Origin of the sequence: Microbacterium sp. LRZ72, from assembly GCF_033792225.1 — a bacterium.
GTDB lineage: Bacteria > Actinomycetota > Actinomycetes > Actinomycetales > Microbacteriaceae > Microbacterium.
In genome coordinates this window covers 227,912-450,491 of record NZ_JANGEX010000002.1, presented here as the reverse complement: position 1 = coordinate 450,491, position 222,580 = coordinate 227,912, and the positions used below count along the sequence as shown (strand labels likewise).

Genomic DNA, 222,580 nt, shown 5'->3' with positions numbered 1-222,580 from the left:
TGACGCCCTCCATCACCCAGCGCTGGGTGAAGAGGTAGACGATGATCGCGGGGGCCATCGCCATCAGATACGAGGCGAACGAGACGTTGTAGTTGTTGCTGAACTGCGTCTGGAAGATGCTCTGCACGACCGGCAGGGTCTGCAGCGCCGGGTCGGAGATGATCAGAGAGGGCATCATGAAGTCGTTCCACGAGGCCAGGAACGCGAAGATGCCCACCGTCGCGCTCATCGGCGCCAGCAGGGGAAAGATCAGCCGCCAGAAGGTCTGCCACGTCGACGCGCCGTCGATGCGGGCGCTCTCTTCGAGCTCGGCCGGGATCGATCGCAGGAAGGCCGTGAACAGCAGGATGCTGAAGCTCAGCTGGAACATGATGTGCAGGATCGTGACCCCGACCGGGTTGGCCAGTCCGGCGAGACCCGTGAGCTGGATCTGCGGCAGCGCGACCACCGGGAACGGCAGGAACATGGCCGCCAGCAGGTAGTAGAACGAGTAGCGGAACAGCTTGCGGTCCCAGTTGCGCGAGATCGCGAACGACGCCCACGCGGCGAGCACGATCGTGCCGGTCACGGTGCCGGCCGTGATGAGCACCGAGATCGTGAAGGCGACGGGAAAGTCGGTCAGGTTCCACGCCGTCACGAAGCCCTCGACGCTGAACGGAGCCGGCAGCGAGAAGGCGTTGCCGTCCACCGCCTGCGACTGCGTCTTGAACGCCATCGAGATCGTCACGTACAGCGGGATGAGCACGGTGATGGCGCAGAGGGCCAGCACGATCGTGCCCGACCAGTTCACGCGCTCCATCGCGAAGCGGGAGCGCCCGGACTTGCGCGGGGCGTCGCCGGCGAGGGTCTTCTGCGCCGCGATGTTCTCGACGGCGAGGGCGGGCTGGACGGTCATCAGAACACGTTCCTTCCACGGGTCAAGCGAAGCTGGGTGAACGAGATGGCGATGACGATCACGAAGAAGATCGTGGCGTTCGCCATCTGGTAGGCGTAGTCGCCGCCCGTGAAGCCCGTGACGATCGTCATGGCGATGCTGCGGGTCGCGGTGCCGGGCCCGCCGTTGGTCAGACCGACGATGATGTCGTAGGCGTTGAGGAAGTTCTTGAAACCCAGGATGACGTTGATCACGACGTAGCCGGCCACGAGCGGCAGGGTGATGCGCAGCAGCTGCGCGCCCTTGCCCGCCCCGTCGATGTCGGCGGCCTCGTAGACCTCGCCGGGGATCGAGAGCAGCCCCGCGATGTAGATCAGCAGCGTGCCGGGAATCGCCTGCCAGGCGGTGACGATCACGATCGCGACCCAGGCGAGGTCGGGGTTGGCCAGGATGCTCTCGCTCAGCCATCCGAGCCCGAGCGCCTGGCCGAGCGCGGGGACCGAGTTGGAGAACAGGAAGTTGAACACGAACGCAATCACGATGCCCGAGATCACCATCGGGATGACGAAGATCGTGCGCAGGCCCGTCTTGATCCGGATGCGGGAGGTCAGCCCGACGGCGAGCAGGAAAGCGATCAGGTTGACGGCGATGACCGTGACCGCGGCGAACCCGAACGTGAACAGATAGCTCTGCAGGATCGCCGGGTCGGAGAAGAGGGCCACGTAGTTGATGAGCCCCACGAACTGCCATTCGCCGAAGCCGATCGAGTTGGTGAAGCTGAAGAAGATGCCGATGATCGCGGGGACGGTGATCGCCAGCGTGAACAGGATGAGGCTCGGCAGCAGGAAGAGGTAATAGACGCCCTCGACCCTCCTCCGGGCTCGGGGGACCGCGGGCGCGGCGGTGCGCTCCCGGGTCTTCGGCGTCGTCAACGCCGCGGTCGTCGTGGCCATGATGTGTGTCCGTTCCCTTCGCTGGGGTGTTCGCGCACGAATGAGGGTTGCGGGCGGCCGGTCACTGACGAAGCGCGAGACGCGCCCAGTCGGCATCCATGGTGCGCAGGATGCTCTCGGCGCTCGCGCCGGTGACGATGCCCTGCATGTAGTTCTCGGTCGGGATCGTGAGGGGGATCGCCTTCGACGCCCCCTGGTAGAAGCGCGCGGCGTCGAAGTACTCCTTCATGCCGACGATGCGCGGATCCGAGACGGGAGCGGCATCCGTCGTCGTGCCGTACCCGAGCTGCGCCGCGTTGTAAGCGTCCATGACGTCCTTCTGAAAGAGGTAGCTCAAGAAGTCGCGGGCTTCTGCCTGGTGGTCGGATGCTTCGGGGATCCATGCCGCCAGGTCGATGTTCACCCGCACCTCGAGGTCGTCGGGGTCGTCGGTCATCGGCAGTGGAAAGGTGCCGAGCTCCATGTCGGGATCGGTCTTGGCGATCTCGCCGAAGGCCCATGGGCCCTGCAGATACATCGCCGCCTCGCCCTGGGCAAAGGCGAGGTTGCCGTCGCCGTAGCCGCGGCTCGCGGCATCCGCGTTCGTGTACTGCTCGGTGAGCAGGGTCATGCGGTCGACCGGCTCGATGAGCGTCGATTCGAACGACACGGGTGATTCGGGCCCGACCTCGGTGCCGAGCTCGTTCATCTCGTCGAAGAAGTCGGCGACTTCGACCGTGCCGCCGACGGTGTAGTCGAACCATCCCTGCGCCACCGTCCACGGGTCCTTGAAGGTGCCGTAGAACGGCGTGACTCCCGCGGCCTGCAGCTGGTCGCAGACCTCGATGAGCTCGTCCCAGGTCTCGGGGACCTCGAGGTCGTGCTCTTCGAAGATCTCGACGTTGTAGATGACGGATGCCGCCATCACCGAGTACGGCAGCACGCTCGTGCGCCCGGGGTAGGTGGCGTACTGGTCGACGAGGTCCTGCACCTCGGGCAGGATGCGATCCGCCTCGGGCATGTCGCTCAGGTCGCTGAGGGCGCCGCGCTCCATGAAGCGCGACATCTCCATGTTGTAGTTGAGCAGCCCGAGGTCGGGCGGGTTGCCGCGCAGGAAGCCGGCCTGCAGGTTCGACGACGTGTCGAAGACGACGCGAACGTCTTCCTGCGAGGAGTTGTACTCGGCGATCAGGTCGCGGAAGTACGGGATCGCCTCGGGCTTGCTGAGGTGGAAGCGGATCTCGGTCGGGCCCCCGGCCGAGCACGCGGCCAGGCCGGATCCGGCGACGATGAGGGTGAGCGCGACGCCCGCGGAGCGCAGGCCGCGGTGCGGATGATTCGGCACGACAGTGTCCCTTCCACCGCCTTGCGGCGGTCGCACTTCTTTGTACGCTGATTAGATTTAGCAATCGAATCAAATGGATGTAGACCATAATGCAGGGGAGATCCTGAAAGGTCAATACCCGTGACCAGACCCTCTGCGACGCCCGCGGCGCCCCGCCGGGCGAGCCTCGACGCCGTACTCCACTACGCGTGGCACGCCGGCGTGTTCACCGCCGGTGACGCGATGCCCGCGGTGGGGCTGACGCGGTCGACGACGATCGAGGCTCTGGACGGGCTGGTCGAGCGCGGGCTGCTGCGCGAGCTGTCGAACACCCGCACGGTGGGGGACTACAGCAAGGGCCGCCCGGCGCGCCGGTTCGAGCTGCGAGCCGACGCTGCCGTGGTCGTCGGCCTCGACGCCGGTCGTGCGCACGCCACGACCACGGTCGCGGATCTGCGGGGGCAGGTGCTGGCGCGGCAGCAGGTCGCGCTCGACGAGACCCACGATTCTGCCGACGAGCGCCGCGCGGCGTTGGCCGGGGCCGTCGATGAGGCGCTGGATGCCGCGGGGCGCGGGCGCGACGACGTGCTCGCGCTGTGCGCGGGGGTCCCGGCGCCCGTGGACGCGCACGGAGCCTCACCCGTGCACCGGGACGGATTCTGGCGTCGGATGAACCCTGACCTGGCGGAGCTGTTCGGCAGATGGGTGCCCATCGTGCGAATCGAGAACGACGCGTCGCTCGCCGCCCTCGCCGAAGGTTCGCGCGGCGCGGCGCAGGGCCGGCGCGACTATGTGACGCTGCTCGCGGGGGAGCGGCTGGGTGCGGGGGTCGTGGTCGACGGAAACCTGCTGCGCGGTGCTCACGGCGGTGTCGCCGAGATGGTGGCCTTCGACCACGTCGCTGGGGTCGACGGCGCCTTGGGGCTCGGCTACCGGGCGGCCCACTGGGCGCGGGAGCAGATCGCCGCGGGAGCGCTGCCCGCGGGGCACGTCCTCGAGACCGTGCCGCCGGAGCGCGTCGACGGGCGCCGGGTGTTCGAGCTCGCCGCGGCCGGCGATCCGTTCGCGCTCGGCATCGTCGAGCGGGTGGGTGAGATGCTTGCGCGGATCGCCGCCCTGTTCGGCAGTCTCTTCGACCCCCGCGCGATCATCGTCTCGGGCGCGGTCTCGGGCCGTGCCGGTGCGGTGCTCGATGCGGCGCGCGAGCGACTGCCGGCGATGCTGCACCTGCCGCCCCCCGAACTGGTCGCGTCGGACCTCGGCGCCGACGTCGTCTCGCTCGGCGCGGTCTCGGCGGCGGTGGATGCCGCGCGCGCGGGCGTGCTGGATCTGACCGGCCGGCACGCGGCGGCGGTGTGACCTCTCACGTCGTCGCGTCAAGCCCTCCGCGATGCGGTGCGCAGCCGGGCAGGATGACAGCATGACGAACGCCGAGGCACGCACGACCGACGACGACCGCATTCCCGCCTCGACGGCGCTCACGGATTGGCTCGACGAGCTCGCGCAGCCCAAGGGGTCGCCCGGCGGCGGGTCGGCGAGCGGTGCGATGCTCGCGATCTCGGCGGCGCTGCTGCACATGGTCGCCGCGTACACACCGGACGACGAGCGTGCGGCCGCGACGGGGGAGCGCCTGGTCGGGCTGCGCGGGGACGCGCTCGCGGCCGCGGAGGAGGACGGCGTGCGCTCCGCCGCCCTCGGCGCGGCGCTCGCCGAGCCGAAGGGCGCGCACCGCGAGGCCGATGTGCGGGATGCCGCGCGTGGGGCGGCGGAGTCCTCCGCCGCGCTCGGCGAACTCGGGCTGGCGCTGCGGGCCGAGCTCGACACCGTCGTCGATGTCGGCAACCGCCACCTGATGTCCGATGTGCGCGTGGCCGCGGGGGCGCTCGCCGCGGGTCTGGGTGGCGCGGTGACCAACCTCGAGGGCGGCCTCGATCTGCTCCGGGCCCATCGCGCCGACGGCGACGGCCTGGGTGAGACGATCGATCGCCTGATCGTGCGCCTCGCCGTCTATGCGGCGGCGCGCGACGCGGTCGCCGCCGTGGGCGCCCCGGCATCCTGAGCCGCCCCGCCCCCCACTGAGAAACCAGCGTTCGCGCGAAACCATCCGCGATGCGGCGTCTCGCGCGAACGCTGGTGTGCGGGGGTTGCCCGCCGCGCGTCAAGCCTCTGCGCCGCAGTGCCGACCCGGGGCAGGATGGGGGACATGATCACGATCCCCGACATCACCCTGAACGACGGTCACCGGTTCGCCGGGCTCGGACTCGGCACCTACAACCTGCGCGGCGAGGAGGGCATCGACGCCATCGTCGCGGCGATCGAGAGCGGCTACCGCGTGATCGACACGGCGGTCAACTACGAGAACGAGGCCGAGGTCGGCGAGGCCGTGCGGCGCAGCTCGGTGGATCGCGACGACCTGATCGTCACCACGAAGGTGCCCGGGCGCCACCATGGCCGCGACGAGGTGATCGCAAGCGCGCAGGAGTCGCTGGAGCGCCTCGGCCTCGAGCGCATCGACCTCTACCTGATCCACTGGCCGAACTCGCGCGTCGACAAGTACGTCGACACCTTCCGCGGCATGCTCGATCTGCGCGAGCGCGGGCTCGTGCGCTCGCTCGGGGTGTCGAACTTCACCGCCCCGATGCTCGAGCGGGTCATCGCCGAGACCGGCGCGACGCCCGCCGTCAACCAGGTCGAGCTGCACCCGTACTTTCCGCAGGCCGAGCTGCGGGCGTTCCACGCCGAGCACGGCATCCGCACCGAGAGCTGGAGCCCGCTCGCACGCCGCAGCGAGCTTCTCACCGAGCCGGTGCTGGGCGAGCTCGCCGAAGCCCACGGTGTGACGCCGACGCAGATCGTGCTGCGCTGGCACGTGCAGCTGGGCAGCACGCCGATCCCGAAGTCCGCCGACCCCGAGCGGCAGCGTGAGAACGCCGACGTGTTCGGGTTCTCCCTCCGCGACGACGAGGTCGCCGCGATCTCGGCGCTCGAGCGGGGCCGGCTGTGGGACGGCAACCCGGACACCCACGAGGAGTTCTGACGCCGCAATCGTGCGCCCGGCGGCCCTCGGTCGGGTAGGTCTTGCGCCCTGCTGAACAAACGTTTAATGTTCTGAACATGCGTTCAGAAGGCGACGACCTCACCACGCGAGCCCGCATCCGCGACGCGGCGATCGTCGCGTTCGGACGCCGCGGGTTCGCGGGGGCGAGCCTGCGCGAGATCGCGAAGGACGCCGGCGTCAGCCCCGCGCTCGTCGTGCATCACTTCGGCGGCAAGGACGGCCTTCGCTCTGCGTGCGACGACTTCGTCGTCGGGTCGTTCATGGCCGACAAGGAGCGCCTCACGGGCGCCTCCGCGTCGGCCATGATGCGCGCCGCGCTCGAGGACGTCGAGGGGCGGATGCCGCACCTGGACTACCTGGCCCGCATGCTCGTCGACGACGGCCCCGCCGCCGACGAGCTCTTCGACGCCCTCTATCGCGGCACGCGCGAGATGCTCGACCAGCAGGCGGATGCCGGTCTGCTGCGACAGCTCGACGACCCCGAGATGACGGCCGCGTACGTCACGCTGTACGGCATCGCGCCGATTCTGATGCGCCGGCAGCTGGCGCGCGCGTTCGGCGAGGACACCCTCACGCCCGAGCTCATGGCGCGCTCGACCCTGCCCGTGCTCGAGCTGTTCACACAGGGGATCTACGCCGACGACCACCTGCTGTCCGCCGCCCGCGACGCTCTCCACCGGCCAGAAAGGAGCGGGCCATGAGTCCCGCCATCGTCACCGAGGATCTCACCAAGCGCTTCGGCGATCACCCCGCCGTGCTCTCGCTCGATCTGAGTGTCGAGCGCGGCAGCGTCTTCGGCCTGATCGGCCCGAACGGCGCGGGCAAGACGACGACGTTGCGCATGCTGCTCGACGTCATCCGTCCGACATCCGGGCGGGCGCTCGTGCTCGATCACGAGCCGCGCTCCGGCGGGCCGGCGCTGCGCCGGCGGATCGGCTTCGTGCCCGGCGAACTGCGGCTCGAGGGGCGAACCACGGGCCGGCGCACGCTCGAGTTCTACGCCCGCGTCTCGGGTCCCGTCGCCCCCGGCCGCATCGATGCGCTGGCCGAGCGCCTCGGGCTCGACCTCGAGCGGCCGGTGCGAATGCTGTCGAAGGGCAACAAGCAGAAGCTCGGCCTGGTGCAGGCGTTCATGCACGATCCCGAACTGCTCGTGCTCGACGAGCCCACGAGCGGCCTCGACCCCCTCGTGCAGAGGGAGTTCCTGCAGCTCGTCCGCGAGGCTCGAGAGGCCGGGCAGACCGTGCTGCTCAGCTCGCACGTGCTGAGCGAGATCCAGCAGGCGGCCGACGAGGTCGCGGTGCTCGCGGCGGGATCGATCGTCGCACGCGGCGACGTGGCCTCGCTGCGCCTCGGTGCGATCCGCCGCGTGCGTGCCGTTGTCGCAGACGTCGGCGTCGACGACCTGCGCCCCGACCTCGCCGCGCTCCCGCAGCTGCGCGACCTCGTCGTCGAGGCGGATGCCGGCGGCGCGGCCCGCGTCGCAACCACGGTCGAGGGTGAGATCGACCCCCTGATCAAGGTGCTGGCGCGCCACCGCATCGCCGAGCTGACGGTCGAGGAGCCCGACCTCGAGGAGTCCGTGCTGCGGCTCTACGGCGATCGCACCCGGCATTCCGGCCCGTCGGGCGAGGGGGTGTCCCGTGCGTAGCGCGGTTCCGGTGCTTCGCCGCTCGCTGCGCGAGTCGTGGCGGGCGCTGCTGGCCTGGACGGTCGGTGTCGCCGCGGTGCTGCTGATGTACCTGCCGCTGTTCCCGAGCATCGGCGGCGACGGTCAGATGCAGCAGATCATCGAGAGCCTGCCGGCCGAGCTGGTCTCGGCGCTCGGCTACGACCAGATCGGCACGGGCGCCGGGTACGCGCAGGGCACCTTCTACGGACTGATCGGCTTTCTGCTCATGACGATAGCCGCGATCTCGTGGGGCTCTGCCGCGGTCGCCGGGGCCGAGGAGTCCGGGCGTCTCGAGCTCGACCTCGCGCACGGGCTCGGTCGCGGATCCTACGCGCTGCAGGGCGCGGGCGCGGTGCTGCTGCGCCTGGCGTGGCTGGGGATCTTCGCGGGCGTCGTCGTCGCGCTGCTCAACGACCCCGCCGAACTGGGCATCGAACCGGCCCGCATCGTCGGGGCGACCGCGGCGCTCGTCGGCCTGACCGCGCTCTCCGGCATCCTGGCGCTGCTCGTCGGCGCGCTGACCGGCCGGCGAGTGTGGGCGATGGCCGCGGGTGCGGGGGTCGCCGTTTTCGGATATGTGCTCAACGCGCTCGCCAACCAGGCGCCGGACGCCGAGTGGCTGCGGGCGGCCTCGCCGTATGCCTGGGCGTACCACCGTCCACCGTTGGCCGACGGCGCCGACCCGGCCGGACTCGCCGCGCTCTGGGTGCTGACGCTCGCGCTGGCGGCGGGGGCGGCCTGGGCGCTGCGCCGCCGCGACATCACGGGCTGAGCCGGCGGCACCGCGCGGCCTCCTGCGGTGCGCGGGGGCGGGTACCGTGGGCGCATGAGAGGCCGGATGCTGCGCACGGCGGGAGCGGCGACGGCCGCGCTCGTGCTTGTGGGCTGCGGCGCGGATGTCGCGCCCGCCCCGACGCCGACGGTGGTCGCCGAGCCCCCGGCATCCGCCTCGCCCTCGCCCGCGCTGCCGGCCGAGCCGACCGACGTCGTCACGGGAATCGCCGCGCCGTGGTCGGTGGCCGTCATCGGCGACAGTGCGCTGGTGTCCGAGCGCGATTCCGCCCGCATCCTCGAGGTTGTCCCCGGTGACGCAGTGCGCGAGGTCGCGGTGGTCGACGGCGTCGTCGCGGATGGCGAGGGCGGTCTGCTCGGCATCGCCACCGGCCCGGACGCCGCCTCGCTCTACGTCTACTCCACCGCCGAGGACGGCAATCGGGTGCAGCGCTATCCGCTCGAGGGAGAGCCCGGCACCCGCACCCTCGGCGCGCCCGAGACCATCATCGACGGCCTGCCCCGCGCCGGCATCCACAACGGCGGCCGCATCGCCTTCAGCCCCGACGGCATGCTGTACGTCACCACCGGGGATGCCGGTGAGGCGGGCGCCGCGCAGAACCCCGACAGTCTCGCCGGCAAGATCCTGCGGCTGACACCCGAGGGTGGCATCCCCGACGACAACCCCGAGCCCGGCTCTCCGGTCTACAGCCTCGGGCACCGCAACGTGCAAGGTCTGGACTGGACCGACGACGGGCGCCTGTTCGCCACCGAGTTCGGTCAGGACGCGTGGGACGAGCTCAACCTCATCGAACCCGGCGGCAACTACGGGTGGCCGCAGGTCGAGGGCGAGGGCGGCGCGGACGCCGGGTACATCGATCCCGTGCAGCAGTGGCGCCCGGATGCCGCGAGTCCCTCGGGCATGGCGATCATCGGCGACACGATCTACATCGCCAACCTGCGGGGTGGCGTGCTGCGCACGGTTCCGGTCGACGAGCCGACGACGGCCGCCGAGCATCTGGCGGGGGAGTACGGGCGCTTGCGCACCGCGGTCGAAGGCCCGGCGGGGGCGCTCTGGATCGTCACGAACAACACCGACGGCCGGGGTGAGCCCCGGCCGGGGGATGACCGCATCCTCGCCGTCGACCCGTCCGCGCTGACCGGCTGACGCTCCGCGGCTCAGTGCGGGGCGTGGTACTCGGCGGTCTCGCGCTTCCAATAGCCCTTCACGACGATGCCGTCGGAATCGAGCCCCCAGCGCTCCAGGAGCAGGGCGCGTCCGGCCTTCACGACGGCCTGCTCGGCGGCGATGAACCCGAACACGGAGCCCTCCGGCCGGTCCTCCGCGCCGATCCCATCCAGGCGTGCGATGAGCGCCGCAGTCGGCGCGGCATCACCGCGGTGCACGAACTCGACGGGCACGCCCGCCGGGGCATCGATGGTGATCTCGTGCTCGGGATCGGCCACCTCGACGACGATGCGGCCGACGGCATCCTCGCCCATCTGCTCCGCGAAGCGACGGATCGCGGGCACGGCGGTCTCGTCGCCGGCCAGGAACCAGGCGTCGGGCGTGCCCTCGATCACCATCGAGCCGCGCGGACCGCCGATGCCGATCGGGTCGCCGAGGGGAGCCGTCGCCGCCCAACGCCCCGCGACACCCTGGTCGCCGTGCACCACGAACTCGAGGTCGAGCCAGCCCTCGCCCCACTGCAGCGGCGTGTACTCGCGGCTGGGCGACGCCCGCAGCTCTTCGACGGTCTCGGCCGGCCCCTCGGGCAGGAAGATGCGCAGGTGGTCGTCGCTGCCGAGTGACGTGAAACCCGTGATGTCGTCGCCGCGCAGCTGCACGCGCACGTAGTGCGGCGTGATCCACTCGCGCGAGAACAGCGCCGCCCGGCGGAAGCGCAGGTCGATCGGCGTGCGGACGAGGCGGAAGGATGCCGGGTTCGGCGCGGAGGACGTCATGCGGGTTAGGCTAACCTACCTTCGCGCCGCGTTGCTCTCTCGCGGCGCGGGCCCGTCAGAGCTGGATGCCGTTGTCGTCGTCGTTCACGCCGACGTTGCGGCCGCGCCACGACTCGTACGCCAGCAGCCATCCGAGCGAGACGATCACGCCGATCGTCAGCCCGAGCAGCCAGTTCTGCAGGGCCACGCCGATGATGACCCCGGCCACCAGCAGCCCGACGGTGCCGAGCAGCCAGGTCCAGCGTCCACGGGGCCAGGAGGTGCGCTGCGTCATGCCGCCAGCCTACGGCCCCGGCCCCGGCTCTGCGTCCCCGGCCCGTCCTCCCGCTGGGGCTGCACTTTCCGGTGGCGGCGGCAGCTATCGCCGCCGCCCGCGCCGAAAAGTGCAGCCGCAACCGGGGTGGAGGTGCGTTTCGGCATTGCCCCTCGCCGCCATGTGATGTTGAGTGGGTGGGGGAGAGTGATGCCAATGTCTCGCCACCTGCTGCTTCTGTCGCGGGGGTTCGGAGCCGTCCCCGATTTCGTGCATACCCGGGTGCAGCGGCACCCGGGCGCGGTGCGGATGGGGTTCGTGTCCGCCGCCGTCGACACCGATGACGAGCGTGCCGTCGCCGACGCTCAGCGCGCGACGCTCGCCTGGATCGGCTACGAGATGGTCGATGTCGATCTGGACGCGCTGTCGGGCGATGAGCTTGCCCGGGCGCTCCGCGACCTGGACGCCGTCTTCGTCGCCGAGGGCAATCCGTTCGTGCTGCTCGGGCGACTGCGCCGTTCCGGCTTCGCCGAGATGCTGCCCGGTCTGCTCGACGCGGGCCTGGTCTACCTCGGCGCCGGCGCGGGCGCGGTCGTGGTCGGTCCCGACATCGCGCCCATGACCGCGATGCACGACCACGAGCGCGTGCAGGAACGCGCGTCCGATGAGGGGCTGCACCTGCTCGGCGTCGTGCCGATCCCGCACGCGGATGCCGGGGCCGACGCCATGGAGCGACTCGACCGCATCCGCGCGCAGTACGGCGGCAGCCTGCATCTCGAGCCGATCGCCGACGATCAGGCGATCATCGTCGAGGACGATGCGGCGGCCGTCGTGGAATCCGTGCCCCTCGGCGGCACGCAGTCCGTGCGCTGACGTCGCGGCGGCTGCTCAGCGCCCGCGGTGATCCTCGGGGGCCAGCCTCGGCCCGCGGCGGGGCTCGCGGATGCCGCTGGCGCCCAGCAGCCGGATGACGCGCTGGCGGTGGCCCGGCCATGCGCTCAGCAGGCGCAGCATCCCGTCGTCGTCGACCCGGCGGCCGGTGAGTGCGTACCCCACCTGGTGCGCCAGGTGGTAGTCGCCGACGCTGACGGCATCCGGGTCGCCGAGGGCGCGGATGCGGGTCTCGGCCGCGGTCCACACGCCGATGCCCGGCACGTGCGTCATCGCCCGATCGCGGTCCGGTCCCGTCGCCGCGGCGGCCGCTGCCGCCTCGATCCGCGCGCCGATGCGTGCTGCAGTGACGATCGTGCGCGACTGCGGGGGTTCGACGCCCGCCCGATGCCAGGCCCAGGAGGGGATCCGCCGCCACCCCTCGATGGTCGGCGGCGCGAACATCGGCACCGGCGTGGGCCCCGGAGCTCGCTCGCCGTACCACGTCAGCAGCCGCCGCCACGCGGCGAACGCCTGCAGGCCCGTGACTTTCTGCTCGAGCACCGCACACGCGAGGGTGTCGAAGACCAGCCCGGTGCGCCCGAGCCGAAGACCGGGATTGCGGCGGTGCGCCTCACGCACGAGCGGGTGGATGCCGGGATCGAACGAGCCGGGATCGTCCGCCGCGCCGCAGAGCTCGGGCAGCTGATCGATCGCCCACTCCGCGCCCGGGCCCCACGCCGCACCCCGGATGACGCTCGGGGCGACCTCGCGCAGGGCCAGGGTTGCGAGGCCGGCCGGGGTACGGCTGGCGCGCCAGAGCACGGCCCCGTCGACGATGAACGCGGGATCGTTCCGCCCTCGACGCTGGATCCCGACGACGCGACGAAGCTCGAGCGGATGCCGCGGCCGGTACTCCGTCTCGATCGGAGCGGCGTGTGCCGGCCGTGGATCGCGGGTTCGCGCGGGGGCCGGTGCGGCATCCGCGGTCGACGTCATGCCGACACCCTACGCGGCCGTTCCGACAGCGTGCCGACAGCTCGATGCCGGGTCAGAAGCGGTCGGGCGAGGGGGTGCCGTGTCCGTACCGGATGGTGACGTCGGCGTGCCGGTCGAAGCGGTAGCCGACGCCGCGCACCGTTCGCACGATGTCCTCGTAGCGCGCGAGCTTGGCCCGCAGGCGCCGCACGTGCACGTCGATGGTGCGTTCTCCGGGCGCTTCGTCGTCGTCCGAGGCCGACCACAGCGACGAGACCAGCTCGGTGCGCTCGATGGTGCGGCCCTCGCGCAGCACGAGGTACTGCAGCAGCTCGAACTCCTTGTAGGTGAACCCGGCGCTCTCGCCGTCGAGCAGCACCTTCTTGCGCGAGATGTCGACGACGACGCCGACCGTCTGGGTCTCGTCGTCCTCGGCGGTGGGTCGCGCGCGGGCGACGGCGCTCGGCTCATGCAGCGCCAGTCGCACGACATCGACGTCGCGTCCGCCCGAGCCGGACGGAGCCAGGGCCACGGTCGCGTAGGTCTCGGCCTCGGGGGCGAGCTCACCGAGCGTGCGGCGCAGGGCCTCCACGAGGGTGCCGAGGCTCACGCCGGCGGCGGCGGCCTTGTCTTCGTCGATGCCGACGTAGAGGGCGAAGCCGCGTGGTGCCGAGCCCGTGGGCACGGCTCGACCGGTGCGCGCGGCGGCATCGGAGTTCTCGGTTGCGGCTTCGCGGGCGGGTCCGCCGGTCGCATCGGCGCGCGTCGCGGGGGCCGGCGTCGGCAGCGACGGCGTCACGGCGGGGGTGTGGGGACTCGGCTGGTGGGTCACGGGGCGAAGGCGGGGAGCGGAGGTCGGGCGCTCGAGCAAGGTGGGAGTCGACATGATGATGGTGTCCTCGAAAGGGAAGTGAACCGAGACCGGTTCTGAGATCGTGCGTGCTGTCGGCGGGATGCCGGGTGCGAGACGTCCGCGGTCGCTCCGGAGTCGGAGGCCGACGGGGCTCGGGTGCTCATGTTCGGGGCGTCCTCGACGCGGTGACAGAGCAGGGCGGGGCTATCGGTCAGCGACACATTCGACAACACACAACAACGCGGCCGGCAACCATCATGCCGGCAGTCCCGTTCGCCTCCCAGGCGGATACAGGGCGTGCGTCATCGATCATGCGGCCGATTATGACGGAATGCGTCGGGGCGTGTCAAACGGTGACGCCCAGTGTGCGCACGCGTTCGGCGCTACGGTGAGTCGATCGAGCGAAAGTGACGCAATGACGACGACACAGCGACAGGGCAACCCGGACTACCGCGATTCGGGCCTCGTCTTTCCCGAGGACTTCACCTTCGGGTCGGCGACGGCGTCGTACCAGGTCGAGGGCGCCGCACACGAGGACGGGCGGGGGGCTTCGATCTGGGACACCTTCAGCCGGATACCCGGCAAGGTGTGGAACGGAGACACCGGCGACGTCGCGTGCGATCACTACCACCGGCTCGACGAGGATCTCGACCTGATGCAGCAGCTGGGCCTCGGTGCCTACCGCTTCTCGATCGCGTGGCCGCGCATCCAGCCGACGGGCACCGGCGCGATCAACCAGGCCGGCATCGACTTCTACTCGCGGCTGGTCGACGGACTGCTCGAGCGCGGCATCCGCCCCGTCGCGACGCTCTACCACTGGGACCTGCCCCAGCCGCTCGAGGATGCCGGGGGCTGGCCCGCGCGCGCGACGACGGACGCCTTCGAACGGTACGCCGAGATCATGGGCGCCGCCCTCGGCGACCGCGTGCACACCTGGACCACCCTCAACGAGCCGTGGTGCTCGGCGTACCTCGGGTACGGCCAGGGCGGACACGCGCCCGGGCGGAGCGAGCCGGCCGCGGCGCTCGCGGCCGTGCACCACCTCAACCTGGCGCACGGGCGTGCCGTGCAGGCGCTGCGGGCGACGTCGACCGGCGACCCGCAGTACTCGATCACCCTGAACTTCCATGTGCTGCGCGGCCTGCCCAACAGCCGCGGCGAGGGCGCGTCCGAGGCCGTCCGCCGCATCGACGCACTCGCGAACCGCGCCTTCACGGGACCGCTGCTGCGCGGGGCGTATCCCGACGACCTGCTCGAGGACACGGCATCCGTCACCGATTGGTCGTTCGTGCACGAGGGCGACCTCGAGACGATCAATCAGCCGATCGATGTGCTCGGCGTCAACTACTACTCCACGGCGACGGTGCGCCTGTGGGACGGGGTCTCGCCCCGGCAGCAGAACGACGGCCACAAGGCGGCGGCGGGTGGCACAGCGTGGCCCGGCAGCAGCGAGGTCGTCGAGTTCGTGGAGCAGCCCGGCCCGCACACCGCGATGGGCTGGAACATCGCCCCCGAGGGGCTCGAGGAGCTGCTGCTGTCGCTGCGCGAGCAGTTCCCCGACCAGCCGCTGATGGTGACCGAGAACGGGGCGGCGTTCGATGACACCGTCGCCGCCGACGGCACCGTGCCCGACCCCGAGCGGCTCGACTACCTGCGGCGCCACTTCACCGCCGCGCACCGCGCGCTGCAGGCGGGCGTCGATCTGCGGGGCTACTTCGTGTGGTCGCTGCTCGACAACTTCGAGTGGGGCTACGGCTACGCCAAGCGCTTCGGCATCGTGCGGGTCGACTTCGACACCCTCGAGCGCACCGTGAAGGACTCCGGGCGCTGGTACGGCGAACTGGCCCGCACGCGGGTGATGCCGGCATGAGGTCGTCGACGCTCGCGTGGATGCGGCCGACTCCCGGCGGGCGGGTTTAGTCTGCCGTGGTGACTTCGCTGACATTCGAGAACGAGCGGGATGCCTCCCGCTGGACCCTGCGCCGCGGCGACGACCTCGTCAGCGCGCTGGACTACCGCGACGACGGCCGAACCGTGGCCATGACGCGCGCGTACACGAACCCCGCCTTCCGGGGCAACGGCTACGCGGGCGAGGTCGTCGACCGCGCCGTCGCCGAGCTCGAGGCCGCGGGCGGGCGCGAGGTGATCCCGGTATGCTGGTACGTCGCCGAGTGGTTCGACGCGCACCCCGAGCGCCGCGGCATCCTCCAGAAGAGATCCGCGTAGCGCTCGCGAGCGGTCGCCCCCTCTAGGCTGACCGCGTGGACATGGAGCACGTATTCACCGCCGTCGCCGTCGGACTCGAGGCCGCGGGCGCCATCGCGATGATCGTCGGCTTTCTCATCGCGCTCGTCCTCGGGCTGCGTGCGCTCGGGCGGCGCAAGGGGGCCCACGACGCCTATCAGGTGCTGCGCACCACGCTCGGTGCGGCGATCCTGCTCGGGCTCGAGATCCTCGTGGCCGCGGATCTGATCCGCACGATCACGTCGAAGCCCTCGATGGAGGATGCCCTCATCCTCGGTCTGATCGTGCTGATCCGCACCGTGCTGTCGATGTCGATCCAGATCGAGATCGAGGGGGTGCTGCCCTGGCGGCGGGCGCTGCTGCGAAGCGGCGGGCAGGTGCTCGCCGAGCAGGTGCGCAGGGACCGCGACGAGGGCCGCGAGCAGGGCGACCGGCAGCTGTAGAGGCGGCCGCGCCTCGTCAAGCCCCTCGCCTGACGCCCGCCGAGGCGGCAGAGTGGGAGCAGACAGAAGGAGGGTGCCATGACGAATCGCCACGACCACGGCGGCGCCGATCTGCCCGAGGGCGTGATCGACGCGGACCCGCCCGGCGGCTGGGAGAGCGGCGCGATCGCCGACGACGAGACGGCCGAGCAGAGCCGCGAGGCGGAGGGGTCTCCGGAACTCACCGACGCGTACGGTGTCGAGCCCGGGTCTGAGTACGGCGACGAGCGCGACGCCGAGTCGGGCGCGGCCCCCTCGCAGGATGTCGAGACCACCTCGCCGGGTGGTGACACCGACCCGGACCTCATCCACGAGGACGACCGCTCCGAACAAGGATCATGATGTCGAACACGCCGAACGAACCCGCCGACCCGAACACTCCCGCTCCGCGGCCCGGTGAGCAGACCGAGCCCGCGATGGACACGCATCCCACCGACGACACCGCGCGTCTGGCCGGCATCGTCGAGCAGACCCGCGCGGACGTCGGGCACAAAGACGCTGAGGCGATCGAACAGGTGCTGCGCGAGCGCATGGGACAGGTGGGCGTGACCGCGCCGGATGCCGAGGTCCGCAGCATCGCCGAGAAGCTCGCCACGGGCGGCTGACCGGCGCGGCGAGCCTCATCCGCCGGGCATCGTGCCGCCTGTGACAGCGGACCACAGCAGCCCGGCGCCGATGCCGGCCGCCAGCGTTCCGGCTGCCGCGACGATGGCCACTGCCGTGGACCAGCGCGTTGTCTCGGCTGTCGCCGGGTCGTGCTCGCTCCCGGCGCCGGCGTCCTCCGCGCCGGGGTCGGCCGCGAGGAACGCGGGCGCGAGCCAGCGCAGGTAGTAGAACAGGCTGAGCACCGTGGTCGCGAGCAGCGCCACGGCCAGCCAGGCGGCTCCGCCCGCCCACGCCGCAGCCGAGACGGCGAGCTTGCCGACGAACACGGCGGTGGGGGGCGTGCCGACGAGCCCGAGCAGCGCGACGAGCAGGGCGGCGGCCAGCCACGGGCGCCGGCGCGCCATGCCCCGGTAATCGCCGAGCTGCCGGGCGCGCGGTTGCGCCACGGTCACGGCGAACGCCCCCACGTTGGCCAGCGCGTATGCGGCGAGGTAGATCAGCAGCGCCGGCACGGCCATCGGCGTAACGACCGCGGCCGGCACGAGCAGAAAGCCCGCCTGCCCCACCGTCGACCACCCGAGCAGGCGGCGTGGATCGCGCTGCGCGTAGGCGGCCAGGTTGCCGAGCAGCATCGTCACGACGGCGAGCACGCCGACGAGCGCACCCCAGACCGCAGCGCCGGGCAGCGCATCGACGAAGCGGAGCACCGCGACGAGCGCGCCGATCTTCGGCACGGTGGTCACGAAGGCCGCGACCGTGCCGGTGGCGCCGGATGCGGCATCCGGCACCCAGAAGTGGGCGGGCACCGCCCCCGCCTCGAACAGCAGACCCGCGAGCACCCCCAGTGCGCCGACGGCGACGACGGCGACGGGTGCACCGGCGAGCGCGGCGGGCAGCTCGCCGTACACCGTCGTGGCGCCGAGGCCGTAGAGCAGGGTGACGCCGCCCATCAGCACGATGCCGAACATCGCACCCAGCAGGTAGGTCTTCATCGCCGCCTCGGCCGGCAGCGCGCCCCCGCGCAGTCCGAGCAGGCCGTACACCGGGATGCTGGTCAGCAGAAATCCGCAGATCAGCACGAGCAGGTCCGCCGCGCCGCCGATCACGAGTGCGCCGGTCGTGGCGAACAGCAGCAGGGCGTACAGCTCGCTCTCACGGGCATCCGCGGCCCACTCGTCGCCGGCCAGGCCGAGCACGAGCAGCGCGGCCGCCGGGGCGACGATCCGCACGCCGTGCGTCAGAGCATCGAGGGCGAAGGTGCCCGAGAAGGCCGAGGGCGGGGAGTCCGTCGCCGCCACCGCCGCTGTCACGATCGCCGCGACGAGGGCGGCCGCCGCGAGGGCGCGGCCGATCCACTGGCGGCGGCGGGGCAGGAACGAGCCGAGCACGAGCACGCCGAGCCCGCCGAGAAAGACGAGCAGCTCGGGGAGCAGCAGCAGGGGGTCCACCGGCTACCCGCCCACGAGGTCCACGAGCGTGGCGGCCGCGGGGTCGATCACCGCGAGCAGCACGACCGGCACCACGCCGATCAGCACCGAGAGTCCGAGCAGCGGGGCGACCGACCAGAACTCCGACCGCGTCGTGTCGGTCACCGCCGCCGACCGCTCGCCCGGTTCTCCCGTGAAGACGCGCTGGTAGGCGCGCAGCAGCAGGGCGGCGGTGAGCAGGATGCCGAGCAGCGCGATCGCGGTGACGGGCAGGGCCGCGATGCTGCCGACGAAGATCTGGAACTCGGCGATGAATCCCGAGAAGCCGGGCAGTCCGAGCGAGGCGAACGCGCCCACCGCGAAGAGCGCGGCGAACCGGGGCGCTGCGCGGGCGACACCGCCGAAGTCGTCCATCCGGTAGGTGTTCGCCCGCCGCAGCAGCACGCCGGTGAGCAGGAACAGCGCGCCGGTGATCAGCCCGTGGCTGACCATCTGGGTGACGGCGCCGGCCGCGGCCAGGCGACGTGCGTCAGCATCGGCCGACACGATGCCGACAGCGCCGAGGGCGAGCACGACGTAGCCCATGTGGTTGACCGACGTGTAGGCGATCGTGCGCTTCAGGTCGGTCTGACCCAGTGCCGCGAGGGCGCCGTAGAGCACCGAGAGCACGCCGATTGCCACGATCACCGGCGCCCAGGCCCGCCACGCCTCGGGCAGGATCGGCATCGCGATGCGCACGAAGCCGTAGGTGCCCATCTTCAGCAGCACCGCGGCCAGTATGGCGGACCCGACCGTGGGCGCGTCGGTGTGGGCGGGCGGCAGCCACGTGTGAAAGGGCACGGTCGGCGTCTTGATGGCGAGCCCCAGAAAGATCGCCGCGAGCACGGCGGTCCCCACGGCGCCGCCGTCGAGGGGCTGCGCCGCGACCAGTTGCGGGATGTCGAAGGTGTGGGGGTCGGCCGCGACGTACAGCCCGATGAAGCCGAGCAGCAGCGCCAGCGACCCGAGGAAGGTGTAGATGAAGAACTTCAGCGCGGACCTGCCGGGCCGGCCATGCCCCCAGCCGGCGATCGCGAAGTACATGCCCACGATCGACAGGTCGAAGAAGACGAAGAACAGCAGCAGATCCTGCGCCACGAAGACGCCGATGCTCACCGTCTCGAGAAAGAGGAACAGCGCGGCCTGCTGGCGCGGACGACGCCGCTCGCGCAGCGCGAAGAGCGCGCACGCGACGAAGATCACGGCCGTCATCGCGATCAGCGGCAGCGAGAGCCCGTCGACGCCGAGGTGGTAAGAGCTGTCCACGCCGGGGATCCAGGGGGTCCGCTCCTCGAACGCCAGCCCGGTCTCGGAGGGGTCGAACAACGCCCACGCGACCGCGACCAGCACGACCTCGATCGCGCTGATGGCGACCCACGTCCAGCGGGCCGCGCGGTCGCTCACCCGGGGGATGGCCGCGAGCACGACGGCGGCGGCGAGGGGCAGGAAGACGAGAATGCTGAGCATGTTCATCCCAAGGTCAGGAGAAGCAGGACGATGACGACGGCGGCGGCGAGGGCGACCACTGCCTGAAGGTAGTACTGATGCAGCAGACCGGTCTGCGCCCGGCGGGAGCGGTGGCCCACGGCCCGGACGCCGCGCGCGAAGCCGTCGACCGTGCCGTCGACCCCGCGATCGTCGACCGTGCGCGTCAGTCGGGCGAGCCCCCCGACGCCCCGGCTCGTCTGCCGCACCGCGCCGTCCGCCACGACGTCGTCGGTGCGCGCGGTGGCGGTGCCGAGGCGCCGCCCGCCCGCCGCGACGAGGTCGGGCACGCGATCGATCACCCGGTCGTCGAAGCGGGCGAGCAGGGTCGCGGAGGCGAGCACGGGGCGGATGAGCCCGGCGTGGGCGGCGCGCTCGAGGCCCAGCCATGATCGCGACCATGATGCCGCCCATGCCGGGGTCGGCAGCCGGTCCCGGCGCACCGCGACGGCCACGGCCGCGCCGACCGCTATGGCCAGCACGGCGGTGGCGAGCATGCCGGCCGGGCCGGGCTCGGCGAGCACGCCGCCGACCGCCTCGGCGAGCGGGCGCATCAGCGCAGGCGTCGCGGGTGCGATCAGCGCGACGGCCGCGACGGCGAGCGTCAGCACTGCCACGCGTTGGGCGGGTCGCACCCGGCCGCTGCCCGGCTCCTCCTCGTCGCGCAGGCGCTCGGCCGCCTCGCCGCGGGGGCGTCGGATCAGCGCGAGCGCTCGTACGGCGTAGGCCGTCGTGAGCGCGACGGCGACGAGCCCGGCGGTGTACAGCGCCGGCGAGCTCTGCAGCGCGGTGGCGAGCACCGCGTCCTTCGTCCACCACAGCGCCAGCGGGGGAACGCCCGCGAGCGTCAGCGCGGCCGCCGTGAACGACCATCCGATCACCGGCCAGCGCGCGGCAGCGCCGGCCAGCCCGGCGAAGCGCTTGGTGCCGAGGGCGCCCAGCCACGCGCCCGCGGCGAGGAACAGCGCCGCCTTGGTCGCGGCGTGCGCGAGCAGGTGGGTCGTTCCCGCCGCCGTGGCGGCGAGGCCCGCGGCGCAGACCGCGAAGCCCAGCTGCGACGCCGTCGAGGCGGCGAGCAGCTGCTTCAGGTCGTCCTGCGCCAGCGCCACGACGCCGAGCGCGACCGCCGTCGCCATCCCGATGCACGCCACGGTCCACGCCACCGCGGGGGTGACCTCGAGCAGCGGCACGATCCGCAGCAGCAGGAAGGCCCCGAGAGCGACCATCGCGGCCGAGTGCAGCAGGGCGCTCACGGGGCTCGGCCCATCCATCGCCCGCGACAGCCAGAACGAGAAGGGCAGCTGCGCCGCCTTGCCGAGCGCGGCCAGCGCGATCCCCGCGGCGATCGCGTCGCGCCATCCGGGCGGCGCCTCGGCGAGATCGGCGAATGCCATGCCGGTGCCGGCGGCGACGGCGAGACCGGCGGCGGCGTAGAGCCCGAGGTCGGCGGTGCGGGTGGCGAGAAAGGCCGTCAGTCCGGACGACACCCGCCGCCGCTCCCACCAGCGGAAGCCGATCAGGGCGTACGAGGCGGCGCCCATGACCTCCCAGGCGAACAGCAACGTCACGAGGTTCGCTGCGACCGCGGTGACGAGGGCGGCGGCGGCGAACAGCAGCATCAGTCCGTGAAAGCGTGCGGGCGCCGGCATCCGCGACCCGATCGTGAAGACCAGCACGAGCAGCGTCACTGCGGCGATCGCGGGGAGGAACGCGGCGGCGAGCGCATCCACGCGCAGCGCGAGGTCGATGCGCGCGAGAAAGGGGGCGGATGCCGCGGGCCGGGTCAGCGCCGCCGCGACCGCGAGGATCACGACGACGCCCGCCGCGCCGATCGAGGCCGCGGTGGCGACGCGCTGCGGCGGCCGCAGCACCAGCAGCAGCACCCCCGCGACGGCGGGGACAGCGACGAGCGCCCAGAGCAGAAGTCCAGCGGGGGGCAGCGCGCCGGCCGAGGTCATCCGCTCAGCTCCGTGGCCGAGTCGGTCATGTCGGTGCCGCGGTGGCGATGCACCAGCGTCGCGATCGCGAAGCCCATCGCCATCTCGAGCGTCATCGCGGCGACGATGACGAGGAGCAGCACCTGGCCGGTCGGCTCGGGCGCCAGGAACCACCACACCCCGGCCGCCGCCAGGATGAGGCCGTTGATCATCAGCTCGAGGCCCATCATCACCATCACGATCACCTGCTGCGAGAGCGCGCCGAACAGGCCCACGCAGAACAGCGCGGCGGCGACGAGCAGCACGGTCTGCAGGGTCATCGTCTTGTCCGGCCCCGTCCCACTCCGCCCGGCTCCGGGTCGCGCGCGGGCCGCTGCGTCAGGTCGTCGCCGAAGCGGTCGTACCGCCCGCGCGAGTGCGCGATCACCACACCCGACACGATCGTCGCGACCATGATCGGGCTCATCACGAGCATGACGAGCATCTTCGACTCCATCACGGCGTCGCCGGCAGCCGCGGTGACGTCGGTGGCGGGCACCCCCGCGCGCTCGGGCCAGCTCATGAGCAGGATGCCGGCGGCGAGGGCGACGAACAGGGCCGCCGAGACGATCAGCGCCGTGCGGGTGCTGTGCCGCATGCTCATGGGCATGAGGGCCGGATTCATGCCCATGAGCATCACCATGTACAGGGCCATGATCGCCATCTCCATCACCATCATGAGGATGACGAGCAGGCCCATATAGCTCTGGTCCAGCAGCAGCACCTGCGCGCCCACCGCGACGAACGACGCCGCGAGGGCGTATGTGGCGCGGGCCATGGAATTCACGACGAACACCGCGACGCCGGCCGCCACGGCGATGGCGGCGAGCAGCCAGAAGATCACGGCGGGCATGTCACCCCTCTCCCGCGGCGACGGCTCCGACCGCCACGACGAAGTCCTGCACGATGATCAGCGGCAGCAGCACGACCCACCCCACCTCGAGGAACCGCTCGGGTCGCACGAGCGGGATCGCGCGGCGGATCGCGACGAGGGTGACCAGCACCACCGTCGTCTTGATGACGACCCACGCCCAGCCGGGCAGCACCGGTCCTGCGCCGCCGCCCAGGAACAGCGGCACGGCGAAGGCCGCGCCCGAGACGAGCACCGCGTATCGTCCGGCGACGAGCATCAGCCGGTCGGTGCCCGACAGTTCGGCGCCGACGCCGCCGGCGATGTCGGCGCCGAAGGGGGCGGCGAAGGGGCCGCTCACGGTCAGCGCGAGCACCGCGAGGCAGTACACGAGCAGGGCGACCGGCATGAGCACCGCGTACCAGAGGCCCTCCTCCTGCGCGGCGGCGATGACGGCGACGTCGAGGCTCCCCGCGGCGATCGCCGGTGCGGTGAGGGCGAACATCAGCGGCAGCTCGTACGCGATCGCGAGCGCCAGAAAGCGGTATCCGCCGATGAGCGGGTATGTGGAGTTGGGTCCCCATCCCGCGAGCCAGACGGCCGCCCAGATCGCCACGTCGAGTGCGTTGAACGCGACGATGCCGACCGGGCTCGAGATGAGGGGCTCGCCGAAGACCGGCACGAGCGCGAGCTTGAGCGCCGCGATGACGATCAGACCGTAGCGCCCGACGGCCCACAGCAGGGTGTCGGCCTGCGGCAGACGGCGGGTCGGCTGGCGCAGAAGACGCAGCAGCTCGCACCAGGGCGCGGCGAGCGCGGTGCGCACCGGCGTGCGCCCGGCACCGGACAGGAGCGCATCGGCCGTGACGGCGACGACGGTGAGCGCGGCGAGGAGGCCGCCGAGGGTGACGGCGGTGCCCAGAACGATCCACGGCGATGGTTCAGGCATGCGCGCGCCTCTCGGCCGCCGCGTGCGCGAGATCCAGCCCCGCCACGAGCAGCCGGGCGGTGGCGAGGTCGCGCCCCGTCACCGCTTCGCAGAGGGCTGGAAGCGGGTCGTCGGATGCCGGAGCCGCGGGCGGCACCGGCTCGGCTGCGTCGGCGAGCAGGGCGTGCAGGCGGTCCCAGGCGTCGCCGGCGTGATGCGCGGGCAGCCCCAGACGCCGCGCCTGCGCGGCATCGAGCGGGGCGGCGCCGCGCAGCGACCACCGCAGCAGCGGGGCGCGCCGCAGGCGGACGCGCTCGCGTAGCAGCGCGTCGCGCGCGGCATCGGCATCGCGACCTGTGTCGCCGTTCGCATCGGCCTCGGCGCCCCGCAGCATCCGGTCGCGGATGCGGCGCAGGCGCGCGGCCGCGGCATCCGCTCCGGCGAGCGAGAGCAGGCCGGCGGCGAGGTCGCACGATCGTGCGCCGGCGTGCGCCGGGTCGGGGGCCGCCAGCCGGTCGATCACCTCGGCCTCCGCGCGGGCCACGGTGTCGCCGTGCAGGGTCGCGACGAGGGTCAGGCCGGCGGGCCAGCAGGGCAGCACCGGGCCGAGCCGCAGGCGCAGGGCGTCCATCTCGAGGCCGTCGCGGATGTCGGGCTCTCCTTCGGCGAGCGGGATGCCGGAGGGCGCCATCTCGTGGCTGCCATGGCCCTCGTGGCCGCCCTCGCCCTCGTGGTCGCTGTGCCCATCGTCGCCGTCCCCGTCGGCATCGTGCTCGGCCGCGTGCTCGTGCTCGTATTCACCCGAGTCGTCGTCGTGCGCGTTACCGTCGCCGGGGTCCTGGCGTTCCCGGGCGCCGCGCCGCTGCCGGTCGTCGTCGGCGAGCCCGGCCTGCGCGGCATCCAACACGCCGATGATCTGCGCAGCCGTCGTAACGGTGCACCGCTCGCGCGGCCCCGGCAGCTGGTCCCGGATCCGGTCCGCGAGGGCGATGAGTTGCGGGCCGGCCGTGCCGCACGTCAGCAGCACGTCCGCGTCGGCGGGGGAGTGGGCCAGGCGCCAGCCGCGGGCGGCGATGGCGCTCTCGGTGCGCGCGCGCAGGACCCACGCGCCCGGCGCCTCGGCGATCAGCACCGCGGCCCTTGCGCTCGCCGCCCGGGCGAGCAGCGTTCTCACACCCACCGGAACACCCCTTCCCGCCAGGCCCAGACCACGGCGAGCAGCAGCGCGCCCAGAAAGAGGAACATCTCGGCGACGGCGCCCCCGCCCAGGCGTCCGACGACCACCGCCCACGGGTACATGAAGATCATCTCGACGTCGAAGGCGAGAAAGACCAGGGTCGCCGGATACCAGCGCACGTGGAACCGCGACAGCGCATGCTGCTCGGGCCGCCATCCCGACTCGAACGGCAGCGACTCGAGCGGCCGCCGCGAGACCGCGAGCGCGCGGTGCGCCAGCTGAAGCACGCCGACGCCGACCACCGTGACGACGAGCATCGACAGCAGTCCCTGCAACACGACATCCACCTCCCGACCACGTACGACGCTAGGCCAGCGTCCGCCCGGGCAGCCAGGCCTTGATCGTGCGCCGCGGAGTACGGTAGCGAGCAGTGCACCCGATGCGGCACCTGGCAGCGCGGCGCCCCTGACACTCGCGCTCGCCGCGCTCTTCCCCTGCCTCTCTCGCCCCCGCCCTCCGTTCGTCCGACGCAGAATGCGGGTGTGGATGCCGTCGACCCGCGAAGTGCGTCGGATGAACGACGCGAACGACGAGGGGCGCTCGCGAGCGGCACCCGGGCCCTGCCCTTGCTCAGGGGCGGTCGAGCCAGTCCAGGATGCGGTCGGCCGCCGGCCGCGCGTTCTTGATCACCGTCTCGTGGCCGTGGCCCGGGATCTCGGCGTATTCGGCCGTCGGGAGCAGGTCGACGACGCGATGACACCAGGCACGCGGCGAGACGAGGTCTTCCGCGCCGCGCAGCACCAGCGCCGGGCAGGTCACCCGTGGGTAGGCGTTCTCGGGCCGGTGCACCATCATCGCGCGGATCTTGCGGCGCAGGTGCGGGCCGGCGTGCAGGTACGCGCGGGCGCCGAGCAGCAGCACGGTCGGGCTCTCGTCGAGCAGGTCGCGGGCCAGGCGGCGCGCCTGCTCCCCGGTCCGCCGTGCGCTTGCGTCGACGCTCGGGGCGATCAGCACGAGTCGCGAGGCCAGCCCGTGGCGCACCGCCACCTCGGTCGCGACCTGCGAGCCCATCGAATGTCCGACCAGCACCACGTCGCCGAGTCCCTCGCCGCGCAGATAGGCCGCGACCAGGTCCGCCATGCGCTCGATGGTCGGCGTGCGGGGCGGCTCCGGCGCCTCCCCGTACCCGGGCAGATCGACCGCGATCACGCGGCCGCGCTCGGCGAGGATCTGGGCCAGATCGTCGAAGACGAGCCGGCCCATGCCGAGGCCGTGCACGAGCACGAAGACGGTCTCGCCCTCGCCCCGCTCGCTCGCGACGAGGGTCGACCCGTCGTGCGAGAACGTCCGCGAGGGCTGCTCGGATACCGGAGCGCCGCCGCTGCGGGAATCTGTCACCCGGCGAGGGTACCGCGCCACCCAGCCCCACGCTGCGGCCCTGCCCGATACGGCGCTCCCGCCCGGCACTGCCGTCCTGCCCGATACTGTGGGTGACGATGTCCGATGCCACGCCGCCCGCGACCCCGGAGGACCCGGATCGCACAGCCGCTCCCGCCACCCCGCACGATGGCGACAGCAGATCCGACCCCGGCACGCGCAGCATCCCGATCTCGTCGAAGCAGCAGTGGCGGGCGTTCTGGGTGTGCGTCGCCGTGGCGGGGCTCACGATCCTCGACCTGTCGAAGGTCAACGTCGCCCTGCCCTCGATCGAGGAGGGGCTCGGGTCCGGCCCGACCGCACTCCAGCTCGTCGTCGCCGGCTACGTGCTCACCTTCGGTCTGGTGCTCGTGCCGTCGGGCCGCATCGGCGACCAGCGCTCCCGCCGCGCGCTGTTCATCACCGGGCTGACGCTGTTCACGCTCACCAGCATCATGTGCGCCCTCGCGCCCAACACCCTCGTGCTCATGATCGGGCGTTTGCTGCAGGGCGTGGCCGCCGGCATCCAGATGCCCCAGGTGCTCGGCCTGATCCAAGAGCTTTTCCGCGGTCGCGACCGCGGCCGCGCCTTCGGCCTCTTCGGCGCGACGATCGGCGTGGCGACGGCGCTCGGCCCCACCCTCGGCGGGCTGCTTATTGCCCTCGGCGGTCCCGAAGACGGCTGGCGGCTGATCTTCTGGATGAACGTCCCCCTGTGCGTCATCGCGATCGGGCTGGCGGCGTGGGTGCTGCCGACGACCCGCAAGCGGGCCCCGAAGCGCCTCGAGCTCGACCCCGTCGGCGTCGTGCTGTTCGGCATCGTGATCCTGTCGTTGATGTGGCCGTTCCTGTTCACGACCGGCTCGCCCGACGACGATCCGCGCCGTTGGTGGGTGCTTGTGGTGTTCGTCCTGTTCGGCGCGGCGTTCATCGCGTGGGAGCGGCGGTACTCCGCCTCGGGCAAGAACCCGCTCATCCCCTTCTCGATCTTCCGCAGATCGTCCTATCGCAACGGCACGCTGCTCGCGACCTCGTACTTCACGGGCCTGCCCGCGCTCTTCTTGCTGACGACGCTCTTTCTGCAGGGCGGCCTCGACCTCGCGCCCGTCTATGCGGGCTTGGTGACGATGGGGTTCGCGCTGCCGAGTGCGCTGACGTCGTGGATCGGCGGAAATCTCGTCAACAAGTACGGGCGCCCGATCGTGCTGTGGGGTCTTACCGCGGTGCTCACCTGCATCGCGGGACTGGTGCTGATCGCGCTGTACGTGCCCGCCGAGTGGGCGCCGATCTCGATGGCCGCCGTCATGGTGCTGGGCGGCGCGGGCGGCGGGTTCGTCATCTCGCCCAACCAGACGCTCGCGCTGTCGGACGTGCCGGTCAAGCAGGGCGGGCTCGCCGGCTCGGTCGGCCAGCTCGGGCAGCGCATCGGCACCGCCGTCGGCACCGCCGTCGCGCTGTCGCTGTTCTACGCCACGATCTACCGCGAGCAGGACGAGGCATCGACCCTGGTCGTCTACCACGATGCCTACATGTACGGGATGCTGGCGGTCGCGCTCTTCGTCTCGATCGCCTTCGTGCTCGGCGTGATCGATCTGTCGTCGCGCCGCCGCAAGAAGCGGCGGCGGGCCCGACGCGGCTGATCACGCGAGGGCGGTGCGCCGTTCCGCCACGACGGTGGCCAGGTCGTCGCCGAACGTGTAGCTCGCCTGGATCGTCCCCCCGCGCAGGATGCCGGGCAGCCACCGCGACGCGTCGTCCCACATCCGCTCGTACGGCACCTCGCCGAGACCGAACCAGCGCGGCACGATCTCGTCGGTCTCGGCGGGCTCGCCGCGCCAGCGCGTGCACGTGAACACGTGCGAGCGCTGCGAGACGGTCGGCCGGGAGGGGAAGTGGTAGTCGAGCACGCCCGCCGGCTCGAGGTCGCGCTCGCGCACCTCGAGCGTGGTCTCCTCGCGCATCTCGCGTACGGCCGCGGCGAGCACGCTCTCGCCCGGTTCGACCTTGCCGCCGATGCCCACGACCTTGCCCAGCCCCAGCCCGGTGCGCTTGTATCCGAGCAGCACGTCGCCCTCGCCCACGGCTGCGGGACGCAGCAGGTAGACGACGCACACCTCGGGAAGGACCATGGCGTCAGGCTATGCCGTGCGTGTTTCGCGCCCGTGTCGCCCGGCCCCTGTCGCGTGATGCGCCGTTCGCCGCGGGCCTGCACGGTGATGTCGGCGGCCCCGCTTACCGTGGGAGCATGCGCATCCTCCACACCTCCGACTGGCACATCGGGCGCACCTTTCACGGCTCCCCGACGCTCGATGCGCTGCGTCAGGTGCTCGCCGCCCTGGTTGCGCAGGTGCGCGAGCACGGCGTCGACGTCGTGATCGTCGCAGGCGACGTGTTCGACCAGGCGACGCCGGCCGCGGAGTGCTACACGCTGCTCACGGGGGCGCTCCACGACATCCGCGAGGCCGGCGCCCGGGTCGTCGTCACCAGCGGAAACCATGACTCGGCGGCCCGGCTGGGGTTCCAGTCCACGTTCCTCGCCCAGGCCGGGGTGCACGTCGCGACCGATCCGACGGCGCTCGATGTGCCCATCACGATCGATGACGAGCACGGTCCGGTGCACTTCTACGGCATCCCGTACCTCGAGCCGACGATCGTGCGCCGGCTGTGGCCCGACACTCCGCTGCGGTCGCAGGCCGACACGATGGCGCACGCGATGCGGCTCGTGGGCGCCGACCGCGCGGTGCGGGGCGGGCGCTCGGTGGCGATCGCGCACTGCTTCGCCGCCGACGTCGAGCCGACTCCCGGGGTGGAGCGCGAGATCCGGCAGGGCACGCTCGACGTCGTGCCGCTCGCGGCCTTCGACGGGCCGGATTACGTCGCCCTCGGCCACATCCACGGCCGCAACACGCTGTCCGACCGCGTGCGCTACGCCGGCGCCCCGCTGCACTACTCCTTCGGCGAGCAGAGCAAGCCGCGCGGGTCGTGGCTCGTCGACCTGGACGCCGAGGGCCTGGCGTTCGTGCGCTGGCTCGACCTGCCCGTTCCCCGCCGCCTCGTCACCATCAGCGGGTCGCTCGACGAGCTGCTCGAGGGCGACCAGTTCGCGGATGCCGTCGACGCCTGGGTGTGCGCGCAGTACACCGACGCGACCCCGCAGCCCGACCCCATGCGGCGCCTGCGTGCCCGGTTCCCGCACTGCGCCACCGTGGAGCACCGTCCGCCGCACCGCGATGCCGACGAGCGCTCCGGCTACGCCGCCCGCGTCGGCGGCGAGGAGCGCAGCGACACCGACCTGGTCGACGCGTTCCTCACGCACGTGCGGGCGGGCGAGGGGCCCACGCCCGCCGAAGCCGAGCTGGTCGCGAGCATCGTGCGCGAGCGCGAGGGTGCGGAGACGCTGGCGTGAGAATCCACCGGCTCCAGGTCGAGGGGTTCGGGCCGTTCCGCGAATCGCAGAGCGTCGACTTCGACGCGTTCGAGGCCGACGGCATCTTTCTCATCGGCGGGCGCACCGGCACGGGCAAGTCGAGCGTGCTCGATGCGGTCTGCTTCGCGCTCTACGGCGGCGTTCCGCGCTACGAGGGGGGCGAGAAGCGGCTGCGCAGCGACCACTGCGCGCCGGAGGATCGAACGCTCGTCACGCTCGAGTTCACCGCCGGCGACGAGCGGTGGCGCATCGAACGCTCGCCGGAGTATCAGCGCCCCAAGCGCAACGGCACGGGACTGACCACGCAGGTCGCCGAGGCGCGGTTGGCCCGATGGGACGGTGCCGACTGGGAGGGTGTCGCCGCCCGCCCGCGCGACGTCGCCGAGCGCCTGCACGAGGTGCTGCCGCTGACCCAGGCGCAGTTCCTGCAGGTCATCTTGCTGGCGCAGAACCGGTTCGCCCAGTTTCTGCTGGCCGGCAACGCCGAGCGCCAGGCGCTGCTTCGCACCCTGTTCGACACCCGCCGGTTCGAGGACTACGAGAAGCAGATCGATGAGCGCCGCAAGCAGTCGGCTGCGCGCATCGAGGCCGAGGCCGGCGCGATCGAGCGGGTGCTCGACGAGGCCGAGCGGCTGATCGCCGAGCACGGGCTGTCGGATGCCGATGCTGGCACGCAGGCGGACGTGGATGGTTCGGGCGTGGATGCGGGGGAGCCCGCGCCGGAGGCCGAGGCCTCGCTCACGGAAACGATCGCCACTCGACTCGCGCACCTCGAGCGGGCCGTCGATCGCGCCGGCTACCGCGTCGAGACCGCCCAGCTCGCCGCGGAAGAGGCCACGCGGGTGCGCGACGCCGCGGATGCCGCGTATGAGACCGCCGCCGGCCAGCGGGCCCGCCAGCAGAAGCGCGCGGACTCGCGCCGCCGACTCGAGGGGCTCGAGCAGCGCGAGCCGATGATCGCCGGCGCCCGCGTCGAGCTCGCCGCTGCGGTGCGCGCCGACTCGGTGCGGGCGGCCACCGAGGCGCGGGAGCGGGCCGCCGACGCGTTCGAGACGGCGCGCGAGCGGGCGTCTGCGACCGAGGTGGCGTGGCGCGAGGCGACGGGGGCTGGCGAGGCCGAGACGGCGATCGACGATGCGGGGCCAGACGGGGCGGACCCGGGAATCGACGAGCTGCGCCGGCGAGCGGCGGAGGCGGCCGAGAGCGTGGGGTCGGTGCGACGTGCCGCCGAGCTCGAGTCGGGGTTGGCCGGCCGCCGTGCCGAGCTCGACGAGAACTCGGCTCGGGCCGACGAACTGCGCCGGCGACGAGCCGACGCCGAGCAGCGGTGCACCGGACGTCGCGCGCGGGTCGCCGAGATCGACGCCGAGCTGCCCGACCTGGCTGCAGGGGCGGCTGACCACGGTCCCGCGGCGACCGCGGGTGACGAGGCCGCGGGGCGGATGAGTGCGCTGGCCGAGGTGGAGCGCGCGGCGAGCGAGCGCGCGGCGGCCGAGGCGGCGCAGCTGGCCGCGCAGCGCGGGCTCGATGAGGCCAACCGCGCGCACCGCACGCTGCTGGAGCGCCGGCTGGCCGCGCACGCCGGCGAACTCGCCGCCGACCTGGTCGAGGGCGAGCCCTGCGCGGTGTGCGGCTCCACGGAGCACCCCGATCCGGCTCCCGTCGATGCCGACGCCGTCTCGGAGGGCGAGATCGACCAGGCGCAGGCCGCCCTCGACCGCGCGATGGCCGAGGTCAGAACCGCGTCCGACTCCGCCTCCGCGGCGCGCGATCGCCACGCCGCCGCGATCGCCCGCACCGGCGGGGCGACCCGCGACGAGTTGCAGGCGGCCCTCGACGCCGCACGCTCGCGCGTCGAAGCGGCCGAGACCGCGACCGCACAGCTCGAAGCCCGCCGTGCGGAGCGCGAGCGCGTGCACGCCGACCTCGCCGACGCGGAGGCCGAGCGCACGGCCCTCGCCGGCGACCTCGCGCAGCTCGAGGAGCAGCTCGCGATCGCCCGGGCGGCGCTCGACGCCGACACCGCCGCCGTCGCCGAGGCCCGCGCCGACTTCGCGACGGTCGCCGAGCGCATCGCGCACCTCGAGCGCACCGAGCGCACCGCCTGCGAGTTCGCCGACGCCCTCGCCGACCTGCGGGCGCGGGAGGGGAACCACCGCGACGCCGTCGCCGCCGAGCAGCGCGCTCTCGCGGCCGCCGAATTCGCGGATGCCGAGGCTGCGGCATCCGCGTGGCGCGACGCCGACGCCCGCGCCGAGTTGGACGCGTCGATCCGCGCGCACGAGTCGGCCCTGGCCGCGGAGAAGGCGACGCTGCTCGAGCTGGAGCTCGAGGCCCTGCCCGACGAGCCCGTGGATGTCGAGGGAGCGGAGCAGCGCCGCGCCGACGCGCGGGCGGCGTGCGACGCGGCGGTCAAGGCGACGCTCACGGCCGAGCAATGCCGCGGCACCCTCACGCGCCTGGCGCGGTCAGCGCAATCCGCACACGAGACACACGGGGCGCTGCTCGCCGACCACGAGGTGCTCGCCGGCCTCGCCGACGCGCTCGCAGGTCGCGCGCACAACACGCTGCGGATGAAGCTCGAGACGTTCGTGCTCGCCGCCGAGCTCGAGCAGATCGTGACGGCGGCCAACCTGCGGCTGTCCGAGATGTCCGACGGGCGCTACCGCCTACGCCACACCGACGCGCTCGCGGCGCGGGGCGCGGCGAGCGGCCTCGGCATCGAGGTGGTCGACGCCTTCACGGGGCGCGCCCGCCCCACCCAATCGCTGTCGGGCGGCGAGACGTTCCTGGCCTCCCTGGCCCTGGCGCTCGGCCTGGCCGAGGTCGTCACGGCGCGGGCCGGCGGCATCCGCCTCGACACGCTCTTCATCGACGAGGGATTCGGGTCGCTCGACGCGCAGACGCTCGAGACGGCGATGCGCACGCTCGACGAGCTGCGGCAGGGTGGCCGCACCGTCGGGGTGATCAGCCACGTCGAGTCGATGCGCGACCAGATCCCCGCCCAGGTGCGCATCGAGGCCACGGCCTCGGGCGCCAGCGTGATCCGCCAGGAGGTCGTCGCGCCGGTGTGAGACCGGCGAGCCGGGGCGTCGCGCCGGATAGGCTGGGGGCATGAAGAGCTCAACCGTCTGGACCGTCATCGGCGTGATCGTGGCGATCGTGATCGCCTGGCTGCTGGTGAACGTGCTCTTCTCGGTGATCGCGTTCGTCGCCAAGTTCCTGATCGTCGCCGTCGTCGCGGTGATCGTCTTCTTCGTGCTCCGCGCGGTCTTCGCCCGCTCCCGCGACTGAGTGTCGTCGAGCGCGGTTCTCCACAGACCAACTTTCTTTACAGGTCACGAAAACGTGTAAATATTCTGTCCTATTTTTTACATGTTTGAGGGATATGTCCGTATCCTTGCACCATGATCTGGCAAGCCGATGTGCCGTTCAATGACCTGCCGCTGTTGCCGCCTGCTCACGACTTCGAGACGAAGAACGTGCTCCGCGCGACGATCACCGCCCGCGCGGCGATCGCGTCGCTGGATCAAGCGGCTCGACGCATGCCCAACCCCACAGCGCTGATCAACTCCATCCCCCTCCTCGAGGCGCAGGCGAGCTCGGAGATAGAAAACATCGTCACGACGACTGACGAACTCTTCCGCTACGCCCAGGATCCCTCCGAATTTGCAACGCCGGAGACGAAAGAGACGCTGCGCTACCGGGCGGCATTGTTTGCGGGGCTCGACGCCGTCGGGCGCAGACCGCTCTCGGCAAACACGGCCATAGACATCTGCTCCATCATCCATCGACGAGAGACGGGCGTCCGTCGACTGCCGGGCACGTACATCGGCAACCCCGTCACGAAAAGCGCGATCTACACGCCGCCGTCAGGGGAAGGGGTCATCCGGGACAAGCTCGCCAATTGGGAACGCTTCATCCACACGGCCGAGGAGGGTATCGACCCGCTCATCGTCATGGCCATCGCGCACTACCAGTTCGAAGCGATTCATCCGTTCGAGGATGGGAATGGGCGGACGGGACGGATTCTGAACGTGCTCCAGCTGGTCCAAGCGGGCCTCCTTCAGTCGCCCATCCTCTACCTCTCGCGCTACATCATCCAGAACAAGGACGATTATTACCGCCTTCTCCTCGCCGTCACGCGCGATGAGGCGTGGGAGGAATGGATCCTCTTCATGCTCAACGGGCTCCGACGCACCGCCGAGAACACGCTCCAGAAAGTCGATCAGACTCAAGTGCTCCAAAGCCGAGTCAGGGAGGAGATTCGTCAACACACCACGGCGGGGTCGAACTCGGATCTGCTCGACATCCTCTTCGAGAACCCGTACTGCAGGATCGCCAATGTCATGGAGCGTTGCGCTGTCTCGCGCCCGACGGCCACCGCGTGGCTCAATGCGCTTGTCGCCGACGGTGTCCTCGTCGACGTCAAGGTCGGTCGAGACCGGCTGTTCATCAACGCCCGATTCTTCGAGATCCTTCGCCAGGACGAGGGCCTCACCGAACAACGGGAGCCGACACTCATATAGTGCCCGGGGTGTGATCCGTCGTGTTTCGTGCTGCTATGCGCTGGTCGCCTAAGTGACGATGTTGGTCCCCGGAAGCACCCCGCCAGAGACATTCCGAACCCACGCGCCAGGCGAGGAGCTTCGACCGTGCCTCCACCCATTCCGGGCGCTGCGGGCGGGTGATCAGCGCGCCCAGCAGGAGCGTGGGAGTGAGGCCCGTCCCCACAAACCGGCGCAGCATCATCTCGATGACGAACACGATTCCGAAGATCCGCATCGGCTGCAGGTCGTCCGTGACCACACCCCAGAGCCACGTCGAGAACCCGCCGAGGAAAAGAATCCCCGCCGAAGCTCGTACCGCCCTCTCATTCACGACCGGAACATCAAGGCCCTCGACCCACTGACCGACGACGGGCCGTTCCTTCTCCGGCTGTGACGGCTGCATACCGATCACAATACCCTGGGGGGTATACTGAGCTCGAACTCGATTCGCGAAAGGTGCAAGAGATGTGTGCTCGGGTGACGTGTGGCCGGTGCGGCGAAGTTACGTGGCACAACGTCGACCTCCAGTCGGCCGGGTTCCACAAGTGACGCCGGCAGAGGCGCACGTGGCCACCGGCGTCCGAGCGTTGCCCTCGACGCAACTTCACTCGAAGAGATCGAAAAGCTCTACATGATGCTCGCCGGACGGCGAGCCCGACAAGGAACCACATGTGCTACCAAACGACCTGCAAGAAGTGCGGCAAGACGACCTGGAAGGGCTGCGGACAGCACGTCGACCAGGTGATGCGTGGAGTCCCGAAGTCCGACCGATGCCAAGGGCACGTCCACGAACCCGCTACCGGCTTCTTCGCCCGCCTCTTCGGCCGCTGATCCGCGCCCTCAGCCGCCGTACTCGACCCGGAACCGCTGCCAGAGCAGCGCGCTGCACGCCGTGACGGTCTCGCGCCAGTCGGTGATCGCGTCATCCTGCGCCCGGTCCGACACCGCCTTGAACACGCGCACCGGCACCCCGTAGCGCCGCGCCACCCACGCGTACGCGTAGGTCTCCATGTCGACCATGCCGGCGCCCAGCCCCCGGATCGCGGCGACCGCGACCGCGTCGTCGACGAAGTTGTCACCCGTCGCGATCGTCACGCCCTCCCCGTCGTTCAGGCTCAGCACGGGCGGCAGCGACACGTGCTGGCCGACGATGCCGTCGATGTCGGTCACGTCGTGCTGCAGCGCGGCGACCACCTCGTACACGTCCGCCTCGAGGGCCGCGTCGATCGCGCCGCCGGTGCCGAGCACCACGATCTCGTCGTAGTCGCCGTTCTCGAGCGTGCGGGTCAGCTCGACCGCCGCCTGCAGCTTGCCCGGGCCGGTGACCAGGCGCTCGAACCCGGGGATGTCGGCGGGAAAGGCGACGAGTTCGGCGTCGAGCGCCGCGACGAGGAGTTTCACTCCGCAATTCTGGCAGGGCCGGCGTTACCGCGCCGAAACACGGCCACGGCAGTCTTACGTCGTGCTCAGCTACGCCGACTACCTGCAGCTGCTGCCCAAGACCGAGCTGCACTGCCACTTCACCTCGATCATGAGCGCAGAGCTGTTCGTCGAGCTCGCCGACAAGCACGGGGTGTCCCTGCCGACGACCGATCCCGAGCGGCTGTTCGACTACCGCGACCTGCGCGACTTTCTCACCGCCTTCTCGCTCGCGCACGACGTGCTCCGCGAACCCGAGGACTTCGTCGCGGTCGCCCTCGACGGCGTGCGGATCGGCGTCGAGACCGGCAACCTGCGCTACCGCGAGTACTTCATCAACCCGCAGTACTTCGCCGCCCGCGGCATGACCTACCGCGACGTGCTCGACCCGGTCATCGCCGGGCTCGAGCAGGCCGAGGCCGAGTACGGCGTCGGTTTCCGCATCGTGGTGGGCATCAATCGCGGCGACAGCGCGGCATCCGCCCTCGAGCTGGTCGCCGACATGGCCGCGCACCGGCATCCGCGGGTCGTCGGCCTGGGCATGGACGACCTCACGCCCGACGGCCGCGAGGCCCCCGCTCTCTTCGCCGATGCCTACGCCCTCGCCCGGCGCGAAGGGTTCCTGCTGAGCGCCCACGTCGGCGAGACCGACCGCTCCGAGGCCGATTCGGTGCGGGTGGCGATGCACGATCTGCGGGTCGACCGCATCGACCACGGCTACCGCGTGCTCGACGATCCCGACCTGGTCGCCGAGGCGCGCGAGAGCGGCATCGCCTTCACCGCCACGCCGATCTCGACCACCATCTGCTCCGGGTGGCACCTCGACCCCGCCCACCGCATCCGCGGCATGATCGATGCCGGCCTGAACGTCACGGTGTCGACGGACGACGCGATGTTCTTCCGCACCGACATCGGACGGGAGTATCGCGAGGGGCTTGTCGCGCTGGGGGTGGATGCCGCCGGCGCCAAGCGCATCGCGCTCGCCGGGGTCGACGCCGCCTTCTGCGACGACGACGAGAAGGCGCGACTTCGCGCACACTTCCGCGCGCAGTTCGCCGCGCTGGATGCCCTGCTGGAGGAGAACTGACATGGACATGGCCTACCTGACCACCGGATACGACGTGCAGCTGCCGGCGTGGATCGCCGACGAGCTCGCGCAGGTGCCCGAGACGATCCCCGACCGCGACGAGCGGATGGCGCTGGTGCACCGCCTCGCCGACCGCAACTGGCGCGAGGGCGCCGGCGGGCCCTTCGCGGCCCTGGTCGCCGAGGTCGCGACCGGACGCATCGTGTCGGTCGGCGTCAACGTGGTGCTCGCCAGCGGGATCTCGTCGGCCCACGCCGAGGTCACCGCCCTCGGAACCGCCCAGAGGAACATCGGCTCGTGGGACCTCGGGGGCGCCGACCAGCCCGAGCACGAGCTCGTCGTCAACTGGCGCCCGTGCGTGCAGTGCTACGGCGCCACGATGTGGTCGGGCGTGCGCTCGCTCGTCGTCGCCGGGTCGGGCCCCGAGCTCGAGGAGATCAGCACCTTCGACGAGGGGCCCATGGTGGCAGACTGGGCAGAGCAGTTCGAGGCCCGCGGCATCCGCGTGACGCAGGACGTGCTGCGCGACGAGGCGATCGCGGTGTTCCGCGCGTACCGCGAGGCCGTCGACTCGGGCGGCCTCACGGTCTACAACGCACGGGCCGCGGAGTAGAGCCGGGGCGGCGCACGCACCGTGGCGTCACACCAGGCGGTAACCGGCGCCGCGCACCGTCTCGATGCGGTCGGCGCCGAGCTTCTGCCGCAGGTAGCCGACGTACACGTCGGCCACGTTCGATCCGGGATCGAAGTCGTACCCCCACACGCGGCTGAGCAGCTGCTCGCGGCTGAGCACCTGTCCGGCGTTTCGCACCAGCTCTTCGGCCAGGGCGAACTCCCGCGCCGACAGCTCGACCGCCTCGCCCGCCAGGTGGGCGCGTCGGGTGCGGACGTCGAGGGTCAGATCGCGGTGACGCAGCTCGGATGCCGGGGCGGCCTCGTCCGCGCGCATGCGCAGGCGGATGCGCGCGAGCAGCTCGTCGAAGCGGAACGGCTTGCCGAGGTAGTCGTCGGCGCCGCCCTCCAGCCCCGCGACGGTGTCGTGCAGCTCCACGCGCGCGGTGAGCATGATGACGGGCAGACGTGAGCCGGAGCCGCGCACCTGCTCGAGCACCTCGAAGCCGTCCATACCCGGCAGGTTGACGTCGAGCACGAGCAGGTCGAACTCGCCCGTCTGAGCGAGTGCGAGAGCGTCCGGCCCGGTCGCCGCCACGGTCGTGGCGAAGCCCGCAGACCGCAGGCCCTTCTCGATGAACCCCGAGATGCGCTTCTCGTCGTCGGCGATCAGGATCGAGGCCATCAGCGCTGCTCCTCGATCACGTCGGTGGGTGCGGTGGCTGAGCCGTGCGCGACGGCGTGGGGGAGCGGCACGGTGGTCGCCGGTGTCGCCGACTCGGTGGGCAGCGGCGGCCGCTGCGGCAGCGGCGCGGCGATCGGCAGGGTCAGCACGAACACGGCGCCGCCGCCGTCGGCGTCCCGCACCTCGGCGGTCCCGCCGTGGGCGCGGGCGATCACCTGCACGATGTTCAGGCCGAGTCCGCTGCCCGCCCGAGTGTCGTCGGCGCCGCGCTGAAAGCGCTCGAAGACCCGCTCCTTCTCGGCATCCGCGACGCCCGGCCCGTAGTCGCGCACCCACAGCTCCAGGTCGTCGCCGACGCGGCGGCTGCCGATCACGATGCCACCGCCGCCGTGCGTCACCCCGTTCTGCGCCAGCTGCAGCATCGCCTGCGTGATGCGCTCGGGGTCGAGCACGGCGACGACGTCGACGGCGGGGCCGGCCGCGACGTCCGCCCCCTCGATCCGCTCCGCCTTGCTCACGATCTGCCGCACCAGGTCGGCCGTGTCGACCGGGCGGGGCGAGATCGGGCGCGGCCCGTGCAGCGACGCCGAGCGGGCCAGATCCTGCACCAGGTTGCCCATCCGGTCCAGCTCGTCGACGGTGAGGGCCTGCGTCTCGCGCACGTCGGCGGGGTCGTCGGGGTCCATGACCTCGACGTATCCGCGCACGATGGTGATCGGGGTCTTCAGCTCGTGCCCGACATCGTGCAGCAGGCGTCGCTGCGACTCCAGCGACTCGTCGAGCCGGTCGAGCATGGCGTTCATCGTCTCGGCCAGCTCCGAGACGTCGTCGCGCCCTTCGATCGGCAGCCGCTCCGACAGGGAATGCGCCGATACGCGCTCCGCCGTCTCGCGCATCGTGCGCACGGGACGCAGCAGTCGGCCGGCGACGAACCAGGCCACGCCGGCGATGACGACCACGGCGATGGCGGCGGCGATCAGATACACCTGCGCCGCGACGTTGATCTCGGCCAGCTCGCCCTCGATGTCGTACGCCATGGTGAACAGCGTCTCGGCGGGCTCCGGGGAGCCCTCGATCGCGATCGGCGCTGCGAGATACTGCCACGTCACGCCGTCCTCGGCATAGACGCCCGTCACGGGCTGGCCGTTCGCCGTGGCCTCGACCACGTGCGGCACGAACCCGGCGGCCTCCTGCAGATCGACATCCAGCGAGATGCCCGGGGCCAGCGCCGCTTCGCCGTCGATGATGCCCAGCGCCCCGGTGTTGTCGTCCGGGCTCATCCGCTGCACGACGGCGGCCAGCGCCTCGGTCGATGTCGACCAGTCGTCGTCGGTGACGCCCTGTGCCACGAGAAAGCGCGCCGACTCCAGCCCCGCATCGAGCCGATCGTCGATCTGCGCCAGGATGCGGGTGCGCTCGACGGCATACACCGCCGCACCGACCGAGGCCATGCCGAGTGCCGCGACGATCGTGATCACGGCGATGATCCGCGTGCGCACCGATGGCGCGGGAAGGCGGCGCGGGGTCGGGTGGCTGGCGGACGAGGTCACGCCCTCAGTATCGCGGGCGTTGACGCTGCTCCAGCCGAATATAAGAAACGTCTCACGACCCTCTCGAGGCGTCCTTAGGCACGGCCGATGGCATAGAGAACATGACGCGTACGGGGGAGTCCACCACCGCGGGCGGGATCGAGGCGGCCCTGCTCGGCGAGGCCCTCGACGTCGATGCGCGCGTGCTGCGCCTGATCAGTCGCGAGCCGCTCGGCCGGGGCTCGGTCACAGGTTTCGAGGTGGCCGCGACCGGCGAGACGGGTGCGGATGCCGCGACCACGACCTGGTTCGTCGACACCTCCGGGTCTTCGGTGCGCACCGAGACGGGGATGGTCTCCCCCGACGGGGAGCGGGTGTGGCAGCATCCGGCCGACCCGTACCTGCCCGCGCTGGCACCCGCCGCATTCGGGGGAGCCGCCGAGGTGCTGCTCGCCCGCCTGGGATTGCACGCGCAGGAGCCGCCGCGGATGGTGGGCTATCGGCCCGGGCGCCGCGCGGTGCTGCGGGCGCCGACGGCGACCGGCGCCGTGTGGGTCAAGGTGGTGCGCCCGTCCCGCATCGACTCCGTCATCCGCGCGCACGAGGCCTTCGCCGCCGCCGGCATCCCGGTGCCGCCCGTGCTCGGCTGGTCGCCCGAGGGACTGCTCGTGCTCGGCGAGGCGGCGGGGATACCCGCGACCGATGTCGTGTGGGACCCGGACGCGCTGCTGGCCGAGGTCGAGCGGCTGCGCCGGAGCATCGCGATGGTGACGCAGCCGGCACCGGCCCGCACGGGCCTGGTCGATCGTCTCGAGTGGTATCGGGGCAGGGTCGCCGCCGGCGGGGCGGATGCCGCGGCCACCGACCTGATCGACCGGATCACGCCGGCCGCGCTCACGCCGTCGCGGGCCGGCCACACGATCCACGGCGATCTGCACCTCGGGCAGCTCTTCCTCGACGGGCAGGGCACCGACGTGCGCGTCGTCGGGCTGATCGACGTCGACACGGCGGGCCGCGGCGACCGGCGCGACGACGATGCGGCGTTTGCGAGCCACGCCATCGCCAGCGCCCTGCTCACCGAGGGGTGGGGCGACGCCCCGCGCGCCTGGGCGCTGGCGGGCTCGGCCGTCGCCGCATATGCCGGCCCCGGCGTGCCCGAGCGCATCGCGGTGCACCTGCTCGGGCATGCGATCGCGGCATCCGAACTCGGCCACGCCGACCGCTCCGTGCGGTTGACCCGCGCCGGCCACGCGGTGATGGACGGGTCCTTCCCCGCGGCGGGGATGCCGGCGCCCGCGCGTGAGGACGAATGTAAGAACGGCCTCATGACGCACTTGGCGGCACCTTAGCCGGGCTGGTCAGGCTCGAAGCATCCGAAATCCACGGCGTGGTCCCCGGGCGGCGCCGACACCGAAGGGAACGATGATGAACAAGAGAAAGTGGATGGCGTACGGCGTCACCGGGGCCGTCGGCCTGGGCCTGCTCGCCGGAGGTGCGGCGGCCGCGGCCAGTACGATGGAGCTTCGCACCACCGACGGCGACGTCGTATCGGGCGGGGCGATCACGGGTCGCGAGAGCGGCGTGCTCGACCGCGGAGGCGTGGAGCTGCGGGCGACTGACACGTCGGTCACCGTCGTGTCGGCGCCGACACCCACGCCCGTGGCGTCCTCGTCGCCGAGCGTGCCCAGCGTGGCCTCCGTGGCCTCGGCCGCGTCCCCCGCTCCCGCGCCTGCGCAGCCCGCGCCGGCGCCGGACTCTCCGGCCAGCGCGCCCTCACCCGCCAGCGCACCGTCGCCGGCGAGCGCTCCCTCGCCCGCTTCCGCGCCCTCGCCGGCGAGCGCGCCGTCGGCGGCGTCCGCCGGGTCGGTGGGGTCGGTCGGCTCCGCGGGCTCGAACTGATCCCGTCGTCCACCGCGCCGGGCCCGTGCCCAGGGCGTACCGTGTGAGCGTGAGCGAGAACACACGGGACTACGACCTGATCGTCATCGGCGCCGGCGCGGTCGGTGAGAACGTCGCCGGCCGCGCCGTCGAGGGCGGCCTCAACGTCGTCATCGTCGAGAGCGAGCTGGTCGGCGGCGAATGTTCCTACTGGGCGTGCATGCCCTCGAAGGCGCTGCTGCGCAGCCAGGCCGCGCTGCGGGCCGCGCGCGCCGTCGACGGGGCGAAGCAGGCCGTCACCGGCGACGTCGACGTGGCCGGCGCGCTGCGCCGGCGCGACCAGATGACCCACGACTGGGACGACTCCTCGCAGGTCGACTGGCTCGAGGGCGCGGGCATCGACCTGGTGCGCGGCCATGGCCGGCTGGCGGGGGAGCGCGTCGTCGAGGTGACGGATGCCGCGGGAGTTGTCGTCACGCTGCAGGCCCGGCACGCGGTGGCCGTGGTCACCGGGTCGGCGGCGCTGCTGCCCGACATCCCCGGCCTGCGCGACATCCGACCGTGGACGAGCCGCAACGCCACGAGCGTCAAGTCCCCGCCCGCCTCGCTCGCCATCGTCGGCGCGGGCGTCGTCGGCGCCGAGATGGCCACCGCCTACGCCGGCTTCGGCACCCGGGTCACGCTGATCGCCCGCTCCGGCCTGCTCGGCGGCATGGAGCCGGTCGCCGGCGAGCTCGTCGCCGAGGCGCTCGAGGCGATGGGCGTGACGATCCGCACCGGCGTCGAGGTGACGAGCGCACGCCGTGAAGACGGGGATGCCGTGCTCTCGCTGTCGGACGGCTCCGAGGTCTCGGCCGCCGAGGTTCTCGTCGCCACCGGCCGCGTGCCGCGCACCGACGACCTGGGACTCGAGACCGTGGGCCTGACCTCGGGCGACTGGCTGAGCACCGACGACACGCTGCGCGTGCCGGGCTACGAGTGGCTCTACGCCGTCGGCGACGTCACCCACCGCGCCCTGCTGACCCACCAGGGCAAGTACCAGGCCCGGGCCGCGGGCGACGTGATCGCCGCCCGCGCCCGCGATCTCGCGGTCGATGACGCCCCCTGGGGGACGCACGTCGCGACGGCCGACCACCGGCACGTGCCGCAGGTCGTCTTCACCGACCCCGAGGTCGCCTCCGTCGGCCTGACCGAGAAGCAGGCGCGCGAGGCGGGGCTGCGGGTACGCGTGCTCGACCAGGACCTCGCCGCGATCGCCGGATCGAGCACGCACAGCGACGACTATCGCGGGCGGGCGCTCGCGATCGTCGACGAAGACCGCGGCGTGCTCGTCGGGGCGACGTTCGTGGGGCCGGATGTCGCCGAGCTGCTGCAGTCGGCCACGATCGCCGTCGTCGGCGAGGTGCCGATCGCGCGCCTCTGGCACGCCGTGCCCGCCTACCCGACGATCAGCGAGGTGTGGCTGCGCTGGCTGGAGCAGTACGGGCGGCCGACGCCCGCCTGACTCATCCGACGAGGTCGGGGAACGTCGCCCGCAGCTCGGCCAGCCACGCGTTCGCGTTGCCGTCCGACGGCGCGCGCCAGTCGCCGCGGGGCGAGAGGGAGCCCGCGGGTGACACCTTGGGGCCGTTCGGGATGGCCGACCGCTTGAACTGCGCGAACGCGAAGTAGCGGCGCAGGAACACCTCGAGCCACCGCACGATCTGGGCACGGTCGTAGGCGTAGCGGTCTTCGTCGGGGAACCCGGGCGGCCAGCCCGCGGCATCCGCCTCGCCCCACGCCTGCTCGGCGAGGAAGGCGATCTTCGAGGGCCGCATGCCGTAGCGCAGGACGTGGAAGAGCGTGAAGTCGTGCAGCGCGTAGGGGCCGATCTTGCCCTCGGTCGACTGCACCTCGCCGTCCTCGCCCGCGGGCACCAGCTCGGGCGAGATCTCGGTGTCGAGCACCGACTGCAGCACGGTGGCCTCGGCGTCGTCCACGCCCTCGCGTGCGTCGATCACCCAGCGGATCAGATGCTGGATGAGCGTCTTGGGCACGCCCGTGTTGACGGCGTAGTGGCTCATCTGGTCGCCGACGCCGTACGTGGCCCAGCCCAGGGCCAGCTCCGACATGTCGGACGTGCCGATCACCAGGCCGCCGTTCTGGCTGGCCAGACGGAAGAGGAAGTCGGTGCGCAGCCCCGCCTGCACGTTCTCGAACGTCACGTCGTAGACCGGCTCGCCGCCCGCGAAGGGGTGCCCGATCTGCTCGAACATCTCGTTCGCGGCGGCGCGGATGTCGATCGTCTCGATGCTCGCGCCCACCGCCTCCGACAGGGCGACCGCGTTCGAGCGGGTGTGGTCGCTCGTGGCGAAGCCGGGCATCGTGTAGGTGAGGATGTCGGAGCGCGGGCGCCCCATCCGGTCCATGGCCCGCGCGACGACGAGCAGCGCGTGGGTCGAGTCGAGACCCCCGCTCACCCCGAGCACCGGCTTCGGGTCGCCGATCGCCCGCATCCGCTGCATCAGGCCCGACACCTGGATGTTGAACGCCTCGTAGCAGTCCTGCGCGAGCCGGGCGGGATCGGCGGGCACGAACGGGAACCGGTCCATCGGGCGACGCAGCCCGCTCGCGCGCACGGCGCCGAGCGTGAACGGCACGGTGTGGAATGCCCCGACCCGCGCGTGGTGGGTGCGGCGGTTGTCGTCGAAGGTGCCCTGGCGGGCACGGTCCTGGCGGATGCGGTCCAGGTCGATGTCGGCGATGCTGTGGCGCGCCGCATCCGGGAACCTCTCGGTCTCGGCCAGCAGATGACCGAGCTCGTGGATCATGGTCTGGCCGTCCCACGAGAGGTCGTTCGTGGACTCGCCCGTGCCCGCCGCGGCATACACGTAGGCCGCGAGGCAGCGCTGCGACTGCGAACGGCACAGCAGGGCGCGGTCCTCGGCCCGGGCGATCGTGATGGGGCTGCCCGACAGGTTCGCCAGCACGCTCGCCCCGGCCAGCGCCGCCTCGGACGACGGCGGCACGGGCACCCAGACGTCTTCGCAGACCTCGGCGTGGATCGTCAGGCCGGGCACGTCGGTCGCCTCGAACAGCAGGTGGGGGCCGAACGGGGCCTCTCGATCCGCCACGCGGATGTGGGCCGCCTCCGGCTCGGGCAGCTCGTCGCCGGCCGCGTACCAGCGGCGCTCGTAGAACTCGCGATAGGTCGGCAGGTACGACTTGGGCGCCACGCCCAGCAGCTCGCCGCCGTGGATGACGAGCGCGCAGTTGTAGAGGCGATTGCGGTGGCGCAGCGGCGCACCGATGATCAGCAACGGCGTGAGGTCGGTCGACGCCGCCAGCAGGGTGGCCACGGCCGCCTCGGTGGCGTCGAGCACGGCATCCTGCATCACCAGGTCGTCGATCGCGTATCCGGTCAGACAGAGCTCGGGGAACACCGCGACCGCGACGCCCTCGGCGTGGCATTCGCGCGCCGACTCGAGCACGGCCTCGGCGTTGCGCCGGGGGTCGGCCACGCTCATCGGGATCGTGCAGGCCGCGACCCGCGCGAAGCCGTGCCGGTAGATGTCGTCGAACGGCGGATTCTCGTCCATCCCCCCAGTCTTGCACCGGCGGCACGTGCGATGTCGGATGCCGCGGCTAGCCTCGAGGCGAAAGGGGTGCCTGTGCGCTACATCCAGAACGAGGACGACCCGAGCGAGAGCCGCGTCATCACGAGCGCGAGCGACCTCAAGGCCGCGACGGAGTGCGAGTTCGCGTGGCTGCGCGCCCTGGACGCGCGCCTCGGCCGGCTCGCGGCGGTCGACGAGCCCGACGACCCGATGCTCGAGCGTGCGGCACGCCTCGGCGACGCGCACGAGCTGCGCACCCTGCAGGCGTATCGCGACGCGCACGGCGACGGCGTCGTCGAGATCGCGCACGCTTCTTCGTCGGATGCCGCGGCGCTCGGTCGGGCGGTCGAGCACACCGCCGAGGCGCTGCGCTCGGACGCCGACGTCATCTTTCAGGCCGCGTTCGCCACCGAGGACTTCGTCGGCTTCGCCGACTTTCTCGTGCGCGACGAGCAGGGGCGCTGGCTCGTGCAAGACACCAAGCTCGCCCGCCGCGCCCGCGTGACCGCGCTGATGCAGCTGGCGGCATATGTCGATCAACTCGACCGGATGCGGGTGCCCCGCGCCGACCACGTCGAGCTGCTGCTCGGCGACGGCACGACCAGCGCCCACGCCGTCGACGACGTGCTGCCCGTCTACCGGCTGCGGCGGGCGAGGCTGCTCGAGCTGATCGCGTCGCGTTCGGTCGCGGCGGGCGCGGCGGGCGAGCCCGTGGCGTGGGGCGACGACCGGTTCCTCGCCTGCGGCCGGTGCGCCACCTGCGCGCTCGAGGTCGAGGCCTCCCGCGACCTGCTCCTCGTCGCCGGTATGCGGCCGACCCAGCGGGAGCGCCTGCGCGCCGCCGGCATCCGGACGATCGACGACCTCGCCACCGCCGACGAGGCACCCGACGGGATGCCCGCCGAGACCTTCGCGCTGATGCGCACGCAGGCCCAGCTGCAGATCGCCTCCGAGGGCAAGCCGGCACCCGGTTATCGCCTCGTGCAGCCCGCGGCCCTCGCCGCACTGCCCCAACCCGACGCCGGCGACCTGTTCTTCGACTTCGAGGGCGACCCCCTGCACGCCGAGGCGGCGGGACGCTGGTGGGGCCTCGACTACCTCTTCGGCTGGGTCGACACCGACGAGGTGTTCTCGGCCCTGTGGGCGCATTCGTTCGCCGAGGAGCGGCTGGCGCTCGAGCGCTTTCTCGACCTGGTCGAGCTGCGCCGGGCGACGCACCCCGGACTGCACATCTATCACTACGCCCCGTACGAGCCGACCCACCTGCTGCAGATGGCCGCCCGCCACGGCGTCGGCGAGGCGCGTGTCGATGGCCTGCTGCGCGACGGTGTCTTCGTCGACCTGTATCCGATCGTGCGGCGCGCGCTCCGGGTCGGATCCCGCTCGTACTCCATCAAGAAGCTCGAGCCGCTGTACATGGGCGCCGAGGTGCGCGAGAGCGACGTGCAGCGCGGCGACGAGTCGATCGAGCGCTACGTCGAGGCCCGCGCACTCGCCGATGCCGGGCATGAGGCGCACGCGCAGCGGGTCCTCGACGACATCGGCGACTACAACCGCGACGACTGCGTCTCGACGCTGCGCCTGCGTGACTGGCTGCTCGCCCGCGCCGCCGAGGCGGGCGTGAGTCCCGCCGCCGACATCCACGATGAGGTGGCGCCGTACGAGCCTTCGCCGCGCGCGACGGCGCTGCTCGCGCACGCCGCCGACCTGACCGACAGCACGGGGGCGGGTGCGGATGCCGCCGAGCCCGATCCCGAGGCGCGCGCCCTGCGGCTGGCCGCCGCGGCCATCGACTACTACCCGCGCGAGGCCAAGTCGTTCTGGGCGGCGCACTTTCTGCGGCTGCGCGAGCCGGTCCCGGTGTGGGAGAACACCCGCGACGTGGTCACGGTCGACTCGGCCCGCAGTCGCGTGCTCGAGGACTGGCACCGTGGCGAGCGTCAGCGCGTGGATCGTCGCGTGCTCGAGCTGCGGGGCGAGCTGGCGCCGGGCTCGCGGCTCAGCGCCGGGTCGCGGCTGTTCGCCGTCTACGAGATCCCCGCGCCGTTCGACACCGACCCCTCGCCGCGTTGGATCCACGTCGCGCGCAGCGTCTCGGTGGTCGACGTGCTCGACGACGGCGCCGTCGTCGCCGAGACCGCCGCGGGCGAGCGAACCTGGCCGGTGCTTCCCGTCGCCCTGACACCGTCACCGCCGCCCGCGGCCGGGTCGCAGCAGGCGGCGATCGAGGCGTGGGCCGACCGGGTCCTCCAGACCGCCCCGACCCTGCCGCCCGACCCCGCGAGCGACCTGCTCCTGCGGCGCCCGCCTCGGTCCCGCACGACGGTGGATGCGGCGCCTGCGGTCTCGAGCGCGTTCTCCGAGACCACGACCGAGACGATCGTGCGGCGCCTGCTCGAGCTCGACCGCAGCTACCTCGCCGTGCAGGGGCCGCCCGGCACGGGCAAGACGTTCGTCGGGTCCCACGTCATCCGCCGCCTCGTCGTCGATCACGGCTGGCGCGTCGGCGTCGTCGCGCAATCGCACGCCGTGGTCGAGCACATGCTCGGCCGCATCGTGGATGCCGGAGTGCCCGGGTCGCGCGTGGGCAAGGCCCTCAAGCAGGAGCCCGCGTCGCCTCCGCCCTTCACCGTGCTGCCCAAGAGCGACGGCATCCCCGGGTTCGCCGCCGAGCAGGCGCCCGGGGGATACGTGGTCGGCGGCACGGCATGGGACTTCAGCCACGCCGTGCGCGTGCCGCCCGGCTCGCTCGACCTGCTGGTGATCGACGAGGCCGGCCAGTTCTCTCTCGCCGCGACCATCGCGGTTGCGCCTGCCGCCAGCCGGCTGCTGCTGCTCGGCGATCCGCAGCAGCTGCCGCAGGTGAGCCAGGGCACCCACCCGGAGCCGGTCGACGACTCGGCCCTGGGCTGGCTCATGGACGGCAACGCCGTGCTGCCCGACGCGTACGGCGTGTTCCTGCCCGACAGTCGCCGCATGCACCCGGCCGTGGCGCTGCCCGTCTCGCGGCTGTCGTACGACGGCAGGCTCTCGTCACACCCCTGCGCCGCACGGCGCAGCGTGGCGGGGGTTGAGCCGGGGCTGCACGTCGTGCCCGTCGCGCACCACGGCAACGCCACGTGCTCGCCCGAGGAGGCGGCGCAGGTGGTGCACATCATCGACGATCTGATGGGGCGCGTCATCCGCGACGAGAACCTCGGTGACGAGAATCTTGGGGACGGTGGCGAGAGCCGCCCGCTCACGGAGTCCGACGTCATCGTCGTCGCGCCCTACAACGCCCAGGTGCAGCAGGTGCAGGCCTCGCTCGCCGAGGCCGGGCTCGAGCGTGTGCGCGTGGGCACCGTCGACCGCTTCCAGGGCCAGGAGGCGGCGGTGTCGATCGTGTCGCTGGCCGCGTCGTCGGCCCGGGAGGCGCCGCGCGGTCTCGATTTCCTGCTCCTGGCCAACCGCCTCAACGTCGCGATCTCGCGCGCCGAGGTCGCGGCGTTCCTTGTGCACTCGCCCGGCCTGCTCGATGACCTCCCGCGCACTCCGGAGGGCGTGGCGCGACTGAGCGCGTTCGCGCGGCTGGTCGGCGCGGGCGGCGCCGACGCTACGGTCTGATGCCGGCTGCCGCGGCGGCGACGACCTCGTCGACGGGCAGCGCGGCATCCACCCGGATGCCGGCCTCGTCCGGGCCGAGCGGCTCGAGTGTGGCCAGCTGGGACGCCAGCAGAGAGGCGGGCATGTAGTGGCCCTCGCGTGTCGTCGCCCGCTCGCGGAGCACGTCGCCGTCGGCATCGAGATGCACGAAGAGCACGTCGGGCGCACGGCGGCGCAGAATGTCGCGGTAGCGGCGCGCGAGCGCCGAGCACGCGACGACGGCGCCATCCGGCGCGGCCGTCAGGGCGTCGCCGACGCGGGCGAGCCAGGGGGAACGGTCATCGTCATCGAGCGGGGTGCCGGAGGCCATCTTCGCGATCGCCGCGGAGTCGTGAAAGTCGTCGGCGTCGAGGAACGGCACCCCCAGCGTCTCGGCGAGGGCGATTCCGACGGTCGTCTTGCCGACCGCGCTGACGCCCATCACCACGATGCGGGGGGTCGCGACATCCACTGCACTCACACGCACAACGCTACCGGGCGCGCCGCGCGCCGTGGTGCCGCAGCGAGCGCGGGACGATCGGGCATCATGGTGCCATGAGACTCCGCTTCCCCGCCCTCGCTTCCGCCGCTCTCGTCGCCACCCTCGCCCTCGCCGGGTGCTCGGCGACCGAAGAACAGGACACCACCGTGATCGCGCCCGTCATCATGTCGGCCGAGGAGCTGCAGGGTGAATCTGTCGAGCTGCAGGTCGGTCAGGCGATCGACATCACCACGGGCGACCTCGACCCCGGCAGCTACAGCGGCGAGGTCACCGACGAGACCGTGGCGAGCTTCGAGGCAGGCGGCGAGCGCGACGGCGCCACCTTCAACCCCGGCGTGCTCGGCGTGGGCGTCGGCGAGACCGACGTGACGCTGAGCAACGACGACGGCGGCATCCAGGACGTGCAGTTCACCGTCACGGTCGTCGAGTAGCTTTCAGACCGTCCCGTACAGGCGGTCGCCCGCGTCGCCGAGTCCCGGCACGATGTAGCCGCGCTCGTCGAGGCGCTCGTCCAGGGCGCCGAGCACGAGCGTCACGTCGCGGCCCGCCACCTGCTTCTCGATGGCGGCGACGCCCTCGGGCGCGGCGAGCAGGCAGATCGCGGTCACGTCCTTCGCTCCGCGCCGGAAGAGGAACTCGATCGCCGCTCCGAGCGACCCGCCCGTCGCGAGCATCGGGTCGAGCACGAAGCACTGGCGCGAGCTCAGGTCGTCGGGCAGGCGCTCCGCGTAGGTCGAGGGCTCGAGGGTCTCCTCGTTGCGCACCATGCCGAGAAAACCCACCTCGGCCGTCGGCAGCAGCGTGACCATGCCCTCGAGCATCCCGAGCCCCGCGCGCAGGATCGGCACGACGATCGGGCGGGGGTCGGCGATCTTCACACCCGTCGTCGTGGTCACGGGCGTCGTGATCTCGATCGGCGCCACCCGCACGCCCCGGGTCGCCTCGTACGCCAGCAGCGTCACGAGCTCGGAGGTGAGCTGGCGGAAGACGGGCGAAGGCGTGCGCGCGTCGCGCAGCACCGACAGCTTGTGGGTGATGAGGGGGTGGTCGGCGACGTGCACACGCATAGGCTCAATCTATCCCGACCGGAAGGACGCCCGTGCTGACGTTCGACGACGCCGACCTCGCCGCGATGCGGCGCGCGCTCGACCTCGCCGCGCAGGCCGGCGCGGCCGACGACGTCCCCGTGGGGGCCGTCGTCGTCGATGCCGGGGGGCGGATGCTGGCGCAGGCGCGCAACGAACGCGAGGCCACGGCCGACCCCACGGCCCACGCCGAGATCCTCGCGCTGCGCCGGGCGGCGGCATCCGTCGGCTCGTGGAACCTGGAGGGGACCACGCTGGTGGTCACGCTCGAGCCGTGCCTGATGTGCGCGGGGGCGGCCCTGCAAGCGCGGGTCTCTCGCGTGGTCTTCGGCGCGTGGGACGACAAGGCCGGCGCGGGCGGGTCGGTGTACGACGTGCTGCGGGACCGGCGCCTGCCGCACCGGGTGGAGGTGGTCGGCGGGGTGAGCGAGCGCGCGGCCGCCGACATGCTCGGTGCGTTCTTCGCGTCGCGCCGCTGAGCCGGGGCCCGGGGATGCGCCGGCGATTCAGTCGGCGGAGCGCAGGATGATCGCCTCGGTGGGCGGAGCGGGGTCGCTCGGCTGCGCCAGGTAGCCGATCACGCGCAGCAGGGCGGCGCGGAACTCCACGGGCCGCTCCAGGTGGGCGCTGTGCCCCACGCCCTCGAGGGCGAGCTCGCGCACGTCGCCGCCGCGCTCGGCATAGAGGCCGAGCACGTCGCGGGTCTGCGACACCATCGGCTGCGCGGGGGCCACGTCCTCGCCGGGCCAGTCGGGCACGACGCCGGCCTGCCCGAGATAGTTGAGGTCGAAGAACGAGGTGTCCGACACGATCGCGTCGGTCACTCCGTGCACCCAGAGGATGGGCGGCTTGGGGTCGAGGTCGACGATGCCCGAGACGTCGAAGTACTTCGGTGCCATCGTGTTGAGCACCCCGGTCGTACCCGGCGCGAAGCCCGGCCAGTTCGCGCTCTGCACAGCATCCCCCGGGTAGTTGCCGGTCGCCGTCGAGGTCGTGAGCATCGACTCGACCCAGACGTCCTCGTGCTCGCTCCGGTACCCGGGCGAGACGTAGGCGCCGCGGAAGACGCTGCGCGGGGAGGTCTGCGCCTCATCGGAGGTGTCGTGCTCGGTGAGGCGCTTGACGAAGTCGGGGTTCGCGCCGCCCGCTCCGGTTCCCGCGTCGTCGTCGGTCAGGCGCGAGCCGTCGCGGCGGGTGCCCCCGAAGCCGTAGGGCGAGACGGGGGACTGCAGGGTGAGGCTGAGCACCGGGTGATCGAGCGCGTACTGCATGACCACGCCGCCGCCCATCGACCAGCCCACGAGGTGAGCGGTCGGGATCTCGAGCGCGGTGAGCGTCGCGTGCAGGTCGTCACTGAAGTCGCGGACGCCGCGGGTGGCGTCGACGGGCACGTTCTCGGTTCCGCCGAAGCCGCGCAGGTCGACCGCGATCACCCGCAGCTCGGCGGGCAGGTGCCGCATCGTCTCCTGCCAGAACAGGCTCGACGAGACGTTGCCGTGCACGAACACGACGGTGCGCTCCGGCGTCGTCGCCGGGTCGTCGCCGGTGCGCTCGAGGATGGTGACCGCGAGCCGGGACGTGTCGATGGCGCGCGACGTGAGGCCGTCGAAAAGTGTCATCGGGTCCTCTCCTTCCGGGGGCGGACGGCGCCCTCGAGCCGATCCTAGACCTCCGTCCCTTGCGGATCCCGAGGTATCCGCCCAGTCCGGGCCGTGAAGGCGCGCTCGTTAGGATTGTGACCATGACCGATGCCCCCGCGACCCTGCCCTCCATCGCGATCCTCGGCGCCGGCTCGATGGGGGGAGCGGTCGTGCGCGGCGTCGCCGCGTCGGGCCTGGCGGCGGACGGCGTCACCGTGACGAACCGCACGCGCGGCAAGGCGGAGGCACTCGCCGACCTGCCCGGGGTGACGAGCGTCGCTCTGGAGGATGAGCCCGACGCGAACCTGCGGGCCGCGGCATCCGCCGAGCTCGTGCTGATCGGCGTCAAGCCGGGCATGGTGACCGACCTGCTGCGCGAGATCGCGCCGGTCCTGCGCGCGGATGCCGTCGTGGTCAGCCTCGCCGCCGGGGTGACGCTCGAGACGTTCTCGAGCGTGCTCGGGCCCGACGTCGCCGTCATGCGCTCGATGCCCAACACGCCCGCGCTGATCGGCAAGGGCGTCACGGGGCTCGCCGCCGGCCCCACCGTCTCGGCCGCGCAGGCCGCCGCCGTCCGCCGGCTGTTCGAGACGTGCGGCATTGTCATCGAGACCCCCGAATCGCAGATCGACGCGCTGTCGACCATCTCCGGCTCGGGGCCCGCCTACGTGTACCTGCTCTCGGAGCAGCTGACCGCCGCCGCCGAGGCCAAGGGCTTCGCGCGCGACCAGGCCCGCGCGATGGCCGAGCAGACGTTCATCGGCGCCGCCGCGCTGATGGAGGCGTCGGGCGAGGACCCTGCCGAGCTGCGGCGCCAGGTGACGAGCCCGAAGGGGACGACCGAGCGCGCGATCGCGGTGCTGCTGGACGAGCACCTCGACGAGACCTTCGGCAGGGCGACGGATGCCGCTCTCGCCCGCGCCCGGGAGCTCGCCGCGGGCGGCTGAGGTCAGCGGTCGAGCGAGGCGAACCGCTCGACGTCCTGGTTGGTGCCCGAGACGATGATCAGGTCGTGGTTGGTCACGACCGTGTTCGCCTCCGCGTACCGGAAAGGCTTGCCCGGGCTCTTCACGCCCACGACGGTCACGTTGTATTTGCTGCGCACGCCCGTCTCGTTCAGCCCGGCCCCGCGGATGAAGCGCGGCGGGTACATCTTGGCCAGGACGAAGTCGTCGTCGAAGCGGATGAAGTCCAGCATCCGGCCGCTGACCAGGTGCGCCACGCGTTCGCCCGCTTCGCGCTCCGGGTAGATGACGTGGTTGGCGCCGACGCGGGCCAGGATCTTGCCGTGCGACTGCGACACCGCCTTCGCCCAGATCTGCGGCACCTTGAGATCGACGAGGTTGGCCGTGATGAGCACGGATGCCTCGATGCTCGAGCCGACGGCGACAACCGCGACCTGAAAGTCCTGGGCGCCGATCTGCTTGAGCGCGTCGATGTTGCGGGCGTCGCCCTGCACCGTGTGCGTCACGCGCTCGGACCACTTCTGCACGAGGTCGAGGTTCTCGTCGATCGCCAGCACCTCGCGATCGAGCCGATCGAGTTCGCCGGAGCAGGCGGCGCCGAAGCGACCCAGCCCGATGACGAGGACAGGCGCATCGCCCCGGATCTGCTCAACCAACGATCGGCCTTTCCACGGGCAGCGAGTACAGCTGCGATCGGGATGTCGCGGCCACCGCCGCGGCGAGAGTCACTGTACCAATGCGACCCATGAAGATCGTCAGCGCCATCACGTACGTGGCGGGATCGGAGAGGTTCTCCGTCAGTCCGGTCGACAGGCCCACCGTGCCGAACGCCGAGATGACGTCGAAGAGCACCTCGGCGATCGGCGCCTTGGTGATCTGGGCGATCGTGATGGTCGACAGTGCGACGATGGTCGCGCCCCATGCCACGACCGAGAGCGCCACGCGCTGCACGTCGCTCGGGATGCGGCGGCCGAACGCCTCGACCGACGGACGCCCCCGGGCCTCGGACCACACCGCGAGGGCGAGCACCGCGAGGGTCGTGACCTTGATGCCGCCGGCCGTGGACGCCGAACCGCCGCCGACGAACATGAGCATCGACCCGACCACCAGCGACGACCCGTTCAGCTCGCCGACATCGACGACGGAGAACCCGCCCGACCTGGTCATCGCCGAGAGGAAGAACGCCTGGAATGTCGTGTCCCACGCATCCATCGACCCGAAGGTGCCGGGGTTGTTGAATTCGAGGCCCAGGAACGCGAGCGCGCCCGCGACGAACAGCAGCGTCGTCGTGATGAGCGTGAGCTTGGTGTGCAGCGACCACCGCCCCACGTGCAGGAAGTGTCGCGAGAGACTGTAGATGACCGGAAACCCGATGCTGCCCAGAAAGACGCTGACCATCAGCACCGACAGGATGAAGTAGTCGTCGGCGAAAGGCTCGAGTCCCCCCGGGTTGGGAGTGAAGCCGGTGTTGGTGAACGACATCGCCGCGTAGTAGGGCGCCTCCCACAGTGCGACGAGCGGGTCGACCCGTGCGAGAACGAAGGCCGGGTAGAGCAGCACCGCGATCGTTCCCTCGATGACGAGGGTCGACAGGGCCACCGTGCGCAGCAGCTGGCCGACCTCGCCCAGGCGCACCGTCTGGCCCTCGTTCACCGGGCCGCCGTGGGCGCGCATCGGATTCGTGTCGCCGGCGGCGATCAGCTTCGCCCGCAGCCCCAGCCGCTTCGAGATGACCAGGCCGAGGATCGACGCCAGCGTGAGCACGCCCATGCCGCCGATATTGACGCCGACGAAGATGATGACGTTGCCGAGCGGAGACCAGTGCGTGGCCATGTCGACGCTCACCAGGCCGGTGACGCAGATCGTCGAGACGGCGGTGAAGAGGGCGTCGGCGAGCTGCGTGACCTGGCCGTCGGCGGCCGCGGCCGGCAGCGACAGCAGCGCCGTGAAGATGAGGATCAGCGAGCCGAAGACGAGGATGGCGAAACGCGCGGGCGACGAGGTCGTGAATTCGCGGAGCACATGTCCGATTGCGTGGATCGTCGACCGCTTGGGTCCCGGAAACATCGCGCGCACGCGCGACGATGGGCGGCTTGTTGACATGCCGCGCCCCTTTCGCCCGCCGGACCGCCCTCATGGTACTCCGCGCACGGCGCGGCTAACCTAAGCACATGGCGGACATCTTCGACGTGATCGCGGACGGCACTCGGCGGGAGATCCTGCAGATCCTGCTGTCGCGATCCGCATCCGATTCCTCGGGCACTTCTGTGTCCCAGCTCGTGCACGAGCTGGGCGTGAGTCAGCCGACGGTCTCGAAACATCTCAAGGTGCTGCGCGAGGCCGGTCTGGTGACGGTGCGTGAGGAGGGACAGCACCGCTACTACAGCCTGAACAGCACGCCGCTCGAGCAGGTGGACGACTGGCTGGTGCCGTTCTTCATCGACGATGCGGACGGCGAGACGATGGTCGAGCTCAGCAACGGCGCGCTGCCGGAGCCCGCCGCCAACGCGGCGGAGTTCGTGGGGCGCGCGGCCGCGTCGGCGAAGCACGCCGTCACTTCCGCGCTGCGCAAGTTCGGCAACTAGGGCGTTCGGGTACCTGATTCCCGCGTGCCCCAGCCGCCACACAGGTTTACACGGAACACGCGCACGCTCTAAGGTGAGCTGAGCGGTCGCGGTGGGGTGCGGCCCTGACCGAATGGGGACCGAAGACCATGGCCGATCTGCCCGAGATGCGCTTCCTCACTGTTGCTGAGGTCGCCGAGATCATGCGCGTGTCAAAGATGACCGTCTACCGGCTCGTGCACGCCGGCGACCTGCCGGCCGTGCGCTTCGGCCGGTCGTATCGGGTGCCCGAGCAGGCGGTGAGTGAGGCCCTGCAGCGGCCCATCGCCGACGTCGGCTAGACTCAGTCGAGGCATTTTTCGCATCTGCCCGTTCCCGGGCGGTCCCGCGCACACGTGTGTGGACGTCCAGACCGCGACATTGTGAGGTTTCCGTGGGTTCAGTCATCAAGAAGCGCCGCAAGCGCATGGCGAAGAAGAAGCACCGCAAGCTGCTTCGCAAGACTCGCCACCAGCGTCGCAACAAGAAGTAGCGGCCCGACCTTCGGGTCGATACACCGAGCGCCTGTCCGCATGGACGGGCGCTTCGTGTTTCTGCCCGCGGCATCCGGCCCATTCTCTCGCCCCACCCGCTTGCGGCTGCACTTCTCGCCCCCACCTCTCCTTGCGGCTGCACTTTTGGCCCCCACCTCTCCTTGCGGCTGCACTTCTCGGCCGCGGCGCCAGAAATCGCTGGCGCCCGCGCCGGATAGTGCAGCCCCAACGGTGGTGGGGGCGAAGGGGATGGTCATCCGCGTTCCTGCGCCTTGCGCGGATACCCCCGGGGGTATAACATCGAGGCATGACCGAGCAACAGGATGAGGGCCTGCACGTCGACATGTCGACGGTGCTGCCCCGACTCAAGCGCGCCCACGGCCAGCTCGCGGGCGTCATGTCGATGATCGAGACGGGCCGCGACTGCAAAGACGTGCTCACCCAGCTCGCGGCCGTGTCGAAGGCGGTGGATGCCGCCGGCTTCGCGGTGATCGCGAGCGGGCTCGAGCAGTGCATCGCCCGCGGAGAGGCCGGCGTCGCCGACCGCGAACGACTGGAGAGGCTGTTCCATGCCTTCGCGTGAGCGGAATACCCCTCGGCGCATCGTGGTGATCGGCGGTGTCGCCGCGGGCATGAGCTTCGCCGCTCGAGCCCGCCGGCTCGACGAGAGCGCCCACATCGTGGTGCTCGAGCGCGGCGACCACGTCTCGTTCGCCAACTGCGGCCTGCCCTACTACGTGGGTGGCGAGATCGCGGAGCAGTCGAGCCTGCTGGTGCAGACGCCCGAGAGCCTGCGCGCCGCGCTCGATCTCGACGTGCGCGTGCGCCACGAGGCGACCGCCATCGATCCCGAGCGGCGGGTCGTCACGGCCCGCACTCCCGAGGGTGACGCCGAGTTCCCCTACGACGAGCTGATGCTCGCTCCCGGGGCGTTCGCGCTCCGCCCCCCGATTCCGGGCCTCGACGACCCGCGCGTGCGCACACTGCGCACGGTCGGGGATGCGGCGTGGATGCGGGATGCCGCGGGTGCGGCACGACGTGCGACGGTGCTCGGGGCCGGTTTCATCGGCGTCGAAGCCGCCGAGGCGCTGCGTCATCGCGGTCTCGAGGTCGACATCGTCGAGTTCGCCCCCCACGTGCTGCCGCCGCTCGAGACGGAGATGGCCGCGCTCGTCGCCGCCGAGTTGCACGCGAACGGCGTGCGCGTGCATGCCGGCGTCGCGGCTTCCGCGATCGAAGACGCCGGCGACCACGCGATCGTGCGACTGTCGGACGACCGTGCCATCGCCGCGGACCTCGTCGTGCTGTCGGTGGGAGTGCGCCCCGACACGGGCTTCGCCGAGGCGGCCGGTGTCGCCACCGACCGTGGCGCGATCATCGTCGACGACCATGGACGCACCAGCGTGCCCGGCATCTGGGCAGCGGGGGATGCCGTGGCCAAGGCCGACCCGGTGACGGGCGTGACCCGGCCGGTCGCCCTCGCCGGCCCGGCCAATCGCGAGGGACGTCTCATCGCCGACGCGATGCTGGGCGCCCGCGCTCCGCGGCCGATGGCCACCCCGCTCGGCACCGCGATCGTGCGGGTCTTCGGGCTGACGGCCGCGCTCACCGGCGCCAACCGCCGCTCGCTCGAGCACGCCGGCGTGCCTTTCGATACGGTGCACCTGCACCCGGGCTCGCACGCCGGCTACTTCCCGGGCGCCGAGACCATCCATCTGGTCGTGCACTTCGCCCCGGCATCCGCCGAGGAGCCCGGCCGCATCTATGGCGCGCAGGCGGTGGGAATGGACGGCGTCGACAAGCGGATCGACGTCATCGCCACGGCGATGCGCGCCGGACTCGGGGTCGCCGACCTCATCGATCTGGACCTGTCGTACTCACCGCCGTACGGATCGGCCAAAGACGCGGTCACCATGGTCGGACTGGTGGGTCAGAACGTCCTCGAGGGGACCACGCGCCTGTGGCAGCCGCAGGACCTGGACGACGCGCTCGCCACCGCACTCGTGCTCGACGTGCGACGCGGCGACGAGTGGCAGGCCGGGCATCTGCCGGGCGCCCTGCACGTGCCCCATACCGAGCTGCGCACCCGGATGCACGAGGTGCGGGATGCCGCTGCCGGCCGGCCCGTGCGCGTCCACTGCGCATCGGGGGTGCGTTCCTACCTGGCGCACCGCCAGTTGACCGCGGCGGGCTTCGATTCCGCCACACTGTCCGGGGGGCTGCAGACGCTCCTCGCTTACCACGGAAAGGACATCCTGACCCATGAAGTCGATCACCGTACAGCAGCTGCGTGAGCGCGAGAGCACGCCCCTCATCGACGTCCGCGAGACGGACGAGTTCGCCGCGGGGCACGTTCCCGGCGCCGTGAACCTTCCCATGTCGCGCATCGGCGACCTGCTCGACGAGCTGCCCGAGGGTTCGTTCGACGTCATCTGCCAGGCAGGCGGGCGCTCGGCCCGGGTCGTCGAGGCGCTCGAGGCGCGCGGCCATGACGCCACGAACGTCGAGGGCGGCACGGGCGAGTGGATCCAGGCGGGCTATCCCGTCGAACGCTGATCGGCGTCGCCGTCCCCGCCGTCTTCGCCGTCCGACGTGACGACGGGGACGGCCTGGGTGAAGGCGTTGCCGCGCTCCTGGGCCTCGATGCTGCCGCTGAAGAGTCCTTCTGACTCGCCGGTGGAGTCCTCGTCCGACGAATCCGGGCTCTCGGGCGTCATCATGACGCGCTGCACCGGCATCGCCGTCGGCAGCGTGCGCTGCGCCCACGTGACCATCGCCTCGCGCACATTGCAGCGCAGGTCCCAGAGGTTCGCCGAGTTCGCGGCCGTCACGAGGATGCGCACCCGCACGAGCCCGCCGGTGGCGTCCGTGATCTGCAGCACCGACGCCCGCCGATCCCACAGCGTGGATTCGGCGAGCACCTCGGCGAGATGCTCGCGCATGCGCGTGGTAGAAACGCGCCAGTCCATGTCGAGCTCCACGGCGCCGAAGAGCTCGCTGCCCTGCCGGGTCCAGTTCTCGAACGGCTGCGTCGTGAAGTATGTGCAGGGCAGCACGAGGCGCCGCTCGTCCCAGAGGTTCAGCACCACGTAGCTGAGGGTGATCTCTTCGACGCGCCCCCACTCGCCCTCGGCGACGATGACGTCGTCGACGCGCAGCGCCTCGCTGAAGACGAGCTGGATGCCGGCGAACATGTTCGCCAGCACCGACTGCGCCGCGAGGCCGGCCACGACCGACGCGATGCCGGCCGAGGCGAGCACGCTGGCGCCCAGAGTCCGCACCGCGGGGAAGGTCAGCAGCGCCGCACCGATCGCGATGACGACGATGATCGCCACGGCGAGCCGTCGCAGGATCAGCATCTGTGTGCGGATGCGGCGCGCCACCCTGTTGTCCGGGGTGTCGAGGCTGTATCGCCCCAGCGCCGTGTCGGTGCCGAAGCGCACCAGGCCGATGGCGAGCCAGGAGCCGGAGCCGATCAGCAGGATCGTCATCGCCTGGTCGATCGCCGGCATCCAGTCCCGTTCAGGGAACGCCAAGGCGAGTGCCACCCAGACGGCGACCACCAGGATCACCATCCGGAAGGGGCGGCGCGCCCGGGCGACGAGGAGCCCCGGCCAGGATCGCTTGCGGGCGACCAGGCGCACGATGAAGGCGACGATCGCGGTCGCGACGACGGCGAGGACGATGCAGACGGCGATGGTGATCGCGAATCCCAGCCAGGGATCGAGCATGGGTCTCCAATCGGAGGTGACGCGGGAGGTTCTCCACCATAGAGCCGGCCGCCCGAGAAGTCGCTGGCCGCCCGCTTAGGATGGACGATGTGTCCACACTCACCGTGATCGGCAAGCCGGATTGTCACCTGTGCGATGTCGCGCAGGGCGTGGTCGAGCGCGTGCTGGCGGAGCTTCCGGCTGAGGTGGCCGACCGCGTCGAGGTCGTGCAGCGGTCGATCCTCGATGATGCCGACCTGTACGAGCTGTGGTGGGAGAAGATCCCGGTCGTGCTGATCGACGGGCAGGAGCACGCGCATTGGCGCGTGCAGGCCGAGCGACTCGCGCAGGCGCTGCGGGATGCCGACGCGCACAGCAGAGAGGTGACCGGATGACCCTGCGGCATGTCGTCGCGTGGAAGCTCGCCGCCGAGGATGCCGACGCGCGCGACGAGCACGCCCGTGGCGTGGTCGCCCGGCTCCAGTCGCTCGTGGGCGTGGTCCCCTCGATCCGTACCCTGAGCGCGGGCGAGAACGCGCTGCTCCCTGGCAAGAACTGGGACGTCGCCCTGGTGGCGGACTTCGACGATGCCGAGGGTCTCGCCGCGTACGCCTCCCACCCCGCGCACCTCGAGGTGGCGGAGTTCATCGGGGCGGTCAGCGCCGACCGCGTCGCGGTCGACTTCGAGATCTGATCAGGGGGCGAGCCGCGTCGGGCCCCGGAACAGGAACGTCACCTCGCGGATCGAGGACTCGCCGAGCAGCAGCATGAGCAGGCGGGCCAGGCCCATACCGAATCCGCCGTGCGGCGGTACTCCATAGCGGAAGAAGTCGAGGTAGTGCTCGAGGCCGGCGGGGTCGAGTCCCTTGTCGCGGGCCTGCTGCTCGAGCACGTCGATGCGGTGCTCGCGCTGGGCACCGGTCGTGATCTCGACGCCGTGGTAGAGCAGGTCGTAGCTCTTGGTCAGCCCGGTCTCGGCATCCTTCATGTGGTAGAAGGGTCGGATCTCGATCGGGTAGTCGGTGACGAACACGAACGGGTGCCCGAACGTCTCGGCGACGTGCGCCGACACCTGCCGCTCGCCCTCGGGGTCGAGGTCGCCGTCCGTGCGGGGGATCTCGTAGCCGCGCGCCGCGACGATCTCGCGCGCTTCCGCGAGCGGGATGCGGGGGAACGGCACGGTGGGCACCTGCACCTCGACGTCGAACAGCTCGCGGATCTCGTCGCCGTGCTTGTCCTTGACCGCGGCGATCGCGAACGCCAGCAGCTCCTCCTGCATCCGCGCGACGTCGTCGTGGGAGTCGATCCAGCTGATCTCGGCGTCGATCGAGGTGAACTCGGTGGCGTGGCGCGAGGTGAACGACGGGTCGGCGCGGAAGACGTCGCCGATCTCGAAGATCTTGCCGAAGCCGGCGGCCTGCGCCATCTGCTTGTAGTGCTGGGGGCTCTGCGCCAGGTACGCGGTCTTGTCTTCGAAGTAGGCCAGCGAGAACAGTTCGGCGTTGGACTCCGACGGACTCGACATGAGCTTGGGGGTGTGCACCTCGATGTAGTCGCGCTCGACCCACCACGTGCGCATCGCGTGCTCGAGGGTGGTCTGCACGCGGAAGATCAGGTTGTTGCGCGCCTGGCGCAGGTCGAGGAAGCGCCAGTCCATGCGCTTGTCCAGGCCGGAGTCGGCGGCGATCGGGGTCTCGGGCAGCGCCTCGGCGGCGACCTCGAGCGTGCCGATCTTGATCTCGACCCCGCCGAGCTTGACCCGCTCGTCGTGCTTGAGGGTGCCGTGCACCGTCAGGAAGGTGCCGGTCGCCAGATCCGAGATCGTCTCGGTCAGGGCGAGGGCGGCGGATGCTGCCGCGTCGGCGTCGGCGTCGGCGTCGTCGCCCAGCTCGCGCGTCGCGGGGTTGACCAGCTGCACCGCCCCCGACTCGTCGCGCAGGATGACGAACTGCACCTTCTTCTGGTCGCGCACCGTCTCGACCCACCCGGACACCCGTACGGGGCCGTCGTCGCGGGACTGCAGGTGCTGGATCAGTACGCGTTCACTCACGAGAGGTCAGTCTACGTGCGCCACCGAGCGCGTACGCTGGTGCGCATGCCGAGGCCCGCCGCGACACCGCCCGCGTCATCCGTCGCTCCGCCGCCACGACCGACCGTGATCACGCTCGCCCTGAACATGCTGCGCGGGGCCCTGATCGGGCTGGCGGAGCTGATCCCCGGGATCTCGGGCGGCACGGTCGCCCTGATCACGGGGGTCTACGAGCGACTGATCGATTCCGCGTCCCGCGTGGTGTCGGCGGTGAAGACGCTGCTGTTCGGGCCCGACCGTCGTCGCGGGTTCGTCGCCGAGATCCGTCGCGTGGAATGGTGGCTCGTCGCCCCCATCCTGATCGGCATGATCGGCATGGTCGTCGCCCTCGCGGGCCTCATCGAGTCCGTGGTCTCGAGCGAGGTGGAGCTCTCGCGGGGTCTGTTCTTCGGGCTGGTCGCGGTCAGCATCCTCGTTCCGATCCAGCTCATCCCGCGCGCGTCGCGGCGCGTGCGGGACCGGATCGGCGGCATCGCCGTCTTCGTCGCGGCCGCCGCCATCGCCTTCGTGCTGATCGACATCGCGGCGGGCGGCTTCGCCGTCGATCCGCCCCTGTGGGTCGTCTTCTTCGCCGCTGCGATCGCGGTGTGCGCGCTCGTGGTCCCCGGGGTGTCGGGATCGTTCTTCCTTCTCGCGATGGGGCTCTATTCGCCGACGCTGATCGCCGTCGATGAGCGCGATCTCGGGTATCTCGGCGTCTTCGCGCTGGGGGCGCTCGTCGGTCTCGTCACCATCGTGCGGGTGATGAAGTGGCTGCTGGATCGTCATCGTCGCCTCACCCTGCTGGCGATGGCGGGTCTCATGCTCGGCTCGCTGCGGGCTCTGTGGCCCTGGCAGAGCATGCCGCCGGGGGAGTCGCACGGCATCGGCACCCCCGTGGCGCCCTACGACCCGATCGCCGGGCCGATCGTGCTGGCCGTCGTGGGGGCCGCGATCGTCGGCCTGCTCATCCTCGTCGAGCGCCGCATCCAGCGCTCCGCCGACCCGATGCACACAGACGCCGCTCAGATCCGCCAGACGTAGACTGGACGGGTGCCCGCCGATCGCCTTCATCTCGTGCGCCACGGGGAGGTCTTCAACCCCACCCGGGTGCTGTACGGACGACTCGCCGGCTTCGGATTGAGCGACGACGGCCGCGACATGGCCCGCCGCGCCGCCGAGCATGTGCAGCGGCTCGACCGGCCGGTGCGGACGCTGATCAGCTCCCCGCTCCAGCGTGCGCGGGAGTCGTCCGAGCCCTTCACCGAGCTGTTCGGGCTCGAGGCGGTCATCGATGAGCGCGTGGTCGAGCCGATGAACGTCTTCGAGGGCAAGCGCATGCGTCGGGCCCTGCTCAATCCGCTCAACTGGCGTCATCTGCGCGACCGCGATCTGCCCAGCTGGGGCGAGCCGTACGCGCACGTCGTCTCGCGCATGCGCCAGGCGATGAACCAGGCTTGGGATGCCGCGGCATCCGGCGACGTCGTCATCGTCTCGCACCAGCTGCCGATCTGGGCGACGCATCTCTCGGTCGCGGGCGAGCGGCTGCGGCACGATCCGCGTCGCCGTCGCTGCGCCCTCTCGAGCGTGACCAGCTTCGTGCGCGAGGAGGGGACCTGGCGGGAGGTCGCGTACGCCGAGCCGGCGAACCTCTCCGGCGCCGTCGACGTGGGAGCGGTGTGATGGCGCGCAGGATGCTCGCGGCCGCAGCCGCCGCCACCCTCGCCCTGGGGCTCTCCGCATGCTCCGTCAACGACTCCCTCGCCCAGGAGTATCGCGAGGGCAGCGAGAAGGGGTTCATCGCCGGCGAGTTCCAGGTGGTCGAGATCCCCGCCGACGAGCGCGGCGAGCCCGTCGACTTCGAGGGCGTGGTCGAGACCGGTGAGACCGTCACGTCTGGGGAGTACGAGGACGAGGTGCTCGTCGTCAACTTCTGGTATGCCGCCTGTGGGCCGTGCCGCGCCGAGGCGCCGCTGCTCGAAGAGGTCTGGCAGGAGTACGAGGGCGAGGGTGTGAGCTTTCTCGGGGTGAACACCTACGACCAGCCCGACACGGCGATCTCGTTCGCCGAGACGTACGGCATCACCTACCCGAGCGTCATCGACGTCGAGAACGGCGACGTGAAGCTCGCGTTCGCCACCGCGACGCCCATCCAGGCGACCCCGACGACCCTGGTGCTGGATGCCGAGGGGCGCGTCGCCGCGCGCATCATCGGGCAGCTCGAGAGCGCCTCGATCCTGTCGTCGATCGTCGCGGACGTGCGCGCGGAGAGCGCGTGAATCCGGGCGCCGCCGTCTTCGACGGAGCGCTCTGGCTCGCGATCCCGATCGCCCTGCTCGCGGGGCTCATCTCGTTCCTCTCGCCGTGCGTGCTCCCCCTCGTACCCGGCTATCTCGGCTACATCGGCGGGGCCGTCGCGCCCCGGCGCACCGCATCCGGCGTGACCGTCGGACGCGGTCGCCTGCTGGGCGGCGTGCTGCTGTTCGTCGCGGGGTTCACGCTCGTCTTCCTCACCGTCGTCGTACTCGGCGGAACCGTCGGGCAGTTCTTCCTGGCCTACGCCGATCCGATCACCCGCATCATGGGCGTCGTCGTGATCCTCATGGGGCTGGTGTTCATCGGCCTGTTCGGACTGGCTCAGCGCACTGCGCGCCCGCAGGTGTCGAACCGCGCCGGGCTGATCGGGGCGCCGCTTCTGGGCGTCGCGCTCGGCGTGGGCTGGACGCCCTGCATCGGCCCCACGCTCACCGCGATCCTCTCGATCTCGTGGAACCTCGGCGACCCGTGGCGCGCCGCCCTGCTGGGCCTTGCCTATTCCGCGGGCCTCGGCATCCCCTTCGTCCTGCTCGCCCTGGGTCTGGGGTGGGCCACCCGTTCGGTCGCGTTCCTGCGCCGCCACATCCGGGCGGTCAACATCGCCGGCGGTGCGGTGCTGATCCTGCTGGGTCTGCTCATGGTCACGGGCGTCTGGGGCGAGATCATGTCACGACTGCAGGCGGTGATGCTCAGTGTCGAACTCCCGCTCTGATCGGTCCGGCTCGGGCGGCGCGGATCGCTCCAGCGGCGACCCGCTGAGACCGGCCGACCACGCCGACAGCGCCGACCCGGGCGCAGCGTCCGGCGGCTCCGACGGCACGGTGGTGCAGCCGCGGCTCGGTGGCGTGGGCTGGCTGCGCTGGATCTGGCGGCAGCTGACCAGCATGCGCACGGCGCTGCTCCTGCTGCTCCTGCTCGCCGTCGCGGCGATTCCCGGCTCGCTCGTGCCGCAGCGCAGCGCCGACCCGAACGGCGTGACCCAGTACTACCGCGACCACCCCGAGCTGGCGCCTGTGCTCGACGCGATCCAGATGTTCGACGTCTACACGTCGGCCTGGTTCTCGGCGATCTATCTGCTGCTGTTCGTCTCGCTCATCGGCTGCGTCATCCCCCGCACCCAGCACCACGCCAAGGCGCTCGCTGCACGGCCCCCGCGCACGCCGGCGCGGCTGTCGCGGCTGGCGGCGTATCAGCGGCGGCAGACGCCGGTCGAGGGCGGCGACGCCGAGGCTGCGGCATCCGGCGCCATCGAGCGGGCGGCGGCGCAGCTGCGGCGGGCCGGGTACCGCGTGCAGCGCTACGACGGGCGCGGTTCATGGTCGGTGTCGGCCGAGCGCGGATACATCCGCGAGACGGGCAACCTGGTCTTCCACGCCGCGCTGGTGGGGGTGCTGATCGCCGTCGGCGTCGGCGGCGGGTTCGCCTACACGGGGCAGCGCGTGGTCGTCGAGGGAACCACCTTCGTCAACGTCTTCACCGACTACTCCTCGTTCACCGGGGGACGCTTCGTCGACGGCACGGAACTGGAGCCGTACGCGATGACGCTCGACGAGTTCCAGGTGGAGTACGAGGCGCCCGATTCGACGGCTCCCGGCCAGGCCGGTGACTTCGCGGCCCAGGTGACGACCCGCATCCCGGGGCAGGGTTCGGGCGAAGGTGCGATCCGGGTCAATCATCCGCTGCGGATCGAGGGCGACAGCATCTACCTGCTGGGCAACGGCTACGCCCCGACCATCACGGTGCGCAACGCCGACGGCGACGTCGTGTACAGCGACTCCCAGCCGTTCCTGCCGCAGGACTCGAACATGACCTCGCTCGGCATCATCAAGGTGCCCGACGGGATGCCGGAGCAGCTCGGCCTCGTGGGCTTCCTCTACCCGACCCAGTCGACGCTCGAATCCGGTGCGTACACCTCGATCTACCCCGACCTGATCAACCCGATCGTCACCTTCAACGTCTTCGCCGGCGACCTCGGGATCGACGACGGCACGCCCCGTTCGGTCTACGCGCTCGACACCGAGGGAATGGAGCAGCTGACCGGCGGCGACACCGCGGGCGACTCGATCGAGCTCGCACCCGGCCAGACGGCCGACCTGCCGGATGGGCTCGGCACCGTGACGTTCGAGAACGAGGCCGCGACGGCCGAGGACGACACCGTCAAGCGCTTCGCGTCGCTGCAGGTGCACCGCGACGATTCGGCCGGGTGGGTGCTCGTGTTCGCCGTGCTCGCCGTACTGGGGCTGCTCACCGCCCTGTTCGTGCCGCGTCGCCGCGTGTGGGTCAAGGCGCAGGTGGATGCCGACGGCGCCGAGCCGACGGTGGTGCTGGAGTACGCGGGGCTCGCCCGCGGTGAAGACCCCACGCTCGACGCCGCGGTGAGCCAGATCGCCGACCGGCACGCGGGGGAGCCTGACCCCGGCCGTTGAGCGCGCAGCCGAACCGCGGTGGGGAGTCGGGCCCTCGGTCGTTGAGCGAGGAGCGCAGCGACGCGTCGAAGCGCCGCGGGGCAGACGGATCCCGGTCGTTGAGCGAGGAGCGCAGCGACGCGTCGAAACGCCTTGGCCGGGGCGTTTCGTCTCGCCTGCGGCTCGCTCGACGACCGGGCCTGCGGCTCGCTGACCGCCCAGCTCGGCGCAGGCACGCGACGTAGACTTGAGGCCATGCCCGCATCCGAACCGCTCTCGCTCGACGCCGTCTCGATCCTGACGATCTGGACGGCGATCGCGATCTACGCCCTCGCCTTCGTCGCGTACGCGTTCGACCTCGCGCAGCGGTCGGCCCTCGCCACCGAGGCGAAGGATGCCGAGGCACAGCGAGCGGCCGAGCTGGTGGCCGCCGGCGGCGCGGGTTCGCGCTCCGGCAACGTGCGCGGCGCGGGGGCGCAGACGGACGAGGTGCAAGGCGCCGAGGCGGCGCGGCGGCCGAAGTACGTGTGGGCGCGCATCGGCACGGCGCTCACGGTGCTGGGCTTCGCGTTCCACCTGGCCGCGACGGTGACCCGCGGCATCGCCGCCGAGCGGGTGCCGTGGGCGAACATGTACGAGTTCGCGATGACCGGCACGCTGCTGATCATCGCCGTCTACCTGGGTGTGCTTCTGCGCCACGACCTGCGGTTCCTCGGAACATTCATCACGGGGCTGATCGTCGTGCTCCTCGCCGGCGTCATGCTCGGCGGGCTCTACGTCGAGGTCGTGCCGCTGATGGACCCGCTCAAGTCGGTGTGGCTCGTCATCCACGTCTTCGTCGCGTCGCTGGCGACGGCGTTCTTCGCGCTCGCCTTTGCGCTGAGCGTGCTGCAGCTGATGCAGGCCCGGCGGGAGGCGCGGACCATCGCCGCGGCATCCGTCGACGATGCGCCGGCCGTGCCGCGCCGTCAGCGTGCCCGTTTTCTATGGACGCTGCCCTCGGCCGAGGCGCTCGAGAGCCTCGCGTACCGATTCGCGATCGTGGGGTTCATCTTCTGGACCTTCACGCTCATCGCCGGCTCGATCTGGGCTCAGGACGCGTGGGGCCGCTACTGGGGCTTCGACACCAAAGAGGTCTGGACCTTCGTGATCTGGGTGCTCTACGCCGGCTACATCCACGCGCGGGCCACGCGCGGCTGGCGCGGGACGCGGTCGGCCTGGCTGTCGATCATCGGGTTCGCCGCGGTGATCTTCAACTTCACGGTCGTGAACGTCTTCTTCCAGGGGCTGCACGCCTACTCCGGCCTCAGCTGACGCCGCCCCGGCGCCTGCGCATAGTCCGTCGCTTGCGCGTCACGCGGGCACGGGTCGCCAAGAATCGCGGCTTCGAGCGTCGGGAGGCGACGTTTGCTGGCGACCGGTGGGCTTGGGTACGTCGGAGCCCCGCACGGGTCGCCAAGAATCGCGGCTCCGAGCGTCGGGAGGCAGCGTTTTGTGGCGACCGGTGAGGTGGATGCCGCGACCCGCGACCCGCGACCCGCGACCCGCGCGCCAGGCGCGACCCTCAGGCGGACGGGGCCAGCACGGCGCGCGAGGTCGTGGTGCGGCGCCTGGCCAGCGCCAGCGTCGTGGCGACGACTGTGATCACGCCCCAGGCCAGCAGCCCGGCCACGGAGGCGCCGACGCCGTCGGCCCCCGAGAGCGCCGCCACCATGGCGTGGTAGGCGGGCGCCGTCGGCATGAGCGACGCGAGCCCCGAGACGGGCCCGGGCACGGTCGAGACCACGCCCGTGGCGACCACGAGCACACCGACGAGCGCGGCGATCCATCGGCCCGCACCGCCGAACACGGCGACGAGCGCCTGGTTCACGGCCGCGAACACGACCCCGGCGAGCACGCAGAGCCCCGCGAAGGCGGTCCAGTCCGCCCAGTCGTAGGATGCCGCGATCTGCACCACTCCGGCCACCAGCAGGCCCTGCGCGGCGCCGATGATCGCCGCGGGGACGAACGAGCCCGCCATGAGGCGGATCGATGGGCGGGACGAAGGGAGTGCCCGGCGGGAGCCCGTGCCGAGCACGATGAACGTCGCAAGGCCGCCCACCCAGAGCACGAGGGTCGTCAGCAGCGGGATCGCGGACGCGCCGAACAGGGCGGATCCCACTCCCGCGGCTTCGACGGGGTCGCTGACCACCTCGGCGAGGTTCTCGGCCTCGCCCTCGGTGTAGGACGGCAGGGACGACGCCGCTTCGTCGAGCCCGGCGGCGAGTGAGGACGTTCCGCCCGCCAGCTCGTCGAGACCGTCGGCGAGCTGCGCCGTGCCCGTCTCGAGCTCGTCGAGTCCGGTGGCGAGCTGGGAGGCGCCGGTCTGCAGCTCGCGGGCGCCCGCAGCAGACTGGTCCGTGCCGGCGGCGAGCTGGTCGATGCCGCCGGCGAGCTGCCCGGCGCCCCCGGCGATCTCGCGGAACTGCGTCGCGATCTCGCCCGGCAGGGCGCCGGCGAGCTGGTCGAGCCCTCCCGCCGTGTAGGCGGACTGCTCGGCGGCCCCCGCCATGGCCTGAGCCGCCGCGCCGGAGTCCTGCGCGGCCGCACCGAGCTGGGTGCAGAATTCGGGGGTCGCACCCGCGGCGATGCAGTCGGCCGCGAGCCCGCCCAGCTCCTGGGCCGTACTGCCGGCCAGTGTCGCGGCATCCGTCGCGGTCGTCTGCGCCCCGGCGGCCAGGTCCAGCAGCTGCGCGGGCACGAGGCCCTGCTGCTCGATCTGCGTCGCCCCGGCGGCGGCGCCGTCGGCGAGCTCCTGCGCGCCGTCTGCCGCACCGCGGGTCTCGTTCGCGAGGGTCGAGAGCCCGTCGGCCAGCTGCCCGGCCCCCGACGACAACGACGATGCGCCGTCGCCGAGCTGGGCGATGCCGCCGGGCAGTTCCGCGGCGCCCTCGGCGGCATCGGCGGTGCCGTCCGCGAGATCGGAGGCGCCGGCGGCGGCCTCACCGAGCTGGTCGCCGAGGGTCGTGAAACCGAGGAAGACGTTCTCGAGCGTGACGGTCGAGAGCTGCTCCCCGAGCACGGTGGCAGCCGTCTGGGTGACCTGGGCGGTGATCGCGTCGTCGACGATCAGGGAGTCGGGCGGCGTGGTGACCTCGATGACGGCGCGCTCGGGCGTCACCTCGCCGGCTGCTTGACCGGTGCTCTGCAGCGATCGCCCCGACGACGTCGCCGATGCGGAGAAGTCCGCGGGGATCGTCACGACGGCCTGGTACTCGCCGTCGGCGAGCCCGGTCGCGGCGTCGTCGGCGTTGGAGAGGACCCAGGTGAGGTTCGTGTCGTCCTCGCCCGTGCCCTCCACGAGTCCCGCCGAGAGCTGACGGCCGAGCGGGGTCGTCTGGCCGTCGATCGTGACGGGCTCGTCCTCGTTCACGATCGCGGCCGTCATCGCCTCGAGCCGGTCCGTCGGGTCGTACAGCGACGCGACGAGGATGCCGCCGAGGATCACCGGCAGCAGCAGCACCCCGAGCACGGTCAGCCAGGTGACGGGACGACGCGAGCGTGCGCGTTCGACGGGGAGGGTCATGCGTTCACCTCGGTGTTGTGTGCGTCGGGTGTGGATGCCGCGTCCGACGCCGCCGCGTCGACCGTGAGCGCCGAGACGTCACGACGACGGGCCTCGGCGAGCAGGGCGATGGCGGCGGGTTCGTGCCTCGCCGTGACGAGCAGGGTCAGCGCGGGGGACCGCTCGGCGGCATCCCGCAGCAGCGCCGCGGCCTGGTCGCGCAGTCCCTGCTCGGTCACGGTGTCGAGGCCGTCGATGACGACGATCCTCGGGCGTCCGCGCAGGGCCGCGCGCAGCTCGCGCAGCGGCGCCTCGGTGTCGCCCAGCAGCGCGAGCGCGACGTGCGAGCGCACCCATGCTCCGCGCCCGGGCAGCAGATGCCCGCCGACCCGGAGCAACCCGGTCGTCGGCGCCACGCGACCGGCGATCATCAGCGCGAACAGGCGGGCGGTGGGCGCATCGCGACCCGAGACCAGCAGCGTGCCGCCGGGTTCGACCCGGAAGCTCGTCTCGGACAGGCCGGCCCCGTCGGTTCCCCGCACGCCGACGCGCTCGCCGATGGCGGCCGCGGTGCAGTCCGGCTCGGGCCAGTCGGCCAGGTCGAGTTCGCGCCGCACCGCATCCCCCTCGATGTCGAGGTGGGGCAGCCGCTCGTCGAGCCAGCGCGGCATCCACCACGCCTTCGCGCCGAGCAGCGCCATGAGCGCGGGGATCAGCGTCATGCGCACGAGGAAGGCGTCGACCGCGATGCCGACCGCGAGCCCCAGCGCGATGGGCTTGATCGACGAGTCGCCCTCGGGCACGAACGCCGCGAAGACGCCGAACATGATCAGCGCGGCGGCCGTGACGACGCGAGCGGATGCCGTGTAGCCGGAGCGGACGGCCTCGATCGCGATGTCGCGCTCACTGCGGCCGGCCCGCCGGGCGTGCACGAAGTCCTCGCGCATGCGCGTGACGAGGAAGACCTGATAGTCCATGGCGAGCCCGAACAGCACGCCCATCAGCACGATCGGCATGAAGCTGATGACGGGGCCCTCCCGTGCCACGTGCAGCGCATCGGCGAACCAGCCCCATTCGAAGACGGCGGCGACGACGCCGAAGGCGGTACCCACCGAGAGCAGGTAGCCGAGCGCGGCGGTGAGCGGAACGGCGATGGAGCGGAAGACGACCATCAGCAGCACGAACGAGAGGCCGACGACGAACAGGCCGAAGGGCAGCAGGGCGGCGCCCAGGCGATCGGAGATGTCGATGCCCACCGCGGTGAAGCCGGTCACGAGCAGGTCGACATCGTATTCGTCGGCCAGCCGGTCTGCCTCGGCCCGCAGGTCGCGCACCAGCTGCGCGGTCTCGGGTGAATCCGGGGCTGTCTCGGGGATGACCTGGATGATGCCGGTGTCCGCGGTCTCGTTGGGGCTGGCCAGCGCGATCTCCTCGACCCCCGGCACCTGCTCGATCTCGTCGGCGAGGTCGGCCATGAGGCCGAGCGGATCGTCCGAGGTCACGATCGTGCCCGTCATGACGAGGGGGCCGTTGAAGCCCGCACCGAACTGCTCGGCGGTGAGGTCGTAGTTCTGTCGCGCCTCGGAGGATTCCGGCAGGGTGCCCGCGTTGGGCAGCGCGAGCGCGAGGCTCGCGGCGGGGATCGTCACGATGCCGAGGCCCACCACGACCGCGATCGTCGTGATGAGGGGATGACGCGTGACGGTCGTGACCCAGCGGTTGTGCTTCGGCGCGTCGTTCGCGTCGCCCTTCACTGTGCGGGGGCGCCGGGTTCGTCCGCGCACTCGGCGGCCCACGAAGCCCAGCAGCGCCGGCGTGAGCGTGATCGACACGGCGACCGCGATGGCCACGGCGACGGCCGCGGCGACGCCCATCGTGGTGAGGAACGGGATGTTCGCGAGCGCCAGCCCGACGAGGGCGATCATCACCGTCACGCCCGCGAAGACGACCGCCGAGCCCGCGGTGCCGGTGGCGCGCGCGATCGACTCCTCGGGGTCGATGCCGTCGCGCACCTGGTCCTGGTGGCGGGCCACGATGAACAGGGCGTAGTCGATGCCGACGGCCAGGCCGAGCATGAGCGCCAGGAGCGGCGTCGTCGACGAGACCGGGGCGAACAGCGTCGCCACGAAGATCAGGGCCATCGACAGTCCGACCCCGAGCAGGGCGGTCACGAGTGGCAGCCCGGCGACGACGAACGAGCGGAAGGTGACGATCAGCACGAGCAGGGCGATGATCAGGCCGACCACCTCGGTGATGGTCACGCCCGGCACCTCGGTCGCGAACAGGTCGCCGCCCAGGGCCACCTCCGCTCCGGGGGGCAGTTCGCTCTGCATGTCGTCGACGACCGCCTGCAGCTCGGCCTTCGACTCGTCGCTGACGTCGGTGGCTTGGCCGTCGAACTGCAGCCGCACGATCGCCGCCGTCTCGTCCTCGTTGATCAGGCCGGTGACCGCCTCGTCGAACGGGTCGGTGACGGCGAGCACGTCGTCCACGTCCTCGGTCGCGGCGATCGCGTCTTCGATGGACGAGGAGTACGGCTCCTCGTCCACCAGGTCGCCGTCGGCGGCGACCACGATGAACTGCGCGGCCGTGCCCGCGGCCTGGGGAAAGGTACGGTCGAGCTGCTGAATGCCCTCCTGCGCCTCGGTGCCCGGGATCGAGAAGGAGTTGTCGGTGCCCTGCCCGAACAGCACCGCCCCGCCGCCGGCGAGGACGAGGATCAGGATCCAGCCGAACAGCACCCGCCAGCTGTGGCGGAAGGACCAGCGCCCGAGTGACGCGAGCAGAGTGGACACGGAGCCTCCTGGGCGATGGATGTATCGGTTTCGATACGGCACTGTATCCAGTACACAGGTGTATCGTATGGTCCGGTCCGTACGCAAGGCTGAACGTTCGGTGTGAGTGGAGATCGCAATGGGTGACGAGAGCACGACGCCGTCCCGGCGGCGCGAGATCACGCGCAATCGGCTGCTGGATGCCGCGGCGCAGGTGTTCGCCGAAGTCGGTCTCGACGCGGCATCCGTCGAGACGGTGTGCGAGCGCGCGGGGTTCACCCGCGGCGCCTTCTACTCGAACTTCGCCTCGAAGGAGGAGATGTTCCTCGAGCTGGCCGGCCGGGTCGCCGCCGAGCGCGTGGGCGTCGTGAAGGCGCGGATCGCCGAGCTCGAGCGCCAGGGCGCGTTCCAGACCGTGCCGACGGACGCGCTCGCGATGGTGGAGCAGATCATCGACATCTCGAACGAGGATCGCCTCGGGGTGCTGCTGATGAACGAGATCCGCATCCATGCGCTGCGCTCGCCGGCGCTGGCCGCCGCGTACGTCGCGCAGGAGGTGCAGATGCGCGCCGGCGTCGCCCAGATCATCGAGGACATCGCCGCGGCGAAGGGAATCACGTTCCGCGTGCCCGCCGACGAGGCCGCCGCGCTCATGCTGATGGCATGGGAATCCGCCTCTGTGCACGCGGTGATGTCGGGTGCCGACAAGGCCCAGATGACCTCGCTGACGAGCGAGCGGCTCGCCGCCGTCGCCCGGTTGATCATCGACTCGCCGCAGTCCTGACCCGCGGGCGCGGCCCGACCGGGATCAGCTCGGCAGCAGGGCGTGGCAGCGTTCGAGCCGCGCCAGCCACCAGTCCCGGCGGTCCGGGGCGGCCGCGTGGGCGCTGAGCAGATCGGGGTCCGCGTCGACGCGGCGCACGTCGATCGCGCCGCCTGCGGGAACGAGCGTCTCGGCTGTCACGTCGGCGGCCAGCAGCGACGCGGTGCCCAGCCCGCAGTCGTAGTCGAGTGCGGGCAGGGCGGCCGCGAGAGCGGCGCCCATGGCCAGCCCCACCGAGGTGTCCAGCGCGCTCGAGACGACGGCGGGCAGTCCGGCGTCGGCCACGATGCGCAGCGCCGCGCGCACCCCGCCGAGCGGCTGCGCCTTCACGACGAGCAGATCGGCCGCGCCGGCCCGGGCGACCTCGAGCGGGTCCGCGGCCTTGCGCACCGACTCGTCGGCGGCGATCGGGATGTCGAGATAGCGGATGCGTCGGCGCAGCTCGGCGAGCTCGTCGAGCTGCATGCACGGCTGTTCGATGTACTCGAGGTCGTACTCGGCGAGCGCGTGCACGGCGTGCTCGGCCTCGTCGAGGTTCCAGGCGCCGTTGGCGTCGATGCGGATGCGGCCCTCGGCGCCCATCGCCTCACGCACCGCGCGCACGCGCGCCACATCGTCGGCGAGCACCTGGCCCGGCTCGGCCACCTTGACCTTTGCGGTGCGGCATCCGTCGAAGCGCGCCAGCACGTCGGTGACGGATGCCGCGGGCACGGCCGGGATCGTCGCGTTCACGGGGATCCGGGTGCGCGCGGGGGCCGGTGGGACGTTCCACCCGAAGTCGAGGGCGGCGGCGAGCCAGGTGGCGGCCTCGCGGTCGTCGTACTCGGGGAACGGCGAGAACTCGGTCCACCCTCGCGGGCCTTCGAGGAGGAGGGCCTCGCGGGTGTCGATGCCGCGGAAGCGGGTGCGCAGGGGCAGGGAGACGACCTTCGCCTCGGTGCGCAGCTCGTCGAGCGTGGGCGTGGTCATGTCTCCATCATGCCCGCCTCGCTCGCCGAAGCCGAGGGGAACCTCGGCGCTCCGACCTCGTGCACAACTGCGGGCGCAGCATCCGGCGCGCCGCGAGAGGGCGCCGGCCGGCGGCGTGTCGGCGCGTTCCCCCGCGGTTGTGCACGGCGAAGGGCGCGGTGGGCGAAGGGCGTGGGTGAAGGGGAGGGCGACCATAGGCTGAGCGCATGCTTCTCGACACTCCGGTCACGCTCGGCGTGCAGCTCCAGCCCCAGCACACCCCGTATGAGCTGATCCGCGAGGCGGTCACGCGAGCCGAGGGGATGGGCGTCGACATCCTGTTCAACTGGGACCACTTCTTTCCCCTCTCGGGCGACCCTGACGGGATGCACTTCGAGTCGTGGACGGAGCTGGCGGCCTGGGCGGAGCAGACCGAGCGTGTGCAGTTCGGCGCGCTGGTCAACTGCAACAGCTACCGCAACCCCGACCTGCAGGCCGACATGGCGCGCACGGTCGACCACATCAGCGCCAAGGGCGGCGAGGGTCGGTTCATCTTCGCGACCGGCTCGGGGTGGTTCGAGCGCGACTACGCGGAGTACGGATACGAGTTCGGCACGGCGGGCAGCCGCCTGGACGACCTCGCCGAGGGACTCGAGCGCATCACGGCGCGCTGGGAGCGACTGAACCCGCCCCCGACGCGGCGGATCCCCGTCATGATCGGCGGTGCGGGCGAGAAGAAGACCCTGCGCCTGGTGGCACGGTACGCCGATTACTGGCACAGCTTCACCGCGCCGGATGGCCTGGCGCACAAGATCTCGGTGATCGAGGACTGGGCGGCGCGTGACGGCCGCGATGTATCGGATCTCGTGGTCTCGAACGAGCTGCGGCGGCGCACGACAGAGGACGCCGACGCCCTGCACGCGGGAGGGGTGCGGCTGTTCACCCTGGCCCTCAGCGGTCCCGACTTCGACTGGGCGCTGGTGGAGCGCTGGCTTCGCTGGCGCGATGCGCACAACAGCGCCGGCGCCTGACCGAGAGCTGAGGACACCCTCGCCCGCCGATCCGGACGGCCTGGGCCGGCGCTTCATCGTGCCGTTGACTATGGTGTGTGCTGCACAGTAAAGTGTCACGCATGAGCGAGCATCTGGACGCGCACCTGCAGGAGCTGCGGCGCGGCACGGTCGTGCTCGCCTGCCTGCGCCTCCTGCGCACGCCGGGGTACGGCTACGGCCTGCTCGAAGACCTCGCCCGTCGCGGATTCGCCGTCGACGGGAACACGCTCTATCCCCTGCTGCGTCGACTCGAGAAGCAGGGGCTGCTGACCAGCGAGTGGAACACCCACGAGGCCCGGCCCCGCAAGTTCTACCGCACCTCTCCCGCGGGCGAGGATCTCGCCCGCTCCCTTGCCCGTGACTTCGAGGCGCTCGCCCGCGCGATCGCCGAACTGCCCGAGGAGAATCGATCATGAGTGATCGTGGCACCGCGTCCCTGACCGATCGCTACGTCGCCGCGGCGGTCCGCGGCGTGCCCGAGAAGGCGCGCGCAGACCTCGCCGCAGAGTTGCGCGCCTCCATCGCCGATCAGGTGGATGCCCGCACCGCCGCCGGCGAACCCGCGGATGCCGCCGAGCGGGCCGTCATCACCGGATTCGGCGATCCGGACGTGCTGGCGGCGGGCTACGCCGATCGGCCGCTGCAGCTCATCGGGCCCCGGTTCTACCTCACCTGGCGGCGCCTGCTGACGCTGCTGCTGTGGATCGTCGTGCCGATCATCGGGTTCATCGTCGCCGCCGTCGAGATCGTCGAGGGCGAGGCGGTCGGCGCCGTCATCACCGCGGTGTGGGTCGCGGTGCTCGGCGTCGGCGTGCAGCTGTGTTTCTGGGTCACGGTCGTCTTCGCCGTGCTCGAGCGCACCGGCGCGGGCAAGGCGATGCCGATCGAGTCGTGGTCACCCGACCGGCTGCCGGAGCCGCGTCAGCAGGGCGCGGGGCTGCCCGAGTTGATCGGGTCGCTGGTGTTCCTGTGCGCGGTGGCCGGCGCCGTCGTGTGGGATCGCCTCTTCGGCCTCGTGTACGTCGGCGACGGATGGCGTGCTGCCCTGTCGCCGCAGCTCTGGCCCTGGTGGGTCGCCGGGCTGTTCGTCATCCTCGTCGCCGAGGCGGTGTTCGCCGTCGTGCTCTACCGCATGCGGCGCTGGACGTATGGGCTGGCCGCCGTGAACGCCGTGCTCGCGCTCGCCTTCGCGATCCCGGCGATCGTGCTCACCGCCGGCGGCATGGTGATCGACCCTGCCCTCTACGCCTACGCGGGCGATGCGGCGGCGCAGGTGCAGGTCGTCATCCCGACAGCCATCGCCATCGGCATCGCCGCCATCGCACTGTGGGACATCGCAGACGGGTTCTTCAAGGCTCGCACCGCTCGCTGAGAGCTCTCGTTCTAGGGTGGAGCCATGGTCTCCGAGCTCTTCGACGCCGACGCATGGATGCCGGCGCCCGGCGCCGACGCCTACACCGACGTCACCGCGCACCTGTCCGCTGACGGAGGCATCGCGCGCATCGCGTTCGATCGTCCTGAGGTGCGCAACGCCTTCCGTCCGCGCACCGTCGACGAGCTCTACGACGCGCTCGACCGGGTGCGCCAGAACCCGCGGGTCGGCGTCGTGCTGCTCACCGGCAACGGACCGAGCCCGAAGGACGGCGGCTGGGCGTTCTGCTCGGGCGGCGACCAGCGCATCCGTGGCCGCGACGGCTACCGGTATGCGGATGACGATGCCCCGGTCGTTGAGCGAGCGCAGCGAGACGAAACGCAAGCCCGCGCCGGTCGTCTGCACATCCTCGAGGTGCAGCGGCTGATCCGCGTCATGCCCAAGGTGGTCATCGCCGTCGTTCCCGGGTGGGCGGCCGGGGGTGGACACAGCCTGCATGTCGTCTGCGACCTGTCCATCGCCAGCGCCGAGCACGGGCGGTTCAAGCAGACCGACGCCGACGTGGGCTCCTTCGACGCCGGCTACGGCAGCGCGTACTTCGCCCGTCAGATCGGTCAGAAGTTCGCCCGCGAGGTCTTCTTCCTCGCCGAGGAGTACTCGGCGCAGCGCGCGTACGAGATGGGGGCGGTCAACCGGGTCGTGCCGCACGCCGAGCTCGAGGTCGCGGCGATCGGCATGGCCCGCACGATCCTCACGAAGTCGCCGACCGCCATCCGCATGCTCAAGTTCGCCTTCAACGCCGTCGACGACGGCCTGATGGGACAGCAGGTCTTCGCGGGTGAGGCGACGCGCCTGGCCTACGGCACCGATGAGGCGGTCGAGGGGCGCGATGCGTTCCTCGAGAAGCGCGAGCCGGACTGGTCCGCCCACCCGTGGCAGTACTGACGGCCGCCCCCGACGACCCGCACCAGCTGCAGGCGGCGCTCCTGCGGGCGATGGATGCCGCGGGCCCGGCGGTGCTGGTGGGCGCCGACCCCGAGGATCCCCGGCTGACCCGCGGCGCGTCCGCGGCGCCGCCCGACGACACGGCGCTTCCCGACGACACGGCGCTGCGGGAGGACACGGCGCTCGTGCTCGCCACGAGCGGATCCACCGGCGTGCCCAAGCTCGTGGCCCTCGGCGCGAGTGCCCTCACCGCGGCTGCGCGCGCGACATCGGAGCGCATCGGTGAGGGAGCGTGGGTGCTGGCGCTGCCGCCGACGCGCATCGCCGGCATCCAGATGCTCGTGCGGGCGGGACTCGCGGGGCAGGCGGTCATCGTGCCCGAAGCTCCCGGCGCGGCGGGCTTCCTCGCGGCGACCGCCGCCCTGCCATCGGGTGTGCGCGCCTACACCTCTCTTGTGCCCGCGCAGCTGGCGGCGCTGGTCGGCGAGGCGCCCGCTGCGCTCGCGCGCTACGAGGCCGTGCTCGTCGGTGGCCAGCGCACGCCGCCCGACCTGGTCGCGGCGGCGACTGCGCACGGCATCCGGCTCGTGCGCACGTACGGATCGACAGAGACGGCCGGCGGATGCGTGTACGACGGGGCGCCGCTCGATGGCGTGCGCGCGCGCATCGACGAGGCGGGGCAGGTGCTGCTCGCCGGGCCGATGCTCGCCTCGGGCTACATCGGCGATCCGGATCGCACGCGCGCGGCGTTCCCCGTCGTCGGCGACGAGCGCTGGTATCGCACCGGCGACCTCGGCGAGCTCTCGCCCGAGGGCATCCTGCGGGTGACCGGTCGTGGCGACAACGTCATCGTCTCGGGCGGGGTCAACGTCAGCCTCGATCGGGTCGAGGAGCTCGTGCGCGGCGTCCCCTCGCTCGCCGACGCGGTCGTCGTCGCCGTGGACGATGCGCGCTGGGGGCAGGCCTCGGTCATCGTCACCGCGACGGGATCGCCGGCCGACCTGGATGCCGCGCGCCGCACGGTCGGCGACGTGCTGGGCCGCGAGGCTCGGCCGCGCGCGCTGCGGGAGGTCGAGAGCATCCCCCTGCTGTCGTCGGGCAAGCCCGACCGGCAGGCGCTGCGGGAGGCGGCGGCGCGACCCGGCCGGCAGTGAGCGCTCCGGACCGGACCGCCGGGGATGTCGGTGGTCGCGCCTAGAATCGGAGGGCTATGACCGATGCCTCCACGCCCCTCGTCCTCGGTGACGCGAGCGCGTCCGGCGAGCGCGAAGACGCCGACCTTCTCGAGGGACTCAACCCGCCTCAGCGCGAGGCGGTCGTGTACCGCGGGCAGGCGCTGCTGATCGTCGCGGGGGCGGGGTCGGGCAAGACGCGCGTGCTGACGCACCGCATCGCGTCGCTGCTCCGGCGCCGCGAGGCGTGGCCCAGCCAGATTCTCGCGATCACGTTCACCAACAAGGCCGCGAACGAGATGCGCGAGCGCGTCGCGGCGCTCGTCGGCGAATCGGCCCGCGGCATGTGGATCTCGACGTTCCACTCGGCCTGCGTGCGCATCCTGCGCCGCGAGGCCGAGAACTTCGGGTTCACCACGTCGTTCACGATCTACGATTCGGGCGACTCCCGCGCGCTCATCAAGCGCCTGGTCAAGGAGCACGAGGGCGACCGGTACGGGCTCAGTCCGGCGGCGGTGCAGGGCCGGATCTCCAAGCTCAAGAACGAGCTCGCGGACGCGGAGTCCTTTGCCCGCACCGCCAACACGTCCGATCCCGCCGAGCGCGTCTTCGTCGATGTCTTCGGCGACTACGAGCGGGCGCTGCGGCGGGCGAACGCGTTCGACTTCGACGACCTCATCGCGCAGACGGTCTACCTGTTCCGCGCCTTCCCCCAGGTGGCCGACGCCTACCGTCGCCGCTTCCGGCACATCCTCGTCGACGAGTACCAGGACACCAACCACGCGCAGTATTCGCTCATCCACGAGCTCACGCGGCCGCCCGGCTCCGCCGCGCCCGAACCCTTCGAGGGTTCCGGCGGCATGATGATCTTCGAACCCGAGCCCGCGCGCGGCGAGTCGGTGGACGCGGCATCCCTCACCGTCGTCGGCGACTCCGACCAGTCGATCTATGCGTTCCGGGGAGCCGACATCCGGAACATCAGCGAGTTCGAGCGGGATTTCCCGGGAGCGAAGGTCGTGCTGCTCGAGCAGAACTACCGCTCCACCCAGAACATCCTGAGCGCGGCGAACGCGGTGATCGGGCACAACTTCGACCGCAAAGACAAGAAGCTGTGGACCGATGTCGGCGCCGGCGACCCGATCGTGGGCTTCACCGGGTACTCGCAGCACGACGAGGCCCAGTTCGTCGCCGACGAGATCGAGGCGCTGCACCGCGCCGGCACCGCCTACGGCGACATCGCGGTGTTCTACCGCACCAACTCGCAGTCCCGTGCGCTGGAGGAGATCTTCATCCGGTCGGCGCTGCCCTACAAGATCATGGGCGGCACCAAGTTCTACGAGCGGGCCGAGATCAAGGACGCGCTCGCGTACCTGATCGCGGTGGCCAATCCCGCCGACGAGATGGCCGTGCGCCGCATCCTCAACCGTCCCCGTCGCGGCATCGGCGACGTCACGGCGACCACGATCGCGCGCTTCGCCGCGGACCAGGGCATCACCTTCCGCGATGCGCTGGCGAACGCATCCGCCCTGGGCGTCGGTCCCAAGATCCAGGCGGCGATCGCGAGTCTCGACGCGACGCTGGTCGAGGCCTCGGCGCTTCTGCTGCCGCCGTCGGGCGAGCTCGCGCCGGCGACGGCGGTGTCCGAGGGGCTCGCCCTGCTGCTGAACAAGAGCGGCTACATGGATGCGCTGCGCGCGAGCCGCGACCCGCAGGACGAGGCTCGTCTCGAGAACCTCGACGAGCTGATATCGGTCACGAAGGAGTTCGCGCGCGCGAACCCGGACGGCACGGTGATCGACTTTCTCTCGGAGGTGCAGCTGGTCGCGGGCGCCGACGACCTCGACGACGCGTCCGGTTCCGTCTCGCTCATGACGATGCACACGGCGAAGGGGCTGGAGTACGACGCGGTCTTCGTGACGGGCGTCGAGGAGGACCTGATCCCGCACCGCATCTCGGCCGGTGAGCCCGGCGGCCCGGCCGAGGAGCGCCGGCTGTTCTACGTGGGCATCACCCGGGCGCGCAAGCGCCTGCACCTGTCGCTGGCGATGACGAGGGCGCAGTTCGGCGAGGTGACCGTGGCGATGCCGAGTCGTTTTCTGCAAGAGATCCCCGCCGAGCTCATCGACTGGCGCCAGTCGCCGGGCGACGTCAACTCGCGTGGCGGGAGCAGGTCCCGCGCGCTCAACGGCCGCGGCGGGTCCGGTGGCCCCCGAGGACTTGCCGAGGGCACGCGCGAGTCGGGCCGCTACGGCGCAGACCTCACCCCGAAGGCATCGTCGATCGATCGCTTTCCCAACCGGATTCCCGCTCGCGTGCGCGACAACGGCGACATGCAGCTCGCCTCGGGCGACCGCATCCGTCACGACGACTTCGGCGAGGGTCGTGTCGACGCGGTCACCGGCGAGGGCGCCAAGCGCGTCGCGCACGTGCGCTTCGACTCGGTCGGTGCCAAGAAGCTGCTGATCAAGATCGCGCCGATCGAGAAGCTCTGAGGGGCGCGAACCGTGGCGATGGGCGAGCAGATCGACGAGCACAGCTGGTCGTCCGAGCCGGCCGACGGGCGCACGGTGGGGCCCGCGGCACGGATCGCGGCGATGCGCAATCGGATGAACGGCACCGAGGCGCGCGTCGCGGCCTTCCTGACCTCCCGGGCCACCGACGCGGTCGAGATGACGGCGCAGCAGCTCGCGGAGGCGGCGGGGGTGGCGCGCAGCTCGGTGGTGCGCACCTGTCAGGCCCTCGGGTACCGGGGCTTCCCGCAGCTGCGTGTGGCCCTGGCCACCGAACTCGCCCAGCAGGCGCCGCCCGAGGTGGCGGACGGCGACGGGTCGCTGGGCGCGATGCGGCGCAGTGTCGCTCGTGTCGCGCAGCTGCTGCCGGGGCTGACGGGCCTGCTCGATGCGGCGTCCGTCGATGCGGCCGTCGCGACGATCGCCTCGGCGCCCCGCGCGCTGATTCTGGCTGCCGGCCTGTCGAGTCCGCTCGGTGCCGACCTGGCGATGCGACTGACCGCGGCGGGACGGCCGGCCGAGTTCCAGCCCGACGGGCTGGCACAGCAGATCAGTGCGCAGACCCTCGCGCCCGCTGACTGCGCGATCGCGATCAGCGCCAGCGGCTCGAGCCGCAGCACCGTCGCGGCCGCCGCTGCCGCGCGCACCGCGGGCGCCGAGGTCGTCTGCATCACGTCCTTCCGCGACACCCCGTTGGCCCGCCACGGCACACACCGGCTCGTCGTCGCCGGTGGTGCCAGCTTTCGCGAAGAGCTGGAGCGCACCTCGCGGGTGGCGCACGCGATCTTCCTCGAGGCCCTCGTCGAGGCCTTCGTCGACAGTCGCGGCGACGCCGGCCAGGCCGCCCGATCGCGTGCGTTGGATGCCGTCGGCGGCCATCTGATCGACGACCCGGATTCGTGACGGAGCCCGCGGGAGCGTCCGGCGGCGCCCGTTAGTCTGGAGCGATGGCTCTCTTCTCCAGGCGCTCGAAGGACACCGGCGACCAGACCGACGGCGAGTCGGCCCCTGCCGCCGACGAGACCGTCGATGACGGCATCCTCGAGGATGCGCCCGCCGCCTCCGAGGCCGAGTCCGAAGACGTGCCCCAGGTGAACATCTCGGTCTCGGCCTACCGCGGGGTCGGGGCCTCGTCGCCCGGCGCAGCCTTCGGCGCGCAGGCCGCGCAGGCGCCCCCGGCGCAGAAGATGCCGCCGGCCGAGGCGCCCGAGCCGACCGAGACCGTGCCCGGGCTGCGCGACAACACGCTCCTGCGGCAGTCGCTGCAGCAGCTGAGCGAGAAGCCGACCGGTGCCGAGCTGCTCGACGTGCTGCGGCAGTTCCTGCAGAACCAGGTCTTCCTGCGCGTGCGGGGCAATGCGCGGGCGCTGCTGAGCGAGGGCAAGGAGCTGCCGCTCGCGGTGGCCAAGCGCGGCGACGATCAGTACGTGCTCGTCTACAGCTCGGGCGCCACCCTGCAGGATGCGGTGCGCACTGACGGCGAGAGCGACACCTCCGCGGTCGGCCAGCCGGCGCTCGCGATCCTGCGGCACGTGCTCGCGGGACCCTACGCCGGCATCCTCGTCGACGGTGCATCCGCACCCGCCCGTGCCGTGCTGCCGCGGTCGGTGATCGAGCCGGCCGTGGAGCAGGCCGACCCGCAGCTGCGTATCAAGACCCTGCTCGCCGCGCCCCGCACCGACGACACCCCGCGCGACGTCGCGACGGCCATGACCGAGGCGCCCATGTGGGTCGCCGTGCGGCAATCCGGTGAGACGGGCGAGGGCGAGCAGCCCCGCATGGGGATCGCGGAGGCGCGCATGGCCGACGGCCAGCGGCTGCTCGAGGTCTACTCGCACCCCCTCGAGATCGTCGCGCGCGGCCGCGGCGACCGGCCGCTGCCCTTCACCGCCGCGCAGCTGGGCAAGGCGCTCGCCGAGCATCCCGAGCTGAACGGCGTGATCATCGACGGCGGGGGACCCTGGGTGGTCCTCGACCGTGACACCCTGGCTCCCGTGCTCGCGCTCGCCGACTCGGCCTGACCGCTCCGGGCACCCGGACGAGACACAGCGGTCGCGCTGACCACTCGCGCCGTCACAAACCACCGTTCGCGCGAGACCACCCGCGACGCGGCGTGTTTCGCGCGAACGGTGGTTTCTCGGCGCGGTAGGGACGAGCGCCGGCTGCCCGGCCCCGAGGGGGTGACGGATGCCGCGGCGCGGGCCTAAGGTCGGTGCCATGGCGTCCGAACGCATCACCCTGACCGTTCCCGGGCCGCACGGCGACCGCGAGGTCGGGCTGTCGAGTCCTGATCGGGTGCTCTGGCCGCAGTCGGGGATCACCAAGCGCGAGCTCGCCGAGTACATCACCGCCGTCTCGGCGCCGTTCCTCGCCGCGAACGGCGATCGGCCGGTCTCGCTCGAGCGGTTCCCCGACGGCGTCGACGGCGAGAGCTTCTTCTCCAAGAACCCGCCGAAGGGGGCGCCGGATTTCGTCGAGTCCGTCACGGTCACCTACAACAGCGGGCGACGGCATCCGCAGCTGACGCTCACCGAGACCGCCGCCGCGCTCTGGGCGGTGCAGATGAACACCGTCGTCTTCCATCCGTGGGCCTCGCGCACCGCCGACACCGACAATCCCGTCGAGCTGCGCATCGACCTCGACCCGCAGCCGGGCACGGACTTCGCCGACGCGGTTCCCGCCGCGCACGGGCTGCGTGAGGTGCTGCGCGAGGCCGGTCTGGAGCCGTGGTTGAAGACCAGCGGCAACCGCGGCATCCACGTGTTCTGTCCGATCGAGCCGACCCACGAGTTCCTCGACGTCCGGCACGCGGTGATCGCCGCCGGGCGGGAGCTGGAGCGCCGGATGCCGAAGAAGGTGACGACGAACTGGTGGAAGGAGGAGCGCGGCGAGCGCATCTTCGTCGACTTCAACCAGGCCAACCGGGACCGCACGATGGCCGGGGCCTACTCGCCCCGGTCGCTGCCCGGCGCGACGGTGTCGACGCCGATCACGTGGGACGAGGTCGACGACTGCGACCCGGCTGCCTTCACGGTGCGGTCGATCCCCGAGCGGCTCGCCGAGCGCGGCGACCCGTGGGAGGGGTTCGCGGCCGAGCCGGGCAGCATCCAGACGCTGCTGGAGTGGTGGGAGCGCGACCTCGCCGACGGGCTCGGTGAGCTGCCGTTCCCCCCGGAGTTTCCGAAGATGCCCGGCGAGCCCCCGCGCGTGCAGCCCAGTCGCGCGCGCAAGCCCGACGCTTGAGCCCGCCCCGGCTCGTCGCGGGCCTCGAGGAACCAGCGTTCGCGCGAAACCCACCGCATCGCGGGTGGTTTCGCGCAAACGGTGGTTTCTCGCGAGGAGGCGGCTGCACCGCGGACCCGTAGGGATCAGCGCAGCACGTCGGCCAGGTCGTACGCCGACACGGTCTCGAGCTGATCGAATCGGCAGGATGCCGGGTCCCGGTCGGGCCGCCAGCGGGCGAACTGCACGGTGTGCCGGAACCGCCGCCCCTCGAGCTGGTCGTAGCGCACCTCGAGCACGCGCTCGGGCCGCAGCCGCACGTACGAGACGTCCTTGCCGCCGCTGAAGCGCGAGCGATCCGTCTCGCCCGTCACCGCATCGCCGGTCTCGTCGCGCTCCACGAGCGGTTCGAGCTCGGCGACGAGCTCGAGGCGGCGCTTGTCGCTCCACGCCGCCACACCGCCGACGTTGCGCAGCTGACCATCGGCGTCGTAGAGCCCGACGAGCAGCGATCCGACGCCCCGCCCGCTCTTGTGCACGCGGTAGCCGAGCGCGACGACGTCCGCCGTGCGGGCGTGCTTGATCTTCAGCATCGCGCGCTTGCCGGGAGCGTACGGGGCCGACAGGTCCTTCGCGACGACGCCGTCGAGCCCCGCCCCCTCGAACTCGCCGAGCCAGTGCCGCGCGAGCGCGGCGTCCGTCGTCGCCCTCGTCAGATGCAGGGGGTGAGGCACGCCCGCGAGCAGCGACTCGAGCCGGGCTCGACGCTCGGCGAACGGCAGGTCGGCGATGTCGTCGTCACCGTCGACGAGCAGGTCGAAGGCCACGATCATCGCGGGCGTCTCATCTGCGAGCTTCTGCACGCGCGAGGCCGCGGGATGGATGCGCTGCGACAGCGCCTCCCAGTCGAGCCGCTGCGCCCCCGCCGCCCCGACGGGCACGACGATCTCGCCGTCGATCAGCGCGGGGCGGGGGAGAAGGGCGCCGAGGCGCTCGACCAGTTCCGGAAAATAGCGCGTCAGGGGCTTGGCGCCCCGCGAGCCGAGTTCGACGTGCTCACCGTCCCACGAGGCCAGCACGCGGAACCCGTCCCACTTGGGCTCGAAGCTCAGGCCCTCGCGGTCGGGCACCTCTGGCACCGACTTCGCCAGCATCGGCGCGGGTATCGCGTGTGGCATCCCTGCTCCCGTCGACTACTGAACGGCCTCGGACCGCTTCTGCCGCGCCCAGCGTGCGGGCTTGTCGGGGCCGTCCCACACCTGCACGGCACCCCACACGACGGCCGTGATCGGCACGGCGAGCACAGCCCCGAGCACTCCGCCGAGCACCGTGCCGATGGTCAGGGCGATCAACACGACGAAGGCGTGCAGCTTGAGCGTGCGGCCCATCACGACGGGCTGCAGGAAGTTGCCCTCGAGCTGGTTGACGGCCACCACGACACCGACGACGAACAGCGCATTGACCAGCCCGTTCGAGACCAGCGCGACCAGCGCGGCGAGGATGCCGGCGAGCGTCGCGCCGACGATCGGGATGAAAGCCAGCAGAAAGACGAGCACCGCGAGGGGCAGCGCCAGGGGCACCTGCAGCACGAACAGGCCGATGCCGATGCCGACGGCATCCACGAACGCGACGGTGGCGGTGCCACGGATGTAGGAGCCGAGGGTGTCGACGGCCTTGTCGCCGATGCGCTGGGCGCGCGCGTAGCTGGCGCCGCGGAAGGGCCGGAGGAGGAACTCCCACAGTCGCGGACCGTCCTTGAGGAAGAAGAAGAGCACGACCACCAGCAGGATGAATCCGGTGACGAAGTTGGCGACGGCCCCGACGCCGGCGAGCGCCCCGGAACCGAACTGCGCGCTCGTGATGAAGTCCTGCAGCTGCGTGAGCCACTCGTCCACCTGTGCCTGGTCAGGGGCGAACGAGAGCGAATTCACCCACGCGATGACCTGCTGAATGCCCTCTTGCGCCTGGCTGTAGAGCGTGTCCCACTGGTTGCGCACCGCCCAGACGATGAGCCAGCCGACCAGACCGAGGATCGTGACGATCGCCAGCAGGGTGATGACCGTGGCGAGAACCGACGGCACGCCGTGCGCGCGCATCCAGCGCATCACGGGAGCGAAGGCCGAGGCGAGGATCAGGGCGATCAGCACGGGAATCGTCACGAGGGTGATCTGCAGGAGGCCCCAGATGAGGGCGACGGCCAGGACGAGGGTGATGATGATCTGCAGTGCCCGGATCGAGAGCCGTCCGAACCCGTCGGCCCACAGGCTCCACGGGGCGCGGCGGGCTTCGAGATCGACCCGGGAGCCCTCGAGCCGGACGGTGCGGGGCTTGTTGCCGAAGAGTGCCATACGGCGACGTTATTACGGCGGACCCGCGGCAGCCCACCCCTTGCGCCCGTCCGGGCCCTGTGCCACGGCTCACCCGGGGAGCCGGGCGGGGCCCATCACGACCTGCAGCGGAACGCGCATCCACCGGTAACCGGTCTCGCGGTGCTCCGCGCGCGTGGCGAACCGGTACAGGTACGTGCGTGCGCGCACCCACTCCGGCCGGGAGCCGTCGAACGGGTCGTGCGCGAGCAGGCGCAGCGTCGCGGCATCCGCCTGCAGCAGCCGGCCCAGGAAGACCTCGAACCACTCCTCGTCGATGCGGCCGAGTGGCAGGAACCACATCAGCCAGTCGAGCCGCAGGTGGTAGGGCGCCCACTGCCGGGGTCGCGCGCGCACGTCGCCCGGCTTGCCCTTGAACCCGTACTCGCTCCACTGCGCCACGCGGAGATCCTCATCGAGCGTGCCCTCCACGACCACCTCGATCCGCTGCGTGGTCACCGTGCCGAACGCCCCGTAGGCGTTCGCGAGCTGCCAGCGGTTGAAGGCGGCGTTCATCAGCTGCCGCCGCGCGGCGAGGTTGCGCGCAGCCGGCCAGCTCAGCACCACGTAGCCGAGGCCGACCGCGCCGGTGACGATGATCCAGTACATGGGCAGATCGGATGCTGCCGCCGCCGCCGCACCCCACCCCGGCAGCCCGATGGCCGAGAACCCCAGCACGATCGTCGCCCAGTTCAGCCAGGCGAAGTTGCCGGTCACGACGAGCCAGGCCTGGGTGAGGATCACGATCGCGCCGGCGACCGCTCCGATGATCGCCGGGGCGGGGCCCGGCACGATCAGCCCGAGGAGCGGGGCGAAGAGGAACCACGGCACGATCAGCTGCGCGAAGTGGTTGCCGAGTACCTCCCCCTTGTGGAACCAGCGCGGCAGCAGGTGCGCCCAGCGGCTGAACGGGCCCGGCATCGGCTGGGTCTCGTGGTGGTAGGTCAGGGCGGTCAGGTCACGCCACTCGCCGCCCCCGCGGATCTTGATCATGCCCGCGCCGAACTCGAGCCGGAACACCAGCCACCAGAACAGCACGATCACCACGGTGGGCGGGGGCTGTTCCCGCGAGCCGAGGAAGGCCGCGAGGAACCCGGCCTCGAGCAGCAGCATCTCCCAGCCGAAGCCGTAGAACGTCTGGCCGATGCTCGTGATGGACATGTATCCGAACCACAGGGCGAGAAAGCACAGCATCGGCACCCATGGCGGACCCAGCTGCGGGATGCCGGCCACGACGAGCAGCGCGATCCCGATGCCGGCGGCGCAGAGCAGGCGCAGTCGGGCATCGGTGTATGCGACGCGGCGGAACAGCGTGGGACGCAGCATCCGTCGTCGGCTCTTGCTGGTCGCCGTCCACGCCAGCAGCCGCGGTGCCGGCAGCAGGCCGCGCTCACCGCACAGGGCGGGGAACTGATTCAGGCTCGACAGGAACGCGATCGCGAAGAGGGCCGCGATGCCGCGCTGCAGCACCTCCCGCGCGAAACCGAAGTCGACCGCCGCGAAGCCCTCCATTCGCCCACGCTAGGCGCCCGTGGCGGTGTTCGGAACCCGCCGGCTGCCCACGGTGTGCGCTGCGTCCCGCCGTGAATGCGGCGGAAAGCAGACCCTGAACGGGGGACGGCCGGGGGCGGGTGGGCGGCCTGCTCAGGCGAAGGCGCCGACGCCGGTGATGTCGCGGCCGATCAGAAGCGCCTGGATCGATTCGGTGCCCTCGTAGGTGTGGATGGCCTCGATGTCGGCCATGTGCTGCATCACCCCGTTCTCGAGCAGGATGCCGTTGCCGCCGAGCATGTCGCGGGCCGTCGACGCCACGCGTCGCGCCGCACGGGTGTTGTGGAACTTGGCCAGCGAGGCCTGGGTGGGTCGCAGCCTGCCCGCCGCCTCGAGGTCGGCCAGACGCCGGCAGTAGAGCTGCATCGACGTGAGCGTCTCGAGCATCCCGGTGAGCCGCTCCTGCACCATCTGGAATCGCGCGAGCGGCTTGCCGAACTGCATGCGCTGCTGGGAATACGCCAGCGCGGTCTCGTAGCAGGCGGTGGCGTGACCGAGGGCCGACCAGGCGACGCCGGTGCGCGTGGCGTAGAGCACCCTCGACGCGTCGCGGAAGCTCGCCGCGCCCGGCAGCACGTCGTCGGAGCGCACTCGCACGTCGTCGAGGCGGATGTGGGCCTGGTGGATGCCGCGCAGCGCCCCCTTGCCGGCGATGACCGTGCCCGTGTATCCCGGCGCCGTCTGCTCCACCAGAAAGCAGCGCACGGCGCCGTGGTCGTCCGCCCCCTCATCGTCGACCCGGGCCCAGACGAAGGTGATGCCGCCGGAGGCGCCGTTGCCGATCCATTTCTTGGCTCCCCGCAGCAGCCAGCCGTCGCCGTCACGGCGCGCCTGCGTCTCGAGTGAGACCGAGTCCGAGCCGTGGTCCGGCTCGGTCAGAGCGAAGGCCCCGAGCACCTCGCCGCGCGCCAGGGCGTGCAGCCACCGCTCCTGCTGGGCGGCGCTGCCGAAGAGGGCGAGCGTGCGCAGGGCGAGCCCACCCTGCACGGCGAGGATGGTGCCCAGCGAGCCATCACCGCGCGAGAACTCCATGTTCACCAGTCCCGCGGCCAGGGGCGAGATCCGGGTGAGCTCGGGATGCTCGATGCCATCGGCCAGCAGATCGGCGGCGCCCATGCCGCGCACGAGATCGCGGTCGTATGTCGCGGAATCCCAGGCATCGGCTGCGCCCGGGGCGACCTCGTCGACAAAGGCCTCGGCGCGGCGCCAGGTGGCGAGGTCCTCGCCGTCGACGTCGTCGAACACGGCGTAGTAGTCGGTGCGCCGGCGTTCGAGGATGTCGTACACGTCGGCGCCGCCTCCCGGCACGCCGGCGGAAGGGGAGTCGGGAGAGGCCATGACAGCAGGCTAATCCGCGAAACCCGGTCCCAACAAGAATGAAACGCGGTTTCGGTACGAGCGCGAGCCAGAGCGGGGAGCGGGTCGGCCGCGCGCCTCAGGCGTCGAGCTCGTCCCGCACCCGCCGCGCCATCTCGGCCACGGGCATCCTGCGCGGGAAGACGGCGACCACGACGTCGTCGTCGGCGGCGCGGTCGCCGTCCGGGTGCACGCCGCCCTCCGGGTGCACGCCGTAGCGGCGAAGGGCACCGTCGAGCGCGGTGCGCAGCACCGACACCGGCACGCGGCTGGTGCCTCGCAGCAGGCGCCGGAGCACGTGATTGTGCAGGGCGGTCACGAGAGCGGCGAAGCCGACGGTATCCAGGGGGTCGACCCCCGGCAGGCTCCGACGCAGGTACTCGTCGAACAGGCGCTCGTACTGGAACACCGTCACGATCTCGCGGTCGCGCAGGGCGGGCACCTCTCGCACGATCTGATAGCGGCGGCGAGCCAGCTGCGGATCGCGCGCGAAGTGTCGGTACGCGCGCTGCGAGGCATCGCACACTGCCACCCAGGGGTTGTCGTGCCCGCGATCGAGCCACTGCCGCAGGTCGGCCAGAAGCACGTCGTGGTCGGCGAAGACCACGTCCTCCTTGCCGCCGAACTGGCGGAAGAACGTCGATCGCGACATGCCCGCGGCCTGCGCGATCTGCTCGACCGACGTGGCCTCGAAGCCGTGCCGGGCGAACAGATCCAGCGCCGCGCCCACGACGAGGTTGCGGGCGGCGGCCGGGGCGGGTGTCTCGCTCATGACAAGGCCTCAGCCTAGTCTCGGCACGGCGCGAATCGCGGGGGCGGCTGCTGCGCGCGGCCCATCGTGTCCACGAGCCTCATCCTCTTCCGTGAGCGCTGTCAACCCTGTTGTGCCCTCGGGGGGCCGCGAGTGGGATGAATCCCATGGAATCTCTCTGGCGCACCGGCCGTGACCGCGTGGATGGAAGCGCCCTGCCCTCCGGCGTCCATCACGACGTCGCGATCGTCGGCGCCGGCATCACGGGACTCGCCACGGGGCTCATGCTGGTCCGCGAGGGTCGCGATGTGGCGATCGTCGAATCCGGAGAGGTCGCCGAGCTGGCCACGGGCGGCAACACGGGCAAGGTGACGCTGCTGCAGGGCAGCGTGCTGCAGTCGCTGCGACGCCACCACCCCGCCTCGCTCGTGCGCGCATACGTCGAGGCCAACCGCGCCGGCGCGGCGTGGCTGCGCGAGTTCGCCGACGATGCGGGCGTGCCCTACACGGTTCGCACCGCGCTCTCCTACGCGCACACTCCCCGGGGGCTGGCCACCGTGGATGCGGAGGTCGCCGCGGCGCGCGAAGCGGGACTGCCGGCGCACCGGCTGGGTGTCGAGGCCGGCCACGACGTTCCGTTCCCCGTGATGGGTGCCGCCGCACTCGACGGCCAGTTCGCGATCGACCCCGTGCGCGTCGCCGACGCTCTCGCCCGTGCCTTCATCGCCGCGGGCGGAAGCCTGTACACCCGCACGCACGTGCACGCCGTCCGCACCATCCCGCATCCCTGTCTCGAGACGGATGCCGGCAGGCTCCACGCCCGACGCATCGTGCTGGCCACCGGTGCGCCCATCGTGGACCGCGGCCTGACCTTCGCCAAGGTGCGCGGCTCGCGGTCCTCGTGCGTCGCATTCGAGCTCGATGAGGCGGTGCCGCCGACGATGATGCTCTCGGTCGACGCGCCGGGACGCTCGCTGCGCCCCGTGACGGCCGACGATGGTCCGGCCGAGGCGGTGCGACTGGTCGTGGGGGGCAACGGCCACCCCGTCGGGCGTGCGGATTCGGAGGCGGCGCTGGTCGACGATCTCGTGGCATGGACGCGTCGGCATTACCCGTCGGCCCGGCCGACCCACCGCTGGTCGGCGCAGGACTACGAGTCCCACAACCTGGTGCCGTTCGTGGGGACGATGCCGCGCACGCTCGGCTGCGTGCGGTTCGCGACCGGATACGCCAAGTGGGGCCTGAGCAACGGCCCCGCCGCCGCACTGCGGCTCGCGGCCGAGATCCGCGGCACGGCCTTTCTCGAGCGGCCGCGGTGGATGGTGCGCATCGCCACCCGGCTGACGGTGCCCTCCGACATCGGACGCGGCCTGCGTGAGGGCGCGAACGTCGGGGTCGAAGCGGCGAAGGGCTGGCTGCGGGCCGAAGAGACGCCGGTGCCCGTGCCGCGGCCCGCCGAGGGCGAGGGGGTCGTCGCCAACCGCGCGGGACGGCCCGTGGCGATCTCGACCGTGGACGGTCGCACACGAGCGGTCAGTGCGGTCTGCTCGCACCTGGGTGGCGTGGTGGAGTGGAACGACGAGGAATGCACGTGGGACTGCCCGCTGCACGCGTCGCGCTTCGCGCCCGACGGAACGCGCATCGAAGGGCCGGCCTCGACCGGGCTCTCACGCGTTGCGCATCCCCACGACGATGCATCCTCAGCGGAACCGTCGGGGGTGCGCCCCACGTCGGGGGCGAGCAGGGGCCGGTAGTAGGCTGGGGGACTGGTCGATATCTCGACGTCGAGACGTTTCTCGCGTCTCGGGCAACCCCGTCGCCCCATCTGAAGGACTGCAACGTGGATCTCTACGAGTACCAGGCACGCGATCTGTTCGAGAAGTACGAGGTGCCGGTACTGCCCGGCATCATCGCCGACACCCCTGAGGAGGCGAAGGCGGCCGCCGAGAAGATCGGCGGGGTCGTCGTCGTCAAGGCCCAGGTCAAGACGGGGGGCCGCGGCAAGGCTGGCGGCGTCAAGGTGGCGAAGAACGCCGACGAGGCATACGAGGCCGCGAAAGCCATCCTCGGCCTCGACATCAAGGGGCACGTGGTCTCGCGTGTCATGATCGCCGGCGGCGCCAAGATCACGCGCGAGTTCTACTTCTCGGTGCTCCTGGATCGCGCCAACCGCTCGTACCTCAGCCTGGCCAGCGTCGAAGGCGGTGTCGAGATCGAACAGCTCGCCGTCGAGAAGCCCGAGGCGCTCGCGCGCATCGAGGTCGACCCGCTGCAGGGGATCGATGCGGCCAAGGCCCGTGAGATCGCCGACGCGGCCGGCTTCGACGCCGAGCTCGCGCCCAAGGTCGCCGACGTCTTCGTCAAGCTGTACGACGTCTACAAGGGCGAGGACGCCACGCTGGTCGAGGTCAACCCGCTCGTGCAGACCGAAGACGGCGAGATCATCGCCCTCGACGGCAAGGTCACGATCGACGAGAACGCCGCCTTCCGGCACACGAACCACGCGCAGCTCGAAGACAAGGCCGCGGCCGACCCCCTCGAGGCGAAGGCCAAGGAGAACGACCTCAACTACGTCAAGCTCGACGGGCAGGTCGGCGTGATCGGCAACGGCGCGGGCCTGGTCATGTCGACGCTGGACGTCGTCGCCTACGCCGGGGAGCGCCACGGCGGCGTCAAGCCGGCGAACTTCCTCGACATCGGCGGCGGTGCATCGGCCGAGGTCATGGCCGCGGGCCTGGACGTCATCCTGGGCGACCCACAGGTCAAGAGCGTGTTCGTCAACGTCTTCGGCGGCATCACCGCCTGCGACGCCGTCGCGAAGGGCATCGTCGGTGCGCTGGCCGAACTCGGCTCCACGGCGACGAAGCCGCTCGTGGTGCGCATCGACGGCAACCGCGTCGAGGAGGGCCGCCGCATCCTCGCCGAGGCCAACCATCCGCTCGTCACCCTGGCCGCCACGATGGACGAGGGCGCCGACAAGGCCGCCGAGCTCGCCCACGCCTGACCCGAGAACTCCGAAAAGGACTGCAGAGAAATGTCGATCTTCCTCACCAAGGACTCCAAGGTCATCGTCCAGGGCATCACGGGCGGCGAGGGCACCAAGCACACCGCGCTCATGCTCAAGGCGGGCACCCAGGTCGTCGGCGGCGTGAACGCGCGCAAGGCCGGCACGACCGTGCTGCACAAGGACGCGTCGGGCGCCGACATCGAGCTTCCCGTCTTCGGCTCGGTCGCCGAGGCGATGAGTGCGACCGGTGCCGACGTCTCGATCGCGTTCGTCCCGGCCGCGTTCACGAAGGCGGCGATGGTCGAGGCCATCGACGCCGAGATCCCGCTGCTGGTGGTCATCACCGAGGGCGTCCCGGTCGGCGACACCGCCGAGGCCTGGGCCTATGCGCAGAGCAAGGGCAACACGACCCGCATCATCGGCCCCAACTGCCCCGGCGTCATCACGCCCGACGAGGCGCTGGTGGGCATCACGCCGGCCAACATCACCGGCAAGGGCCCCATCGGGCTCGTGTCGAAGTCGGGCACCCTGACCTATCAGATGATGTACGAGCTGCGCGATCTCGGGTTCTCGACCGCCATCGGCATCGGCGGCGACCCGATCATCGGCACCACCCACATCGACGCGCTCCGGGCGTTCGAGGCGGACCCCGAGACGAAGGCCATCGTGATGATCGGCGAGATTGGCGGCGACGCCGAGGAGCGTGCGGCCGACTTCATCAAGGCGAACGTGACCAAGCCGGTCGTCGGCTACGTCGCCGGCTTCACCGCACCCGAGGGCAAGACGATGGGCCACGCGGGCGCCATCGTCTCGGGCTCGGCCGGCACGGCGCAGGCCAAGAAGGAGGCCCTCGAGGCCGCCGGAGTCAAGGTCGGCAAGACGCCGTCCGAGACCGCTTCGCTGATGCGCGAGATCATCGAAGGGCTCTGAGCCACGACACCGTACGAAGGGGTGGATGCCGCGGCATCCACCCCTTCGTCGTTGCGGCGTAGGCTGGCGCCATGCCATTGACCGGAGAGTATCTGCCGAGCACCGCCGAGTGGGCCCGCACCCAGGCGGAGCGATACGAAGCCAGCGGCGGCACCGAGGCCAACCTGCTGCGGGGCGTGCCGATCATCGTGCTGACCACCGTCGGTGCGAAGACGGGCGGGCTGCGCAAGACCGCGCTGATGCGCGTCGAGCACGACGGTCGTTACGCCGTCGTCGCCTCCAAGGGCGGGGCGCCGCAGCCGCCCCAGTGGTACTGGAACATCCGCGCCGAGCCGCACGTGGAACTGCAGGACGGGGCGCGCAAGCGTGACTACGTGGCGCGTGAGCTCGACGGCGCCGAGTACGACGAATGGTGGGCGCGTGCCGCCGAGGTGTGGCCCGACTACAACGAGTACCAGACCAAGACCGACCGCCGCATCGCGGTGTTCGTGCTGGAGCCGGTCGCCGACTGACGACGTCGGCGAACGCACGCGGGAGGTCGGCGGGGCAGACCGGCGCGATGGGATTGCGCGGGTAGGGTCGTGAGGCCATGAATCGCCTGCTCGTCGTTCTGCTCAGCGGTTTCGACGCCTGCGTGCAGGCCGCCGCGATCCTCGCGTCCATCGCCGCACCGCTCACGGTGCTCTGGGTCTTCGGACTCGGGGGCGAGGCGGACTGGGCCGCGCTGTGGCCCGTGACGGCGACGATCTGGCAGCTGGGGCACCTGGTGCCCGTCGACATCGCCTTGCCCGAGGCCGTCACCGCTTCGCTGGGGATCTCTGCGGCCGCCTCGCAGTTCGTCGTCTCGCTCGCGCCGCTGGCGATCGTCGTCTTCGTCGTCTTCTTCGGCGTGCGCTCCGGCGCGCGCGCCGCGCGGGCGGGCGCCTGGATCTCGGGCCTGGTCGCGGCGCTGCTCGTGGCGGCGGCGGTGTCGACCGCCATCCACCTGTCTTCGGTCAACCCCGTCGCGCAGACGCAGACCTGGCAGGCGATCCTCCTGCCGACCGCGCTGTACACGGCAGCAGTGCTCGCGGGAGCGATCGTCACCGCCTGGCTCGAGGGCGACGACGGCGTCGTCGACCGCCTGCGCGACCAGCTGGAGGGGCGGTCGGCGCCCTGGCCGGTCGTCCCCGGCGTCATCGCCCGCTCCGGCGCGATCGTCGTGTCGGCTCTGGTCGGGGTCTCAGCGATCGCCGTGGCGGTGGCCCTGGTCAGCGGCACCGGGCGGATCATCGCGCTCTACCAGGGCGGCAACCTCGACATCCTCGGCGCGGCCCTGCTCACCCTCGGTCAGCTGGCGTATCTGCCCACCCTCATCGGGTGGGCGATGGCCTGGGTCGCCGGGCCCGGATTCGCCCTCGGCGAGGCGTCGACGATCTCTCCGGTCGGCGCCGATCTGGGCGTCGTGCCCGCCGTGCCGGTGCTCGGGGCGATCCCCGACATCCAGAACATGTGGATGCTGCTGGTCGTGCTGCTGCCCGTCGCCGCCGGGGCCTTCGCCGGATGGGTGGCCCGCTCCGATCTCGTCGTCGCCCTCCGTTCGTCGCCGGGCCCGTCCGGGCGGCGCCGCGGCCACGGGTCTATCGGCGACCCGATGGGGCCGCGGGTCGTCGTCACCGCGGGGATCGCGGCCGTCGCCGCGATCGCGGCCGCCGCGGTGGCCGCGGCAAGCTCGGGCGCCATCGGGCCGGGCAGACTCGCCCAGGTCGGGCCGGCACCCGGCCTCGTCGCGCTCGCGGTGGGCGGCGAAGTGCTGCTCGGCGCGGCGATCCTGCTGCTGTCACCGCGTCGGCTCTCCGATCCGGCACCTGGTGCCGGGCGTGCCGCACCGCAGCCGTGGCGGGACCCGCTTCCGGCGCCCCTGTGGACGGTGCTCGATGAGACCGAGCTCGATGAGACGAAGCGCGATGAGACGAAGCGCGATGACACCGAGCTCGTGGGCGCTCAGTCGCCGGCTTCGGAGGAGTCAGCAGAAGCAGGGACCGACGAGAGCGCGAACGAGACCGCGCCCCTCCCGCGCCCCGAGTCCCCGGGCGAGGGATCGCCTCCACCCGCCCCGTAGACTGGAACCGTGCTGACCGTCGCTGTTCTGATCTCGGGCGCGGGGTCCAACCTCCGTGCGCTGCTCGAGGCGGCGGCCCTTCCCGACTACCCCGCCCGGGTCGTCGCGATCGGGGCGGATCGCGAGGCCGAGGGGTTCGCGCACGCCGAGGCCTTCGGCATCCCCCGCTTCGTGGTCCCGTGGCGCGGCTCCGCTGCCCGCGCGGACTGGGGCGACGAACTCATTCGCGCCCTGGATGAGGTGCAGCCCGACCTGATCGTGCTGAGCGGGCTGATGCGTCTGCTGCCGCCCGCGGTGGTGGCACGCTACGCGCCATGCATCCTCAACACGCATCCCGCGCACCTGCCCGAATTCCCGGGGGCCCACGCCGTGCGGGACGCGCTCGCCGCGGGCGCGTCGACGACCGGGGCGAGCGTCATCGTCGTCGATGACGGGGTCGACACCGGCCCGGTGCTCGCGCAGGAACGCGTGAGCGTGCACGCCGACGACACCGAGCAGAGCCTGCACGCCCGCATCAAACCCGTCGAGCGCCGCCTGCTGATCGACGTGGTGCGGCGCATCGCCGTGGGCGAGCTCGACCTCGCCGCGGTCACGAGCGCCGCCCGCACCTGAAAACCGTCCCCGAGAACCGGGGCCGGGCATGCCCCGTCGCCCCACCCGACCGCGAAGGAGCCGTCATGGCAGGTCCCACTCACGATCCATCCCGATACCGCAGCCGCGACATCGTCCCGATACGTCGTGCGCTCGTGTCGGTGAGCGACAAGACCGACCTGCTCACGCTCGCCGAGGCGCTCACGTCCGCGGGAGTCGAGATCGTCTCGACGGGTTCCACCGCGGCGAAGATCCGCGATGCCGGCCATGCCGTCACCGACGTGGCAGCGGTGACGGGCTTTCCGGAGTCGCTCGATGGCCGGGTCAAGACCCTGCACCCCGCGGTGCACGCCGGCCTGCTCGCCGACCTGCGCCTCGAAGAGCACGAGCGCCAGCTCGCGGAGCTCGACATCGCGCCGTTCGAGCTCGTCGTCGTCAACCTCTACCCCTTCGTCGAGACGGTCGCCTCCGGCGCCCAGGGCGACGACGTCGTCGAGCAGATCGACATCGGCGGTCCCGCGATGGTGCGTGCCTCGGCGAAGAACCACGCGAACGTGGCGATCGTCGTCTCGCCCGAGTCGTACCCGGCGATCATCGAGGCGGTGCGCGACGGCGGCACCTCGCTCGCGCAGCGCCGGGAACTGGCGGCGCGGGCATTCGCGCACACCGCGGCCTACGACACCGCGGTCGCGACCTGGTTCACCGAGGGCACGCTCTCGGACGACCGTGAGCTGCCCGAGCACCTGACGATCAAGGCCGAGCGCCAGGCGACGCTGCGCTACGGCGAGAACGCCCACCAGCGTGCGGCCATCTACACGCGCGTCGGCGGTCACGGCATCGCCCAGGCGACCCAGCTGCAGGGCAAGGAGATGTCGTACAACAACTACGTCGACGCCGATGCGGCCCTGCGCGCCGCCTTCGACCTGGTCAGGCCCGCGGTGGCGATCATCAAGCACGCCAACCCGTGCGGCATCGCGGTCACTGCGCCGAACGCGCTCGACCCGATTGCGAGCGCGCATCTGCGCGCGCACGAGTGCGACCCCGTCTCGGCGTTCGGCGGGGTCGTCGCCGCGAACCGACCCGTCACGATGAAGATGGCCGAGAACCTGCGCGACATCTTCACCGAGGTCATCGTGGCCCCGGCCTTCGAGCCCGATGCCCTGCAGGTGTTCTCCGAGCGCAAGAACATGCGGCTGCTGCAGCTTCCCCCGGACTGGAAGCAGGAGTCGATGGACGTGCGGCTGGTCTCGGGCGGCCTGCTGCTGCAGGACGCCGACCGCTTTCCCGACGACATCGATGCCGTCGCTGCCGATTGGGAGCTCGTCTCGGGCGAGCGCCCGGAAGACGCCGACATGGCCAACCTCATCTTCGCGTGGAAGGCGTGCCGGGCGGTCAAGTCCAACGCGATCGTGCTCGCGAAGAACTCCGCGACGGTCGGGATCGGGATGGGCCAGGTGAACCGGGTCGACTCCTGCCGCCTGGCCGTCGAGCGGGCCGGCGACCGCGCACGGGGCTCCGTCGCGGCATCCGACGCCTTCTTCCCGTTCTCGGACGGACCGGCCATTCTGCTCGACGCCGGGATCTCGGCGATCGTGCAGCCGGGCGGTTCCGTGCGCGACGACGAGGTGATCGCGGCTGCACGCGAGGCGGGCATCCCGATGTTCTTCACGGGGGAGCGCCACTTCTTCCATTGATCCGCGCGTCGCGCGCCGGCTCGCGGCCCGGCGCTTCGCCCCGCCCCCGGCGCGTCCCACTTCTTGTCGCCCAGGTTCCTTCCAGGCGACGAAAAGTGGGACACGGTGCGGTGGGAGGTGTCAGGCTGGACTCATGTTCAGCGATCCCGGCCAGGGCACCGCGCGCACCGCATCCATCGAGACGCTCGACACCCCCGACGGGGCGTTCACCGTGATCGTCGACGACCGCGAGCGCGTGCTCGCGTCCGGGTGGAGCGGCGATCCGGCCGCCGTGCTCGCCCGGCTGCGCGCACCGGCCCGGCCTGCGCGCGTGGTCGAGAGGGCCACGGATGCCGCAGCCGCGGTGCGCGCCTACTACGCCGGGGAGTGGGCTGCGGTCGCCGGGGTGCCCGTCGTGCTCTCCGGCACGGCGCTGCAGGTGCGGGGCTGGGAGGCGCTGCGGCGCATCGAGCCCGGCCGGCCGCTGACCTACGCGGCGTTCGCGGCGGCGTGCGGGGTCCCGACGGCGGTGCGCGCCGCGGCATCCGTCTGCGCGCGCAACGCCCCCGCGCTGTTCGTTCCCTGCCACCGGGTGCGCCGTGCCGATGGCGACGCGGGGGGCTTCGCATGGGGCGCCGAGGTGAAACGCGCCCTGCTCGATCGGGAAGCCGCCGCAAGGGTCGCCTGAGCTCGCACGCGCGGCATAAGCTGGTGGGCTGGGACGTTGCCCCACACGAACCCGCGTCCATCGCATCCGCACTCTTCTTGCGCCTGCCTGAGCGCCCACGAGGAACATGACCCGCACACCTGCGCCGCCGCCGCGGCTCTCCACGCCGCGCGCCCTCGCGCGCCTGCTGCCGTACGTGCGTCCCGTGCTGCCGCGGATGCTGCTCGGAGCGGGCAGCGCGCTGGTTGCCGCGCTGCTCGCCCTGACGATCCCGCTGGTGCTCGAGGTGATCGTGGCCGGTCCGATGGACTCCGGCGACCGGCTGCAGGTGGCGATCGGGGCGGGCGCGGTGCTCGCGCTGGGATTGCTTGAGGCCGCCGCCGTCTGGGCGCGGCGCTGGTTCATCCTCGGGCCGGCCACACGCATCGAGTACGACCTGCGCACGGGCTTCAACGAACGGCTCCAGCGGCTCCCCGTCGCCTTCCACGACCGCTGGCAGTCGGGCCAGCTGCTCAGCCGCATGATGCAGGACATCGGCGTGATCCGCCGGTGGGTGTCGTTCGGTCTCGTCCTGCTGGCCGTCAACCTGCTGACGATCGTCGTGGGCTCGCTGCTGCTGTTCCGCTGGCACTGGGCGCTCGGCGCGGTCTTCCTCGTCTGCTCGGCGCCTCTGTGGATCATCGCGTATCGGTTCGAGAAGCGGTACGGCACCCTCACGCGGCAGAGCCAGGACCAGGCCGGCGACCTCGCCACCTCCGTCGAGGAGAGCGTGCACGGCATCCGCGTGCTGAAGGCCTTCGGCCGCGGTCCGCACGCGCTGCAGAAGTTCACGCGGCAGGCCGAGACGCTGCGCACCACCGAGCTCGGCAAGGCGCGGGCGGTCGGCTCCATCTGGTTCTGGCTCGTGCTGCTGCCCGAGACCGCCTTCGCGCTCTGCCTGGCGGTCGGCATCGTGCTGAGCCTGCGGGGCGAGATCAGCGTCGCCGAGCTCTTCGCGTTCTTCGCGATGGCGACCGTGCTGCGGTGGCCGATGGAGTCGATCGGCTTCCTCTTCTCGTTCCTGCTCGACGCGCGCACCGCGACCGACCGCATCTTCGAGGTCTTCGACGAGCCCCAGACCATCTCCGACCCCGAGCCCGGCATGGCGACGAGCGTGGCCGAGCCGCGCGGTGCGCTCGCCTTCGAAGCCGCGCACTTTCGCTATCAAGACGCGCGCGACGGCGAACCCGACCTGCTCGACGGCGTGGATCTGGTGCTGCGTCCGGGCGAGACGATGGCGGTCGTGGGCCTCACCGGCTCGGGCAAGACCACCCTCACGACCCTGCCGACGCGCCTCTACGACGTGACGGGCGGGCGCGTCACCCTCGACGGCGTCGACGTACGCGACCTGCGCCTGGCCGAGCTGCGCCGGCACATCGCGACCGCCTTCGAAGACGCCACGCTGTTCTCGGCGAGCGTGCGCGAGAACGTGCTGCTCGGCCGCGACGATCTCGAACCCGGTTCCGCGGAGGCCGAGCGGCTGCTGCGCGACGCGCTCGACGTCGCGCAGGCGGAGTTCGTCGACGACCTGCCGGACGGCGTCGACACCGTCATCGGCGAAGAGGGGCTGAGCCTGTCGGGCGGGCAGCGGCAGCGGCTCGCCCTGGCGCGGGCCGTGGCCGCCCGGCCCGCCGTGCTCGTGCTCGATGACCCGCTGTCTGCGCTCGACGTCACCACCGAGGCGAAGGTGGAGGCGGGCCTGCGCCGGGTGCTCGCGCACACCACGGCGCTCGTCGTGGCCCACCGGCCGTCGACGGTGGCGCTGGCCGACCGTGTCGCGCTGCTCGAGGGGGGACGGGTGATCGATGTCGGCACGCACACCGAGCTGCTGCAGCGCAGCCCGCGATACCGCAACGTGATCTCGAGTCTCGAAGACGAGGACGCCCGCGCGAACGACGAGCCGGGGGTGATCGCGTGAGCGCCACGCTGCACGGCACCACCGGCGAGGATCGCTCCGACTACACCCGCGAGGAGAGCCGGCAGATCCGTCGGCGCTCCCTGCGTCTGCTCGGCGCGCTCGTCGCGCCGATGAAGGCGCGCGTCGCGCTGGCCGCGACGCTGCTGCTGCTCTCCACCGCCCTGCGGGTCGTCGGTCCCGCGCTCATCGCCTACGGCATCGACACGGCGCTGCCGGCCGCCCTCGACGAGGCCGACTGGATGCCGACCATCGGCGTCGTGGCGGTCTACGTGCTCTCCGCGGTCGGCGCCGCGGGTCTCATCGGCTGGTACGTCGTCGTCGCGGCGAGGCTGACCCAGGCGGTGATGCTCGACCTGCGCACGCGCATCTTCCATCACACCCAGCTGCTCAGCCTGGAGTTCCACGAGTCCTACACCTCGGGCCGTATCATCTCGCGGCAGACCAGCGACCTCGATGCGATCCGCCAGCTGCTCGACGGCGGGCTGAACGGCCTGGTCACGGGCGTGCTGTACGGCGGCTTCACATTCGTCGCGCTGATGCTCACCGACTGGCACTCCGGCGTCATCCTGGTGGCGATGGCCGTCCCCCTCGCGCTGCTCATGCGCTGGTTCTACCGGCGTTCCCAGGTGGTCTATCGCGAGTCCCGCGTGGTGAGCGCGCGGGTGATCGTGCAGTTCGTCGAGACCATGACCGGTATCCGCGCGGTCAAGGCGTTCCGTCGCGAGCGTCGCAACGACGACGAGTTCGGCCGGCTCTCCGGCGAGTACCGCGACGTCAACATGCGCTCCATCCGCCTGTTCGGCACGTTCGAGCCCGGCCTGATGGCGATCGCATCCACGTCGGTCGCGCTCGTGCTGCTCTGGGGCGGCATCCGGGTCGTCGACGGCGCCCTCGAGGTCGGCGTGCTGCTGGCCTCGGTGCTCTATGTGCGCAACTTCTTCGCGCCCCTGCAGGAGGTGGCCTTCTTCGTCAACTCGTTCCAGTCCGCCACCGCGGCGCTCGAAAAGGTCTCGGGCGTGCTCGAGGAGCGACCGACGGTCGCGGAACCGGCGGATGCCGTGGACCTGCCCGCCCCGCGCGGCCGGCTGCACTTCGACGGGGTGCGGTTCGCGTACGCGGGCGGCCCGACGATCCTGCCGGACTTCTCGCTCGAGATCGAGGCCGGCCAGACGGTCGCCCTGGTCGGCACCACCGGCGCCGGCAAGTCGACCCTCGCCAAGCTGCTCTCGCGCTTCTATGACCCCACCCGCGGCGCGATCACCCTCGACGACGTCGACCTGCGGCGGCTGCGCACCGAGGATCTGCGCCGCGCCGTGGTCATGGTCACGCAGGAGGCGTACCTGTTCAGCGGCACGGTCGCCGAGAACATCGCCCTCGGGCGGCCCGACGCGACGCTCGAGCAGATCCAGGAGTCGGCGCGTGCCGTGGGGGCGGACGAGTTCATCCGCGCGCTGCCCGACGGCTACGACACCGACGTCAACAAGCGCGGCGGGCGCGTCTCGGCCGGGCAGCGTCAGCTGATCTCGTTCGCGCGCGCCTTTCTGGCCGACCCCGCCGTGCTGATCCTCGACGAGGCCACCGCGGCGCTCGACATCCCCTCCGAGCGGCAGATCCAGCAGGCGCTGCAGACGCTGCTGGCCGATCGCACGGCGATCATCATCGCGCATCGCCTGTCGACGGTGGCGATCGCCGACCGGGTGCTGGTGATGGAGCATGGGCGCATCGTCGAGGACGACGTGCCCGCGGCGCTCATCGGCGGAGAAGGACGCTTCGCCCGGCTGCACGCCGCATGGCGCGACTCCTTGGTGTGAGCCGGCGCTCGGTCAGAGCACGTGCGCGGCGACGACCTCGCCGAACTCGGTCTCGGCCACGGGGGTGAAGCCCATGCGGTGGAAGAAGGCCTCGGGGCCTTCCTCGCCCTCCTCGTAGATCACGTGCACCCGCTCTTCGCCGCGCGCGCGGGCCTCGTCGAGCAGGCTCTCGATCGCGAAGCGGCCGATGCCACGGCCCTGGTCGTCGGCATCGACGTTGATGCGCAGCACCACCGAGCGGAAGTAGTCCTCGGGGGCTTCGTGATCGAAGCTGGCGCTGACGAATCCGACGACCTCGTCGCCGTCGAGCACCACGCGCTGCCAGCTCGTCGCCGGATTGACCACGGCCGCCTGGATTCCGTATGAGATGGGAGCGAGGAACTGCTCCTGTCCCGGCTTGAGCGAGAGGTTGTTCACCGCCACGATCGTCGACGCAGACAGTTCGACCAGGTTGAGGTCCGCCATGACGCCAGAGTAATGCCTCTCGCCCGCCGTCGTGTGCCCGGCTGCCGTCCTGCGGGACGCCCACCGCCCCGAGATATCTTGATATCGAGATACCCTCGGGCCGTGCGATAGGCTTGTCGTCGGCTTGCACGCGCACGAGAAGTGAGGATTCCGCCTTGGAGAAGATCAAGGTCGAGGGCACCGTCGTCGAACTCGACGGCGACGAGATGACCCGCATCATCTGGCAGTTCATCAAGGACTCGCTGATCCACCCGTATCTCGATGTGGACCTGGAGTACTACGACCTGTCGATCGAGAAGCGCGATGAGACCGACGACCAGATCACGGTCGACGCGGCGAACGCGATCAAGAAGCACGGCGTCGGCGTCAAGTGCGCCACGATCACGCCCGACGAGGCACGTGTCGAGGAATTCGGGCTCAAGAAGATGTGGCGCTCGCCCAACGGCACCATCCGCAACATCCTCGGCGGCGTGATCTTCCGCGAGCCGATCATCATCTCCAACATCCCGCGCCTGGTGCCGGGCTGGAACAAGCCGATCATCGTCGGTCGCCACGCCTTCGGCGACCAGTACCGCGCCACCGACTTCCGGTTCGAGGGCGAGGGCACTCTCACGATGACCTTCACGCCCAAGGACGGCGGTGAGCCGCAGTCGTTCGAGGTGTTCCAGTCGCCCGGCTCCGGCGTCGCGATGGGCATGTACAACCTCGACGAGTCGATCCGCGACTTCGCGCGCGCCTCGCTCAACTACGGCCTGGGCCGCGACTACCCGGTCTACCTGTCGACCAAGAACACGATCCTGAAGGCGTACGACGGCCGGTTCAAGGACCTGTTCCAGGAGGTCTACGACGCCGAGTTCAAGGACAAGTTCGAGGCCGCGGGTCTCACGTACGAGCACCGCCTGATCGACGACATGGTCGCCTCGTCCCTCAAGTGGGAGGGCGGCTACGTCTGGGCGTGCAAGAACTACGACGGCGACGTGCAGTCCGACACCGTGGCGCAGGGCTTCGGATCGCTCGGACTGATGACCAGCGTGCTGACCACGCCCGACGGCAGCATCGTCGAGGCCGAGGCCGCGCACGGCACCGTGACCCGGCACTACCGTCAGCACCAGCAGGGCAAGCCCACCTCGACCAACCCGATCGCCTCGATCTTCGCGTGGACGCGCGGGCTGCAGCACCGCGGCAAGCTCGACGGCAACGACGCGCTCATCGAGTTCGCGAACACCCTCGAGAACGTCGTGGTGACGAGCGTCGAGTCCGGGGCGATGACCAAGGACCTGGCCCTTCTGGTCGGTCCCGACCAGGCATACCAGACCACCGAGGACTTCCTCGCGACGATCGACGCGAACCTCAAGGAGCGGCTCGGCGCGTAGCGCCCCGGGCGCGACGACGAAGAGGGGGTGGATGCCGCGGCATCCACCCCCTCTTCGCATTCACGGGCGAGGACCCGGCCGCGGGCGTCGGGTCAGGCGTGCACCCACACGTCGGTGCCGACGGGGGCCCACTCGTAGACCCACTTGGCCAGATCGGTGGGCATGCCCACGCAGCCGTGGCTCGTGGGAGTGCCCCAGTTCTGATGCCAGTAGACGGCGTGGAAGGCCTGGTCGCCGGAGAAGTACGAGACCCATTCGACATCGGGCTGCAGGTAGCCCACCTCGTCGTTGCCCATGTCCTGGATGCGCACCTTGGCCTGCACCTTGTGCCAGCCGAGGTTGGTCTCCCAGCCGCTCTTGCCGCTCGAGATGGCCCACGAGTCGACGACGTCGCCGTTCTCCATCAGCGTCACCCGCTGCGACGACAGATCGACCTCGAGCAGGCGTTCCAGCGAGGTCGTCTCGAAGTCGGTCTCGGTGACCTCGAGCGCGTAGGCGGCCTCGCCCGCGGCGAGCTGCGTGGCGAACGCGGCCGCGATGCCGGCGGTGCCGGCCAGTTCGCGACCGGTTCTGCCCTCGGTCTCGGTGCGCAGAACGGTGCCGTTGGCGTCGGTGACGACCGTGGCGTCGACGGCGTCACGGTCGACCCGCTCGGGCAGGTTCGCGACGGCCTTCTCGATGGCGGCTTCGTCGGCGGTGACGTCGATCGTCCCCTGCTCGGGGTCCGGGGTGAGCGTGAGCCAGGATGCCGTCGTGTCGGGCTTGACGGGCACCGTCCGCTCGTCGCCGACGTAGAAGCCGACGTCGGCGAGCATGGCGTTGATCTCGTCGGTGCGGGCCGTCGCGGCATCCGTCGTGATGTCGGCCTCGAGGGCGACGAGCTCGGTCTCGAGCGTGGCTTCGGCCTCACCGGCGAGCAGGGCGCCGAGGTAGGCGTCGGTGACGAGGTCGGGTTCCACGCCGCGGCCGTCGACCGCCGGGGTGACGGCGTAGGCGTTCGCGGAGTCGTCGTAGGCCACGGTCGCATCGACGGGCTCTTCCCACACGTCGGCCAGGGTGGTGGCCAGCGCCGTCTCCGAGGCGGCCGGGTCGAGCTCGGGGGAGGATCGGTCGGGTGCCGGGAACCACGCACCGACGTTCCACGCGGGTGCGGCGGCGAGGGCATCTCGCGCCAGATCGGCGGCCGGCAGCGTCGCGCCCAGGTCGGCCCCGGTCACAGTGACCGCCGTGGTGCCCACGTCGACGGTGACGCTCGTGTCGGCGATGGTGTCGGCGATCGCGGTGGTCGCGGCCTCCTGCGTCAGGCCGCCCACGGGCACGCCCGCGACCGTGACCCCCGGCGCGATGAGCGTCGTGCCGAAGTACCAGCCGGCGCCTGCGAGCGCGGCGACGGGCAGCCCGATCCAGAGCAGCAGCGGCCACCGCCGGCGCCGGGGCGCGGGCTCGGTGGGTGCCCACTCGACGATGGGGTCATCGCCGCCGGGGCGTGCGGAGTCCTCGCTCGTGCTGGGTGGTGTCACCACATCCGTCACGGTCGCCCCCTGTGTATCGCATCGGACTGCGTCTTGCCGGTCGTCGCACCGCTCGGCGCGAGAGACGTCTTCACCGAGTGTAGGCGACGCATTATCACGTTTGGGCAACGCTTCGCCACACGCGTGGCGCCGGCGGCCGGGGCGCCGCCTCGTGCGTCCGGCGTCGGAGATGTCGCGAGCGTCGGCCCGCTGGCGCGGATCCCTCCGATTCTCGACGCATCCCCGACGCCGAGAGCGGGCGCCCGGTCAGCTCAGGCAGAGCTCCTGGAATGTCGTGAAGCTTTCCTCGAACTGCTCGCCCATCGCCTCCATCTGCGACACGTCGCCGCTCGACATCGCCTCGATCGCCTCGCCCATCGCGGCGAACCCGGCCTGAAGATCGGGCAGGATCTCGGCGATCTCGGGGTTGGTGACCTCGTCCGAGATGCCCTCGAGCTCGGCGGCGGCCTCGTCGAGCGCCTCACGCGCCACGGCCGGATCCTCACTCATGCCCTCTTCGAAGTCCACGACGGCGGACTGGATCGTCTCGGTGACGACCTGGCAGGCCTCCGCGACGGTCTGGTCGCTGCCGGCATCCGCGTCGCCGCCGGAGTCCGAGCCGAACGCGCAGCCGGTCAGCACGAGTATCGTGCCGGCAGTGATGCCGAGCGTGGTGAGTGTTCTGCTCATGGTCGTACCCCCTGGTGCGGCCAGCCTAGGCGCTTCCGCCGAAGTGAGGCCGCGCGCGGCTACGGAAAGACCTTGCCCGGATTGAGGATGCCGAGGGGGTCGAAGGCCGCGACGACACGGCGCTGCAGCTGCCACTGGGCGTCGCCCAGTTCGTCGGCGAGCCAGCGGCGCTTCAGGATGCCGATGCCGTGCTCTCCCGTCAGCGTTCCACCGAGGCGCAGGGCGGCGGCGAAGAGCTCCCCTGCGGCTTCCCAGATGCGCTCGGGCACCTCGGGGCCGTCGAAGACGAAGTTCGGGTGCAGGTTTCCATCGCCGGCGTGGGCGACCGTCGGGATCACGACCTCGTAGTCGCGCTCGATGCGGGCGATCTCGTCGAACATCGCGGGCAGGGCGCTGCGCGGGACCGAGACGTCCTCGATCAGCGTCGTGCCGAGCGCCTCCATGGCGGCGTGGAACGACCGGCGGATCGTCAGCAGGCGTTCGCCCTCCTCCGCGTCGTGCGAGACGGCGACCGTTCCGCCCGCCTCGGTGAGCACGGCCGCGACCGCGTCGGACTCGATTGCCGCGGCCGGTCCGTCCGTCTGCACGGTCAGCTGCGCGGCCCCCGGGGTCGGCGCCGCGAGACCGAGCAGATCGTGCACGGCGGCGAGGCTCGCGGCATCCATCAGCTCCATGACGGCGGGCTGGATGCCGGCGGCCGTGACCGCGGCCGACGCCCTCGCCGCGGGGGCCACGCCCTCGAAGGTGGCCGCGACGGTGCACACCGTGCCGGGCACGAGGGGGCGCAGCTTGAGGGTCGCGCCGACGATCACACCCAGGCGCCCCTCCGACCCGATCACGAGCGAGGTCAGGTCGAGGCCGGTGACGCCCTTGACGCTGCGGTGGCCGAGGTGCAGCAGTTCACCGTCGGCCAGCACGATGTCGACGCCCAGTACGGCGTCGCGCACCACGCCGTACTTCGCGCACAGCAGGCCGCCGGCGCCGGTCGCGATGTTGCCGCCGACGGTCGAGATGGCCCGGCTGGCGGGATCCGGCGGCCACCACAGGCCGTGCGTGGCGAGGGCCGCGTTGAGGTCGGCGTTCAGGATGCCGGGTTCCACGACGGCGAGCAGGTCGTCCGCGCTCACCTCGACGATACGGGTCAGGCGCGCGGTCGAGAGCACGATCTCGCCCGCGCCCGCGATGCCCGCTCCGGCGAGCCCTGTGCCGGCGCCGCGCACGACGACGGGTGTGCGCGTGGCGGTGGCGATGCGCATGGTGGCCTGGACGTCGTCGACCGAGCGCGCCTCGATCACCGCGAGGGGTGCCGCGCTCGATCGGTGCCCGGACTTGTCGGTGCGTGCGCGCTCAAGAGCCGCTTCGGTCGTGTCGACGCGGTCGCCCAGGGCATCGCGCAGCCGCGTGAGGGCGTCGGCGGCGTCGCGGTTCATGCGAAGCGGCGGCGCCCCACCAGCACGCCGGCCGTCACGGCGACGACGCCGAAGGCGAGGCCGACCCAGGGCTGGCCCAGGCTCCACCACGCCAGCGTGACGGACGCGAAGATGAGCAGCTCCACGAGCGCGGCGACGAACGGGTGCACCGCCAGCACTGCGCGCGGCGAGACGAACAGCGCCCAGACGAGGATCGCGAGAGCCGGGGCGCCGATGCCCGCCACGATGTTCCAGGGCAGAACGAACGAGACGAAGCCCCAGAACGCCAGCGATCCGACCGCGACGATCTCGGTGAGCAGGCGCACGACGTCGAGCGCGGTCGGACGCGCCACCGTGCCGGCCGGACGCGCCGAGCCGTCGGGACGCGGCTGCTCGGGGGCCGTGGGGTGCACGGTGGGGGAGTCGCTCATGCGTTCCAGTCTACGAGCGCCGTGTCGCTGTCTCCCGCTGCTATCGGAGGACGGTGAGCAGACGATCGAGCGCCGACTGCGGCGCCGGCTCGCGGGCTCGCTGGCGCTCCGGCTGCGGCTCAGGGTCCTGCTCCGGCGCGGGCTCCGGTTCTGGCTCTGGCTCGGGCTCCGGCTCTGGTTCGGGCTCGGGCTCCGGGACGGGATCGGGTCGCGGGGGAGCCGGATCCGGCTCGGCCGGCGTCGGGTCGGGCTCGGCCGGGGTCGGGTCCGGGTCGCTCGGCGCAGGCTGCGGCGTCGTCGGGGTGGGGCGCGGCGCCGTGGGCGTGGGGCTCGGCCGGGTCGTCGGGCGGTCGGTGGCAGGTGGCGATGCCGTCGAGCCGGGTGAACGCGGCGCGGCCGAGTCCGGCGCCGCGGCACCGGGCGCGCTCGTGCCGGGGCTCTGCGGCATGGCGGGCGCCACGGGTGACGCGAGGGCGTCGCGGATGTCGGCGCCCCCGGCATCCGGCTCGTCCGAGGCCTCGTCGTCGTCCTCCTCCTCGCCGGACGCATCGTCGGCGCTGCCGTCCGCAGCCGGGGCGGGCTCGCGGGGTGTGGAATCGGCGTCCTCCGTGTAACTGCGCGGCGCGCCGTCCCAGCCGCCGGCCGGGTCGGGCGAGACGATGCCCGGCAGCACGGCGGCGGCGACGATCGCGGCGCTGCCGAGCACGCCGCCTGTGACGAGCATCGCCGAGAGCCCGGCGCCCGAGAACCAGCGGCGCATCTTGGGTGCCGTCAGTCGCGGGTCGGGTCCGCCGACGCCGACATCATCGCGATCGATGCGCTGCGCCGCGACCTGCGCGGGCGTGAGCGGTTCGGTGGCACGCCCGTCGGCGCTTTCGGCGGGGCTCGCGTCGCCCGGCGTATCGGTCCCCATGCGTGAACTCCCCAAGAGTCGTCGTGGACGATCCCGATTTCGCGCGCCCACCCCAGCGGTCGCGCTCGCCCACGTGTTCCGTCTATTGTGCACCGCGCGGCCGACATCGCGCACGGTCTCGGCCCGCTGGCGGCCCGCACCGTCTCGCGGCGGCTCGCCCGTGGCGTGGGCGACGACCCCGCGGCATCCGTTATGATCGAACAGTCGCGACTGGCGTTGAGGTGGGTGACCACCGGGGAGCGACTGACAACGGCATTCGACCGTACGCCTGGGCCGATGCGGAAGCTCTACTCCCGAAGCCGTCGTCTTGGAGGCTGCAATGACCGACCCGCTCTTCAGTGCTCCTCTCTCAGAGGTCGATCCCGAGATCGCGCAGGTGCTCGATCGCGAGCTGGATCGCCAGCGTGGCTACCTCGAGATGATCGCGTCCGAGAACTTCGTGCCCGTCTCGGTGCTGCAGTCGCAGGGCTCCGTGCTGACGAACAAGTACGCCGAGGGTTACCCCGGACGGCGCTACTACGGCGGCTGCGAAGAGGTCGACGTGGCCGAAGAGCTGGCCATCGAGCGCGCGAAGTCGCTGTTCGGCGCGGGCTTCGCCAACGTGCAGCCGCATTCGGGCGCCACGGCCAACGCCGCCGTGCTGCACGCCATCGCGCGTCCCGGCGACACCATCCTCGGCCTCTCGCTCGATCACGGCGGGCACCTGACGCATGGCATGAAGATCAACTTCTCGGGCCGTCTCTACGACATCGTCGCCTACGGTGTCGACCCCGAGACCTCGCTCATCGATATGGACGAGGTGCGCCGCCTCGCGCTCGAGCACAAGCCCAAGGTCATCATCGCCGGCTGGTCGGCGTACCCCCGCCAGCTCGACTTCGCTGCGTTCCGGGCTATCGCCGACGAGGTGGGCGCGTATCTGTGGGTCGACATGGCGCACTTCGCGGGGCTCGTGGCTGCCGGCATCCACCCCTCGCCCGTGCCGCACGCGCACGTCACCTCGTCGACGGTGCACAAGACCATCGGCGGACCGCGCTCGGGGTTCATCCTCACCGACGACGAAGAGCTGGCGAAGAAGATCGACACCGCCGTGTTCCCGGGCCAGCAGGGTGGGCCGCTCATGCACGTCATCGCCGCCAAGGCGACGGCGTTCAAGATCGCGGCCAGCGAGGCCTTCCGCGACCGGCAGGAGCGCACCCTGCTCGGCGCCCGCATCCTCGCCGACCGGCTCGCGCAGGCGGATGTCGCCGAGGCGGGCATCACGGTGCGCTCGGGCGGAACCGATGTGCACCTCGTGCTCGTCGACCTGCGCAACGCCCAGATCGACGGGCAGCAGGCGGAGGATCTGCTGCACGAGATCCACATCACCGTCAACCGCAACGCCGTGCCGAACGACCCCCGCCCGCCGCGCGTGACGTCGGGGCTGCGCATCGGCACGCCCGCGCTCGCGACCCGCGGTTTCGGCGAGCCGGAGTTCTCCGAGGTCGCCGACATCATCGCGCTCGCGCTCGCGGGCGGCTCCGACGTCGAGACCCTGCGCGCCCGGGTGGCGGCCCTGACCGCCGAATACCCGCTCTACCCCGGCCTGCAGCAGTAGGGCCGGATTGCGCTGGCGGGCGCGGCCCGAAACATCCATTGAACGGATGCGGAGGGGGCACTGCCTTGGCGACGGAACCGAACGTTCCGTAGGATCACTATGGACGTAGGTATCCGGTTCGGTTGCGAGCAACGGCGCCCAGACCACTCAGACAGGAGAGTTCGATGACGGCAGCGAAGCTGGACGGCACCGCCACGGCGGCGAAGATCAAGGACGAGCTGCGGGAGCGCGTGGCCGTTCTCGCGGAGCGCGGGGTGGTGCCCGGTCTCGGCACGCTGCTGGTCGGCGACGACCCGGGCTCGCGCTCCTATGTGACCGGCAAGCACCGCGACTGCGCCGAGGTGGGCGTCGCGTCGATCCAGGTCGAGCTGCCGGCGACGGCGACGTTCGACGAGATCGCGGATGCCGTGCGCGAGCTGAACGAGAACCCCCAGGTGACGGGCTTCATCACGCAGCTGCCGCTGCCCAAGGGCATCGACGAGAATGCGATCATCGAGATGATCGACCCGAACAAGGACGCCGACGGCCTGCACCCCACCAACCTGGGCCGCCTGGTGCTGGGCGTCGACCCGGCGACGGCCGTGCCCGGCCCGCTGCCGTGCACGCCGCGCGGCGTGATCGAGCTGCTCGAGCGCCACGGCGTCGGCATCGCCGGCAAGCATGTCGTGGTGATCGGCCGGGGTGTCACGGTGGGCCGCCCGCTGGGCCTGCTGCTCACGCGCCGCGGCGCTGACGCGACCGTGACCCTGACGCACTCGCGCACCCCCGACCTTGCGGCCGAGGTCCGTCGCGCCGACATCGTCGTGGCAGCCGTGGGCCAGCCGCATCTCGTGAAGGCCGACTGGATCAAGCCCGGCGCCGCCGTGCTCGACGTGGGCGTGACCCGCGTCGGAACGACCGAATCGGGCAAGGCCAAGCTCGCCGGCGACATCGATCCCGCGGTCGCGGAGGTCGCCGGCTGGCTCTCGCCCAACCCGGGCGGCGTGGGCCCGATGACCCGTGCGCTGCTCGTGGCGAACGTCGTCGAGTCGGCCGAGCGTCTGGCGGGCTGACGCCCGGCTGCCGAGAAACCACGGTTCGCGCGAGACCACCCGCACCGCGGTGGGTTTCGCGCGAACGCTGGTTTGCGGGGTCAGCCGATGCGCTCCCAGAGGGTCAGGTCGTCGTTCGGCAGCGTGTCGACGACGGCCGTGACCTGCAGCTCATTCAGCAGGATGCCGCCGGCCAGGGTCGTGAGGAACGCGGTGTCCGACGCATCCCGGCCCGTCGCGATGCGCACGAGCGAGCTGCGCGGCGCCAGGGCGGTCGCGTCGACGACGCGCCAGGCGCCGTCGACGTACGCCTCGGCGACGGCGTGGAAATCCATCGGCTGCAGCCCTGGCGCATACACCGAGGCCAGGCGGGCGGGCACGTTGCGCGCGCGCAGCAGCGCGACGCAGAGGTGCGCGTAGTCGCGGCACACACCGCGACGGTCGAGCAGGGTCTGCACGGCCCCGTCGGTGGGCTGGCTCGAGCCGCTGACGTACAGCAGGCGTGTGCCGACCCACGAGCTGACGGCATCCAGCAGGGCGGATCCCTGAAGTCCGTTGAACTCGGCGAATGCCGTGGGCGCGAGCGTGTCTGACTCGCAGTAGCGGCTGGGGCGCAGGTAGCGGATGAGGTCGGTCGGCGAGATGGACTCGGGCTCGGCGCGGCCGACGACGGTGGCCTCGTACGTCATCTCGAGCGCTCCCGCCGGGGCGGAGAGCCGGTGCAGGCGGGTGCCGTGCGTATCGACGATCTCCTCCGGCTCCACCGTAGCGCCATCCACGCGGAAGGTCAGCAGCTCGTCGCGCGCCGGCACATCGGCGGCGGCGGCGACCGAGAAGACCAGCTCGGAGGGTTCGGTGACGGTGAGGGCCATGCGTGCGCCGACTTCTCGCTTCATCCGTCGATCATGTCAACGTTCCGGTCGCGGGGCGAACGCGTGCGTGGGACACGCCGCGGGAGTGCCTTTGGGAAGGGTTTGGCTCCGGACGGCGAGCAATCCCTCGGTCAGCTCATCGCGATCGGGTTGCCATTGCACTCCTCCTGGCACCGGCTCGCGTCGTCCTCACGGGGTCGTCATCGGGCTGCTCTCGAAGTCCACACTGCCGAACGGGAACGGCCAGAAGTAGGTTCCGGAGCCGTTGATGCCTTCGAGGGGAATCAGGCTGAACCAGACCTGCGCCAGCACGACAGACACCGCCGTAGCGATCATGACCGCGAGTGCGGCGCGATCGAGTGTGCGGATTGCGGCGTCTTCGTTGTCGGCGCGAGACAGCACACGGCTGAGCGCCCAGATCACCACAGCTGCGAGGGCGACGAGCATCAGCGGGTTCGGGCCGAGCGTCAGTTGCACGCACGTCGGCACGGTCTCGGTGGCGTCGCCGTTCTCATCGAGGAAACCACCGGTCGCAGTGGTCCCGCCGGCGCACCCGCCCTTTCCTGCCCCCATGAACACCGAGTAGAAGATCGCGGAGCCCGTTGCCGCGTAGATGAGCCGTCGGATGTGCCGGATGATCGCGGCGCCGGGGACGGGGCCGGCGGGACGTGCCCTCAGCGCGCTTTCGATTTCCTTCATCAGCACCTCCTCGTTCACCCTCGCATAGCTGCGCGCGCGCGCAACAGCCCGTGGTGGGTGCCCGATGTCAGGGCTCGCCGACCCGTTGGCCCGGCGGAGGACGTGCTAGATCGGCTCGGTGGTGCGGATCGCGCCGCAGTTCACACACGACCATGCAACCAGGAACCTCTCGTCGTCGAGCACCTCGAACGTCAAGGGATCGCCGCAGGTCGGGCAGACATGGGCACGCGGATGATGCTCGCTCATCGGGCTTGCCGGACTTCTGAAGGGATCCAGCGCCAGTCGTTCGAAGGTCGCGTCCATTGTTCTCGCGGCTGCTCGGACTCGCGGACGACGTCGGCGAGCCAGATCGTGGAGTCGGGCCCCCAGCCGCCGATCACCGATGCATATTCCGAGCCGACCTCGATCAGCTGCGTGGCCGCAGAGAGGTACCCGAGCGTGGTCAGGTGCACGGCATCCCATCGCTCGGCGACGCGCTGCCAGTCGGGGATCACCCATCTGCCGTCTCGACCGGTGACGCGGAACCAGTCGTGCCGGCGGGAGGCGGTGACCTCCATCGGGTATTCCCGACACAGCTCGGCCCAGTCTTCCCCGGACCGGATCTCGAGAGTGCGGCCGGCCCCGCGCACCGGGATGACCGTGGCGACCTCCCAGCCGTGGGAGTCTTCGACCAGTTCGAGGGCATCCAGCATGCTGCCACGAGTGGTGACAAGCCCCTGTGGCACGGACCACCATGTCCCCGACCAGTTCGCGCGCGGATCGGCAGGGCGCTCCCTCGCGGCTCGCGCCTCATCCTCACGCTGGGCGCGCGTCCAGTCCGTCAGAACGGCCGCAGGATCACACATGAGCGGTGCGCTGTCGGCGAGCGGCCGCCAGTCCACAGCGAACTGTGCCGATCCGCGCGGAGCGGCCGAGTCGCGCAGGGTGGTGCTCACGTGGCGGGCGATGCGTCGGAGAGCAGCGTGCATCGCAGGAAGGGCGGCGACGGCATCCGTGCCATCCGGCTCCTGCCAATACCGAGCAAGGTCGACGGATGCCTGCAACGCTTCCCTCACGAGGTCGTGGCGGATGTTGGTCAGGTCGACGCCGTCGACGAGCGCGGTAACCGCTTCGCCGGTGGATGTCGGCTCCGCTTCTCGCCCGCGGACCTCGCTGACGGATCGGCGAAGGCGCACTCCTGGATCCGGATCGAGCTCACGACCGAGCCTGTACACCGCCGAGCCCACCGTTTCGTCCGCGCGCGCCACGTACTCCACGCACAGCCGCCGACCACGGGTACCCCGTGCGAGGGCATCAGCGAGATCGGTCACCACCCCACCCTGCCCGACCCGCGTGCGCGGCATCTACTACCGCAACGGTGTTCGGCGTTGCAACCGGTGACAACCTGCCGACAAGGGCCTCACGGGCAGACGCGAACGCGGCGCCCCTCGAAGCCGACGATGTCGCCGAGCTGGAGCTGTCGTCCGCGGCGGCGATCGACCTCACCGTTCACGGTCACGAAGCCGTCGATGATGGCCTCTTTCACGTTCCCGCCTGAGTCGAGAAGACCGGCGAACTTCAGGAACTGGCCGAGACGGATGGTATCGCCGCCGATTGCCACGTCGACCGGCGCCTCGTTCGTCATCCCGGCATGTTAGCGGACCGGGTGAGGCTTGCAACGCGCCGCCGGCCGGACGAGAGATTCCTGCCGAGCCATGCCGCGTATGAGAAGCGGTGGGCCCCGTGGGGCTCGAACCCACGACCCGCGGATTAAAAGTCCGATGCTCTACCGACTGAGCTAGAGGCCCGTACTCCCCAGCCTACAAGCGCAGTCGAACCCGCAGAACGCACCGCGCACACGACACCGCGGCCGCCGATGCCCCCTCGCAAAGGGCGCCGACGGCCGCGGATACTTTCGGTCCACCCCCCGGGGGACCGAAGCGGATCACATCGCCGGCATCAGCACCGAGTCGATGAGGTACACCGTGGCGTTGGCAGTCTGCACGCCGCCGCAGATGACCATGGCGTCATTGACCATGAGCTCGTCGCCCTCGCCGGTCACCTCGACCTCGCCACCCTGCACCGTGGTGTGGGTTCCGGCGATCTCGTCGGGGCCGACCTGGCCGGGAACGACGTGGTACGTCAGCACCGACGTGAGCAGATCGGCGTCGGTCTGCAGCGTCTCGATCGTGGCCTCGTCCACCTGGGCGAACGCGTCATCGACCGGCGCGAAGACGGTGAACTCGTCGCCGTTGAGCGTGTCGACGAGATTGACGTCGGGGTTGAGCTCACCGCTGACCGCGGCGGTCAGGGTCGTGAGCAGCGGGTTGTTCGAGGCGGCAACGGCCACCGGGTCCTCCGCCATGCCGGCGACCGAGCCCGCACCATCGGGCACCTGGTCGGCGTAGTCGGCGCAGCCGGGACCGACGAGGTTGGCCGCCGGGTCCATCATCTCGTCGTCTTCCATCTCCTCCGACGTCGTGGGCTCATCCATGGGCTCGTCGGTGGTGGTGTCTTCCGCGGCATCCATCGAACACGCGCTCAAGGCCAGGGTGGCGGCGAACGCGAGCGAGAGTCCGGCGGTAAGGCGCTTCTTCGTCAGTGACATGACTTCCTCCTCTGTGAGGGGCCGGGTGGCCCCCGGTAGGGACACGCCCCTGGTGCGGGACGGTGCGTCGCATCTGCGGCGTACACGGGCTGTTCGGACCCCCGCACCGATCGGATTGGACGGATGCCGAATTGGCGCAGAATCCGTCGATCGCACGCTCCTCGCGCGCGAGACAGGGGAGTAGGGCGGGTCGGTTCGGGCAAGGCGGCATCCGTGGGGCATGCTTGAGCGCATGGTGATTGACGGCGTCGACGTGCCCGAAGGGGGCGCGGAACACGTCGATCATGTCGGTCAGCTGCTGGTGCAGGTCGCCGCGGGCGACCAGTCCGCCTTCGGCGAGCTGTACGACATGCTCTCCTCGCGCGTGTTCGGCCTCATCCTTCGCATCCTCGTCGACCGCTCGCAGAGCGAAGAGGTGCTGCAGGAGGTGTTCCTCGAGGTGTGGCAATCCGCCGCGAAGTTCGCTCCGAACAAGGGTCAAGGACGATCCTGGGTGCTGACCATGGCCCACCGCCGTGCCGTGGACCGCGTGCGCTCCGCTCAGGCGAGCACGGATCGTGACGTGCGCGCGGGCTTCCGCGACATGGACGTCGCCCACGACGGCGTCGCCGAGCAGGTCGAACTCAAGATCGATGGCGCCCGGGTGACCGGCGCCCTGAAGACACTGCCCGAGACGCAGCGTGAGGCTCTCACCCTCGCGTATTTCGGGGGCTACAGTCAAAGCGAAATCGCGGCGCTGGTGGGGGCGCCGCTGGGAACAGTGAAGACGAGGATGCGGGACGGCTTGTCCCGCTTGCGGATGGAAATGGGGGTGACGACGTGAACGAGAGCACTTTCGCCGAACTGGCGGCCGGGCATGCGCTGCACGCCCTCTCGCCCGATGACGAGCGCGCGTTCGCGACCGCTCGCGCCGACCATCCCGAGTGGGAGCACCACGTGCGCGCCGACGTCGAGGTGACCGCGCTGATGGCGGATGCCGCCGAGCCGGTCGCAGCGCCGCCCGCGCTGCGTGCCGCGCTGCTGGAACGCATCGGTTCCCTGCCGCAGCAGCCCGAAGAGCCGGCCGGCGGCGCCGGGGAGCCGGTCGGCGACCTGGCCGACGCTCCCGCAGCGGCCACGCGCCCGACGCGCCGGAGCCGCATCTCGCGCGCCTGGTTCGCGCTCGCGGCATCCGTCGTGCTGCTCGTCGGGATCGGCGGCGGCTTCGCGCTCGTGGCGCAGCAGAACGCGCCCACCTCACCCGCGGTCGTCGCGCTCGAGCAGATCGAGGACGCGCCCGATGCACAGAGCGCCTCGACCACCCTGCCCACCGGCGGTGAGGCGACCGTGCACTGGTCGTCGTCTGTCGGCGAAGCGGTGCTGGTGTCGGAGGGTCTGCCCCCGATCCAGGCCGACCAGAGCTACGAGCTCTGGTACGTGCGGGGCGAGCAGCCCATCGCGGCGGGCGTCTTCGAGGCCGACGAGTCGGGGGATGCGACCGCACGTCTGGCCGGCGAGATGGCACCGGGAGACGTCATCGCCGTGACCGTGGAGCCCGAGGGCGGGTCTCCCGACGGTGTGCCCACGAGCGAGCCGATCCTCGCGATTCCGACGGCCTGACAGGCCTCGTCCGGGTGGCATCCCGTACCGTTGAGGGATGCGTGACGACACCCCCGGATCCGGCTTCCACAAGCCCGTTCATCGCCCCGCGGAGCTCTTCGATCGCCTCTACAGCACCGACGACCCCGCCGAGGTGTCTCGGGTCGCCCACTCCACCGCGGGCGTGCTGCTCGCGCGTGTGCGCGACGAGCCCGACGTCGACGTGGTCGACCGGCTGGTGGACTTCACCGACCAGCACGGCATCGACGACATCGCCGAGCTGTGGGCTCGGTCGCCGGCCCGCACGCTCCCGGGTGCGCTCTGGCGCATCTACCTGCTGCAGCTGATGATCCACGACGACCCCCACACGGCCGCCCTGCTGTACGAGCAGGGGAGGACCAGACTGGCGACCCCGGATGCCGCGATCGCCGGCGCACCGGCCCCCGCCGGGCCGGACGAGCTCGTCGAGCTGTCGGACCGCATCCTGCGCGGGATCTTCGACGGCGACTTCGGCGTGGCCCTCGACCGGGCCGCGGCGTTCTGCCGCGTGCAGGCCTCGGGTGCGACCCACCTGGCCGACGACTACGAGGCGACCGAGCCCGAGCGCGCCACCGAGCTGACCACCCGCGCGCTGCGCCTGTCGACCTATGCCGGCGACCTGGCGGCTGCGGCGGCGCTGTGGCGCCGCGAAGCGCTGGCCTGAGCCGCCGGCCGGTCGCCGGGCGAACGGCGGAGCCGAGCTATCGGGCTGTCGCATGCTCTAGAGTCGGTGATCACATGTATGACATCGGATTTCCGACCACCCCGGGGGAGCCATGACCACGCGATTGATCATCGATACCGATACCGCGCAGGACGACGCCTTCGCCATGATGATCGCGCTGCGGCATCCGCGCGCCCGCGTCGAGGCGGTCACGATCAACTACGGCAACGTGGGCTTCGACCAGATGGTCGAGAATGCGCTCTACACGATCGAGGTGGCCGGTCGCTCGGGCGAGGTGCCCGTCTATCCTGGCGCGCGGCTGCCGCTGCTCGCGCCGTTCGACGACTCGTCGTACGTGCACGGCGTCGACGGGTTCGGCGGGGCGGGCTTTCCCCGGGCACGGCAGCGGCCCGAGCGCGACAACGCCGTTGTAGCGCTGCTGCGCCTGATCAACGACAACCCGGGCGAGCTGACGATCATCGCGCAGGCACCGCTGACCAACCTCGCCCTGGCCGTGGCCGCCGACCGCTCCATCGCGCAGAAGGTGAAGCGGGTGTTCATCATGGGCGGCTCCAACAACGCCGCCGGCAACATCACGGCCGCGGCCGAGGCGAACTTCTTCCACGACCCCGAGGCGGCGGCGATCGTCTTCGCCGCCGGGTTCCCCATCACCCTCGTGCCCTGGGACGTGACCATGACGCAGGGGGTGTTCACCCTCGAGCAGCTGGCTCGCATCGAGGCGCTCGACACCCCGGCATCCCGTTTCTTCACGCGGGCGAACCAGGGGACGCTGGCCTACAACAAGAAGGCCCACGGCATGAGCGGCAGCACGCATCCCGACTCGCTCGCCGCCGCTGCGGCACTCGTGCCGCAGCTGGTCACGCGGGCCGGCGACTACTACGTGGCCGTGGAGACGCGGGGAGAGCTGACCGCGGGCTACAGCCTCGTCGACACCGTGCGACGCTCGGGCCGTGAGCCCAATGCGCGAGTGGTCGAGCGCATCGACACGGAGCTGTTCTTTCAGACGATGCTCGAGGCGCTCTCGTGAGTCCGGCAGCCCGGGTCGACCCGCTGGTCGTGAGCGTCGGCCGACCGCTGCGCGTGGCGGCCTACGAGGCCATCGCCGGTGCGATCGCTGACGGCCGCTATCCCCCCGGCTCCCCGCTGCCGAGCGACGCGGAGTTCACCGTCGCGCTCGGCGTCAGTCGCACCGTCGTGCGCGAGGCGCTGCTCCTGCTCGAAGAGGACCATTTGATCCGCACCCGTCGCGGGGTGGGTCGATTCGTCGTCGACCGCCTGCCCGCGCTCGGGTGGGAACGGCTGCAGCCGATCGAGCGGATGCTGGATGCCGGCGGGCCGCCCGTGAGCGTGCGCCGAGTGCAGCACGAGGCCCAGGCGGCGAACGACTATCTCGCCGCCGCCCTCGGAGTGCAGCGCGACGCGCCCGTGTGGGTATGGGAGAGCGTCATCTCGCGTGGCGACGAGCCGCTGTGCACGGCCTTCGAGTGCGTGGTGGCCGACGAGACGGCATCCACCGATGCGGCGCGACGGGGAAGTTCGCCGGATGCCGCCGGCCGCACCCTGCTCGCCCATCTTGTCGATGCGAGTGGATACCGCGGCATCACGAGCACCTGCGAGATGACCGGTGGGCTCGCCGGTGAGGAGCGTGCCGAGCGGTTGGGCGTGGAGGCATCCGCACCCGTGCTCGTCGTGACGCAGACCGTGCGACGCGACGACAAGCCGCTGATTTTCGCCAAGTACGTGCTGGCGCCCAGCGCAGGTCCGCTCTCGCTGCAACAGCAGGTCACCGGCTGACCGGTGACGAGAAGAATGTGCCGGGCCGCAGGAACGCCTCTCGGCGCGTGGCCGCTCGAAGCGGCAAATATTGGAGCCCGGGGTTACTGCGGCCCGACACATCAATCCTAAACGGCCTCGCCGGCCGATGCATTCCGCGCAGGCGGATCACCTGTTCGCTGCGCGCGTAGGCTCGGGGGATGACCGCTTCCCATGCCTTCCTGGTCTCTCCCGCGGCATCCCATGACGCCCGCGTCGACTACGCCTCGACCTTCACCGACGTGGATGCCGCCGCCCCCGCGCTGCCGCTGTCCGAGCTGTCGGCGCAGCGTGGCGACGGCGTGTTCGAGACCCTCGGCGTGATGGACGGCGTGGCACACGAGGTTGATTCCCACCTCGACCGTTTCGCCCGCTCGGCGGCGCTCTGCGAGCTGCCGGCCCCGAACCACGCGCAGTGGCGCCAGGCCGTGCACCGTGCCGCCGCCGAGGCCGGTCCCGGCGAGTCCTCGATCAAGATCGTGCTCAGCCGTGGGACGGGCGACGGCGCTGCCACGGGGTGGGTCACGCTCTCGCCGGCCCCGGACTTCACCGAGGCCCGCACCCAGGGCATCCGCGTCACCGCCCTCGACCGCGGGGTCGCACACGGCGTGCCGGACCGGACCCCGTGGCTGCTGTGGGGCGCGAAGACGCTCTCGTACGCCCCGAACATGGCGGCGCTGCGCGAGGCGCACCGGCGGGGGTTCGACGACGCGCTGTTCGTCACCTCGGACGGTTACGTGCTCGAGGCGCCCACCGCCTCGGTGCTGCTGCGCCTCGGCGGGGTGTACGTCACGCCTCGCCCGGCGGGCGGCATCCTGCACGGCACGACCCAGATCAGCGTCTTCGCGTGGCTCGAGCAGCAGGGCCACACGGCCGAGTACCGCGACGTGCGCGTGGAGGAGCTCGCCGAGGCGGATGCCGCGTGGCTGCTCTCGAGCGTGCGTCTCGCCGCGCCGGTGCGCATGCTCGACGGGCGGCAGGTGCCGATCGACGGGCCGCTCACCGCGGCGATGAATGCGGCACTGCTGGCCCGCGGCGCCTGACGGCGCGCGCCCTCCCTCCGCGGCCCCCGCTCCCGTGCACAACTGCGGGGCCGCCCGGCGACGCGCCCCATTCCACCCTCGCCCACCGGCGTGTGCGGCGAAGGCACCGCGGTTGTGCGCGCCGGCGAGAGCCGCCGAGATGGCCAGGAGCGCTCAGCGCAGGTGGTGCCCGGCGGCGACCTGGGCGAGGATCGCCGCCTCGACGAGCGGCCAGTCGTGCACGACCAGCGCGTAGTCGAAGCGCAGGGTGACGTATCCCCAGGCGGCGGCGTGGGCATCGCGCACCAGGTCTTTGTGCCGCGCGGCAGGGTCCTCGTGACCGGCGCGGCCGTCCGCCTCGATGAGAAGGCGGTCGCCGATCAAGAAGTCGACCCGGCCGACACCGGGGATCCGCACCTGCGAACGCATCGCGAGCCCGTGCCCTCGCAGCCGCCACCGCAGCAGCGACTCCAGGCCGCTGTCGGCGTCATCCCGCGCATGCAGCATCGCCTCCCGTCCGGAGTCGCTCACTCGCGCGCGCAGCCAAGCGAGGTCGGGCGCGGCGAGCAGGCGCTGCCGCAGCGCAGACTCCAGCGCCACGACGAACGACTCCACTCCGCGGCATCGCAGAATCTGACGCAGCACCTGCCGTATCGGCGGTATCGAGAACCTGCTCGTCGGATGCTGGTCCGTGTGCACGACGCACATGCATCCCGAATGCGGGCGAGCGTGCATCGATTCCGGTAGCCCCACGTGCGGCGGCCCTTCGTCGAGCACCCACAGCCCGTAGTGGCGTGCGGCGGTTGCACAAGCGGGTACCGCACCGTGCGCCGCGGCCGCAGTCACCGCTTCGCAGGTCCCTGCCCGCGCATAGAGCCCGCGCCCGACCCGGTTGAGCCGCCCCTGCTGACGTGCGGCGTCGATGGCGCGACGCGGCATCCCCGATGCGCGCAGCTCGGCATAGGTGATCACCGCCGGCATCGCGTCGGGCAGAGCGCACATGCCGCCATGTTCGCGTGCGCGCACGAGGCTACTCCGGCCGCACTCCTCGTCTGTGGATGGTTCGCGCACCCGTCAGCCTCGGAGGGGAGTGTGATCCCGACGAGAGGCCGGCGCCGTCGCGTGCACAACTGCGGGCGATCGACGGGACGCGCCGCCGAACCACCCGAGCCGCCGGCGTGTCGAATGGGGCCCCGCAGTTGTGCACGGCGAGGCGAGGATGCCGGTGGCCGGCGGATGCCCGCGGTCAGGGGATGACCGCGGCCAGCGGATGCCGGCATCCGGAACCGCGGTCTACCCGAACCGGCCCGAGACGTAGTCCTCGGTCGCCTGCACGGCGGGGGTCGTGAAGATCGCCTTGGTGTCGTTGTACTCGATGAGCTTGCCGGGCTGCCCCGTGCCGGCGATGTTGAAGAACGCCGTGCGGTCGGACACCCGCGAGGCCTGCTGCATGTTGTGCGTCACGATGACGATCGTGTACTCGCTCTTGAGCTCCTCGATCAGCTCCTCGATCGCGTACGTCGAGATCGGGTCGAGCGCCGAGCAGGGCTCGTCCATCAGCAGCACGTCGGGCGACACGGCGATCGCGCGGGCGATGCAGAGGCGCTGCTGCTGCCCGCCCGAGAGGCTGGAGCCGGGACGGTCGAGCCGGTCCTTGACCTCGTTCCAGAGGTTGGCGCCCTTCAGCGAGCGCTCGGCCAGATCGTCGGCATCCGATTTCGACATCCGCTTGTTGTTGAGCTTGACGCCGGCGAGCACGTTGTCGCGAATCGACATGGTCGGGAACGGATTCGGCCGCTGGAAGACCATGCCGACGTCGCGCCGCACCGCTACGGGGTCGACGCCCGGCCCGTACAGGTCCTGACCGTTCAGGAGTACCTTGCCCTCGACGTAGGCGCCGGGGATGACCTCATGCATGCGGTTCAGCGTGCGCAGGAAGGTCGACTTGCCGCAGCCCGAGGGGCCGATGAAGGCGGTGACGCTGCGCGGCTCGATCTCGAGCGTGACACCCTCTACGGCGCGGAAGTCGCCGTAGTACACGTTGAGGTCGTTGACTTCGATGCTCTTTGACACGGGGAGTGGGCTCCTACTTCATCGGCGACCGGTCTTGGGTGCGAAGAACTTCGCAACCATCCGGGCGGCCAGGTTCAGGATCATGACGATCAGGATCAGGGTGAGGGCGCCGGCCCATGCGCGAGCGATCGCGGAATCGGGGCTGGTGCCCTGGTTGGCGTACTCGTTGTAGACGAAGACGGGCAGGGTCATCATGTTGCCGTCGAACAGGTTCAGGTTGAGGCTCTGCGTGAACCCGGCCGTCAGCAGCAGCGGGGCGGTCTCACCGATCACGCGGGCGATCGAGAGCATGATGCCCGTGGTGATGCCGGCGATGGCCGTGGGAAGGACGACCTTGACGATCGTCAGCCACTTGGGCACGCCGAGGGCGTACGCGGCCTCGCGCAGCTCGTTGGGCACCAGTCGCAGCATCTCTTCAGACGAGCGCACCACGACCGGGATCATGAGCACGCTCAGCGCGACAGATCCCATGAAGCCCATCGAGATGCCCGGGCCGAAGAAGACCACGAACAGCGCGTACGCGAACAGTCCCGCGACGATCGACGGGATGCCGGTCATGACATCGACGAAGAAGGTGATGGCTTTCGCGAGTCGCCCGCCCTCGGCGTACTCGACGAGGTAGATCGAGGTCATCAGCCCGATCGGCACCGAGATCACCGTCGCGGCGAGCGTGACCAGCAGCGTGCCGTAGACCGCGTGGATGGCGCCGCCGCCCTCGCCGACGATGTTGCGCATGCTGTAGGTGAAGAACTCGATGTCGAACCGGTCGAGACCGTTCGCCACCACCGTGAACAGCAGCGAGATCAGCGGCAGCAGGGCGATGATGAACGCGCTCGAGACCACGACCGTGATCAGGCGGTCCATGCCCTTGCGGCGCCCCTCCACGACTGAGGAGAGGAAGTAGAGGGCGATCGCGTAGAGGACGACGCCGAAGAAGATCGTGGCGGCGATGTTGAAGTTCGCGATCGGCTGCCCGATGTTGAGGATCAGGAACGGGATCGCGACGACGACGAGCGAGATCGGCAGCAGCGACCACACGGCGGCGCCGGGCAGTCGGCCGCTGGTGAGGGAGTCCTTCGACGTCGCGGGCGTGGCGGGGGCGATGATCGACATCAGTTGGCTCCGGAGAAGTCTTTGCGGCGGTTCACGAGCCAGCGGGCGAGGGCGTTCACCGCGAAGGTCAGCACGAACAGCACCAGACCGGTCGCGATCAGCACGGCGATCCCGTCGCCGTACGCCTCGGGGAAGCTCAGTGCGATGTTCGCGGGGATCGGGGTCGGGTTGGTCGAGGTGAGCAGCTCGAACGAGATGACGCCCGACACCGACAGCACCATCGTCACCGCCATCGTCTCGCCGAGTGCGCGCCCGAGCGCCAGCATCGCGGCCGAGACCATGCCGCCGCGGGCGAACGGCAGCACCGCCATGCGGATCATCTCCCAGCGCGTAGCGCCCAGGGCCAGCGCCGCCTCCTCGTGGAGGGACGGTGTCTGCAGGAAGACCTCGCGGCAGATCGCCGTCATGATCGGGAGGATCATCACGGCGAGCACGAGGGCGGCGGTCAGGATCGTGCGACCGGTGGCCGACACCTGCCCGTCGAAGAGGAAGATCCAGCCGAAGTAGTCGTTCAGCCACACGAAGGAGGGCTGGATCGCGCCGGCGAGCACGAGGCTGCCCCACAGGCCGAAGACCACGGAGGGCACAGCGGCGAGCAGGTCGATGATGTAGCCGAGGAATGCCGAGAGCCGCCGCGGGGCGTAGTGCGAGATGAACAGCGCGATGCCGATCGCCAGCGGCGCGGCGATGATGAGCGCGAGGATCGAGGCCCAGATGGTGCCGAAGACGAGCGGGATGACGTACTCCGCGAAGGAGCGTCCGTCCAGGATCGGGTTCTCGGCGGGGTCTCCGGTGAAGGCGGGGATGCTCTCGGCCGTGAGGAAGATCGCCACCGCCGCGAGCACGAGCAGGATGATGATTCCCGCGCCCATCGCCGTGCTCGAGAAGGCGACATCGCCGGGACGACGTACGCGCCGACCACCACCGGAAGACCTCACGACGGGGTCTCGGGTACTCGACGCCATACTCATGCCCTTCTCGTGGTGGGTTCTTGCTCAACAAGGATGCCGCGTTTCTGCGCGGAAGCCTTGTTGAACCCCGCACCGGAATCATCTTCCGGTGCGGGGCCCACAGTATTCGGTTGTCAGCCGATCATCGCGATGGCCTCGTCGACCTGCGCGCGCAGGTCATCCGAGATCGGCGCCGAACCGGCGTTCGAGGCAGCGGCCTCCTGGCCTTCGGGGCTGGCCATGTAGGTGAAGTACGCCGACACGAGCTCCGCGACGTTCGCATCCTCGTACTCGACGCAGCCGATCAGGTAGCTCACGAGCGCGATCGGGTAGACGCCCGACTCGACCGTGGCGTAGTCGACCTCGAGAGCCAGGTCACCGGCTTCGCGGCCCTCGACCAGCGGGGCGGCGTCGACGATCATCGCCGCGGCCTCGGCCGAGTAGGGGACGAACTCGCCACCGACGCCGACCGACACGATACCGAGGTCGCCCACCTGCGAGGCGTCGGCGTAGGTGATGGTGCCGTTGCCGCTGCTGGTGGCATCGACGACGCCCGAGGTGCCCTGGGCCGCCTCGCCGCCCTCGATCGGCCACACGCCGTCGGCCTCGTACTCCCACGCGCTCGGAGCGGCGGCGGCGAGGTAGCTCGTGAACGTCTCGGTGGTGCCCGAGTCGTCGGAGCGGTGCACCGGCGAGATCGCAAGGTCGGGCAGGTCCGCGTCGGGGTTCGACTCGGCGATCGCCTCGTCGTTCCAGTTCGTGATGTCGCCGGCGAAGATGCCCGCGATGGCGTCGGCGGTCAGGTTGAGCGAGTCGATGCCCTCGAGGTTGAATGCCACGGCGACGGGCGAGATGTAGAGGGGAAGCTCGACGATGCCGGCCGAACCCTCGTCGGCGCAGGCGCCGAAGCCACCCGCGGCGATCTCTTCGTCGTTGAACGCGCGGTCCGAGCCGATGAAGTTGCTCGCGCCGGCGATGAAGTTCTCGCGGCCGGTGCCGGAGCCGGTGGGCTCGTAGTTGATCGTGACGTCGGGGTTCGCCATCTGGAACTCCGCGACCCATGCCTCCTGGGCGGCGGCCTGCGACGAGGCGCCGGTCGCGTCCAGCGTGCCCGACAGGCTGCTGTCGCCGGCCCCGGGCTCAGTCGTGCCGCCGCCTTCATTCGCGGCGCAGCCGGCGAGGGCGAGGGCGGCGACGGCGCCGAGGGCGGCGACGCGGGAGATGCGGCTGATCTTCACTGTGTGTGTCCGTTCGATCGATGACAGGGTGATGCCCGGTGCGGGGCACACAGTGACCGTAGGAGGCAGTGCTTACCAGAGTGGGCCGATTCGGTGAACGCAAGGTGAACGAGCGGAGAGCGGGTGCGCGAGGGGCGCGCGGGGTCCGTCGGCGCGCCATTTCGCCCGGCTACCATGACGCCCATGTCGAAGAGCAAAGATCAGCGCAAGGCCCAGAACGCGATCGCGGATGCGGCCGAGGCCGTCAAGTCGGCGAAGAAGACGGCGAAGGATCTGCCGCCCAAACGCGCCAAGCAGGTGCGGGAGCTCGCCGACGAGGCGGCCCGCGTGGTGGAGACGCCCAAGAAGAAGGTGCGCAAGAAGCCCGCGCGCGTGACAGAGAAGGCGAAGAAGGCCACGGCCCGTCTGCGTCGCGGTGTCGAGACCGCGGTCGCCAAGGCGGAGCGCAAGGCCGCCCTGCGCGCCGAGGCCGACAGAGCCGCCGCGGCTGCGGAGAAGGCCGACGCCGAGGCGAAGGCCCGCACCGAAGAGGCGAAGGCCCTCAAGAAGTCGGCGGCGAAGGCCGACCGGGAGGCGCGTCGTGCCGAGGAGCAGGCCGCGGCCGCGCTCGCGTCCGCGACATCGACGACCGGAACGGATTCCGAATCGGGTGAGACCGATGCGCCGACGGGACTCGAGGCCGAGACGGTCGTGCAGCTGCGTGCCCGCGCCCGCGCGGCGGGCAAGACCGGGTACTCGCGCATGTCGAAGGCCCAGCTGGTCGCTCTTCTGAGCGACTGACATGGTCGACTCGCCGGCCGCCTCAGTCGCGTCCGCCGCCGTTCTCGACCGACGTGGGCTGGCGGCTCCGGCCCGCACTCTGCTCCAGATACTCACCGACACGGCACGCCGCCACCCCGAGGCATCCGCGATCGACGACGGGTCGGGCGCCCTCAGCTATGCCGAGATGCTCGCCCGGGTCTCGCACACGGCCGTCCGGCTGCACGAGGCGGGCGTGCGCCGCAGCGACCGTGTCGGCGTCCGGATGCCGTCCGGCACCAAGGAGCTGTACATCTCGATCCTCGGCGTGCTCGCGGCGGGAGCGGCCTACGTGCCGGTGGACGCCGATGATCCACCCGAGCGCGCGCGTCTGGTCTTCGGCGAGGCGAAGGTGCGCGGTGTGATCGAGGGGGCGGGGCAGTACCGCCCCCTCGATGACGCATACGGCGATGACGCACACGGCGATGCGGATCCCGCTGTCGGCGGACCCGCGGCATCCGCTCTCTTCGCGGGCGATGCGCCGCATCCGAGCACGAGCGCCACCCCGATCATGCCGACGATCACGCCCGAGGACGACGCCTGGATCATCTTCACGTCGGGCTCGACGGGCACGCCCAAGGGCGTTGCGGTGACGCACCGATCGGCAGCGGCGTTCGTGGATGCCGAGGCCAGGATGTTCCTGGCCGATGACCCCCTGGGGCCCGGGGACCGCGTGCTCGCGGGGCTCTCCGTGGCGTTCGACGCCTCGTGCGAGGAGATGTGGCTGGCGTGGCGGCACGGCGCGTGCCTGGTGCCCGCCCCGCGCGCGCTCGTCCGTTCGGGCGAAGACCTCGCGCCCTGGCTCGTGCGCCAGGGCATCACTGCCGTGTCGACAGTGCCGACCCTGGCCGCGCTGTGGCCGGCCGAATCGCTCGAGAACGTGCGACTGCTCATCTTCGGCGGCGAGGCGTGCCCGCCGGAGCTGGCCGCGCGTCTCGCCGACGACGGACGTGAGGTCTGGAATACGTACGGGCCCACCGAGGCGACGGTCGTGGCGTGCGCAGCCCGGCTCGGCGGGGACGGGCCGGTGCGCATCGGCCTGCCTCTCGACGGATGGGCGCTCGCCGTGGTGGATGCCGAGGGCGCCCAGGTGCCGCCCGGCCAGGCCGGCGAGCTCATCATCGGCGGGATCGGGCTGGCCCGGTACCTCGATCCCGCGAAAGACGCCGACAAGTACGCCGCTCTGCCCTCGCTGGGATGGGACCGGGCGTATCGTTCGGGCGACATCGTGCGCTTCGACACCGAGGGGCTCGTCTTCCAGGGCCGCGCCGACGACCAGGTGAAGATCGGCGGACGGCGCATCGAGCTCGGCGAGGTGGAGGCGGCCCTGCAGGATGTGCCCGGTGTCGGCGGGTCGGCGGTGGCGGTGCGTCGCACGGCGGCGGGCATCGATGTGCTCGTGGGGTACGTCGTCGTCGGGGCGGCTTTCGACCGGGCCGCTGCCCGTGCGCACCTGTCGGAGACACTGCCGGCGCCGATGGTGCCTCTGCTCGCCGTGGTCGACGAGCTGCCCGTGCGCACATCGGGAAAGGTCGACAAGGCTGCGCTCCCCTGGCCCCTGCCCGAGTCGGACGCCCCCGTGTCGGGCCTGACGGCGACAGAGGGGTGGCTGGCCGAGCAGTGGCAGGCCGTACTGGGTGTGCCCGTGCCCGGCGCGGATGCGGACTTCTTCGACCTCGGTGGCGGATCGCTGGCCGCAGCGCAGCTGGTGTCGCGCATCCGCGTCCGCGACCCCGGGTTCAGCGTCGCCGACATCTACGACCTGCCCCGGTTGGCCGCGATGGCGGGGGCGCTCGCCGACGTGAGTGCGGAGCCGCCCGACAGCTACCGCGAGCCCCGCCCCACTCCGCGCCGCATGCAGCTGCTGCAGACGGCGCTGGGCGTGCCGCTGTTCATTCTCGGGGGTGTGCGCTGGCTGCTCTACCTGCTCACGGCCGGTGCGCTGCTGCAGCTGGTGCCGGGTTTCGAGGTGCTCCCGACGGCGCCCTGGCCGGTGCTGCTCATCGGGCTCGCCGTCTTCGCCACCCCCTTCGGTCGCATGACCGTGGCGGCGGTATGCGCGCGGATGCTGCTGGCGCGCGTGCCGGCCGGCGACCACCCTCGCGGCGGTGGCGTGCACCTGCGGCTGTGGCTCGCCGAGCAGATCGCCGCGCAGGTCGACGCGGTCGGGCTGGCGGGGGCACCCTGGGTGACGTACTACGCGCGGGCGCTCGGCGCGCGAATCGGGCGCGACGTCGACCTGCACTCCCTTCCACCCGTGACGGGGATGCTGCGCATCGGCGAGGGCGCCGCGATCGAGCCCGAGGTGGACCTGTCGGGGTACTGGATCGACGGTGACGTCGTGCGCATCGGCGCCGTGCGCATCGGCGCCGGGGCGGCGGTGGGGGCACGCAGCACGCTGGCACCGGGCACACGGATCGGCCGCCGTGCGGAGATCGCGCCCGGGTCCGCGGTCTTCGGCCGGGTGCGTGCCGATCAGCGCTGGGCGGGGTCGCCGGCGGTGCGGGTCGGCGGAACGGTCGCCGGGTGGCCGCCACAGCGCCCCGCCGGCGGGCGTCGCTGGCAGTGGGCGTACGGCGCCTCGTCGATGGTGCTGGGCCTGCTGCCGCTGGTGGCCTTCGCCGCGGGCGGGGCCGTCGTGGCCGCCGGCATGCGCGGCGCCGGGTCCCTCGCCGAAGCGGCACTCGGCGCCCTGGTCTGGCTCGTGCCGGCCGTGCTGGTGACCGGCGTCGTCTTCGCCGTGGCCGTCGTGGTTCTCGTCCGGCTGCTGCAGATCGGTCTGACCGCGGGCACCTATCCGGTGCGCGGACGCGTCGCCTGGCAGACGTGGACCGTCGAGCGGCTGCTCGACTCGGCCCGCACCCTGCTCTTCCCGGTCTACTCCAGTCTCTTCACACCGGTCTGGCTTCGGCTGCTCGGCGCCCGCGTGGGGCGCGACGTCGAGGTATCCACGGTGCTGCTCGTCCCCGCGATGACGACGATCGACGACGGTGCCTTCCTCGCCGACGACACGATGGTCGCCTCGTACGAGCTGCGCGGCGGGTGGATGCGGATCGGCCCCGTGCGCATCGGCAAACGCGCATTCCTCGGCAACTCGGGGATGGCTGCTCCCGGTCACCGCGTGCCCAAGGGCGGGCTCGTCGCCGTGCTCTCGTCGGCACCGGTCAAGGCAAAGGCCGGCACCTCCTGGCTCGGTTCCCCCGCCGTTCGGCTGCGCCGCGTGTCGAATGACGCTGACGAGACGCGCACCTACCATCCCGGTGCGGCGCTGCGGGTCGCTCGCGCGCTGTGGGAGCTCTGCCGCCTCGTGCCGGTCGTGGTGACGTGCGGGGTCGGGCTCGGCGTGCTGTTCACCCTCGCGGCCCTCGTGGCGGCGTTCGGGCCCGCGATCGCGCTGCTGCTCTCCGGTGCCGTGATGCTGGCGGCGGGGGCGGTGGCCGCGGCGGCGGCGACGCTCGCCAAGTGGCTGCTGGTCGGCGTCATCCGCCCGGGTGAGGAGCCGCTCTGGTCGAGTTTCGTCTGGCGCACCGAGGTGTCCGACACCTTCGTCGAGATGACCGCGGCGCCCTGGTTCGCGCGTGCCGCGGCGGGCACGCCGGCTCTCGCCGTGTGGCTCCGTTCGCTCGGCGTGCGGGTCGGCAGGGGCGTCTGGTGCGACAGCTACTGGCTGCCCGAGCCCGATCTGGTGACGCTCGGTGACGCCTCGACGGTCAATCGCGGTTGTGTCGTGCAGACGCATCTGTTCCATGATCGGATCATGAGTATGGATGCCGTCACGATCGAACCCGGGGGCACGCTCGGCCCGCACAGCGTGATCCTGCCCGCCGCGACGATCGGGGCGCATGCCACGGTGGGGCCCGCGTCGCTCGTCATGCGCGGCGAGACCGTGCCGATCGGGTCACGATGGAGCGGCAACCCGATCGGACCGTGGCGGGCCGTGCGCGTGCGCTCCTACCAGGCGACCGCCTCGTGACGGCGCCGGATGCTGCCGACGATTACATCCCCGACAGCGGCGACCGTACCTTCTCCGTACGCCGATACGAGCTCGACCTCACGTACAAGCTCGCCGCGAACCGGCTTTCGGGGCGAGCCACGCTCTCGGCCACGGCATCGGAGCAGCTGCGCTCGTTCCGGCTCGACCTGGTCGGGTTGCGTGCGTCGCGCGTGCGGGTCGACGACGAGCGGCGCACGTCCTTTCGGCAGGGGCCGCGGCACGTGCGCGTGCGGCCGGAACGTGTGATCGAGGCCGGCGAGCAGTTCACCATCGAGGTCGAGTACGGGGGAGCGCCACGCCCCCGTCGATCGCGGTGGGGAAGCATCGGCTGGGAGGAACTCGAGGACGGCTCGCTCGTCGCGTCACAGCCCACGGGAGCACCAACGTGGTTCCCCTGCAACGATCGCCCGGACGACAAGGCCACCTACGGCATCCGCGTCACCACCGATGCGCGCTACCAGGTGGTGGCCACGGGGGAGCCCGCTCAGCCTGCTCGCTCCGGCGGTACGGCGACCTGGGCTTTCGAGCAGGACATTCCGACGGCGACATATCTCGCGTCGGTGCAGATCGGCCCGTACGCGCGCGAGGCGCTCGATCTGGACGGCGTGCGCGGCGCGCTGCACCGATCGTCGTCGCAGGCGGATGCCGCCGGCGAGGCCTTCGCCGATCTCGGCCGCATGATGAGGCTGTTCCAGCGCGCCTTCGGCCCCTACCCCCTGGGCCGGTTCGACGTGGTCGTGACCGACGATCCGCTCGAGATCCCCCTCGAGGCCCAGGCGATGGCCGTGTTCGGCTCGAACCACACCGAGCCGGAGTCGGAACGGCTGATCGCACACGAACTCGCGCACCAGTGGTTCGGCAACAGCGTCGGACTGGCGCGCTGGCGTGACATCTGGCTCAATGAGGGCTTCGCGTGCTACGCGGAGTGGCTGTGGTCCGAGGAATCCGGTGCAGCCTCCGCCGCGGCGTGCGCTGAGGGGCAGCACGCGCGCCTGTCGGGCGAGGCGCAGGACATCGTCGTGTCGGATCCGGGTGCGAGGCGCATGTTCGACGACCGCGTGTACAAGCGGGGGGCGCTGGCGCTGCATGCTCTGCGTCGACGTGTCGGCGACGACCACTTCTTCGAGATCCTGCAGCATTGGTGCGCCAGGCACCGCCATGGCATCGCGACCAGCGCCGAATTCCGTGCCCTCGCCGCCGAAGTGAGTGGCGTCGACCTGGCATCACTGTTCGAGCGGTGGCTGGACCGCGAGGAGCTGCCGCCGCTCGACCGATGAGGCGATCGCGAGGCTGACCGTGCACCCGGGGATGCCGTGGACCGCACGGACGACGAAGCGTTCGACGGCGCCCTCCGGCGGGGTGACCAGCGCAAGCGTTCTTCCGAGGCGTCGGTGCAGCCGCACGCAGCGGGGGTCGAGGGCGAGTCCGCTGCCGCGCGCTTTCAGCGCGGCTTCGACGCGGGTCCAGCGTGCGAGATCAGCCGAACCGGTCGTCCCGAGGGCACGTGCGAGACCCGCCGGGTCCCGCACGCCCGGTGTCGAGAGCTCGGCATCGATGCCGATCGCTCCGCAGCGCCCGCTCGGCGCGACGGCGACGACCGTCACGTCGCCGGCGTGGCTGATGCTGCACCGCACCGGCGCGCCGACCAGACGCGGCGCCCCGTGGTCGCCCTCTCCGCATCGCGGGCAATCCCGCGTCACGTCGGCGGTGGCGCCGGCACCGGCGAGACGGCGCAGCAGGCGTTCGGCGGTGGGGCGGCGAGCGGCACGGTCGGTTCCGGTGCGCCACGCGATCGCCACCGGTCCCACGCGCAGGTGCGCGTCGCGTTCGGGCGCGCTCGCCATCGCGCCGGCCGTCAGGCCTTCGTCGCGTGCGTCTCGATGGCGACGATGCCCGAGCCCGGATGCGGCGCGCTCACATGCACCACCGAGAACGCGGCCGGCTCCAGGTCGGACGAGCTGCCCAGGTACGACCCCTTCACCGTGGCGGTGGCCAGCGCGATCTCGCTCATGATCTCGCCGAGCAGGGGTCCGTGGCTGCACAGCACGGCGGGCTTGCCCGACCGCACACGCTTGCCCACGACGGTGCGCACGTCGGCCAGCCCCTCCTCCCAGGAGTCCTGGCTGATGCGCGCGGTGCGGTGCACCTCTCGGCCGAGCGCCGCGGCCAGCGGGGTGACCGTCTGCACGCAGCGCACGGCATCCGACGAGACGATGCGGCGCACGCCGAACGCACGCAGCGGTCCGACGAGGGCCTTGGCCTGACGCGAGCCGCGCGGGGTGAGGGGACGGGTCGCGTCCGGGCCCGCCCACGCGTCGCGGGCCTCGGCCTTGCCGTGGCGCAGCACGACGATCGGGAACGTCTCGAGCACGCCGTCGTCGACGAGCGCGAGAAAGGAGTCGAGGATCTCGATGTCGGCGGGGTAGCTCAGGTGCGTGCGCGCCTTCTTGGGGGTGACCCACTCGAGCGCCGCGATCTCTTTGTTGGGGACGAACGTCGATGCGCGGATGGCGTCCTCGGTCGCCTGCGCCGCCCAGTAGTGCACGATCTTCTGGCGCTTGCCGGCGATGTGATAGCGCGAGATGCCGATGGCAGGTCCCAGCCGCACACGGATGCCGGTCTCTTCACGGATCTCGCGCACGGCGGTCTCGGCGAGGGTCTCGCCGGGGTCCACCTTGCCCTTCGGCAGCGACACGTCGGCGTACGCGGTACGGTGCACGACCAGCACCCGCATCTTGCCCTCGACGAGTCGCCAGATGACCGCGCCCGCGGCATAGACAGCGGTGTCGGTCATCGCACCGCCCTCGCCCGGCGCCGCCGCAGCGACTTGGCCATCATCTTGTCCTGAAGATCGACGAGGGGAGCGTCGTCGGCGTCACGGTGGTGACGCGTCCACTCGCCGTCGGGACCCAGCCACCACGAACTCGTGCTGTCGCTCATGGCCAGGTCGAACAGGTTCGAGAGCTCTTTGACGTGGGCCGGTGCCACGATGCGCACAAGGGCTTCGACGCGCCGGTCGAGGTTGCGGTGCATCATGTCGGCGCTGCCGATGAACACCTGGGGGTCGCCGTTGTTCTCGAAGGCGAAGATGCGCGAGTGCTCCAGGTAGCGGCCCAGGATGCTGCGTACGGTGATGTTCTCGCTCAGCCCGGGCACGCCCGGCTTGAGCGAGCAGATGCCGCGCACCCACACCTCCACCGGTACCCCGGCCTGACTGGCCCGGTACAGCGCGTCGATGACCTGCTCGTCGACCATCGAGTTGACCTTGATGCGCACGCGGGCCGGCTTGCCGGCGATCGCGTTGCGGCGCTCCTTGTCGATCAGGCGCACGAGGCCCTTGCGCAGGTGCAGCGGGGCGACGAGCAGGCGCTTGAACTTCTTCTCGATCGCGTAGCCCGAGAGCTCGTTGAACAGGCGCGTGAGGTCGCGTCCCACCTCGTTGTCAGCGGTGAAGAGCCCGAAATCCTCGTAGATGCGACTGGTCTTGGGGTTGTAGTTGCCGGTCCCGACGTGGCTGTAGCTGCGCAGCACGCCGTTCTCCTCGCGGATGACGAGCGCCAGCTTGCAGTGCGTCTTGAGGCCGACGAGGCCGTAGACGACGTGCACGCCCGCCTTCTCGAGCTTGCGCGCCCAGACGATGTTCGCCGCCTCGTCGAAGCGCGCCTTGATCTCGACGAGCGCGAGCACCTGCTTGCCCGCTTCGGCGGCGTCGATGAGGGCCTGGATGATCGGGCTGTCGCCGGAGGTGCGGTAGAGCGTCTGCTTGATCGCCAGCACGTGCGGGTCTTTCGCCGCCTGCTCGAGGAACGCCTGCACGCTCGTCGCGAACGACTCGTAGGGGTGGTGCACGAGCACGTCGCCCTTGCGGATCGAGGCGAAGATGTCGGCGCGCTCGGTGTTGTCGCCCGGCTGGAACGCGAGGGCCGTCGTGGGCACGTGCGGCGGAAAGTGCAGCTCGGGCCGGTCGATGCGGGCGAGGTCGAACAGGCCGCGCAGGTCGAGCGGGCCGGGCAGGCGATAGACCTCCTGCTCGGTGATGTCGAGCTCTTTGAGCAGGAGATCGAGGGTGACGTCATCCATATCGTCGGTGATCTCGAGCCGGATCGGGGGTCCGAAGCGGCGGCGCATCAGCTCGGCCTCGAGCGCCTGGATGAGGTTCTCGGTCTCGTCCTCCTCGATGACCATGTCCTCGTTGCGCGTCAGCCGGAACGCGTGGTGATCGAGCACCTCCATCCCGGGGAAGAGATCGCCGAGGTTGTTGGCGATCAGCTCCTCGAGCGGCAGGTAGCGCGCGGTTCCCGCATCCTTCTCGATCGCCACGAAGCGCGGCAGCATGGGCGGCACTTTCAGGCGGGCGAACTCCTGGCGGCCCGTGCGGGCGTTGCGGATGCGCACGGCGAGGTTCAGCGACAGCCCCGAGATGTAGGGGAAGGGGTGGGCCGGGTCGACGGCCAGCGGCATCAGAACGGGGAAGACCTGGGCTTGGAAGTACTCGTACAGCCGCCCGCGGTCGGCCTCGCCGAGCGAGTCCCACGAGACCACCTCGATGCCTGCCTCGGCGAGCGCCGGTTCGACGAGCGTCGTCCACGCGGCGGCGTGACGCAGCTGCAGCCGGTGGGCGTCGTGCGAGATGTCGGCGAGCACGTCGACGGGTGAACGCCCCACGTTCGTGGGCACGGCGAGACCCGTCATGATGCGGCGCTTGAGACCGGCGACGCGCACCATGAAGAACTCATCGAGGTTGTTGGCGAAGATCGCCAGAAAGTTGGCGCGTTCGAGCGCGGGGAGCCGGGCATCCTCGCCCAGCTCGAGCACCCGCTGGTTGAATGCGAGCCAGCTGACCTCGCGGTCGAGGTAGCGGTGCTCGGGCAGCTGAGCGTCATAGGACTCGATCGCCTCGTCGAAGTCGTCGTCGTCCGCGTCGCCGAGCCCTGAGTCGAGGATCGAAGTTTCGAGCATGCCCACATCATGACACCGGCGGATGACAGGCGCGTGAACCGCGCGTGATCCGGCCGGATCCGTCCGTTACGCGTCGCGGCGGCTGGACGTGCTCTGGGCCTGATCGTCCTCGTAGACGTTGAAGCGGTAGCCCACGTTGCGCACTGTTCCGATCAGCTGTTCCAGATCGCCGAGCTTGGCGCGCAGACGCCGCACGTGCACGTCGACGGTGCGCGTGCCGCCGAAGTAGTCGTACCCCCACACCTCGCTGAGCAGCTGCTCACGGGTGAAGACCCGGGAGGGGTGGGTCGCGAAGAAGTGCAGGAGCTGGAACTCCTTGTAGGTCAGATCCAGGGGCTTGCCGTGCACCTTCGCGGAGTACGAGGACTCGTCGATCGTGATCCCGGAGGTCTGGATGCGGGTCGTCGCCTGCTCCTGGGTCAGGCGCCCCATCGCGAGACGCACGCGAGCGTCGACCTCGGCGGGCCCGGCACCGACGAGGATCACGTCATCCACGCCCCAGTCGGTGCTGACGGCGGTGAGGCCGCCCTCGGTCACGACGAGGAGCAGCGGGGCGTCCAGTCCGGTGGTGTTCAGGATCTTGCAGAGCGACTTCGCCCCCACCAGGTCGGTGCGCGCATCCACGAAGATGACGTCGGCGCTCGGCGCGTTCACGAGCTGCGCAGGCTCGGCGGGGATCTGTCGCACGCGGTGGCTGAGCAGTTCGAGCGAAGGCAGAACGGGGCCGCTTCCATGGGCGGAACTCAAAACGAGCAGTTGGGCCACGCGATTCCTCTCGGCGATACCCCCTCGGGGCCATCGTGACAACCATCTTACGCCGCCGGTCGGAGTGCGCGATGATGGGGGGATGACGTCCCCCGAGCTCGCCCCTCGACCCGCGTTCCACGGCGTGGTCGCCGTCTGGGTGCTCGCGCTCGCCGTTGCCGTGGCGATCGCCGTCTTCGTGCCGGTCGATCGGCAGGCGGTCTGGTTCACCCTCGCTCTGGCCGGCCTCTTCGTCGCCGGCATCGTGGTCCAGCTCTTCTACGGCCGGTCCGTCGGCTTCATCCGTCGCGTCGCGGCGAGCGCCCTCGGCGCCCTCGTCGCGCTCGGAGTCGTCTCGGCCGCGGTCGGGCTGGCCACGATCATCTAGACTCGACGCATGGACCTCGTCGCGCTCGAACTGTTCTTCGTGGGATTGCTCGGTCTGGCCTCGCTCGCCATCGCCTTCGTGTCCGGCGTCGTCATCCTCAATCTGTATCGCGGCCAGCGCTGACGGGAGGCGCAGTGTACGAACTGCCCACCGACCTGCCCGCCGACCTCGCGCCCCTCGCGTGGCTGATCGGCGTGTGGGAGGGAACCGGTGTCATCGAGTACGCCGCGCCCGGTCGTGACGTGACGGCGGAGTTCTCGCACCGCGTCAGCTTCAGTCACGACGGCGGCGACTACCTGAACTACTCGGCCACGGCCTGGCTCACGGATGCCGGGGCCGCCGACCGTCGCCTCGTCGCCGAGACCGGCTTCTGGCGTCTCTCGCGCACCCTCGGCGATACGGATGCCGGCCCGGCACTCCTTCCCGCCGTCGCTCCTGCCGCGCCCCGGACCGCCGACGACGTCGAGTCCCTGCGCACCGCGCGGGGCGGCTTCGAGCTCGAGGCGGTCATCGTGCACTCCGACGGCATCAGCGAGCTCTATCTCGGCGAGATCACCGGGCCGCGCGTCGACCTGGCGACCGACGCCGTGGTGCGCTCCGCCGGCGCGAAGGACTACGCCGCCGCGACGCGCATGTACGGCCTGGTCGACTCGCACCTGCTGTGGGCGTGGGACATCGCGGCCTATGGCCAGGAGCTGCGCTCCCATGCCTCGGCACGTCTGGGGAGGGCGGAATGACGGCCTCGCCCTTCAGCGATCTTCCCGGGGCCGTGAGCCCGGGCAGCGCCCCCGAGCATTTCGGCAACCCGGTGCGCGAGCAGGTGCTGCTCGAACGCGGCGAGGCGATCGTGCACCTCGGCGACCGCGCGGTGATCTCCGTGTCGGGACCGGAGCGGCTGACGTGGCTCGACTCCATCACCTCCCAGGCCCTCGCCGCGCTGGCGCCGGGCGTGTCGACCGAGCTTCTGGTGCTCGATCCCCACGGGCACATCGAGCATCAGGCTGCCGTGCTCGACGACGGCGAGACCACCTGGCTGGTCGCCGACGCGCCCGATGCCGCCGCTCTCGAGGCGTGGCTGCGCCGCATGGTGTTCCGTTCGCAGGTGACCGTGTCGGCCGCCGCTGAGGTGGCCGTCGTCGGCGCAGTGGCACAGGACGGCCGGATGCCGCAGGTGCTGGATGCGCATGTGCGTGCGCCGGCCGGCATCCCGCTCGTCTGGATCGACCCCTGGCGCGGCGTCGCCGAGGGGGGCGTGCAGTACGCGGCCGCGTCGCCGCACCCGGGCTCGCGTCTCGCATGGGCGCTCGCGCTCGTGCCGGCCGACGACCTCGCGCAGATCGCGGCCCAGCTCGGTGACGGCCCCGACGGCATCCGCCCTGCGGGTCTGCTCGCGGCCGAGGCGCTGCGCATCGCCGCCTGGCGGCCGCGCCGCAGCGGCGACGTCGATGAACGCACGCTGCCCCACGAACTGGACTGGCTGCGCAGTGCCGTGCACCTGAGCAAGGGCTGCTATCGCGGGCAGGAGACGGTGGCGAAGGTGCACAACCTCGGTCATCCGCCGCGTCGCATGGTGTTCCTGCACCTCGACGGCAGCGGCGCAGAGCTGCCGCAGCCCGGCGCCGAGGTGCGCCACGACGGCAAGAGCATCGGACGCGTCACCTCCGCCGCGCTGCACCACGAGCAGGGTCCCATCGCGCTCGCGGTCGTGAAGCGCACGGCGCCCATCGATCAGCCGCTGACGGTGGCCGGCGACGACGGCGACATCGCGGCATCCGCCGAGGTCATCGTTCCCCCCGAAGCGGGGGCCGCAGCGGCCGTGCCGCGCCTGCCCCGGCTGTCCTCCCGCGCGCGGTCGTGAACGCTCGCCCCTCCGGTGGTCCGTCTTCCGGGGGCAGGGATGCGCACCCGCCGACGGTGACCGCCGCGATCCCGGTGCGTCTGCGCGACAGGTTCGATCCTCGCCCCGGCCTCGCCAGGCTGCGGCGCTCGGCGGGCGCGATCCTGCAGATCGTCGTCGCCGCGACCGCCGCCTACGCCTTCTCTGTCTATGTGCTCGGCCACCCGGCGCCGCTGCTCGCGGCGACCGTGACGGTCTCGAGCCTCGGCCTCGTGCGCGACGCGCGCCCGCGCCGTGTGCTCCAGACGGTCACGGGGATGCTGGTCGGTGTCCTCATCGCCGAGGCGATCGTGCTCACCCTCGGGCACGGCGCCTGGCAGCTCGCCCTGACGCTGCTCATGACCCTCGCGACGGCCCGGCTGCTCTCCCCGCAGCCGGGGTTCGCCATCGCGGCGGCGATCCAGTCGGTGATCGTGCTCGTCATGCCGGTGTCGGTGGGCGCGCCGCCGATCACGCGCCTGAGCGATGCCGTCGTGGGAGCGGTCGCGGCCCTGCTCGTCACGGCGCTCATTCCGCGAAACCCGCGCGCAGAGGCGGCCCGCGACGTGCGCGCCGTGTTCCTCGCCCTCGATGACACCGTGGCGGCGCTCACCCAGGCGCTTCGGCGCGGCAGCAGGGCCCGGGCCGAGCGGGCGCTCGAGAAGGCGCGGGCGATCGACCCCCTGATCGGGGCGTGGCGGGAGGCTCTGGACTCGACCGTCGCCGTAGCCCGCATCTCGCCCTGGCTGCGGGGTCGGCGCGACGAGCTGGGACGGCAGCAGCGCATCGTCACCGCGATGGACCTGGCGGCGCGCAATCTGCGGGTGATCGCGCGCCGTGCGGCGTACGTCGCCGACGACGGCGCAGCGCGACCCACCGTGGCGGACGTGCTCGAGGGGCTCGCGCGCGGCATCGCGCTGATCGGGGAGTCGGTCGACGACATCGCGGCCGCCCCGCTGGCGCGCGAGGAGGTGCTCGCGATCGCCCGGCATCTGGATCCGCGCGAGATGGCTCCCGAGGCCGGTCTGGGCGATCAGAACCTGATCGCGACGCTGCGCCCCCTGGCCGTGGACCTGCTCGTCGCCAGCGGCATGACCCGCGATGACGCCCGGGCGGCCATACCGCGCCTGTGAAAGGGCCCCGCGAGCGTCGCGAAACCCGCCTCGGGGCGCGGCCCGTCGGTCGATAGCATGGTGTCATGAGCGCCTCACACACCCTGATCCTGCTCCGTCACGGCCAGAGCGAATGGAACGAGCTGAACCTCTTCACCGGCTGGGTGGATGTGCGCCTGACCGAGCGAGGCCGCGCCGAGGCCGCGCGCGGTGGCGAGCTGCTGGCTGAGGCCGGCGTGCAGCCGGACGTGCTGCACACGTCCCTGCTCAGCCGAGCCATCCAGACGGCCGACATCGCCCTCGACACCGCGGACCGCCTCTGGATTCCCGTCAAGCGATCCTGGCGTCTCAACGAGCGCCACTACGGGGCGCTGCAGGGCAAGGACAAGGCGCAGACCCTCGAGGAGTTCGGCCAGGAGCAGTTCATGCTGTGGCGCCGGTCGTTCGACGTGCCGCCGCCCCCGATCGCCGACGACGACGAGTTCAGCCAGGTCGGTGATCCGCGTTACGCCGATATCGAGAGCGAGATGCCCCGCACCGAGTCGCTCAAGCTCGTCATCGACCGGATGCTGCCGTACTGGCGCGACGACATCGCCCCCGATCTGAAGGCGGGAAAGACGGTGCTCGTCGCCGCGCACGGCAACTCGCTGCGCGGCCTGGTCAAGCACCTCGAGCACATCAGCGACGAGGACATCGCCGAGTTGAACATCCCCACCGGCATCCCCCTGGTCTACCGTCTCGATGACGACCTGCGACCCGTGGGGCCGGGCGAGTACCTCGATCCCGAGGCCGCCGCCGCGGGCGCTGCGGCGGTCGCCGCACAGGGCAAGCACTGAGCCGACGCGAACGCAGATACGCCCCGGAATCGAAGGGATTCCGGGGCGTATCTGCGTTCTCAGCGCGCGGGCGCAGGGCCCGAGCGGCTCACTCCGCGTCGGGCTCCGACGACCAGTCGCCGGTGGCGAGGTAGAGCACCTTCTTCGACACCGACTCGGCGTGGTCGCCGAACCGCTCGTGGTAGCGGCTGGCCAGCGTCGCATCGACGGTCGCCATCGCCTCGCCCTGCCAGTTCTCGCCGAGCACCTTCTCGAACACCGACACGTGCAGTTCGTCGAGCTTGTCGTCGAGGTCGCGCAGATCCTCGGCGATCGCGAGGTCCTCGGTGCGCAGCAGCTCGGTGAGCTTCTGCGCCATCTCGACGTCGATCTTGCCCATGCTCGTGAAGGTGCTCTTGAGGCCCTTCGGGATGGCGCGCTCGGGAAAGCGGTAGCGCGTCAGCTGGGCGATGTGCTCGGCGATGTCGCCCATGCGCTCGAGCGAGGCCGACATCCGCAGGGCGCTCACGACGATGCGCAGGTCGCGGGCGACCGGCTGCTGACGGGCGAGGATCTCGATGGCCAGCTCGTCGAGAGCGATCGCCTTCTCGTCGATGATCGCGTCGGCCTCGATGACCTCTTCGGCGAGCGAGACGTCGCTCGATCCGAATGCCCGGGTGGCCTTGTCGATCGCCACGACGACGAGCTCCGAGATCTCGACGAGACGTGACTGGACGTCTTCGAGCGACTGATGGAAGACTTCGCGCACGATTGTGGTCCCTTTCCGGTTCGACGGGCACGACGCCCGCACAACCCTCGCGATCCTGACGGGCGAAGGTTAACGAACGGTGCCGGGAGTGTGAATAGTACCGAAGGTGACCGCACGCGTGATGCGGGCGGGATCCGACGGGGGTCGCGAGGGACTCTACGCTGGAGGCATGAATCCGGTCAGCGTCGCGCTCCTGGCGCTGCTCGCCGGAGTCGTCGTCGGTGTCGGTGGAACGACGGTGCTGTTCACCGCCGCGCGTGTCGCGCAGCGCGCCGAGGAGCGCGCGGCCGCGGTCGTGCCCCAGGGCGTGCTGCAGGTGCTCGACGCGATGGAGGGCGCGGCATCCGTGCTCGACGCCTCGCTCACGGTCGTGGCCGCCTCGCCGGCCGCACCGGGGTTCGGACTCTCGGCCGGCGAGGTCGTCGGGGTCGAGGACCTGCGCACCCTGGTACGTGCCGTCCGCGCGTCGGGGGAGCCCAAGAGCACCCGATTCCGGATGCGGCGGCCGTCGAGCGCCGCATCCACCCTGCCCAGCGAGGGGCGGCTCGTGTCGGCCCGCGCGGCGCCGCTGGGCGAGAGCCACATCCTCGTCGTGGTGGACGACGTGACCGAGCAGGAGCGGCTCGAGCAGATGCGCCACGACTTCGTGGCCAACACGAGCCACGAGCTGAAGACCCCTGTGGGCGCCGTGAGTCTGCTCGCCGAGGCGATCGACTCGGCCGCCGACGACCCGGAGCAGGTCCGCGCGTTCGCGGTGCGCATCCAGGCCGAGGCGCAGCGGCTGACCAGGCTGACGGACCGGATCATGGGCCTGTCCCGGCTGCAATCCGCGGAGCAGCTCGCCCAGGCACGCGCCGTCTCGGTCGACGAGGTCGTGGTCGCGTCGGTCGAGGCGCACGCCGTGCAGGCGACGTCCGGCGGCGTGACGCTCGTGCGCGGCGGGGAGCGCGGCGCGTATGTCATGGGCGACCCCACGATGCTCGTGGAGGCCGTGGGCAACCTGATCGCCAACGCCATCGCCTACTCGCCGCGTGGTGGTCGGGTGGGTGTGGGCGTGCGCATCGAGGACGGAGCGGTCGAGATCGCGGTGACCGATCAGGGCATCGGCATCGCCGAGAGCGACCAGGAGCGCATCTTCGAACGGTTCTACCGGGCGGATGCCGCACGATCGCGCAGGACGGGCGGCACGGGCCTGGGCCTGGCCATCGTCAAGCACGCGGTGCAACGGCACGGGGGCGAAGTGCGGGTATGGTCTCGGTTGAGCCGCGGCTCGACGTTCACGATCCGCCTGCCGCGCTGCGAACCCGAGGACGACGACCCGCCGAAGGCGCGCCGCAAGCGCTCGGACGGAAAACCTCGAGCGCGCCGCGACCGTTCGGCCGGCTCGACCCCCCGACAGGAAGAGAGACGACCATGACCCGGGTGCTCCTCGTCGAAGACGAACCGGACCTCGCCGACCCGCTCGCCTACCTGCTGCGGCGGGAGGGCCACGAGGTGGAGATCGCCGAGGACGGACCCGCGGCGATCGAGGCGTTCGAGGAACGCGGAGCCGACATCGTGCTGCTCGATCTGATGCTGCCGGGGATGCCGGGCACCGAGGTCTGCCGCCGCATCCGCCAGAGCTCTCAGGTGCCGATCGTCATGGTGACGGCGAAGGACTCGGAGGTCGACATCGTCGTCGGGCTCGAGCTGGGCGCCGACGACTACGTCACCAAGCCCTACTCCTCGCGGGAGCTGCTGGCGCGGATGCGCGCCGTGCTGCGCCGCTCTGCCGAGGCCGAGGTCGACCTCGACGATCACGTGCTCACCGGCGGCCGGGTGACCCTCGACATCGACCGCCACAGCATCTCGATCGATGGGCGCGAGATCAGCATGCCGCTCAAGGAGTTCGAGTTGCTCGAGGTGCTGATGCGCAACGCGGGCCGCGTTCTGACCCGGGGCCAGCTGATCGATCGGGTGTGGGGGAGCGACTACTTCGGCGACACGAAGACGCTCGACGTGCACATCAAGCGCATCCGCTCGCGCATCGAGGAGGTGCCGAGCGAGCCGAGCATGCTGGTGACGGTGCGCGGCCTCGGGTACCGCTTCGAGGCGTAGCCCCCGTCAGAGGGGCTGCAGGGGTGTCAGGGGACGAACGGCTCGAGATATTCGATCGCACCCGTGAGAATCGGGACCTCGACGAGGGCCCCCTCGCCGTCACCGGACTGGAAGTAGACCTCGATGGTGGCGCCCGGGATCGTGTCGATGCCCTCGAACAGGATGGGGTCGCCGGCGAGGAACGGGCTCTCGCCCACGGGTGCGTCGTCGAACCAGTCGGCACCGAGGCTGACGGCGGTTCCGGCGGGGACGCGCAGGCTCTGCGTGTCGGACCCGCTGACCTCGATCGTCACCGTCTGCGCGCTCTCGCCGTTGTTGACGAAGGCGGCGAGCAGGTTGCCGTCCACGCCGTCTTCCGAGACGAGCACGGCGTTGCGGACTTCCACGTCGCCGGTGTGAGCCATCACGCCCTCGGCAGGCGAGTAGGGGATCAGGGTCGCCTGCGGGGCGATGAGGCTGCAGCCCGTCGTGCCGAACAACACGGCCGCGGCCAGGGCGATGGGGGCGAGCCGACGGGATTTCACAGGTCCTCCAGGATGGTGCGCGAGCTGTTTTCCCATCCTAGCCGGGTCGCAAAGGGGTCCACGCCGGGTGCGCTTGGCGAACCTTAGCGTATGTCCGCTGTGGTATTCTGGAGGTTGCCGAAGGGACATAACTGCATGCTTTTTGAGGTTGGCGAAACAGTCGTCTATCCGCACCACGGCGCCGCCACGATCGCCGAAGTCAAGACTCGGATGGTCAAGGGCGAGGAGAAGATCTATCTCAAGCTTCGTGTCACTCAGGGCGACCTGACGATCGAGGTTCCCGCGGACAATGTCGACCTGGTCGGCGTCCGCGACGTGATCGGCAAAGAGGGACTCGAGAAGGTGTTCGAGGTGCTGCGAGCGCCGTTCACCGAAGAGCCGACCAACTGGTCGCGCCGCTACAAGGCGAACCTCGAGAAGCTCGCGTCGGGTGACGTCATCAAGGTGAGCGAGGTCGTCCGCGACCTCTGGCGCCGCGATCAGGACCGGGGTCTCTCCGCGGGTGAGAAGCGGATGCTGGCGAAGGCCCGCCAGATCCTGATCTCCGAACTCGCCCTGGCCGAGAAGATCGACGAGGAGCGCGCGAGCGTCCTTCTCGATGAGGTCCTCGCGAGCTAGGCTCCGGGCGTGACTGTCACGCCCACACCCCGCATCGCCGTCATCGTCGTCGCAGCCGGGTCGGGGACGCGGCTGGATGCCGGGGGCCCCAAGGCCCTCGTCGGGATCGACGAGCACAGCATCCTGCGTCACGCGCTGCGCGGCGTCTTCGCCGCCCCGACCGCCCAGGTGGTGATCGTCGCCCCCGCGGACCGCGAGGGCGACGCGCTGACCGAGGCGTACGCCGCCGCCGACGAAGCGGATGCCGTCCATCCTCTCGCGTCGGGCCGCCGCCGCGACCTGGTCGGCGTCGTCGTCGGGGGCAGCACCCGGCAGCGTTCCGTCGCCGCGGGTCTGCGGGCGCTGTGGGCCGACGTGGATGTCGTGCTCGTCCACGACGCCGCACGGGCGCTGACCCCCGCTGCGGTCTTCGAGCGCGTGATCGACGCGGTCGATGCCAGCGGCGCCGGCGTGGTGCCCGTGCTGCCGGTCATCGACACCCTCAAGCGGGTCGAGTCCGATGCGGTGGTCGAGGCCGTCGACCGGACCTCGCTCACGGCGGCGCAGACGCCGCAGGGATTCCCCCGACCGCTGCTCGAGGCGGCGTACGCCGCGGCCGAGCAGGAGTTCACCGACGATACGGCGCTGGTCGCCGCTCACGGCGTCTCGGTGCGCACGGTCGACGGCGACGAGCGGGCTTTCAAGATCACCACGCGTGGCGACCTGTCGCGCGCGCAGATGCTGGTCACGGAGCAGCCGGCTGCGCGAGCGATGTCCCGCGAACCCGCCCCGCCCGCGCCGGCGGTGCTCCCGCGCGTGGGCGTGGGTACCGACGTGCACGCGTTCGGAGGGGACGGCGAGCTGTGGCTGGCCGGACTGCGCTGGAAAGACGAACCGGCGCTGTCGGGCCACTCGGACGGGGATGCCGTCTCGCACGCCGTCGTCGACGCGCTGCTCTCCGCGGCCGGCCTCGGCGACATCGGCTCGCGGTTCGGCACGTCGCGCCCCGAGTACGCGGGAGCTCACGCCGACGTCTTCCTCGACGCCACGCGCGTGCTGCTGCACGAGGCGGGATGGCGCGTGGGCAACGTGGCGGTGCAGGTGCAGGCGAATCGCCCGCGCTTCGCCGCGCGGCGCGCCGAGGCCGAGGCCGCGCTCTCGACGGCACTCGGCGGCGCGCCCGTGTCGGTGTCGGCGACGACCACCGACGGTCTCGGGTTCACGGGGCGTGGCGACGGCGTCTCGGCGTTCGCGGTCGCGCTGCTGCTGCCGCGCTGACGACGGCGTGCCGTGGTGCGCGACCGCGGGCCCCGGGACCCGCGCACACGCCCCGGTAGGCTGGGGCTGTGACTGTTCGGCTCTATGACACCCGCGCGCGGGACCTGCGCGATGTCGAGCCGATCGACCCCCGGCGCGTGTCGATGTACGTCTGCGGACCCACCGTGCAGTCCGAGCCCCACATCGGTCACCTGCGCGGCGCGTTGAGCTTCGACATCCTCCGTCGCTGGCTCGCGCACCGTTTCGGCGACGTCACGTTCGTGCGCAACGTGACCGACATCGACGACAAGGTGCTCGTCAATGCGAGCGCCGACGAACCGTGGTGGGCGCTGGCCTACCGCATGGAGCTGGCTTTCTCGGGGGCGTATGCCCGCATCGGCATCCTCCCGCCGACGTACGAGCCGCGAGCCACCGCCTCCATCGCTCAGATGCAGGAGCTGATCGAACGGCTCATCGCGGCGGGTCACGCCTACGCCGACCCCGCGGCCTCGGGCGACGTCTACTTCGACGTGCGCTCCTGGCCCGCGTACGGCGCGCTGACCCATCAGTCGCCCGATGCGATGGAGCCCTCCGATGACGCCGACCCACGCGGCAAGCGTGACCCCCGAGATTTCGCGCTGTGGAAGGGATCCAAGCCCGACGAGCCCGAGAGTGCACGGTGGGCATCGCCATGGGGAGAGGGTCGCCCGGGATGGCACATCGAGTGCTCCGCGATGTCGCGCCGATACCTCGGACCGGAGTTCGACATCCACGGCGGCGGCTTGGACCTGCGGTTTCCCCACCACGAGAACGAACTGGCCCAGTCGCACGCTGCGGGCGACGCGTTCGCCCGGCTGTGGGTGCACAACGGCCTCGTCACCGTCGATGGACAGAAGATGTCGAAGTCGGTCGGCAACGTGCTGCTCGCCGCCGAGGCCCTCGACGCGCACCCGCCGATGGTCGTGCGCTATGCGCTCGGCGCGGCGCACTACCGTTCGAGCCTCGATCTGTCCGCCACCGCCTTCACCGAGGCGGCCGTGGCGCTGGAGCGCATCGAGGGGTTCCTGCGCAGGGCCGAGCGTGCGGCGTCGGCGACACGCGTCGCCCTGCCGGGGGAGTTCGGCGCCGCGATGGACGACGACCTCGGCGTGCCACAGGCGCTCGCCGTCGTGCACGAGCGTGTGCGCGCGGGCAATTCCGCGCTCGATGCCGGCGACGCAGCGCGGGCAGCCTCCCTCGCGGGCGAGGTGCGGGCGATGACCGACGTGCTCGGTCTCGAGGTCGCCCGGGATGAACCCGCATCGGATGCCGGGGCCGCGGCATCCGCCCTGGACGCGCTGATGCGCACGATGATCGAGCAGCGCGCCGACGCGCGCGCCGCGAGAGACTGGGCCACCGCCGACCGCATCCGCGACGGCGTCGCGGCGGCCGGCCTCACCCTCGAGGACACTCCCGAGGGCACACACTGGAGTTTCGCCGGAGCACGCTCCGGCACGAAGGAGAACTGATGGCTGCGAAACCTGGGCGCGCCGGCGCCGGCAAAGGCAAGAAGAAGGGTCCGACCAAGGGCAGCGGGGGACTCGGGCGCAAGGCGCTCGAGGGCAAGGGGCCGACGCCCAAGGCGGAGGACCGATCCTGGCACGTCGCCGGCAAGCGCAAGGCGGCCGCCGAGCGGTACGCGGCCGCCGGTGGCAAGGGCAGGCCCGCCCCGCGGGGCGGGAGCCGGCCGCAGAAGCCGAAGCGCGACGAGGACACCGAGGTGGTCACGGGGCGCAACTCGGTGCTCGAGGCGCTGCGCGCCAAGATCCCGGCGACCGCGTTCTACATCGCCCAGCGGGTCGAGATGGACGACCGGGTGAAAGAGATGCTCTCGATCGCCCGCAACCGCGACATCACCGTGCTCGAGGTCACCCGCCCCGAGCTCGACCGCATGGCGGGATTCGACGGGGTGCACCAGGGAGTCGCGCTCAAGGTGCCGCCTTACGAGTACGCACACCCGCAGGAGCTGCTCGAGGCAGTCGTGGGCCGCGACGAGGTGCCGCTGTTCGTGGCGCTCGACGGGATCACCGATCCCCGCAACCTCGGGGCGATCATCCGCTCGACCGCCGCGTTCGGCGGTCACGGCGTGATCGTGCCGCAGCGCCGGTCCGCGAGCGTGAACAGCGCCGCATGGAAGACGAGCGCGGGCGCGGCGGCGCGGCTGCCCGTCGCCGTCGCGCCGAACCTCACCACCACGCTGAAGGAGTTCAAGCGGCAGGGCGTGTTCGTGCTCGGGTTGGACGGCGGGGGCGATGTCTCGCTGCCCTCGCTGGAGCTGGCCGATCGCCCCGTCGTCATCGTCGTCGGCTCGGAGGGCAAGGGCCTGTCCCGCCTCGTCGGCGAGACGTGCGACCAGATCGTGTCCATTCCGATCGATGCGGCGACCGAGTCCCTCAACGCCGGAATCGCCGCATCCGTCGCGCTGTATCAGGTGCGGATGCTGCGCGAACCCCGGTCCTGACCACGCTCGCGCGCACGGGTCCCCCTCCCGTGCGCGGCGGCGTGCTCACGGGACTGCTCTCACCGGGCCTGCCTCGCGGGCCCCACCCGAATCCAGCGGAAGGAACACCATGGCTCGCATCGCCGTCATCGGAGGGACCGGCTATGCCGGCGCGCACATCGTCACCGAGGGCGTGCAGCGCGGACACACGGTCGTCTCGGTCGCCCGTTCGCTGCCGGCCGAGCGTGCGGAGCACGCCACGTACGTGGAGGGCACGCTGCTGGACGTGCCCAGTCTCGTGCAGGAGCTGGAGGGCGTGGATGTCGTCGTCATCTCCGTACCGGGGCGAGGGGACATGCTCGGCAATGTGCGCCCCGCGGTCGCCGAGCTCGTGCGCGAGCTGCCCGCGAGGGTGCGCATCGGCGTCGTCGGCGGGGCCGGCGGCACCCTGATCGCGCCGGGGGGTCCGCGTCTGATCGACACCCCGGAGTTCGCCGAGTCCGCCAAGCCGGAGGCATCCGAGGCCATCGGCATCCTCGACGACCTGCGCGGCGACGACGTCGGTCGCGACTGGTTCTACATCCATCCCGCGGGCGGTTTCGGCGCGTGGAACCCGGGCGAGCGCACGGGAACCTATCGCGACGGCGGCGATGTGCTGGTCGTCGACGACCGGGGCGGGGAGTCCTACATCTCCGGCGCCGACTTCGCGATCGCCGTGCTCGACGAGATCGAGAACCCGAAGCACGTGCGCGAGCGCTTCTCCGTCGGCTACTAGCGGCGCGGGCCGGTCGGGCCTCAGACCAGGTCGCGCCAGTCGACCGTGGCCTCGGTCTCGTCGGCCACCGGGGTCGCGCCGGTGATGACCGGGATGCTGAGGGTCTCGGTCGGCGGCCCCATGATCGTGGCCTCGTCGCGGCGGTGGCGCAGCACGTCGTTGATGTACGAGGTGAGCGACTCGGCCAACGGCACCGAGGCGCCGCGCTCCTGCGACAGGTACCAGCGGTGCTCCAGCACCTGGTGGAAGACCTCCGCGGGTTCGAGCTTCGCCCTCAGGTCATAGGGGATCGCCTTCACGATCGGCTCGAACACGCGGGTGAGCCACTCGTGGGCGGCCATGTCCTCGTCGCGGCCCAGCCGCGAGACCCGCACCCGGAACTCATCGAGGTCGTTGAGCAGGCGGCGGGCTTGGTTCTCCTCGACATCCAGACCGGTCAGGCGGATGAGCCGGCGCTGATGGTGCCCGGCATCCACCACCTTCGGCCGGATCGACACGCGGTTGCCGTCGGGGGTCGCATCGATCGACATCTCGCCGATGTCGAATCCGAGCGCGTTCAGGCGCTGCACGCGCTCGGTCAGTCGCCAGGAGTCGGATGCCGAGAAGGATTCGCGATCGGTCAGCGCCGCCCACAGCGACCGGTACGACGACACGATCCCGTCGGCGATCTGGAGGGCATCGACGCCCCCCTCCAGGCGTCCACCGGCCTCCAGGTCCATGATCTCGCCGGCGATGTTGGTGCGCGCCACGTCGAGGTCGTGCTCGCGCTGCCCGTCCGTCAGACCCGTCTCGTGCAGCTCGCCGGTCTCGGCATCCACGAGGTAGGCGGCGAACGCGCCGGCGTCGCGGCGGAACAGCGTGTTCGAGAGCGAGACGTCGCCCCAGAAGAAGCCCACGTTGTGCAGTCGGACGAGCAGCACGGCGAGCGCGTCGACGAGGCGCGTGGCGGTGTCGGGCCGCAGCACCTGGGTGAACAGCGCACGGTAGGGCAGCGAGAACTTCAGATGCGCGGTCACCAGTGCCGCTGGGAGGGCATCGCCCTCGGCGCTCGTGCGACCCGCGACGACGGCCACGCGGTCGACGCAGGGCACGGCCAGGCGGTGCAGGTTGCCGAGCATCTCGTACTCGCGCCGCGCCATCTCGGCGGTCGTCTCCTTCACGGCGACGACACGTCCCGACAGCGTGACGAAGCGCACGAGGTGGCGCGATATCCCCTTGGGTAGCGAGACGATCGTGCTCGAGGGCCACTCCGCCAGGGGCGTGGACCAGGGGAGGGCGAGCAGCGCGGGATCAACCTCGCTGGCGGTGATGCTGAGGGCCTGGGTCATCGATCTTCCGGTGTCGCGTCGTTCGCCGCCGCACATGCGACGCGGCGCGGAGGACTCGCCCCCGCGCCGCGTCGTCGCGTTCTGCGGCTCAGGCCGAGGCGATCGCCCTGTCGTTGAGGCGTTCGCCGGTCTCGAGGTCGAACACGTGCACGTGACCGGGAATGGCCATCAGCGTGACGGTCTCGCCCGAGCGCGGGTGGTTGCGCCCGTCGACGCGCACGACGATGTCGTTGCGCTGGCCCTCGATCTCGGTGTGGCCATACAGGTAGCCGTCGGCGCCCAGTTCTTCGACGAGGTCGACGACGATCCGCAGACCCTCGCCGTCGGCGGGCCCGATCCGGATGTCCTCCGGACGCACCCCGATCGTGACCTCCGAACCGTGCGCCTTGTGGAGCGTGTCGGCCTCGATCGTGGCGACCGTGTTGCCGAACTGCACCCCACCCTCGGTGAGGGCGGCGGGGAACAGGTTCATCGCGGGCGAGCCGATGAATCCCGCAACGAAGATGTTGCGCGGCGTCTCGTACAGGTCGCGCGGCGTGCCCACCTGCTGCAGCAGTCCGTCCTTCAGCACGGCGATCCGGTCGCCCATCGTGAGCGCCTCGGTCTGGTCGTGCGTCACGTAGACGGTCGTGACGCCCAGGCGGCGCTGCAGCGAGGCGATCTGCGTGCGCGTCTGCACGCGCAGCTTGGCATCGAGGTTCGACAGGGGCTCGTCCATGAGGAACACCTGCGGCTGGCGAACGATCGCACGCCCCATGGCCACGCGCTGGCGCTGACCGCCGGAGAGCGCCTTGGGCTTGCGGGTCAGGTAGTCCTCGAGGTCGAGCAGCTTCGCGGCCTCGAGCACGCGCGCCGCGCGCTCTTCCTTGCCGATGCCGGCGATCTTCAGGGCGAAGCCCATGTTCTCGGCGACCGTCATGTGCGGGTAGAGGGCGTAGTTCTGGAAGACCATCGCGATGTCGCGATCCTTCGGCGGCACGTCGGTGACGTCGCGGTCGCCGATCAGGATGCGGCCGGAGTTGACCTCTTCGAGTCCCGCGAGCATGCGCAGGGAGGTGGACTTGCCGCAGCCGGAGGGGCCGACGAGGACGAGGAACTCGCCGTCGGCGATCTCGAGGTTGAGCTTGTCGACGGCGGCGCGCTCGCCGCCCGGGTAGAGCCGCGTCGCGTTCTCATACGTGACAGTCGCCATTGCTTCTTCTCCTTCACCGGCAGGTACGTGCCGGACGATCCGTTGTGAATGGAAGCGACGGGGATGAGCCGCCGAAGCCCACCGTTGGGCTTGGAGGAAGTATGGCACAGCGCCTGTGCGCTCGTCTGGGTTTTTCTCAGCCAGCCTGGCTAGCATCGGATGTTGGTGCCGCGCATACGTGCGGCCGCGATCACGCAGTGCGGCATGTTCGCTCCGTGACCGACGCCGATTGTCAAGAGGTTCGATGTCCACCGACGATTCCCCCCGCACGCCTGCGCGGCGCGATCGCCGCGAGGCGGTGCGAGAGAAGGCCGCCGCCGTCCGCGCGCAGCAGCGTCGACGCCGGGTCATCAGCACCGCGGTCGTCGCGGGGGTTGCCGGGGCGCTCGTGGTCGGCGGCGGATTCGCGGTCGCGTGGACGCTGTCGTCGGACCGGTCGCAGCCCGACCTCACCCCGTCGGGCATGGCCGACGACGGGATCATGGTCGAGACGATCCCGGCAAGCGTGTTGTCGTCGTTCTCGGGCGGAACCGTGGCTGCCGACCCGGAGGAGATCGAGGAAGAGCTCGAAGAGACCCCCGACACCTCGCCGAGTGCGGAGCCGACACCCGTGCCCGACAGACTCGACATCGAGGTCTACGTCGACTACCTCTCGCAGTCCTCCGCCGACTTCCAACTGGCCAACGCTCAGCAGCTGACCGAGTGGGTCTCGGAGGGCGCCGCGCGCATCTCGTACCACCCGGTCGCGCTGCTGACGTCCAAGTCGAACGGCACCGAGTACTCCGAGCGGGCTGCCGCGGCGGCGGCCTGCGTCGCGACCTATTCGCCCGAGGCGTTCTTCGGCTTCAACCATGAGCTGCTGGTCGCGCAGCCCGAGATCGACACCGACGGGCATTCCGACAGCGAGCTGGCCGCGCTCGCGATCGCGAGCGGCGTCGAGAACGGCAAGATCGTGCGCAACTGCATCGAGAACGGCGACTTCGTGTCGTGGGCGCAGAAGGCGACCGCACGCGCGCTCGGCGAGCCGCTCGGAGACAGCGGCGAGACGCTCTCGGGACCGACCGTGCTCGTCAACGGTTCCCCCTACGTGGGTGATCTCGGCGACCAGAAGGAGTTCGCGCAGTTCGTGCTGACGCTCGCGAGCGACGCCTACTACTCGACGCCCACGCCGACTCCCACTCCCGGGGCGACCACCCCCGGTCCCACGCCCAGCTCGTAGTGCGGCGAGGCGGCTCGGGCGCCGTAGAATCGACGCGGCAACGCCGGCTTGGCGCAATTGGTAGCGCACCTAACTTGTAATTAGGGGGTTGCGGGTTCGAGTCCCGCAGCCGGCTCGTGAGCAGTGACGCGGCCGGCAGCGTCGCGCCCCGCAGCCTCGCGCGGGACCGACGGTCCCCGACGTGGCTGGCGGTCGCGGGCGCCGTCTGCGTCGGCGCGCTGACGGCGCTGCAGGCGCACATGAACGGCGCACTCGGGCGAGAGCTCGCGGACGCATTCGTCGCGGCGGCGTTCTCCTTCGGCTCGGGGCTGGTGCTCGTTCTCGCCATCAGCGCGGCGTTGCCGGCCGGTCGGCGCGGGCTGCGGCGGCTGGGCTCCGGCATCCGTGCCCGCGACATCCCCGTCTGGATGCTGGCGGGCGGCATTGCGGGCGCGGTCACTGTCGCCACGCAGGGTCTCACCGTCGCGCTGCTCGGCGTGGCCCTGTTCACGGTCGGGCTCGTCGCGGGGCAGACTATCGGCGGCCTCGTCCTCGACCGTCTCGGCCACGGTCCCGGCGGGGCGGTCGCCGTCACGATGCCGAGGGTGGGCGGTGCGGTCCTCGCGCTCGCCGGCGTCGGCGTCGCCGTCGGAGGGGTGCCGGCCGGGCAAGTGCCATGGTGGATGCTGGTGCTGCCCGTCATCGCCGGCGCAGGCATCGCGTGGCAGCAGGGGACGAACGGGAGGCTGCGTCAGCGGGTGGACTCCGCTCTGACAGCAACGCTCGTCAACTTCGCCGGAGGAACCGCCGTGCTCGTCGTGGCCGCGGCCGTGCACGTCGCCCTGGTCGGTCCGCCGCGGATGCCGCCGGTGCAGCCGTGGATCTGGCTCGGCGGGGCGACCGGCGTGCTCTACATCTTCCTGTCCGCGGCGCTCGTGCGCCGCACCGGGGTGCTGCTGCTCGGGCTGGGCTCGGTGGTGGGGCTGTTGGTCACCTCGGTCGTGCTCGACCTCGTGGATCCGGCCGCAGCGGCACCGGATGCCGCTCGCACCGCCGTCGCGGCCGCGATCGCGCTCGGGGGCGCCGTGCTCGCGGCCGTGCCGTGGCAGCGGCGCGTGCGGCGTCAGCTCTGAGGCATGCGAGAGAGGAACGCGCGCGCGTCGACGCCGTGGCGGACTCCGCCCCGCTTGCCGGCCGGCTTGCCGCCGACGTAGAGCCAGCCCAGCAGCCTTTCGTTCTTGGCGAGCCCATGCGCCTTGGCCACGGCCTTCGCGCGCGTGGCCGACCCGGTGCGCCAGATGACGCCCCAGCCCGCCTCGTCGAGCAGCAGGCTGAGCACGTGCGCCACGCCCGAGGCGACGGCATCCTGCTCCCACCCCGGCACCTTGTCGCTCTTTCGCCGTCGCGCGACGATGGCGATGATCAGCGGTGCCCGCAGGGGCTTCGTCGACGCGCCCTTCTCGCCCAGGCTCTTGTTGATCGCGCGTCCGAGCCGCACCCGGTCGTCGTCGCGCAGCTCGATCAGGCGCCAGGGTTTGAGGCCGGAATGATCGGCGACGCGTCCCGCCGCCGAGATGAGTTCGAGCAGTTCGTCTCGACGGGGGGCGTCGTCGGTGACCCGCGACCACGACCGCCGCGCGCGGACCGCCTCGAGCGCCGTCATTTCTCGGGCGCGAACCCGAGTGCGAGCGAGTTCATGCAGTAGCGGTCGCCGGTGGGCGTGCCGAACCCGTCGGGAAAGACGTGTCCCAGGTGCGACCCGCACGCGGCGCAGCGCACCTCGGTGCGCACCATGCCCTGCGTGTCGTCTTCGAGCAGCTCGACGGCGTCGGGTCGCACCGACTCGTAGAAGCTCGGCCACCCGCATCCGGAGTCGAACTTGGTGCCGCTGCGGAACAGCTCCGCCCCGCAGGCCGCGCACGTGTACAGCCCGGAGCGGGACTCGTCGAGCAGCTCACCCGTCCACGGGCGCTCGGTCGCCGACTGGCGCAGCACCGCGTACTGCTCGTCCGAGAGCTCGGCTCGCCACTGGTCGTCGCTCTTGTCCACGGAATAGGTCATGTGTCCTCCAACTGTCGCCCTCTATCCAACCCGCTCGGGCGGTGGTGTGTTCCCCCATTGTCCCCCCGCCTGTTCAATAGGGGGATGACGGATGCCGGTGCCGCGGACGCGGACCTCGCGGCGGTGGCGCACCGCTACGACCGGTTCGCCCGCGAGGAGGCGCCGGGACGGTCGGCGCTCTACGAGTCGTGGGCGGCGGGCGTCGCCCGCGATCGCCGCGCCCAGGCCGTGCTTGCGCAGATCCCCGCGACGCGACGCCAGCCACCTCTTGTGTTCGCCATCGCGCGCATGGCCGGTGCGCCCGACGCGCCGTACGCCGATTTCGCCGCCTGGCTGTACGCGCACGCCGACGAGTTCGTCGCCGCGGCATCCGCGCGCTCGCTGCAGACGAACGAGCCGCAGCGCTGCACGGCGCTCCTGCCGGCGCTGGCGGGCATCGATGGGCCCATCGCCCTGGTCGAGCTGGGCGCCGCGGCCGGCCTGTGCCTCGTGCCCGACCGGTACGCGTATCGATACCGCGGGGCGGGCGACGAGGTGCGGCTCGCGGCGCCCGGACAACACACGGGGGTGACCCTGGACTGCGTGGTGCGCGGGCGGATGCCGCCGATCGAGCGGCCCCGCATCGTCTGGCGCCGGGGCGTCGACCTCACCCCGCTGTCGGCGCGCGACCCGCAGGACGCCGCCTTTCTGCGGGCGCTCGTGTGGCCGGGGGAGACGGGCCGGGCCGAGCGGATCGCGGCGGCGCTGGACGTCGTGGCCGCCGACCCGCCCGAGATCCACGCGGGGGACGTCACCGACGTCGCGGTGCTGCGCCGCGCGACGCAGGACGCGCCCGCCGACGCCACGCTCGTCGTCACGACGCCGGGGCTGGCCGGCCACCTCTCGCGAGCCGGGCGCTCAAGCCTGCGCGCGGGGATCGCCGCCGTGGGTGCGCGCTGGATCTCGATCGACGCGCCGGATGCCGGGTCGCCCGCCGACGACGGTTTCATCGTGCGCCGGGACGACGATGAGATCGCCCGCTGCGATCCGCTCGGCGCGTGGCTGGAGTGGCGCCACGGCGCGGGCGCCGCCCGGCGATAACGTGGGGGCATGCCCGACGCATTGACCGACCAGGAGCGGCGGATCCTCGACTTCGAAGCGGTGTGGGTGCGACACGCGGGTGCCAAGGAAGAGGCGATCCGCGCCCAGCTCGACCTGACGCCGGCACGGTACTACCAGCTGCTCGGCCGCCTGATCGAGACGCAGGCCGCCCTTGAGCAGGAGCCGATGCTCGTGCGCCGGCTCCGTCGTCTTCGCGACAGCCGCGCCGCCGAGCGGGCCGCCCGGCAGCGCGCGGTCGGCCGATGAGGGCATGCGGTCGCGCTCTGGATAGCATTTCGTGATGCCCGCTGCGCCCAAGGACCGATTCGACGACATCCCCCACTCGAGGGGTCGCGTCGGCGCGCACCGCGCCGAGAACCCGCGGGTGGGTGGCTGGACGACGTTCTTCTGGGCGGTGGGCGCCGCCGCCGTGCTCATGGTCGTGGGCGTCTTCGCGACGCTGATCGCCGATGGGCGCATCGAGCTCTTTCCGGCCGCCGTCGAGACGGCGGCACCGGTCGAGACGGTCCCGCCGGTGGTCGACACGTCCTACTCGGTGCTCGTGCTCAACGGCACGCCCGAGGAAGGCGTGGCGAGCGAGGTCAAGGAGGCCCTCGTGGCCGAGGGCTGGACCGATGGCGCGGTCGTGGCCAGCAACGCCAGTGACCGGGAGTATCCGGAAACGACGGTGTACTACGCCGCGGAGGAGGCGGAGGGCGCCGCCCGCGGCCTGGCGGGCATCGTCGGCGCGAGCGAGGTCGTGCTCAATGCGGACTACCCGCTGCCCGACACCTCGGCCACGCAGCTGACCGTCGTCGTCGGTGTCGACTCGGTGGAGGAGTCAGGCGAGGAGTAGCGCGCCTGTCGAGCCGCGGCATGTTTCGGTCGGATTAAGAGTTCGCGGCCCGCATGTCAAACCTGTCGCTCGAGCCCGTTCGGGCGTCTTCGTGCTGATTAGCATGACGATGTCCCACCCCGCAGCAGCAGGAGTACACGCATGGCCCAAGGCATCGTCAAATGGTTCAACGCCGAGAAGGGCTTCGGCTTCATCACCGTCGCCGAGGGTGGGCAGGACGTCTTCGTCCACTACTCGAACATCGACATGAGCGGATTCCGCGTCCTCGAAGAGGGCCAGCAGGTCGAGTTCACGGTCGGCGCCGGGCAGAAGGGCCCGCAGGCCGAGTCGGTCCGCGTCGTCGCCTGACCCGCGCCCGGCCTCGCGACCACCTGCACCGGGTGGTCGCATCGCTGTGCCCGGTCGCGTGTGCGCCCGGCCTCCCGGCCGCACGTCCGGCAACGGTCGCGCGGCTTGCACTCCCCGGGGGCGAGTGCCAGAATGACTTAGCACTCGCTTCAAGGGAGTGCTAAGACCAAACGCTCACGTCCGGGAGGGACGCCCACCCATGTCAAAGATCATCGCTTTCGACGAAGAGGCCCGCCGTGGCCTCGAGCGCGGCCTGAACACGCTGGCCGACGCCGTCAAGGTGACGCTCGGCCCCCGCGGTCGCAACGTCGTGCTCGAAAAGAAGTGGGGCGCGCCCACGATCACGAACGACGGTGTGTCGATCGCCAAGGAGATCGAGCTCGAGGAGCCGTACGAGAAGATCGGCGCCGAGCTCGTCAAGGAGGTCGCCAAGAAGACCGACGACGTCGCCGGCGACGGCACCACGACGGCCACCGTGCTCGCTCAGGCGCTCGTTCGCGAGGGCCTCCGCAACGTGTCGGCCGGTTCTGACCCGATCGCCCTCAAGCGCGGCATCGAGAAGGCCGTCAAGGCCGTGACCGACGAGCTGCTCGCCAACGCCAAGGAGGTCGAGTCGAAGGAGCAGATCGCTGCGACCGCCTCGATCTCGGCCGGCGACAAGACCATCGGCGACCTGATCGCCGAGGCCATCGACAAGGTCGGCAAGGAAGGCGTCGTCACCGTCGAGGAGTCGAACACGTTCGGCACCGAGCTCGAGCTCACCGAGGGTATGCGCTTCGACAAGGGGTACCTCAACCCCTACTTCGTCACCGACCCCGAGCGTCAGGAAGTGGTCTTCGAGGACCCGTACATCCTGATCGCCAACCAGAAGATCTCGAACATCAAGGACCTTCTGCCCGTCGTCGACAAGGTCATCCAGGACGGCAAGGAACTGCTGATCATCGCCGAGGACGTCGAGGGTGAAGCCCTCGCGACGCTCGTGCTCAACAAGATCCGCGGCATCTTCAAGTCGGCCGCCGTCAAGGCGCCCGGCTTCGGCGACCGTCGCAAGGCGCAGCTGCAGGACATCGCGATCCTCACCGGCGGCCAGGTCATCACCGAAGAGGTCGGCCTCAAGCTCGAGAACACCACGCTCGACCTGCTCGGCCGCGCCCGCAAGGTGATCATCACCAAGGACGAGACCACGATCGTCGAGGGCGCCGGAGAGTCGGAGCAGATCGAGGGCCGGGTCACGCAGATCCGTCGCGAGATCGAGAACACCGACAGCGACTACGACCGCGAGAAGCTGCAGGAGCGCCTGGCGAAGCTCGCCGGTGGCGTGGCCGTCATCAAGGCGGGCGCGGCGACCGAGGTCGAGCTCAAGGAGCGCAAGCACCGCATCGAAGACGCCGTCCGCAACGCGAAGGCGGCCGTCGAAGAGGGCATCGTCCCCGGTGGTGGCGTCGCGCTCATCCAGGCGGGCAAGAAGGCGTTCGCGAACCTCGAGCTCACGGGCGACGAGGCGACCGGTGCGAACATCGTCCGGGTCGCCGTCGACGCTCCGCTCAAGCAGATCGCGCTCAACGCCGGCATGGAGCCCGGTGTCGTGGCCAACAAGGTCGCCGACCTCGAGCCCGGCTGGGGCCTGAACGCCGCGACCGGCGAGTACGGTGACCTGTTCGCGCAGGGCATCATCGACCCGGCGAAGGTCACGCGCTCGGCGCTGGAGAACGCGGCATCCATCGCCGCGCTGTTCCTCACCACCGAGGCGGTCATCGCCGACAAGCCCGAGAAGAACGCGGGCGCGCCGGCCGGCGACCCGACGGGTGGCATGGACTTTTGAGTCGAGACGGGTCAGGGCGGCGTAGCCGCCTTGCCCCGTCGGCGACTCGAGGTTGAGCGAACCCCGCCATGCGGGGTGAGTCGAAACCCGAGTTCCGCATACAAGAAGGGCCTCTCCGCAAGGAGGGGCCCTTCTTCGTGCGCGTGCGGGCGTCAGCGGAAAAGGCTCGCGTTCGCGAGCTCGGCATCCGCATACTGCTGACCGGCGACCGCGAGGGCCGTGGTGATGGCGCCGAGCGCCTGCTCGACGTGCAGCTGTGCGCCGCGCCATTCCTCGAGCACGCCCTGGAACGAAGTGGCGGCGTGACCGGTCCATGAGGCCTGCAGCTGGGTCAGCTGCGCGAGCATCGCCTGCGTCTCGGCGTGCAGCCGGTCCGCGGTGGCGCGGACCGCGGTCGACTGGGTCAGGACGGCGTCGGAATCGACGGAGTAGACGGCCATGGGATGCTCCGATTCTCTGCGGCTGGCGGGTGGGGCCAGGCTACGACGAGGCGTACGGTCACGAACTCTGCGGCGCCGGCATCCGGGGATCGCGGCCCGGAACGGCGGCCTGTGCAGGGCCGGACGCGAGGATCAGCCCGCGGGGCCGCGCAGCTTCGGGAGGGGCTGGGTGTCGACGTACAGGGTCGATTCCGGGGCGAGCGGAAAGGCGACGGTGAAGGTGGCGCCGCCGCCCGGGGTGTCGTCGACCCGGACGCTGCCGTGGAGCGCGTCGACGATCGAGGCGACGATCGCGAGGCCGAGTCCCGTGCCGCCGGTCTCGCGGGTGCGCGATGTGTCGGCGCGCCAGAACCGTTCGAAGATGTGCTCGCGGATCTGCTCGGGCACGCCCTCGCCGTGATCCGAGATGGCGATCCAGCCCAGGCCGAGCGGGGCGTGTTCCGAGGTGCGCTCGGGTGAGGTGCCGACGGTGAGCTCGATGGGGGTGTCGTCGCTCGTGAAGCGGCGGGCGTTGCCCAGCAGGTTCGCGATCACCTGGCGGATGCGGTCCTCGTCCCCGCGCACCACCGGCGGCAGGGCGATCATCGGGACCTCGCCCGTGTCGTCGGCCGTCGCCGAGCCGCCGGCCGGCTCGCTGATGCCGGCGTCGTCGCGTGCCGCGGGCTGGGGGCGGGGGAGCCGCTTGAGCAGGGACCGGCGCGGTGAGGGCTCGCCCTTGTCGGGCGCGGCGCCCGACCGGCGCCGGACGAGGGGAAGTGAGCGGGTGCGGGGGCGCGTGGCGCCCGCGTCCTGGTCGCCGGTGCCGGTCTCGGTGGCGGCGGTGGCGTCGGCATCCGACGGGACGGCGGTGGGCGCCGGCGGCCGTGGCGGCAGGGCGGTGCGGTCGATCACCGTCACCGTGCGGCCCGGTGCGGCCGCGCGCACGTCCATCGCGGCATCCCGGGCGATGGGTCGCAGGTCGACGGGGGTGATCGCGACCTCGCGCCGCTCGTCGAGGCGGGCCAGCGCGAGCAGGTCCTCGACCATGCCGCCCATGCGGATCGCCTCTTTCTCGATGCGCTCCATCGCCTGCGACGTGTCTTCTTCTCCGCGGATCGCGCCCATGCGGTACAGCTCCGCGTAGCCGCGGACGGTGACCAGCGGGGTGCGCAGCTCGTGGCTGGCGTCGCCGATGAAGCGGCGCATCTGCCGCACCGTCTGCTCGCGCTGCGAGATCGAGGCATCCACTCGGTCGAGCATGGTGTTGAGGGCCCCCGTGAGCTTGCCGACCTCGGTGCGGGGGTCGCCGGGGACCAGGCGCTGCCCGAAGTCGCCCGCCGAGATCGAGATCGCCGCCCGCTCGACCTGCCCCAGGGGGCGGAAGGTCTGGGTCACCAGCAGGCGCGTCAGCAGGGCGCCCGCGAACACCGTCACGACGCCCAGGATGGTGAACGCGCCGAAGAAGACGGCCACGGTCTGATCGATCGGGCGCAGCGGCAGCGCGATCACCTGCGTATAGAGCTTGCCGCCCAGCTCGATGTCGAGGGTGCGCTCGAGGTCGAGGGTGCCGGCGCTGGCGTGGAAGACCGCGCCCTCCGCGGAGGTGAGCACGAAAGGCGTGGTGCCCCTCGTGTACGTCTCCTCCAGCGAGAACTCCTCGGGCCAGACGGGGCCGCCCTCGACGGGAACGCTGCCGAGCGATGGCCCGTCGGGATCGTAGACCGCGACGTAGTAGTCGCCCGCCGCGGCCTCATCGGTCAGGCTGATCTCGACGTTGCCCGTCTCCTCGTCGACGGTCGCCTCGAGCAGACCGGCCGCGAGGTCCGACCGCGCGCGGTCCTCCAGCTGCTCGTTCTGCCCCGCGATCAGCGCGTTGCGCACGAAGCCCAGCGTGGCGATGCCCGACGCGAACAGGCCCACGATGAGGATCGCCACGGTGACTCCCGTGACCTTGGCGCGCAGGCTGATGCCACGCCACCAGAGGGTGAGCGCGTCGGGGTCTGTGCGGCGTGACAGAGTGTTGGCCTTCAGTGTGGCGTCGTCAGGCGGACTTGCCGGCCTTCAGCATGTAGCCGAAGCCCCGCTTGGTCTGGATGAGCGGCTCGGACGAGTGCGGATCGATCTTGCGGCGCAGGTACGAGATGTAGCTCTCGACGATGCCCGCGTCGCCGTTGAAGTCGTACTCCCACACGTGGTCGAGGATCTGGGCCTTGCTGAGCACCCGGTTCGGGTTGAGCATCAGGTAGCGCAGCAGCTTGAACTCGGTGGGACTGAGCTCGATTGCGGCATCCCCCACCCGCACATCGTGCGTGTCCTGGTCCATCGTCAGTTCGCCGGCGCGGATGACGGCATCCTCGTCGGCCTGCATGGTGCGGCGGAGGATCGCCTGGATGCGGGCCACGATCTCATCGAGCGAGAACGGCTTGGTGACGTAGTCGTCACCGCCCGCGTTGAGCCCGGTGATCTTGTCGCCGGTCTCGTCCTTCGCCGTCAGGAAGAGGATCGGGGCCGTGTAGCCGGCGCTGCGCAGCCGCTTGGTGACGCTGAACCCGTTCATGTCGGGCAGCATCACATCGAGCACGATCAGATCCGGTTCTTCTTCGAGCACGGCCGAGATCGTCTGTGCGCCGTTGGCGACGGCCCTCACCTGGTAGCCGGCGAACTTCAGGCTCGTGATGAGGAGGTCGCGGATGTTGGGCTCGTCGTCGACGACGAGGATGCGAGGTGCAGTCATGTCCCCATTATCGTGACCCGATCCATCAGTCTGCTGGATTTCGGGATCTCGGCGGGTGGGATGGGGCGATCAGGCGGCGATCAGGCCGCGATCGCGGTGCCGTCGATGATCGTGTAGGCGTAGCCCTGCTCGGCCAGGAAGCGCTGCCGGTTCTGCGCGAACTCCTGATCCACCGTGTCGCGCGCGATGAGGGTGTAGAAGCTCGCGGTGTGCCCGTTCGTCTTCGGTCGCAGCAGGCGGCCGAGGCGCTGCGCCTCCTCCTGGCGTGACCCGAACGACCCCGATACCTGGATGGCGACGGATGCCTCGGGCAGATCGACCGAGAAGTTCGCCACCTTCGAGACCACGAGCACGTTCAGCGAGCCCTCGCGGAACGCCTGGAAGAGCTGCTCGCGTTCGTCGACGGGAGTCGCGCCGGTGATCTTGGGCGCGTCGAGCGCCTCGGCGAGCGTGTCGATCTGATCGAGGTACTGCCCGATGATCAGGATCCGCTCGCCCGTGTGGCGTTCGACGAGGTCCCGCACGACCGAGACCTTGGCGGGGGCGGTGGCGGCGAGGCGGTAGCGCTCCTCGTCGGCGGCCGCCGCGTACTCGAGCCGGTCGGATGCGGGCAGGTCGATCCGCACCTCGTAGCAGACGGCCGGCGAGATGAACCCCTGCGACTCGATCTCTTTCCAGGGGGCGTCGAATCGCTTGGGGCCGATCAGGCTGAACACGTCGCCCTCGCGGCCGTCCTCGCGCACGAGCGTGGCGGTCAGGCCCAGCCGGCGGCGCGCCTGCAGGTCGGCGGTCAGCTTGAACACCGGCGCCGGCAGCAGATGCACCTCGTCATAGACGATCAGGCCCCAGTCCAGGGCGTCCAGCAGCGCGAGGTGCGCGTATTCGCCCCGCCGCTTGGCGGTGAGGATCTGGTAGGTGGCGATCGTGACGGGCTTGACCTCTTTGACCTGCCCGGAGTACTCGCCGATCTCCTCGGCCGTCAGCGACGTGCGGCTGAGCAGCTCGTCGCGCCACTGCCTCGCCGAGACGGTGTTGGTGACGAGGATGAGCGTGGTCGTGCGCGTCTCGGCCATCGCCGCGGCGCCCACCAGCGTCTTGCCCGCACCGCACGGCAGTACCACCACACCGGATCCGCCCTCGGAGAAGCTGTCGACGGCCTGGCGCTGGTAGGGCCGCAGATGCCAGTCGTCCTCCGCCAGGTCGATCTCGTGCGGGGTGCCGGGCGTGTACCCCGCGAGGTCTTCGGCGGGCCAGCCGATCTTCAGCAGCTCCTGCTTGATCTGGCCGCGTGCCCATGCGTCCACCGTGTAGGTGTCGTCACGGGGCTGGCCGGTCAGGAGCGGCCGGATGCGCTTGTTGCGCGCCACCTCCGAGAGCACCGCTTCGTCGCGCGAGCGCAGCACGAGCGAGCCCTCGTCGTCCCGCTCGATCAGCAGGCGGCCGTAGCGCCCGACGGTCTCGCGGATGTCGATCGTGACCGAGGGCGGCACGGGAAAGCGCGTCCAGCGCTCGAGCGTCGCGAGCATGTCGTCGGCCTGGTGGCCCGCGGCCCGCGCGTTCCACAGCCCGAGCCGCGTGATCCGGTAGGTGTGGATGTGCTCCGGAGCGCGTTCGAGCTCCGCGAACACCGCGAGTTCGTGGCGTGCGGTCTCGGCATCCGCATGCGCCACCTCGAGCAGCACGGTGCGGTCGCTCTGGACGATGAGAGGGCCGTCAGACATAGCGGCCCAGTCTACCCGCGTGCCGGTGCACGGCGCGCCCGCATCACTGGCGGCGCACGCTGACAATGCTGCTCACCGGCAAGGTGCGCTCGACCTCCGCGCCGGGCTCGCGGCCGCGCAGACGGCCGCCCCCGATGCCGGTGGCCTCGAGCACGAAGGCCCGGGTCTCGCCGCCGGGCAGACGCACGTCGATCGCCACGACGTCGCGCGCACGCACGGCCGCCTCGAGCTCGCGCCCCAGCCAGTCGGCGTCGGCGTCGTCGCTGCCCGCGGTGCGCAGGCGCGCGATCAGCGGGGCGTAGGCGGTGAGCGGATCGGCCTGGTCGGGGGCCACGGCGACGCGGTGGCGCCGCAGCTTCTCGACCCGGTCGTGCGCATCGACCGCGACTGCCGGGTAGCGGGCGTCCACGAGCGCCCACAGCGCGGTGTCGCGCTCGACGCGCGAGACCAGCGCGGAGCCGTCGGCGCTGCGGACGAGCCCGAGGGGACGCAGCGACTGGTCGACCTCGAGGGTGTCGAGCACCTGCGTCGACGAGCTGGTCACGCGCGAGCGCGACTGCCCGTCGGGTGAGGTGGGGTCGACGCCCACGCGCACCAGTCCGTGACGTTCTGCCGTGGTCTGGACGAGGTACTCGAGCGGCTGCGGAACACCCGTCAGCGACACGTCGGCGAGGAAGGCCAGGATCGATTCGGCTGTCTCGCCCTCCGTCAGGGCGCCGGCGATGGTCTCGGCGGTGAAGCGATACGTGGATGCCTGTGCGTGCGACTCCCGCTGCGCCAGGCGACGCAGACGCACGTCCCGGGCGGCGGCGAGGGGACCGGGCGAGATGGCGGTGAGGTCGTTCTGCAGGTAGATGCGGTCCACCTCGTGCGGCATCAGGGCCGCGAGGGCGTTCGCGGCCTGTTCCGGATGCTCGGGAAGCAGGCGCGTCCAGGTCGGCACGTTTCCCTCGGGCGTGAGCAGACCCCAGGCGATGCCCGTGCGGCGCAGCAGCGCCGCTCGTGCCGGCCATCCGGCATCCGCGGGAAAGGCCGTCTCCCACTCGGCCGGGGGTGCCAGCGACCCGGGCGCCTCGGCGCGCACCGCGGCGGGCAACGCACGGTGCCAGACGGCGGCGACCTCGCTCCAGCGTTGGGCGGTCGCGTCGGCCAGCCAGTCGTCGGCCCGCGACGTCGGCGCGAAGCGGCGTCGCTCGCCGGCCAGCAGTCCCGCCCAGTCGGCGAGCGCGACGAGGGCGTCGACGTCGTCGGGTTGCTGCAGATCCTCGGTGAGGGCGCGGCGGTCTGCGGCGCCGATCGTGCCCGCCCCGATCCGGGCCAGGGGAGTGCGGATCGCCCGGATGAGGATGTCGGCGAGCGCGGCGGCGCTCGTGAAAGCGCGCTCCGCCGCGGCGCGTTCGGCGACCTCGTCGGCCGCGGGTGCTTCGTCGTGGGCGACCGTCTGCGACCCCTCGCGTGTGCGGGCGATCGCGCGGGCGACGACGGGAAGGGGTGTGCCGTCCTCGTCGAGCAGCAGCAGGTCGCGTGCCACGGCGGATGCCGCCGACTCCTCGCCCGCCCCCGCGGCGTCCAAGTGCTCCAGGTCCGTCGCCGACAGGGTGGCCACGGCACGTGTGACAGCGGCCTCGTCGGTCAGTGCCTCGGCCGCGTCGAAGAAGTCCCGCCATCCGGCGAGGGGGGCCACGCCGCGCCGATGCAGGAGCCGGGCGAGCTCGTCGTCGGGCAGGGCGGCGAGGCGTGCCGCGAGGTCTCTCGTTGCGCCGGCCATGGGCCCGTCAGCCCTCGGTTCCGCTCGCTCGTCCGCGTCGCACCCAGGTGAGGATCAGGAGCGCGATGATGAGGACGAACGCGAGCGGCAGACCGAACATCGGCAGGATGGCGACGATCGGCCAGATTCCGGAGCTGTAGTCCGCCTGCGTCATCCCCATGGCGGTGCCGATCATGATCGCGAAGAAGCATCCGATCGACAGCAGCGCGATGCCGAGCGACATGAATGCCAGGATGCGATCGAGGCGGCCGGGGGCGGCCTCGGCGGGGGGTGGAGTGGACGAGCTCATCAGTCACAGCTTAGCGGCCGGCTGTGCCGTAGTCTGGTAGCCGGGGCGTCTGGCCCCGCGACGTTCCGCGCCCACCGGCGCTCTTCTCCGCAGCGCCTTCGAGCGCCCGTCCAGCGAGGTTCATCACGATGCCCACCGGCAAAGTCAGGTTCTACGACGAGGAAAAGGGCTTCGGCTTCATCACCACCGATGACGGCCAGGACGTCTTCCTGCACGCGACGGCTCTTCCCGCCGACGTCACCGCACCCAAGGCGGGCACCCGCATGGAGTTCGGCGTCGCCGACGGCAAGCGCGGGCTGCAGGCGCTCTCGGTGCGCGTGCTCGAGGCCCCGCCGAGCCTGGCGAAGGCCAAGCGCAAGCCGGCCGACGACATGGCCGTGATCATCGAGGACCTCGTGGGCCTGCTCGATGGCATCGGCGGAGACCTGCGCCGCGGGCGCTACCCGAGTGGCGGACACGCCAAGAAGGTGGCCGCCGTGCTGCGTAGGGTCGCCGATGAACTCGATGCCTGAGCCGGACCGCACCGTCGACCCCGACCTGCTCGGAGCGCGCGAGATCGCCCTCGCCGCGCTGCGCGAGATCACCCCCGAGCGCACCATCGGCGACGCCGCCGGTCATCGTGTCGAGGACGACGGCTCGGTGTCACTGCTGTTCAACAACCGGATGCCGGGGTACCCGGGCTGGTTCTGGGCCGTCACCGTGGCGCGGGTCGAGGGCGAGCCGCCTACGGTGCTCGAGACCCAGCTGCAGCCCGGCGACGCCGCTCTGCTCGCGCCGGACTGGGTGCCGTGGACCGAGCGGCTCGCCGATTATCACGCGCAGCAGGCCCTGCAGGCCGAGCGCGCCGCCTCGGACGAGGCGGGCGACGAGGACGCCGGTGACACCGATCTCGACGACGTCGCAGACCTCGACGCCGCCGACTATGACACCGACGGGTCGCCGATCCTGCACGCCGGGGACGTGGACGGTGTCGACATCGACGAGCTCGCCGACGACGGCGACGAGGATGAAGACGGCGACGACACCGGCGATGAGGACGACGAAGACGACGAGGGCTCCGAGGACGAGCTCGTAGACGCACCCCGGTAGGCGACGCCGGCGCCGCCGTTGACATTGACGCAGCGTCACGTCTTAGCGTCGGGTGCATGGAGTGGTCGATACAGCAGATCGCCGGCATCGTCGGCACGACCAGCCGCACGCTGCGGCACTACGACCACGTCGGTCTGGTGCCCCCGTCGCGGATCGGCGCCAACGGCTACCGGTATTACGACGAGAGCGCGCTGCTGCGTCTGCAGCGGGTGCTGCTGCTGCGTGAACTCGGTCTCGGGCTCACGCAGATCGCACAGCTGCTCGCGCAGCAGAGCGACGAGGCATCCGCGCTGTCGACCCACCTGAACCTGCTGAGACAGGAGCAGGCCCGGCTCGCCCGTCAGATCGACGCGGTCGAGCGCACAGTGCAGTCACTGAGGAATGGGGAAGAGCTGATGGCAGAGACGATGTTCGACGGATTCGACCACACTCGCTACCGGGACGAGGTCGAACAGCGCTGGGGCACCGATGCCTACGCGCGATCCGACGCCTGGTGGAGTCGGATGGGCGACGAGGAGCGTCGGGAGTGGATGTCGAGCGTCGAGCAGCTCGGGCGCGACTGGACGGCCGCCGCCCGCACGCCGGGCATCGAACCCGACTCGGCCGAGGCGCAGGACCTCGCCCGCCGCCACATCGCCTGGCTGCGCGGAATTCCGGGCACGCCCGCGAGCGAGGCGGGCGGCGAGCTGGACGGTTACGTGCGCGGGCTCGCCGAGATGTACGTCGCGGATCCGCGGTTCGCGGCGAACTACGGCGGGGCTGAGGGTGCCGCCTTCGTGCGCGACGCGCTGCTCGCGCACCTCGATCGCACCCCGTGACCCGGATCGGTGGCGCACCTCGCACGGGTGCGCCACCGGCCGGTTCGCGACGTCAGAGGCGCTCGAGCGTGTAGTCGATGCTCGCGATCAGCTGGCGCACGTCGCTCGGGTCGATCGAGACGAACGTCGCGACGCGCAGCTGGTTGCGACCGAGCTTGCGGTACGGCTCGGTGTCGACGATGCCGTTGGAGCGCAGCGATGCGGCGAGCGCGGCGGCATCCACCGATTCGTCGAAGTCGATCGTGACGACGACGGGGGAGCGGTCGGCCGGGTCGGTGACGAACGGCGTGGCGACGGCGGATGCCTCGGCCCACTCGTACAGGGCCTGCGACGACTCGGCGGTGCGCCCGGCCGCCCACGTGAGGCCGCCGGAGTCGATCATCCATGCCAGCTGCTCGCGCATGAGGAACAGCGTCGCGATGGCGGGGGTGTTGAGCGTCTGGTTCTGGCGCGAGTTGGTCAGCGCCTGCTCGAGGCTGAGGAACGCGGGGATGTAGCGGTCGGAGGCGGCGATGCGCTCGATGCGCTCGATCGCCCGCGGCGAGACGATGGCGAACCACAGTCCGCCGTCGGAGCCGAGGTTCTTCTGCGGCGCGAAGTAGTAGACGTCGGTCTCGGCGATGTCGACGAAGATGCCGCCCGCCGCGCTCGTGGCGTCGATGACGGTGAGGGCCCCGTCGTCGCCGGCCACGCGGGTCACGGGCGCGGCGACGCCGGTGGAGGTCTCGTTGTGGGGCCAGGCGTAGAGATCGACCCCTTCGACGGGGCTCGCGACGGCCCGCGTGCCGGCATCCGCCTTTCGCACGTCGGGCGCCTCGAGCCACGGCGTCGTTGCGGCGGTGGCGAACTTGCCGCCGAACTCGCCGAACACCATGTTCTGGGCGCGCCGTTCGATCAGGCCGAAGGCCGCGGCGTCCCAGAAGGCGCTGGAGCCGCCGTTGCCCACCACGACCTCGTAGCCCTCGGGCAGCCGGAACAGCTGTGACAGCAGCGATCGCACGTCGCCGACCAGGTTCTTGACGGGGGCCTGGCGGTGCGAGGTGCCCAGCAGCGATGCGCCGGTGGTGGCGAGCGCCTCGAGCTGAGCGGCCCGCACCTTCGCGGGACCGCAGCCGAACCGGCCGTCGACGGGCAGGAGTTCACGGGGAAGGCTCACGTGCGACATGCATCGATTCTACGGGGGCGGCGCCCCGGGCGCGGGCTCGTCGTCGGCCCCCTGGACTAGGCTTGCGGTGCCCCTAACTGCGAGGAATTCACGCACATGACGGACCTCATCGACACCACCGAGATGTATCTGCGCACGATCCTCGAGCTCGAGGAAGAGAACATCGTGCCGCTGCGCGCGCGCATCTCGGAGCGCCTGGGCCACTCGGGACCGACCGTCTCGCAGACCGTCGGGCGCATGGAGCGCGACGGGCTGGTCGTCGTCTCGGAGGACCGCCGTCTCGAGCTCACCGACGCGGGCCGCGAGAAGGCCGTGTACGTGATGCGCAAGCACCGTCTGGCCGAGCGCCTGCTGGCCGATGTCATCGGCCTCGACTGGGCCTATGTGCACGAAGAGGCCTGTCGCTGGGAGCACGTCATGAGCGAGCAGGTCGAGCGGCGCCTGGTCGAGCTGCTCAGCCACCCGACCGAGTCGCCCTACGGCAATCCGATCCCCGGGCTCGACCTTCTGGGCGACATCCCCGCCGCCACCTTCTCGCAGGGCGTCGTCGGCCTGGTGCGCCTGCTGACGGATGCCGATGGTCCGATCGAGGGCACCGTGCGCCGCCTGGCCGAGCCCGTGCAGGTCGACCCCGAGCTGCTGGTGCAGCTGCGCGACGCCGGCGTCGTGCCGGGCGCGCGCGGGCGGTTCCGCTTCAACGAGGGGTACGTGCTCGTCGAGATCGACGGGTCGGACGAGGCGCTCGAGCTGCCCGTCGAGGTCGCCGCGCACATCTTCCTGGTCGACGCGACCGTCTGAGTGCGAGGGGCGTCTCGCCCCGCGCAACCTGGGTTTTTCCCGGGCGGATGCCGTCAGGGTGACAGAATCGTTACCTTTCCGGTACCCTCGGGGGAGCCGTTCGACGACACGCTCGCCGCACGGAACCCGATCGGTACCGCCCCACAGGTTCGTCACGCCGATCGGCCGCGCCACCACGATATTGCAGACGAACCGGCATCCAGACGCGATGCGGGGGCCGGAGGAGAAGTTTGGCTGACGAAGAGAACTCGACCGAGAGCCCCCAGGACGCGAACGCGCCCCTGACCGCCGCAGACGGCGCGTCGCGCGCGGCAGCACGCAAGGCCTCGGCTCGTCGATTCCTCCGTCGTTCCGGCAGTGCCGGCATCCCCGCCAAGACGGTGACCGCGAGCACGCCCGTCGCCCGCAAGAGCACCAGGGGTACCCGCGGTGCCGTGCGCAGCGTCGTGACCATCGCCGCCGTCACGGGTCTTGTTGCGACCGTCGCCATCCCGGCGTACGCGGCCTGGCAGCCCGAGACCGAGACCACGACCCTGCAGCAGCTCGCCGAAGACGGCGCCCAGACGCTCGTCGTGGCGTCGGAGGTCGAGGACGCCGGCTTCACGCGTGATTCGTATTCGGCGACCACGCCGGAGGAGATCGAGAAGAAGAAGGCCGAAGAGGCCGCCGTGGCGCGTGCGAAGGCGGTGGCGGCATCGGCCGCGGCCACCGCGTCGAGCGGCGGCAGCACCGTCGTCGAACCCGCCGCGATCCCCTCGGGCAGCGGAGCGCTGGGCTGGCCCCTCACGAACATCAGCTCGATCAGCGACCGCTTCGGTGCCCGCGGCGGCACCCACAACGGTCTGGACATGCTCGCGCCGGCGATGTCGCCGATCTACGCGTCGGCCGACGGCGTCGTCAGCGTCTCGACCGAGGGTGGCGGCGGCTATGGCGTGCACGTGAAGATCGAGCACGTCATCGATGGGCAGCGCGTCAGCACCCTCTACGCGCACATGTCCTATGGCACGCGGGCCGTGCAGGCCGGGCAGACGGTCAAGAAGGGGCAGGTGATCGGCGGTGTCGGAAGCACCGGGTTCTCCAGCGCCAACCACGTGCACTTCGAGGTCTTCGTGAACAACATGAAGGTCAACCCCGAGGGCTGGCTGGGCTAGAGTCGCAACCCTGCCGAGCCGCGGCGATGCGACGGCATCCGTTCGTGTGCGGGCGGGCTCACCGCGTGTTCATCCCTCGGTCGGTCTGTCGTCGCCGGGTGTGATGTAATCTGAGCGCGACGCTTGCTCGAGCGAAAGGGGGAGCCGATGGACCGAATACCCCGCATTCGAACCAGGAATGCGCAAGGTCGTTACGTCCTTCGGCATCGTGTGCACGGATGCCGCGACATTGTCGTGAGTTCAAGGCGCTGTCTTTAGACAGCGCCTTTTTTCGTGTATGCGCACCTTCTGCGAGCGCAAGGGTCATCGATTCGAATACCGCTGAAGCCGTCACGGCCATTCGAGAGGACCGACCGATGCGCACTCTGGTGCTGAATGCAGGATACGAACCGCTGGCCGTGGTGTCGTTCAAGAGAGCCCTCGTGCTCGTCATGAACTCCAAGGCGACGGTGATCGAGTGCGCGGAGGGGGATCCCGTCTGGGGCGTGCGCGGCGCCCTCGACCGGCCCGCCGTCATCGTGCTCACCCGCTACGTGCGGGTGCCGCAGGCCCGGCGCGTCCCGGTGACCCGTCGGGGCGTGCTGCGTCGCGACGGACACCGCTGCGGCTACTGCGGCCGGAGCGCCACGACGATCGATCACGTGCTCCCGCGTTCTCGGGGCGGACGGGACTCGTGGGAGAACCTCGTCGCCTGCTGCCTGCGGTGCAACAACACCAAGAGCAACCGCACGCCCGCCGAGATGGGCTGGGAGCTGCGCGTGACGCCGCGGCCCCCGCACGGCGCCGGCTGGACGGTGCGGGGCGCGGAGCGCACCGACCCCCGGTGGGAGCCGTACCTGGCGCTGGCGGCCTGAGCCGCGGCATCCGCTGGTCGGGGCGTGCTCGTTCTCGTGCCGGGTCGCCAAGAAATGTCGCCTCGGAGGGTCGGAGGCGACGTTCTGTGGCGCCCCGTGGGCGCGAACGGCGGGCTGGGTGGATGCCGGCACCCTCGGTAGACTCGAGTCGCCAGCCTCTGTAGCTCAATGGAAGAGCAGTTGCGTCCTAAGCAAACGGTTGGGGGTTCGAGTCCCTCCAGGGGCACTTTTTCTTGCGCGTTCCGGTGACGGCATCGCCCGCCCGGACTGTGATCCCGTAGCGGAGGAGATCCCGCGTTCGGAGGTCCGCGGAGGGGAATTCTCACCTCCGACGCCGAGATGTCCTCCGCACGCGTTCGACGTGGGCGTGCAGTGGGAACCAGGCCGCGTCGCCGCGCCCCTTGTCGCCGCCGCTCCCCGGTGCTTTGCTGACCGCATGCAGACGACGACATCCGCCGACGGCACGACCATCGCCTTCGAGTCGATCGGCGATGGCCCACCCGTCGTCATCGTCGGGGGTGCCTTCTCCGTCGCCGCCGACGGGACGCCGCTCGCCAGCGCGCTCACAGAGGTCGGCTTCAGCGCGATCACGATCGACAGGCGGGGCCGGGGCGCCAGCGGAGACAAGCGCGGCACCGTCCCCGAAGACGAGGTGGACGATCTGGCCGCCGTCATCGAGGCGGTCGGCGGCGAGCCCGCCGTGCTCGGGCACTCGTCCGGTGGCGTGCTCGCCCTCTACGCCGCCTCGCGGGGCGTGCCCATCAGCGGATTGTTCCTCTCCGAGCCGCCCTTCGGCTTCGGCGACGGGGAGCAGCTGCGCCTCCTCGCCGACCGGCTGCAGCGGCTCGTCGACGAGGGCAAGGGGGAGGATGCCGTCGTCGCGTTCCAGCTCGAGGGCGTGAAACTGCCCCGCGAGATGGTGGAGTCCATCCGGCAAAGCGACATGTTCCCCGCACTCGTGCCGCTCGCCCAGTCGACCGTCTACGATGCGCGCCTGACCGCGCAGCTGTCGACGCCCACGCCCCAGATGCTGTCGGTGTCGAAGCCCGTGACGATCCTGCGCGGCGAGCAGACGTTCCCCTTGCTCATCGCCGCCGCCGACCAGTTGGCCGCGCGAATGGATGCCGCCGACCTGGTCATCGTGCCCGAGTCGGTCATGCATCGACCCGACCCCGCCGCGACCGCCCGCGTGGTGCGAGAGCGCGCCTGAGGTCCGCCGAACCGCTCCTCAGCCCACCCGGCCGTAGCGGATGTGCGTCGCCAGCGGCGAGTGCAGCACCTCGACCGGCTCGAACCCGAACGAGTCGACGCCGGCGAAGATCCGCTCACCCGAGCCGAGCAGCACCGGCGCAATGTCGAGGCTGAGCTCGTCCACGACCCCGGCGACCAGCGCCTGCCGCACCGTGGCGGCGCCACCGGCGATGTCCACACCATCGTTGCCGGCGGTCTCTCGCGCCCGCGTGTAGGCGGCGTCGAACCCGGCCGTGACGAAGAAGAACGTCGTTCCGCCGTCCATCTCGATCGGTTCGCGCGGGTGATGGGTGAGCACGAACACCGGCGCGCGATACGGCGGCTCGGGTCCCCACCATCCGCGCCAGTCCTCGTCCCACTCGCCACGGATCGGGCCGAACATGTTGCGGCCCATCACGTAGGCGCCGCGCGGGCGCATCAGCCATCCGGATGCCGCCGCGTCGGCCTCGGTGGCGCGTTCGTCGCCGAGGTGCCACCGGTGCAGCTCGAGCCCGCGCACACCGAGCGGGTTCTCGCGGCTCTGGTCCGGCCCGGCGACGAACCCGTCGAGCGAGACCGACATGTGGCAGGTGGTGTGCGGCATCCTCAGTGCTCGCCCTTGATGACGAAGTACGAGCCGCGGATCGTGCCCGCGAGCTTCGAGCGCTGACGTGCGAATTTAAAGGCGGCGAGTTCTTCGGGCACGTCCATGCCGTCGGAGAGCTTGAATCCCACCGCACGCTTTCCGCCCTCGTCGAGCGCGTACATGACGTTGATCGACAGCCCGCTGTCGTAGAAAACGTAGGCCATGCGGATGCCGTCGACGACGAACTCCGTGGCTTCGAGCGCCGGCGAGGCGATGACGATGTCGCGTTCGTCCGCGAGGATCCCGTGCACCCAGGCGATGGTGTCGGCGGCGTCGCCGGCGGGTTCGACCGTGAAGACGTGGTCGTACTTGTTCTTGAAGTAGCGCGCCTCGTTGGCGCGGAGTCCCGCGAGCGCGTCGGCGACCGGAGACGACTCGAGTCCGATAGTTGACACATCCACGAAATCGACGACGTACGACATCCTCGTCACCCTTCCCGCCCTCCGATGCGCGAGCGATGGCTTCAATCTAGTGATGGCCAAGCCGGGCGTCGATGTCAGTCCTGGGGCGGTCGGCGCAGCTTCTTGATGCTCGTGCGCCGCTGCTTCGCGTCGAGACGCCGCTGCTGCGAGCCTCGGCTCGGCTTGGTCGGCCGGCGCGTGGGCCCGGGCGGCCGCAGGGCGTCGGCCACGGTGGCGGCGAGGCGAGCGCGTGCGGCATCCCTGTTGCGCACCTGCGCGCGGTGCTCGGATGCGGTGATCGTGAGCACCCCGTCGACGAGTCGATTGCTCAGCCGGTCGAGCACGCGCTCGCGCTGGTGTGCGGACAGGGCCCGGGAGCCGGCCGCATCCCAGACGAGCTCCGCCCGGGAGTCGGTCGTGTTCACTCCCTGCCCGCCGGGCCCCGACGACCTCGAGAACCGCCACGACAGCTCGGATTCAGGGATCGTGACGCCGGCCGTCACCCGGAGTCCGGGGCGGTGCGGAGCGGGCATGCGTCCATCATCGCGCGAAAGCGCGCACCGGGGCTCGGGAGAACGACGTGTGCGTGGCCGTCAGATGGGGTCGGGCGACGGCGGAATGTCCGGACGATCGGCGAGCGATTCCGTCTCGTCCGAGGCGGGGCCTGCTTCTGCGGCGGCATCCGCGTCCGCATCCGGGCGCGGCTCTTGCGGCGGCTCGGTGATCTGCTGCTCTTCTTCGGGATCCCTCGAATGAGACATCGGAGTTCCTTCCCCTCGATCGCCTCACGGTAGCCCCGCGGGGGAGGACCGTCGCGGGGATTGACGCTGTGCGCACCGCACGCGTAGCGTGCCCTCCCCGCCGCGCGCACGCCTGCCGCGCACGACGAAGCCCCCGCCGAATGAACGACGGGGGCTTCGCAGAAAAGCCGTGGGCTCAGGCAGGCTGAGCGGCGAGGGCGAACCGCACCGATCCGTCTTCGGAGACCTGTGCGTCGAGCACCTTGTCGTCGAGTTCGGTGGCGGCAGCCGGCTCGAGGAAGACGCGTGCTTCGCCGGTCTCGACGACAGCGTCCTCGGGCTGGGGCTCCGGGGCGATCTGCAGCTCGTAGCCCGCTTCGGGGGTTCCGTTGCCGCGGATGCGCAGTCCGCCGTTGTCGCTGTCCGGCGCCTGCGCGACGATCGAGCGGACGGCTGTGGCAGCGTTTTCGGTGAGAGTGAGCATGGGTGCTCCTTCCGTAAGGGACGGCGAGGGGGCCACGATTCCGAGAATCCGGGCCTTATGCAACCCCTCGGCGTGTCGACGCCGCGGTTCGGAGCCGATTCCCATGTTGTGGCGCGGTCACCTATGCCGTCGCGGCCGTGCGGGAGCGCCGGGGCGCCTCAGGAGTTCTGCGCCTGCTCGTACGCCTCGAGAACGGATGCCGGCACGCGGCCACGGTCCGAGACCTGGTGACCGTTCGCGCGGGCCCATTCCCGCACGGCCGTGTAGTCCGGCCGGGCGCCGCCGCGGCGGCGGCGCGGGGAGGAGATCGCGCTCGCAGAACGGGAGGTGACCGGTCGCGCGGCCGAGATGTACCGCTCGAGCGCGCCCCGGAGCGCGGCGGCGTTCTCCTCGGTCAGGTCGATCTCGTATGCGGTGCCGTCGAGGGAGAACAGCACCGTTTCACCCTCACCGACCTCGAGCGTGGTTCCGTCGATGTCATCGACGAGCTGGTGGACGATTCTGCGGGCCATGTCGCCACCTTACCGAGCGGCGCCCGTTCCCGGGTGCTCGCCCCAGATTCCGCTCGTTCCGCGTCGGTGGCTGCCGACCAGATGGGTGTCGACCATGCCGATCGCCTCCATGAGGGCGAAGGCGGTCGTCGGGCCGACGAATCGAAAGCCGCGCGACTTCAGGGCGCGGGCCAGCGCCACGGATTCGGGGGAGGAGGACGGCACCTCCGCGGCAGCGCGGGGCGCAGGCGTGGCCTCGGGCCGGAAGCTCCAGACGAACTCCGCGAGCCCGCCCTCCTCCCGCAACGCCACCGTCGCCCGCGCGTTGCCGATCGTGGCGTCGATCTTGGCGCGGTTGCGGATGATCGCCTCATCCTCGAGCAGACGCTGCGCATCCTCCTCCCTGAACGCGGCGACCGTGTCGGGGTCGAAGTCGGCGAAGGCCGCCCGAAAGGCCGGCCGCCGACGCAGGATGAGGGCCCACGACAGGCCGGCCTGGAACGCCTCGAGGCTCAGGCGCTCGAACACGCCGCGCTCGTCGCGCACCGGCATCCCCCACTCGGTGTCGTAGTAGTGCTGCAGCAGCGGGTCGGATGCCGCCCAGCGCGGACGCGCCAGGCCGTCGGGCCCGACGACCAGATCGGGTGCGGCGTCGCTCATGCCGCAGCCCCCCGCGCCGCCTCGTGTGCCAGCAGCCACCGCTTGACCTCGGGGTGGGCGCCGTACTGGCCCGGGCTGCCGTCTGCACGCACGACACGATGCACGGGCACGACGAGTGTCAGGGGCGTGGTTGCGCACGCAGTGCCCACCGCGCGACCGCCCCGCGGGGCGCCGGCGAGGGCCGCGATCTCTCCGTACGCGGCGGTCTCGGCGAAGGGGATGCGGCGGATCTGCTCGAGGGCCTCTCGTGTGAACGGGCTGAGGCGCTCGAGGTCGAGCGGGCCCGTGTACGCCGCACGATGCCCGGAGAAGTAGCCGGCCAGATAGGTCGCGACATCCGCCAGCTCGGCGTCGTCGGGGATGCCGGGGGACTTCAGGCGCGCCAAGGCGGCCTCGAGCGCATGCTCCGGGCGCCCCCGGGTGATCTGCAGCGCGGCCAGCCCGGCGTCGCCGCGTACGGCGACCGCGGTGCCGATCGGAGTCGGGATGAAGGAGTAGGCGCAGGGCATGAGGACATCATCGCGCTCGTCGTTCGCGGCCGTCAGCCACGAACCCGCGGGTGGGGAGAGAGACCCGTGTGCGCCGCGCTGGGGAGGGCCGGTGGGGGCGCGTTACCACGAATCGCGCGAAACCCGCACAGCCTGCGGCCTTGCCGGCCTCGCGGCGCTTAGGGTGACCGTGTGTGGCGAGGAGACGAGAACGCCGTGGTTGCGGGCGAAGACGCGCCGGTGACGGCCGTGGCGCCCCACGACCTGAGCGTGGCTGACCCGAGCGTCACGGTCGTGAACGCCGCGGACGCGGACCGGTCGCGCCTGCGCGCCGAAGCGGCCCAGCTGGGCGGGCGCTCGCCGCTGCTGCAGTTCGTGCTCGGCGCCGATACCGGGATCGACATCACCAACGCGCATCCCGGCAGCCTGCCGCAGTTCATCACGGGGCAGTCCACCCTGCTCTCGGGGCTGTTCCGCGACGAGGTCGCGCTGCGCACGGCCCGCCTGGCGGCCGAGGCGATCACCGCCAAGAACGTCGAGCTGCGCACCGTGCGCTCGATCGACGCCGTGCACCTGGCGGTCGGGTTGTCGTCGTGGCGCCTCGGCGGCGTCACCTACTCCGCCCCGGTGCTGCTGCGGCCGCTCGCGATCCGCCGGCACGGCGCCGACTTCGAGCTCAAGCTCTACGGCGGCTTCCACATCAATCCCGAGCTCGCCTCGGTCGCCCGCGAGCACTTCGGCATCGCGCTCGACGGCCCCGCGCTCGCCGCGCTCGCCCACGAGCACGGCGTCTTCAAGCCGCAGCGCGTGATCGACCGCCTGCGGCAGCTGACGACGCACATCGACACCTTCACGGTGCAGCCACGACTGGTGGTGTCGACCTTCGCCGACGTGGGGCGCGCGATGAGCCGCGACGGCGTGACCCTGCCGAGCGTCGTGCTCGACGCCCTGGGCGGTCACGCAGCCGCGCGCGAGTCGCTCGCGACCCAGGCCGCCGAAGCGAGGGCCACGAGCGTCGACGAGAGGCCGCCCGCCGCCGACACCCTGCTGCTGGATGCCGATGCCGAGCAGGAGCACGTGCTCGCGCAGATCACCGCCGGTCGCTCGATCGTCGTGCAGACCCTGCCGGGAACCGGCGGCACCCAGACGGTCATCAACGCCGTCGGCGCCCTCGTGCAGAACCAGCGTCGCGTGCTTGTCGTCAGCGCCCGCCGCTCGACGATCGAAGGGGTGCGCCACCGGATGCAGCAGATCGGGCTGCCCGGGTTCGCCTGTGCGCCGGCGACGGCGGGCAAGGACCTGGTGCGCGCGATCGGTCGCAATGAGAAGGCGGCCGCGCCCGCCCTCGGCGAGGTCGACGAGGCGCTCGTGCGGCTGCGCACGCTGCTCTCTTCGTACCGGCGCGCCCTGACGGCGCCCGCCCACGGTCTCGGGGTCACGCCCCTCGACACGGTGCGCGCACTCGCCGGGCTGCAGTGGGGCGACCATTCCGCGCGGGCGTCGACCCGCTTCGACTTCGACACGCTGATGCGACTCTCCGGCGACCGCAGCGAAGCGGCGCAGAAGCTGCGGCTTGCCGCACAGCTGGGCGAATTCCGCTTCGGGCCCGACGACTCGCCATGGTACGGCGCCACGTTCTCCACCACCCAGGAGGCGCAGACCGCCCACGCGCTGGCGCGCCGGCTGAACACGACCGACGTGCCGCGCCTGCTCGAGCGCGGCTACGAGCTGATCGCCCAGACCCGGATGCGGCCCTTCGGCTCGATCGACGAGCTCGGCGACTATCTGCGGCTGCTCATCGACATTCGCGACTCGCTCGACAGGTTCAGCCCCTCGGTGTTCGAACGCCCCCTCGGCGATCTCATCCGCGCGGTGGGCTCGCGCCGCGACGGCGCGGAGATGCGCAGCGGCGAACGCCGTCGGCTGCGCCGGCTGGCCCGCGAGTACGTGCGCCCTGGCGTGCACGTCGCCGATATGCACGAGGCACTCAGCCGCATCCAGCGCCAGCGCACGCAGTGGCAGCGCTACGTCGAGTCCGGCGTCGCGCCCGAGGTGCCGCTGGGCCTCGAAGACGTTCACGTGGCCTGGCAGCGGGTCGCCGCCGAACTCGCCGAGCTCGACGGGCCGCTCGGGCGCGAGCTCGACCGTCGCCTCGCCGCGCTGCCGGTCGAGCGCCTGGTGCGCACGCTCGGTGGCCTCGCGGCCGAGTCCGACGTGCTCGACAACCTGATCGAGCGCACGTCGCTGCGCGGCGAACTGTCGCGCATGGGCCTCGGCGCGCTGCTGTCGGAGCTGTCGGTGCGGCACGTGCCCGCCGACCGCGTCGAGAACGAACTCGAATACGCGTGGTGGCAGTCGGCCCTCGAGCACATGCTGCGCAGCGACAAGTCGCTCCTCGGCGCCAACACGGGTGTCGTCGATCGGCTCGAGCGCGACTTCCGCCTGGTCGACGAGGCGCACGCCGCGGCATCCGGCAAGCTGCTGGCCTGGCAGCTGGCCCGCGAGTGGAAGATCGGTCTCGTCGATCACCCCGACGAGGCGGACGCGCTCAAGGTGATGCTCACGCGCGGAGAGCCGTCGCCGGCGAACCTGGCCGTCGCCGCGCCGACCCTCGGACGCGTGCTGGCCCCGGTGTGGCTGGCGTCGCCCTACGACGTGCCGCAGCTGCCGGAGTTCCCCGCTTTCGACACGGTGATCATCGCCGACGGGGGAGCGATCGACCTGGCCGAGGCCGCACCCGCCATCCGTCGCGCGCGGCAGGTGGTGGTGCTCGGCGACCCGGTGACGCAGAAGCCCACGCCGTTCGCGCTCGCCGCGGGCACCGTGTCGCAGGAGGAACCGGAGGTGGCCTTTGACGACACCTCGGTCTTCGAGCGCCTGGCCGACCTGCTTCCCGTGTACACGCTCACGCGCAGCTATCGTGCGGGCGGCGAGGACCTCGCCGAGCTGGTGAACGATGCCTTCTACGGCGGCGAGATCGTCTCGTGGCCGTGGGCGGGCTCGTATCTGGGGCGTGGCAGCCTGGCGATCGACTACGTCGAGGGCGGATTCGGCGCCCCCGACCCCGTCTCGGGCGCGGTCGAGAGCCCCGACACCGAGGTGGCCCGCGTGGTCACGCTCGTCGTCGAGCACGCCGTGAACCGGCCGAACGAGTCGCTGATGGTCATCACCGCCAGCGCACGCCACGCCGAGCGCGTGCGCGCCGCCGTCAATGCCGCCTTCTCGCGCCGCGGCGACGTGGCCGCATTCGCGCTGCGCGATACGGCCGAGCCGTTCGCGGTGCTGACCCTCGAGCAGTCGGTCGCCGAGAGCCGCGACCGCGTCGTCTTCTCGCTCGGCTACGGGCTGACCAAGCACGGTCGCGTGCTGAGCGACTTCGGCGACCTGTCGACCCCCGACGGCGAGCGCCTGCTCACGGTCGGGATGACCCGCGCGCGGCGGTCGATGGTGATCGTGTCGTCGATCCGCCCGTCGGCCTTCGACGACGGACGCCTCGAGCACGGCGCGGCCACGCTGATGTCGGTGCTCGGCGGCATGTCGGCCCGGAGCCGCGATGCGCAGCTCGAAGACCTGGCCGATCCGCTCACCCGGCGGCTCGCCGCCGAGCTGCGCGCGCTGGGCGTCGTCGTCGACGTGCACTACCGCGGACTGCTGCCGCTCGTGGCCCAGCACGGCGGCAAGGCCGTGGTCGTCGAGAGCGACCCGGAGCGCCACTCGGAATCCCTGCGTGAAGCCCTGCGCCTGCGCCCGCAGCTGCTGCGCCGCCTGGGCTGGCACTACGTGCGGGTGCACTCGTTCGACCTCTACACCGACCCGGCCGCGGTTGCCGCGCGGATCGGGGCGATCCTGGGTCTCGACCCGGAGCCACCCGCGCTCGAGACCTCGACCCAGCCGATCGATGTCATCGAGTGACGCGGATGCCGCCGGCCCCCGCCAGCGGATCGTCCGGGTCCCCGGTGCGCGCCGCGCGAAGCTGACGCCCGCGCCCGGGGCGACCGGCGAGCCGCGCGGGAGCGAGAACGAGCCGAAGGCGGTGCCGCCGGCATCCGGCTCTGGCCCGAACGACGAGCGCCTGCGGCAGGACGTGCCGCCGCACTACTGACGCGGCGAGGCCCCGCCGGTGCTCCGCGCGGCGTGCGCTGGCCCGCGCGGCCCGCCCTGTGCGGCCGCCCCTGTCGTTGTGGCTGCAGTATTCGGCAGCGGCTGCGGTAATTGATGGCGCCGCCGCCGAAAACTGCAGCCGCAAGGAGTCGGGAGCACGCCGCAGCCACCCGCGGCGAGTCGCAGGACCGTCAGGGCCTGGGGCCGGATGCCGGGTCGAGGGCGCCGCCGGAAGCGGCATCGGTCGCCGGCCGTGTCTGCAGCAGGTCGCGGATCTGCACGAGCAGCTCCTGCTCGGTGGGCAGCTGCGGCTCGTCGGGCTGCTTGTCGACCCCGGCCTTCGCGGCCGCGCGCGCCTTGACGTGATTCATCGGGTAGACGAAGACGAAGTAGACCACGACGGCGACGGCGAGAAAGCTGATGGCGGCGCTGACCAGGTCGCCGAGGGGGAAGACGACCTCCTGCCCGTAGATGCCGGTGAGCGTGGGGCCGACCTGGCCCTCTTCGTTCGGCTGGTAGAACAGCGCGACGATCGGGGTGATGACGCTCGAGACGATCGCCGTGACCACCGCGCTGAACGCCGCCCCGATGACGACGGCGACGGCGAGGTCGATGACGTTGCCGCGGAGGATGAACTCCTTGAATCCCTTGATCACGCTGTACTCCCAGGTGGTCTCGTGGGTGTGTGGATGCGTCAGGAAGCGGCGGGGGCCGCGGTCTTCGTCGCGGACGACGATGACGTCGAGCTCGAACCGCCCGACTCCGTCTTCGTGCCGGATTCGGAGGACGAGCCGCCCGACTCGGACTTCTTCGCGCTCGACGAGCCCGTAGAGCCCGACTTGCCCTCGCCCGCGCGCGAGTCGGTGCGGTAGAAGCCGCTGCCGTTGAACGTGACGCCGATAGAGCCGTACTCCTTGCGCAGGGTGCCCGCGCACTCGGGGCACTCCGTGAGGGTCGGGTCGGTGAAGCTCTGGACCGTCTCGAAGCGGTGCGAGCAGGACTTGCAGGCGTAGGCGTAGGTGGGCACGGGGTCTCCTCGGGGATGGGCCTCAGCGCGCGTGCGCGGCGAGATCGAGCGTTCGGGCGGGTGTCACGACGCCGGTCACCGGCTGGTCGCGCAGATCATGGGGCACGGCGGGCAGCACCTCGTGGTCGAAGACGACCGCGTAGACCGGGGGCTGGCGCGTCAGCGCGCCGAGGGCACGGTCGAAGTAGCCGCGTCCCCATCCCATCCGCATGCCGGACTCGTCGACGGCCGCAGCGGGGATGAGCATCAGATCGACGTGTTCGAGCGCACGCGGCGCCTCCACGTCGCCCGCGGGCTCGGACAGCCCGAACAGCCCGACGTTCTCGTGGCCGTCCTCCGCGGCGAGCGCCCAGTCCAGCAGCCCGTCGTCGCGGCTCACCGGCAGCAGCACGCGCAGCCCCTCCGCCACGGCCCAGGCCAGAAAAGGGCGGGTGTCGGGTTCGAACGGCGTCGACATGTAGCACGACACCGAGCGCGCCTGCGTGCGGGTGACCAGATCCTTGAGGGCGTTCGTCAGCCCCGCGGATGCCGCATCCTTCTCGTCCGGCGACATCGTGCGCCGTCGTTCACGCAGCTGCACGCGGAGTGCGTTCTTGGCTGCGGCGGTCTGATCGGGCACGCGCACAATTCTAGGCGGGCGCGGAGCGTATCAGCGCAGGGACGGGAATGCGTACCCCCTGCGCCCGGCCGTGAGATGTCGGTGCGCCAATATACGATGGGCGCATGTCCTCAGCGAACTTCAAGGCCGTCATTCCGGCAGCCGGTCTCGGCACGCGATTCCTTCCCGCGACCAAGGCCATGCCGAAGGAGATGCTTCCCGTCGTCGACAAGCCCGCGATCCAGTACGTGGTCGAAGAGGCGGTGCAGGCTGGCATCCGCGACGTGCTGATCATCATCGGTCGCAACAAGAACAACCTCTCGAACCACTTCGACTCGGTTCCCGAGCTCGAAGACAAGCTGCGGACGAAGGGCGACACCTCCAAGCTCGAGAAGGTCATGGCCTCGTCCGACATGGCCGACATCCACTTCGTGCGTCAGGGTGAGCCCAAGGGTCTCGGCCACGCGGTGCTGCGTGCGAAGGCGCACGTCGGGGACATGCCGTTCGCGGTGCTCCTCGGTGACGACCTGATCGATGAGCGCGATCCCCTGCTGACCAAGATGCTCGAGGAGCAGCAGAAGCGCGGCGCCTCGATCGTCGCGCTGATGGAGGTCGATCCCGACCAGATCCACCTCTACGGCGCCGCTCAGGTGGAGCAGACCGACGACCCCGACGTGGTCAAGGTGAACGGGCTCGTCGAGAAGCCCGCCAAGGAAGACGCGCCGTCGAACCTCGCCATCATCGGCCGCTACGTGCTCGGCCCCGAGATCTTCGAGGTGCTCGAGCACACCGGACCGGGCAAGGGCGGCGAGATCCAGCTGACCGATGCGCTCGAGGAGCAGGCCGGCGACGAGTCGGGTCCCGGCGTGTACGGCGTCGTGTTCCGCGGTCGTCGCTACGACACCGGCGATAGGGTGGACTACATCAAGGCCATCGTGCAGCTCGCCTCCGATCGTGAAGACCTGGGTCCCGAGCTGCGTCCCTGGTTCAAGGAGTTCGCGGCGGGACTATAGCGTCTCGTCGCCGCGGTCGAAGGGGTGCTGCGCATGGAACTCCACCTGCCGCGCGCGCACGGACCCGTATCGATCCGGCTCGTCCGCTCGCGGGATTCGCGTGTGCTCCAGCAGGAGCTGCTGAGCAATCGCAGCTGGCTGCAGCCCTGGGAGGCCACCAGCCCCGACGGCCCCGTGTCGTTCGACATGCGCCTGGGCATCCGCCGGCTGCTGCAGCAGTATCGCGACGGGCACGGCGTGCCCCTCGTGATGGAGTACGAGGGCGAGATCGCCGGGCAGTTGAACGTGTGGGGGATAGCGCGAGGATCGCTCGCGAGTGCAACGATCGGCTACTGGGTGAGTGAACGGTTCGCGGGCCGTGGGATCACCCCGGCATCCGTCGCCATGGCGACCGATCTGTGCTTCGAGTCCTTGCACCTGCATCGCATGGAGATCTGCATCCGCCCCGAGAACCGGGCGAGTCTGCGCGTCGTCGAAAAGCTCGGCTTCCGCTACGAGGGTCTGCGTCGCCGGTACATCCACATCGACGGCGACTGGCGCGATCATTTCGCCTTCGCGCTCACCCGCGACGACGTGCCAGAGGGCGTGCTGCGCCGCTGGGCCAACGGCGCGGTGCCTCGGGATGCCGCGGCGGTGCCCGCCCGCGACCGCTTTCCCTCGGCGCCGAGCGCGCCGGGCACCGCCAGCACCTGAGATTGCCTGGCTGCGACACGCGAGGGGTTGCGGCCGGAACCAGGGCGCCTCGCATACCGTGGTCGCCATGGGCGGACAGGTGCTGGGCGGCGGGGTGATCGTTCTGGTCGCGGTGGCGCTCTGGATGGTGTACCTGCTGCCCACCTGGCACAGCCGCCACCGGTACTACGCCGCCGAGCGCAACGCCGTGCGCCTGAACCAGGCGTTGCGTGTGCTCGCCGAGACGAGTGAGACGCCCGGCGAAGTGCGACTGGAGCTGTCGGCACGCACCGCGCTGCACCAGCAGCGACTCGCCAAGCGGCTGCAGGCCGAGAAGCAATCGGCCGAACTCGAATCACTGCGCGCGGATGTCGAGGCTGCTCGCCGTGCGCCCGCCGCCCGACGTGCACGCGCACGGCGCCGTGCGCGCCTGCTCGCCTCGACCCTGCTGCTCACCGGGCTCGCCGTCATCGGCGTCGGCGTGTGGCAGACCGTGCAGACCGGCAGTCAGCTGGCGCTGTGGGGCGGCGCCGTCCTCGCCGGGCTCAGCCTCGTGATCCTCGGCCGGATGTCTCGCGTCGCCGCACGTGCTGCGAGTCGCGAGAAGCGCGTGGTCGAGGAGGCGCCCGTCGTCACGTCGGCGACGATGCAGGACCTTGCTCTCACGGTCGAACGGCCGCGCGGGTGGGTGCCCCGTCCGCTGCCTCAGCCCCTGGCCTCGGCCGCCGGTTCACGCGCCTCGGCCCAGCTCGACGCCGCCGAGGCGCACGAGCATCTGCGCCGAGCCGCGCGCGAGGCTCAGCTGCAGGAACGCGCCGCCCGGCTGCGTCCCGAGCCTGTGCCGCTGCGCGCACCCGCCGCGCCACCGGCCGCGTCGCCATACGCGGCGATGGGGCGCGTCGACGACGCCGAGATCGAGGCCCACGTGCGCGAGCTGCTCCGGCAGCGCGCCGCGGGCTGAGGCATCCCGAGCCTCGTCCACTCGGGGGAGCGGCCCCGCACGTGAATGCGGCCCCGCTCGATGTTGAGCGGGGCCGCATCCAGGGGGCGTCTTACTTGTTGTCGTCGGTCAGCGCGTCCTTCGCATCCTGACCGGCCTGCTTGACGTTGGCCTTGGCCTGATCGGCCTTGCCCTCCGTCTGCATCTTGTCGTTGTCGGTGGCGTCGCCGAAGCCCTCCTTGGCTTTGCCTTTGAGCTCTTCGGCCTTGTTCCGCATGTCGTCGGAAGCACCCATCGTGCCCTCCTCTCGCTAGGTGTCTGCCCATCCTGCGCCTGTCGCCCACCTGAATGCAGAGGGTTGTCAGGCGAGGAGGCGCGTGCTACGCCTGAGCTTCATTGCGGGTGGGGCCGGCGGCATCGGCACCCGGAGCGGCGTGATAGCCTGTTCCAGGTCTTACGGGCCTGTGGCGCAGTTGGTAGCGCGCTTCGTTCGCAATGAAGAGGTCAGGGGTTCGAATCCCCTCAGGTCCACCGTGTGATGTCTCAGATTTCTGAGAAGCGCTGGCGCGTGCAGTCAGCCGGTGAAGACCATGTACTGCACGTGCGAACCGCCGTCATCCTCGATCACGGCCAGGATGACGGTTGTGTCGCCCTGCATGAACTGCCCGGTGACCATCTCGCCCATGTCGCTCCACGCGGTCTCCTCCCATCCGGAGAAGTCCTCACGCACCGCCTCCGCGACCTCGGCCGGCGGACGGGGGTCCGAGATGGTCAACGAGGTGCCGCTGCCTCTCTCGTCGTCGATCGTGACGCTTTGAATGACGTTCTCGGAGACGAGGGGAACGTCGTCAGGGAAGCCCTCCGGGACCTCGCCGAATTCCACGTCCGCTTCTCCGCCCGTCGCATCTTCGATCGCCTCCTCGGCCATTTCAGCTGATGCGCCCTCGGGGGGCTGATCCGCCGCGTCCTCTGTGGGAGACCCGACGCAGGCCGCCAGCGAGAAGGCGGCGGCGAGGGTGACGGTGGTGGCTGCATAACGGACGGGCGTGAGTTTCGGCATGGTTGCTTCTCCTACATAGCGGCGTGCGTGGCTCCTTCAGTGTTGCAGTCTTGCGGTGTGAGCCCCAAGACCGCGGCCGGCCGTGGGGGTCTGTGTGCGGGCGTGACGCCGCAGCCGCAGCCGCTGTCTGTGTCGCGGCGCGCGACACAATGGGGGGATGACCTCGCTCGATGCCACGGCATCCGCCCCCGTGACGATCGTCGGCGCCGGACTTGCCGGCCTGGCCTGCGCGCGGGCGCTCGGCGACAGCGGCATCCACGCCCACGTCGTCGACCGGGGCAAGCGGGTCGGCGGTCGTGTGGCCGCCCGCACACTCGCGGGGCGACAGGTCGACATCGGCGCCTCGTACCTGACCGCGCGCGAGGGCAGCGGCTTCGCGGGCGTCGTGGACGACTGGGTCACGCGAGGACTGGCCCGGGAGTGGACGCGCACGTTTCACGTGGCGGAGGGCCGCGGGCTGAACGGCGAGAGCACGGGCCCGGTGCGCTACGCCGCGCCAGGCGGACTGCGCAGCCTTGTCGTCGACCTCGCCCAGGGCGTCGACGTCCGCCCCGCCACGACGGTCGAGAGTGTCGAGCCGGGGCGCGTGGACAGCGCGCTCGCCGCAGAGGTGGTGCTCGCGATGCCTGACCCCCAGGCCCGGCGGCTGATCGAGGATGCTGCGCCGCTGGGTGCCGCGCTCGAGAAGGAGGCGGGATGGGAGCCGGTCATCGCGGTGGTGCTCGGCTGGTCCACGCGCGCATGGGATGCCGACCTGCATGGCGTGTTCGTCAACGCCGATCCGAAGATCTCCTTCATCGCCGACGACGGGGACCGGCGCGGCGACGACGCCCCGGTGCTCGTCGTGCACACCACCGCCGGGTTCGCCCGCCGCCATCTGGCCCACCCCGACGGAGCGATACCCGACGTCGTGCATGCCGTGCGCCAGACGCTCGGCATCCGCATCGACCCGGCGTGGACCTTCGCCCACCGGTGGTCATTCGCGAGGCCCGCCGCGGGGCGCCACCAGCCCTACGCGCGGGCCGGCGGCCGCGCCGTGTGCGGAGACGCGTGGGGCAGCGAACCGGCGGCGCGCACCGCGTGGGAGTCCGGTCATGCCCTCGGGCTCGCGATCGCAGCGGACCGGTGAACGCCCCGCCGCGCAGTATCGTGGCCGCGTGAGCGCCGATCTTCCGCCCCGCAGCAGAATCGTCGCCGAGCGCCTCGCGGCAGCCGGCATCCGATCTGACATCGTCACCCTCCCGGATGCCGCATCCACAGCCGCGGCCGCGGCAACGGCGCTCGGGATCGAGGTGGGGGCCGTCGCCAACAGCCTGATCTTCTGGAGCGACGACGAGCCGCTGCTGGTGATGACCAGCGGAGCCCATCGCGTCGACACGGCCGCGCTCGCGGCACGACTCGGACGCGGGACGATCGCGCGTGCCAGTGCGGAACAGGTGCGCGCGGCGACCGGCCAGGCGATCGGCGGTGTCGCCCCGACCGGCCACCCCGCACCGCTGACGACGGTCGTCGACGAGGAGCTCGCGCGGCATCCGCGCATCTGGGCGGCCGCTGGAACCCCGCACACGATGGTCGAGCTGACGTTCGACGAGCTCGTGCGGCTCACGGCGGGCACTGTCGCGAAAGTGGACTGACAGCACGAATCGCGGCGCATTCTCCACAGATGTGCTGCCAGGCATAGACGCCGCTGCTGCGAGTGCGGTACCTATGAACTGCACGATGCGAAGGACGCGTTCTGGGGATGCGTCCCGATCGGCCCGCTGGCCGCCTCCACTCCTCCGGTCGACCCCCGGGAAGAGCGAGACGACGGCAGGCCCTCCGCCATCGCGAGGGGGCGGGGGCGTGGTTTCGAGCAGCCCCCCTTACCGCTCGAGATCACGCTCCCCGGCCCGCGGGCGGTCGAGCCTACCGCGCGAGGTAGATCCAGGCCCGCGTGCCAGACTCGAGGGTGACGAGCGCGCGGCGGTAGCCGACGATCTCGTACTCGTCGGCGGCATCCACCTCGTCCTCGGTAAGGTGCACGACGCGCCCCACGACCTTGTCGCGCGGACTGCCGGTGCGGCGCAGCAGATGGCGCGTGCGCGGGACGTCGGGCCCGCCGTCGTGGGGGCGGGCGAGATAGTCGACGGTGTACCCCGACAGCACGTCGTCGACGCCGTCGAGCACGCGCCCGAAGGTCTCGCGCTGCACGGTGGGTTCGCGCAGGCTCGCATAGGTGAAGACGGCGACGTCGGCGCCGGATGCATCCGCCACAGCGCTCACATTAGCCCCGACCGGCGTCGGCGGCCATCGTTTTCAGCGAGCGAGGCCGAGTGCCAGTTCAGCGAGCACCGCCTGTGCGTCGGTGAGCCGGGCGAGCGGGGCGGCTTGTCCCAGCCACAGTGATTGGAGGTCGCCGATTCCGCGCCGCATCGCCTCGGTGCGGAACTGTCCCGTCAACCAGTTCTGAGCGGGAAACGCGGCGATCGCGCCACCGCTCTCGATGGTTTCGACGGCGCGGTTGCGTGCCCCTCGAGCGAGCCGTCCGGACATGGCGCGAGTGAGGACTGTCTGGTGGGCGCCCGTCGTGGCCATGATGCTCTTGTGAGCGTCGTTCGCAGCCGATTGGCGAGTGCGGAGGAATGCAGTGCCCACCTGCACGCCCTCGGCGCCGAGGGCGAGCGCCGCCGCAACGCCACGGCGGTCGGCGATCCCGCCCGCTGCGATGACCGGCACCGATACGGCATCCACAACCTGCGGCACGAGCGCGAACGTGCCCACGGCCGAATCGGGCTCGGGCTCGAGGAACGAGACACGATGCCCGGCGGCCTCCGCTCCGGATGCCACGATCATGTCGACCCCGCCGGCTTCGAGTGCGACTGCCTCGTCCACCGTCGTCGCGGTGCCGATCACCGCGATGCGGCGGCGACCGGCGGCCTCGATCGCGCCGGGCGATGGAACGCCGTAGACGAAGCTGAGCGCGGCGGGTGCGCAGTCGAGCACCGCGTCGAGTTGCTCGTCGAACGGAGGCAGGTACTGCGCGGGCGGATCGGGGAGCGGCAGCCCGAGCTCGCCGAACAGGGGAGCCGCGGCAGCGACGGCGGCATCCCACTCGGCGGCGGCCGGGTTGCGTTCCGTACCCGTGGGCAGCCAGAGGTTGAGGGCGAAGGGGGCGCCGGTGCCGGCAGCGAGGGCCCGTGCGGTCGCGTGGATGCGACCGGCCGTGTAGCCGTAGAGTCCGTAGGAGCCCAGCGCGCCGCCGTTGCTGACGGTCGTCGTCAGTTCGACCGAGGACAGTCCGCCGAACGGGCCGAGGACGATGGGCAGATCGAGCCCGAGACGGTCGGTGAGACGAGTGCGCATGAGTCCTCCGTGATCTCTGATCGTCGCCTCAGCGCGTGCGTGCGGCACCATCGGTCGCACGGCTCGTGCCGCTGAGGACGATGTAGGCGACCAGAAGCAGCATCAGCAGCGCGTCCGCGACGACGTAGAGCACGTGCAGCGGCGACGACCCAGGGTCGCCCCCCGCGAGGATGATGTCGGTGCGCGCGTTCAACGGAGGCCGGATGATCGCGATCTGGGTCAGCAGCACCACTGTCAGGCCGATGAGGACCCACCATCCACCGCGTCGCAGTCGGGGTCGAACGAACGAGAGGGCCGCCAGAACGGCGAGAAGAGCCGCACCGGCGAGGTTCGCCGCCGTCAGCACGAGTCGACCGATTCCGAGTGCGATCGGAAGCGTCACGTCGGGCGCGAGGAACTTCAGCGGGGTCTCGATGAAGGACAGCGCTCCGATGAGTCCGATCCAGATCCCCGCCAGTGCGACGCGCATGACTACTGCGGGGGGCAACGCCTTCTCCTCATCGGTTCGTCCTGCATAGAAAGCATATTCTTCCACTCTATTCACCTAGGGTGGTGTGACCATCGGTGCGGAGCGGCATGGGAGCGGAGCGATGAGCGAGCAGATCCAGGATCGCCTCGGGGCGCCGCCGCGAGGTCGAACCCGCGTTCTGGATGTGCTGCTCTCTTCGGCCGACCCCGTGGACGCTGCTTCGGTGGCAGAGCGGCTGCACCTCCACGTCACCACGGCTCGTTTCCACCTCGAGCGGCTCACCGCTGCCGGGGTCGTCGTGCGCAGCGCCGAGAACCCCGTTCGCCGTGGTCGTCCCCGTGTTCTGTATTCCGCTGCGACACGGCGCGGCGACGACGGCGTGCATGCGGAACTGGTCAACGTCCTCGCACTCGCGCTCACGACGAGTGGGGCGGATGCCGCTTCGACCGCTCGACGCGCGGGACACGGCTGGGGAGGCACCTATGGCGAACCCGACGCGGTCGAGCCCGTAGGGAACCTGGTCGCCATGCTCGACGGCATGGGCTTCAGCCCCGAGCACGAGACGTCCCCCGCGGCGATCCTCCTCCGGTCCTGCCCGTTCCGGCACGCCGTCCGACAGCATCCGGACATCATCTGCTCGGTGCACCGGGGCCTGATCGAGCAGCGTCTCGCCGGCACTGGCATCCGACCACGGTTGGAGCCTTTCGTCGAGACGGATCTCTGCCTCATCGCCCTCGAAGACACACCCTGACCGCGAGCGCGGCGCACACAAGGAGGATCCCCATGTCAACACTGGACGAGCACCTGATTCCGGTCTTCGAGGAGGTCGTCGCCCGGAATCCGGGCGAGACCGAGTTCCACCAGGCCGTCCGCGAGGTGCTCGAGAGCCTCGGCCCTGTCGTCGCCAAGCATCCGGCGTACGTCAACGGCGAGGTGCTTCGTCGCCTGTGCGAGCCCGAGCGACAGATCATCTTCCGTGTGCCGTGGGTCGACGACGGCGGCCGAATCCAGCTCAACCGCGGATTCCGGGTCGAATTCAACTCCGCCCTCGGTCCGTTCAAGGGAGGATTGCGGTTCCACCCCTCCGTCTATCTGGGGATCGTGAAGTTCCTCGGGTTCGAGCAGATCTTCAAGAACTCGTTGACCGGCCTGCCGATCGGCGGGGCGAAGGGCGGGTCGGACTTCGACCCGAAAGGACGTTCCGATGCAGAGGTGATGCGCTTCTGCCAGTCCTTCATGACCGAGCTGTACCGCCACATCGGGGAGTACACGGATGTGCCCGCGGGTGACATCGGCGTCGGTGGACGGGAGATCGGCTATCTGTTCGGGCAGTACAAGCGCATCACCAACCGATACGAGTCCGGCACCCTGACGGGCAAGGGGCTCGGCTGGGGCGGTGCGCGGGTGCGGACGGAAGCCACCGGCTACGGCACGGTGTTCTTCGTCAAAGAGATGCTCGCTGCCCGCGGCGATTCGTTCGACGGCAAGCGGGTGGTCGTCTCCGGCTCGGGAAACGTCGCGATCTATGCGATCGAGAAGGTGCAACAGCGCGGCGGACGGGTCATCGCGTGCTCGGACTCCGGGGGGTACGTCGTCGACGAGACCGGTATCGACGTGGAACTGCTCAAGCTCGTCAAGAACGAGCATCGGGGGCGCATGAGCGACTATGCCGAGCGGCGCGGCGCTACCGCGCGTTTCGTGAGCGCCGGGTCGATCTGGGAGGTCCCGTGCGAGATCGCTCTGCCCAGCGCGACCCAGAACGAGCTGAACGGGACCGATGCGAGGCGGTTGATCGCGAACGGCTGCGGGATCGTCGCCGAAGGGGCGAACATGCCGACGACTCCCGAAGCCGTCGACTTTCTTCGCCACGCCGAGGTGCTGTTCGCCCCGGGAAAGGCCGTCAATGCGGGCGGGGTCGCCACGAGTGCGCTGGAGATGCAGCAGAACGCATCACGCGACTCGTGGAGCTTCGGATACACCGAAGCGCGCCTCGAAGAGATCATGGCTTCGATCCACCAGCGCTGTCTGGAGACCGCCGACGAATATGGAAGCCCCGGCGACTACGTCGTTGGTGCCAACATCGCCGGATTCACCCAGGTCGCCGACGCCATGCTCGCGCTCGGCGTGATCTGACGCCGCCGAGCACGTCGCGTCGGCGGCTACGGCATCAGCACCGCGTGCGCGATCGTGTGGATCGCCAGCCCCGCGAGCGCACCGACGATGGTGCCGTTCAGCCGGATGTACTGCAGGTCGCGGCCGACCATCAGCTCGATCTTCTCGGTCGTCTCGGCCGGGTCCCAGCGCTGCACCGTGTCGGTGATCACCGAGGCGATGTCGTGTCGGTAGCGCTCGATCACGAAGGTGGCCGCGTCGATCGTCCAGGCATCGACCCGGTGGGCGAGAGCGGCATCCGAGGTGAGTCGCTGCCCGACCTCGGTCAGGGCCGTGCGGGTGCGCCGCCGCAGGGCGCTGGAGGGATCCTCGAGCGCGGCCAGCAGCCCCGCCTTCGCCGTGCGCCATGCCTGCGCCGCCAGCTCCTGCACGCGTGGGCTGTCGAAGACCGCGGCCTTCGCGCCCTCGAAGCGCGCGATCGTCGCGTCGTCGTGCTGCAGCTTGGTCGACAGCTGCGCCAGGTAGTCGTCGACCGCGGTGCGGGCGGGATGCCGGGGGTCGGCCCGCACGGCATCGACGAACGCGACCGCCTCGCGGTACACCCGCTCGTCGATGAAGCGATGCGCGAGCGAGGGGACCCACTCGGGCAGACGGCGCGAGATCAGCCCCGTGAAGGCGTCGCGGTTGGCCACCAGCCACGCCGCAAGGCTGTCGGCGGCCAGATCGACGGCGCCGTGGTGCGCCTGCGCCCGCACGATGCGGTCGAGCCAGGCGCCCGCTCCCGGCGCCCAGGCCGGCTCGACCAGATGCTCGCGAGCCAGATCGGCGATCAGATCGTTGACGTCCTCATCGCTGAGCGCGCGCAGCACGCCCGCGGCGACGGCGGATCCCTCCGAGGCGACGCGCTCGGCGTGCTCGGGATCGGTCAGCCACCGGCCGACCCGGTCGGCGACGCCGACCCGCTCGAGCTTCTCGCGCACGATCTCGCGCGAGAGGAAGTTGGTCTCGATGAACTCGCCCAGGCTGCGGCCGATCTCGTCCTTGCGGCGCGGAACGATCGCCGTGTGGGGAATCGGGATGCCGAGCGGATGCCGGAACAGGGCGGTCACGGCGAACCAGTCCGCCAGCGCCCCCACCATGCCGCCCTCGGCCGCCGCTCGCACGTACGACAGCCACGGAATCCGCTCCTGCAGCACGAAGGAGAAGGCGAACACGATCGCCATCGCGAGGAGGGCGCCGAGCGCGACGCGCTTCATCACCCGCAGCGCGCGGCGACGCTCCCGGTCGGCGGGCGAGAGCAGGGCCGTGGGAGTGCGCGGCATCCCGTCATCCTCCCATCGTGTCGGCGGGCGCGGCCGGGTTCAGGCGGCGGTCTCGCGCTGGCTCGTCCACGCCAGGTCGAAGCTGCGGTTCCCCGACATCCGCTCGGCGAAGCCGTCCAGACGCTCCATCACCTCGTCCGAGAGCGTCACGCCGACCGCCGGCATCCACTCGTCGACGTGGGCGGCGTAGCGCGAGCCGGGAATGGGCACCACGGCGATGCCCAGCTGGGCCGCCCGGGTGTACAGCCACGCGAGGGCCAGCTGAGCGCCGGTCACACCCGCGTCACGGGCCACCCCCAGGAACTCGGCGCGCAGGGCCGCGTTCGCGGAGAGGTTCTCGGGCGCGAAGCGGGGGAACTTGGGCCGGCCGTCGCCCTCGCCGATCTGGGCGGGGTCGAACCCGTCGCACAGCCATGCGCGGCTGAGCGGCGAGTAGGGCACGAAACCCGTGCCGGTCTCGATCGCGGCGGCGATCACGTCGCGCTCGACGTCGCGGCTGACGACGCTCCACTCCGTCTGGATCGCGGCGATCGGGTGCACGGCGTGGGCGCGGCGCAACTCGTCGCCGGTCGCTTCCGACAGGCCGAGGTGGCGCACCTTGCCGGCCGCGACGAGCTCGGACATGGCACCGACGGTCTCTTCGATCGGCACCTTGGGGTCGACGCGGTGCTGATAGTAGAGGTCGACGTGGTCGGTGCCGAGCCGCTGCAGGCTCTGATCGATCTGCTCGCGCACGTAGGCGGGGTCGCCACGCACCTCGCGCTTGCCGATGAGCCCGCCCGCGATGCCGAACTTGGTGGCGAGCTGGATCTCGTCGCGTCGCGTGGAGATCAGCCGAGAGATGGTGCGTTCACTGCGCCCGCCCCCGTACACGTTGGCCGTGTCGACGAAGGTGATGCCGGCGTCGACGGCGTGGGTGAGCGTGGCCAGAGCCTGGTCATCAGCTACAGGGCCGTAGACGTCCGAGAGGCTCATGGCGCCGTAGCCGAGGGCCGAGACGACGAGGCCGTCGCCGAGCCGAGTGCGGGGGAGGAGGCCGGTGGGGTGATGCGATACGGTCACCGGCCTCATCCTAGAGGCCGCCCTGCGCCGGCGCTCAGTTCGCGTTCTCCGGCACGGGAAAGCGCAGCGTCGCCGCCACGGGCGAGCCGTCGAGCAGGTCCTTGTTGCGCACCGCCCGCGCACGCCCGCCGCTGCGGAGCACCCGCGCGGCGATCTCGTCGACGAGCACGTACGTGTCGGGGCCCGGCTCGTCGGCGTGCTCGATGCGCCCGTAGTCGTCGATCGTGCCCTCGGCGGTGTCGTCCATGTTGAACAGCAGCTCGTCGATGCCGGCGGCCGACGCCGCCACCGCGACCTCGGCGATGCGGGAGGTGGCCAGCCCTTCGGACCGCAGGGAGCCGAACCGCTCACGCCAGTCGGAGAGTTCGGCGGCGTAGTGCTCGTCGAGGATGCCGCGCGCCGCCCCATCGATGTCGCGTTCCGTGAGCGAGTCGGGATGGGCGTCGATGCCCTTCTCGAGCAGCAGCGGATGCGTGTTCACCGCGCGGTAGGCCGGGTCGAGGTCGGTCGTGGCGGCGAGGATGACGGGAATGCTCTTCGGCACGACCTTGACGAGCTCGTCCTGCACGACGCGGCAGTAGCGCTCGCGTTCGAGGCGATCGCCCGTCGTGCCCTGCGGGCGGGGCATGTCGGCCTGGCCGTGGTTCTCGGCCCGCTCGAGGATCGTGTGGTGGTCATCCGGCAGGGCGAGGGGCCGCTCGATGAGCCGGTGGTCGGGGCCGAGTTCGCTCAGGCGCACCTCGCCCTTCGACAGCTGCAGCACGAAGGCACGGTGCGGGAACGTGATGGCGCGCAGGAGCGGCCCGGTGTCGAAGCGGTCTCCGACCGACGCGTGGTCTTCGACCGCGTTGGCGAGCCGGAAGGTCTCGATGCGCTCGGGCGAGGCGAAGATGATCAGCGACGCGGACTGGTGCGTCCAGAACGGGTCGTTCTCGTCGAGCAGCTCGCGCAGGGGGTCGATGACCGCCCGCTGGCTCGCGCCGGGCACGTCGCCCTCGGCGAGCTGTCGTTCGGCGTCGTCGATGAGGTTGCGCAGGCCGATCCGCACCCGCCCATGTTCGGCGGGAACGGGCGACGAGGTCGCGACGATCGTGACGCTCGCCTCTGAGCGCGCGTCGGTCAGATCGAGCAGGCCGGCGGTGTCGGGAAGATCTGCAGGCAACATGCGGGCCACGCTACGACCCACCTCCGCGACGGCGAAAGGGGTTGCGGCATCCGCGGTACGGCGTTAGACGCTGCGCCCTGGTGCCGTCACGATTCGATCGGTCCGAGCCACGCGGTCGCGACCGTTGCGTGCGCCGACTCGGGGTCGGACGGGTGGAAGGCGCCGGCGATCACATCGCGGTAGAGCCGCGACAGCTCCGAGGATGCGGCGTACGACGATCCGCCCGAGACCAGCAGGGCGTCGTCGACGATGCGCTTGGCGGACGCGGTGGCGCGGTGCTTGATGCCGGACAGCAGCGAGAACCAGCGCGGGCCGTGGTCGGCCTGGGCATCGACGTCGTGGGCGATCGCGGCGATCTGCGGCGGCAGCGCGTCGTACTCCAGCGCCATGTCGGCGATCCGCCAGCGGATGTCGGGGTCTTGCGCGTACGTCCTGCCGGTCTTCTTCGAGGTGCGGGTGCCGACGGTGTCGACCGCGACATCCAGGGCCCGGCGGGCGATGCCCGTGTAGACGGCGGCGAGCAGGATCTCGAAGACGCTGAAGATGCCGAAGACGATCGGATCGGGGTTCGGGCCGGGGTCCACGCGGCGCACCACCCGGTCGGCGGGTGCGAGGGCCGCGTGCAGCTCGGTCGTGCGGCTCTGCGTGGCGCGCATTCCGAGCGAGTCCCAGTCGTCGCGGGTGTGCACGCGCCCGGCGTCCGCCTCGGTGCGAGAGACGAAGGCGTAGACCATCTTCGGCGCGTCGGGCGAGGTGGTGTCGAGGCCGTGCAGCCCCAGGTGGGTCCAGGCCGGTGCGAGCGAGGTGAAGATCTTCGTGCCGGTGAAGGAATACGCCCCGTCCGGCTGCGGCGCGGCATCCGTGTCGCTGCCGAAGAGCACCAGGTCGTTGCCCGCCTCGCTGATGCCGAAGGCGAACAGCTCGCCGGCGGCCGCGCCGTGCTGCACGAAGGCCAGGTCGTCGATGCCCCGCTCGCGCAGCACCTTGGCCACACCCGTCCAGACCAGGTGCATGTTCACGGCCAGGGCCGTGGCGGGGGCGGCTCCCGCCAACCGCTGCTGCAGCACCGCGGCATCGGCGAGGCTCAGCCCCGCCCCGCCGCGGTCGGCCGGCACCAGGATGCCGAGATACCCGGCTTCGCGCAGATCGCCCAGGTCGTCGTGGGGGAACGTGTTGGCGGCGTCGTGGCCGGCGGCGCGCTCGCGGATGCGCTGCAGCAGCGCCTCGTCGAGAACGTCGGCGGGGTCGAAGGGGGTGTGGGTCACGTCAGGATCTCCCGCAGCATGCGCATCGTCTCGTCGGGCTTGTCGCGGTGGGGGGAGTGCCCCGCGCCGGCGACCGTCGTGAGGGTGAACAGGGGATTGGCCGCGAGGATTCCCTCGGCGACGGGGCCGCTGAACAGGCTGTAGACCGCCGGGTCCGCGGCGATCACGTGGGCGGGCACCGTCACGCGGATCGCGTGGGCCCGCACGTCCCACGGGGAGTTCTGGATGCCGGTCTGCTCCACCGCGTGCCGGCTGGCCTGCACGGCCGCCACGGCCTTCAGCTCGACGTCGTGCGGGTGCCAGCCGGGATGCTCGGCGCGGATCGTCGCTTCGGACGGGTGGGCGAACGCCGCCTGCTGGCTGGCTCGGATCACCTCGCCGTCGCGCTCGTCGACGACGATCCCGGGGTCGACGAGCACCAGCCGGCGCGCCCAGCCGGGGTGCTCGGCGCCGGCGACGACGGCCGCGGCGCCGCCGAGGGAGTGACCGATGACGAGGTCCCAGGGCTCGCCGGCATCCGGCACCGTGTGCGCCAGGTCGGCGGCGTAGGCGGCGATCGTGTAGTCGAGGGCCCGCGGGGCGGTGCCGTGACCACGCAGGTCCACGGCGATGGCGCGCCAGCCCTCGTCGGCGAGGGTGGCGCCGAACCGCCACATCAACGCGCCGGTCGACCCGAGGCCGTGCACGAGCAGCGCGCGGCGGGGAGCGGCGGGGGCGCCCCATGAGGTGCGCGGAAGAGTGAGGGGTGCCGGCATCCGCCCAGCCTACGGAAAGCGCCGAACACGACCCGGGGTGGCGAGGGCGTGGGCACAATGGGGGCATGATCTCGACCGAGCTGGCGCGGGCGCTGCGGGCCACGGGCCTGCGCTGGCGGCCCCGATCGGGTGACCGGTTTCAGCTCGACGAACCGGAGTTCGAGGCCGACGTGTTCACGGTCAGTGAGATGACGATCGAGCCGCACGAGTACGCGACCGGCGTCGTGCTGGCCTTCAACGGCACGACCGAGTGGGCGCTCGACTCCGTCGCGCTCGAGGACGCGCTGTGGCTGCCGTCGGAGGATCAGCTGCGCGAGCTGCTGCGCGGGTCGTTCCGGTCCCTCACCCGCCGCGCCGACACCCACGAGGTCGAGATCGAGTTCTCCGGCGAGCGGGTCGTCTTCGACCATCCCGAGCCGGCCGATGCCTACGCGCTCGCGCTGCTGCAGGTGCTGCGCCGCATCCGATGACCGGCCCGACGCCGCGCACGTGCGACACGCCGGGGCGGATGTGCGGCAGCGGATCCGCGCCGGATCCGGGCTGCGTCATCCCCACCTGTGGACAGCGTGGGAGGAGGGCCGGGAGAACCGCGTCTTCTCGCCCCTCGGGGGCGGCGCGGACGCCGCCGGCCTGTGGATGAAACGGTGGAGAAATTGTGAGGGGCGGTGGATGAGTCGCGGATAATCACACGAATGTAACTACTACCCCTTGTGGTTGCTTCCGATGTCCGTCCCCATATGTAGTATTGGACTCCCGGTGGGGGGACGCCGGCCCGACCAACAGAATCAGACCGAAAGTAAGGGGATGAAGGCCGCCATGGCGATCACCGTCTACACCAAGCCCTCGTGCGTCCAGTGCAACGCCACCTACCGGGCCCTCGACTCCAAGGGCCTCGAGTACAACGTCCTGGACCTCTCGCAGGATCCCTCCGCGCTCGAGCAGGTCAAGTCGCTCGGCTACCTGCAGGCCCCCGTCGTGATCACCGACGAGGACCACTGGTCGGGCTTCCGTCCCGACAAGATCGACGAGCTCGCCTCGCGCCTGGCCTGACCGGCCCGCCGGGCGACCGGCATCCCTCACCACAACCCGCTTCTCGACACACTCGGCGACGGGGGGGCCCATGACCGCGGTGGCAACGCAAGCGCCGAGACTGGTCTACTTCTCCAGCGTCTCGGAGAACACGGCGCGCTTCATCGCCAAACTCGGGATGCCGGCGACGCGCATTCCGCTGCACGCATCGGAGCCCCCGCTTATGGTCGAGGAGCCCTACGTGCTGGTCACGCCGACCTACGGCGGCGGCGAAGGGCGCGGGGAGGAACGCGGAGCGGTGCCGAAGCAGGTGATCCACTTTCTGAACGATCCGGGCAACCGGGCGAACATCCGCGGCGTCATCGCCGCGGGAAACACGAATTTCGGCGACGCGTTCTGCCTCGCCGGTGACATCATCAGCCGCAAGTGCCACGTGCCGCACTTGTATCGGCTCGAACTGTTCGGCACGCCGGAAGACGTCGATCGCGTACGCGACGGATTGGAACGATGGTGGCAGCTGTACTGACCGACGAGGTCTCGACCTTCAAGCACAACCCCGCGTTCGAGCAGATGGACTACCACTCGCTCAACGCGATGCTCAACCTGTATGGCGCGGACGGCAAGATCCAGTTCGACGCCGACAAGCGCGCGGCGCGCGAGTACTTCCTGCAGCACGTCAACCAGAACACCGTGTTCTTCCACTCGCTCAAGGAGCGCCTCGACTACCTCGTCGAGAAGGAGTACTACGACCCCACGGTGCTGGCGAAGTACTCGCTGGAGTTCATCCAGCGCCTGAACGATCTGGCGTACGACAAGAAGTTCCGCTTCGAGACGTTCCTCGGGGCGTTCAAGTACTACACCAGCTACACGCTGAAGACCTTCGACGGCAAGCGGTACCTCGAGCGGTTCGAGGACCGTGTCGTGATGACCGCGCTCGCCCTCGCCGACGGCGACGAGAAGGTGGCGGTGAGCCTGGTCGAAGAGATCATCTCCGGTCGCTTCCAGCCCGCGACGCCCACGTTCCTCAACGCGGGCAAGGCCCAGCGCGGCGAGCTGGTGTCGTGCTTCCTGCTGCGCATCGAAGACAACATGGAGTCGATCGCGCGCGGCATCAACTCGGCGCTGCAGCTGTCCAAGCGCGGCGGTGGCGTGGCGCTGCTGCTGTCGAACATCCGCGAGGCCGGCGCGCCGATCAAGCAGATCGAGAACCAGTCCTCGGGCATCATCCCCGTCATGAAGCTGCTCGAAGACAGCTTCAGCTACGCCAACCAGCTGGGCGCGCGCCAGGGTGCGGGAGCCGTGTACCTGTCGGCCCACCACCCCGACATCCTGCGCTTCCTCGACACCAAGCGCGAGAACGCCGACGAGAAGATCCGCATCAAGACGCTGTCGCTGGGCGTCGTCGTGCCCGACATCACGTTCGAGCTGGCCAAGAACGACGAGGACATGTACCTGTTCTCGCCGTACGACGTCGAGAAGGTCTACGGGATGCCGTTCGGCGACATCTCGGTCACCGAGAAGTACCGCGAGATGGTCGACGACCCGCGCATCAAGAAGACGAAGATCAACGCGCGCTCGTTCTTCCAGACGCTCGCCGAGATCCAGTTCGAGTCGGGCTACCCGTACATCATGTTCGAGGACACGGTGAACAAGGCCAACCCGATCAAGGGCCGCATCAACATGTCCAACCTCTGCAGCGAGATCCTGCAGGTGAACACGCCGACGACGTTCAACGAGGACCTCTCGTACGACCAGATCGGCAAGGACATCTCGTGCAACCTCGGGTCGATGAACATCGCCCTGGCGATGGATGCCGATGACCTCGGCCAGACGGTCGAGACCGCCATCCGCGCCCTCACCGCCGTGAGCGACCAGAGCCACATCGGCTCGGTGCGCTCGATCGAGGACGGCAACGACCGTTCGCACGCGATCGGGCTCGGGCAGATGAACCTGCACGGCTACCTCGCCCGCGAGCGCGTGCACTACGGCTCGGCCGAGGGCGTGGACTTCACGAACATCTACTTCTACACGGTGCTCTTCCACGCGCTGCGCGCCTCCAACCGGCTCGCGATCGAGCGGGGGCAGGCGTTCGACGGCTTCGCCGACTCGGCCTACGCGTCGGGGGAGTTCTTCGACAAGTACATCGACACCGCGTGGGTGCCCGAGACCGAGCGCGTCGCGCAGCTGTTCGCCGGCAAGCACATTCCTACGCAGGACGACTGGCGCGAGCTGAAGGCCTCGATCCAGGCCCACGGCATCTACAACCAGAACCTGCAGGCGGTGCCGCCGACCGGCTCGATCTCGTACATCAACAACTCGACGTCGTCGATCCACCCGATCGCGTCGAAGATCGAGATCCGCAAGGAGGGCAAGCTCGGCCGCGTCTACTACCCGGCGCCGTTCATGACGAACGACAACCTGGAGTACTACCAGGACGCGTACGAGATCGGCTACGAGAAGGTCATCGACACCTACGCCGCCGCCACCCAGCACGTCGACCAGGGCCTGTCGCTGACGCTGTTCTTCAAGGACACCGCCACGACCCGCGACATCAACAGGGCGCAGATCTACGCCTGGCGCAAGGGCATCAAGACGATCTACTACATCCGCCTGCGCCAGCTGGCGCTCGAGGGCACCGACATGAGCGAGTGCGTCTCGTGCATGCTGTGACCGTTTCGTCTCGCTTCGCCCGCTCAACGACCGTCATCAAGGACCGCTCATGACTCCTCCCGAAAGCCTCAAGCTGCTCGACCACGTGCAGGCGATCAACTGGAACCGCATCGAGGATGACAAGGACCTCGAGGTCTGGAACCGTCTCGTCAACAACTTCTGGCTGCCCGAGAAGGTGCCGCTGTCCAACGACATCCAGTCGTGGAACACGCTCACCCCCGACGAGCAGACCCTCACGATGCGGGTGTTCACGGGCCTGACGTTGCTCGACACGATCCAGGGCACCGTGGGCGCCGTCTCACTCATCCCCGACGCGATCACGCCCCACGAGGAGGCCGTCTACACGAACATCGCGTTCATGGAGTCGGTGCACGCCAAGAGCTACTCGTCGATCTTCTCGACGCTGTGCTCGACGCGCGAGATCGACGAGGCGTTCCGCTGGTCGGTCGAGAACCCGAACCTTCAGAAGAAGGCCTCGATCGTCATGGAGTACTACCAGGGCGACAACCCCCTCAAGCGCAAGGTCGCCTCGACCCTGCTCGAGAGCTTTCTGTTCTACTCCGGCTTCTACCTGCCGATGCACTGGTCGTCGCGCGCCAAGCTGACGAACACGGCCGACCTGATCCGCTTGATCATCCGCGATGAGGCCGTGCACGGGTACTACATCGGGTACAAGTTCCAGAAGGGGCTCGAGAAGGTCAGCCAGGCCGAGCGCGACGAGATCAAGGACTACACGTTCTCGCTGCTGTACGAGCTCTACGACAACGAGGTGCAGTACACGCAGGACCTCTACGACAGCGTCGGCCTGAGCGAAGACGTCAAGAAGTTCCTGCACTACAACGCCAACAAGGCGCTGATGAACCTCGGCTACGAGGCGATGTTCCCCTCGAGCGTCACCGACGTGAACCCGGCGATCCTGTCGGCGCTGTCACCGAACTCGGACGAGAATCACGACTTCTTCTCGGGCTCGGGCTCGTCGTACGTCATCGGCAAGGCCGTCGCGACCGAAGACGAGGACTGGGACTTCTAAGCGATTTCTGCGGCGTTTCGCGCGCGCGGGGCCTCTTAGTCCGCGTGACAAACCACCGTTTGCGTGAGACCGGCCGCATCGCGCGGCGTTTCGCGCGAACGGTGGTTTCTCGGCACCGAGGACGGATCGTGGTTGGCTGGGCGCATGAGAACTGTCGCGCGCTGGGCCCTCGCATCCGCCATGATCTTCGCCGGACTCAGCCACCTGCTGTGGGGCCGCGGGGCGTTCCAGGCGCAGGTTCCCGACTGGACGACCGAGCGCACCCCGCTCGACAAGGATGCCGTCGTCGTCGCCTCCGGCGTGGTCGAGGTGATGCTCGGTGCCGCGCTCGTGGTGCTGCCGGAGTCGCGCGGCCGCGTCGGAGCGATCCTCGCGGCCTTCTTCATCGCCGTGTTCCCCGGCAACATCGAGCAGTACGCGAAGAAGCGCGACGGGTTCGGCCTCGACACCGACCGCAAGCGCCTGGTGCGGCTGTTCTTCCAGCCCGCGCTCGTCGTGTGGGCGTGGTGGTCGACACGCGGGCGCTGAAGGGCCACGCGATGGCGCGCGCGGTCAGCGCCGGATCGAGGCGGTGACCGTGAACTTCGCGTTGCGCGCGATCTGGCGTGTCGGGCCCACGACGCGCTCGAGCGCCGGGCGGTAACGCAGGTGCGAGTTCCACACCGTCCACAGCTCGCCGCCCGGGCGAAGCACGCGCGCCGCCTCCGCGAACAGGCGTGGCGCGAGACCTTCGTGCACGGCGGCGCCGCTGTGGAACGGCGGGTTCAGCGCGATGAACGACGCGCTGCCGTCCTCGCGTGAGGCCAGTCCGTCGTCGCGGTTCACGCTCAGGCGGTCGGCGACGCCGTTCGCAGCGGCGGTCTCGCGGGCGGATGCCACGGCGGCCGCTGACCGGTCGCAGGCATAGACCCGCAGGTCGGGATGCCGCACCGCCAGCGCGGCGCCGACCACGCCCGTGCCGCACCCCAGGTCGATGGCGACATCATCCGCGGAGCCGGGGATCACGGCGGGCAGCTGCGCGAGCAGCATCCGGGTGCCGATGTCGATGGTGGCGCCGGCGAACACGCCGCCGTAGGCGCAGACGACGATCCCATCGACCGCGGCCTGCCTGGCGACGGGCTCGCGCCCCTCGCGCGGGGCGCGTGCCAGCAGCACGCGTGATTTCTGCCGGGCGTGCGTCACGTCGAGCGCGGCGAAGCTCTCGCGCAGCACGTCGTTCATCGCGACGGTCATATGCTTGATGCGCCCGCCGGCATATACCGCCACGTCCGGCGCCGCGTGGGCGGCGATCAGTCCCGCGACGTCGCGCAGCGCGTCGAGGGAGCGCGGCAGCCGCATCAGGACGACGCGGGCGTCCTGCACGGTCTCGGCGGTCAGGGGCAGGGAACGATATGTGAGGCCGAGGCCAACGCGCTCCGCGTTGGCGGCGAGGGCCTGCTCGCCCACCAGGTCGTCCTGATGCACGCGGATGCCGAGGCCCGAGGCTGCGCGATCGTCGAACGCCGCCGCCACCGAGAGCGTGAGCGCGCCGTGCGTGTCGCCGATCACGGCGATCTCGTCGGCCGAGACGGTGGCCCGCGCCGTGGCGGACTCGTCGAGGACCAGCCGGTCGGCGGCATCCGAGGCCCGCAGGTCGCCGGCCTCGACGTCGGGCCAGCGCCGCAGGGTGTCGAGGGGCAGATCCACGCGCTCTACGGTAGCCGTCCGCCACCGGGGTCCTGAGCCGGTGGCTGGTCGGCGACGAGCGAGCGGGCGAGGAGTGTCGACCCGGCGACCGCGGCCGGCATCGTGGCGACGGCGCCGAGGGGCACGAGAAAGCACAGCTGCGTCGCGAAGCCGAACCCGAGCGCGCGGGCCCGGTGCGCGCGCAGCAGGGTGCGGCGCGTGGCGCGGTCCATCCCGCGCGCGGTGAGCGCCCGAGACGACAGCTCGTCGGCCAGCAGCCAGCCCGTCGCCGTGACGCCGGTGACGGTGGCGATGACTCCGCCGACGACGGGGATGAAGCCGAGCAGGCCCGCGACCACCGCGATCAGCACGCCGCGCGCGACGAGCGAGACGGCGTCACCCACGCCCCGCCAGAACCCGTACCCCGCGTCGGGTACGCCCCCGGCATCCGCCCCGCCCTGCTCGCCGGTAGGCCGATCCTGCCCACGGGTCGCCAAAGAATGTCGGCTGGAGGCGCCGGAGGCGACATTATCTGGCGACTCGTCGGGGTGGGGTGGGGAGGCATGCGCACCGCTCGCCAATGAATGTCCTCCGGGGGCGCCGGATGGGGCGTTTTGTGGCGACTCGCGGGGGTGGGCTGGGGAGGCGGCGGAGGCCGCGCGGGCGCAGTCGCGCTCCACGGCGCGCCAGATGCGGTCGTAGAAGGGTTCGCCCACCACGAGCGTCAGCGCCGTGAACGACACGGCCACCAGCACGAGCGAGGCGCCGAGCATGGCGGTGCCTGCCGCCAGCCGGATGACGGTGGCCCACAACCCCGGCCAGTCCTCGGCGAACGGGGTGACGGCCTGGGTGAGCGCCGGCAGGTTCCACGCGAGCGCCACGAGTGCGGCGAGCAGCACCAACCCGACGAGGGCCGCGGGGATCAGGCCCAGCGCCATCGTCGCCGGGCGCCGGCGCCACCAGCCGAACCCCCGCGCCAGCAGGGTCACCCCCGAGAAGAATTCGCGCATCCTGACCACACTACGAGGCGATCAGCCGACGTCGACGAGCACCGCCTGCTGGATCGCCTCGTGCTCCCGGCGCCACGTGGTGACGTAGCCCCACAGGAAGAAGAACCCCACGATGGGCAGCAGCACGTCGGTGTAGAGGATGCTGCCCGAATTGCCCTGCGCCTCGTTGCCGGCCGTGAGGATCTGATAGACGTGCCCGCCGGCGGCGCCCCAGAGGAACAGCGCCGGCCCGAGCAGTGCCGCGAGCTTGACCATCCAGTGCTGGCGCCGGGGGAAGGCGAGGAAGCCGACGGCCGCGAAGCCCAGGCTGGCGAATGCCACCTCGAGCTGGAACGGGCTCTGGTCCCAGCCGATGATCTGCGCCGTGAAGTCGCCGAAGATGCTGTGCATGACGAAGTTGTAGACGTAGCTGACGCCCACCGACAGCAGCAGGAAGTGGTTGAGCAGGGCGCCCCACACCTGCACGGGCCGCAGCTCGCCCCGCCGGCGCCGGGTACGCAGCATCCCGATCCCCGCGGTGACGAGGCCGAGGACGAACAGGGTCACCGTGAAGTTCGACAGCACCAGCTCGATGCTCTCGCCGATCAGTTCGTCCATGACACTCCCCTCCGAGTGCGGCCGCCGCCGTGGCGTGCCGTCGCCAGAGTATCGGCGGGATGCCGCCGTGTCGCGCGCCGTGCGCACGGAACCGGCGCGGGGGGTACGTAGGCTGGTCTGGCACTGCCCGAAGGAGTCCTGTGTTCCGCACGCCGCTGTCGCTGTTCCGCACTCTCGCGATCGCCGAGGCCATCTCTTGGACGCTGCTGATCGGGGGACTGATCCTGCGGGCCACCGCGGATCTCGCGATCGCCGTCACCATCGGCGGCGGCATCCACGGCTTCGTCTTCCTCTCCTACGGCGCGACCGCGATCCTCGTGGCCAAGAACCAGCGCTGGCGAGCGGGGCCGACGATCGTCGCGATCGCGAGCGCCATCATCCCCTACGCCACGATCCCGACCGAGATCTGGCTGCATCGCTCCCGGCGGCTGGATGGCCCGTGGCGGCTGACGGCCACCTCCGACCCGCGCGACAGCGCCTGGCACGATCGCCTCATGCGCTGGTTCCTTCGGCGACCGTGGATGCTGGCGCTGCTCATCGCCGCCGCCGTGGTGCTGCTGTTCGTGGTGCTGCTGATCCTGGGCCCGCCCGGCGGACGGGAGTAGCCCGCCCATGCGCGTTCGCACCACCTCGACCAGCCGCACCTATCGCTACGTGCGGGTGGGCATCGTCGGAGCCGTGCTGCTGCTGATCGTCGGCGTCGTGACGGGCGCGATCATCGCGGGCCCCGTCACGTCGCTGAGCGCGGCCTATTACACCCCCGCGCGCGACCTGTTCGTCGGCGCGATCTTCGCCGTGGCCGCCGCGTTGATCGCCCTCTCGGGGCGCAGCCTCGAGCAGGCCCTGCTCGACAACGCGGCGATCCTCGCCGTCGTGATCGCGGTGGTGCCCACGCCCGTCGGCCCCGGGGACGCGCCCGGCTCGGCGGCCGTCTGCCCGACGGCGGCGACCTGCGTGCCGGAGGAGTACGTGCCCACCGTTGCCACGGGAGTGATCTCGCTCGTGATCGTGGGGGTGCTCGGCCTCGTGGCGGCGCTCGCGCTGGCCCGCGTGCAGGCGACCATGACGCACGGGTTCCGGGTGGCGCTCGGTGCGGCGGCGACGCTGGTGATCGGCACCGGACTGTGGTTCGCGCTGGCGCCCGCGGGGTTTCTGGCCTACGCCCACGTCACGGCGACCGTGGCGTTCTTCGCGCTCATCGCCGCGGTGGCAGCGATCGATGCCGTCGCGCCGACACGCGGGCGCCGGGGTGGCGGCATCCGCGGTCTGTACCTCGTGGTCGCCGGCGGGATCGTCGTGACCATCGCGGTGCTGGTGGTCGTGCTCACGCTGCGGCTCGCGGGCATCGACCTGGCGGCGGACTGGGGCGTGCCGATCGTGCTCTGGGGCGAGATCCTCGCGCTGGTGCTGTTCGGCGTGTTCTGGGTGACGCAGACCGTGGAGCTCTGGCACGACCCGGACCCGCGTTTTCGCAGCTGACGGCCCCGGGAATATCCCGGCGCCTCCCGTGTTGAACTTGATACGTCAGCGCGCAAGTTCTTAAACTTGCGGCTCATCCACTCAACTCAGGAGGCCTCGTGCCCAACGATGTCACACCCCCCACCGAGGGCGCCGGGGACGGCGCGAACGCGTTCGACGAGTTCATCGCGCGTTACCTCAACGGTGAGCGCACCCGCGCCGCCCGCTCGATCGATCTGAGCCGGTTCCTGGGTGCGCGCACGCAGCAGATTCTGCAGCGGGCCGGCCGGCTCGCGCTCGAACGCGGTCAGCGTGAGGTCGATGCCCTCCACGTGCTGCGGGTCATCGTGGGCGAGAGTCCGGCCCGCGAGGCGGTGGAACGACTGGGCGCCGACCCGCGCGCCATCGAGCGCGCCGCCGACGACCGACTGCCGATGGCGTCCACCCCCGCCGACGTCGACAGTGCGGTGGTGACGACGTCGGTGCAGCGCGCGCTGTTCCACGCCTTCCAAGTCGCCCGTTCGTCGGGCTCGACCTACATCGACCCCGAGCACCTCTTCTTCGCCCTCGTCATCGCGCAGGACGCCCCCGCCGGGCAGATCCTCGCGCAGGCGGGCGTCACGGCCGAGGCCCTGACGCAGGGCGCCCGCGAGACGATGACGCCCGTGGACGGCGAGGATGTGGTGACCGAGTCCGACACGCCGATGCTCGAGAAGTACGGCACCGATCTGACCGGACTGGCCGAGGCGAACCTGCTCGACCCCGTGATCGGCCGCGAGAACGAGATCGAGCAGACCATCGAGATCCTCGCCCGGCGCACGAAGAACAACCCCGTGCTGATCGGCGAGGCCGGCGTCGGCAAGACCGCCGTCGTCGAGGGCCTGGCCCGGGCGATCGTCGACGACGCCGTGCCGGCCCAGTTGCAGGGCAAGCGGGTGATCTCGCTGGATCTTCCCGCGATGCTCGCGGGCACGCGCTACCGCGGCGACTTCGAGGAGCGCCTGACGCAGACGATGGACGAGATCGCCGGGCACCGCGACGAGGTGATCGTGTTCATCGACGAGGTGCACACGGTGGTCGGCGCGGGCGGCGGGGGAGACGGCGGGATGGATGCCGGAAACATCCTCAAGCCGCGCCTCGCCCGGGGCGAGCTGCACCTGATCGGCGCGACGACCCTGTCGGAGTACCGCACCATCGAGAAGGATGCCGCCCTCGAGCGCCGGTTCCAGCCAGTGCGGGTGGGCGAGCCCTCCGTCGAGGTCGCCGTCGAGATCCTGCGCGGTCTGCGCACGGCGTACGAAGAGCATCACGGCGTGCAGTACACCGACGAGGCGCTGCGCGCCGCCGTCGAGCTGGGCGACCGCTACCTGCCCGACCGCGTGCTGCCCGACAAGGCGATCGACCTGATCGATCAGGCCGGTGCCCGCCTGCGGCTGCGTCGTGGCCCCGAGATCGACGTCGAAGAGCTGAGCGCCCGTCTGGAGCAGCTCGAGTCCGACAAGTCGGCCGCCGTGGCCGCCGAGGACTACGAGCAGGCGTCGCTGCTGCGCGACGAGATCGTCGCCGCCCAGCAGACGCTCGCGGGCGCGGCCGGCGACGCGGATGCCGCGGCGACGCTGGTGGTCGACGAGCCCGAGATCGCGGGCGTCATCAGCCGCGCCACCGGCATCCCCGTGTCGCGACTGACCGCGCCCGAGCGCGAGCGTCTGGCCGGCCTCGAGCATGAGCTGCACGCCCGGGTGATCGGGCAGGACGCCGCCGTCACCGCGGTGGCCAAGGCCGTGCGCAGAAACCGCACCGGCATGGGCGACGCCCACCGTCCGATCGGGTCGTTCCTCTTTCTCGGCCCGACCGGCGTCGGCAAGACCGAGCTGGCGAAGGCGCTCGCCGCGAGCGTGTTCGACGACGAGACGTCGGTGATCCGCTTCGACATGAGCGAGTTCGGCGAGCGGCACACCGTATCGCGCCTGGTCGGCGCGCCCCCCGGATACGTCGGCTTCGACGACGCGGGGCAGCTCACCGAGCGCGTGCGGCGCAACCCGTACGCGGTCGTGCTCTTCGACGAGATCGAGAAGGCGCACCCGGACGTGTTCAACCTGCTGCTGCAGATGCTCGACGACGGGCGCCTGACCGACGGTCAGGGCCGCACGGTCGACTTCCGCAACACGGTCGTGGTGATGACCTCGAACCTGGGGTCCGAGTTCCTCGCGTCCCGCTCCGGAGCCCTCGGCTTCGTCGCGGACGGCGGTGGCTCGACCGGCTTCGGCAGCGAGGACGAGCTGCGGGCGCGCGTCATGGGCAAGGTGCGCGAGGCCATGCGCCCCGAGCTGCTCAACCGCATCGACGAGATCGTGCTGTTCCGCAAGCTCGAGAAGTCGCAGCTGCGGCAGATCGTCTCGCTCGTCGCCGACGCGACCCGGGCGCGCCTGGCATCGCGGGACATCGACCTGGAGCTGACCGACGCAGCCATCGACTGGCTCGCCGAGACCGGCTACGAGCCCGAGTACGGGGCGCGGCCGCTGCGCCGCCTGGTGCAGCGCGAGATCGACGACCGCATCGCGGACCTGCTCGTCTCGGGCGTGCTGACCGACGGCGGCAGCGTGCGGGTGGATGCCGCGGGCACGGGCCTGCAGGTGAGCGCCGGTGTGCTGCAGAACGCGGCGTAACACCGTCGGGCGTGACACGATGGCGGAATGCAAGGCCTGCGTCACCAGCAACTGACCCTCCACAGCTCGGGGCATCTCGGGGCATCGCGCAACGTCGTCCTCGTCCGCGAGGGCACCATCGCGATCCCCGACCCCGACCCGCGCGTGACCTCGCGCTTCGGCGTGCGGCTCGTGTCGGTCGGGGTGCCCGCGGTCGACCTGGGCGACCGCGAGTCGTTCGGCGGGGAGACGCCCGACCAGGAGCAGGCGCAGGCGCTCGCGCGGGCGCTGCACGGGCAGGGCGTGACCGCCGACCGCCCGGCCGGCCTGGTCGCGCTCGGCGGCGTGGGATGGCGCGCCGTCGAGGCCGTCATCGCGCTCGGTCCCGCCATCGATCGGGTGGCGTTCGTGGGCCTGCGGGTGCCGGAGCAGCCGCTCGCGCAGAGCGACGTCGAGATCCTGCTGCGGCGCATCGAACCCGAGGTCCTGCTCGTACCCGGCGAGCATGGCGAGGGCGCGGACGCGCTCGCGTGGATCACGCAGCGTCTGCCCGAGGGACGGGCCTCGCGTGCCGAGGGCGGGTCGCTGCCCGCGGTGTGGCCGGCGCTGATGGAGCATCTGACGGTCGGAGTGGGCGCGGAGTGAACGAGCCCCGGACCGAGGAACGCGCGACCGCGGCGCACCCCGTCGTCGACCAGCTGGTCGAGCAGCTGCCGGAGGGCGCCGTCGCGACCGATGCCGAGACGCTGGCCCGCTGCAGTCGCGACGCCGCGACGTGGGCGGATTTCGCCGAGCCGCTGGCGGTGGTCTTCGCCCGCTCGATCGACGACGTCGTGGCCGTCATGCGCGCGGCATCCGCGCACGAGATCCCGGTGATCCCCCGGGGTGCGGGCACCGGCCTCTCGGGCGGGGCCAACGCGGTGACCGGATCGATCGTGCTCTCGCTGGAGCGGATGCGCACGATCATCGATGTGGATGCCGAAGAACGGTACGCCGTCGTCGAGGCGGGCGTGCTCAACGACGAGCTGCGCCGGTACGTCGCGTCGTTCGGCCTCTGGTATCCGCCCGATCCGGCCAGCGCCGAGATCAGCTCGATCGGGGGCAACGTCGCCACGAACGCCGGTGGCATCTGCTGCGTCAAGTACGGCGTCACGCGCGACTACGTGCTCGGCATGACCGTCGTGACGGCGTCGGGCGAGGTCGCCCACCTCGGCCGCACGACCGCCAAGGGCGTCACCGGCTACGACCTGACCGCGCTCATGGTGGGATCGGAGGGCACTCTGGGCGTCATCGTCGACGTCACCGTGCGCCTGCGGCCGCTGGCAGGCAGGCAGGAACGCGCCGTCGTCGGCTATTTCGCCAGCCTCGAGGACGCCGGTCACGCCGTCGCCGCGGTGACCGCCGACGGCATCGTGCCCTCCGCGCTGGAGCTGATCGATCGCACCTGCCTGCAGGCCGTGGCCGAGTGGCAGGGATGGGACCTTCCCGACGATGCGCGCGCCCTGCTGCTGGCCACCGTCGATGAGGTCGGCGAGGTCGGCGAGGTGCTGGCCGAGCGCCTCGCCGACCTGATGGTCTCGGCGGGCGGGGCGCAGGTCGAGCGCGCCGCGACGCCCGCCGAGGTCGCGCGGCTGTTCGCGGCCCGCAGGCTGGCCTACTCCGCCCTGGAGCGCGTCGGTCCGGTGCTGACCGAGGACGTCTGCGTGCCGCGCCGCGCCGTGCCCGAGGCGCTGGCGCGCATCGAGACGATCGCCGCGGAGACCGACACGCTGATCGCCAACATCGCCCACGCCGGCGACGGCAACCTGCATCCGCTGATCGTCGTCGACGACCAGGACGAGGAGGCCATGGCGCGGGCCGCCACCGCGTTCGCGCGCATCGTCGAGGAGTGCCGGGCGCTGGGCGGAACGGTCACCGGCGAGCACGGGGTGGGTCTGCTGAAGCTTCCCGGCGCGATGGGCGAGCTGAGCCCGGTCGTGCGGAGCATGCATCAGGCCGTCAAGGACGCCCTCGACCCGCGCGGCGTGCTCAACCCCGGCAAGGCGTTCCCGCCCCCGCGCCCCGACGCGTCCTGAGCCCCGCCGGTCGCCGTCTCAGTGGCGTTCGGGGGAGAGCCGGATGCGCACGATGTTGTCGGACTCGTCGAACTCGGCCACCTTCGGGTGCGCCTTCACGAAGTCCGAGAATGAGCGGAATCCGTACGACTTCTCGGTGAACGCGGGGTCCATCCGCTTCAAAAGTGACTTGACCGCCGACGCGTGCTGCCATTCCGAGTCGTCGCGGTCGTGACCGATGCGCAGGGCGCGTTCGAGCAGGTCGGCGGCCGGGTCGTTCGCCCGACGGCGCGAACGCGAACGGGTGGATGTCGCGGCATCCGTCTTCGGATCCTCGGTCTCGGTCCGCGCCACTCCGGGTAGCGCGTCGTAGTCGTCGAACTCGTCGCACGCGGCGGCCAGCGACTTCGCCGTCGATCCGGCGACCCCGACCCCGACCACGTACCGGCCGAGCCGCTTGCAGCGCTGCGCGAGCGGCACATAATCGGAATCGCCCGCGACGATCACGACGTGCGTGAGGTCGGGCAGGCGGAACATGTCTTCGACGGCATCCACGGCCAGCCGGATGTCGGCCCCGTTCTTGGCGTACGCCGCCGCGGGGAACAGCTGCACCAGGTCGACGGCGCGCGCCACCAGCTGGCTGCGGTAGACGGCGTTGACGGGCGCCGACCAGTCGGCGTAGGCGCGGGTGAGCACGAGGGTGCCGAACGACGCGGCGTAATCGATCACGGCGCCCACGTCGACCATGGCCTTGCCGAGCTTGTCGACGATCTCGGGCGCCGAGGCGTCGTCGCTGATCTTCTGGCGGTCGCGGGCATAGGCGTTGCGCCCGTGCACCCGGTCGTACCAGGACATCACGATGTTGTCGAAGTCGATGTAGACCGCGACGCGGGCGTCGGTGGAATCGGGCATGTCACTCCTCGCCGGGGTAGGTCACGCCGATCTGGCGTCGGATCTCGTCGAGCGTGCCCATGATGGCCACGGTCTCGTCGATCGTGAGGATGTCGCCGCGCAGGTTGCCCTCGGCCACGAGGCGCTCGGCGCCCAGCGCCTGGTACTGCATGCCCCGGCCCTCGACGCGCGAGGCGAAATCCTCGAGCACCGTGCCGTCGGGCGCAATGAGACGGAACGAGGTGGCGTTGTACCAGACGCGGTCGATGTCGATGCGGGCCTCTGTTCCGATGATCGTCGCGATGTTCGGCCCCGCCGCCCGCGCCGACGACAGGGTCGTCGACAGCGCGCCGCCGGCATGAGTGAACACGGTCGCGACCTCGCTGTCGGCACCGGTCAGTCCCGTGCGGGCGCTCGCGATGATGGTCTCGGGCTCGCCCAGCACGTCCCAGGCGAACGAGACGGGGTAGATGCCCAGGTCGAGCAGGGCGCCGCCGCCCAGCTCGAGGGCGTTCAGGCGGTGCAGGGGGTCGTCGGTGATGCGCTGGGTGTGGTCGGCGCTCAGCGCCCGCACGTCGCCGAGGGCGCCGCCGGTGACCAGCTCGCGCACCCGCACCATGTGCGGCAGGTAGCGCGACCACATCGCCTCCATCACGAGCACGCCCTGCCGCGCCGCCGCGTCGCGGACGGCCGCCGCCTCGCGCGCGTTGAGCGTGAACGGCTTCTCGACGAGCACGTGCTTTCCGGCTTCGATCGCCGCGATCGCGTTCTCGGCGTGCCCCGGGTGCGGCGTGGCGACGTAGATGATGTCGACGTCGGGGTCGTCCATCAGCGCGGCGTAGCTGCCGTGCGCGCGCGGGATGCCGAACTCGTCGGCGAACCGCTGCGCCGACTCGGGCGAGCGCGACCCCACCGCCACGGGATTCAGCCCGGCCGTGCGCAGGTCGTTCGTGAACAGACGGGCGATCAGGCCCGTCGCGAGTATGCCCCAGCGCAGTCCTGTCATGCGTCGAGCCTACGCGCCGGCATCCAGCGCGGCGCGCAGATCGGCCACGATGTCGCCCGGATCCTCCAGGCCGATCGAGAGACGGATCGTCGTCGGCCCGATGCCCGCCTCGGCCAGCTGCGCGGGTGAGAGATGGCCGTGGGTCATGGATGCCGGGTGCGAGACGAACGAGCGCGCGTCGCCGATGTTGGCGACCAGGCGCACGACCCGCAGGCCGTCGATCACGCGCTCGACGCGGCGGTCGTCGGCCGCGGCGTCGCCCGTGGCGACCAGATCGAATGCGAAGACCGCCGACGCGCCGCGGGGCAGGTAGTGCCGCGCCCGCTCGTGCCACGAGTTCGCCTCGAGCCCCGGGTGATGCACACGCGCGACGGCGGGGTGCTCGTCCAGCGCCTGCGCCACCTCGAGGGCCGTGCGGGAGTGGCGCTGCATCCGGATGTCGAGGGTCTCGATGCCCTGCAGCAGCTGCGCCGCCGCCCACGCCGACAGCGTGGGGCCGAAGTCGTGCACGTACCGGGTCTTGAGGTACACGGTCAGCGCCTGGCCGGCGCCGAAGCGCTCCCAGAGCACGAGATCGCCGAACCGGGGGTACGCCCGGGTGAACTGGGGCCAGCGCTCGGGCGCGGCGCCGAAGTCGAAGCTGCCGATATCCACCACCACGCCGCCGAGCGCACTGCCGTGCCCGCCCAGGTACTTGGTCGCGGAGTGCACGATGATGTCGGCGCCGTGATCGCCCGGCCGCAGCAGATAGGGCGTCGCGACCGTGTTGTCGATCACGAGCGGCACGCCCGCCTCGTGCGCGATGTCGGCGACGGCCCGCACATCGAGCACGGTCGCGAGCGGGTTGGTGATCGACTCGGCGAAGAAGGCGCGGGTCTCGGGGCGCACGGCGGCGCGCCAGCCGTCGAGGTCGTCCTGGTCGACGAACGTGACGTCGATGCCGAGGCTCGCGAGCGAGTCGTCGAGCAGGTCGACGGTGCCGCCGTAGAGCTGGCGCGCGGCGACGACGTGGTGGCCTGCCGAGGCCAGGGCGAGGATCGCACCGGCCGCGGCGGCCTGGCCCGAGGCGACGGCGGCGGCCGAGCGCCCGCCTTCGAGCCGTGCCACGCGCTCCTCGAGCACGAGCTGGGTGGGGTTGGAGCTGCGGCTGTAGGTGTTGCCGAGCGTGCGCAGCGCGAAGACGTCACGGGCCTGCGCGAGCGACGCGAACTCGTAGGCGTTCGACTGGTACACCGGCGGGATCGCCGTGTTCTGGGCGACGCCCGGGGTGTACCCCGACTGCACCTGCACCGTCGCGAACGCGGCGCCCGCATCCGGGCGCGCGGGCAGGAGGGGATCGCTCATGCCGACATCGTCACACGCGCGCCGCGGCGGGCCGAAGGCGTGTGTCGCTGTATTGCGGAGCCGGGCGCGGGCGCGCGGGCGGCACGCCCCCTGGAAACCACCGTTCGCGCGAGACCTGCCGCATCGCGGGGCGTTTCGCGCGAACGGTGGTTTCTCGTCAGGGGACGATGGCGACTCAGGGGACGATGGCGATCTTGCCGTCGGCGCCCGACTCGACGGCCCGGTGCGCGTCGGCCGCGTCGGCGAGGGCGAACGAGGGGCCCTGCTCGATCGAGAAGGCGCCCGCGGCCAGCAGCGCGACGGTGACCGGCAGCGCCTCGGCGCGCCAGGCGAGCTCGATGTCGGCGAGCGGATTCGCGCTGCCCCCGCCGAACGCGCGGATGCCGAAGTCGGCGGCATCCCGGCCCCGCACGATCGTCGCGATGCGGTCGCGGTCGGCGACGAGCGCGAGCGAGGTCTCGATCGCCTCGTCCGTGCCGGCGGTGTCGAGGGCCACGGTCACGCCGTCGGGCGCCGCATCGCGCACGCGCTGCTCGAGGCCGTCGCCGTATGCCACGGGCGTCGCGCCCAGGTCGCGCACGCGGTCGAAGCGGCGCGGGCTGGCGGTCGCGATCACCGTTGCACCCCAGAGCACGGCGTACTGCACGGCCATCTGGCCGACGGCTCCCGAACCCGCGTGGACGAGCAGCGTGTCGCCGGCGCCGACACGCAGGGAGCGCAGCGCCTGATAGGCGGTGCCCGCGGGGATGCCGATCCCGGCGGCCGCGGCGGCGGTGACGGACGGGGGACGCGGGACCGCGTTGGCGGCGTCGACGACCAGCTCGGTGGCGTAGGTGCCGCCGGTGTCGCGGAAGGCCACGGCGTCGCCGACCGAGAAGCCGAGCACGTCTTCCGCGACCGCCGCCACGACGCCGGCGCCGTCACGGCCCACGCGGCGCGGCTTGTCGAGCGAGCCGCCGGAGCGGGCTCCGGAGCGCATCTTCGCGTCGATGGGGTTCACACCCGCGGCTTGGATGCGCACCAGGATCTGGCCGGGGCCCGGGGCGGGCGTGGGGATCTCCTGCAGCCGCAGCACGTCGGCGTCGCCGAACTCGCTGTACTGAATCACCTGGGTCATGGGTGCTCCTTCGTCTCGGGGGAGTGCGTGCGGGTTCTGTTCCGCGGGTCGGGTGTCAGTGGGAGGGCAGGCCCCGGTCGGCGAGGGTCTGGCGAAGCTGCTCCCGCCCGTGCAGGGCGGCCGTGTCGGTGACGCGGGTGACCACGCCGTCCTGCCAGCCGCGGGAGCGACCGTGCCGGGAGTTGTGGGCGCGCAGTGCCTCGTCGTAGCGTGTCAGCTCGTCCGCGACGGCCGGCCGGTACGTCTCGTCATGGCGCACGATGCGCTGCGGCAGCCGCGGCTTGACCGCGGCGCTCTCGTCGGGGTGCGCGGTGCCGATCGCGAGTCCGGCCACGGGGAAGGACCCCTCCGGCAGGCCGAGGAAGTCCGCCATCTGCGCGGCCCGATTGCGCACGGCGCCGACGTACACGGTGCCGTAGCCGAGCGCCTGGGCCGCGACGACGGTGTTCTGCGCGGCGATGGCGGCGTCGATCGCGCCGACCATGGTCGACTCGAGGTAGTCGAGTGCCTCGGGCTCTCGCCCGGCCTCGCGTGCGAGGGTGCGTCCGCGTGACCAGTCCGCCACGAACACCAGGAACAGCGGCGCCTGCCGGATGAAGTCCTGATCGCCGGCCAGTGCTGCCGCCTGGTCCTTGCGTTCCGGGTCGCGGAGCACCACGACGCTCCACACCTGCAGGTTCGACGACGTCGACGCCGACTGCGCGGCGGCGATCAGGGTGTCCACGGTGGTGTCGTCGATTGGCTCGTCGGAAAAATGGCGCACGGAGTGGTGGCGCAGCAGCAGCGGGACGACGCCGTTCGCGTCCTCGCGCACGCCGGGAGCGGGCGCGCCGCCGTAGCGGGCCTCGGCCGCGGCGGCGGGGTCGTCGGGGATGCGGTGCTCTGCCATCGCTGCCACCCTACCGGCGGTGCGCAGCGACGGCTCCGGCCGCTCAACCCTCGCGCAGGGCCTTGGCGATGCGCTGGGGCGAGACCGGCTCGGCCGTTCCGAGCGACTGGGCGAACAGGCTGACGCGGAGCTCCTCGAGCAGCCAGCGCGCGCGCACGAGGTTCGGCGCGGCATCCTCCGCGAGGGGGAGGGCGCCCCCGGCGTCGACGTATGCGGCGGCGGCGCGCTCGTACTCGCTCATGCGCTGCCGGTCGCGCCCCGGATTGTCGGCGAGCCCCTGCAGCCGCATCCGCGCCGCGTCGAGGTAGCGCGGCAGGTGCGCCAGGCGCGCGGTGCCCGTTCGCGAGACGAAACCCGGGTGCAGCAGCGCCGCCAGCTGCCCGCGCACATCGTTCAGGGCGCCCAGCAGCGTCAGCGAGTTCTGCGTGCGCAGGTCGCGCTCGGCGTCGCGATGCAGCGCGATGATGCGCGCGACCAGCGACACGCACGAGAAGAGGCCGTCGACGATGCCGGCCGAGACGGCATCCCGCACCCGCGCGAAGTCGGCCTCGGTGCGGACGACCCCGTCGGGGACGACCCCGGCGATGAGCGCATCGGCGACCGCCACGCGGCAGTCCTCGATCAGCGCCTTCGCCGAGGCGTACGGCGACGCCGCCAGCGCGAGCTTCTCCTTCGCCGTCAGGTGCTCCTGCACGTACCCCACGGGAGAGGGCACGGCCAGCAGCACCAGGCGACGGATGCCGGCGCGCAGCGACCGCGCCGCGGCATCCGGGGTCGACTCCACGCGCAGGGCGACGCTCGCGCCCTCGTCGACGAGGGTCGGGTAGCCGCGCACCACGCCTCCGGCGACCTTCGTGTCGACCACCTCGGGCAGCGTGCCCACGTGCCAGGTGATGATGCCGGTGCGCTCCCGCACCCCCGCGGGGGCGGCTCCCGCGCTCGCGCTCGCGACGAGCGATGCCGGTCCCGTGCCGGGCTGTCCGGGCCCGTCCGCGCCGCGGCGCGGGCCCCGCTCGGATCCGTCTGCGCGCAGTCGCGAGGCGACGCTCTCGCGGGCGCGGCCGGCGAGCGCGTCCTGCAGCTCCGACAGGTTGCGACCGGCCCCGGCCGTGCGCCCGCGCCCGTCGACGACGCGGAAGGCCATGCGCAGGTGCGCCGGCACCCGGTCGAGGTCGAAGTCGGCGGCGGTGACCCTCTGGTTCGCCACGCGCTGCACGCGGCGGGCGAGCGCGTCGACCAGGGACTCGGGCGGGAGCCCCGCGTGGTCCTCGGGGCCGGAGCCCGCGAGCTCCTCCGCGAAGCGCGCCGCCCAGTCGGCCGCCGGCACGACGTTGCGGCGGATCACCTTGGGCAGCGCGCGCAGCAGCCCGGCGATCAGCTCGGCGCGCAGGCCGGGCACCTGCCAGTCGAATCCGTCCGGGCGCAGCCCGGCGAGCAGCGGCAGGGGCACGACGACGTTCACGCCGTCGTCGTCGGCGCCCGGCTCGAAGCGGTAGGCCAGGGTCAGCGTCTGATCGCCCTGCGTCCAGCGGGTGGGGAACTCGCGTGCGTCGGCTCGCGCGTCGCCCTCGATCAGGTCGTCCTCGCGCATCGAGAGCAGATTCGGCGTGCGCGCCTGCGCGTCGCGCCACCAGGTCTCGAACGAGCGCACATCGAAGACGTCGCGGGGCACACGGGTGTCGTAGAAGTCGAAGACGGCCTCGTCGCCGGCGAGGATGTCGCGGCGGCGCTCGCGTTCCTCGAGCTTCTCCAGGCGGCGGCGCAGCTCGTGGTTCGCCCGCGCGAAGGCGGTGAGCCGCTTGTCGATCCGGTCGGCGTTCCATTCGCCCTCGACCAGGGCGTGGCGCACGAAGAGCTCGCGTGCGGCGGCGCGGTCGATGCGCGCGAACTGCACCCGGCGGCGGGGGATGATCTCGACCCCGAACAGGGTGACCTTCTCGTACGCGACGGCCGCGCCGGCATCCTTCGACCAGTGCGGCTCGTTCACCTGACGCTTGGCCAGGTCGCCCGCGAGGGCTTCGGCCCACGCGGGGTCGATCGCTGCGACCGTGCGCGCGAACAGGCGCGACGTCTCGACCAGCTCGGCCGCCATCACCGCCTGCGGGCGCTTCTTCTTGAGCCCCGAGCCGGGAAAGACGGCGAACCGGATGCCGCGGGCGCCGAGGTACTCCGCCGGTGCCGGCCGGCGGTCTCGGCGCTCGTTCGTCGCCTTCGCGAGGGCGCGTGCGTCGAGCACGCCGATATGCGAGAGCAGCCCGGCGAGGATCGCGCGGTGGATGGCGTCCGGGTCGGGGGTGCCGTGCGTTTCGTCTCGCGTTGCTCGCTCAACGCCCGGGGTGGCGTCGGTGCGCACGAGCGAGCGCAGCTGCCGGTGCACGTCGAACCACTCGCGCACGCGCACGTAGTTGAGGTGCTCGGCCCGGCACAGGCGCCGGAACGCGCTCGAGCCGAGCTCACGGGCCTGTTCGCGCAGGTGGTTCCACAGGTTCAGCAGGGTGAGAAAGTCGCTGGTGGGGTCGGTGAACCGGGCGTGCAGCCGGTCGGCCTGATCGCGCACGGCCTCCGGGCGCTCCCGCACGTCCTGGATCGACATCCCGGCGACGATCGCGAGCACCGCGTCGGCGGCTCCCGTGCGCTGCGCTTCGATGAGCATGCGGGCGAACCGGGGATCGATCGGCATCCGCGCGATCTCGTGCCCGGTCTTGGTCAGCCGCGGCTCGGAACCCGGACGCAGCGTGACGGCGCGCAGCTCGACGAGCAGGTCGAGCGCGGCCTTGACCCCGCGGGAGTCGGGCGGGGTGAGGAACGGGAACGCCTGGATGTCGCCGAAACCCAGCGCGAGCATCTGCAGGATGACCGACGCCAGGCTCGTGCGCAGGATCTCGGGTTCGGTGAACTCCGGACGCTTCGCGAAGTCTTCCTCGGAGTAGAGGCGGATCGCGACGCCGTCGCTCGTGCGCCCCGCCCGTCCCGAGCGCTGCTGGGCGGAGGCCTGCGAGACCGGCTCGATCGGCAGACGCTGCACCTTCGCCCGGTTGCTGTAGCGAGAGATGCGGGCGGTGCCGACGTCGATGACGTACTTGATGCCCGGCACGGTCAGGCTGGTCTCGGCGACGTTGGTGGCGAGGATCACGCGCCGCCGCAACCCGGCGACGCTCGTGCGCTCGAACACGCGGTGCTGCTCGGCGGCGCTCAGGCGCCCATAGAGGGGGAGCACCTCGGTGGGCGAGGCGTCGGCGGAGTACGCCGCGCGCACCGCGTCCGCGGCATCCCGGATCTCGGCCTCGCCGGGGAGGAACACGAGGACGTCGCCGGCGGGCTCGCGGTCGAGTTCGCGGAGCGCCGCGACGACGCCCGCGATCTCGTCGCCGTCGGCGTCGTAGGCGGCGGGGGCGGGCGTTTCGTCTCGCTGCGCTCGCTCAACGACCGGATCGTCTCGCTGCGCTCGCTCAACGACCAGCGCGCGGTAGCGCACCTCGACGGGGTAGGTGCGCCCCGACACCTCGACGATCGGCGCCGGCCGGCCGGCGGCATCCGCGAAATGCGCCGCGAAGCTCTCGGGATCGATCGTCGCCGACGTGATGATGAGCTTCAGATCCGGGCGCTCGGGCAGGATGCGGTGCAGATAGCCGAGCAGGAAGTCGACGTTGAGGCTGCGCTCGTGCGCCTCGTCGACG

At 71.2% G+C, this 222,580-nt stretch carries 219 protein-coding genes, 4 tRNA genes and 1 riboswitch (2 of these 224 cut by a window edge); of the genes, 121 read left to right on the top strand and 102 right to left on the bottom strand.

The window, feature by feature from the left end; genetic code table 11:
• The 3 genes from M4I32_RS04665 to M4I32_RS04655 all read right to left on the bottom strand — a co-directional run.
• A protein-coding gene (locus M4I32_RS04665) for a carbohydrate ABC transporter permease (protein WP_413466776.1) crosses the window boundary here: on the bottom strand, positions 1–895 show its 5' portion. The gene continues 23 nt to the left of window position 1, outside the view; 895 of the gene's 918 nt are visible here — the first part of the coding sequence; the start codon lies at positions 893–895; the stop codon falls past the left edge of the window.
• Entirely contained in the window at positions 895–1,827 is a 933-nt protein-coding gene (locus M4I32_RS04660; RefSeq protein ID WP_319033319.1) for a sugar ABC transporter permease, read from the bottom strand. Before M4I32_RS04660 ends, M4I32_RS04665 begins: the two co-directional genes overlap by 1 nt.
• Before the next feature lie 61 nt (positions 1,828–1,888).
• Complete coding sequence (locus M4I32_RS04655; RefSeq protein ID WP_413466775.1) at positions 1,889–3,151, bottom strand: ABC transporter substrate-binding protein; 1,263 nt, start codon at positions 3,149–3,151, stop codon at positions 1,889–1,891.
• Positions 3,152–3,271: 120 nt separating this feature from the next.
• On the opposite strand from M4I32_RS04655, the gene M4I32_RS04650 reads away from it, so the two are divergent.
• From M4I32_RS04650 to M4I32_RS04620, 7 genes are all read left to right on the top strand, one after another.
• On the top strand, positions 3,272–4,489 hold the full coding sequence (locus tag M4I32_RS04650; protein ID WP_319033318.1) for an ROK family protein: 1,218 nt from the start codon (positions 3,272–3,274) through the stop codon (positions 4,487–4,489).
• Positions 4,490–4,550: 61 nt separating this feature from the next.
• Complete coding sequence (locus M4I32_RS04645) at positions 4,551–5,189, top strand: cyclodeaminase/cyclohydrolase family protein (protein WP_319033317.1); 639 nt, start codon at positions 4,551–4,553, stop codon at positions 5,187–5,189.
• A gap of 144 nt (positions 5,190–5,333) precedes the next feature.
• Positions 5,334–6,167, top strand: coding sequence for an aldo/keto reductase (locus M4I32_RS04640; RefSeq protein WP_319033316.1), 834 nt, complete (start codon positions 5,334–5,336; stop codon positions 6,165–6,167).
• 77 nt (positions 6,168–6,244) lie between these two features.
• Positions 6,245–6,889 (top strand): TetR family transcriptional regulator, encoded by a 645-nt coding sequence (locus tag M4I32_RS04635; RefSeq protein ID WP_319033315.1) that lies wholly within the window; start codon positions 6,245–6,247, stop codon positions 6,887–6,889.
• Positions 6,886–7,839: an ABC transporter ATP-binding protein gene (locus M4I32_RS04630; RefSeq protein ID WP_319033314.1), complete on the top strand. Its 954-nt coding sequence runs from the start codon at positions 6,886–6,888 to the stop codon at positions 7,837–7,839. The genes M4I32_RS04635 and M4I32_RS04630 overlap by 4 nt, the downstream gene beginning before the upstream one ends.
• The gene (locus M4I32_RS04625; RefSeq protein WP_319033313.1) at positions 7,832–8,632 is read left to right on the top strand and encodes an ABC transporter permease subunit; all 801 of its coding nucleotides are present in this window, start codon (positions 7,832–7,834) and stop codon (positions 8,630–8,632) included. The genes M4I32_RS04630 and M4I32_RS04625 overlap by 8 nt, the downstream gene beginning before the upstream one ends.
• A gap of 54 nt (positions 8,633–8,686) precedes the next feature.
• Positions 8,687–9,799 (top strand): PQQ-dependent sugar dehydrogenase, encoded by a 1,113-nt coding sequence (locus M4I32_RS04620; protein WP_319033312.1) that lies wholly within the window; start codon positions 8,687–8,689, stop codon positions 9,797–9,799.
• An 11-nt stretch (positions 9,800–9,810) separates the two neighbouring features.
• Here the strand turns inward: M4I32_RS04620 and M4I32_RS04615 are convergent, their stop codons facing one another.
• Positions 9,811–10,596, bottom strand: coding sequence for a siderophore-interacting protein (locus M4I32_RS04615; protein WP_319033311.1), 786 nt, complete (start codon positions 10,594–10,596; stop codon positions 9,811–9,813).
• A 55-nt stretch (positions 10,597–10,651) separates the two neighbouring features.
• Positions 10,652–10,870 (bottom strand): hypothetical protein, encoded by a 219-nt coding sequence (locus M4I32_RS04610; RefSeq protein ID WP_319033310.1) that lies wholly within the window; start codon positions 10,868–10,870, stop codon positions 10,652–10,654.
• Positions 10,871–11,065: 195 nt separating this feature from the next.
• Here M4I32_RS04610 and M4I32_RS04605 point away from each other — a divergent pair, with 195 nt between their 5' ends.
• Positions 11,066–11,722 (top strand): Type 1 glutamine amidotransferase-like domain-containing protein, encoded by a 657-nt coding sequence (locus tag M4I32_RS04605; protein WP_319033309.1) that lies wholly within the window; start codon positions 11,066–11,068, stop codon positions 11,720–11,722.
• 15 nt (positions 11,723–11,737) lie between these two features.
• Here M4I32_RS04605 and M4I32_RS04600 read toward each other — a convergent pair whose 3' ends face one another.
• Complete coding sequence (locus M4I32_RS04600) at positions 11,738–12,718, bottom strand: DNA-3-methyladenine glycosylase 2 family protein (RefSeq protein WP_319033308.1); 981 nt, start codon at positions 12,716–12,718, stop codon at positions 11,738–11,740.
• A gap of 52 nt (positions 12,719–12,770) precedes the next feature.
• A complete protein-coding gene (locus M4I32_RS04595; protein WP_319033307.1) occupies positions 12,771–13,583 on the bottom strand; it encodes a winged helix-turn-helix domain-containing protein in 813 nt (270 codons plus the stop codon).
• A gap of 382 nt (positions 13,584–13,965) precedes the next feature.
• On the opposite strand from M4I32_RS04595, the gene M4I32_RS04590 reads away from it, so the two are divergent.
• From M4I32_RS04590 to M4I32_RS04570, 5 genes are all read left to right on the top strand, one after another.
• A complete protein-coding gene (locus M4I32_RS04590; RefSeq protein ID WP_319033306.1) occupies positions 13,966–15,420 on the top strand; it encodes a GH1 family beta-glucosidase in 1,455 nt (484 codons plus the stop codon).
• A gap of 59 nt (positions 15,421–15,479) precedes the next feature.
• Positions 15,480–15,776, top strand: a complete 297-nt coding sequence (locus M4I32_RS04585) for a GNAT family N-acetyltransferase (RefSeq protein WP_319033305.1) — start codon at positions 15,480–15,482, stop codon at positions 15,774–15,776.
• A gap of 41 nt (positions 15,777–15,817) precedes the next feature.
• Positions 15,818–16,237, top strand: a complete 420-nt coding sequence (locus M4I32_RS04580; RefSeq protein WP_319033353.1) for a DUF1622 domain-containing protein — start codon at positions 15,818–15,820, stop codon at positions 16,235–16,237.
• 78 nt (positions 16,238–16,315) lie between these two features.
• Positions 16,316–16,618: a hypothetical protein gene (locus tag M4I32_RS04575; RefSeq protein ID WP_319033304.1), complete on the top strand. Its 303-nt coding sequence runs from the start codon at positions 16,316–16,318 to the stop codon at positions 16,616–16,618.
• Positions 16,618–16,881, top strand: coding sequence for a hypothetical protein (locus M4I32_RS04570; protein ID WP_319033303.1), 264 nt, complete (start codon positions 16,618–16,620; stop codon positions 16,879–16,881). The genes M4I32_RS04575 and M4I32_RS04570 overlap by 1 nt, the downstream gene beginning before the upstream one ends.
• A gap of 15 nt (positions 16,882–16,896) precedes the next feature.
• Here M4I32_RS04570 and M4I32_RS04565 read toward each other — a convergent pair whose 3' ends face one another.
• The 9 genes from M4I32_RS04565 to M4I32_RS04525 form a co-directional block, all read right to left on the bottom strand.
• The gene (locus tag M4I32_RS04565; RefSeq protein ID WP_319033302.1) at positions 16,897–18,330 is read right to left on the bottom strand and encodes an NADH-quinone oxidoreductase subunit N; all 1,434 of its coding nucleotides are present in this window, start codon (positions 18,328–18,330) and stop codon (positions 16,897–16,899) included.
• Between the two features lie 3 nt (positions 18,331–18,333).
• Positions 18,334–19,815, bottom strand: coding sequence for an NADH-quinone oxidoreductase subunit M (locus M4I32_RS04560; protein ID WP_319033301.1), 1,482 nt, complete (start codon positions 19,813–19,815; stop codon positions 18,334–18,336).
• Positions 19,816–19,817: 2 nt separating this feature from the next.
• Positions 19,818–21,791 carry a proton-conducting transporter membrane subunit gene (locus tag M4I32_RS04555; protein WP_319033300.1) on the bottom strand — a complete coding sequence of 658 codons (1,974 nt, stop codon included), beginning with the start codon at positions 21,789–21,791 and terminating at the stop codon, positions 19,818–19,820.
• Complete coding sequence (locus tag M4I32_RS04550; protein ID WP_319033299.1) at positions 21,788–22,090, bottom strand: NADH-quinone oxidoreductase subunit NuoK; 303 nt, start codon at positions 22,088–22,090, stop codon at positions 21,788–21,790. The genes M4I32_RS04555 and M4I32_RS04550 overlap by 4 nt, the downstream gene beginning before the upstream one ends.
• Positions 22,087–22,662 (bottom strand): NADH-quinone oxidoreductase subunit J, encoded by a 576-nt coding sequence (locus tag M4I32_RS04545; protein ID WP_319033298.1) that lies wholly within the window; start codon positions 22,660–22,662, stop codon positions 22,087–22,089. Before M4I32_RS04545 ends, M4I32_RS04550 begins: the two co-directional genes overlap by 4 nt.
• 1 nt (position 22,663) lies before the next feature.
• Positions 22,664–23,608: a complex I subunit 1 family protein gene (locus tag M4I32_RS04540; protein ID WP_319033297.1), complete on the bottom strand. Its 945-nt coding sequence runs from the start codon at positions 23,606–23,608 to the stop codon at positions 22,664–22,666.
• A complete protein-coding gene (locus tag M4I32_RS04535) occupies positions 23,601–24,767 on the bottom strand; it encodes a hypothetical protein (RefSeq protein WP_319033296.1) in 1,167 nt (388 codons plus the stop codon). Before M4I32_RS04535 ends, M4I32_RS04540 begins: the two co-directional genes overlap by 8 nt.
• Positions 24,758–25,102 (bottom strand): NADH-quinone oxidoreductase subunit A, encoded by a 345-nt coding sequence (locus M4I32_RS04530; protein ID WP_319033295.1) that lies wholly within the window; start codon positions 25,100–25,102, stop codon positions 24,758–24,760. Before M4I32_RS04530 ends, M4I32_RS04535 begins: the two co-directional genes overlap by 10 nt.
• Before the next feature lie 292 nt (positions 25,103–25,394).
• Positions 25,395–26,162, bottom strand: coding sequence for an alpha/beta hydrolase (locus M4I32_RS04525; protein WP_319033294.1), 768 nt, complete (start codon positions 26,160–26,162; stop codon positions 25,395–25,397).
• 98 nt (positions 26,163–26,260) lie between these two features.
• Here M4I32_RS04525 and M4I32_RS04520 point away from each other — a divergent pair, with 98 nt between their 5' ends.
• Positions 26,261–27,820, top strand: a complete 1,560-nt coding sequence (locus tag M4I32_RS04520) for an MFS transporter (RefSeq protein ID WP_319033293.1) — start codon at positions 26,261–26,263, stop codon at positions 27,818–27,820.
• Here M4I32_RS04520 and M4I32_RS04515 read toward each other — a convergent pair whose 3' ends face one another.
• Positions 27,821–28,309 (bottom strand): 8-oxo-dGTP diphosphatase, encoded by a 489-nt coding sequence (locus tag M4I32_RS04515; RefSeq protein ID WP_319033292.1) that lies wholly within the window; start codon positions 28,307–28,309, stop codon positions 27,821–27,823. It lies immediately after the preceding gene.
• A 116-nt stretch (positions 28,310–28,425) separates the two neighbouring features.
• Between M4I32_RS04515 and M4I32_RS04510 the strand changes: the two genes are divergently transcribed.
• The 4 genes from M4I32_RS04510 to M4I32_RS04495 all read left to right on the top strand — a co-directional run bounded on the left by M4I32_RS04510 (position 28,426) and on the right by M4I32_RS04495 (position 34,136).
• Positions 28,426–29,586: an exonuclease SbcCD subunit D gene (locus M4I32_RS04510; RefSeq protein ID WP_319033291.1), complete on the top strand. Its 1,161-nt coding sequence runs from the start codon at positions 28,426–28,428 to the stop codon at positions 29,584–29,586.
• Positions 29,583–32,681 carry an SMC family ATPase gene (locus tag M4I32_RS04505; RefSeq protein ID WP_319033290.1) on the top strand — a complete coding sequence of 1,033 codons (3,099 nt, stop codon included), beginning with the start codon at positions 29,583–29,585 and terminating at the stop codon, positions 32,679–32,681. Before M4I32_RS04510 ends, M4I32_RS04505 begins: the two co-directional genes overlap by 4 nt.
• A gap of 40 nt (positions 32,682–32,721) precedes the next feature.
• Positions 32,722–32,901, top strand: coding sequence for a hypothetical protein (locus M4I32_RS04500; protein ID WP_319033289.1), 180 nt, complete (start codon positions 32,722–32,724; stop codon positions 32,899–32,901).
• Positions 32,902–33,014: 113 nt separating this feature from the next.
• A complete protein-coding gene (locus tag M4I32_RS04495) occupies positions 33,015–34,136 on the top strand; it encodes a Fic family protein (protein WP_319033288.1) in 1,122 nt (373 codons plus the stop codon).
• Here M4I32_RS04495 and M4I32_RS04490 read toward each other — a convergent pair.
• Both M4I32_RS04490 and M4I32_RS04485 read right to left on the bottom strand, forming a co-directional pair.
• Entirely contained in the window at positions 34,129–34,560 is a 432-nt protein-coding gene (locus tag M4I32_RS04490; RefSeq protein WP_319033287.1) for a DUF4395 family protein, read from the bottom strand. The genes M4I32_RS04495 and M4I32_RS04490 overlap by 8 nt on opposite strands.
• Before the next feature lie 437 nt (positions 34,561–34,997).
• On the bottom strand, positions 34,998–35,558 hold the full coding sequence (locus M4I32_RS04485) for a nucleoside phosphorylase (RefSeq protein ID WP_319033286.1): 561 nt from the start codon (positions 35,556–35,558) through the stop codon (positions 34,998–35,000).
• A gap of 61 nt (positions 35,559–35,619) precedes the next feature.
• Between M4I32_RS04485 and M4I32_RS04480 the strand changes: the two genes are divergently transcribed.
• A complete protein-coding gene (locus tag M4I32_RS04480; protein WP_319033285.1) occupies positions 35,620–36,663 on the top strand; it encodes a hypothetical protein in 1,044 nt (347 codons plus the stop codon).
• Position 36,664: 1 nt separating this feature from the next.
• A complete protein-coding gene (locus M4I32_RS04475) occupies positions 36,665–37,276 on the top strand; it encodes a nucleoside deaminase (protein WP_319033284.1) in 612 nt (203 codons plus the stop codon).
• 27 nt (positions 37,277–37,303) lie between these two features.
• Here M4I32_RS04475 and M4I32_RS04470 read toward each other — a convergent pair whose 3' ends face one another.
• Positions 37,304–37,960 (bottom strand): response regulator transcription factor, encoded by a 657-nt coding sequence (locus M4I32_RS04470; protein WP_319033283.1) that lies wholly within the window; start codon positions 37,958–37,960, stop codon positions 37,304–37,306.
• Positions 37,960–39,510, bottom strand: coding sequence for a HAMP domain-containing sensor histidine kinase (locus M4I32_RS04465; RefSeq protein ID WP_319033282.1), 1,551 nt, complete (start codon positions 39,508–39,510; stop codon positions 37,960–37,962). The genes M4I32_RS04470 and M4I32_RS04465 overlap by 1 nt, the downstream gene beginning before the upstream one ends.
• A gap of 101 nt (positions 39,511–39,611) precedes the next feature.
• On the opposite strand from M4I32_RS04465, the gene M4I32_RS04460 reads away from it, so the two are divergent.
• A complete protein-coding gene (locus M4I32_RS04460; protein ID WP_319033281.1) occupies positions 39,612–40,838 on the top strand; it encodes a phosphotransferase in 1,227 nt (408 codons plus the stop codon).
• A gap of 9 nt (positions 40,839–40,847) precedes the next feature.
• On the opposite strand, the gene M4I32_RS04455 is transcribed toward M4I32_RS04460, so the two are convergent.
• Positions 40,848–41,453, bottom strand: a complete 606-nt coding sequence (locus M4I32_RS04455; protein WP_319033280.1) for a hypothetical protein — start codon at positions 41,451–41,453, stop codon at positions 40,848–40,850.
• On the opposite strand from M4I32_RS04455, the gene M4I32_RS04450 reads away from it, so the two are divergent.
• Positions 41,438–42,871, top strand: coding sequence for an NAD(P)/FAD-dependent oxidoreductase (locus tag M4I32_RS04450; protein ID WP_319033279.1), 1,434 nt, complete (start codon positions 41,438–41,440; stop codon positions 42,869–42,871). The genes M4I32_RS04455 and M4I32_RS04450 overlap by 16 nt on opposite strands.
• Position 42,872: 1 nt before the next feature.
• On the opposite strand, the gene M4I32_RS04445 is transcribed toward M4I32_RS04450, so the two are convergent.
• Positions 42,873–44,945 carry an NAD(+) synthase gene (locus M4I32_RS04445; RefSeq protein ID WP_319033278.1) on the bottom strand — a complete coding sequence of 691 codons (2,073 nt, stop codon included), beginning with the start codon at positions 44,943–44,945 and terminating at the stop codon, positions 42,873–42,875.
• Positions 44,946–45,017: 72 nt separating this feature from the next.
• Between M4I32_RS04445 and M4I32_RS04440 the strand changes: the two genes are divergently transcribed.
• Positions 45,018–48,566: a TM0106 family RecB-like putative nuclease gene (locus M4I32_RS04440; protein ID WP_319033352.1), complete on the top strand. Its 3,549-nt coding sequence runs from the start codon at positions 45,018–45,020 to the stop codon at positions 48,564–48,566.
• Here the strand turns inward: M4I32_RS04440 and M4I32_RS04435 are convergent.
• Complete coding sequence (locus M4I32_RS04435; RefSeq protein ID WP_319033277.1) at positions 48,556–49,065, bottom strand: gluconokinase, GntK/IdnK-type; 510 nt, start codon at positions 49,063–49,065, stop codon at positions 48,556–48,558. The two genes, M4I32_RS04440 and M4I32_RS04435, sit on opposite strands and share 11 nt — an antisense overlap.
• Before the next feature lie 74 nt (positions 49,066–49,139).
• On the opposite strand from M4I32_RS04435, the gene M4I32_RS04430 reads away from it, so the two are divergent.
• Positions 49,140–49,517, top strand: coding sequence for a hypothetical protein (locus tag M4I32_RS04430; protein WP_319033276.1), 378 nt, complete (start codon positions 49,140–49,142; stop codon positions 49,515–49,517).
• 3 nt (positions 49,518–49,520) lie between these two features.
• Here M4I32_RS04430 and upp read toward each other — a convergent pair whose 3' ends face one another.
• On the bottom strand, positions 49,521–50,153 hold the full coding sequence (upp, locus tag M4I32_RS04425; protein WP_319033275.1) for a uracil phosphoribosyltransferase: 633 nt from the start codon (positions 50,151–50,153) through the stop codon (positions 49,521–49,523).
• 65 nt (positions 50,154–50,218) lie between these two features.
• Here upp and M4I32_RS04420 point away from each other — a divergent pair, with 65 nt between their 5' ends.
• Entirely contained in the window at positions 50,219–50,650 is a 432-nt protein-coding gene (locus M4I32_RS04420) for a nucleoside deaminase (RefSeq protein ID WP_319033351.1), read from the top strand.
• Positions 50,651–50,677: 27 nt separating this feature from the next.
• Here M4I32_RS04420 and M4I32_RS04415 read toward each other — a convergent pair whose 3' ends face one another.
• Positions 50,678–51,790, bottom strand: a complete 1,113-nt coding sequence (locus M4I32_RS04415; RefSeq protein ID WP_319033274.1) for an alpha/beta hydrolase — start codon at positions 51,788–51,790, stop codon at positions 50,678–50,680.
• A gap of 122 nt (positions 51,791–51,912) precedes the next feature.
• On the opposite strand from M4I32_RS04415, the gene proC reads away from it, so the two are divergent.
• Positions 51,913–52,758 carry a pyrroline-5-carboxylate reductase gene (gene proC, locus M4I32_RS04410; protein ID WP_319033273.1) on the top strand — a complete coding sequence of 282 codons (846 nt, stop codon included), beginning with the start codon at positions 51,913–51,915 and terminating at the stop codon, positions 52,756–52,758.
• 2 nt (positions 52,759–52,760) lie between these two features.
• On the opposite strand, the gene M4I32_RS04405 is transcribed toward proC, so the two are convergent.
• Both M4I32_RS04405 and M4I32_RS04400 read right to left on the bottom strand, forming a co-directional pair.
• Positions 52,761–53,432: a TrkA family potassium uptake protein gene (locus M4I32_RS04405; protein ID WP_319033272.1), complete on the bottom strand. Its 672-nt coding sequence runs from the start codon at positions 53,430–53,432 to the stop codon at positions 52,761–52,763.
• Positions 53,425–54,843: a TrkH family potassium uptake protein gene (locus M4I32_RS04400; RefSeq protein ID WP_319033350.1), complete on the bottom strand. Its 1,419-nt coding sequence runs from the start codon at positions 54,841–54,843 to the stop codon at positions 53,425–53,427. The genes M4I32_RS04405 and M4I32_RS04400 overlap by 8 nt, the downstream gene beginning before the upstream one ends.
• A 104-nt stretch (positions 54,844–54,947) precedes the next feature.
• Between M4I32_RS04400 and M4I32_RS04395 the strand changes: the two genes are divergently transcribed.
• The 6 genes from M4I32_RS04395 to M4I32_RS04370 all read left to right on the top strand — a co-directional run bounded on the left by M4I32_RS04395 (position 54,948) and on the right by M4I32_RS04370 (position 58,429).
• On the top strand, positions 54,948–55,361 hold the full coding sequence (locus M4I32_RS04395; RefSeq protein ID WP_319033271.1) for a metalloregulator ArsR/SmtB family transcription factor: 414 nt from the start codon (positions 54,948–54,950) through the stop codon (positions 55,359–55,361).
• Positions 55,362–55,489: 128 nt separating this feature from the next.
• The gene (locus M4I32_RS04390) at positions 55,490–55,681 is read left to right on the top strand and encodes a helix-turn-helix domain-containing protein (protein ID WP_319033270.1); all 192 of its coding nucleotides are present in this window, start codon (positions 55,490–55,492) and stop codon (positions 55,679–55,681) included.
• 92 nt (positions 55,682–55,773) lie between these two features.
• Positions 55,774–55,872 (top strand): 30S ribosomal protein bS22, encoded by a 99-nt coding sequence (locus M4I32_RS04385; RefSeq protein WP_003792170.1) that lies wholly within the window; start codon positions 55,774–55,776, stop codon positions 55,870–55,872.
• A gap of 308 nt (positions 55,873–56,180) precedes the next feature.
• On the top strand, positions 56,181–56,456 hold the full coding sequence (locus M4I32_RS04380; protein ID WP_319033269.1) for a metal-sensitive transcriptional regulator: 276 nt from the start codon (positions 56,181–56,183) through the stop codon (positions 56,454–56,456).
• Positions 56,443–58,167 (top strand): FAD-dependent oxidoreductase, encoded by a 1,725-nt coding sequence (locus M4I32_RS04375; RefSeq protein ID WP_319033268.1) that lies wholly within the window; start codon positions 56,443–56,445, stop codon positions 58,165–58,167. Before M4I32_RS04380 ends, M4I32_RS04375 begins: the two co-directional genes overlap by 14 nt.
• Positions 58,136–58,429 carry a rhodanese-like domain-containing protein gene (locus tag M4I32_RS04370; protein WP_319033267.1) on the top strand — a complete coding sequence of 98 codons (294 nt, stop codon included), beginning with the start codon at positions 58,136–58,138 and terminating at the stop codon, positions 58,427–58,429. Before M4I32_RS04375 ends, M4I32_RS04370 begins: the two co-directional genes overlap by 32 nt.
• Here M4I32_RS04370 and M4I32_RS04365 read toward each other — a convergent pair.
• Entirely contained in the window at positions 58,411–59,604 is a 1,194-nt protein-coding gene (locus M4I32_RS04365; RefSeq protein ID WP_319033266.1) for a mechanosensitive ion channel family protein, read from the bottom strand. The two genes, M4I32_RS04370 and M4I32_RS04365, sit on opposite strands and share 19 nt — an antisense overlap.
• Positions 59,605–59,693: 89 nt before the next feature.
• On the opposite strand from M4I32_RS04365, the gene M4I32_RS04360 reads away from it, so the two are divergent.
• Positions 59,694–59,978 (top strand): glutaredoxin family protein, encoded by a 285-nt coding sequence (locus M4I32_RS04360; protein ID WP_319033265.1) that lies wholly within the window; start codon positions 59,694–59,696, stop codon positions 59,976–59,978.
• Complete coding sequence (locus M4I32_RS04355) at positions 59,975–60,277, top strand: Dabb family protein (RefSeq protein ID WP_319033264.1); 303 nt, start codon at positions 59,975–59,977, stop codon at positions 60,275–60,277. The genes M4I32_RS04360 and M4I32_RS04355 overlap by 4 nt, the downstream gene beginning before the upstream one ends.
• Here M4I32_RS04355 and aspS read toward each other — a convergent pair whose 3' ends face one another.
• Positions 60,278–61,633, bottom strand: a complete 1,356-nt coding sequence (gene aspS, locus M4I32_RS04350; protein WP_319033263.1) for an aspartate--tRNA(Asn) ligase — start codon at positions 61,631–61,633, stop codon at positions 60,278–60,280. It abuts the gene before it with no gap.
• A 45-nt stretch (positions 61,634–61,678) separates the two neighbouring features.
• Here aspS and M4I32_RS04345 point away from each other — a divergent pair, with 45 nt between their 5' ends.
• The 6 genes from M4I32_RS04345 to ccsB all read left to right on the top strand — a co-directional run bounded on the left by M4I32_RS04345 (position 61,679) and on the right by ccsB (position 67,686).
• Positions 61,679–62,695: a DUF368 domain-containing protein gene (locus M4I32_RS04345; protein ID WP_319033262.1), complete on the top strand. Its 1,017-nt coding sequence runs from the start codon at positions 61,679–61,681 to the stop codon at positions 62,693–62,695.
• Between the two features lie 9 nt (positions 62,696–62,704).
• A complete protein-coding gene (locus tag M4I32_RS04340; RefSeq protein WP_319033261.1) occupies positions 62,705–63,334 on the top strand; it encodes a histidine phosphatase family protein in 630 nt (209 codons plus the stop codon).
• Positions 63,334–63,930 carry a TlpA disulfide reductase family protein gene (locus M4I32_RS04335; RefSeq protein ID WP_319033260.1) on the top strand — a complete coding sequence of 199 codons (597 nt, stop codon included), beginning with the start codon at positions 63,334–63,336 and terminating at the stop codon, positions 63,928–63,930. The genes M4I32_RS04340 and M4I32_RS04335 overlap by 1 nt, the downstream gene beginning before the upstream one ends.
• On the top strand, positions 63,927–64,679 hold the full coding sequence (locus M4I32_RS04330; protein ID WP_319033259.1) for a cytochrome c biogenesis CcdA family protein: 753 nt from the start codon (positions 63,927–63,929) through the stop codon (positions 64,677–64,679). Before M4I32_RS04335 ends, M4I32_RS04330 begins: the two co-directional genes overlap by 4 nt.
• Positions 64,660–66,393 carry a cytochrome c biogenesis protein ResB gene (locus M4I32_RS04325; RefSeq protein ID WP_319033258.1) on the top strand — a complete coding sequence of 578 codons (1,734 nt, stop codon included), beginning with the start codon at positions 64,660–64,662 and terminating at the stop codon, positions 66,391–66,393. Before M4I32_RS04330 ends, M4I32_RS04325 begins: the two co-directional genes overlap by 20 nt.
• A 234-nt stretch (positions 66,394–66,627) precedes the next feature.
• Positions 66,628–67,686, top strand: coding sequence for a c-type cytochrome biogenesis protein CcsB (gene ccsB, locus M4I32_RS04320; RefSeq protein ID WP_319033257.1), 1,059 nt, complete (start codon positions 66,628–66,630; stop codon positions 67,684–67,686).
• Positions 67,687–67,936: 250 nt separating this feature from the next.
• On the opposite strand, the gene M4I32_RS04315 is transcribed toward ccsB, so the two are convergent.
• Positions 67,937–69,937: a YhgE/Pip family protein gene (locus M4I32_RS04315; protein ID WP_319033256.1), complete on the bottom strand. Its 2,001-nt coding sequence runs from the start codon at positions 69,935–69,937 to the stop codon at positions 67,937–67,939.
• The gene (locus M4I32_RS04310; RefSeq protein ID WP_319033255.1) at positions 69,934–72,711 is read right to left on the bottom strand and encodes an MMPL family transporter; all 2,778 of its coding nucleotides are present in this window, start codon (positions 72,709–72,711) and stop codon (positions 69,934–69,936) included. The genes M4I32_RS04315 and M4I32_RS04310 overlap by 4 nt, the downstream gene beginning before the upstream one ends.
• Before the next feature lie 118 nt (positions 72,712–72,829).
• Between M4I32_RS04310 and M4I32_RS04305 the strand changes: the two genes are divergently transcribed.
• On the top strand, positions 72,830–73,474 hold the full coding sequence (locus tag M4I32_RS04305) for a helix-turn-helix domain-containing protein (protein WP_319033254.1): 645 nt from the start codon (positions 72,830–72,832) through the stop codon (positions 73,472–73,474).
• Positions 73,475–73,498: 24 nt separating this feature from the next.
• Here M4I32_RS04305 and M4I32_RS04300 read toward each other — a convergent pair whose 3' ends face one another.
• Entirely contained in the window at positions 73,499–74,482 is a 984-nt protein-coding gene (locus M4I32_RS04300) for an o-succinylbenzoate synthase (RefSeq protein ID WP_319033253.1), read from the bottom strand.
• A 206-nt stretch (positions 74,483–74,688) separates the two neighbouring features.
• Here M4I32_RS04300 and M4I32_RS04295 point away from each other — a divergent pair, with 206 nt between their 5' ends.
• From M4I32_RS04295 to ligD, 9 genes are all read left to right on the top strand, one after another.
• Entirely contained in the window at positions 74,689–75,492 is an 804-nt protein-coding gene (locus M4I32_RS04295; RefSeq protein WP_319033252.1) for an LLM class F420-dependent oxidoreductase, read from the top strand.
• A 101-nt stretch (positions 75,493–75,593) separates the two neighbouring features.
• Complete coding sequence (locus M4I32_RS04290) at positions 75,594–75,929, top strand: PadR family transcriptional regulator (protein ID WP_319033251.1); 336 nt, start codon at positions 75,594–75,596, stop codon at positions 75,927–75,929.
• Positions 75,926–76,885 carry a permease prefix domain 1-containing protein gene (locus tag M4I32_RS04285; RefSeq protein WP_319033250.1) on the top strand — a complete coding sequence of 320 codons (960 nt, stop codon included), beginning with the start codon at positions 75,926–75,928 and terminating at the stop codon, positions 76,883–76,885. The genes M4I32_RS04290 and M4I32_RS04285 overlap by 4 nt, the downstream gene beginning before the upstream one ends.
• 24 nt (positions 76,886–76,909) lie before the next feature.
• Positions 76,910–77,830 carry a 1,4-dihydroxy-2-naphthoyl-CoA synthase gene (locus tag M4I32_RS04280; RefSeq protein WP_319033249.1) on the top strand — a complete coding sequence of 307 codons (921 nt, stop codon included), beginning with the start codon at positions 76,910–76,912 and terminating at the stop codon, positions 77,828–77,830.
• Positions 77,818–78,984, top strand: coding sequence for an AMP-binding protein (locus M4I32_RS04275; protein WP_319033248.1), 1,167 nt, complete (start codon positions 77,818–77,820; stop codon positions 78,982–78,984). Before M4I32_RS04280 ends, M4I32_RS04275 begins: the two co-directional genes overlap by 13 nt.
• A 56-nt stretch (positions 78,985–79,040) precedes the next feature.
• Positions 79,041–81,494: an ATP-dependent helicase gene (locus M4I32_RS04270; protein WP_319033247.1), complete on the top strand. Its 2,454-nt coding sequence runs from the start codon at positions 79,041–79,043 to the stop codon at positions 81,492–81,494.
• 18 nt (positions 81,495–81,512) lie between these two features.
• Positions 81,513–82,415, top strand: a complete 903-nt coding sequence (locus tag M4I32_RS04265; RefSeq protein ID WP_319033349.1) for a MurR/RpiR family transcriptional regulator — start codon at positions 81,513–81,515, stop codon at positions 82,413–82,415.
• Between the two features lie 44 nt (positions 82,416–82,459).
• Positions 82,460–83,533, top strand: a complete 1,074-nt coding sequence (locus M4I32_RS04260) for an SseB family protein (RefSeq protein WP_319033246.1) — start codon at positions 82,460–82,462, stop codon at positions 83,531–83,533.
• A gap of 196 nt (positions 83,534–83,729) precedes the next feature.
• Entirely contained in the window at positions 83,730–84,755 is a 1,026-nt protein-coding gene (gene ligD / locus M4I32_RS04255) for a non-homologous end-joining DNA ligase (protein WP_319033245.1), read from the top strand.
• 125 nt (positions 84,756–84,880) lie between these two features.
• On the opposite strand, the gene M4I32_RS04250 is transcribed toward ligD, so the two are convergent.
• The 5 genes from M4I32_RS04250 to M4I32_RS04230 all read right to left on the bottom strand — a co-directional run bounded on the left by M4I32_RS04250 (position 84,881) and on the right by M4I32_RS04230 (position 90,779).
• A complete protein-coding gene (locus M4I32_RS04250; protein ID WP_319033244.1) occupies positions 84,881–85,912 on the bottom strand; it encodes an ATP-dependent DNA ligase in 1,032 nt (343 codons plus the stop codon).
• Between the two features lie 15 nt (positions 85,913–85,927).
• Positions 85,928–87,082, bottom strand: a complete 1,155-nt coding sequence (locus M4I32_RS04245) for an AI-2E family transporter (RefSeq protein ID WP_319033243.1) — start codon at positions 87,080–87,082, stop codon at positions 85,928–85,930.
• A 69-nt stretch (positions 87,083–87,151) separates the two neighbouring features.
• Positions 87,152–88,612 (bottom strand): lipase maturation factor family protein, encoded by a 1,461-nt coding sequence (locus M4I32_RS04240; RefSeq protein WP_319033242.1) that lies wholly within the window; start codon positions 88,610–88,612, stop codon positions 87,152–87,154.
• 132 nt (positions 88,613–88,744) lie between these two features.
• Positions 88,745–89,989: an acyl-CoA dehydrogenase family protein gene (locus M4I32_RS04235; RefSeq protein WP_319033241.1), complete on the bottom strand. Its 1,245-nt coding sequence runs from the start codon at positions 89,987–89,989 to the stop codon at positions 88,745–88,747.
• A 97-nt stretch (positions 89,990–90,086) separates the two neighbouring features.
• The gene (locus M4I32_RS04230) at positions 90,087–90,779 is read right to left on the bottom strand and encodes a helix-turn-helix domain-containing protein (protein ID WP_319033240.1); all 693 of its coding nucleotides are present in this window, start codon (positions 90,777–90,779) and stop codon (positions 90,087–90,089) included.
• A gap of 146 nt (positions 90,780–90,925) precedes the next feature.
• Here M4I32_RS04230 and M4I32_RS04225 point away from each other — a divergent pair, with 146 nt between their 5' ends.
• The 10 genes from M4I32_RS04225 (at position 90,926) to M4I32_RS04180 (ending at position 103,495) form a co-directional block, all read left to right on the top strand.
• A complete protein-coding gene (locus M4I32_RS04225; RefSeq protein WP_319033239.1) occupies positions 90,926–92,512 on the top strand; it encodes an FAD-dependent oxidoreductase in 1,587 nt (528 codons plus the stop codon).
• Between the two features lie 86 nt (positions 92,513–92,598).
• A complete protein-coding gene (sucC, locus tag M4I32_RS04220; RefSeq protein ID WP_319033238.1) occupies positions 92,599–93,762 on the top strand; it encodes an ADP-forming succinate--CoA ligase subunit beta in 1,164 nt (387 codons plus the stop codon).
• A gap of 30 nt (positions 93,763–93,792) precedes the next feature.
• On the top strand, positions 93,793–94,695 hold the full coding sequence (gene sucD / locus M4I32_RS04215) for a succinate--CoA ligase subunit alpha (RefSeq protein WP_319033237.1): 903 nt from the start codon (positions 93,793–93,795) through the stop codon (positions 94,693–94,695).
• A gap of 71 nt (positions 94,696–94,766) precedes the next feature.
• Complete coding sequence (locus M4I32_RS04210; RefSeq protein WP_319033236.1) at positions 94,767–95,207, top strand: nitroreductase family deazaflavin-dependent oxidoreductase; 441 nt, start codon at positions 94,767–94,769, stop codon at positions 95,205–95,207.
• 77 nt (positions 95,208–95,284) lie between these two features.
• Positions 95,285–96,796, top strand: coding sequence for a DUF6350 family protein (locus M4I32_RS04205; RefSeq protein WP_319033235.1), 1,512 nt, complete (start codon positions 95,285–95,287; stop codon positions 96,794–96,796).
• Positions 96,797–96,805: 9 nt separating this feature from the next.
• Positions 96,806–97,408: a phosphoribosylglycinamide formyltransferase gene (gene purN / locus M4I32_RS04200; protein ID WP_319033234.1), complete on the top strand. Its 603-nt coding sequence runs from the start codon at positions 96,806–96,808 to the stop codon at positions 97,406–97,408.
• A 65-nt stretch (positions 97,409–97,473) separates the two neighbouring features.
• Complete coding sequence (purH, locus tag M4I32_RS04195; protein ID WP_319033233.1) at positions 97,474–99,081, top strand: bifunctional phosphoribosylaminoimidazolecarboxamide formyltransferase/IMP cyclohydrolase; 1,608 nt, start codon at positions 97,474–97,476, stop codon at positions 99,079–99,081.
• A gap of 133 nt (positions 99,082–99,214) precedes the next feature.
• On the top strand, positions 99,215–99,748 hold the full coding sequence (locus M4I32_RS04190) for a methylated-DNA--[protein]-cysteine S-methyltransferase (RefSeq protein WP_319033232.1): 534 nt from the start codon (positions 99,215–99,217) through the stop codon (positions 99,746–99,748).
• Between the two features lie 106 nt (positions 99,749–99,854).
• Complete coding sequence (locus M4I32_RS04185) at positions 99,855–101,684, top strand: ABC transporter ATP-binding protein (protein WP_319033231.1); 1,830 nt, start codon at positions 99,855–99,857, stop codon at positions 101,682–101,684.
• Positions 101,681–103,495 (top strand): ABC transporter ATP-binding protein, encoded by a 1,815-nt coding sequence (locus M4I32_RS04180; protein WP_319033230.1) that lies wholly within the window; start codon positions 101,681–101,683, stop codon positions 103,493–103,495. The genes M4I32_RS04185 and M4I32_RS04180 overlap by 4 nt, the downstream gene beginning before the upstream one ends.
• Before the next feature lie 12 nt (positions 103,496–103,507).
• Here the strand turns inward: M4I32_RS04180 and M4I32_RS04175 are convergent, their stop codons facing one another.
• A complete protein-coding gene (locus tag M4I32_RS04175; RefSeq protein WP_319033229.1) occupies positions 103,508–103,960 on the bottom strand; it encodes a GNAT family N-acetyltransferase in 453 nt (150 codons plus the stop codon).
• A 155-nt stretch (positions 103,961–104,115) separates the two neighbouring features.
• Between M4I32_RS04175 and M4I32_RS04170 the strand changes: the two genes are divergently transcribed.
• A complete protein-coding gene (locus M4I32_RS04170) occupies positions 104,116–105,333 on the top strand; it encodes an NADP-dependent isocitrate dehydrogenase (RefSeq protein WP_319033228.1) in 1,218 nt (405 codons plus the stop codon).
• A 92-nt stretch (positions 105,334–105,425) separates the two neighbouring features.
• On the opposite strand, the gene M4I32_RS04165 is transcribed toward M4I32_RS04170, so the two are convergent.
• From M4I32_RS04165 to M4I32_RS04145, 5 genes are all read right to left on the bottom strand, one after another.
• Positions 105,426–106,865, bottom strand: coding sequence for a L,D-transpeptidase family protein (locus M4I32_RS04165; protein WP_319033227.1), 1,440 nt, complete (start codon positions 106,863–106,865; stop codon positions 105,426–105,428).
• Between the two features lie 246 nt (positions 106,866–107,111).
• Positions 107,112–107,534: a hypothetical protein gene (locus M4I32_RS04160; protein WP_319033226.1), complete on the bottom strand. Its 423-nt coding sequence runs from the start codon at positions 107,532–107,534 to the stop codon at positions 107,112–107,114.
• A 59-nt stretch (positions 107,535–107,593) separates the two neighbouring features.
• Positions 107,594–108,964: an FAD-binding oxidoreductase gene (locus M4I32_RS04155; RefSeq protein ID WP_319033225.1), complete on the bottom strand. Its 1,371-nt coding sequence runs from the start codon at positions 108,962–108,964 to the stop codon at positions 107,594–107,596.
• Positions 108,961–109,374 (bottom strand): YrdB family protein, encoded by a 414-nt coding sequence (locus M4I32_RS04150; protein ID WP_319033224.1) that lies wholly within the window; start codon positions 109,372–109,374, stop codon positions 108,961–108,963. The genes M4I32_RS04155 and M4I32_RS04150 overlap by 4 nt, the downstream gene beginning before the upstream one ends.
• A gap of 40 nt (positions 109,375–109,414) precedes the next feature.
• Positions 109,415–110,287 carry a hypothetical protein gene (locus M4I32_RS04145; RefSeq protein ID WP_319033223.1) on the bottom strand — a complete coding sequence of 291 codons (873 nt, stop codon included), beginning with the start codon at positions 110,285–110,287 and terminating at the stop codon, positions 109,415–109,417.
• Positions 110,288–110,483: 196 nt separating this feature from the next.
• A riboswitch (ZMP/ZTP riboswitch) is annotated at positions 110,484–110,568 on the top strand.
• A gap of 38 nt (positions 110,569–110,606) precedes the next feature.
• On the opposite strand from M4I32_RS04145, the gene glyA reads away from it, so the two are divergent.
• On the top strand, positions 110,607–111,881 hold the full coding sequence (gene glyA / locus M4I32_RS04140; RefSeq protein WP_319033222.1) for a serine hydroxymethyltransferase: 1,275 nt from the start codon (positions 110,607–110,609) through the stop codon (positions 111,879–111,881).
• 164 nt (positions 111,882–112,045) lie between these two features.
• Positions 112,046–112,933 carry a bifunctional methylenetetrahydrofolate dehydrogenase/methenyltetrahydrofolate cyclohydrolase gene (locus M4I32_RS04135; protein ID WP_319033221.1) on the top strand — a complete coding sequence of 296 codons (888 nt, stop codon included), beginning with the start codon at positions 112,046–112,048 and terminating at the stop codon, positions 112,931–112,933.
• A gap of 80 nt (positions 112,934–113,013) precedes the next feature.
• Here M4I32_RS04135 and M4I32_RS04130 read toward each other — a convergent pair whose 3' ends face one another.
• The 6 genes from M4I32_RS04130 to M4I32_RS04105 form a co-directional block, all read right to left on the bottom strand.
• Complete coding sequence (locus M4I32_RS04130) at positions 113,014–113,808, bottom strand: transglutaminase family protein (RefSeq protein WP_319033220.1); 795 nt, start codon at positions 113,806–113,808, stop codon at positions 113,014–113,016.
• 165 nt (positions 113,809–113,973) lie between these two features.
• The gene (locus M4I32_RS04125; RefSeq protein ID WP_319033219.1) at positions 113,974–114,483 is read right to left on the bottom strand and encodes a hypothetical protein; all 510 of its coding nucleotides are present in this window, start codon (positions 114,481–114,483) and stop codon (positions 113,974–113,976) included.
• Positions 114,484–114,725: 242 nt separating this feature from the next.
• Complete coding sequence (locus M4I32_RS04120) at positions 114,726–115,793, bottom strand: hypothetical protein (protein WP_319033218.1); 1,068 nt, start codon at positions 115,791–115,793, stop codon at positions 114,726–114,728.
• Between the two features lie 89 nt (positions 115,794–115,882).
• On the bottom strand, positions 115,883–116,107 hold the full coding sequence (locus tag M4I32_RS04115; protein WP_319033217.1) for an RNA-binding S4 domain-containing protein: 225 nt from the start codon (positions 116,105–116,107) through the stop codon (positions 115,883–115,885).
• 90 nt (positions 116,108–116,197) lie between these two features.
• A tRNA-Lys gene (locus M4I32_RS04110) sits at positions 116,198–116,270 on the bottom strand.
• Positions 116,271–116,407: 137 nt separating this feature from the next.
• A complete protein-coding gene (locus M4I32_RS04105) occupies positions 116,408–117,070 on the bottom strand; it encodes a fasciclin domain-containing protein (protein ID WP_319033216.1) in 663 nt (220 codons plus the stop codon).
• 220 nt (positions 117,071–117,290) lie between these two features.
• Here M4I32_RS04105 and sigK point away from each other — a divergent pair, with 220 nt between their 5' ends.
• The 6 genes from sigK to M4I32_RS04075 all read left to right on the top strand — a co-directional run bounded on the left by sigK (position 117,291) and on the right by M4I32_RS04075 (position 122,227).
• A complete protein-coding gene (sigK, locus tag M4I32_RS04100) occupies positions 117,291–117,893 on the top strand; it encodes an ECF RNA polymerase sigma factor SigK (protein WP_319033215.1) in 603 nt (200 codons plus the stop codon).
• Positions 117,890–118,669, top strand: coding sequence for an anti-sigma factor (locus M4I32_RS04095; RefSeq protein WP_319033214.1), 780 nt, complete (start codon positions 117,890–117,892; stop codon positions 118,667–118,669). Before sigK ends, M4I32_RS04095 begins: the two co-directional genes overlap by 4 nt.
• A 37-nt stretch (positions 118,670–118,706) precedes the next feature.
• Entirely contained in the window at positions 118,707–119,351 is a 645-nt protein-coding gene (locus M4I32_RS04090; protein WP_319033213.1) for a DNA-directed RNA polymerase subunit beta, read from the top strand.
• A gap of 112 nt (positions 119,352–119,463) precedes the next feature.
• Positions 119,464–120,399, top strand: coding sequence for a nucleoside hydrolase (locus M4I32_RS04085; protein ID WP_319033212.1), 936 nt, complete (start codon positions 119,464–119,466; stop codon positions 120,397–120,399).
• Positions 120,396–121,166 carry a GntR family transcriptional regulator gene (locus M4I32_RS04080; protein ID WP_319033211.1) on the top strand — a complete coding sequence of 257 codons (771 nt, stop codon included), beginning with the start codon at positions 120,396–120,398 and terminating at the stop codon, positions 121,164–121,166. Before M4I32_RS04085 ends, M4I32_RS04080 begins: the two co-directional genes overlap by 4 nt.
• A 179-nt stretch (positions 121,167–121,345) precedes the next feature.
• Positions 121,346–122,227 carry an aminotransferase class IV gene (locus M4I32_RS04075; RefSeq protein WP_319033210.1) on the top strand — a complete coding sequence of 294 codons (882 nt, stop codon included), beginning with the start codon at positions 121,346–121,348 and terminating at the stop codon, positions 122,225–122,227.
• A 153-nt stretch (positions 122,228–122,380) separates the two neighbouring features.
• Here the strand turns inward: M4I32_RS04075 and M4I32_RS04070 are convergent, their stop codons facing one another.
• From M4I32_RS04070 to M4I32_RS04050, 5 genes are all read right to left on the bottom strand, one after another.
• Positions 122,381–123,208 (bottom strand): type IV toxin-antitoxin system AbiEi family antitoxin domain-containing protein, encoded by an 828-nt coding sequence (locus M4I32_RS04070; protein WP_319033209.1) that lies wholly within the window; start codon positions 123,206–123,208, stop codon positions 122,381–122,383.
• A 291-nt stretch (positions 123,209–123,499) separates the two neighbouring features.
• Complete coding sequence (gene pstB / locus M4I32_RS04065) at positions 123,500–124,279, bottom strand: phosphate ABC transporter ATP-binding protein PstB (protein ID WP_319033208.1); 780 nt, start codon at positions 124,277–124,279, stop codon at positions 123,500–123,502.
• A gap of 18 nt (positions 124,280–124,297) precedes the next feature.
• Complete coding sequence (gene pstA, locus M4I32_RS04060; protein WP_319033207.1) at positions 124,298–125,392, bottom strand: phosphate ABC transporter permease PstA; 1,095 nt, start codon at positions 125,390–125,392, stop codon at positions 124,298–124,300.
• Positions 125,392–126,357, bottom strand: a complete 966-nt coding sequence (gene pstC / locus M4I32_RS04055; RefSeq protein ID WP_319033206.1) for a phosphate ABC transporter permease subunit PstC — start codon at positions 126,355–126,357, stop codon at positions 125,392–125,394. The genes pstA and pstC overlap by 1 nt, the downstream gene beginning before the upstream one ends.
• 119 nt (positions 126,358–126,476) lie before the next feature.
• On the bottom strand, positions 126,477–127,580 hold the full coding sequence (locus tag M4I32_RS04050) for a phosphate ABC transporter substrate-binding protein PstS (RefSeq protein ID WP_319033205.1): 1,104 nt from the start codon (positions 127,578–127,580) through the stop codon (positions 126,477–126,479).
• Between the two features lie 183 nt (positions 127,581–127,763).
• Between M4I32_RS04050 and M4I32_RS04045 the strand changes: the two genes are divergently transcribed.
• From M4I32_RS04045 to M4I32_RS04035, 3 genes are read left to right on the top strand one after another with little or no spacing between them, the layout of a single operon-like run.
• On the top strand, positions 127,764–128,360 hold the full coding sequence (locus tag M4I32_RS04045; RefSeq protein ID WP_319033204.1) for a hypothetical protein: 597 nt from the start codon (positions 127,764–127,766) through the stop codon (positions 128,358–128,360).
• A 1-nt stretch (position 128,361) separates the two neighbouring features.
• Positions 128,362–132,351 carry a Pls/PosA family non-ribosomal peptide synthetase gene (locus M4I32_RS04040; protein WP_319033203.1) on the top strand — a complete coding sequence of 1,330 codons (3,990 nt, stop codon included), beginning with the start codon at positions 128,362–128,364 and terminating at the stop codon, positions 132,349–132,351.
• The gene (locus tag M4I32_RS04035) at positions 132,348–133,649 is read left to right on the top strand and encodes a M1 family metallopeptidase (RefSeq protein WP_319033202.1); all 1,302 of its coding nucleotides are present in this window, start codon (positions 132,348–132,350) and stop codon (positions 133,647–133,649) included. The genes M4I32_RS04040 and M4I32_RS04035 overlap by 4 nt, the downstream gene beginning before the upstream one ends.
• On the opposite strand, the gene M4I32_RS04030 is transcribed toward M4I32_RS04035, so the two are convergent.
• From M4I32_RS04030 to M4I32_RS04015, 4 genes are all read right to left on the bottom strand, one after another.
• The gene (locus tag M4I32_RS04030; RefSeq protein WP_319033201.1) at positions 133,596–134,216 is read right to left on the bottom strand and encodes a hypothetical protein; all 621 of its coding nucleotides are present in this window, start codon (positions 134,214–134,216) and stop codon (positions 133,596–133,598) included. The genes M4I32_RS04035 and M4I32_RS04030 overlap by 54 nt on opposite strands.
• Before the next feature lie 11 nt (positions 134,217–134,227).
• Positions 134,228–135,166 (bottom strand): NUDIX hydrolase, encoded by a 939-nt coding sequence (locus M4I32_RS04025; protein WP_319033200.1) that lies wholly within the window; start codon positions 135,164–135,166, stop codon positions 134,228–134,230.
• Positions 135,163–137,331: an RNA degradosome polyphosphate kinase gene (locus M4I32_RS04020; RefSeq protein ID WP_319033199.1), complete on the bottom strand. Its 2,169-nt coding sequence runs from the start codon at positions 137,329–137,331 to the stop codon at positions 135,163–135,165. Before M4I32_RS04020 ends, M4I32_RS04025 begins: the two co-directional genes overlap by 4 nt.
• Before the next feature lie 66 nt (positions 137,332–137,397).
• Positions 137,398–138,096 carry a response regulator transcription factor gene (locus tag M4I32_RS04015; RefSeq protein WP_319033198.1) on the bottom strand — a complete coding sequence of 233 codons (699 nt, stop codon included), beginning with the start codon at positions 138,094–138,096 and terminating at the stop codon, positions 137,398–137,400.
• A gap of 82 nt (positions 138,097–138,178) precedes the next feature.
• Here M4I32_RS04015 and M4I32_RS04010 point away from each other — a divergent pair, with 82 nt between their 5' ends.
• The 5 genes from M4I32_RS04010 to M4I32_RS03990 all read left to right on the top strand — a co-directional run bounded on the left by M4I32_RS04010 (position 138,179) and on the right by M4I32_RS03990 (position 142,287).
• Positions 138,179–138,463, top strand: a complete 285-nt coding sequence (locus M4I32_RS04010) for a hypothetical protein (protein ID WP_319033197.1) — start codon at positions 138,179–138,181, stop codon at positions 138,461–138,463.
• A 134-nt stretch (positions 138,464–138,597) separates the two neighbouring features.
• On the top strand, positions 138,598–139,200 hold the full coding sequence (locus M4I32_RS04005) for an FABP family protein (RefSeq protein ID WP_319033196.1): 603 nt from the start codon (positions 138,598–138,600) through the stop codon (positions 139,198–139,200).
• Positions 139,197–140,321, top strand: coding sequence for a YgfZ/GcvT domain-containing protein (locus M4I32_RS04000; RefSeq protein WP_319033195.1), 1,125 nt, complete (start codon positions 139,197–139,199; stop codon positions 140,319–140,321). The genes M4I32_RS04005 and M4I32_RS04000 overlap by 4 nt, the downstream gene beginning before the upstream one ends.
• A 56-nt stretch (positions 140,322–140,377) precedes the next feature.
• On the top strand, positions 140,378–141,472 hold the full coding sequence (locus M4I32_RS03995; protein ID WP_319033194.1) for an FUSC family protein: 1,095 nt from the start codon (positions 140,378–140,380) through the stop codon (positions 141,470–141,472).
• Between the two features lie 65 nt (positions 141,473–141,537).
• Positions 141,538–142,287: a phosphoglyceromutase gene (locus M4I32_RS03990; RefSeq protein ID WP_319033193.1), complete on the top strand. Its 750-nt coding sequence runs from the start codon at positions 141,538–141,540 to the stop codon at positions 142,285–142,287.
• Positions 142,288–142,375: 88 nt separating this feature from the next.
• Here the strand turns inward: M4I32_RS03990 and phoU are convergent, their stop codons facing one another.
• Entirely contained in the window at positions 142,376–143,035 is a 660-nt protein-coding gene (phoU, locus tag M4I32_RS03985; RefSeq protein WP_319033192.1) for a phosphate signaling complex protein PhoU, read from the bottom strand.
• A gap of 169 nt (positions 143,036–143,204) precedes the next feature.
• On the opposite strand from phoU, the gene M4I32_RS03980 reads away from it, so the two are divergent.
• Positions 143,205–144,452: a sensor histidine kinase gene (locus tag M4I32_RS03980; RefSeq protein ID WP_319033191.1), complete on the top strand. Its 1,248-nt coding sequence runs from the start codon at positions 143,205–143,207 to the stop codon at positions 144,450–144,452.
• Positions 144,449–145,132 carry a response regulator transcription factor gene (locus M4I32_RS03975; RefSeq protein ID WP_319033190.1) on the top strand — a complete coding sequence of 228 codons (684 nt, stop codon included), beginning with the start codon at positions 144,449–144,451 and terminating at the stop codon, positions 145,130–145,132. The genes M4I32_RS03980 and M4I32_RS03975 overlap by 4 nt, the downstream gene beginning before the upstream one ends.
• Positions 145,133–145,158: 26 nt before the next feature.
• On the opposite strand, the gene M4I32_RS03970 is transcribed toward M4I32_RS03975, so the two are convergent.
• Entirely contained in the window at positions 145,159–145,656 is a 498-nt protein-coding gene (locus tag M4I32_RS03970) for a DNA modification methylase (RefSeq protein WP_319033189.1), read from the bottom strand.
• A 135-nt stretch (positions 145,657–145,791) separates the two neighbouring features.
• Here M4I32_RS03970 and M4I32_RS03965 point away from each other — a divergent pair, with 135 nt between their 5' ends.
• The 5 genes from M4I32_RS03965 to M4I32_RS03945 all read left to right on the top strand — a co-directional run bounded on the left by M4I32_RS03965 (position 145,792) and on the right by M4I32_RS03945 (position 150,764).
• Positions 145,792–146,274, top strand: a complete 483-nt coding sequence (locus M4I32_RS03965) for a CarD family transcriptional regulator (RefSeq protein WP_319033188.1) — start codon at positions 145,792–145,794, stop codon at positions 146,272–146,274.
• 9 nt (positions 146,275–146,283) lie between these two features.
• The gene (gene ispD, locus M4I32_RS03960) at positions 146,284–147,531 is read left to right on the top strand and encodes a 2-C-methyl-D-erythritol 4-phosphate cytidylyltransferase (RefSeq protein WP_319033187.1); all 1,248 of its coding nucleotides are present in this window, start codon (positions 146,284–146,286) and stop codon (positions 147,529–147,531) included.
• Between the two features lie 68 nt (positions 147,532–147,599).
• Positions 147,600–149,018: a cysteine--tRNA ligase gene (gene cysS / locus M4I32_RS03955; RefSeq protein ID WP_319033186.1), complete on the top strand. Its 1,419-nt coding sequence runs from the start codon at positions 147,600–147,602 to the stop codon at positions 149,016–149,018.
• Positions 149,018–150,010: a 23S rRNA (guanosine(2251)-2'-O)-methyltransferase RlmB gene (gene rlmB, locus M4I32_RS03950; protein ID WP_319033185.1), complete on the top strand. Its 993-nt coding sequence runs from the start codon at positions 149,018–149,020 to the stop codon at positions 150,008–150,010. Before cysS ends, rlmB begins: the two co-directional genes overlap by 1 nt.
• A gap of 109 nt (positions 150,011–150,119) precedes the next feature.
• Positions 150,120–150,764: an NAD(P)-dependent oxidoreductase gene (locus M4I32_RS03945; protein WP_319033184.1), complete on the top strand. Its 645-nt coding sequence runs from the start codon at positions 150,120–150,122 to the stop codon at positions 150,762–150,764.
• 20 nt (positions 150,765–150,784) lie between these two features.
• Here the strand turns inward: M4I32_RS03945 and M4I32_RS03940 are convergent, their stop codons facing one another.
• Both M4I32_RS03940 and M4I32_RS03935 read right to left on the bottom strand, forming a co-directional pair.
• The gene (locus tag M4I32_RS03940) at positions 150,785–152,092 is read right to left on the bottom strand and encodes a DUF4032 domain-containing protein (protein WP_319033183.1); all 1,308 of its coding nucleotides are present in this window, start codon (positions 152,090–152,092) and stop codon (positions 150,785–150,787) included.
• A gap of 88 nt (positions 152,093–152,180) precedes the next feature.
• Positions 152,181–153,284, bottom strand: a complete 1,104-nt coding sequence (locus M4I32_RS03935) for a sn-glycerol-3-phosphate ABC transporter ATP-binding protein UgpC (protein ID WP_319033182.1) — start codon at positions 153,282–153,284, stop codon at positions 152,181–152,183.
• A 244-nt stretch (positions 153,285–153,528) separates the two neighbouring features.
• Here M4I32_RS03935 and M4I32_RS03930 point away from each other — a divergent pair, with 244 nt between their 5' ends.
• From M4I32_RS03930 to M4I32_RS03920, 3 genes are all read left to right on the top strand, one after another.
• Entirely contained in the window at positions 153,529–154,503 is a 975-nt protein-coding gene (locus tag M4I32_RS03930) for a DsbA family protein (protein ID WP_319033181.1), read from the top strand.
• 42 nt (positions 154,504–154,545) lie between these two features.
• Positions 154,546–154,618, top strand: a tRNA-Thr gene (locus tag M4I32_RS03925).
• 1 nt (position 154,619) lies between these two features.
• Positions 154,620–155,615 carry a DMT family transporter gene (locus M4I32_RS03920; RefSeq protein ID WP_319033180.1) on the top strand — a complete coding sequence of 332 codons (996 nt, stop codon included), beginning with the start codon at positions 154,620–154,622 and terminating at the stop codon, positions 155,613–155,615.
• On the opposite strand, the gene M4I32_RS03915 is transcribed toward M4I32_RS03920, so the two are convergent.
• Positions 155,606–156,145 (bottom strand): nitroreductase family protein, encoded by a 540-nt coding sequence (locus tag M4I32_RS03915; RefSeq protein WP_319033179.1) that lies wholly within the window; start codon positions 156,143–156,145, stop codon positions 155,606–155,608. The genes M4I32_RS03920 and M4I32_RS03915 overlap by 10 nt on opposite strands.
• Positions 156,142–156,543 carry a peptide-methionine (R)-S-oxide reductase MsrB gene (gene msrB / locus M4I32_RS03910; RefSeq protein ID WP_319033178.1) on the bottom strand — a complete coding sequence of 134 codons (402 nt, stop codon included), beginning with the start codon at positions 156,541–156,543 and terminating at the stop codon, positions 156,142–156,144. The genes M4I32_RS03915 and msrB overlap by 4 nt, the downstream gene beginning before the upstream one ends.
• Positions 156,544–156,627: 84 nt before the next feature.
• On the opposite strand from msrB, the gene M4I32_RS03905 reads away from it, so the two are divergent.
• The 5 genes from M4I32_RS03905 to groL all read left to right on the top strand — a co-directional run bounded on the left by M4I32_RS03905 (position 156,628) and on the right by groL (position 160,649).
• Positions 156,628–157,623 (top strand): DUF2332 domain-containing protein, encoded by a 996-nt coding sequence (locus M4I32_RS03905; RefSeq protein WP_319033177.1) that lies wholly within the window; start codon positions 156,628–156,630, stop codon positions 157,621–157,623.
• A 9-nt stretch (positions 157,624–157,632) separates the two neighbouring features.
• Positions 157,633–157,890 carry a DUF3263 domain-containing protein gene (locus M4I32_RS03900; protein ID WP_319033176.1) on the top strand — a complete coding sequence of 86 codons (258 nt, stop codon included), beginning with the start codon at positions 157,633–157,635 and terminating at the stop codon, positions 157,888–157,890.
• A gap of 34 nt (positions 157,891–157,924) precedes the next feature.
• Entirely contained in the window at positions 157,925–158,479 is a 555-nt protein-coding gene (locus M4I32_RS03895; RefSeq protein WP_319033175.1) for a LytR C-terminal domain-containing protein, read from the top strand.
• A 141-nt stretch (positions 158,480–158,620) separates the two neighbouring features.
• Entirely contained in the window at positions 158,621–158,827 is a 207-nt protein-coding gene (locus M4I32_RS03890) for a cold-shock protein (protein ID WP_319033174.1), read from the top strand.
• A gap of 199 nt (positions 158,828–159,026) precedes the next feature.
• On the top strand, positions 159,027–160,649 hold the full coding sequence (gene groL, locus M4I32_RS03885) for a chaperonin GroEL (protein WP_319033173.1): 1,623 nt from the start codon (positions 159,027–159,029) through the stop codon (positions 160,647–160,649).
• 152 nt (positions 160,650–160,801) lie between these two features.
• On the opposite strand, the gene M4I32_RS03880 is transcribed toward groL, so the two are convergent.
• The 6 genes from M4I32_RS03880 to M4I32_RS03855 all read right to left on the bottom strand — a co-directional run bounded on the left by M4I32_RS03880 (position 160,802) and on the right by M4I32_RS03855 (position 167,580).
• Complete coding sequence (locus M4I32_RS03880; RefSeq protein ID WP_319033172.1) at positions 160,802–161,089, bottom strand: WXG100 family type VII secretion target; 288 nt, start codon at positions 161,087–161,089, stop codon at positions 160,802–160,804.
• A gap of 132 nt (positions 161,090–161,221) precedes the next feature.
• Positions 161,222–163,003, bottom strand: coding sequence for a sensor histidine kinase (locus tag M4I32_RS03875; protein ID WP_319033171.1), 1,782 nt, complete (start codon positions 163,001–163,003; stop codon positions 161,222–161,224).
• A 106-nt stretch (positions 163,004–163,109) separates the two neighbouring features.
• Entirely contained in the window at positions 163,110–163,802 is a 693-nt protein-coding gene (locus M4I32_RS03870; RefSeq protein WP_319033170.1) for a response regulator transcription factor, read from the bottom strand.
• 80 nt (positions 163,803–163,882) lie between these two features.
• Entirely contained in the window at positions 163,883–165,523 is a 1,641-nt protein-coding gene (locus tag M4I32_RS03865) for a DNA repair helicase XPB (protein WP_319033169.1), read from the bottom strand.
• Between the two features lie 43 nt (positions 165,524–165,566).
• Complete coding sequence (locus M4I32_RS03860; protein ID WP_319033168.1) at positions 165,567–167,291, bottom strand: helicase-associated domain-containing protein; 1,725 nt, start codon at positions 167,289–167,291, stop codon at positions 165,567–165,569.
• A 7-nt stretch (positions 167,292–167,298) separates the two neighbouring features.
• Entirely contained in the window at positions 167,299–167,580 is a 282-nt protein-coding gene (locus M4I32_RS03855; RefSeq protein ID WP_319033167.1) for a multidrug ABC transporter ATPase, read from the bottom strand.
• Positions 167,581–167,708: 128 nt separating this feature from the next.
• Between M4I32_RS03855 and M4I32_RS03850 the strand changes: the two genes are divergently transcribed.
• From M4I32_RS03850 to M4I32_RS03840, 3 genes are read left to right on the top strand one after another with little or no spacing between them, the layout of a single operon-like run.
• Positions 167,709–168,092, top strand: coding sequence for a cold shock domain-containing protein (locus tag M4I32_RS03850; protein ID WP_319033166.1), 384 nt, complete (start codon positions 167,709–167,711; stop codon positions 168,090–168,092).
• Complete coding sequence (locus M4I32_RS03845) at positions 168,076–168,669, top strand: DUF3027 domain-containing protein (protein WP_319033165.1); 594 nt, start codon at positions 168,076–168,078, stop codon at positions 168,667–168,669. Before M4I32_RS03850 ends, M4I32_RS03845 begins: the two co-directional genes overlap by 17 nt.
• 56 nt (positions 168,670–168,725) lie before the next feature.
• Entirely contained in the window at positions 168,726–169,487 is a 762-nt protein-coding gene (locus M4I32_RS03840) for a MerR family transcriptional regulator (RefSeq protein ID WP_319033164.1), read from the top strand.
• Between the two features lie 52 nt (positions 169,488–169,539).
• Here the strand turns inward: M4I32_RS03840 and serC are convergent, their stop codons facing one another.
• Positions 169,540–170,652, bottom strand: coding sequence for a phosphoserine transaminase (gene serC, locus M4I32_RS03835; protein WP_319033163.1), 1,113 nt, complete (start codon positions 170,650–170,652; stop codon positions 169,540–169,542).
• Between the two features lie 96 nt (positions 170,653–170,748).
• Here serC and M4I32_RS03830 point away from each other — a divergent pair, with 96 nt between their 5' ends.
• From M4I32_RS03830 to M4I32_RS03810, 5 genes are all read left to right on the top strand, one after another.
• Entirely contained in the window at positions 170,749–171,450 is a 702-nt protein-coding gene (locus M4I32_RS03830; protein WP_319033162.1) for a metal-dependent transcriptional regulator, read from the top strand.
• 230 nt (positions 171,451–171,680) lie between these two features.
• On the top strand, positions 171,681–172,601 hold the full coding sequence (locus tag M4I32_RS03825) for a M23 family metallopeptidase (RefSeq protein WP_319033161.1): 921 nt from the start codon (positions 171,681–171,683) through the stop codon (positions 172,599–172,601).
• A gap of 356 nt (positions 172,602–172,957) precedes the next feature.
• Complete coding sequence (locus M4I32_RS03820; protein ID WP_319033160.1) at positions 172,958–173,455, top strand: HNH endonuclease; 498 nt, start codon at positions 172,958–172,960, stop codon at positions 173,453–173,455.
• Positions 173,456–173,609: 154 nt separating this feature from the next.
• Positions 173,610–173,681: transfer RNA gene (locus tag M4I32_RS03815), tRNA-Arg, on the top strand.
• 210 nt (positions 173,682–173,891) lie between these two features.
• Positions 173,892–174,665 (top strand): alpha/beta hydrolase, encoded by a 774-nt coding sequence (locus tag M4I32_RS03810; RefSeq protein WP_319033159.1) that lies wholly within the window; start codon positions 173,892–173,894, stop codon positions 174,663–174,665.
• An 18-nt stretch (positions 174,666–174,683) separates the two neighbouring features.
• On the opposite strand, the gene M4I32_RS03805 is transcribed toward M4I32_RS03810, so the two are convergent.
• The 8 genes from M4I32_RS03805 to M4I32_RS03770 all read right to left on the bottom strand — a co-directional run bounded on the left by M4I32_RS03805 (position 174,684) and on the right by M4I32_RS03770 (position 178,616).
• Positions 174,684–175,289, bottom strand: coding sequence for a dihydrofolate reductase family protein (locus tag M4I32_RS03805; protein WP_319033158.1), 606 nt, complete (start codon positions 175,287–175,289; stop codon positions 174,684–174,686).
• Positions 175,290–175,291: 2 nt separating this feature from the next.
• Positions 175,292–175,753 carry a phage tail protein gene (locus tag M4I32_RS03800; RefSeq protein ID WP_319033157.1) on the bottom strand — a complete coding sequence of 154 codons (462 nt, stop codon included), beginning with the start codon at positions 175,751–175,753 and terminating at the stop codon, positions 175,292–175,294.
• A gap of 74 nt (positions 175,754–175,827) precedes the next feature.
• A complete protein-coding gene (gene arfB, locus M4I32_RS03795) occupies positions 175,828–176,265 on the bottom strand; it encodes an alternative ribosome rescue aminoacyl-tRNA hydrolase ArfB (RefSeq protein ID WP_319033156.1) in 438 nt (145 codons plus the stop codon).
• 60 nt (positions 176,266–176,325) lie between these two features.
• Positions 176,326–176,493, bottom strand: coding sequence for a hypothetical protein (locus tag M4I32_RS03790; protein ID WP_319033155.1), 168 nt, complete (start codon positions 176,491–176,493; stop codon positions 176,326–176,328).
• A 175-nt stretch (positions 176,494–176,668) separates the two neighbouring features.
• Complete coding sequence (locus tag M4I32_RS03785) at positions 176,669–176,956, bottom strand: Fe-S cluster assembly protein HesB (RefSeq protein WP_319033154.1); 288 nt, start codon at positions 176,954–176,956, stop codon at positions 176,669–176,671.
• 158 nt (positions 176,957–177,114) lie between these two features.
• Complete coding sequence (locus tag M4I32_RS03780; protein WP_319033153.1) at positions 177,115–177,468, bottom strand: Lsr2 family protein; 354 nt, start codon at positions 177,466–177,468, stop codon at positions 177,115–177,117.
• Positions 177,469–177,477: 9 nt separating this feature from the next.
• A complete protein-coding gene (locus tag M4I32_RS03775; protein WP_319033152.1) occupies positions 177,478–178,107 on the bottom strand; it encodes a DNA-3-methyladenine glycosylase I in 630 nt (209 codons plus the stop codon).
• On the bottom strand, positions 178,104–178,616 hold the full coding sequence (locus M4I32_RS03770; RefSeq protein ID WP_319033151.1) for a methylated-DNA--[protein]-cysteine S-methyltransferase: 513 nt from the start codon (positions 178,614–178,616) through the stop codon (positions 178,104–178,106). The genes M4I32_RS03775 and M4I32_RS03770 overlap by 4 nt, the downstream gene beginning before the upstream one ends.
• A 171-nt stretch (positions 178,617–178,787) precedes the next feature.
• Between M4I32_RS03770 and M4I32_RS03765 the strand changes: the two genes are divergently transcribed.
• Both M4I32_RS03765 and M4I32_RS03760 read left to right on the top strand, forming a co-directional pair.
• Positions 178,788–182,507, top strand: coding sequence for an AAA family ATPase (locus tag M4I32_RS03765; RefSeq protein ID WP_319033150.1), 3,720 nt, complete (start codon positions 178,788–178,790; stop codon positions 182,505–182,507).
• The gene (locus tag M4I32_RS03760) at positions 182,494–182,697 is read left to right on the top strand and encodes a hypothetical protein (RefSeq protein WP_319033149.1); all 204 of its coding nucleotides are present in this window, start codon (positions 182,494–182,496) and stop codon (positions 182,695–182,697) included. The genes M4I32_RS03765 and M4I32_RS03760 overlap by 14 nt, the downstream gene beginning before the upstream one ends.
• A 190-nt stretch (positions 182,698–182,887) precedes the next feature.
• Here the strand turns inward: M4I32_RS03760 and mscL are convergent, their stop codons facing one another.
• From mscL to M4I32_RS03745, 3 genes are read right to left on the bottom strand one after another with little or no spacing between them, the layout of a single operon-like run.
• The gene (mscL, locus tag M4I32_RS03755) at positions 182,888–183,352 is read right to left on the bottom strand and encodes a large conductance mechanosensitive channel protein MscL (RefSeq protein WP_319033148.1); all 465 of its coding nucleotides are present in this window, start codon (positions 183,350–183,352) and stop codon (positions 182,888–182,890) included.
• Between the two features lie 38 nt (positions 183,353–183,390).
• Positions 183,391–183,723, bottom strand: coding sequence for an FmdB family zinc ribbon protein (locus M4I32_RS03750; RefSeq protein WP_319033147.1), 333 nt, complete (start codon positions 183,721–183,723; stop codon positions 183,391–183,393).
• 22 nt (positions 183,724–183,745) lie between these two features.
• Positions 183,746–184,342 carry a 5-formyltetrahydrofolate cyclo-ligase gene (locus M4I32_RS03745; protein WP_319033146.1) on the bottom strand — a complete coding sequence of 199 codons (597 nt, stop codon included), beginning with the start codon at positions 184,340–184,342 and terminating at the stop codon, positions 183,746–183,748.
• Positions 184,343–184,446: 104 nt separating this feature from the next.
• Here M4I32_RS03745 and galU point away from each other — a divergent pair, with 104 nt between their 5' ends.
• The 3 genes from galU to M4I32_RS03730 all read left to right on the top strand — a co-directional run bounded on the left by galU (position 184,447) and on the right by M4I32_RS03730 (position 186,967).
• Positions 184,447–185,334 (top strand): UTP--glucose-1-phosphate uridylyltransferase GalU, encoded by an 888-nt coding sequence (galU, locus tag M4I32_RS03740; RefSeq protein ID WP_319033145.1) that lies wholly within the window; start codon positions 184,447–184,449, stop codon positions 185,332–185,334.
• A 33-nt stretch (positions 185,335–185,367) separates the two neighbouring features.
• A complete protein-coding gene (locus tag M4I32_RS03735) occupies positions 185,368–186,027 on the top strand; it encodes a GNAT family protein (protein WP_319033144.1) in 660 nt (219 codons plus the stop codon).
• A gap of 67 nt (positions 186,028–186,094) precedes the next feature.
• On the top strand, positions 186,095–186,967 hold the full coding sequence (locus M4I32_RS03730; protein ID WP_319033143.1) for a hypothetical protein: 873 nt from the start codon (positions 186,095–186,097) through the stop codon (positions 186,965–186,967).
• 91 nt (positions 186,968–187,058) lie between these two features.
• Here M4I32_RS03730 and M4I32_RS03725 read toward each other — a convergent pair whose 3' ends face one another.
• A complete protein-coding gene (locus M4I32_RS03725) occupies positions 187,059–187,241 on the bottom strand; it encodes a CsbD family protein (protein WP_319033142.1) in 183 nt (60 codons plus the stop codon).
• 163 nt (positions 187,242–187,404) lie between these two features.
• Between M4I32_RS03725 and M4I32_RS03720 the strand changes: the two genes are divergently transcribed.
• Positions 187,405–187,477: transfer RNA gene (locus M4I32_RS03720), tRNA-Ala, on the top strand.
• Positions 187,478–187,520: 43 nt separating this feature from the next.
• On the opposite strand, the gene M4I32_RS03715 is transcribed toward M4I32_RS03720, so the two are convergent.
• Positions 187,521–188,006: a hypothetical protein gene (locus M4I32_RS03715; RefSeq protein ID WP_319033141.1), complete on the bottom strand. Its 486-nt coding sequence runs from the start codon at positions 188,004–188,006 to the stop codon at positions 187,521–187,523.
• A 157-nt stretch (positions 188,007–188,163) separates the two neighbouring features.
• Between M4I32_RS03715 and M4I32_RS03710 the strand changes: the two genes are divergently transcribed.
• Together M4I32_RS03710 and M4I32_RS03705 are read left to right on the top strand one after the other, a co-directional pair.
• Positions 188,164–189,135 carry an NAD(P)/FAD-dependent oxidoreductase gene (locus M4I32_RS03710; RefSeq protein ID WP_319033140.1) on the top strand — a complete coding sequence of 324 codons (972 nt, stop codon included), beginning with the start codon at positions 188,164–188,166 and terminating at the stop codon, positions 189,133–189,135.
• Positions 189,136–189,163: 28 nt separating this feature from the next.
• Positions 189,164–189,640, top strand: a complete 477-nt coding sequence (locus M4I32_RS03705; RefSeq protein ID WP_319033139.1) for a YbaK/EbsC family protein — start codon at positions 189,164–189,166, stop codon at positions 189,638–189,640.
• Positions 189,641–189,911: 271 nt separating this feature from the next.
• Here the strand turns inward: M4I32_RS03705 and M4I32_RS03700 are convergent, their stop codons facing one another.
• The 3 genes from M4I32_RS03700 to M4I32_RS03690 are packed head-to-tail and all read right to left on the bottom strand — an operon-like array spanning position 189,912 to position 191,835.
• Positions 189,912–190,259, bottom strand: a complete 348-nt coding sequence (locus M4I32_RS03700; RefSeq protein ID WP_319033138.1) for a gamma-glutamylcyclotransferase family protein — start codon at positions 190,257–190,259, stop codon at positions 189,912–189,914.
• 42 nt (positions 190,260–190,301) lie between these two features.
• Positions 190,302–191,348: an NAD(P)H-dependent flavin oxidoreductase gene (locus M4I32_RS03695; RefSeq protein ID WP_319033137.1), complete on the bottom strand. Its 1,047-nt coding sequence runs from the start codon at positions 191,346–191,348 to the stop codon at positions 190,302–190,304.
• A gap of 28 nt (positions 191,349–191,376) precedes the next feature.
• On the bottom strand, positions 191,377–191,835 hold the full coding sequence (locus M4I32_RS03690; RefSeq protein WP_319033136.1) for a hypothetical protein: 459 nt from the start codon (positions 191,833–191,835) through the stop codon (positions 191,377–191,379).
• Between the two features lie 103 nt (positions 191,836–191,938).
• Here M4I32_RS03690 and M4I32_RS03685 point away from each other — a divergent pair, with 103 nt between their 5' ends.
• Positions 191,939–192,568 (top strand): hypothetical protein, encoded by a 630-nt coding sequence (locus tag M4I32_RS03685; protein WP_319033135.1) that lies wholly within the window; start codon positions 191,939–191,941, stop codon positions 192,566–192,568.
• Positions 192,569–192,600: 32 nt separating this feature from the next.
• Positions 192,601–193,950 carry an NADP-specific glutamate dehydrogenase gene (gene gdhA / locus M4I32_RS03680; protein ID WP_319033134.1) on the top strand — a complete coding sequence of 450 codons (1,350 nt, stop codon included), beginning with the start codon at positions 192,601–192,603 and terminating at the stop codon, positions 193,948–193,950.
• Positions 193,951–193,976: 26 nt separating this feature from the next.
• Here gdhA and M4I32_RS03675 read toward each other — a convergent pair whose 3' ends face one another.
• From M4I32_RS03675 to M4I32_RS03655, 5 genes are all read right to left on the bottom strand, one after another.
• On the bottom strand, positions 193,977–195,251 hold the full coding sequence (locus M4I32_RS03675; protein ID WP_319033133.1) for a DUF445 domain-containing protein: 1,275 nt from the start codon (positions 195,249–195,251) through the stop codon (positions 193,977–193,979).
• Between the two features lie 39 nt (positions 195,252–195,290).
• Positions 195,291–196,313, bottom strand: a complete 1,023-nt coding sequence (locus M4I32_RS03670) for an aldo/keto reductase (RefSeq protein WP_319033132.1) — start codon at positions 196,311–196,313, stop codon at positions 195,291–195,293.
• A 34-nt stretch (positions 196,314–196,347) separates the two neighbouring features.
• Positions 196,348–197,478, bottom strand: a complete 1,131-nt coding sequence (locus tag M4I32_RS03665; RefSeq protein WP_319033131.1) for a hypothetical protein — start codon at positions 197,476–197,478, stop codon at positions 196,348–196,350.
• Positions 197,479–197,564: 86 nt separating this feature from the next.
• A complete protein-coding gene (locus tag M4I32_RS03660; RefSeq protein WP_319033130.1) occupies positions 197,565–198,743 on the bottom strand; it encodes an acyl-CoA dehydrogenase family protein in 1,179 nt (392 codons plus the stop codon).
• Positions 198,740–199,498, bottom strand: coding sequence for an alpha/beta hydrolase (locus M4I32_RS03655; protein ID WP_319033129.1), 759 nt, complete (start codon positions 199,496–199,498; stop codon positions 198,740–198,742). Before M4I32_RS03655 ends, M4I32_RS03660 begins: the two co-directional genes overlap by 4 nt.
• Positions 199,499–199,563: 65 nt before the next feature.
• Here M4I32_RS03655 and M4I32_RS03650 point away from each other — a divergent pair, with 65 nt between their 5' ends.
• The 6 genes from M4I32_RS03650 (at position 199,564) to M4I32_RS03625 (ending at position 204,755) form a co-directional block, all read left to right on the top strand.
• Positions 199,564–199,968 (top strand): pilus assembly protein CpaE, encoded by a 405-nt coding sequence (locus M4I32_RS03650; protein ID WP_319033128.1) that lies wholly within the window; start codon positions 199,564–199,566, stop codon positions 199,966–199,968.
• 346 nt (positions 199,969–200,314) lie between these two features.
• The gene (gene nrdH, locus M4I32_RS03645; protein ID WP_319033348.1) at positions 200,315–200,548 is read left to right on the top strand and encodes a glutaredoxin-like protein NrdH; all 234 of its coding nucleotides are present in this window, start codon (positions 200,315–200,317) and stop codon (positions 200,546–200,548) included.
• Between the two features lie 70 nt (positions 200,549–200,618).
• Entirely contained in the window at positions 200,619–201,053 is a 435-nt protein-coding gene (gene nrdI / locus M4I32_RS03640) for a class Ib ribonucleoside-diphosphate reductase assembly flavoprotein NrdI (protein WP_319033127.1), read from the top strand.
• A 44-nt stretch (positions 201,054–201,097) separates the two neighbouring features.
• Complete coding sequence (nrdE, locus tag M4I32_RS03635) at positions 201,098–203,197, top strand: class 1b ribonucleoside-diphosphate reductase subunit alpha (RefSeq protein WP_413466779.1); 2,100 nt, start codon at positions 201,098–201,100, stop codon at positions 203,195–203,197.
• A gap of 49 nt (positions 203,198–203,246) precedes the next feature.
• Positions 203,247–204,227: a class 1b ribonucleoside-diphosphate reductase subunit beta gene (nrdF, locus tag M4I32_RS03630; protein ID WP_319033125.1), complete on the top strand. Its 981-nt coding sequence runs from the start codon at positions 203,247–203,249 to the stop codon at positions 204,225–204,227.
• 144 nt (positions 204,228–204,371) lie between these two features.
• Positions 204,372–204,755, top strand: a complete 384-nt coding sequence (locus M4I32_RS03625; RefSeq protein ID WP_319033124.1) for a hypothetical protein — start codon at positions 204,372–204,374, stop codon at positions 204,753–204,755.
• Positions 204,756–204,779: 24 nt separating this feature from the next.
• Here the strand turns inward: M4I32_RS03625 and M4I32_RS03620 are convergent, their stop codons facing one another.
• The 3 genes from M4I32_RS03620 to M4I32_RS03610 are packed head-to-tail and all read right to left on the bottom strand — an operon-like array spanning position 204,780 to position 207,499.
• Positions 204,780–205,913 (bottom strand): class I SAM-dependent methyltransferase, encoded by a 1,134-nt coding sequence (locus M4I32_RS03620; RefSeq protein ID WP_319033123.1) that lies wholly within the window; start codon positions 205,911–205,913, stop codon positions 204,780–204,782.
• 5 nt (positions 205,914–205,918) lie between these two features.
• The gene (locus M4I32_RS03615) at positions 205,919–206,902 is read right to left on the bottom strand and encodes an EI24 domain-containing protein (protein WP_319033122.1); all 984 of its coding nucleotides are present in this window, start codon (positions 206,900–206,902) and stop codon (positions 205,919–205,921) included.
• Between the two features lie 21 nt (positions 206,903–206,923).
• Positions 206,924–207,499, bottom strand: a complete 576-nt coding sequence (locus M4I32_RS03610) for a DUF6790 family protein (protein WP_319033121.1) — start codon at positions 207,497–207,499, stop codon at positions 206,924–206,926.
• A gap of 140 nt (positions 207,500–207,639) precedes the next feature.
• Between M4I32_RS03610 and M4I32_RS03605 the strand changes: the two genes are divergently transcribed.
• The 5 genes from M4I32_RS03605 to M4I32_RS03585 all read left to right on the top strand — a co-directional run bounded on the left by M4I32_RS03605 (position 207,640) and on the right by M4I32_RS03585 (position 213,677).
• Complete coding sequence (locus M4I32_RS03605) at positions 207,640–208,104, top strand: DUF3817 domain-containing protein (protein ID WP_319033120.1); 465 nt, start codon at positions 207,640–207,642, stop codon at positions 208,102–208,104.
• 7 nt (positions 208,105–208,111) lie between these two features.
• A complete protein-coding gene (locus M4I32_RS03600; protein ID WP_319033119.1) occupies positions 208,112–208,978 on the top strand; it encodes a hypothetical protein in 867 nt (288 codons plus the stop codon).
• 98 nt (positions 208,979–209,076) lie between these two features.
• Complete coding sequence (locus M4I32_RS03595; protein WP_319033118.1) at positions 209,077–211,623, top strand: ATP-dependent Clp protease ATP-binding subunit; 2,547 nt, start codon at positions 209,077–209,079, stop codon at positions 211,621–211,623.
• A gap of 27 nt (positions 211,624–211,650) precedes the next feature.
• The gene (locus tag M4I32_RS03590; protein ID WP_319033117.1) at positions 211,651–212,247 is read left to right on the top strand and encodes a hypothetical protein; all 597 of its coding nucleotides are present in this window, start codon (positions 211,651–211,653) and stop codon (positions 212,245–212,247) included.
• A complete protein-coding gene (locus M4I32_RS03585; RefSeq protein WP_319033116.1) occupies positions 212,244–213,677 on the top strand; it encodes an FAD-binding oxidoreductase in 1,434 nt (477 codons plus the stop codon). The genes M4I32_RS03590 and M4I32_RS03585 overlap by 4 nt, the downstream gene beginning before the upstream one ends.
• 18 nt (positions 213,678–213,695) lie before the next feature.
• On the opposite strand, the gene M4I32_RS03580 is transcribed toward M4I32_RS03585, so the two are convergent.
• The 6 genes from M4I32_RS03580 to hrpA all read right to left on the bottom strand — a co-directional run.
• Positions 213,696–214,568, bottom strand: a complete 873-nt coding sequence (locus M4I32_RS03580; protein WP_319033115.1) for an NYN domain-containing protein — start codon at positions 214,566–214,568, stop codon at positions 213,696–213,698.
• A 1-nt stretch (position 214,569) separates the two neighbouring features.
• Positions 214,570–215,553, bottom strand: a complete 984-nt coding sequence (locus tag M4I32_RS03575) for a Gfo/Idh/MocA family oxidoreductase (RefSeq protein WP_319033114.1) — start codon at positions 215,551–215,553, stop codon at positions 214,570–214,572.
• Between the two features lie 9 nt (positions 215,554–215,562).
• On the bottom strand, positions 215,563–216,897 hold the full coding sequence (locus tag M4I32_RS03570; RefSeq protein WP_319033113.1) for an O-acetylhomoserine aminocarboxypropyltransferase/cysteine synthase family protein: 1,335 nt from the start codon (positions 216,895–216,897) through the stop codon (positions 215,563–215,565).
• 175 nt (positions 216,898–217,072) lie between these two features.
• Positions 217,073–218,014 (bottom strand): NADP-dependent oxidoreductase, encoded by a 942-nt coding sequence (locus M4I32_RS03565; protein ID WP_319033112.1) that lies wholly within the window; start codon positions 218,012–218,014, stop codon positions 217,073–217,075.
• A gap of 55 nt (positions 218,015–218,069) precedes the next feature.
• Positions 218,070–218,903 (bottom strand): NADPH-dependent oxidoreductase, encoded by an 834-nt coding sequence (locus M4I32_RS03560; protein ID WP_319033111.1) that lies wholly within the window; start codon positions 218,901–218,903, stop codon positions 218,070–218,072.
• Between the two features lie 43 nt (positions 218,904–218,946).
• A protein-coding gene (hrpA, locus tag M4I32_RS03555; protein WP_319033110.1) for an ATP-dependent RNA helicase HrpA crosses the window boundary here: on the bottom strand, positions 218,947–222,580 show its 3' portion. 401 nt of this gene lie beyond the right edge of the window; 3,634 of the gene's 4,035 nt are visible here — the last part of the coding sequence; the start codon falls outside the window, past its right edge; its stop codon occupies positions 218,947–218,949.

What these genes read in the sequence shown, in the direction of transcription:
- M4I32_RS04660 (WP_319033319.1), bottom strand. Translation starts at nt 1,827, where the DNA reads ATGGCCACGACGACCGCGGCGTTGACGACGCCGAAGACCCGGGAGCGC.
- M4I32_RS04645 (WP_319033317.1), top strand. Translation starts at nt 4,551, where the DNA reads ATGACGAACGCCGAGGCACGCACGACCGACGACGACCGCATTCCCGCC.
- M4I32_RS04640 (WP_319033316.1), top strand. Translation starts at nt 5,334, where the DNA reads ATGATCACGATCCCCGACATCACCCTGAACGACGGTCACCGGTTCGCC.
- M4I32_RS04635 (WP_319033315.1), top strand. Translation starts at nt 6,245, where the DNA reads ATGCGTTCAGAAGGCGACGACCTCACCACGCGAGCCCGCATCCGCGAC.
- M4I32_RS04630 (WP_319033314.1), top strand. Translation starts at nt 6,886, where the DNA reads ATGAGTCCCGCCATCGTCACCGAGGATCTCACCAAGCGCTTCGGCGAT.
- M4I32_RS04620 (WP_319033312.1), top strand. Translation starts at nt 8,687, where the DNA reads ATGAGAGGCCGGATGCTGCGCACGGCGGGAGCGGCGACGGCCGCGCTC.
- M4I32_RS04615 (WP_319033311.1), bottom strand. Translation starts at nt 10,596, where the DNA reads ATGACGTCCTCCGCGCCGAACCCGGCATCCTTCCGCCTCGTCCGCACG.
- M4I32_RS04610 (WP_319033310.1), bottom strand. Translation starts at nt 10,870, where the DNA reads ATGACGCAGCGCACCTCCTGGCCCCGTGGACGCTGGACCTGGCTGCTC.
- M4I32_RS04605 (WP_319033309.1), top strand. Translation starts at nt 11,066, where the DNA reads ATGTCTCGCCACCTGCTGCTTCTGTCGCGGGGGTTCGGAGCCGTCCCC.
- M4I32_RS04600 (WP_319033308.1), bottom strand. Translation starts at nt 12,718, where the DNA reads ATGACGTCGACCGCGGATGCCGCACCGGCCCCCGCGCGAACCCGCGAT.
- M4I32_RS04595 (WP_319033307.1), bottom strand. Translation starts at nt 13,583, where the DNA reads ATGTCGACTCCCACCTTGCTCGAGCGCCCGACCTCCGCTCCCCGCCTT.
- M4I32_RS04590 (WP_319033306.1), top strand. Translation starts at nt 13,966, where the DNA reads ATGACGACGACACAGCGACAGGGCAACCCGGACTACCGCGATTCGGGC.
- M4I32_RS04580 (WP_319033353.1), top strand. Translation starts at nt 15,818, where the DNA reads ATGGAGCACGTATTCACCGCCGTCGCCGTCGGACTCGAGGCCGCGGGC.
- M4I32_RS04575 (WP_319033304.1), top strand. Translation starts at nt 16,316, where the DNA reads ATGACGAATCGCCACGACCACGGCGGCGCCGATCTGCCCGAGGGCGTG.
- M4I32_RS04570 (WP_319033303.1), top strand. Translation starts at nt 16,618, where the DNA reads ATGTCGAACACGCCGAACGAACCCGCCGACCCGAACACTCCCGCTCCG.
- M4I32_RS04560 (WP_319033301.1), bottom strand. Translation starts at nt 19,815, where the DNA reads ATGCTCAGCATTCTCGTCTTCCTGCCCCTCGCCGCCGCCGTCGTGCTC.
- M4I32_RS04555 (WP_319033300.1), bottom strand. Translation starts at nt 21,791, where the DNA reads ATGACCTCGGCCGGCGCGCTGCCCCCCGCTGGACTTCTGCTCTGGGCG.
- M4I32_RS04550 (WP_319033299.1), bottom strand. Translation starts at nt 22,090, where the DNA reads ATGACCCTGCAGACCGTGCTGCTCGTCGCCGCCGCGCTGTTCTGCGTG.
- M4I32_RS04545 (WP_319033298.1), bottom strand. Translation starts at nt 22,662, where the DNA reads ATGCCCGCCGTGATCTTCTGGCTGCTCGCCGCCATCGCCGTGGCGGCC.
- M4I32_RS04540 (WP_319033297.1), bottom strand. Translation starts at nt 23,608, where the DNA reads ATGCCTGAACCATCGCCGTGGATCGTTCTGGGCACCGCCGTCACCCTC.
- M4I32_RS04520 (WP_319033293.1), top strand. Translation starts at nt 26,261, where the DNA reads ATGTCCGATGCCACGCCGCCCGCGACCCCGGAGGACCCGGATCGCACA.
- M4I32_RS04515 (WP_319033292.1), bottom strand. Translation starts at nt 28,309, where the DNA reads ATGGTCCTTCCCGAGGTGTGCGTCGTCTACCTGCTGCGTCCCGCAGCC.
- M4I32_RS04510 (WP_319033291.1), top strand. Translation starts at nt 28,426, where the DNA reads ATGCGCATCCTCCACACCTCCGACTGGCACATCGGGCGCACCTTTCAC.
- M4I32_RS04500 (WP_319033289.1), top strand. Translation starts at nt 32,722, where the DNA reads ATGAAGAGCTCAACCGTCTGGACCGTCATCGGCGTGATCGTGGCGATC.
- M4I32_RS04495 (WP_319033288.1), top strand. Translation starts at nt 33,015, where the DNA reads ATGATCTGGCAAGCCGATGTGCCGTTCAATGACCTGCCGCTGTTGCCG.
- M4I32_RS04490 (WP_319033287.1), bottom strand. Translation starts at nt 34,560, where the DNA reads ATGCAGCCGTCACAGCCGGAGAAGGAACGGCCCGTCGTCGGTCAGTGG.
- M4I32_RS04475 (WP_319033284.1), top strand. Translation starts at nt 36,665, where the DNA reads ATGGACATGGCCTACCTGACCACCGGATACGACGTGCAGCTGCCGGCG.
- M4I32_RS04470 (WP_319033283.1), bottom strand. Translation starts at nt 37,960, where the DNA reads ATGGCCTCGATCCTGATCGCCGACGACGAGAAGCGCATCTCGGGGTTC.
- M4I32_RS04460 (WP_319033281.1), top strand. Translation starts at nt 39,612, where the DNA reads ATGACGCGTACGGGGGAGTCCACCACCGCGGGCGGGATCGAGGCGGCC.
- M4I32_RS04445 (WP_319033278.1), bottom strand. Translation starts at nt 44,945, where the DNA reads ATGGACGAGAATCCGCCGTTCGACGACATCTACCGGCACGGCTTCGCG.
- M4I32_RS04430 (WP_319033276.1), top strand. Translation starts at nt 49,140, where the DNA reads ATGAGACTCCGCTTCCCCGCCCTCGCTTCCGCCGCTCTCGTCGCCACC.
- upp (WP_319033275.1), bottom strand. Translation starts at nt 50,153, where the DNA reads ATGCGTGTGCACGTCGCCGACCACCCCCTCATCACCCACAAGCTGTCG.
- M4I32_RS04420 (WP_319033351.1), top strand. Translation starts at nt 50,219, where the DNA reads ATGCGGCGCGCGCTCGACCTCGCCGCGCAGGCCGGCGCGGCCGACGAC.
- M4I32_RS04415 (WP_319033274.1), bottom strand. Translation starts at nt 51,790, where the DNA reads ATGACACTTTTCGACGGCCTCACGTCGCGCGCCATCGACACGTCCCGG.
- proC (WP_319033273.1), top strand. Translation starts at nt 51,913, where the DNA reads ATGACCGATGCCCCCGCGACCCTGCCCTCCATCGCGATCCTCGGCGCC.
- M4I32_RS04400 (WP_319033350.1), bottom strand. Translation starts at nt 54,843, where the DNA reads ATGTTTCCGGGACCCAAGCGGTCGACGATCCACGCAATCGGACATGTG.
- M4I32_RS04395 (WP_319033271.1), top strand. Translation starts at nt 54,948, where the DNA reads ATGGCGGACATCTTCGACGTGATCGCGGACGGCACTCGGCGGGAGATC.
- M4I32_RS04390 (WP_319033270.1), top strand. Translation starts at nt 55,490, where the DNA reads ATGGCCGATCTGCCCGAGATGCGCTTCCTCACTGTTGCTGAGGTCGCC.
- M4I32_RS04380 (WP_319033269.1), top strand. Translation starts at nt 56,181, where the DNA reads ATGACCGAGCAACAGGATGAGGGCCTGCACGTCGACATGTCGACGGTG.
- M4I32_RS04375 (WP_319033268.1), top strand. Translation starts at nt 56,443, where the DNA reads ATGCCTTCGCGTGAGCGGAATACCCCTCGGCGCATCGTGGTGATCGGC.
- M4I32_RS04370 (WP_319033267.1), top strand. Translation starts at nt 58,136, where the DNA reads ATGAAGTCGATCACCGTACAGCAGCTGCGTGAGCGCGAGAGCACGCCC.
- M4I32_RS04365 (WP_319033266.1), bottom strand. Translation starts at nt 59,604, where the DNA reads ATGCTCGATCCCTGGCTGGGATTCGCGATCACCATCGCCGTCTGCATC.
- M4I32_RS04355 (WP_319033264.1), top strand. Translation starts at nt 59,975, where the DNA reads ATGACCCTGCGGCATGTCGTCGCGTGGAAGCTCGCCGCCGAGGATGCC.
- M4I32_RS04345 (WP_319033262.1), top strand. Translation starts at nt 61,679, where the DNA reads ATGCCGAGGCCCGCCGCGACACCGCCCGCGTCATCCGTCGCTCCGCCG.
- M4I32_RS04335 (WP_319033260.1), top strand. Translation starts at nt 63,334, where the DNA reads ATGGCGCGCAGGATGCTCGCGGCCGCAGCCGCCGCCACCCTCGCCCTG.
- ccsB (WP_319033257.1), top strand. Translation starts at nt 66,628, where the DNA reads ATGCCCGCATCCGAACCGCTCTCGCTCGACGCCGTCTCGATCCTGACG.
- M4I32_RS04315 (WP_319033256.1), bottom strand. Translation starts at nt 69,937, where the DNA reads ATGACCCTCCCCGTCGAACGCGCACGCTCGCGTCGTCCCGTCACCTGG.
- M4I32_RS04305 (WP_319033254.1), top strand. Translation starts at nt 72,830, where the DNA reads ATGGGTGACGAGAGCACGACGCCGTCCCGGCGGCGCGAGATCACGCGC.
- M4I32_RS04300 (WP_319033253.1), bottom strand. Translation starts at nt 74,482, where the DNA reads ATGACCACGCCCACGCTCGACGAGCTGCGCACCGAGGCGAAGGTCGTC.
- M4I32_RS04295 (WP_319033252.1), top strand. Translation starts at nt 74,689, where the DNA reads ATGCTTCTCGACACTCCGGTCACGCTCGGCGTGCAGCTCCAGCCCCAG.
- M4I32_RS04290 (WP_319033251.1), top strand. Translation starts at nt 75,594, where the DNA reads ATGAGCGAGCATCTGGACGCGCACCTGCAGGAGCTGCGGCGCGGCACG.
- M4I32_RS04285 (WP_319033250.1), top strand. Translation starts at nt 75,926, where the DNA reads ATGAGTGATCGTGGCACCGCGTCCCTGACCGATCGCTACGTCGCCGCG.
- M4I32_RS04280 (WP_319033249.1), top strand. Translation starts at nt 76,910, where the DNA reads ATGGTCTCCGAGCTCTTCGACGCCGACGCATGGATGCCGGCGCCCGGC.
- M4I32_RS04270 (WP_319033247.1), top strand. Translation starts at nt 79,041, where the DNA reads ATGACCGATGCCTCCACGCCCCTCGTCCTCGGTGACGCGAGCGCGTCC.
- M4I32_RS04265 (WP_319033349.1), top strand. Translation starts at nt 81,513, where the DNA reads ATGGGCGAGCAGATCGACGAGCACAGCTGGTCGTCCGAGCCGGCCGAC.
- M4I32_RS04260 (WP_319033246.1), top strand. Translation starts at nt 82,460, where the DNA reads ATGGCTCTCTTCTCCAGGCGCTCGAAGGACACCGGCGACCAGACCGAC.
- ligD (WP_319033245.1), top strand. Translation starts at nt 83,730, where the DNA reads ATGGCGTCCGAACGCATCACCCTGACCGTTCCCGGGCCGCACGGCGAC.
- M4I32_RS04250 (WP_319033244.1), bottom strand. Translation starts at nt 85,912, where the DNA reads ATGCCACACGCGATACCCGCGCCGATGCTGGCGAAGTCGGTGCCAGAG.
- M4I32_RS04245 (WP_319033243.1), bottom strand. Translation starts at nt 87,082, where the DNA reads ATGGCACTCTTCGGCAACAAGCCCCGCACCGTCCGGCTCGAGGGCTCC.
- M4I32_RS04240 (WP_319033242.1), bottom strand. Translation starts at nt 88,612, where the DNA reads ATGGAGGGCTTCGCGGCGGTCGACTTCGGTTTCGCGCGGGAGGTGCTG.
- M4I32_RS04235 (WP_319033241.1), bottom strand. Translation starts at nt 89,989, where the DNA reads ATGGCCTCTCCCGACTCCCCTTCCGCCGGCGTGCCGGGAGGCGGCGCC.
- M4I32_RS04230 (WP_319033240.1), bottom strand. Translation starts at nt 90,779, where the DNA reads ATGAGCGAGACACCCGCCCCGGCCGCCGCCCGCAACCTCGTCGTGGGC.
- M4I32_RS04225 (WP_319033239.1), top strand. Translation starts at nt 90,926, where the DNA reads ATGGAATCTCTCTGGCGCACCGGCCGTGACCGCGTGGATGGAAGCGCC.
- sucD (WP_319033237.1), top strand. Translation starts at nt 93,793, where the DNA reads ATGTCGATCTTCCTCACCAAGGACTCCAAGGTCATCGTCCAGGGCATC.
- M4I32_RS04210 (WP_319033236.1), top strand. Translation starts at nt 94,767, where the DNA reads ATGCCATTGACCGGAGAGTATCTGCCGAGCACCGCCGAGTGGGCCCGC.
- M4I32_RS04205 (WP_319033235.1), top strand. Translation starts at nt 95,285, where the DNA reads ATGAATCGCCTGCTCGTCGTTCTGCTCAGCGGTTTCGACGCCTGCGTG.
- purH (WP_319033233.1), top strand. Translation starts at nt 97,474, where the DNA reads ATGGCAGGTCCCACTCACGATCCATCCCGATACCGCAGCCGCGACATC.
- M4I32_RS04190 (WP_319033232.1), top strand. Translation starts at nt 99,215, where the DNA reads ATGTTCAGCGATCCCGGCCAGGGCACCGCGCGCACCGCATCCATCGAG.
- M4I32_RS04185 (WP_319033231.1), top strand. Translation starts at nt 99,855, where the DNA reads ATGACCCGCACACCTGCGCCGCCGCCGCGGCTCTCCACGCCGCGCGCC.
- M4I32_RS04175 (WP_319033229.1), bottom strand. Translation starts at nt 103,960, where the DNA reads ATGGCGGACCTCAACCTGGTCGAACTGTCTGCGTCGACGATCGTGGCG.
- M4I32_RS04160 (WP_319033226.1), bottom strand. Translation starts at nt 107,534, where the DNA reads ATGAGCAGAACACTCACCACGCTCGGCATCACTGCCGGCACGATACTC.
- M4I32_RS04155 (WP_319033225.1), bottom strand. Translation starts at nt 108,964, where the DNA reads ATGAACCGCGACGCCGCCGACGCCCTCACGCGGCTGCGCGATGCCCTG.
- M4I32_RS04150 (WP_319033224.1), bottom strand. Translation starts at nt 109,374, where the DNA reads ATGAGCGACTCCCCCACCGTGCACCCCACGGCCCCCGAGCAGCCGCGT.
- M4I32_RS04145 (WP_319033223.1), bottom strand. Translation starts at nt 110,287, where the DNA reads ATGGGGACCGATACGCCGGGCGACGCGAGCCCCGCCGAAAGCGCCGAC.
- glyA (WP_319033222.1), top strand. Translation starts at nt 110,607, where the DNA reads ATGACCGACCCGCTCTTCAGTGCTCCTCTCTCAGAGGTCGATCCCGAG.
- M4I32_RS04135 (WP_319033221.1), top strand. Translation starts at nt 112,046, where the DNA reads ATGACGGCAGCGAAGCTGGACGGCACCGCCACGGCGGCGAAGATCAAG.
- M4I32_RS04130 (WP_319033220.1), bottom strand. Translation starts at nt 113,808, where the DNA reads ATGAAGCGAGAAGTCGGCGCACGCATGGCCCTCACCGTCACCGAACCC.
- M4I32_RS04125 (WP_319033219.1), bottom strand. Translation starts at nt 114,483, where the DNA reads ATGAAGGAAATCGAAAGCGCGCTGAGGGCACGTCCCGCCGGCCCCGTC.
- M4I32_RS04115 (WP_319033217.1), bottom strand. Translation starts at nt 116,107, where the DNA reads ATGACGAACGAGGCGCCGGTCGACGTGGCAATCGGCGGCGATACCATC.
- M4I32_RS04105 (WP_319033216.1), bottom strand. Translation starts at nt 117,070, where the DNA reads ATGTCACTGACGAAGAAGCGCCTTACCGCCGGACTCTCGCTCGCGTTC.
- sigK (WP_319033215.1), top strand. Translation starts at nt 117,291, where the DNA reads ATGCTTGAGCGCATGGTGATTGACGGCGTCGACGTGCCCGAAGGGGGC.
- M4I32_RS04090 (WP_319033213.1), top strand. Translation starts at nt 118,707, where the DNA reads ATGCGTGACGACACCCCCGGATCCGGCTTCCACAAGCCCGTTCATCGC.
- M4I32_RS04085 (WP_319033212.1), top strand. Translation starts at nt 119,464, where the DNA reads ATGACCACGCGATTGATCATCGATACCGATACCGCGCAGGACGACGCC.
- M4I32_RS04075 (WP_319033210.1), top strand. Translation starts at nt 121,346, where the DNA reads ATGACCGCTTCCCATGCCTTCCTGGTCTCTCCCGCGGCATCCCATGAC.
- M4I32_RS04070 (WP_319033209.1), bottom strand. Translation starts at nt 123,208, where the DNA reads ATGTGCGCTCTGCCCGACGCGATGCCGGCGGTGATCACCTATGCCGAG.
- pstA (WP_319033207.1), bottom strand. Translation starts at nt 125,392, where the DNA reads ATGTCGATCATCGCCCCCGCCACGCCCGCGACGTCGAAGGACTCCCTC.
- pstC (WP_319033206.1), bottom strand. Translation starts at nt 126,357, where the DNA reads ATGGCGTCGAGTACCCGAGACCCCGTCGTGAGGTCTTCCGGTGGTGGT.
- M4I32_RS04045 (WP_319033204.1), top strand. Translation starts at nt 127,764, where the DNA reads ATGTCGAAGAGCAAAGATCAGCGCAAGGCCCAGAACGCGATCGCGGAT.
- M4I32_RS04040 (WP_319033203.1), top strand. Translation starts at nt 128,362, where the DNA reads ATGGTCGACTCGCCGGCCGCCTCAGTCGCGTCCGCCGCCGTTCTCGAC.
- M4I32_RS04030 (WP_319033201.1), bottom strand. Translation starts at nt 134,216, where the DNA reads ATGGCGAGCGCGCCCGAACGCGACGCGCACCTGCGCGTGGGACCGGTG.
- M4I32_RS04025 (WP_319033200.1), bottom strand. Translation starts at nt 135,166, where the DNA reads ATGACCGACACCGCTGTCTATGCCGCGGGCGCGGTCATCTGGCGACTC.
- M4I32_RS04020 (WP_319033199.1), bottom strand. Translation starts at nt 137,331, where the DNA reads ATGCTCGAAACTTCGATCCTCGACTCAGGGCTCGGCGACGCGGACGAC.
- M4I32_RS04010 (WP_319033197.1), top strand. Translation starts at nt 138,179, where the DNA reads ATGACGTCCCCCGAGCTCGCCCCTCGACCCGCGTTCCACGGCGTGGTC.
- M4I32_RS04000 (WP_319033195.1), top strand. Translation starts at nt 139,197, where the DNA reads ATGACGGCCTCGCCCTTCAGCGATCTTCCCGGGGCCGTGAGCCCGGGC.
- M4I32_RS03990 (WP_319033193.1), top strand. Translation starts at nt 141,538, where the DNA reads ATGAGCGCCTCACACACCCTGATCCTGCTCCGTCACGGCCAGAGCGAA.
- M4I32_RS03980 (WP_319033191.1), top strand. Translation starts at nt 143,205, where the DNA reads ATGAATCCGGTCAGCGTCGCGCTCCTGGCGCTGCTCGCCGGAGTCGTC.
- M4I32_RS03975 (WP_319033190.1), top strand. Translation starts at nt 144,449, where the DNA reads ATGACCCGGGTGCTCCTCGTCGAAGACGAACCGGACCTCGCCGACCCG.
- M4I32_RS03965 (WP_319033188.1), top strand. Translation starts at nt 145,792, where the DNA reads ATGCTTTTTGAGGTTGGCGAAACAGTCGTCTATCCGCACCACGGCGCC.
- rlmB (WP_319033185.1), top strand. Translation starts at nt 149,018, where the DNA reads ATGGCTGCGAAACCTGGGCGCGCCGGCGCCGGCAAAGGCAAGAAGAAG.
- M4I32_RS03945 (WP_319033184.1), top strand. Translation starts at nt 150,120, where the DNA reads ATGGCTCGCATCGCCGTCATCGGAGGGACCGGCTATGCCGGCGCGCAC.
- M4I32_RS03940 (WP_319033183.1), bottom strand. Translation starts at nt 152,092, where the DNA reads ATGACCCAGGCCCTCAGCATCACCGCCAGCGAGGTTGATCCCGCGCTG.
- M4I32_RS03935 (WP_319033182.1), bottom strand. Translation starts at nt 153,284, where the DNA reads ATGGCGACTGTCACGTATGAGAACGCGACGCGGCTCTACCCGGGCGGC.
- M4I32_RS03930 (WP_319033181.1), top strand. Translation starts at nt 153,529, where the DNA reads ATGTCCACCGACGATTCCCCCCGCACGCCTGCGCGGCGCGATCGCCGC.
- M4I32_RS03915 (WP_319033179.1), bottom strand. Translation starts at nt 156,145, where the DNA reads ATGACGGCGCTCGAGGCGGTCCGCGCGCGGCGGTCGTGGTCGCGGGTC.
- msrB (WP_319033178.1), bottom strand. Translation starts at nt 156,543, where the DNA reads ATGACCTATTCCGTGGACAAGAGCGACGACCAGTGGCGAGCCGAGCTC.
- M4I32_RS03905 (WP_319033177.1), top strand. Translation starts at nt 156,628, where the DNA reads ATGACGGATGCCGGTGCCGCGGACGCGGACCTCGCGGCGGTGGCGCAC.
- M4I32_RS03900 (WP_319033176.1), top strand. Translation starts at nt 157,633, where the DNA reads ATGCCCGACGCATTGACCGACCAGGAGCGGCGGATCCTCGACTTCGAA.
- M4I32_RS03895 (WP_319033175.1), top strand. Translation starts at nt 157,925, where the DNA reads ATGCCCGCTGCGCCCAAGGACCGATTCGACGACATCCCCCACTCGAGG.
- M4I32_RS03890 (WP_319033174.1), top strand. Translation starts at nt 158,621, where the DNA reads ATGGCCCAAGGCATCGTCAAATGGTTCAACGCCGAGAAGGGCTTCGGC.
- groL (WP_319033173.1), top strand. Translation starts at nt 159,027, where the DNA reads ATGTCAAAGATCATCGCTTTCGACGAAGAGGCCCGCCGTGGCCTCGAG.
- M4I32_RS03880 (WP_319033172.1), bottom strand. Translation starts at nt 161,089, where the DNA reads ATGGCCGTCTACTCCGTCGATTCCGACGCCGTCCTGACCCAGTCGACC.
- M4I32_RS03870 (WP_319033170.1), bottom strand. Translation starts at nt 163,802, where the DNA reads ATGACTGCACCTCGCATCCTCGTCGTCGACGACGAGCCCAACATCCGC.
- M4I32_RS03865 (WP_319033169.1), bottom strand. Translation starts at nt 165,523, where the DNA reads ATGTCTGACGGCCCTCTCATCGTCCAGAGCGACCGCACCGTGCTGCTC.
- M4I32_RS03860 (WP_319033168.1), bottom strand. Translation starts at nt 167,291, where the DNA reads ATGGCCGGCGCAACGAGAGACCTCGCGGCACGCCTCGCCGCCCTGCCC.
- M4I32_RS03855 (WP_319033167.1), bottom strand. Translation starts at nt 167,580, where the DNA reads ATGAGCTCGTCCACTCCACCCCCCGCCGAGGCCGCCCCCGGCCGCCTC.
- M4I32_RS03850 (WP_319033166.1), top strand. Translation starts at nt 167,709, where the DNA reads ATGCCCACCGGCAAAGTCAGGTTCTACGACGAGGAAAAGGGCTTCGGC.
- M4I32_RS03845 (WP_319033165.1), top strand. Translation starts at nt 168,076, where the DNA reads ATGAACTCGATGCCTGAGCCGGACCGCACCGTCGACCCCGACCTGCTC.
- M4I32_RS03840 (WP_319033164.1), top strand. Translation starts at nt 168,726, where the DNA reads ATGGAGTGGTCGATACAGCAGATCGCCGGCATCGTCGGCACGACCAGC.
- serC (WP_319033163.1), bottom strand. Translation starts at nt 170,652, where the DNA reads ATGTCGCACGTGAGCCTTCCCCGTGAACTCCTGCCCGTCGACGGCCGG.
- M4I32_RS03830 (WP_319033162.1), top strand. Translation starts at nt 170,749, where the DNA reads ATGACGGACCTCATCGACACCACCGAGATGTATCTGCGCACGATCCTC.
- M4I32_RS03820 (WP_319033160.1), top strand. Translation starts at nt 172,958, where the DNA reads ATGCGCACTCTGGTGCTGAATGCAGGATACGAACCGCTGGCCGTGGTG.
- M4I32_RS03810 (WP_319033159.1), top strand. Translation starts at nt 173,892, where the DNA reads ATGCAGACGACGACATCCGCCGACGGCACGACCATCGCCTTCGAGTCG.
- M4I32_RS03805 (WP_319033158.1), bottom strand. Translation starts at nt 175,289, where the DNA reads ATGCCGCACACCACCTGCCACATGTCGGTCTCGCTCGACGGGTTCGTC.
- M4I32_RS03800 (WP_319033157.1), bottom strand. Translation starts at nt 175,753, where the DNA reads ATGTCGTACGTCGTCGATTTCGTGGATGTGTCAACTATCGGACTCGAG.
- arfB (WP_319033156.1), bottom strand. Translation starts at nt 176,265, where the DNA reads ATGCCCGCTCCGCACCGCCCCGGACTCCGGGTGACGGCCGGCGTCACG.
- M4I32_RS03790 (WP_319033155.1), bottom strand. Translation starts at nt 176,493, where the DNA reads ATGTCTCATTCGAGGGATCCCGAAGAAGAGCAGCAGATCACCGAGCCG.
- M4I32_RS03785 (WP_319033154.1), bottom strand. Translation starts at nt 176,956, where the DNA reads ATGCTCACTCTCACCGAAAACGCTGCCACAGCCGTCCGCTCGATCGTC.
- M4I32_RS03780 (WP_319033153.1), bottom strand. Translation starts at nt 177,468, where the DNA reads ATGGCCCGCAGAATCGTCCACCAGCTCGTCGATGACATCGACGGAACC.
- M4I32_RS03775 (WP_319033152.1), bottom strand. Translation starts at nt 178,107, where the DNA reads ATGAGCGACGCCGCACCCGATCTGGTCGTCGGGCCCGACGGCCTGGCG.
- M4I32_RS03770 (WP_319033151.1), bottom strand. Translation starts at nt 178,616, where the DNA reads ATGCCCTGCGCCTACTCCTTCATCCCGACTCCGATCGGCACCGCGGTC.
- M4I32_RS03760 (WP_319033149.1), top strand. Translation starts at nt 182,494, where the DNA reads ATGTCATCGAGTGACGCGGATGCCGCCGGCCCCCGCCAGCGGATCGTC.
- galU (WP_319033145.1), top strand. Translation starts at nt 184,447, where the DNA reads ATGTCCTCAGCGAACTTCAAGGCCGTCATTCCGGCAGCCGGTCTCGGC.
- M4I32_RS03735 (WP_319033144.1), top strand. Translation starts at nt 185,368, where the DNA reads ATGGAACTCCACCTGCCGCGCGCGCACGGACCCGTATCGATCCGGCTC.
- M4I32_RS03730 (WP_319033143.1), top strand. Translation starts at nt 186,095, where the DNA reads ATGGGCGGACAGGTGCTGGGCGGCGGGGTGATCGTTCTGGTCGCGGTG.
- M4I32_RS03725 (WP_319033142.1), bottom strand. Translation starts at nt 187,241, where the DNA reads ATGGGTGCTTCCGACGACATGCGGAACAAGGCCGAAGAGCTCAAAGGC.
- M4I32_RS03715 (WP_319033141.1), bottom strand. Translation starts at nt 188,006, where the DNA reads ATGCCGAAACTCACGCCCGTCCGTTATGCAGCCACCACCGTCACCCTC.
- M4I32_RS03710 (WP_319033140.1), top strand. Translation starts at nt 188,164, where the DNA reads ATGACCTCGCTCGATGCCACGGCATCCGCCCCCGTGACGATCGTCGGC.
- M4I32_RS03695 (WP_319033137.1), bottom strand. Translation starts at nt 191,348, where the DNA reads ATGCGCACTCGTCTCACCGACCGTCTCGGGCTCGATCTGCCCATCGTC.
- M4I32_RS03685 (WP_319033135.1), top strand. Translation starts at nt 191,939, where the DNA reads ATGAGCGAGCAGATCCAGGATCGCCTCGGGGCGCCGCCGCGAGGTCGA.
- gdhA (WP_319033134.1), top strand. Translation starts at nt 192,601, where the DNA reads ATGTCAACACTGGACGAGCACCTGATTCCGGTCTTCGAGGAGGTCGTC.
- M4I32_RS03675 (WP_319033133.1), bottom strand. Translation starts at nt 195,251, where the DNA reads ATGCCGCGCACTCCCACGGCCCTGCTCTCGCCCGCCGACCGGGAGCGT.
- M4I32_RS03665 (WP_319033131.1), bottom strand. Translation starts at nt 197,478, where the DNA reads ATGTTGCCTGCAGATCTTCCCGACACCGCCGGCCTGCTCGATCTGACC.
- M4I32_RS03655 (WP_319033129.1), bottom strand. Translation starts at nt 199,498, where the DNA reads ATGCCGGCACCCCTCACTCTTCCGCGCACCTCATGGGGCGCCCCCGCC.
- M4I32_RS03650 (WP_319033128.1), top strand. Translation starts at nt 199,564, where the DNA reads ATGATCTCGACCGAGCTGGCGCGGGCGCTGCGGGCCACGGGCCTGCGC.
- nrdH (WP_319033348.1), top strand. Translation starts at nt 200,315, where the DNA reads ATGGCGATCACCGTCTACACCAAGCCCTCGTGCGTCCAGTGCAACGCC.
- nrdI (WP_319033127.1), top strand. Translation starts at nt 200,619, where the DNA reads ATGACCGCGGTGGCAACGCAAGCGCCGAGACTGGTCTACTTCTCCAGC.
- nrdE (WP_413466779.1), top strand. Translation starts at nt 201,098, where the DNA reads ATGGACTACCACTCGCTCAACGCGATGCTCAACCTGTATGGCGCGGAC.
- nrdF (WP_319033125.1), top strand. Translation starts at nt 203,247, where the DNA reads ATGACTCCTCCCGAAAGCCTCAAGCTGCTCGACCACGTGCAGGCGATC.
- M4I32_RS03625 (WP_319033124.1), top strand. Translation starts at nt 204,372, where the DNA reads ATGAGAACTGTCGCGCGCTGGGCCCTCGCATCCGCCATGATCTTCGCC.
- M4I32_RS03615 (WP_319033122.1), bottom strand. Translation starts at nt 206,902, where the DNA reads ATGCGCGAATTCTTCTCGGGGGTGACCCTGCTGGCGCGGGGGTTCGGC.
- M4I32_RS03610 (WP_319033121.1), bottom strand. Translation starts at nt 207,499, where the DNA reads ATGGACGAACTGATCGGCGAGAGCATCGAGCTGGTGCTGTCGAACTTC.
- M4I32_RS03600 (WP_319033119.1), top strand. Translation starts at nt 208,112, where the DNA reads ATGCGCGTTCGCACCACCTCGACCAGCCGCACCTATCGCTACGTGCGG.
- M4I32_RS03590 (WP_319033117.1), top strand. Translation starts at nt 211,651, where the DNA reads ATGCAAGGCCTGCGTCACCAGCAACTGACCCTCCACAGCTCGGGGCAT.
- M4I32_RS03580 (WP_319033115.1), bottom strand. Translation starts at nt 214,568, where the DNA reads ATGCCCGATTCCACCGACGCCCGCGTCGCGGTCTACATCGACTTCGAC.
- M4I32_RS03575 (WP_319033114.1), bottom strand. Translation starts at nt 215,553, where the DNA reads ATGACAGGACTGCGCTGGGGCATACTCGCGACGGGCCTGATCGCCCGT.
- M4I32_RS03570 (WP_319033113.1), bottom strand. Translation starts at nt 216,897, where the DNA reads ATGAGCGATCCCCTCCTGCCCGCGCGCCCGGATGCGGGCGCCGCGTTC.
- M4I32_RS03565 (WP_319033112.1), bottom strand. Translation starts at nt 218,014, where the DNA reads ATGACCCAGGTGATTCAGTACAGCGAGTTCGGCGACGCCGACGTGCTG.
- M4I32_RS03560 (WP_319033111.1), bottom strand. Translation starts at nt 218,903, where the DNA reads ATGGCAGAGCACCGCATCCCCGACGACCCCGCCGCCGCGGCCGAGGCC.